The organism is Pantoea sp. C2G6 (assembly GCF_051336815.1).
GTDB lineage: Bacteria > Pseudomonadota > Gammaproteobacteria > Enterobacterales > Enterobacteriaceae > Pantoea.
This window is the reverse complement of record NZ_JBGMNJ010000001.1, coordinates 113,192-342,744: the sequence shown is the minus strand read 5'-3', so window position 1 is coordinate 342,744 and position 229,553 is coordinate 113,192. Positions and strand designations below refer to the sequence as shown.

Below are 229,553 nucleotides of genomic sequence, written 5' to 3'. Positions count from 1 at the left end.
GCCACCATCCAGGCGCTGGCGCTCGGCACCCGCCACATTATCGAGACCATGAACCAGAGCGGCTACTGCATCGATACCATGATGGCGAGCGGCGGCGGCACCAAAAATCCGATCTTTGTGCAGGAGCACTCCAACGCGACAGGCTGCGCGATGCTGTTGCCGGAGGAGAGCGAAGCGATGCTGCTCGGCAGCGCCATGATGGGCACGGTGGCGGCGGGCGCGTATGAGTCATTGCCGGAAGCGATGGCCGCCATGAGCCGCATCGGTAAAACCATCACGCCCCAGACCAACAAAATCAAAGAGTATTACGACCGTAAATATCGCGTATTCCATGAGATGTACCATGACAGTATGAAATACCGGCAGCTGATGCAGGGGGAAAGCGAATGAATGCGGAAGAGGAGTTTACCCAGGCGTGTCAGAGCTGGCAGATCTACAGCGAGGAGCTGCTGGCGTTGCAGCGTAACCTCACGGCTGAGACCTGGCAGCAGCTGCTGACGCGGATTACCGGCTGTCAGGGTAAAATTGCCGTCACCGGCGTCGGCACCTCAGGCATCGCCGCGCGCAAAATCGCCCACATGCTGGCGTGCGTTGAGCAACCGGCCGTCTACCTCAGCGCCACCGACGCGGCCCACGGGGATCTGGGATTTATGCGCAGCGACGACCTGATGATCCTGATTTCCCGTGGTGGCAATTCTGAAGAGCTTACCCGGCTGTTACCGACGCTGGAATCCAAAGGTGTGATGATCATCAGCGTCACGGAGAATCCCGACTCGGCGATTGCCCGCGCTGCCAGCCTGGTGATAAAAACGCATATCCAGCGGGAGATCGACCCGCTCAATATGCTGGCCACCACCTCCATCGTGCTGGTGCTGGCGGTGTTCGATGCGCTGTGCGGCGCTATCATGCGGCGTAATGGCTTCGATCAGCAGCGTCTGCTCAAGGTCCATCCCGGCGGCAATGTGGGGAAAATCCTGCGCGAAAAGGATGCCTGAACCAGCGAATCTGCCGCTGTCCGGCGCAAAAAAGCCCCCGGTGATAAGGGGGCTGACAGAGCGATTAACCGCGCTCGCCTGAGGCGAATCAGTGCAGCTTAAGCCGCGGGCGGATCACCCGGTTGATACTGCCGACCAGCATCATCAGGCCGGTTTTGAAGTAGCCATGCAGGGCGATCTGGTGCATACGGTAGAGAGAGATATAGACAAAGCGGGCAATCCGCCCTTCCACCATCATCGACCCGCGCATCAGGTTGCCCATCAAACTGCCGACCGTACTGAAGCGGGAGAGCGAGACCAGAGAGCCGTGATCTTTATAGACATAGGCTTTCAGCGGCTTGCCCTGACGCTGCGCCAGGATGTTATCCATGGCGCGGGAGGCCATCTGGTGCGCCGACTGGGCGCGTGGCGGAACAAAACCGCCGCCCGGTAAGGCGCAGGAGGCGCAGTCGCCAATCGCGTAGATGTCATCGTCCAGCGTGGTCTGCAACGTCTCTTTAACCACCAGCTGATTGATGCGGTTGGTTTCCAGTCCGCCAATCTCTTTCAGGAAATCCGGCGCTTTGATGCCCGCCGCCCAGACCATCAGGTCAGCTTCAATAAACTCACCGCCTTTGGTATTCAGGCCGTTATGCTCAGCGCTGGTCACCATCGTCTGGGTCAGCACCCGCACCCCCAGCTTGGTCAGCTCCTGATGCGCCGCTGAAGAGATGCGCGGCGGCAGCGCAGGCAGAATACGTTCGCCCGCTTCCACCAGCGTCACATTCAGCGCTTCGCGTCCCAGCCCTTTGAAGCCGTAGCTGTGCAGCTGTTTCACCGCGTTGTGCAGCTCCGCTGACAGCTCGACGCCGGTGGCGCCGCCGCCGACAATGGCGATATTGACCTTCTCAACCCGGCCTTCGCTGGCGGAGAATTTCAGGAACAGGTTCAGCATCTCATTATGGAAACGCCGCGCCTGATGTGGGTTGTCCAGGAAGATGCAGTGCTCTTTGATTCCGGGCGTGCCGAAATCGTTGGAGGTGCTGCCCAGCGCCATCACCAGCTGGTCGTAGGCCACTTCACGCTGCGGCACCAGCACCTCACCCTGCGCATCCCGCACTTCGGCCAGATGGATCACTTTTTTGGTCCGATCGATGTCGGTAAGCGACCCCAGCTGGAACTCAAAGCCGTGGTTGCGCGCATGGGCCAGATAGCTCAGCGCATCAATGCCCTCATCCATTGAGCCGGTCGCCACTTCATGCAGCAGCGGCTTCCACAGGTGGCTGTGGTTACGATCCACCAGGATAATCTCGGCCTTCTTTTTACGACCGAGTTTATGGCCCAGCTGGGTCGCCATCTCCAGGCCGCCCGCTCCCCCTCCGACAATAACAATTCTCTTAACAGATGTAGTCAACAAAGACCCCCTCAAATTGTGAACCAAAAGTTAACCAAAGGTTAAATTAACCCTTAAGAAACATAGGGTTGGCGAAGTTAAAATCGCAATCTGCTGGCAGAATAGCATGGCGGGATGGGGAGAACATAAGAAAATTGATATAGATCAAGACAGGTGGATGAAACTCAGAAAATTACGCAATAAAAACAGGCACCTTGCGGTGCCTTTTTGCTTAAGACGCTGTTTTGAAAGCCTTTATCCGCTGAAGATGTGGGGAGATATTTTTGAATTTGTGCCCCTGGTTTTCATCCCAGACAATCTCATAAAACGGACTGAGCCGATCGGCCGTGCGCTGGCTGTTGAGCACCTCATCCTGACGGGAGAGAAAGGTCAGGCAGCGGTCGCGATTGCGTTCACGAAAATCGCTGACGCATTTGGTGGCGATGTCCTGATACTCCTCCGGGCGGTCAATCTTCCCTTCCATGTTCTCCTGAGGAAAGAGGTTGGGATTGAAGATCGCCTGGCGGATGCCACATAAAAAGCCGATGCGCTCTGACCAGAAGCCGCCCAGCCCGACGCCGCAAATCAGCGGGCGATCGTCATCTGACAGCGTCAGCATCTTGTCGGTTTCTTTCAGCAGAAACTGCATATCATGTTTCGGGTGGCGGGTGCTGTAACTGATCAACCTGACGTCAGGATCGATAAATTGCAGTTGCAGCACTTTTTCGTGATTACCCGGGCTAGTGGAATCAAAACCGTGCAGATAGATGATCATGATAATCCTCAAGGTAGAGATAGCGCCGGGCCGTCACTGCTTACCACGACGCTTTATGGGCCAGCCAGCGTTCCTGAAGTGCACTCAGTTGCTGCGCGTTGTTTTTCCAGCGATGCGTTCCCCGCAGGCTATCGCGGGTTAACGTCCCCTGATGATACAGCTGCGTCACCCGCTCTGACCCGACCGGGATCAGGTTATCCAGCACACTGATGGCACCCTGACGCTGATTGCAGACCAGAATCATGTCACAACCGGCAGAAAGGGATTGCTGCGCCCGCTCAGGATAGCTGCCCATCACAGCAGCGCCCTCCATTGAGAGATCGTCGGAGAAGATCACGCCGTTAAAGCCGAGCTGCTCACGCAGCACGGTTTTGAGCCAGTAAGGCGAGCCGCTGGCTGGCAGCGGGTCAACCTGGCTGTAGATGACGTGGGCCGGCATAATGGCATCCAGCGCCTGTTCATCGATCAGCTGACTGAAAATCGCCATGTCATGCTCACGCAGCGTCTTTTCATCGCGCGGATCGCGCGGCGTCTCTTTGTGTGAATCAGCACTGACCGCGCCATGCCCCGGAAAATGTTTCCCGGTGGTTTTCATGCCCGCTTCATGCATACCGGCGATAAAACGACGGGCGACGGCGAGCGCAATCGCCGGTTCGGAATGAAAGGCGCGATCGCCAATCGCGGCGCTGATGTGGCCGACGTCGAGCACCGGCGCAAAGCTGATGTCGATGTCCATGGCGATCATCTCGGACGCCATCTGCCAGCCTGCCTGCTGCGCCAGTTCGCCCGCGGTATCGGCGTCGTGTAAGGCAGCGAAAGATTGCATGGCGGGCAGTTGAGTGAAACCCTCACGGAAGCGCTGCACGCGCCCGCCCTCCTGGTCGACGGCCACCACCAGCCGGGTGTGGGAGGCGGCGCGGATCTGCCGCACCAGTTCAGCCAGCTGCGCCGGATCGTGATAGTTGCGGGCAAACAGAATCAAGCCGCCCACCAGCGGATGCTGCAAAATCTCGCGCTCTTCGCTGTCCAGCTCATAGCCCTCGACGTCGAGCATCAGGGGGCCGGGTAATTGTGATCTCATATCCTGAATCCTGTGGCTTTACGCAACTGCGTAAAGCGATTAAATCTGTTGCCAGCTCTGTCGAGCCATCTGTTGTAAGGTTGCGTCGTCTTGCTGAGCGGCACGGAGCTGATACCAGCTGGCCATTAATAGCCGCAGCCAGGGCTGCCAGCGCCTCACCTGCTGCGCCAGCTGCTCTGCCGACAGCTGCATCGCCGCCGCATACTCCTTTATCCACTCCGCCTGATGCTGCGGGTCACTGGCACCCACCGCCGCCAGCTCCAGCGCCACATCGCCATCCGCCGCATATTCCCAGTCGATTAACCGCACGCTCTGCGCCTGCTGAATCACATTACCGGGGTGCAGATCCATATGCAGCGGAGCCAGACGCAGCGGCTGAGGTTCGCCCTGCCGCGTCAGACGTTGCAGCGCCCGCAGCCAGCGGTGATGCCGCTGCGGGCAGAGCTGCCAGTAGCGCCAGAGCAGCGGCAGCAGCAACAGGCGATAGCCGGTCAGCGGCTGGCGATGCAGCTGTTGCAGCAGCGCCACGATCTGTGGGCGCTGCTGGCTGAAGCGCGCTTCGTCCAGCGCCTCACCGGGGAACCAGCTCAGCACAATGCCATGCCGGTTTCCGGCAATCGGCTGCGGTGCCAGATCGGTCGCGCGTAATTTGCGTAGCAGACGAAACTCCCGCTGCCGGTTCACAAAGGGGATCGCGGGTTGCGGCGCAGGCCGCGCAATAAAGGTGCCGTGTGAACTGACGATTTTCTGGCTGTGTCCGGTCAGACCGGCCAGCGGGATCACGGATGTCCGATCCCCCTCGCCGCTGACCTGCTGCATCATCCGCTGGAACGCGGGATTAATTCTGTGCAACGCCGTTGCCGGACCAGACGATCTCACCGGTCTGCACCAGCATCAGTTGCATCTGCAACGTGGGTGCTTTGACATCGCCCTGCGCGTTGCTGTAGAGCACATACTGGGCGTTAACGTTGCGCGCCAGACCGATCGCTTTGCTGCGCGAGTTCAGGCTGTCGTCGGGCGAAAGTCCCAGCGCCTGCTTGGCCTGCGCCAGCTGATCAGCGGAGACCAGAGTAAATTTGCCGTTGTTGTTCAGGGCGTTCTGAATAGCAGCGGTGGCTTTTTCGCTTTGCAGTGCGCCGTTGGTGCTGTTTTTAATCCGGTCCACCAGCAGCACGCTGCCCGGCTCAGGGCTGGCGGCCTGCAACATTTTAGCCACCAGCGGCTGAACGCTGGCATCCCAGTTAATGGTCACCAGCTTCGGTGGCTGTGGCACCGGCTGCGGCTGCGGTTGTGGCACCGGTTCCGGCTGCGGAACGGGCTGCACCGGTTCAGTGGGCTGCGTAGGCTCAACGGGGGCGGGCTGCTGCTGCTTCACCACACAACCGGTCAGAATGAGCGCCATCAGAAGCGCTCCGGTACGATTAATACTGCGTATCACGTAAAAGATCCTTAAAGAAAGAGATAGAGACGAACTTTGCTGGCGGTCAGGTTACCCAGTTGCGATGCCGCAACAATGCTGCCCTGCGCCGGAACGGTCACGGTTTGCGCCGGTTCCTCCGGGGTGATTTCCAGCCCTTTGTCGTCATACCAGTAGTAACGATAGTGCACAATTACCGGCGTTTCGCGCTGATTATAGAGCACGCTGGTCGCCCGTTTCTGTCCATCGTTCTCATCCACCGTCGGTTCATCGGTAATGATCCCTGCCGACAGCACCGAGGATTCCATCACCAGCGACTGGGAGGTGTTGATTATCGGTTTGTCACTGCTACAGCCGGCGAGGCTGAACAGGAGGGGCAGGCCAATCAGCCAGCATCGCATAGCACGCTTCCGTTAACAGGTCAGTTGGAGAGCATCGGGCCAAGCGGTTCACCGCCCAGCAGATGCATATGAATGTGATAAACCTCCTGACCACCGTGCTGATTGCAATTCACAATCAGGCGATAGCCATTTTGCGCGATCCCTTCCTGACGGGCGATTTTAGCGGCGGTGGTAAACATGCGTCCCAGCGCATGCTCATGGGCGGCTTCCGCCTCGTTGACCGTGGGGATCAGCACATTGGGCACGATTAAAATGTGGGTGGGCGCTTTCGGCGAGATGTCGCGAAACGCCGTCACCAGCTCATCCTGATAAACCACATCAGCGGGGATTTCGCGACGGATAATTTTACTAAAAATGGTTTCTTCAGCCATGGTGCAATTCCTTTAGCCAGGGTGGTGATAATCAATCAGTATGCGGGAGAAATTTGTTTTGTTTCAACCTCAGCACCACTTTTCTTACATCGTTCGTCTGCCTTTGCAGCAGCGCCCCGCGTCCGACCCGGCGACGCGCTGATCGGCACCCGCAGACCCGCCTCTATCGCTCATTTATGAAACGCCGTTTCATAAATTAGATTCCTGCCGCCCTTTTCTTTGTATCATTGCCACTCTGCCACCTGCGTTAGCCAAATCGCGAAGGTTTAACCGCCGCGTCAGCTCTACTTTGCTAACCAGTCCGGGTCAGAGGTCCGGCGTTACCAGGGATATACCGTCATATAACATCAAGGAGCATCCGCCATGCGCTCACGTAAAATAGGTCTTGGCAACTATCTTGCCTACGGTTCCGGTGATTTTCTTGGAGCAGGTACCACGGCACTGACTGCCGCCTGGTTGCTCTATTTTTACACCACCTTTTGTGGCTTAACCCCGATCGAAGCCACGTTAATTTTTGCCGCCGCCCGCGTGCTCGACGCCGTGGTCAGCCCGCTGATGGGCTTTCTCACCGACAACTTCGGCTCGACCTGGCTGGGCAAACGCTTTGGCCGTCGTAAATTCTTTATTCTGCTCGGTATCCCCTGTGTCTTCAGTTACAGCCTGATGTGGGTGAGTGACATGAGTTTCTGGTGGTATCTCGGCACTTATCTGCTGTTCGATGTGGTTTACACCATGATTCTGGTGCCCTATGAGACGCTGGTCCCGGAAATGACCGACGATTTCAAACAGAAAACCCGCTTTTCAGGCGCACGCATTGCCCTGGCCCAGCTGTCAGCGATTCTGGCGGCGTTTCTGCCCGGTATTTTACTGGGCGCGCTTGGCAAAGATAATCCCCTCTCATTTTTCTACGCCAGCCTGGTCTTTTCCATTATCTGTGCGCTGGTGCTGACCCTGGTCTGGTTATTTACCTGGGAGCGTCACCCGGACGATTTCTCCGCTGAGGCACGCCGCGCGGAACAGGAGAAACAACAGCTGACGCTGATGCAGAATCTCAAGCGACTCTATGTTGAGCTGACCTCCACCCTGCGCATCCGTATTTTCCGCCAGCACCTCGGCATGTATCTCGGTGGCTATATCGCACAGGATGTGTTTAACGCCGTCTTTACCTGGTATGTGGTGTTTGTGCTGATGCAGAGCGCGCAGATCGCCTCCAGCCTGATGGGAACCATGGCAGTCTTGCAGTTTATCGCCGTGATGGGGATGATTCCGCTCTGCATCCGCATGGGACCGGCTCCTGCCTACCGTTTAGTGGCGGTGCTGTTCGGCGTCGCGGCGCTCTCTTACGCCGGGCTGTGGTTTGCCGGTATGAACGACAACTTCTCGCTGCTGTTACTGATCTCGGCGCTGGCCGGTCTGGGACGTGGCGGCATCAACTATGTGCCGTGGAACACCTACACCTATATCGCTGACGTGGATGAGGTGATTACCGGACAGCGCCGTGAAGGCATTTTCGCCGGCATTATGACCCTGACGCGCAAAGCCTCACAGGCGGGTGCGGTAATGCTGGTCGGCATCGTACTGCAACTCTCTGGCTTCGTCTCCGGGCAGGCCACACAGGTGCCGGGCGTCAGCCACACCATTCTGGCGATTCTGAGCATCGGGACCGTGGCGGTGCTGACCTGCGGCTTCCTGGTGTCACTGCGCTTCAAACTCAATCTGCAAACCCATACCGTGCTGCGTCAGGAGACGCTTAAAATGCGCGAAGCCGATCGTATCGTGCCGGAGAGCATTACGCCTGAAGCGCGTGAGATCGTCGAAACCCTGGCCGGTATGCCGTATGAAAATCTGTGGGGCAACAACAACATCGGCTACCTTAACCGGAATAAGCCCGCTGCTGGCAAGTTGTCCGCACACCCCCCGTTACTCTCTTCTATAAACCCGAACTTAAAATGACAGGAATAAACCATGACTGTATTTCCCGTTAAACACAGCGCGTTATTGTGCCAACCTGAATATCTGCTGCCACGCAGCGAACTGGTACAGCTGATTCAAAAGCTGACACAAAATCTGGTTAACATCACCGATGAGACAGGCGAGTTTTTACTGCGGCTGGACGATGGACGAGTGATTGATACCAAGGGCTGGGCGGGTTGGGAATGGACTCACGGCATTGGCCTGTATGGCATGCTGCACTACTATCAGCAGACCGGGGATCAGCAGACGCTGGCGATCATTGATGAGTGGTTCACCCAGCGTCTGGCGGAAGGCACGCCGACCAAAAATGTGAATACCGTTTGTCCGTTTCTGACGCTGGCCTACCGCTATGAAGAGACCCGCAACCCCGCCTGGGTGCCGGTACTGGAGCGCTGGGCTGAATGGGTGATGTATGAGATGCCGCGCACCGAACAGGGCGGCCTGCAACACATCGTCTATAACAGCGAAAACACCCAGCAGCTGTGGGACGATACGCTGATGATGAGCGTGATGGCGCTGGCTAAAATCGGCCAGTTGCTGAAGCGTGATGAGTGGGTGGAAGAAGCAAGCTATCAGTTTCTGCTGCACACCCAGTATCTGATGGATCGCAAAACCGGCTTGTGGTTCCACGGCTGGACCTTCGACGGTCGCCATAACTTCGCCAATGCGCGCTGGGCGCGTGGCAACAGCTGGGTAACGATTGTTATTCCTGACTTCCTGGAAATGATGAACTGGCCAGAGCAGCACGCTATCCGCCGCTTCCTGCAACAGGTGCTGGAGAGCCAGGTGAAAGCGCTTAAGGCCTGTCAGCACAGCAGCGGATTGTGGCATACCCTGCTCGACGACCCGCAGAGTTACCCGGAGGCTTCAGCCACTGCCGGATTTGCCTATGGCATTCTCAAAGCCGTGCGTAAGCGTTATCTGCCCGCAGAGTACCGGGAGATGGCGGAGAAGGCGCTGCGCGGCGTGATGGCGAATATCGATAGCGACGGCGAGCTGAAGCAGGTCTCGTTCGGCACTGCGATGGGTAGCGATCTCGACTACTATCGCACCATCCCGCTGACCTCCATGCCTTATGGTCAGGCGATGGCGCTGCTCTGTCTTACCGAGTATCTGCGCGTCTACCTCTGAGTCCCGCCCATAAAAAAGCCCCGCTGAGCGGGGCTTTTTTTTGTATGAAGCGATTACATGCTGCGGATGTAATCATCCATATCGGTTTTCAGGTTATCCGATTTAGTACCGAAAATCGCCTGAACGCCGGAACCGGCGACCACTACGCCACGGGCGCCGAGGTTTTTCAGTTCAGTCTGATCCACTTTAGCCACATCGGCAACGCTGACACGTAAACGGGTGATACAGGCATCGAGGTTGGTAATGTTCTCTTTACCACCGAACGCCGCCACCAGTTTGCCCGCCATCTCTGAACCGGTCGCCGAAGAGGATTCGCTGCTGCTGTTCTCTTCACGGCCAGGGGTTTTCAGATCCAGCTTCGCGATCAGTACGCGGAACAGGGTGTAGTAAATCAGACCGTAGATGATACCAACAATCGGGAACAGCCAGATTTTGCTGCTGTTACCGCTCAGCACGATAAAGTCGATCAGACCGTGCGAGAAGCTAGTGCCATCACGCATGCCGAGCAGGATACAGATAGGGAAAGCCAGACCCGCCAGCAGCGCGTGGATCACATAGAGGATCGGCGCGACGAACATGAATGAGAACTCAATCGGCTCGGTGATACCGGTCAGGAACGCGGTCAGCGCGGCGGAGATCATGATGCCGCCCACTTTGGCGCGATTTTCAGGTTTAGCCGAATGCCAGATGGCGATCGCTGCCGCAGGCAGACCGTACATTTTAAACAGGAAGCCGCCGGAGAGTTTACCCGCCGTTGGATCGCCCGCCATATAGCGCGGAATATCGCCGTGGAACACCTGACCCGCCGCATTGGTGTATTCACCGATCTGCATCTGGAAAGGCACGTTCCAGATATGATGCAGGCCGAATGGCACCAGCGCACGCTCTACCACCCCATAGATGCCGAAGGCAACAACCGGGTTCTGATAGGCAGCCCACTGTGAGAACTCCTGAATCGCTGAACCGATTGGTGGCCAGATAAAGGAGAGCAGCACGCCGAGGATGATCGCCGCCAGGCCGGAGATAATCGGCACAAAACGTTTACCGGCAAAGAAGCCCAGATACTCTGGCAGCTTGATGCGGTAGAAGCGATTAAACATATAGGCGGCGATGGAGCCGGCGATAATACCGCCCAGCACCCCGGTATCCGCCAGGTGTTTGGTTTCGATCTCCGCCACCGGCATATGCAGGACCAGCGGCGCGACCACCGCCAGGGTTTTCACCATAATGCCGTAAGCGACCACCGCCGCCAGCGCCGAGACGCCATCGTTATTGGTAAAGCCCAGCGCAACACCAATAGCAAAGATCAGCGGCATATTGGCGAACACCGATCCGCCCGCTTCCGCCATCACATGGGAAACTACCGCAGGTAACCAGCTGAAATTAGCTGAACCGACGCCTAACAAAATACCGGCAATCGGCAGAACCGAAACCGGCAGCATAAGCGATTTACCGACCTTTTGCAGGTTGGCAAAAGCATTTTTGAACATAGCGTGAAGCTCCTGAGTATGAGTGCATTTTCGCGCAGTGCGCGTGGCAAAGAGGGAGGATTCTTTGCCGGGGTGGCGGTGACCGCCTTTTGATTTATTACGAAGGGTAAAATAAATCGTTTCAGGTTACTTTGATGGCTATCACGTTTCGACAACCACAGGCGCGCACTTTACGAAATTTCTCATTACCCCGCACCAATAATCCGCGATAAAAAGCTGACCCTGTTAACAAAAACAGGGTCATTTGAGCAGATTACAGATTAATTACACAGTCTGAAATAAACGCCCGATTCAGGCGCCGAGCTGACTCATGGGGAGGTGAAACAGGGTTGAAAAGTTGCGGGTCGTGGTGGCTGCCAGCGTTTCTATATCGACCCCTTTCAGCACGGCCAGATATTCGGCAACGTCGCGCGTATACGCCGGCTGATTCTCTTTGCCACGGTAAGGCACCGGTGCCAGATAGGGAGAGTCGGTTTCCACCAGCATGCGATCCAGCGGCACATAGCGCGCGGCCTCACGTAACTGCTCCGCATTGCGGAAGGTGACGATGCCGGAAAAGGAGATGTAGAAACCCATATCGAGCAGCTTAGCCGCCGTCGGCTGATCCTCAGTAAAGCAGTGCAGCACCCCACCGCAGCCTTCCACCTGCTCTTCCCGCAGGATCGCCAGCGTATCGTCACGCGCATCGCGGGTATGCACGATGATCGGTTTGTTAAGCGCAATGCCGGTGCGGATATGTTCGCGGAACGAGCGCTGCTGCTGCTCTCGGGTTTCCGGCTGATAGTGATAATCGAGCCCGGTTTCACCTAACGCCACCACCTGCGGGTCGGCAGCCAGCCGGCGGAACTCGTCCACATCATAAGCCTCTTCCTGATTCAGCGGATGGACCCCGCAGGAGAGCGCGATATTTTTCCGCTCGCCAACCAGCTGCTTCAGGGTGTGAAAACCCGGCAGCGTGGTGGCGATCGCCAGCATAAATTTCACATCGCGCGCTGCCGCTTTGGCGATCACATCATCCAGGTCACGATGGGTCTTTTCATAATCCAGGCCATCAAGATGGCAATGGGAATCCACAATAAACATAATTACTCTCAGTAGGTTAGCCGACCAGCGCGGGCTTCTGTTTATCCGCCCAGCTGAGGAGCTGATCGGTCAGCAATAGTTCGCGATTGACCCCGGCGACGTGCAGTAACTGCTCGCGGCAGCGCATCCACGCCCCGGCGCTGCTGTTGAGGGCGCTGGCTGAAAAGTGTGCGGCCAGCAACTGCACCACATCCTGGCGATCGATATTACTCAGCCACTGGCCTGCATTCTGCTGCCACTTCATCGCATCCAGCAGCAAAGAGAGCAGCCAGCCGATATGCAGCGCAGCCGCATCACCATTCAGGGCGGGCAGCAGTTGCAGAATATCCTGCTGTAACGCGCCAGGCAGAGCGTCGCACAGTTTCTGGCGGGCCTGCCAGGGGCCGGTTTCCAGCAGGCTCAGCGCCGCGCCGGGTGCGCCCGCGCTCAGGCGCAGCGCCGCCAGCAGCATCTGCTCATCGTGCGAAGACTGCTTCTTCAGCCAGAGCAGACTCTGTCCTTCGTCCGGTGGGGTCAGATGCAGCGTCATACAGCGGCTGCGCAGCGTCGCCAGCAGGCGTGAAGGATCGCGGCTGCTGAGGAAAAACCAGCTGTTGGCCGGTGGCTCTTCCAGCGTTTTCAGCAGGGCGTTGGCGGCGGCTTCCGACAGCTGCGCCGCGTCAGGCAGCCAGACCACTTTCGCGCCCCCCTGCTGACCATAGTGATACATTTTTTCCGTCACCTGCCGGACCGCATCAATGCCGAGGGTGTTTTTGCCCTTCTCCGCTTCAAGCCGGTACCAGTCGGGATGGGTATTGGCCTGCATTAACTGACAGCCATGACACTCTCCGCAGCTTTTCAGGCCATCCGGGCGCAGGCACATCAGCCAGCGGCTCACGCCCCAGACCAGCGCGTCATCCCCCATGCCCGCCATCGCCTGAATCAACAGCGCATGATGCCCGCGATCCGCCTGATGCTGACCAATCAGCTGGCGATAGGGCTGATTAAGCCACGGATACCAGTTCATTACGCCTGCTCCGCCAGCCAGTTATTCAGTGCTGCCTGAAGTGACAACGTCACATCTTCCAGCGGCTGGGTCGCATCAATGGTGAGGATGGTGGGATCTTCCGCAGCCAGCGCCAGGTAGCGCGCGCGGGTGCGTTCAAAGAAGCGCAGCGACTCCTGCTCAATGCGATCCAGCGCCCCGCGCGCACGGGCGCGTTGCAGACCAATCTCTGGCGTCACATCAAGATAGAGCGTCAGATCGGGACGGAAATCTCCTAATACCGCATCACGCAGCGTCTGCATCAGATCGCTGTCGAGCCCGCGGCCGCCGCCCTGATAGGCCTGCGAGGAGAGATCGTGGCGATCGCCAATTACCCAGGCTCCGCGTGCCAGCGCCGGTTTAATCACATTCTCCACCAGCTGAACCCGCGCAGCATAGAGCATCAGCAGTTCCGCTTTATCCGTGACCTGCTCACCTTCGATGCCCTCTTTGACCAGCACCCGCAGCTGTTCCGCCAGCGGTGTGCCGCCAGGTTCACGGGTAAACACCAGGTCATCGATACCGCGGGCGCGCAGCGTGGCGACGATGGCGTCACGCGCAGTGGTTTTTCCGGCGCCTTCCAGGCCTTCGATAACGATAAACTTACTGTTCATTTTTTTCCTTTAGCGTCTGCCGGTAGAGCTGCACCGCCCGGTTATGGCTGGCCAGATTAGTGGTAAAGGTATGCCCGCCTTTGCCGTCCGCGACGAAATAGAGATAGTTGGTCTTTTCCGGGTGCGCTGCCGCCTGTAGCGAGGCTTTACCCGGCATGGCGATCGGGCCTGGCGGCAGGCCATTAATCATATAGGTATTGTAATCGCTTGCCGTCTCCAGGTCTTTACGGGTTAGCGTACCGGTATAGTTGTCACCCATGCCGTAGATCACTGTGGGATCGGTCTGTAACCGCATCCCGGTGCGCAGCCGGTTGATAAACACCGAGGCGACCCGCGCCCGCTCTTCGCTGACGCCGGTCTCCTTTTCAATGATCGAGGCCATCGTGACCAGATCCTGCGGGGTTTTATAGGGCAGATTATCCGCCCGTCCCTGCCAGACCTCATCGATGGTTTTTTTCATCCGCTGATGAGCGCGCTGCAATAACGCCATATCGGTGGTATTGGCGGTATAGAGATAGGTATCGGGGAAAAAGTTGCCTTCCAGTTGCTGCGGCTCCACCTTCAGCGCGCTGGCGAGAGTCGCGAACTGGTCATCCTTCAGGGTATGCCGGATGTAGGGCGCTTTACGCAGCTCACTCAGCCACTCTTTCAGTCGCTGTCCCTCTACGAAACGCACCGGGAACTGCGCCTCTTTGCCGCTGGCCAGCAGCTGAAGCAGCGAGCGCACGGTCATGGTCGGCTCAAGCCGATAGGTGCCCGCCTTGAAGGTGGCTAATTCAGGTTCCAGTTTCAGTAGTGCACCAAACCAGATAGAGCGGGGAATGATCTGCTGATCTTCCAGCTGGGCCTCAAGCGCCACCCGACCCGTTCCGGCGGGCAGCGTGTAGATCTTCTCCTGATGCAGAGTCAGCGGCGTCGCCGCGAACATCTTGATCTGCCAGTAACTCAGCAGCGCCGCCAGCCCTGCTATCGCCAGCAGGCTGACGAGAATTTTTTTGCTTCGAATCATCTTGCATCCATTATCTTTTCACAGCTTGCGTGCAACTGATTAAACAGCGAACGTTCAGTAAACGTGACCGCCTCAATCTGTCGGACCGGCAGAACCGGCATCAGCGCGTTACATATCACCACCTCATCGGCGGCCAGCAACGCCGCCGGTTCGCTTTGAACCACATGGCAAGCCTGGCCTGCGGCGGCTAACTGCGCCATCAGATTACGCCGCATAATGCCCTCCACGCCCGACCAGGAGAGATCCGGGGTGAAAATCTCCGCGCCCCGACGCCAGAATAAATTGGCCGCACAGCATTCCACCAGCCAGCCTTCGGTGTCAAGCACCAGCGCCTCGTCGGCGTCTGTCTGGTCAAGATGAGCCCGGATCATCACCTGCTCCAGGCGGTTGAGGTGCTTGAGACCGGCAAACTGCGGGTTACGCGCCAGGCGAATCGGGCTGAGGATGAGTGAAGCCCCGCGCTGCTGTAACGCAGAGTAGTGTTGGGGCCAGGGCGCTAATGAGATGATGCGCGTCGGTTCACCGCCGCCGGCGCGGCTGTAGCCCCGTCCGCCGCTGCCGGCGCTGAGGATCACCTTCAGCACCGCCTGGGTCTGCCCCTGAGCGGCCAGCTGCATCTCCGCTTCAAGCTGGTGCCAGTCGATACCGCTGATCCATAACCGTTCGCAGCCCGTTTTCATACGCTGGAGGTGACTCTCCAGCAGCAGGATTTTACCCTGACGCACCGCGGCGGTGGTAAAGCAGCCGTCACCAAACTGCACGGCGCGGTCGCTGGCGGCCAGCGTTGATTGCTTAATACCATTAATCCACATCGTTCTCTCCTGGATGCCTGATCCTCCCGCGCTGATTTCAGCTCAGATCGCAGGATAAAAAAAGGCCCGCATCGCGGGCCCTTTTAGCAATCAACGACGATTACACTTTACGGAAGATCAACGAGCCGTTAGTGCCGCCGAAACCAAAGGAGTTACACAGGGTGTACTCCAGGTCTTTAACCTGACGCGCGGTGTGTGGCACGAAATCGAGATCGCAGCCTTCATCCGGGTTATCGAGGTTAATGGTCGGTGGTATGGCCTGGTCGCGCAGCGCCAGAATCGAGTAGATCGATTCAACCGCGCCTGCGGCACCCAGTAAGTGCCCGGTCATTGATTTAGTTGAGCTTACCATCACGCGGCTGGCGGCGGCACCAAACACCGATTTCACCGCCCGCGCTTCCGCTTTGTCACCGGCAGGCGTGGAGGTGCCGTGCGCGTTGACATAGCCGATCTGCTCTGGCGTCAGCTGAGCGTCACGCAGCGCGTTGATCATCGCAGCGGCTGCACCGGAGCCATCTTCTGGCGGTGAAGTCATGTGGAAAGCATCGCTGCTCATACCAAAACCTACCACTTCAGCGTAGATTTTCGCCCCACGTTTCTTCGCATGTTCGTACTCTTCCAGTACCACAATGCCCGCACCGTCACCCAGCACAAAACCATCACGATCTTTATCCCACGGGCGGCTCGCCGCTTGCGGGTTATCGTTACGGGTTGAGAGGGCGCGTGCCGCACCGAAACCACCGACGCCTAAAGGCGTACTGGCTTTTTCGGTACCGCCCGCCAGCATCACGTCAGCATCGTTATAGGCGATGATACGCGCGGCGTGACCAATGTTATGCACACCAGAGGTACAGGCGGTCGCGATAGAGATGCTTGGACCTTTCAGGCCATACATGATGGTGAGATGACCCGCCACCATGTTAACAATGGTTGAAGGCACAAAGAACGGGCTGATTTTGCGCGGTCCACCGTTGACCAGCGAGGTGTGATTCTCTTCAATCAGACCTAAGCCGCCGATGCCGGAACCAATCGCTGCGCCCATACGGCCTGCATTTTCGTCGGTCACAACCAGACCACTGTCCTGCATGGCCTGAATACCGGCCACAATGCCGTATTGGATGAATTCATCCATCTTGCGCTGATCTTTGCGCGAGATGTAATCATCACAATTAAAATCTCTTACCAGACCTGCAAAGCGCGTTGCATAAGCACTGGTATCAAAATGGTCGATCAGGTTAATGCCGCTCTGACCGGCAAGGAGAGCACTCCAGGTAGACTCTACGGTATTGCCGACAGGAGACAACATGCCAAGACCAGTCACAACTACACGACGCTTAGACACGTTCGTCCTCCAGGGAGGGGAAATAAGGAACTATGTGGGACAAACATAAAAATCAGGCGGTCGAGCGACCGCCTGAAGATATTCATTAGCCTTTATGGCTATTGATGTAGTCGATCGCTGCCTGAACGGTAGTGATTTTCTCAGCTTCTTCGTCTGGAATCTCAGTATCAAACTCTTCTTCCAGAGCCATCACCAGCTCAACGGTATCAAGAGAATCGGCACCCAGGTCTTCTACGAAAGATGCAGAGTTGGTGACTTCTTCCTCTTTCACACCCAGCTGCTCACTGATGATTTTCTTAACGCGTTGTTCGATATCGCTCATACTATTTAATTTCCTATCAAAACTCGCTTTCGCGATGGTTTTCGTAGTGTATAAAATGGTGAAAAAGATGCAACAAAATCCCGGCTGGTCGAACCACGATTTTGCGTTATTTTGCGGCTCTAACCGCAAATAAAGCAAATGATTTCGTGATTTATCAGACCATGTACATTCCGCCATTGACGTGCAGCGTTTCACCTGTGATGTAGGCTGCTTCGTCAGAGGCTAAAAATGCCACAGCATTGGCGATTTCCTGAGCGTCGCCTAAGCGACCCGCAGGGACTTCCGCCAAAATACCGGAACGCTGATCTTCGTTCAGTGCCCGCGTCATGTCAGTCTCAATAAAGCCTGGAGCCACGACGTTGACGGTAATGCCACGTGACGCGATTTCGCGCGCCAGTGATTTGCTAAAGCCAATCAAACCCGCTTTTGCTGCCGCGTAGTTAGCCTGACCCGCGTTACCCATGGTACCGACAACGGAACCAATGGTGATGATACGGCCCACACGTTTTTTCATCATGGCACGCAGGACCGCCTTAGAAAGACGGAACACCGATGTGAGGTTGGTATCCAGAATATCCTGCCACTCATCATCTTTCATGCGCATGAGAAGATTATCACGTGTAATGCCTGCATTATTGACCAAAATATCCACTTCGCCAAATTCGGCACGAATATTCTCTAAAACACTGTTGATTGAGTCAGCGTCAGTCACATTCAGTAACAGGCCTTTGCCCTTGTCGCCAAGGTAAGCACTGATGGCGTCGGCGCCATTCTGGCTGGTTGCAGTGCCGACCACTTTGGCACCGCGTGCCGCCAGGGTCTCTGCAATCGCACGACCAATGCCGCGACTCGCGCCGGTAACCAGCGCAACTTTACCTTCAAAGCTCATGATTTTCCTCTTATTCCTTTCCGAGTGCCGCAGTCAGTGATGCGGTATCGTTGACGGCAGCCGCTGTCAGGCTATCCACAATGCGTTTCGTCAGCCCGGTCAGCACTTTACCCGGTCCCATCTCCAGCAGCTGGGTCACACCCTGTGCCGCTATCGCCTCTACGCTCTCGGTCCAGCGAACCGGGCTGTAGAGCTGGCGCACCAGCGCGTGACGAATGGCCGCCGCGTCGGTTTCGGTTTTAACATCAACATTGTTGATGACCGGCACCGCAGGCGCGTGAAAGGTGATGCTCTCCAGCGCAACCGCCAGTTTGTCGGCGGCAGGCTTCATCAGCGCGCAGTGAGACGGCACACTGACCGGCAGCGGCAGCGCACGCTTGGCACCCGCCGCTTTACAGGCTGCACCGGCACGCTCAACCGCTTCTTTGTTACCGGCAATCACCACCTGACCCGGCGAGTTAAAGTTGACCGGTGACACCACCTGACCCTGTGCACTCTCTTCACAGGCTTTACGGATAGCGGCGTCATCCAGGCCAATAATCGCCTGCATCGCACCGGTGCCTTCCGGCACCGCTTCCTGCATCAGTTTGCCACGCAGTTCTACCAGCTTGATCGCATCGGCAAAGTTAAGCACGCCGGCACACACCAGCGCCGAATACTCACCCAGGCTGTGACCGGCCATCAGCACCGGCTGTTCGCCGCCCTGCTGCTGCCAGATACGGTAGATCGCCACTGACGCGGCTAACAGCGCAGGCTGCGTCTGCCAGGTTTTGTTTAACTCTTCAGCCGGCCCCTGGCTGACTAACTGCCACAGGTCATATCCCAGTGCGTCAGAGGCTTCACGGAAGGTCTCTTCCACCAGCGGATAGCTTGCGGCTAATTCCGTCAGCATGCCCACGGTCTGAGAACCCTGACCTGGAAAAACAAATGCAAATTGCGTCATCTTTCGTTCCTGTCAATCAAAAGCGAACCAGCGCAGAACCCCAGGTGAATCCACCACCAAAGGCTTCCAGCAGAATAAGGTGTCCGGGTTTGATGCGGCCATCACGGACCGCTTCATCCAGTGCGCTCGGCACTGATGCAGCAGAGGTGTTGCCATGACGATCCAGCGTGACCACCACTTTATCCATGGTCATGCCGAGTTTTTTCGCCGTGGCGCTGATAATGCGCAGGTTAGCCTGATGCGGCACCAGCCAGTCCAGCATTTCACGATCGAGATTATTCGCCTGGAGCGTTTCATCCACGATGTGCGCCAGTTCTGTGACCGCAACCTTGAACACTTCGTTGCCGGCCATAGTGACATAGGCGGGTTGATCCTGATGGGCGCGATCCTGATAAGGCAGCGTCAGCAGCTGACCATAGCGGCCATCGGCGTGCAGATGGGTCGAGATGATCCCCTGCTCTTCGCTCTGACCCAGCACAACCGCACCGGCGCCATCACCAAACAGGATGATGGTGCCGCGATCTTCCGGGTCGAGGGCGCGTGCCAGGACGTCAGCGCCAATCACCAGCGCATGCTTCACCGCGCCATTTTTGATGTATTGATCGGCCACGCTCAGCGCATAGGTAAAACCGGCGCAGGCGGCAGCGAGGTCAAACGCCGCGCAATCTTTAATCTCCAGCATCTGCTGGATCATGCAGGCGGAGCTGGGAAACGCATGGCTTGATGAGGTGGTGGCGACAATAATCAGCCCGACATCGTTCGCCTCAACGCCCGCCATCTCCAGCGCGCGTTGTGCCGCGCTGAATCCCATGGTGGCAACGGTTTCGTCAGGCGCGGCAATGCGGCGCTCACGGATGCCGGTACGGGTGACAATCCACTCGTCCGACGTTTCCACCATTTTTTCCAGATCGGCATTGGTGCGAACCTGGCTGGGCAGATAACTGCCCGTACCGATAATTTTGGTATACATCTAGGCTTTGTCACTCCTGGCTAATACAGCATCAAGGCGCGCAGCAATTCGTTCGGGAACCTGCTGCCGCACCGCCTGCTCTGCCTGTTCTATCGCCACGACGAAAGCTTGTTGATTCGCTGCGCCATGACTCTTGATTACTGTCCCGCGCAATCCTAACAGACAAGCGCCATTGTACTGGTCAGGGTTGAGATGCCCGAAGCGCTTCACCAGACGTTTCTGAATCCAGCGCCCCAGCAACTGAAGCCACCATGACCGTTTTTTACCCTCCCCCGATGACTTCAGCAGGGAAAGAAACATTCTTACCACGCCCTCCATGGTCTTCAGCGTGACGTTTCCGACAAATCCATCACAGACCATGACATCCGTTTTACCGGTGAGCAGCTCGTTACCTTCGAGGTAACCAATATAGTTGATCTGCGGTGATTCTCGCAGTATTACCGCGGCGTCGCGGATGGTTTCCAGCCCTTTGGTCTCTTCGTGACCAATATTGAGCAACGCAACGCGGGGGCGTGAAATACCGAGCACATGCTCCGCCATCACTGACCCCATCACCGCAAACTGCACCAGCATCGCACTGTCTGAGCCGACATTCGCGCCCAGATCCAGCACCACGGTTTTACCCTGCTGCTGATGCGGTAAAACCGACATTAACGCCGGACGCTTAATGCCATCCAGCGGTTTTAATATCAGTGTCGCCAGCCCCATCAGCGCACCGGTATTCCCGGCGCTGACGCAGGCCTGCGCACGTCCCTCTTTTACCATCTCCAGCGCCACACGCATTGAGCTGCCGCGACTGTTTCTGATGGCCTGAGCGGGCCGCGCATCACTTGCAATAACCGATTCGGCAGGGATCACCTGCAAACGCCCCAACAGGGAGGAATCCGCTTTGGCAAGCAATGGCGTGAGGGTGTCGGGATGACCGACCAGAAGAAGGAATAGCTGCGAATGAGAGGCCAGTGCCTGCAATGCTGCAGGCACTGTCACGCAGGGACCGAAATCCCCGCCCATGGCATCAATCGCCAGGGTCAAACGTGTCAAGGTATCGCCTTGCTAAGCAAGAAACTTACTTAACGATAACCTTGCGACCGCGGTAGTAACCATCCGCAGTGATGTGGTGACGCAGATGAGTTTCGCCAGAAACTTTATCTACTGACAGGGCAGCAGTGGTCAGCGCATCGTGTGAACGACGCATACCACGCTTAGAACGGGTGGGTTTATTCTGTTGTACGGCCATGGACCTTACTCCTATTACTTACGCTTTAAACTGGCTAATACGGCAAATGGATTTGGTTTCTCCACCTCTGCAGGCAGTTTGCCAAAGACCATGTCCGCCTCGGACACTTCACAGTGTTCAGAATCGTGCACCGGAACGACCGGCAGTGCGAGGATCAGTTCATCCTCGACAACCGCCAGCAGATCGATCTCACCAAACTCGTTGACATCGACCGGCTCGTACGCTTCCGGTAATGCCTCGGCCTGCTCATCAGAAGAGACAGGACTGAAGCAATAGCTTACTTTTACGTGATGAGGAAAGGTCTGGTTGCAGCGCTGACAACGCAACGTCACCTGAACTTCAGCAGTACCCGTCAGTACCGCCAGACGTTGGTTATCAACCGCAAACGACATGGCACAATCCACATCACTGTCCACACTAACGACCGACTCGGCCACACGCTCCACCTGTGCAGATGTGTAGACACCCTGATAATCAAGGCGCTTCTGAGCGGTGCGGACAGGGTCCAGCGTTAGGGGTAATTTTACCTTTTGCATAGGGCGCGCATATTAACTTTGTAATGTCATAGAGTCAAAGAAAAAGGCCGTTTAACAGCATCTTTCAACCACTATTCGCATCCAGTGCGGCGCACAGTTTAAAATGACTGCCACCAATTCGCTATCACTATTGAAAAAAAATGACACCATCGATTCTTTTAGCTTCAACTTCACCGTTCCGGCAGGCGTTATTACGTAAGCTGGGCCTGCCTTTTATTACCGCCGCGCCCGAAGTCGATGAAACGCCCTGGCCCGGTGAAAGCGCTGAAGCGCTGGTGACACGTCTCGCCATTGCGAAAGCGCAGGCGCTGGCTGAAACCTGGCCCGATCGCTGGATTATCGGTTCCGATCAGGTCTGCGTGCTGAACGGCGAGATTACCGGTAAACCGCATACGGCAGCAAAGGCACGGGCGCAGCTGCGCGCTGCCAGCGGCAACCGCATTACCTTTTACACCGGCCTGGCGCTCTGTCATCCGGCCAGCGACACGCTGCTGCACTGTTGTGAACCCTTTGTGGTGCATTTCCGGCAGTTAACTGACGCGGAAATTAACGGGTATATCGAAAAGGAGCAGCCGCTTCAGTGTGCCGGCAGTTTTAAAAGCGAAGGTCTGGGAATTTGTCTGTTTGATCGTCTGGAAGGGCGCGATCCGAATACGCTGGTCGGGCTGCCGCTGATTGCGCTGAACGCGATGTTGCAGCAGGCCGGCATCAATCCATTGACCAACTGATGCCGGGCCGGGTTTATGCTTTCAGCTGACGCAGCTTAAGCAGACACTGCTTCAGGCCCTCATCCAGCGGCGCTTCAATGCGCATCACTTCGCCGGTGCCAGGATGGGTGAAGGTCAGCGCCGCGGCATGCAGGAACAGACGCTTTAAACCGGTGGACGCCAGCTGGCTGTCAAAGTCGCGTTCGCCGTAGCGATCGTCGAAAGCGATAGGATGGCCCGCGTGCAGCGTATGTACACGGATCTGGTGGGTACGGCCGGTGACCGGACTCGCTTTCACCAGCGTGGCGAAATCGAAGCGCTCCTCCACTTTAAAGCGGGTTTCTGACGCTTTACCTTCACTGCTGACGCGCACCACACGCTCACCGCTTTGCAGAATGTTTTTCAGCAGCGGCGCCTGCACCACCTTCAGATGCGACGGCCAGTTGCCTCTGACCAGCGCCAGATAATCTTTCTGCATTCCCTTTTCACGCAGTTGCTCATGCAGGGAGCGCAGCGCCGAGCGCTTTTTGGCGACCAGCAGAATGCCGGAGGTGTCGCGGTCCAGACGATGCACCAGTTCAAGAAAACGCGCTTCCGGGCGCAGGGCGCGCAGTCCCTCGATGACGCCGAAGCTCAGCCCGCTGCCGCCATGGACGGCGGTACCGGAAGGTTTGTTCATCACCAGCAGCGCGTCATCTTCATAGAGGATGGCGTCAGCCAGCGAAGCCACCTTCGCCAGTTTCGGCGAAACGGCCTCTTCATCGCGTTCGGCTACCCGAACCGGCGGAATGCGAACCTCATCGCCCTCTTCCAGCTTATATTCCGGCTTGATGCGCTTTTTATTCACCCGCACCTCACCTTTACGCACGATGCGATAAATCATGCTTTTAGGCACGCCCTTGAGTTGGGTGCGCAAAAAGTTGTCAATGCGTTGTCCGGCATTTTCAGCCGTGATGGCGACAAAATGTACGCCTGGATTCTCTGTTTTCATGGCGGCGATTCTAAATAGTGTCCCCCGATAGCGCCACCCCTTTTTCTGTGCTTAACTCTGGGGTCGATGGGGCGACAACCGGCCCGGCTGCTGGCTTTTTCAGCAACCCGCCGGCCTGTTTAACCCGTTAGTGATGTAAATGTAAAGAAACTTCACAAGCTGGCCAAAGTCGCCTTGCTATATGAAGGTTAGCAGTGGAATAATGCTTAAGTTTCTTACCTGGAGCATTTCAGGGCAGAAAACGAGCGAAATTGTCATTTTGCCGGATTGAGCAGACACGCAGCAATGGCGTAAGACGTAATGCGAAATCAGGCACTTAGCGGGCTGCGGGTTGCGGCCTGGACAGCAGTATGGGGTGCACGGGTTTTTTAATTCTCTCAGGCATTTCCACTATCTGGTGCTGTTTTCCCTTATGAAAAACAGGCCACCGACGTTATTTGCGCCCCTCGCGCGGTCGACAGCCGTGAGGTTGACGACATTGCACTAAGTCACGGGGCCATCGGTTGATACTCGTCCAGGGTAACTATGCCCGCAGCTGTAATCACTCATGAAAGAATAACGAGTAAGTCACGATGAAAAGAATGTTAATAAACGCAACTCAGCAGGAGGAGTTGCGCGTTGCCCTGGTAGACGGTCAGCGTCTGTACGATCTGGATATTGAAAGCCCAGGACACGAACAGAAAAAAGCCAACATCTACAAAGGTAAAATCACCCGCATTGAACCCAGCCTTGAAGCTGCGTTTGTCGATTACGGCGCAGAACGTCACGGTTTCCTCCCCCTGAAAGAAATCTCCCGCGAATATTTCCCCTCCAGCTATAACGCGCACGGTCGTCCGAATATTAAAGACGTGCTGCGTGAAGGTCAGGAAGTGATTGTTCAGATCGATAAAGAAGAGCGCGGCAACAAAGGCGCGGCGCTGACCACCTTTATCTCGCTGGCGGGCAGCTACCTGGTGCTGATGCCGAATAACCCCCGTGCCGGTGGTATCTCCCGCCGCATCGAAGGTGACGACCGTACCGAGCTGAAAGAAGCGCTGTCGGCGCTGGAACTGCCAGAGGGAATGGGGCTGATTGTCCGCACCGCTGGCGTTGGCAAATCTGCCGAATCACTCCAGTGGGATTTAAGTTTCCGTCTTAAGCACTGGGAAGCGATCAAGAAAGCCGCTGAAAGCCGCCCTGCTCCGTTCCTGATCCATCAGGAAAGCAACGTGATTGTGCGCGCCTTCCGCGACTATCTGCGTCAGGACATCGGCGAAATCCTGATTGATAACCCGAAAGTGCTGGAGCTGGCGCGTCAGCATATCGCCGCGCTGGGCCGTCCCGACTTCAGCAGCAAAATCAAGCTCTACACCGGTGAGATCCCGCTGTTCAGCCACTATCAGATCGAATCGCAAATCGAATCCGCTTTCCAGCGTGAAGTCCGCCTGCCGTCAGGTGGCTCGATTGTTATCGACAGCACCGAAGCCCTGACCGCTATCGATATTAACTCCGCACGCGCCACGCGCGGTGGTGACATCGAAGAGACCGCCTTCAACACCAACCTTGAAGCGGCCGATGAAATTGCGCGTCAGCTGCGCCTGCGTGACCTGGGTGGCCTGATCGTTATCGACTATATCGATATGACGCCGGTTCGCCATCAGCGCGCGGTAGAAAACCGTCTGCGTGAAGCGGTCCGTCAGGATCGCGCCCGTATTCAGATCAGCCACATTTCACGTTTCGGCCTGCTGGAGATGTCACGTCAGCGCCTGAGCCCGTCATTGGGTGAGTCGAGCCATCACGTCTGCCCGCGCTGTAGCGGCACCGGCACCATCCGTGATAACGAGTCACTGGCGCTGTCGATTCTGCGTCTGATTGAAGAAGAAGCGCTGAAAGACAACACCAAAGAAGTGCACGCCATTGTTCCGGTGCAGGTCGCCTCTTACCTGCTGAATGAAAAACGTGAAGCGGTCAATGCGATTGAAAAACGCCAGGGCGGCGTGCGGGCGATCATCGTTCCGGATGACAAGATGCAGACCCCGCACTACTCCGTACTGCGCGTGCGTAAAGGCGAAGAGACCCAGACGCTGAGCTATCATCTGCCGAAGCTGCATGAAGCTGAAATGGCGATGCCATCCGATGAAGAGCACGCTGAGCGTCGTCGTCCTGAGCAGCCAGCTCTGGCGGCGTTTGTGATGCCGGATGCCCCACCGGCACCGGTGGAAGTGGCACCTGAAGCGCAGCATGCTGCCGCACAGCCTGCGGCGAAAGCCGCGCCGTCGGTCGCCGCGCCAGCAGCTGTCAGCACCGGCTTCCTGGGACGTCTGTTTGGCGGCCTGAAAAAGCTGTTTGGCAACGAAGAAGCACCGGCTGCTGCACCTGCCGTGGCTGAGGTGGCTGAACCACAGAAAGCGCCTGAAACCGGGCAGGATAGCGGTAATGGCCGTGGCGAACGTCGCAACAACAATAACAACCGTCGTAATAACAACCGTCGCGAGCGCACGCCACGTAATGGTGAGAATGCGCAATCCCGCGAAGGCCGCGAACCGCGTGAAAGTCGTGAGCCACGCGAAAGCCGTGAACCTCGCGAAAGTCGTGAAAGCCGCGAACCGCGTGAAGGCAATGACAACCGTCGTAACAAACGTCAGTCTCAGGCAGGTGAAGTGCGCGAAGAGCGCCCGGCACTGAGCGAAGAGGCGCGCCAGCAGCGTGACGAGCAGCAGCAGCAGCGTCGTGAGCAGCGTGCTGAGCGTCAGCGTCGTCGTCAGGAAGAGAAACGCGCCGAGCAGGAAGCGGCCAAAGCGGCAGAGCAGCCGGCTGTCGTGGCTGACGCGCAGGATCTGACCGAAGCGCAGGATGATGAACGTGTGCAGGTGATGCCTCGTCGTAAGCCACGTCAGCTGAGCCAGAAAGTGCGGGTTGATGATAACCGTCAGCCGCTGCCAGCTGAAGCCAGCGACATCGCTCAGCCAGCCGAAGCCCGTCAGGCGCCAGCCGCCGAGGTGCGCCAGGCTCAGCCTGAGGCCGCAGCGCCACAGAGCGACGAGCAGGATGATACCGACAACCGTGACAACGGCAATATGCCGCGTCGTTCACGCCGTTCGCCACGTCATCTGCGCGTCAGTGGACAGCGTCGTCGTCGTTACCGTGATGAGCGTTACCCGACGCAGTCCGCCATGCCACTGGCTGCCGCTGCCGCGTCACCAGAAATGGCCTCAGGTAAAGTCTGGATCCGCTATCCGGTCAGCCAGGCCAGCGAAGAGCAACAGATGCAGAATGTAGCAGACGTGCAGGAGCAGAACTTTGCCGCCAGCGCAGACGCTATCGCACAGCCTGTAGCCGCCGCTGAATCCCTGACCCAGGATGCGCCAGTGCAGCAGGCCGAGCCACAGGCAGAAACGCCGGTGCCGGTGGTGAACACTGACGACACCCGTGCCATTGAGACGCCGGTCGATCAGCAGCCCTCTGTGGTTCCGGCCGCTGAAGAAGCCAAAGCAGAAGCGGTTGCCGCTCAGGCAGAGCCTGCTGAGCCGGTTGCTGAAACGCCGGTTGCGGCCCCTGCCGAAGCACTGACCGCAGCGCCAGCAGAAGCAGAAGCAGAAGCAGAAGCAGAAGTGGCTGAGCACGCTCCGGCGGATGTCAGTGAAGCGATCGCCGCTGAAGTTGAAGAGGTGCTGAAAGCGCCCGTTGCTGCTGAAGCGGAAACGGCCCCGGTAAGTGAACCTCATGCTCCGGTTGCCGCACGTGATGTCGCTCCAGCGGCTGCACAGCCTGTTGTCGCCGCGCCTGACGCCACTGCGCAACCTGCGGCGGCTGACGCGACGCGCTGGAAGCATTTTGCCTCCGCGCCGATGACCAAAGCCCCTGCGCCGGTCTGGCAGCCAGAGCCGGCACCGCACAGCGACTGGGTACGTTCACCGTACCAGTTCGACGGTCGGGGTTCCGCCGGTGGTCACAGTGCGACCCATCATGCGACTGCACCGGCGACCAAGCCGTAAGCTATAACCTGCTGTGAACTCAACCCCGGCCTGCAAGCCGGGGTTTTTTTATGGCTGTTGCCCGCCAGCCCTGCCAGATCACAGGCAAAAAAAATCCCACCCTGCTGATTAAGCCGGGTGGGAAAAACTAAGCGTATCCGGTTAAAGTACGCCCAAATTCACGTCAAACTTAAGAATTCATCTGGAACAGCGACATCTTGGACATGTCGGTAAAGGTCTTATAGGAAGCCTGGAGCGCCGTCTGCTGCATGGTATAGCTGGAAGCCGCTTCGGTGTAGTCCACATCCACCAGATCGCTCATCTGCGAGCTGTAGATCAACTTACGATCGTCACCCTGCGCGTCCAGCGTATCAAGCTCAGACAGCTGTGTACCAATCTCAGAGCGCACGGTTAAGACATTATTCAGCGCATTGCCGAGGCCGCGGTTGGTTTTATCCATCGCTGCCTGAAACGTCGCTTTGGTTGCGGCGTCAGCATCATCCTGTGGCACTTTCAGCGCCGCAATCGCGCTATCCAGCATCTTAAACAGGCTGGTTTCGCTGGCGCTGCCATCCGGCTCTTTGGTGGCGTTGCTGGTGATCGACATAAAGATGTCGTCACCGGTATGCCCCACGGTCATCGTCCGGCTGGTGTCGACCTTCTGCGTAATCGCGTCGGTGCCGCCCGCGTAGCTGACGCCAGTGCTGGCATCATCGACAAAAGGCGCGCTGTCGGTTTTATAGCCGGCAAAAATGTAGCGGCCGTTGGCGTCCTGGCTGTTCGCCTGGTTCAGCAGCTGCGCACGGATCCCCTCCAGCTGGATAGCAATCGAGCCGCGGTCATCGTCGCTCAGGGTGCCGGTTGAACCGTTAACAATCAGCGTTTGCGCATCCTGAATACTGCTGGTAACGCCTTTCAGCGCATTCTCTTCCAGCGACAATCCCTGGTTGGCAAAAGTCCGCGCCAGGGCGTACTGTGTGCCCTGCGCCTGGGTCTGGGAGAGCACCACGGCGCGCGACGCCGCGATGGGATCGTCCGAAGGATTGGTGACACGGCGGCCGCTGGAGAGCTGCTCACCCACTTTCAGCCAGGAGGCTTGCGAGTCGGTAATGCCGCGCACCTGCTGGTCAAAAATCATATTTGTACTGATTCGCATGTTATCTCCTGCCCTTAGCGAATATTGATCAATGCATTGAACACGGTGCTGGCAGTTTGCAGCACCTGCGCATTGGCCATGTAATATTGCTGATACTTGGTCAGGTTGGCGTACTCCTCATCGAGGTTGACGCCCGAGACCGATTGCTGGCGTTCGGTCAGCTGACTGACCACGCTTTTCTGTGTGGTGCTGGTGGTTTCCAGCGAACTGGTTTTGTTACCCACGGTACTGGCGATGCTGGCATAGGCCTGTGACAGCGTGGCGTTACCGCCGACCAGCTTCGCGTCCTGTAAGTTCAGCAGTTTCTGAGCATTGCGGTTATCACTCTCACCACCAACCGCACCGGCGGCGGCCACCTGAGATTCACTGGTGATCGCCACTGACATATCATTGATGACGTTCTGGACCGGCTTCACCAGGAAACTGTCATTGGCCGCTGGCGCAGGCGTGGCGGCGACGGTCAGCTTCAGGCCGTCAAAGCTCAGGGTGGTGTTGCCATTGCTATCGGCGGCCTGGGTCAGGGTGACAGCGGTGCCGTCAGCCGCGCGGGTCGCGCTCCAGTTACTGCCGTCATAGCTCAGGGTGTAGTTGGTCGCTTTCAGCGCGCTGCTGTCAGTCCACTCGGCGGTAACGGAAGCGGCTGTGCTGTTTTTGCTGTTGCTGATAACCGTCGGGCTGCCGATGTTAAAGAAATCGACGCCCTGATTGCCCTGGCTGTCAAAGCCCTGCTTGTGGACATCGTTAAAGCTGGTGGTAAACGCCGCTGCTAACTGTCCCAGCTGGTTCTGAGCCAGATCCAGATCCTGACTACGAAACGCCAGCAGTCCGCCCAGCGAACCGGTGGTGATCAGTTTTTCCGGGATCTCGACATTGCCCGCCTGCTTATCGACATAGCCGATAGTGGTGCGGGTCGGATCGCTGCTGGAGGTCATCGCCACCAACTCATTGGACTTGTTGCCGTTCACCAGCGTCAGGCCGTTGGCCATGGAGACGGTGTAGCCGCCATCCTGCTGTGACACGGTGACGCCAACCACATTATTCAGGTCATTAACCAGCTGATCGCGCTTATCCAGCAGATCGTTGGGAGCCGTACCGGTGCCGGTGGTCAGTTTGGCGATCTGCTTGTTGAGGTCCGCAATCTGATTAGTGAAGGTGTTGACCTGCTTGATGCTGGAACCAATATCGGCATTGACGCTGTTCTGCATCCCGGTCAGGTATTGCGCCGTGGTCTGGAACTGGCTGACCAGACCCTGGGCATTGCTGAGCATCGACTGACGCGCCGAAGGATCGTTGGCGTTGCTGACCACGTTTTGCAGGTTGGTGAAGAAGCCCTGAATCGAAGTTGAGAGGCTGGTGGTCGAGGTCGAGAGCAGATCGTCAATATTGGAAATCTGGTTGTACTGGGTGTTTACCGCGCTGTAGTTAGCGCTGGAACCGCGCAGCTGGGTGGCGATAAACGCATCATATTCACGCTGGACGCCGGTGATATTCACCCCGTTGCCGTAATAGCTGTTGCCCTGAAGGGTGCTATTCGCCTGGGCCAGAATCGTGGTCTGACGTGAATAGCCCGCCACGGTGTAGTTGGTAATGTTGTTACTGGTGGTGCTCAGGGCAGCCTGTGCGGCACTCAATCCGCTCATCGCGGAGTTAATTATGCTGGACATCGCGGTTCCTTACGTTCCCCGTCAACCGGGCTGGCAGAGGTAAAAATGGGCGCCAGCAGGCGTAAACGCATCTGGCTTATAGTGATGTTATCGGCGCGCCTAAGTGAAACTTGAGGCGTAATGCTCAGAACAGGTCGCCTAAATCCTGACTGTAGGCTTTCACAACTTTGTCACCCATGCTTTTGAATTGCTGAATCATTCCCACCAGCTTCTGCGCATATTTTGGATCGGTGGCGTAGCCCGCTGCCTGCAACGCCTGCGCGCCCTGCTCGGCGCTGGCGGCGTTGGTGACCGCCGCATAGCGTGGATTTTTGGTCAGCAGTTTGACGTAGTCGGTCAGCGCTTCGAAGTAGGAGTTATAGACACGGAAGCTGGCGCGCACTTTCTTCGCTTCGCCCTGCTCATATTCGGTGGTCATAATATCGGTGGTGTCACCTTTCCAGTCGCCGCTGGCTTTGATACCGAAGACGTTATAGCTCGGCTTGCCGTCACGGGTCAGGATCTGACGCTGGCCCCAGCCCGACTCCAGCGCCGCCTGCGCCAGAATCAGGTGGTGAGGGATGCCACTCTGCTGGCTGGCGGCCTGCGCCGGTTGCGTCAGCTGGGCGATAAACTCGCGGCTGTCGCTGGGCAGACCGGTGGGGGAAGAGACCGGCAGACGCGGCATCGCCTTACGCACCATCTGCTCCAGCTGCTGCGCCGGCAGCGGAGCGGCACCGCTGGTGCTGAGGATAAAGCTGTTATCCAGCTTCATCGGCACCGTCCCCGCCTTCTCATCCGGTGGAGTGGCTGGCTGCATCTGCTTAACGATAGTCTCAGCCAGGCCCAGCCCCCGTTTTCCCATCTCCTGCGCAATCTGCTGGTCATACATCGAGGTGAAGAGTTTGGTCTGTTCGTTGCTCAGCACGCCATCCTGCGGCAGCGCCTCACGCATACTCTTCAGCATCATCTGTACAAACATCCCTTCCACCTGACGCGCCACCTGCAACGCTTTACCTTTCGGATCGCTGCTGGCCTGGTGCTTCAGTTCATTCAGGGAGCGGCTGTCATAAGCCGCACTCATTACAGATTGCGTATCGTTCATCAGATAATTTCCAGTTTGGCGCGCAGGCAACCGGCGCTCTGCATCGATTGCAGAATCGACATCAGCTCGATAGGTGACGCGCCCAGCGCATTCAGCGCACGCACCACGTTGTTCAGGTTGGCGCTGGCATTGACCCGTTGCAGCGCCCCGCCACTCTGACGCAGATCGATCTGGGTCTGGGTGGTCGCCACAGTCTGACCACCGGCCAGCGGGGTATCAGGCTGACTGACATTCTGCTGCTGATTGACCGTGACCGACAGGTTGCCCTGCGCCACAGCACACTGATTCAGCGTCACTTCACGGTTCATCACCACCGAGCCGGTACGGGAGTTGATGATCACTTTGGCATCTTCAACCGGAATCGAGACGTTGATGTTCTGAATGTCGGCCAGCAGACGCACCTGCGCGCCATTGTTCGGTGAGACGCGGATCTGCACGGTACGGGCATCCAGCGGCTGCGCCGAGCCATAGCCGCCACGGGCGTTGATCGCATCAGCGATCCGCTGCGCCATCGAGAAATCTTCATTGTTCAGTTGCAGGTTGATGGTGTTCTGTGAACCAAAGTTACTTTGCAGTTCACGTTCCACCGTCGCCCCGCCGGTGATACGGCCGCCGTTCAGCTGGTTGACCTGCACACTGCTGCCGCCCGCTGACGCACCCGCGCCGCCGACCAGGATGTTACCCTGCGCCAGCGCATAGACCTGGTTATCGACCCCTTTCATCGGCGTCATTAACAGGGTGCCGCCGCGCAGACTTTTGGCGTTACCCAGCGAAGAGACCACCACATCCAGCGTCTGACCCTGACGGGCAAAGGCGGGCAGCTTCGCCGTAACCATCACCGCCGCCACGTTCTTCAGCTGCATGTTGGTGCCGGTCGGCACGGTGATGCCGAGCTGTGACAGCATGTTATTCACCGTCTGCGTGGTAAACGGCGTCTGCGTGGTCTGGTCACCGGTGCCATCCAGCCCCACCACCAGGCCATAGCCCAGCAGCTGGTTCTCACGAACCCCCTGGATGGTGGTTAAATCACGGATCAAATCGGCTTTGGCCAGCAGGCTGACACCCAGCAGCAGCGCCAGTCCGGCGCGTAACAGCGTTAACTTTTTCATTGCAGCCTCTTACATCGGCGAGATGTTCAGGAAGAAACGCTGTAACCAGCCCATGGTCTGCGCCTCATTGATATAGCCATTTCCGACATACTCAATACGTGCATCGGCGACAGCGGTAGATAACACGGCGTTGCTGGCGCTGATGGTGCGTGGGTTGACCACGCCCGAGAAGCGAATGAACTCCGTGCCCTGATTAATGGCGATCTGTTTTTCACCGACCACGTGCAGGTTGCCGTTTGACAACACCTGATCCACGGTGACGGTAATGGTGCCGGTAAAGGTGTTGTTGGCGGAAGCGCCTCCTTTGCCAGCGAAATCGTTTTTGCCTTCCGCGCTGAGATTGGCTTTTTCGCCGCCAGCCCCGACCAGTCCGGCCAGGCCGGTAGGTACCGCGCTCAGACCAAAGCTGTTGCTGCCATCGCGGCTGGCGTTGGCTGAGGAGCTTTTGCTGGCGCTGACGTTTTCCTGCAAGGTAATGGTCAGCGTATCGCCAATGTTGCGTGGACGGCGATCTTCAAACAGCGGCTGATAGCCGTAGTTAAGCGGCGCGACGCCCTGGAAAATAGAGCCGTTGACCACCGGTGGCGCCGATGGCAGCGGCTGCGCCGTGGTTGCGCCTTCGACCAGCGGGGTCCGCGGTACCAGAGCACAACCGTTGAGAGTTAGCAGCAATGAGGCGACTAACCAATGTCCAGGCTTGAGAATATGTTGCTTCGCCACGGCGTCACGACCTTATCAATATCTGTGCTTCAGGCCAGCGGCGGCTGGCCCGGTTCGCGATTAAATCTGTGTTAATTTCGCCAGCATCTGATCAGAGGTACTGATCGCCTTGCTGTTGATTTCGTAAGCGCGCTGCGTCTGAATCATGGTGACCAGCTCTTCCGCCACGTTAACGTTGGAGGTTTCGGTATACCCCTGATAGAGCAGACCGGCACCGTTCTGACCCGGGGTACTGTCTGTCGGCGCGCCTGACGCCTGGGTCTCTTTGTAGAGGTTTTCCCCGACGCTATCGAGACCGGCATCGTTCATAAAGGTGCTCAGGGTCAACTGACCCACCTGCGCCGCCTGGGTCTGCCCCTGCTGCGTCACGCTCACCACACCGTCACGCGACACGGTGATGCTGGTCGCGTTGGCCGGAATGGTAATGCCAGGCTGCACCGGGAAGCCGGAGTTGGTCACCAGCTGACCGTTCTGATCGACCTGAAACGCGCCGTCACGGGTATAGGCAGAGGTGCCATCCGGCATCTGAATCTGGAAATAGCCCTGACCGTTAATCGCAATATCTTTCGAGTTGCTGGTCTGCGACAGGTTGCCCTGGGTGTGCAGACGTTCGGTGGTGACCGGGCGAACACCGGTACCAATCTGCAAGCCCGATGGCAGCGTGTTCTGCTCTGACGACTGGGTGCCAGGCTGACGCATCGTCTGATACATCAGATCCTCGAACACCGCACGCGAACGCTTAAAGCCGTTGGTGCTGACGTTGGCCAGGTTGTTGGCGATGACGTCCATGTTCATCTGCTGCGCATCAAGACCGGTCTTAGCGATCCATAAAGAACGAATCATGTTGTTATCCTCGCGCCTTAGCTGCTCATGTTCAGCAGCTGATTGGCTTTTTGTTCATTTTCGTCGACGTTGGTGATCACTTTCATCTGCATCTCAAAACGTCGGGCGTTGGCGATCATGTCGACCATGGTTTCAACCGGTTTCACGTTGCTGCCTTCCAGCACGCCAGGCATCACCTGCATGGTGGGGTCAGCCTGCAAGGCGGCACCGCGGGCGGTCTGGGTCGCGGCGGTCGGACGGAACATGCCGTCGTCGCTGCGTTGCAGCTCCTGCCCGGTTGCCCTGACCAGCTTCAGCTTACCCAGCTGAACCGTGGCGTTCGGTGAATCACCGGCGTTCAGCCCGGTGATCGAACCGTCGGCCGCGATGGTGATTTCGGTTCCCTGCGGGATCACAATCGGACCGCCATCGCCCATCACCGGATTGCCCTGAATCGTCAGCGTACCGGTCGGGCTAATCTGCATGTTGCCGTTGCGGGTATAGGCTTCACTGCCGTCAGCGGTGCGTACCGCCAGCCAGCCATCCTGCTGCACCGCCACATCGAGCGGACGCTCGGTGTAATCCATCGCGCCCTGACTCATGTCGGCGCCAGGGGTTGAGGCGGTGACCAGCGTACGGGTCGGCAGCGACCAGCCACTCACCGGCACCGCGCGCAGCGCGTTCAGCTGGGCACGAAAGCCTGGCGTTGAGGCGTTGGCGAGGTTGCTGGCGGTGACCGCCTGCTGATCCAGCGTCTGGCTGGCCGCGCCCATCGCGGTATATATCGCGTGATCCATAAGGCAATCCTGTTAGCGAATTAACGTAAGTTAACCAGCGTGTTGAGAATCTGGTCCTGAGTTTTGATGGTCTGCGCGTTCGCCTGATAGTTACGCTGCGCCACAATCATGTTCACCAGCTCTTTACTCATATCGACGTTCGAGGACTCCAGTGCGCCCGCGGTCAGTGAACCAAAAGTCCCGGTGTTCGCCAGGCCGACCGCTGCCTGACCTGATGCGCTGGAGGCGGACCAGACGTTATCGCCCTGTGACTGCAAACCTTCCGGGTTAGAGAAGCTCGCCAGCACAATCTGACCCAGCAGCTGGGTTTTCTGGTTGGAGTAGGTACCGGTGATGGTGCCGTCATCGTTGATGGCGTAGCTGGTCAGATCGCCAGGGGCATAGCCATCCTGCGTCGGGCTGCCAAAGGTGGTGCTGCCGGTGTTCTGTTGCAGGCTGCCGAGCATGCTCAGGGTGATGGGCTGATTGGCTACCGCGCCGTTGGCTCCGCCGACGTTCAGGGTCAGGCCAACGGTGCCATCGGTGGTGGTGCTGACCACGGCGCCGTTCGCATCGAGCTTAGAGACGCCGGTCAGCTTGCCGCTGGTGTCAAACGCCATTCTGAAGTCACCTGCTGAGGTGCCGGTGGTGCCATCAATGGTATGGACGGTCCAGCTGTTGCTGGCGGTGTCTTTCACGAAGTACATGTCGAGCGCGTGGTCGTTACCCTGCGAGTCGAACACGGTCGCGGTGGTTTTCTTGTTGTAGCTGTCGGCGTTCGCGGTCGAGAAGGTGGTGACGGATGGCGTGGTATCCGTTGAGTTCAGGTTGGCAACCAGACCCGCGGTAGTGGTCGCGCGGGCTGACATCTGCTCGGTAGGAATACGCAGCGCCACCGGGTTGGCACCCGCCTGAATGGTGGCCGGTGAACCGCTGGCCGGATAGCCGGTCACGTTCAGACCCTGGGTATTGACCAGGTTACGGTTGGCATCCAGGGTTAACTGACCGTTACGCGAATAGAAGACGCCGCCGCTGCTGTCGGTCATACGGAAGAAACCGTTACCGCTCAGCGCAACGTCCAGGCCACGGCTGGTGGTGGTGGTGGCGCCATCGTTAAAGTTCTGGATCACCGCCGCCACTTTGGTGCCGAGGCCGACGTTGGAACCGGCGAACATATCGGCGAAGGCGATGGTGCTGGATTTGAAGCCCGCAGTGGCGGAGTTGGCGATGTTGTTGCCGATAACATCCAGGTTACTTGAAGCAGCACCAAGGCCGCTGACCGCTTGAGAAAATGACATGTGTGTGTTTCCTGTCTACAGGTTAATCAGAGAATCTGACGTACGTCGTCAAGGGTGGCGGAGCCCATGGTGCCGAGATCCAGTTTTGTGGTGTCGTTCGCGGTACTCACCCCATTGACGTAGGCGTAGTTCAGCGGTTGTGCCACCAGTTGGGTGCTGCCATTGCTCGCGGCAATCGCAACGCTGTATTTGCCATCCGGGGCGACCGAGCCATCGCTCAGCTTGCCGTCCCACGAGAAGGTGTGCACGCCCGCGCTCAGTGCGCCGAGATCGACGGTATCGATCACCGTGCCATTGGCATCTTTAATGGTGGCGGACGAGGCGGTGGAGGCTGAGGTCAGCTCAACGCCAAACGGCGTGGTGGTGCCGTTGCCCACCAGAATCTGTCCGCCATTCACCATCACGCCATGCCCAATCAGGGTGGAGCTTTGCAGCGACTGGCTGGTGCTGATCTGGCCGGAGATCGATCCCAGCGTGGTATTCAGTTTTTCAATACCGCTCAGGGTATTGATCTGCGCCAGCTGCGTGGTGAGCTGGCTGTTATCCATCGGATTGGTCGGGTCCTGGTTCTGTAACTGCGTCACCAGCATGGTCAGGAACTGGTTTTGCAGATCCTGCGCACTGTTGCCGGTGCCGCTGGTGCTGGATGAGCTGAGGACCGTGGGGTCCAGCTTTTCGTTAACGCCTACCGCGATAGCCATAATTTTCTCCGTTATTGCCCGATCGTCAGGGTTTTCATCATCATCGACTTCACGGTGTTGAGCACTTCGACGTTCGCCTGGTAGCTGCGCGACGCGGACATGGTGTTGACGGTTTCTGAAACCACATCCACGTTAGGCATCTTCACGTAGCCTTTGGCGTCCGCCATCGGATTGCCGGGGTCATAGACCAGCTTCGCCGGGGTCGGATCGTCCACCACTTTTGCCACTTTTACGCCGCCGGTCGCCGCGCCTGGCGCTGCATCGGTCTGAAACACCACCTGCTTCGCCACATAGGGCTGTCCATCGGGACCGGTGACGCTGTCGGCGTTGGCCAGGTTACTGGCACTGACGTTTAATCGCTGTGATTGCGCGGTCATCGCTGAGCCGGCAATGTCAAAAATATTCAGCAAGGCCATAATTATTGCCCTTGTAACACGCTCATCATGCCTTTGATCTGGCTGCTGATGAGGGTGAGGTCGGTTTGATATTTCAGGCTGTTATCCGCGAACTGGGTACGTTCACGGTCCATATCGACGGTGTTGCCATCGGCAGCGGGCTGATCGGGAATGCGATAGAGCATATCCATCGACGGTGCCGTATTTGCCTGCGCTTCAATGTGGCGAGGTGACGTCACTTTCAACGCCATACTGCTGCCCTCCGCGCGACCGTTGGACATCACCCGACTCAGCTCGCTGGCAAAGTCAATATCCCGAGCCTGATAACCCGGGGTATCGGCGTTGGCAATATTTGACGCCAGGATCTCCTGACGTTGCGCACGCAGGTTCAGGGCCTCTGTACCAAATTTCAGCGCCGCATCCAGTTTGTCGAGCATGTTTCCTCCGCGAATGAGAATTTCGAGTGGGCAGCTTAATTTGAAAAAGCAAGAGGTCATCGTCTGAATAGCGACTCAAATGACCGCTATTTTGACAATTGAGGATTTTTCTTAAGGGGTACACTCGTTGCCATCATCAGTGAGGAAAAGCACCATGCGTGGAACGACAACCCTGCTGGCCAGCCTGCTGGTCCTGATCGCCCTGCCGGTTTCTGCCGGGGATCTCAGTGCACAACTGAATCAATTTTTTAAAGCGCGTGACGCTCAGCATGCCGACGGCATGACCGTGGTCATCCGCACGCCGCAGGCGCAGTGGCCAGTCTGTGACGCGCCGCAGTTCACCCTGCCCGGCAACAGCCGGCTGTGGGGCAATATGAGCGTGGCCGCCAACTGCGGCGAGAATCGTCGCTATCTTCAGGTGCAGGTCCAGGTGACTGGTGCCTATCTGGTGGCGAACCGGTTACTGAGCCGGGGCAGCAGCGTCAGCGAGAGTGACTTCAGCCTGCAAACCGGCCGCCTCGATACCCTGCCCGCCCGTTCGCTGCTGAGCGCCGACGCGGTGGCGGATGCGGTGGTGCTGCGTGACATTCAGCCTGGCCAGCCGATTAACCCGTCGATGCTGCGTCAGCCGTGGCGGGTAAAAGCGGGTCAGAGCGTGATGGTGATCGCCAGCGGCGACGGCTTCGACGCCAGCGGCGAAGGCAAAGCGCTGAACAACGCCACCCGCGCGCAGTGGGTGCGGGTTCGGATGGGAAATGGCCAGATCGTCAGCGGTCGGGTACGTGATGATGGGAATATTCTTATAACGCTGTAAAGTGTTAAAGAAGACTGTGGTTCTGCCGATAGAAGAATCAACTAAGCAATTACGCTATTCTGATTCAGGTGGCAGACTTCTCCCCTGACCGTACAGGAGCCCGACTATGAGCATCGACAGAACGCAACCGCTGAAACCCGCCAGCACCGTACAGAGCCGCGACACCAGCGAGCCCGGCAGCAGCAAAGTGCGTCAGAGTAACAGCCCGGCGGCGACCGCGCCCGCAGCGGCTCAGGTCAGCCTGAGCAGCGCACAGGCGCAGCTGATGCAGCCGAGCAGCCAGGACATTAACGTCCAGCGCGTTGAACAACTGAAAACCGCCATCCGTAATGGCGAACTGAAAATGGATACCGGCAAGATCGCCGATGCGCTGATTGCCGACACCAAGGCCTATTTAGAGGGTAATTAGTCCCCATGAGCAACTTGCAGACCACATTGGATAAGATGCAGGACGTGCTGGCATCGCTGGCCGCCGTGCTGGACGAAGAGCAGCAGCAGCTTTCAACCGGCAACATTGACAGTAATCTGTTGCAGCGCATCACCGAAGATAAAGGTGCCCTGCTCAGTACGCTGAATTATCTGGATGAGATGCGTCGTGCCGCCGAGCAGAGTCAGGCGACCGCCGCACCCTATCGTGGTCAGAATGAGATGGCGCGCCGCTGGGAGACGATCCAGCAGCACACCCGCCGTTTGCAGGATGCGAATGTGCACAATGGCCTGTTGCTGCAACATCAGTTGCGCTATACCGAGCAGGCGCTTGAGGTGTTGCGGCCACATCAGACCCAGGCGTTCTATGGCCCCGATGGCCGGGGTAAAGGCCAGACAACCTTAAGCCGCAAAGCCTGAACCGGCGAAATGCGTAAAAAAAATCCCGCCTGGTGCGGGATTTTTGCTTTTCAGTGACGCTGCGCTCTGCGTTATACCAGGGTGCGCCGCGCATAGTCGCGCAGCCGGAATCCCAGCAGGCCCAGCGCCAGGAAATAGGCCCCGCCACCCACCGCGCAGACCGCCGCCAGACGCAGCAGACGCCACAGCATTGAACCCTGCTGCCAGTCCGGCATCCAGTGCAGCATGGCAAACAGCGCGGCAGCCATTATCACCACCGCGATCAGCAGGCGGATCAGAAAACCGGCCCAGCCCGGCTGCGGGATAAAGATCTTTCTTTTACGCAGCTGCCAGTAGAGCAGCGCGGCATTGAGACAGGCCGCCAGCCCGATCGACAGAGAGAGACCGGCATGCTTCAGCGGGCCAATAAACGCCAGGTTCATCACCTGCGTCATGATCAGCGTGATGATGGCGATTTTCACCGGGGTTTTAATGTCCTGACGCGAATAGAAGCCCGGTGCCAGCACCTTGACCACAATCAGCCCCATCAAGCCAACAGAGTAGGCGACCAGCGCACGCTGGGTCATCGCCGCATCAAAGGCGGTGAATTTACCATACTGGAACAGCGCTACGGTCAGCGGGCCGGAGAGCATGCCCAGCGCCACGGCGCTGGGCAGCGCCAGCAGAAAGCAGAGGCGCAGCCCCCAGTCCATCAGCCGTGAATACTCATCATGGTTGCCGCTGGCGAAACTTTTTGCCAGCGACGGCAACAGAATGGTGCCCAGCGCCACGCCCAGCACCCCGGACGGGAACTCCATCAGGCGGTCAGCGTAGTACATCCAGGAAACCGATCCTGACACCAGGAAGGAGGCGAAAATGGTGTTGATAATCAGTGAAATCTGGCTGACCGAGACGCCAAGGATCGCCGGACCCATCTGACGCATCACCCGCCAGACGCCCGCGTCTCGCAGATTGAGGCGCGGCAGCACCAGCATACCGAGCTTCTTCAGGTGCGGCAGCTGATAGCCGAGTTGCAGCACGCCACCCGCCACCACCGCCCAGGCCAGCGCCATAACCGGCGGGTGAAAGTGCGGCGCGGCAAACAGCGCGAAACCGATCATGCTGACGTTGAGCAGGGTCGGCGCGAACGCCGGCACCGAAAAGCGGTTCCAGGTGTTGAGCACCGCGCCCGCCAGCGACGCCAGCGAAATCAGCATGATATAGGGGAAAGTGACCCGCAGCAGCGAACTGGTCAGCGCGAACTTGTCGGCGCTGTCGGCAAAGCCAGGCGCGGTGACCATGATAACCCAGGGCGCGGCGATCATGCCCGCCACCGTGACCAGCGCCAGCGCCAGCGTCAGCAGACCGGAGACATAGGCGAGGAACAGCCGCGTCGCCTCTTCGCCTTGCTTACTTTTATATTCAGCCAGGATCGGCACAAAGGCCTGAGAGAACGCGCCTTCGGCAAAAATACGCCGCAGCAGATTGGGAAGTTTAAAGGCGACAAAGAACGCATCGGTCGCCATTCCGGCACCAAACACCCGCGCCACGATGGCGTCACGGGCAAAGCCCAGTACGCGGGAAAACAGGGTCATCGAACTGACCGCTGCCAGCGATTTCAACAAATTCATAATTGACGGCGCATCCTGAAAAGAATCGGCAAAATAGAGAATTAGCGCGGGCACCTGAGGGGTGCCCGGCGACAGTCTACTGCCACAATGGGAAATGACCAGCCCGGAGTGTTACAAGGCGTTATTCCTGCGTCGCGTCACGCCACAGTTTTTCCACCACCCACTGCGCCATCAGCGCCTGTTCCCCGCTGGTTTCAGGCTTCGTCTGATTTTGTACACAGGTGATGAAATGGTGCGCCGCGCCGCTGAAACCACGCTGTGCCAGGTGGCTCTGCCAGGCGGGCGGTGGGACGCTCAGCAGGCCGTTACCGCGCTCCTCCTGCCAGTCACGCATCTCGCTGATGTCGATGCATCTCCCCGCGCCTACCGCGCTGACCCGCTCACGCTGGCTGCCAGCGCGCCGGTGCATACTGGTGGTGATCGACAGGCCATCAACTGAAAAATGATGCTCTGCGTAGAGCATCTGGCCGTGCTCGTTGGTGTCGATGCGCCCTTCAACATGGTGGAAGCGCTTGCCGCCCAGCCAGAGCGCGGTGTCCACCACATGCAGATAGTCATCGAGCAGGGTAAAGCGCAGATCCTGCGGGCCGACGCTATCGCTACGATGCTTTTCGATGCGCAGCGAGGCGATGCCGCTCATCTCCGCCCGTAGTTGCTGATAGCTCGGGGCAAAACGCCGGTTAAACGCCACCATCAGTGTGCGCTGACGCTTCTCTGCCAGCGCCACCAGCGTTTCGGCCTGCTCCAGGGTCTCCGCCAGCGGCTTATCGACGCAGACCTCTTTTCCCGCCAGCAACAGCGCCCTGACCACCTCAAAATGGCTGGCGGTGCTGCTGTGGACGAAGACCGCGTCACAGGCGGCGGCCAGCGCATCCAGTGAATCAAAGCAGCGGATACGATAGCTGTCGCAGAGGGGCCGGGCTTTCGCCTGATTAGGCGAAAAAGCCCCCACCAGCGTCCAGTCCGTCGCCGCCGACAGCACCGGCAGCCACGCTTTCTGCGCAATGCCACCTAATCCCACCATGCCAATACGTAATCTCATCTCAGCGCTCCGGTTGCAGCAGTTGGGTCAGTTGTGCCTGAAGCTCAGCCACCTGCTGCTCCAGCAGAGCAACGCGCGCCGTCAGATCGCCCTGCTCGTCCGGTGCCTCCGCGGTCTGCGGCTGATCGCTTTCATCGCCCAGCTGGTGCATAAAGCGGCTTTCGCGCCGGCCAGGTTCACGCGCCAGACGGATCACCCGCGCACTGTCGTCACGCTGCATCAGGCTCTCCAGCGTCTGCTCCACTTCGCTGACGTCGCTGAACTCATGCAGACGACCGCTGCGGGTACGCAGCTCACCGGGGGTCTGCGGACCGCGTAACATCAGCAGGGTCAGCACCGCCACTTCCGCACTGTTGAGCTTCAGCGCGCCAAAAGCGGAATTACAGAAGCGCTGCTCAAACTTCACCACCCGCTGGCCCGCTGCGCTGCTGGCGGTGACCAGATGGCGCTTCTCCAGCTGATCGAGCTGATCCTGAACCGCGCTTTCGCTGAGGCTCATCACCGGCTCTCGGTTTGACTTCTGGTTACAGGCGCTGACCACGCCGTTGAGTGACAGTGGATATTGCTCCGGCGTGGTGACCTGCTTCTCCAGCAGGCAGCCCAGCACCCGCAGCGCCTGCGGCGATAAAGCCATTTTCATGCTCGCATCCTCGTTATTGTCCACGCCGGTCAGGCGTCCATTCCCGCTGGGTTAAGGCGGTCAGGACGTGATCCTGCCAGCGCCCGTTGATCAGCAGATAATCTTTGGCGTAACCCTCTTTTTCAAAGCCGAGCCGCGCCAGCAAATCGCCGCTGCGCTGATTATGCGGCATGTAGTTCGCCATGATGCGGTGAATATGTTGCTGGCGCTGCATATAGCGGATAGCGGACTGCAACGCCTCGAACATCAGCCCCTGGCCCTGCCACTTCTCCCCGAGGGAATAGCCGAGATAGCAGGCGTGAAAGGAGCCGCGCAGCACGTTGCTGAAGTTCGCCACGCCGCGCACTTCGGTTTCTTCAGGGTCCATTAAAATGAAATAGAAGGCTGAGCCCTGCTTATGCATATCGGTAATCAGCCCGAGCCGCGCCTGCCAGCCTGAGGGGTAGCAGTGGCTCTCATCACGCACCGGCTCCCACGGTTTTAAAAACTGACGGTTTTCCGCGTAGTAATCGGCCATCCGCCAGGCATCACGCTCATGAACCAGACGGACCACCAGCCGATCGGTGGTTAATCGCACCCTGGGCGCGGCAGAACGATAGCCAAACATCCTGACTCCTGAAATCAAAGGCTGATAAAGCCGAGCCGTTATAACCCTGCGTTAACTATAACCGCGGCCCCTGCTGCGGTAAAACGTTACCGCTCTTTACCGCGCAAAGACCTTGATTTTGCTCCGCTATCCCCCGGTCATGGCCCGCGCGCCGTCCTGCATCCGGCGTGCCGGGTTTGCCCTGTCTGTTAATCTCTTCCATACTTTTTGCGAGCCCGAAAACAGGATGAATTGATTCATTCTGTTAAATAAAGGAGATCAGGATGAAGCTGTATATCTATGAGCACTGCCCTTTCTGCGTGAAAGCGCGAATGATTTTCGGCCTGAAGAATTTACCGGTTGAGCTGGTGGTGATGCTCAATGACGATGAAGAGACCCCGAAGAGATTGATCGGGCAGAAGATGGCGCCGATCCTGCAAAAACAGGATGGCAGTGCGATGCCGGAGAGCATGGAGATCGTCCACTATGTCGATCGGCTGGCGGGTGAGCCGCTGATCACCGGCGCGCTGAATCCAGCCATTGGTGAGTGGCTGCGCCACATGAACAGCTATGTCAATAAACTGCTGCTGCCGCGCATCGCGGAAGCCGGGTTCGCCGAATTCGCCACGCCTGAAGCACGGGACTATTTCCGCACGAAAAAGCAGGCCAGCATTGGCGACTTCGCGGAACTGAAAACGCATGCGCCAGGCCTGATCAAAAAAGTCAGCGACGATCTGCGCAAGCTCGACCGGTTGATCGTCCAGCCCAACGCGGTCAACGGCGAACTGTCAGAAGATGATTTCAATCTCTTCCCGCTGTTGCGCTCGCTGACCCTGGTCACCGGCATCGACTGGCCGAGCCGGGTCGCCGACTATCGCGATAACATGGCCAAACAGACCCAGGTCAATCTGCTCTCTTCTTTCACCCCTTAACCCCCGCTCAGATGAGAGACGCTGCGGCGTTTCTCATCCCTTTCCTGATGACACCCGCAGCGCATTCAGGCACGCTATGCCCTGTTTAATGACCCCGTTATTCAGGATAAACCACGATGAAAAAGGTATTTTTCGGCCTGACCGCCCTGCTGTTCGCGCTGTTGCTGAGTGGCTGTAATCAACTGACGCAGTACACCATCAGCGAGCAGGAAGTGAATCAGGCGCTGCAAAAGCACAATAACTATGAGAAAGATATTGGCGTTTCCGGGCTGGTTAACGCGCATATTGTGCTGAATAACCTCACCAGCCAGATTGGCCGTGAAGAGCCAGGTAAAGTGACCCTCTCCGGCGATGCGAAAATCAGCGTCACCTCGTTATTTGGCCCGCAGCAGGCGGATATGCAGCTAAAGATGCGCGCTCAGCCAGTCTACGATCGACAACAGGGCGCTATCTATCTGCGCGATCTGGAGATTGTCGATGCGCAGGTCACGCCACAAAAAATGGACGCGATCATGAAAACGCTGACGCCCTACCTCAATCAGTCGCTGAAAAGCTATTTTGATCAAAAGCCCGCTTACCTGCTCAGCGCCGATCGCAGCAAAGCCGAGTCGCTGGCAAAGAAATTTGCCAAAGGGCTGGAAGTGAAGCCTGGCGAACTGGTTATCCCCTTTACCGGGTAAGGCTTTCCGCGCCTGCGGGCGCGGATTTTCACCGCCCGCGTAAAAAGCAGGTGCAAACGGTTGCCTGAATCCTTATGCTTAGACCCCGGCCTGAACACGCCCCCCGTTTCCTTTCTGCCGGAGCTTCACTGATGACAGCACAACCTCAGCAACTGACCTTTCGCCGCCCTGACGACTGGCATATTCACCTGCGCGATGATGAGATGCTTAAAACCGTCCTGCCCTATACCAGCGCAGTGAACGGCCGGGCCATCGTGATGCCTAATCTGGTGCCCCCAGTGACCAGCGTCGCTGCCGGTGAAGCCTATCGCGATCGCATCCGGGCGGCCCTGCCCGCTGACCACGCCTTTACCCCGCTGATGACCTGTTATCTGACCGACTCGCTCGATCCTGATGAGCTGGAGCGCGGCTTCAGCACCGGGCTGTTTACCGCCGCGAAGCTCTATCCGGCCCACGCCACCACCAACTCCAGCCACGGCGTCACTCATATCGCCGCCATCGCCCGCGTGCTGGAGCGGATGCAAAAGCTCGGGATGCCGCTGCTGATCCACGGTGAAGTGACCGACGCGCATATCGACATTTTTGACCGGGAAGCACGCTTTATTGACACCGTGATGGTGCCGCTGCGTCAGCAGTTTCCGGCGCTGAAAGTGGTGATGGAGCATATCACCACCCAGGACGCCGCTGAGTATGTCGCTGCCGCGGATGAGACGCTGGGCGCAACCATCACGCCACAGCATCTGATGTTTAACCGCAACCACATGCTGGTCGGCGGCATCCGTCCCCACCTCTACTGCCTGCCGATTCTCAAACGCAATGTGCATCAGGAGGCGCTGCGTAAAGTGGTGGCGAGCGGTCATCCGCGCTTCTTCCTCGGCACCGATACCGCCCCTCATCTGCAACATCTCAAAGAGGCGAGCTGCGGCTGCGCCGGGGTGTTTAATGCGCCGACCTCGCTGCCCGCCTACGCCACGGTGTTTGAGGAGCTGAATGCGCTGGAACACCTGGAAGCGTTCTGCTCTGAAAATGGGCCGCGCTTTTATGGCCTGCCGCTGAATGAGGGCACCATTACGCTGGTGCGTGAAGCCTGGCAGGTGCCGGATCAGATCGCGCTCGGCAGCCACGCCCTGGTGCCATTCCTGGCCGGTGAAACGCTGAACTGGCGTATTGCATAATTTCGCTTGCCTCCGGCCGACTGATACTGTAAATATATACAGTATCTTAACCGGAGGCTCTTATGCGTGTTGAAATTACCGTATCGAATACCCGACCGCTTCCTGCTGGCGCGATTGAAGCGTTAAGCGACGAACTGTCGCGCCGCATTGATGAACAGTTTCCTGACACGACCAATCACGTCAAAGTACGTTATGCCAGTGCCAATAATCTCAGCGTGCTGGGCGGTGGAAAAGAGACGCGCGACCAGATCAGCGAAATCCTGCAACAGACATGGGAAAGCGCAGACGACTGGTTTATTACCGATTAACCGCCACTGAGCAGTTTTTTGCCGGGTTTCGCCACCCGGTTTTTTTATCCCTCTCTCCTGCCCGCGCTTCCCCCTTTCTGCATCTGGACTCTTCATGATCGATGACCTATTCTTGCGATCGTCCCGCATAACTGGAGGTGCGACACCATGACCACTGATAAACCGGAAGAGGCGATGACCTTTGGTGAGCTGTTAGCCCTGATCGCCGACCAGCAGCGTCGTTTAACGGTGCTGGAAAATGCCTTTTCCAGTCTGATTTTCTGTCTTGACGATCGCGCCAGTCAGCTGCTGGTGCACAATCTGTCGCTGGAAGCCCAGAATCAAAACCATGATGAACAGCTACAGCAGCATTTTGCCCGTCTGGCCGAAACGTTACAAAAGCGCGGTGGCGGCATGGTGTCGGAGAGCCCGACCCGCTGAATCCGCCCGCCGTTTTTGCCTGCCGTCTGATCGGTGAGAAAAATGCCTGGCCATCAGGCATTTTATTTTTCAACTCCCGCCTTTCAAACTCAAATATTCTGTGAGAAGCTGACTCACGGCATCTTTTAAACAGTGACTGACCCGTTTACTGTTATAATTATTTCGCTATTGGAATAAAAAAGCCGCATTGAACCTCATCATGCACTTCGTTTAACGAGTAATAAGGAGGTTATAATGGACAGAAGCAAAGACGTTATTCAGACCCATCCACTGGTGGGCTGGGACATCAGTACTGTTGACAGCTATGACGCCATGATGATCCGCCTGCACTCTTTATCGTCGCAGGATCAGAAAGAAGAAGAAGCGGATGTCGGTCCGACCTACTGGCTGACAACGGATGTGGCAAGGCAATTTATCTCGATCCTCGAAGCGGGCATCGCGAAGATAGAATCAGCCGAGCAGATAGAAAGACTCCTCAGTAAGCATTGATTCCTGCCGCATCAAAGAGGCACCCCAAGGGGTGCCTTTTTCGTTTCTGTTCTGTATGCTTTTGATTATCTGTCTCTTTCAGGAGCGTGGTTACTATGGTTTATGATCTTATTGTGGTGGGCAGCGGCTCTGTAGGCGCGGCGGCGGGCTACTATGCCACCCAGGCGGGGCTGTCGGTGCTGATGATCGACAGCGCCCACCCTCCCCATAATCAGGGCACCCATCACGGCGAGAGCCGGCTGATCCGGCACGCCTATGGCGAGGGCGAACGCTATGTACCGCTGGTGCTGCGCGCTCAGACGCTGTGGGATGAACTGGAGCAGCGCGCCGGTGAACGCATCATGCATCGCAGCGGCGTGCTTAACCTCGCGCCGCAGCCATCGCCGTTTATTCAGAACGTCATCGACAGCGCCGCCCGCTGGCAGCTCAACGTAGAGGTGATGCAGGCCGATGAGGTGCGTCAGCGCTGGCCGCAGATCAACGTGCCGGAGGGCTATCTGGGGGTGTTTGAGCCGGAGTCGGGCTATCTGAAATGTGAGCAGGCGGTGCGCAGCTGGATCGAGCTGGCGGAAAAGGCGGGCTGTGCGCAGTTATTTAACTGCCCGGTCTCTGCGCTTGGCCGCGACGGGGAGTTACAGCAGGTCACCACCCTGGATGGCATCTATCGCGGTCGCAAACTGTTGATCAGCGCCGGCACCTGGGTCAGCCAGCTGGTCCCCAACCTGCCAGTCGCCCCTACCCGCAAGGTTTTTGCCTGGTATCAGGCGGATGGCCGCTACAGCGAGAACAATAAGTTTCCCGGCTTTACCGTGGAGATGGCGGATGGCAGCCAGTTTTATGGCTTCCCGGCGGATAACAACGCGCTCAAGGTGGGGCGTCATGATGGCGGACAGTTGATGCAGCGGCCTGAAGATCGCAAACCTTTTGGCACGGTGGCCGCCGATGGTAGCGAAGCCTTTGGTTTCCTGCGGCAGTTTTTACCGGGGGTAGGCGTCTGTCTGCATGGCGAAGCCTGTAGCTACGATTTCAGTCCCGATGAGGACTTTATTATCGACACTCTGCCAGATGAGCCGAATCGGTTAGTGATTACCGGCCTCAGCGGACACGGCTTCAAATTCGCCAGCGTGTTAGGCGAGCTGGCGACAGAGTTCGCTCAGGATAAACCCTTCTCTTTCGACCTGACGCCCTTCCGGCTCTCCCGCTTCTGACCGGCGGTGCGGGTGGTCCGCTATGGCCACCCGCACCGGTAACGTCAGCTTAGCGCCTGAAAGCGATCGCTGCGGGTTACGACTCTTTTTTCTGAGGCGCAGGAATGGTCATGTTTAATAAGCCACGCGACTTATTAAAGATTTTATTGCCATTCTCACGTCCGGCCCGGCGCGCGCGCTGCTCCTCCGGCGACAGCTTTGCCTCTTCCTGACAGAGCGGGCTACAGCAGTGCTCAAACTTTTCAGCGCAGCTTTTGCACTGAATAAACAGCAGATGACAGCCGTCGTTCACGCAGTTGACGTGGGTATCGCAGGGTTCACCACACTGATGGCAGTTCGACAGCACATCGTCGGAAATACGCTCCCCCATCCGCTCATCAAAGACAAAGTTTTTGCCTTTGAATCGCACCGGCAAGCCCTGCTCGCGCGCGCGGCGGGCATATTCGATAATCCCGCCCTCAACGTGATAGACATCTTCAAAGCCGTTGTGCCGCATCCAGGCACTGGCTTTTTCACAGCGGATCCCGCCGGTGCAGTACATCACAATCTTTTTGTCTTTCTGATCCTGCAACATATCAACCGCCATCGGCAGCTGATCGCGGAAGGTGTCAGCCGGCACCTCCAGCGCGTTGTCAAAGTGACCCACTTCATATTCGTAGTGGTTACGCATATCCACAAACAGCGCGTCGGGATCGTCCAGCATGGCGTTAACTTCGTCAGCTTTAAGGTAGCGACCCACATCGCTGGCATCGAAAGTCTCATCCTCAATGCCATCCGCCACAATGCGATCGCGCACTTTCAGACGCAGCACCCAGAACGATTTCCCATCATCATCCAGCGCGATATTCATCCGCAGATTGTTGAGTGCCGGATCGAAGCCATAAAGAAACGATTTCATCTTTTCATACTGGCTGGCTGGCACGCTGATCTGGGCGTTGATCCCCTCATGGGCCACATAGACGCGGCCAAACACCTTAAGCGCGGTCAGCCCGGTATAGAGCGCATCGCGAAAGGCTTTGGGATCGGCAATCTGGAAATATTTATAAAAAGAGACCGTGGTGCGCGGCTCGGTTTCAGCCAGCATGCGCGCCTTCAGCTCTTTATTGGAAACGAGGTTGTGTAACACTGGCATGGTGTTCGTCCTGTTATCAATAGAAGAAATTTAGCGCGCACATGATACCTGATTTAAACCGGATGCAAAGGCCAGCGGCGGATTTGCCCGCCTGTTGCGTTTTTTTTCAGCAATGGCCGCCGGTTTAGCTCTTCCTCTCCCGGCCCCACACGTCAGCGATATTTAAGCGCGCGTTAAAAACTGGCACAATGGCGAAAATTAACGAGCTATCAGCACCGCAGGGTGCGCGACGCAGGAAAATACGATTTCACATGACCCAGTTGCCTCAGTTTTCACGAGAACTGCTTCACCCGCGCTATTGGTTAACCTGGCTGGGTGTCATTTCACTTTATCTTTTGGTGCTACTTCCCTATCCGCTGCTCTATGTTCTTGGCTGTAATATTGGCCGTATCGGTATGCGCTTTATGAAACGCCGCGTCAGCATCGCCCGGCGTAATCTGGAATTAAGTTTTCCCGATATGCCGATAAACGAACGTGAATCGATGGTTAAGCACAATTTTGAATCTGTTGGCATGGGGCTGATTGAAACCGGTATGGCCTGGTTCTGGCCGGACTGGCGCATCAATAAATGGCACAAGCCGTCGGGTCTGGAACACATTCAGCAGGCGCGTGACAGCCAGCGTGGCGTGCTGTTGATTGGTATGCACTTTCTGACGCTGGAGATTGGCGCGCGCATGTTCGGCATCCACAACCCCGGCATTGGCGTTTATCGCCCCAACGACAACAAGCTGATTGACTGGTTACAGGTCAAAGGCCGGATGCGTTCGAATAAAAGCATGATCGATCGTAAAGATCTCAAAGGGATGATCCGCGCGCTGAAGCACGGCGATATTATCTGGTATGCCCCCGATCACGATTATGGTCCACGCAGCAGCGTGTTTGCCCCCTTTTTCGCGGTGGAGAAAGCTGCGACCACCATCGGCACTCACCTGCTGATCCGCACCGGGAAACCGGCGGTCATCCCTTTTGTGCCGCGCCGCCTGCCGCATGGCCGTGGCTATGAACTGATGATATTGCCTGATATTAGCGCGGAATTTACGCTGGAGAGCGAACAGGTAACCGCCGAGCGAATGAATAAAGTGGTTGAAGAGGGGGTATTACTGGCTCCTGAACAGTATATGTGGCTGCACCGCCGCTTTAAAACCCGCCCGGAAGGCGAACCATCCCGCTATTAATCATGCTGCGCCAACGGGAGGGAACCCGTTTAGCGCTGCTGCCGCTCCGGTTTACTGTTAAATAAATCAGTCATCCTGCCAGATGTACTCCGATCGCAACTGATTATCGGGCCACAGATTAATTAGCCACCCAACAATCTGCCGCGGTTTTACGCTTTTTAAATCAGTGACGCTAATCGATAAAGAGACTTTCATCGGGCTTAGCGCCGGTTTCGCGCAGAATAAAATTTATATGCTTCACTGTTTCAATCGCCTGTTTTAATTACCGCTGGTGCTGATTATTCGCCTTTCCAGGGCTATTCCTATTTAGCAGGGCTTAATGATTTCCGCGCGCTTATGTATCCGCTAAAATTAACTTATTTTACAAGCAATTGTCCTGGTTTTTCCGGTCATATTACTTTTTACATAAATTTAACAGACCGATAGAGCGTTATGGCATTTGAAGAGCCTGCCGCTTATCGGTACTTTCATTCGGGACCGTCAGACCCTTAATAACTCTGACACTATTATAAAAAAATCTGGCACACAGCAAACCTCCGCGGGGATCCATAATATGAACAAAGGTCTCTACTATTATGTGACAATCACAACCGATCAGGATAATTACCACTTTCTTCATCGCAAAGGATGCAAACGAATGCCCGAAAAGGAAAACCTGATCTTTATCGGCACCTTATATAATTTAAGTCAGGCGCTTTCGATAGCCCGGATTAATTTTAAAAAAGTTAAACCCTGTATAAAGTGCTGCATTCGTTACGCGGCACCGGCGATGGCCGAATCGGTGCAGCCGGTTCTGCATTTCCCGCAAAAAACACACTAGCCCGGCCTGGCGGGAAATGGTTTATTTCCCGCCAATCGCATCACCCTGCCCTTTCCCTCCCCCAGATTTCGTCTATTCTTCACTGAAATCAACTAAACCCGGTAAGGAGAAGAGCGATGAGCATGTACAGTACTTTAGAGGAAGCGATTGATGCTGCACGTGAAGAGTTTCTCGCTAACCACCCCGAAACAGAGGAAGGGGATGCGTCAATCAGCCAGTTTGGCCTGCAAAAGTATGTGATGCAGGATGGCGACATCATGTGGCAGGCGGAGTTTCTGGTTGATGAAGGGGATGCGGGCGAATGTCTGCCTTTCCGCAGCGGCGAAGGCGCACAGGCTATTTTTGATGGTGACTTCGACGAAGTGGAACTGCGTCAGGAGTGGCTGGCGGAGAACACCCTGCATGAGTGGGACGACGGTGAGTTTCAGCTGGAGCCGCCGCTGGACACTGAAGAAGGTGCAGCCGCCGCCCAGGAGTGGGAAGATGATAACAGCGACTCCGATCGCAGTTATTCGTAAGGACCGTGACTGGCATCCACTGGCAACAGCAGGGTGTCAACCACCAGCGACAGCGGCAGATCGAGGATAGTAAAGATCCGCCAGCCACTGTCGCGCACATCCCACTGCACGCCCGGATAGTATTGATTACCGTGCCCCTGACCGGGCACGGTGCGACTGATAATACTGCCGCATCCGCTTAAGCAGATCACCGCCAGCGCAATAACCGCCGCTTTAAAAACGCCTTTCACCACAGAGATCCGCCATAAAAACCATTGATACCGTCATACGCGCTGGGCGCTGACCGCCAGAGAACCGGTTATACCCTGAGACTGAGGTTGCTCAACCAATAAAAAAGCGGCATCGCTGCCGCTTTTTTCAGATTACGCTTTTACAGCCAGCGCCTCAGGGTTAAGCGAGAGTTTCTGATAACTCTCTACCCACTGATGATACTTCTCCGCATTTTCCCACAACCGGGTATGGACACGGGCCAGCACCACCGGATCGCTGATCAGTTGCAGACGCTGCTCGCGATTCAGTTTCTCCGGCGTATCGCTCAGCGCCTGATCGACACGACGATCGCGCGCATAGTCCAGCAGCTGACTCTGCTTGTGACGCGACGTTGCCAGCGCGGTCGCCAGCGCGTTGAAGGCCGGATGGAACAGCGCATGCATAAAGCCATTCTCCAGCGCGCGCGCGCGGTTCAGCTCTACGTAGCGATCGGTATCGACCAGCTCCTGCGGCGGTGAGTACTCTTCCGGGATCAGGAACAGCTTCGCTCTCTTGCTTTTAAGGCCCAGCGTCGCGCGACTCGACATCACCGAGACAAACGGCGACAGGATCAGTGAGAAGACAATCGGGGCCAGCCACCACAGGAAGTTAAGATCCAGCAGTCCCATACCTACCGCCCACACCAGACCCAGTGCCATCTGTGAACCGTGACGTTTAAACGCCTCGCTCCACGGCGTGGCATCGTCATCACGCTGCGGGGAGTTCCACACTACTTCCCAGCCGAGGAAGGCGCTGACCACAAACACCGTATGGAACAGCATACGCACCGGGGCCAGCAGCACCGAGAACAGCGTTTCCAGCACGAGAGAGGCCAGCAGACGCAGTGGCCCACCGTAGGCTTTTGATCCTTTAAACCAGATCAACACCACACTCAGCATCTTCGGCAGGAACAACAGCACCATGGTGGTCGAGAAGAGCGCTATCGCCAGTTCTGGTCGCCACTGTGGCCAGACCGGGAACAGCTGCCGCGGTTGCAGGAAGTAGGTCGGCTCCATCAGCGTATGCACCACCTGCAAGGCGGTAGAGAGCGCCAGGAACAGGAACCACAGCGGCGCCGAAAGGTAGGACATCACACCGGTCAGGAACACCGCACGGTGAACCGGGTGCATCCCTTTTACCAGGAACAGGCGGAAGTTCATCAGGTTGCCGTGACACCAGCGGCGGTCACGCTTCAGCTCATCCAGCAGGTTCGGTGGCAGCTCTTCATAAGAGCCCGGCAGGTCGTAGGCAATCCAGACGCCCCAGCCGGCACGACGCATCAGCGCCGCTTCGACGAAGTCATGGGACATGATCGAACCGGCAAAGGAGCCCTCGCCCGGTAATGGCGCCAGCGCACAGTGCTCAATAAAAGGTTTCACGCGGATTATCGCGTTGTGACCCCAGTAGTGAGACTCGCCCAGCTGCCAGAAGTGCAGACCGGCGGTAAACAGCGGACCGTAGACGCGGGTCGCGAACTGCTGACAGCGCGCATAGAGCGTATCCATCCCCGACGCTTTCGGTGACGACTGAATGATCCCGGCGTTTGGGTTGGCCTCCATCATGCGCACCAGACCGGTGAGACACTCGCCGCTCATCACGCTATCGGCGTCCAGCACCACCATGTAGCTGTAGTTGCTGCCCCAGCGACGACAGAAATCATCGATGTTACCGCTTTTACGCTTCACGCGACGGCGACGACGGCGATAGAAAATCTTGCCAGCGCCACCCACATCCCGCACCAGCTCCATCCAGGCTTTCTGTTCGGCAATGGCAATATCCGCATCGTAGCTGTCGCTGAGGATGTAGACGTCGAAGTGTTCGGCGTTACCGGTGCGGACCACTGACTCCCAGGTGGCGCGCAGACCGGCGTAAACACGCTCAACATCTTCATTACAGATCGGCATAATCAGCGCGGTACGGTGCGCCGGATTAAGCGGCTCATCACCCACGGTTGAGTAGGAAATGCTGTATTTATCCCGGCCAATCAGCAGTTGCAGGAAGCCCATCAGCGCGGTCCAGAAACCGGCTGAGACCCAGCAGAAGAGAATGGCGAACAGGAACAGGATACCGGTCTGCAACACATAGGGCAGGATCTGCATCACTGACTGCTGCCAGTTCTGATTGATCATCTCCATCGGGTCCAGCAGGGTCCAGCCCTGATACGGCAGAATGCTCTTCATGTACCAGGTGGCGACCACCGTCTGGAAAATGGTGAGGATCAGCAGGATGTAGCGACGAATCGAACCGACATGACGCCACTTCTCTTCAGCCCGCTGCTCTTCCGCATTGGCGTAACGCGGCACCGATTTACGGCCACGCAGTGAGTCCCAGGCACGGGCGACCGGGTTGGTACGCCAGGCTTCCGGGAACATCAGTGAGCGTTTAACCTTCGGCATCGCCTTCAGCGTGGTGCGGTCAAGGTCATCTTTACCCAGCTGCTGACCATTGGCCAGCGAGTCGGGCCACGCCATCTTCACCCGCGATGAGACCGACTTTAACGGCGCATCATCGGGACGGTCGCTGGCGGCGACATCATTGCCCAGTTGATCGTGAATGAAGTGAAACGCCCCGGCGCTCTGCAAAGATGCGCTCAGACGGGCTTTCCCTGCCGCATCCAGCGGCAGAGATTCCACATAACGTTGAGGTGTAAAAGTCGATTTATTCATTGGCAGGTAACTGATAGCTCCAGGTTTCCGTCAATGTCTTGTCGCCGCTAACCAGCGCCGCACGCATTTCCGTCGGCTGCTTGGTATCTTTCACACGCAGACGCAACACCAGACGCCAGCCTTTGTTGACCGGGTTATAACGTACGCTCTGCTCAACCACATCGGCGTTTTTACCCACGCTGACCTGCGGTGCCACCTGACTGTTTTCCGCCATCTTGCTCATGTCTTTACCCACGAAGTCGATGGTGAAAGCCACGGTGCCATCCGGCTGACGCACCAGATTAGACTGCTTCACATCACCCGCTGAACGCAGGGTATTTTTAACCCAGGCGACATCATCGGAATGCAGCTGGTTTTCGTCGCGTGAGAAGTGCAGACGATATTTGAAGTTCATCTCTTTGCCAGGTTCTGGCAAGGTTTCCGGCGTCCAGAACGCGACGATATTGTCGTTGGTTTCGTCCGCCGTCGGGATCTCAACCAGTTCAACCCGCCCTTTACCCCAGTCGCCCAATGGCTCAACCCAGCCACTTGGACGCAGGTCATAGCGATCGTCGAGATCCTGATAGTTGCTGAAGTCACGCCCGCGCTGCAACAGACCAAAGCCTTTCGGGTTCTCGATGGTGTAGGTGCTCACCGCCAGATGGCGCGGGTTGTTGAGCGGACGCCAGATCCACTCACCGTTACCGCTGTGGATTGAGAGACCGTCAGAGTCGTGCAGCGCCGGACGGAAATTGTTCACCGTCGAGGGCTGATTCTGACCAAACAGGAACATGCTGGTCAGCGGTGCCACACCCAGTTTGCCGACGTTGTCACGCAGGTAAACCTTCGACTGCACATCCACCGTCGAGTCCTGACCCGGATGCAGCACAAAGCGATACGCACCCGCGGCGCGTGGCGAATCGAGCAGTGCATAGATCACCAACTGTTTATCCTGTGGCTTCGGACGCTGGATCCAGAACTCTTTAAAGCGTGGGAACTCTTCGCCAGACGGCAGCGCCGTGTCGATAGCCAGACCGCGCGCAGACAGGCCATAGACCTGACCGGCACCGATCACCCGGAAATAGCTGGCACCGAGGAAGCTGGCGATCTCATCATCTTTTTTACCCTTGCTGTTCAGCGGATAAAGGACTTTGAAACCGGCAAAGCCAAGGTTTTTCACCGCCTCAGCATCATGTTTCACATTGCCGAAATTGAAATAGTCGGGGCTGTATTTAATCTCACGCACCGCGCTGGCGGTCACTTCGTTGATCTGCACCGGGGTATCGAAGTACATCCCCTGATGATAAAACTCCAGTTTGAATGGTGTGCGCAGTTTGCCCCAGTACGCTTTATCGTGGTTAAACTGGATCTGCTGGTAGTCAGCAAATTTCATTTCACGAAATTGAGAGGGTAAATTGCTTTTCGGCGCTTCGAAGCTTTTCCCTGCCAACGCTTTGGCTTGCCTGGCAACATCGTCGATGTTAAACGCCCAGCTGTTATTGGCGTATAACGCCAGCAGAACCGCAGTACCAATCCAGCGTACCTTCATCAGTCCGGCTTTATTTTTTTCTTTAGTCAGCACATCCCCCCCTTTCGTGTGCTTAAATCAAACCCGCTTATCTTAAAGGATTATTCGGTTTTCCGACAGCTTATGCGCAACAATGTTCCCGCATTTCGTCAGGCTTAAACCCGCTTTTAGGACAATTAGACACTACGGATTCCACTGATAGTATACCTTGTTTATCACAGGTAGAATTTTACCCGAGCATAATCCGGTTTCAGGGTGAAACCGGTCGAACGTACTAACGAACTGGAACTTTATGAGTACAGCAAAACCTGAACGTGAATATTTCCTCGACTCCATCCGGGCGTATCTGATGTTACTGGGGGTGCCGTTTCACGTCTCCCTCATCTACTCCACGCAGAAATGGGCGGTTAACAGTCACGACGCCTCGTTATGGCTGACGCTGTTCAACGATTTTATTCATGCGTTTCGTATGCAGGTCTTTTTTGTCATTTCGGGTTACTTCTCCTACATGCTCTATCTGCGCTATCAGCCACGCCGCTTCCTGAAGGTGCGGCTGGAGCGCGTCGGTATCCCGCTGCTGACCGCCATACCGCTGATTACGCTGCCGCAATTTTTCATGCTGAAAGCCTGGACAGACAAGCTGGCGGAGTGGCCCCGCTTTACGCCTTATCAGAAGTTCAACAACCTGATGTGGGAGCTGATTTCTCACCTCTGGTTCCTGGTGGTGCTGGTGATGCTGACCACGCTGGGCATGGTGACGTTTCGCTGGCTGCGCGATCGGCAGCGCACCCTCGACTATTCGCGCATCGGCTGGGGGTCGCTGGGGGCTGGCGTGCTGACGTGGGCGTTACTCTGGTGTCTGTTCCGCCGGCTGGTGTTTATTTTCCAGCCCAACTGGCTGATGGATGGCCTGTTTAACATCATCGTGATGCAGACGCTCTTCTACCTGCCATTCTTTATGCTGGGAGCGCTGGCGTGGAAGCATCCGGCGCTGAAGCAGCTGTTTGTTCGCTTCAGTCCGGTGATGTGGCTGGGAGCGCTGCTGCTGTTTATCGCCTACTGTGCTAATCAGCGGCTGAGCAGCGGCGATGGCTGGCTTTACGAGCTGGATGCGATCATTTCGACGCTGATGGGGCTCTGCATGCTCAACGTCTGCTTCTGCTTTGGGCACAAATTGCTGAACGCCCATTCGCCGCGCATCATGTATCTGGTCAATGCGTCACTGTTTATCTATCTGGTGCACCATCCGCTGACGCTGCTGTATGGTATCTACGTCACCCCGCGCATCGAAAACAATACGCTGGGCTTCTTTGTCGGCCTGCTGATGGTCTTTGGCATCGCGTTTCTGCTGTATGAGATCCATCTGCGCATCCCGCTGCTGCGCTTCCTGTTCTCCGGCAAACCTGAGCGCAAATAGCGCGCAGCGGGCAGGAGGCCTGCGCTGAACCTCGCCTTAAAGGCGTAGGTTTGGAGCAGGCTTCCTGAGCCTGAGCCGTGTTCAGCTTACAGCAGCCACTCAATCGGCAGCCGCCACACCAGCCGCACCTGCAAGCGTTGCCACCAGGAGCAGCCCGGCTCGTGCTTGTGCACAATCTGCTGCGGCTCACCCGGATACTCCAGCCAGTTGACCCGTCCCCACTTATCCAGCCGCAGCGTCCAGGCGCGATCGCGCATCGACTGGCTGAAACGCTGGTGCGTCTCACCGGCCAGCGCCTCACTCTCAATCACCAGCCCCATCTCGGTATTCAGCACCGCTGAACGGGGATCGAAATTGAATGACCCGATAAACAGCGTGCGCTGATCAACCGAAAAGGTTTTGGCATGCAGACTGGAGCCGGAGTTACCGGTTAATCCGCGATCGTGCGGCGCATCCTGAAGCCCCGCCTGCGGTTTCAGCTCATACAGCGCGATACCGTGACGCAGCAGCTTTTTGCGCCATTTGGCGTAGCCGGCATGCACAATCGAGACATCATTGGCCGCCAGTGAGTTGGTCAGAATGGCAATTTTTACCCCATTGCGCTTGAGTGACAGCAGCTGGGCAACGCCCGCCCGGGTCGGCACAAAATAGGCGGAGATGATGTCGAACTGCTGTTGGGGGGTGCCAATCACCTCCAGCATACGCTGTGGCAGCAGGCTTCGGGCGCGCGCTTTGCCCAGACCTTTACGCGGATCGTCGCTCAGCAGCCGCGCTTTAGCCCAGATCAGCGACAGCGTGCCCTGCTCCAGCTCCTGTAACAGCGAGGCGTGTTTAAGCCGTTGCAGATAGCGCTGCACCGGCTCACTGTCACGCCACTCTTCCGGCAGACTGACGCTCTCTTCCGTGGGTTCATCCTCATCCAGCACCTTCTGTAGCGGCGACACCGGCTTACTGTTCCAGTAACGCTCAAAGTCCTCCGCCACCTCTCTGACTACCGGACCTGTCGCCATCACATCGAGATCGGCAAACAGCGGCTCATTGCCGGTGCCGAAATATTCGTCGCCAATGTTGCGTCCGCCGACCAGAGTGGTGACGCCATCCACGGTAAAACTTTTGTTGTGCATACGGCGATTAAGACGGGCAAAGTCGGTGAGATAGCCGAGGGCACGCAGGGTGCGAAACGAGAAGGGATTAAACAGCCGCACCTGGATATTGGGATGGCGATTGAGCTGAGCCAGGGTGTCGTCCAGCCCTGGCGTATTGTTGTCATCCAGCAGCAGCCGTACCTTAACCCCGCGCCGGGCGGCCTCCAGCATCGCGCTGAACAGCAGCCGGCCAGAGAGATCGTTCTGCCAGATATAGTACTGAATATCGAGCGAACGCTCCGCTTTCTGCATCAGCAGATAGCGGGCGGCAAAGGCGTCCAGTCCGTCACTCAGCGTATGGATGCCGCTCAGTCCCGGATGACGCAGACACAGCGGCTCCAGCTGCGCGGCCAGCCAGCTGGAGGGTTTGGATTGCGGGCAAAGCTCAAACGCTTCGGTCATGACAATTCCCTGTAAAATGCACTTATTTTTATTATTCCCCCGCCCGGCGCCTGAGGCTATACCCGGGTTGCTATCGGGTAAAACGGTCGCGAGCGTTTTTTAGTCTAGACTTAACCGGACGATCTGTGGCCGGCATCAACCCGGCAGGAGAGGAATATGCCCCAGCAACCCCTTACAGACGCTCGCCAGCGCCACCATCCCCGCCTGTTCCGCAGCTTTTTTCAGGGCAGCTTCCCCTGCTCCACCGCCTGTCGCACCCCCGGAAAGCGGCTCGACATGGTGATCAGCAGCGGGCATGACATGCTGCTGGAAAAAGATTACGCCGCACTGGCTGAACAGCATCTGCTGACCGCCCGCGACGGCGCCCGCTGGCATCTGATTGAGAAAGTGCCGAACCACTACGACTGGCAGAGCTTTCTGCCGATGGTGGAAGCGGCGCGACGTCAGCAGCTGGAGATTATCTGGGAGCTGGCCCACTTTGGGTATCCCGATCATCTTAATATCTGGAAGGCAGAATTTGTCGACCATTTTAGTCGCTTCGCCCGCGCGATGGCACAACTGATGCACGATCAGGGCATTAAACGCCCCTTCTTTACCCCGGTGAATCAGATCTCATTCTGGTCATGGGCCGGGGCGGACGTCGCCTGGTTTAATCCCCACGCCGCGCAGCGCGGCAAAGAGCTGAAGCGCCAGCTGGTGCGCGCCTCGCTGGCGGCTATCCATGCGATTCGCGAGGTCTACCCGGACGCGCGTTTTGTCCTCACCGATCCGCTGGTGCAGATCGCCCATCATCCCGACAATCCCGACAGCAAGCCGATTGCTGACGTTCAGCATCAGGCGCAGTTTGAAGCCTGGGATATGCTGGCGGGTCGCGTCGACCGGGAGCTGGGCGGCAGTGAGGATTGCCTGGATATTCTCGGCCTCAACTACTATCCCGATAACCACTGGTTTTTCCCCGACCGGCCGATGTCACAACAGGACCCGGCGCGCCTGCCGCTGCATATTCTGCTGGCGCAGTGCTGGCAGCGCTACCAGCGGCCGATGCTGATTGCTGAAACCGGGGCTGAAGGCGAGGCGCGCGCGCCCTGGTTGCAGGAGGTGGCGGAAAATGTGGCGGTGGCGCTCGATCAGGGCATTGCGGTGGAGGGGATTTCGCTCTATCCGGTGGTGGAATATCCCGCCTGGGCTGACGATCGGCGTTCACCGGGACCGCTGCTGGGTCTGGCCGATCCCAACGGCAACCGTAACCTGCATGAGGCACTGGCGCTGGTGTTACGCAGTCAGCAGATCAAATTTAACACCCGCGATCAGACGTGCTGAGCCGGCGGTTTTTTGGGGTGGCAGGATTGAACATCCAGTGAAGGATCGGTGGGATGGCGCACATCGGTCAGCCAGGTCATGGTAAACAGGAAGGTCACCCCTATCAGGCAGGCGGCCAGCAAGCCGATAATTGCGATTAATTTGTCATCTCTGGATTCCATCGCCCTCTCCCTTTTAACCCATCGCGTCATCACTGCGTGTCAGCTCATCCAGAGCGTGATCACCAGCACGAAGATTATAAGTGTTACCGAGGTCACCGCAAGCACCACTATCGCAAAGTGCGCGTCGTCAAGTGACTGGCGCATCGGCTCGTCGTGATCGTCGGGTGGCAAAGGTAACAACATGACTCTCCTGAAAACAGCGTCGGCCCGCCGGAAGCGTGCGGTAAGGGGAGTGTAATAGAAAACCGGGGTATCGTCCGGTTCTTTCGCCTGGCGAATTATAGCGCTAGTCGCCGGACCGATCGCCACCACCGAGACTCTGACGGCGGCTGGCTCGGCCCGGTCAGTCAGGGGTGGCGGGAGACCAGCCACCGCCCAGCGCGCGATAGAGATCGATCTGCGCCAGCAGCAGGTTGTTTTTAACCGCGACCCGGTTCAGCTGGGTCGAAAACAGGGTGCGCTGGGCATCCAGTTCATCAAGATAGGAGGCGTAGCCGTTCTGATAGCGATTGCGGGCGATGCGCAACGCTTCCGTCACATAGCTCTCCTGCTTCTCCAGCTCCTGAAGCTGCGCCTCACGCTGGCGGATGGCGTCCACCGCATCATTGACCTCGGAGAACGCGTTGCGTACCACTTTTTCATAACCGTAAAGCGCCTGATTACGTGTCGCCATCGAAACGTCAACCTGGGCGGTGAGCGCTTCGCGGTTAAGCAGCGGGGCCAGAATGCTGCCGCCGACGCTCCACAGGCGGAACGGATTATCCGCTAACTGGTGCAATACCGAACTTTGCAGGGTGCCGGTGGCGGTCAGGTTGAGCGCGGGCAGCAGTTTCGCCCGCGCCGACGCCAGGCTGGCATCGGCGGCCAGCAGCAGACGCTGCGCCTGAACAATATCGGGACGGCGGTTAAGCAGCTGAGAAGGCAGCAGTGACGGCATCTGCTGCGGGGAGATCTGGTCAAACTGCGCGCGACGGGCAATCTGGCGCGGATTCATCCCCACCAGGATGCTTAACGCATTCTCCTGCTGGGTAATCTGGTGCTGCAACTGCGGCATCTGTGCGCGGGCGGACTGATACTCCGAGGCGGCCTGCATCCACTCCAGCCTGGAGCTGTAGCCGGTTTCAAACTGACGCTGCGCCAGCTTCAGCGAATTGTTGCGGGTCGCCAGTGTCGCCTCCGTCACCCGCAGCTGCTCATCCAGCGCACAGAGATTGAGATAGCCGGAGGCGACCGAGCTGGCGATGGTCAGTTCCGCGGCGGAGGCGGCCGCCTGCTGCGCCGCGAGCGTCGCCTGCGCCGCGGTGATGCTGCTGCTGCGCGCCCCCCAGAGATCGACATCATAGTTAGCGCGTAACAGCCCCTGAAAAACATCGGTTTCATAGGGCTGGCCGGTGACAGAGGAGAGCGTGCGCTCGCGGGTCGCCGCCACACCGGCGCTCAGCGTCGGGAACTCATCTCCCTGCGCCGCTCGCAGCTGGGCGCGGTACTGATCCACCCGCGAGCGCGCCGTCAGAATATCGGGATTATTGCGCAGCGCCTGCGTCACCAGCCGGTTGAGATAGTCATCGTGGAACGCCCGCCACCACTCCGCTTCCGGCGGCGCGGCGGGGCCGACCGTGCCGCGCCACGCGCCAGGGATCGGCAGTGAGGCCGGCGCCTTTTCAACCTGGGTGGCGCAGCCTGTGAGCGTCAGCAACAGCGCAGTGACCAGCAAGCCGCGCCGCATCATGGTGCCCCCTCGCCCGCCGGTTGCGCCGCGGTATCAATGCTCACCTCGACTGACATGCCGGGCCGCAGCAGAGACATATCCTGCTCATGGAGGCGGATACGCACCGGGATGCGCTGCGCGATTTTGACAAAGTTACCGGTGGCGTTGTCGGGTGAAATTGCGCTGAACTCCGAGCCGGCGGCCGGCGAGATAAATTCAACCTCACCCTGGAAGCGTCGGCCATCCAGCGCATCGACCTGAATCGTCACCGGCAGACCAGGGCGAATGTGCGCCAGCTGGGTCTCTTTCAGGTTGGCGATAATCCATTTTTTATTCGGCACCACTGAAGTGAGCCGCGTTCCGGCCGTGACATAGGCCCCGGTGCGCACCGACAGCTGGCCAAGCTGACCGTCGTCGGGTGCGGTAATCCGGGTGTTGGCCAGATCGATCTCCGCCAGTTCCAGCGCGGCTCTGGCGCTGGCCACGTCGCCCTCCAGCGCGCCGCGATTGACGATAACCGTTTGCAGATTCTGCTGTGAGACGGCGATCTGCGCGGTGGCCTGGCGCACCTGCGCCTGCGCCTGGGCGTTCGCCGCCCGGGCAGCGTCACGTTCGCGTACCGACAGCGATCCATCGGCCGTCAGGCTCTCAACCCGCTTCAGATCAAAGCCGCTTTTCAGCGCCTGCGCTTTGGCATTTTCCAGCGCCGCTTTGTTGCTCTGAATGGTCGCCTCCGCGCTGCGGCGCTGTTGCAGGTTGTTGCTCAGCGCCGCCTGTTTCATCGCCAGCTGCGCCTGCGCCTGATGTAGCCGCTGCCGGTAGATGCGATCGTCAATCGTCATCAGCAGTTGGCCTTTTTTCACCGGCTGGAGGTCGATGACCTGGACCGAGGTGAGATAGCCGCTGACCTGCGGACTGATAAAGGTCACCTGGCCGCGCACATAGGCATTTTCAGTGCTCTGCACAGCGCTGGTAAAAGGCCACAGCTGCCAGGCGTAAAGAATAACCAGTACGCCAATCACCACAATCCCGCTGCCCGCGGCGATCGAAAGGATCCGGCGACGGTTCGCGCGGTCGCGCTCTGCCGCCTGAAGCTCATCCTGCTGACTCATTGTTTCTCCGTTGATTCCTGTAATTCGGCCAGTTGCTGCTGCTCGCGCAGATTAAATCGGGCCTGACGCCACTCCAGATAACGCCGCCGGGTTAACCGCCAGATCACCCACATCAGCGTCACCAGTGCCAGCCCGGCGGTTAACAGATAGGTATCGTTATAGGCGAGTACGTTAGCCTGTAATGTCGCCACGGTTTGTAGCTGGCTGCTGCTTTGCGCGCTACGCAGAACGTCATCGCCCACCAGCGAGTTAAACAGCGCATTATACTGGCTGAGACGCTCGGTGACGTTGGGATCAAGCAAGGAGAGCTGATCGCCCAGCAGGCTGGAGTGATATTTTTCGCGCCAGACCTGAAAAGTGCCGAGGATGGCGGAGCCGATCAGCCCGCCCAGGTTCTGACTCATGCCAAACAGCACGACAAAACTGACCAGATTTTTCGGCTGCGTCACTACGCTGCCGATACCCATCAGCATCGCGGGAGCCATAAAAAAGGCGCTGCTGAAGCCAAGCAAAAACTGGCTGAAATACATTTCGGGGCCACGGGTCAGCGGACTGGATTGCGCATCCATCAGCGAGGCGATAATCATCACCACCAGCGAGGTGACAATCGGCCAGTTAAGATGATTCGGCTTGATGGTCAGGGCGCTGGCGGCGATGCCAACGATCACCCCGGCAATGATCGCCAGCGCCAGGCCGCGCATCTGATCGTTCTGCAAACCGATCTGTTGCAGAAAGCCGACCGCGCCGGTGTTCTGTTCCGCCAGCACAATACGGATCATGATCATCACAATCCCCAGCCGCACCATCATGCCGCTACTGAGCCAGCGGGTGTTAATCAGCGGGTTGCGCCGGTTATGCTCAATCACGATGGCCGTGACAATCAGCGTCAGGGCGATGGCGGTGCAGATGCCGAGCCAGGGGGTGGTGAACCACCACTCAATGCGCCCCAGCGAAAGCACGCCACACAACAGCGCCATGCCCGGCGCCAGCAGCATAAAGGTGACGAAATCCATTTTCTCAAAGGTTTTAATCCGATCGCCGGGCGGCAGTTTCACCAGCAACACCCCGCCCAGCGCAATCAGCGCCAGACCGAGTTCAAACAGATAGAGACCGCGCCACTCGTTGAGTTGCAGCAGTTCGGAGGAGAAGAGCCGGGCCAGCGGAATAGCCAGCTGCGACACTGTCAGACCAATCACCAGCGCCTTGAGGCGGTGTTTCGCGGGCCAGGCCTGCACCTGATAGTAGATGCCAAGCGAACTGAGCGCGGCGGCCACCATGCCATGCGCCGTGCGCACAATGATCGCGGAACTGAGATCGTTGGCGAACAGGTGGAAAAAGGCCACCAGCACATAGAGCACCAGAAACGCCTCGGTAAAGGCGCGCAGGCCAAACTGCTGACGGAATTTCACCAGCAGCAGGTTGATGGAGATGTTCCCCATCACATAGACCGCCGGCAGCCAGGCGATCTCATTCGACCAGGCACCAAAGGTGCCCTGTAAATTGACCAGATTGGCGGTGACCAGCGCGTTACTCAGCGCACCGGTCAGCGAAATCAGCAGCCCGATCAGGCCAAAGGCGAGCCGTTTCGGCATCGGATGCAGCGGCGTCGACGGCGATCCCGGCAGCATCGGTTTTTCGTGCGGTAACCACTCGCGCGCGGCGTAGGGATTTCGCTTTGCCACCCTTTACATGCTTCCCATGCGACTCAGCAGCTGTTGCAGCACCCGCTCGGTAACGGCCAGATCCTGCGGATCAATATCTGACAGCATCTGCGCGCGCAGCGCGTCTGCCTGGGTTTTCACTTTGGCAAAGGCTTCATTGCCTTTATCGGTTAACACCAGATGACGCTTGCGCCGATCTTCCGGGGGCTGGACCCGCGACAGCAGAGACTGTTTTACCAGTCGATCGACCAGCGGCACCATGCTGGCGTCTTCCAGACCCATTTGCTGAGCCAGCTCGGTCTGCGTCATGGGCTCGGGTTCACTGGCAATCAGGCCGATGGCCATCCAGCTGCTGGTGCTCAGGCCGCTGTCTTTGAGATGACGATCGACCGCCAGTCGCCAGGCGTGCGCGGTCAGATGCAGTAAATGGGTAAAAGTGCGTTTATGCTGTAACAAAGGTTAGCGGCCTAATAGTGAGAGATCTAATTAAATGAGAGCGTTATTATACGCAAAGTGAAACGCTAATGAAAAGCGCCCGATCTGTTAATAATTAGTAGATCACAGCAGAATGTCCAGAGGCCATCTCCCGACGTCCGCCAGCCTGAAAGCGGCAACCGAAAACGGGAAAGATCTGCGCCGCGATCCTGTCAGCGGCATCGAGGTGCTGCCGCTGGCAGAAACAGTAACCTGTACAAATTCTCTGTATCGTTTTTGCGTCGGATTAGTCTGCGTAAGTGGTTGTTAAACAGTAAATAGCACGTTTTGTTAAGGTAACTGATTGTACAGATCCGGTTTCATTGTATAACTTTATTGCCACGAGTTGTCATGCGACTCTGTAACGAATGATGCACTTGCGTCGCCTCTGAAGGTGTCAGTGGATTTCCACCTTCAGAGGTCATTTTTTCCCGCTTTAATTTTGATGACGGTCCCTTCGCATCTGTCCATGCGAAGGCTTTTTTGACCTCTTTTTTGTCCTGACATCCGACACGGAATCGGGCTGTTTTGAAGGGCTGACACATGCAAAATACACTTCCTCAGACCGATAAAGAAATTGCGGATTACTTTAACGATGCCGCTAATAAACCGGCCAGCGATATGGAGATGCTCGGCATTATCGTCGCAGAAATTCTGCAATCGGGCATGCCGGTGAACAACAAGGCGATTATTTCGAAACTGATCCACCGGCTGGAGCTGGAAAGCGACAGGATGTCACTGGAGATCTATCGTCAGCTGCTTGAACGAGTGGTCTGCAAAACCCCGGACGATTTCTCGCTCTAACCGCGACGCCAGGGAAGGCGTCTGCCGCTTTAGTCTGGTATCTTCGTCACACCCCCGGTAATATCTGCCCCTCGCTGTTTATCCTGATCGTCTCGCCTTTCGCGCGAGAGCAAAACAACCAAAGAGCCTGCAATCTTTTATGACTCAAACTAACGATGTTACCGCACCCCCTGTTGTGGCGGCGGATATCAGCGTGGGGCGTGTTCTGCGCTCACCGGCGCTGCTGACCCGCGAATGCCTGGCCGGTGTCATTACCGCGCTGGCGCTGATCCCTGAAGTGATCTCCTTTTCCGTTATTGCTGGCGTCGACCCGAAAGTGAGCCTGATCGCATCCGTGGTGCTCTGCCTGACCTTATCGATTCTGGGCGGTCGTCCGGCGATGGTCACCGCGGCGGCTGGTTCCGTGGCGCTGGTTATCGGTCCGATGGTCCATCTGCATGGTGTCGAATATATTCTGCCGGCGGTGGTGATGGGCGGCGTGATTCAGATCCTGTTTGGCGTCGCCGGGCTGGCGCGCATGATGCGCTATATTCCGCGCTCGGTGATGCTGGGATTTGTTAATGCGCTGGGCGTGCTGATTTTCTTTGCGCAGGTGCCGCACGTCTGGGGGCAATCCTCGCTGGTGTGGATCTTCTTTGCGGTGACGCTGGCTATCGTCCTGCTCCTGCCGCGCCTGCTGAAAAGCGTTCCCTCGCCGCTGGTCGCCATTGTGGTGGTCACTGCCGTGGCGCTGCTGATGGGCTACCGGATGCCGAACGTCGGCGATGAAGGCCCGATGAGTGCGGGTCTGCCCGGCTTTAACAGCCTGCTGGTGCCGCTGAACCTGCAAACCCTGCAAATCATCTGGCCTACCGCGTTGAGCATCGCATTTGTCGGACTGATGGAGTCGCTGCTGACCGCCAAGCTGGTTGACGATCTGACCGATACCCCTTCAAGTAAGCGCCGCGAATCCTGGGGATTGGGTGTGGCCAATATCCTGGCGGGTTTTTATGGTGGGATCGCCGGTTGCGCGATGATTGGTCAGACTATCGTCAACGTTGAGCTGGGCCGGGCGCGTAGCCGGGTTTCCACCGTGGCTGCCGGTCTGGTGCTGCTGTTGCTGGTGACCGGACTGAGCCAGATTATGGCGCAGATCCCGATGGTGGTACTGGCGGGGATTATGATGGTGGTGGCGGTAAAAACCGTGAACTGGCACAGCCTCCAGCCCGCTACGCTGAAACGGATGCCCTGGTCGGAAACGCTGATTATGGTGCTGACGGTCGCCGTGACGGTCTGGACCGGGAATCTGGCGCTGGGCGTGCTGGCGGGGGTGATCCTCGCGATGCTGCTGTTTGCCCGTCGAATTGCGCATGTTATTCATGCAGAGCGCCAGCTGAGTGAAGAGGGTGAATCGGTGCGTTATGTAGTGCGCGGACCGCTGTTTTTCGCCAGCAGCAACGATCTGTTTGAGCATTTCGATTATGCCCATGACCCAAAAAAGGTGATCATCGATTTAACGCACGCGCAGATCTGGGATGCCTCCAGCGTCGCGGCGCTGGATGGCATTGAATATCGCTATCAGCGTTACGGCGCGGAGGTGACCATTGAGGGACTGGATCTCCGCAGCACAGATTTTCATCGCCGCTTAACCGGCAATTTCGGCTAAGTGTCGGCGTTCTGCTGCCGCCTGGGCAGCAGAACCCTTCAGGCTTGTTGCCGCCGCGCTTTGTAGCGGGCCACCATCGTCATCAGCGCCTGGTAGATTAAACCGGCGTAGAGACTCATCAGCACTGCCAGACCGGGCTCTTTGCCCTGCTGCTGCCATGACATAAACCACATGAACACGCCCCAAAGCAAAGAGAATACCAGCCAGCCGCGGACGAACTTCATTATGCCATTCATATTCACTCCTCTTAGATGATGCGCTACCTTAGCCGGGTTGGCGCTGAAACGCATGGTCATCACGCCGGGGTTGAGAGCTGCCTCATATAATCGTCAGCAATTTACGCTGGTTGACACAATTTTTATCCGCTTCAGACGCTTTTACGCGGGTTATCTATACTTTCTGTTCCGCTTACCCGTTCAGGAATTTATGATGAAATCCACTGTACGCCTGTTGTCAGCCCTGGCTCTGCTTGCCACCCTCACCGCCTGTGCTCCGCCTCCGCCCGGCAGAGATGCCCCGCCACCCCCACCGCCAGGCGGACAACAGCCGATGGGGGCACCCGCGGTCAGCGGGCCGGTCGGGCAACCGCACGCCTGATACGACAGCCAGCCTGGGTATCGGGCTGGCTCTCCTGCTTTGTGGCGTCTGGCGATAAACCGGGGTTGCAGCGTTGTCGTCGCTGTGCTGCGGGAACCTGCGCAAAGTCAGAGTGGCGTGGGCCGTATAATGAGTGAGGGATCAGCTGCTATTGCGGGAAACATATTATTTTAACTGCGGATGGACCGGGCAGCAGGAGTTGAACCCGCATCGTCAACCCTCAGGGGTTGCAGTAATGCCTTTATACCATGCCCGAACATTGTGCCGACGCTGGCTGGCGTCTGATTATGGTGCCAGATTTTACGCTGTCAGCTGATCTGCTGCGTGACAGTCCGGTATCAAATCCCACCATTCACCGGCGACGCTTTCCGCCCCCCTTCAAACCAGACTCTCCGGGTCTGCCTTTCGGGACATCAATGCGCCCTTTCGCGGTTTTGTTTGATCTGAAGCTGGCCTGTCTGAACAAGGGTAGTGCCGCCGGGTTACCAGGCAAGCGCAAGCGGTAGTTATTTTTTAAAAACGTGAATGACCTGAGAAATAACCGGGTATCTCTTACAGCAGTGAATTATTGAACTAACCTTAAGCCCCAGGCGACCGGTACATTTACCGCCAATAATTTGCAGAGGTTATCACTATGCCGTCAGGACAATTTTATGTGATTGATCAACCCGAGCTGAATTTCACGGCCCATTACCGTATCGATACGGTCAATGACAAACCCTTTGATTCGCGAATGGTGCTGGAGATTCAGAAGCAGTCGCAGCCAGTTGATGCGCTAGGGACGATCGGCGTCGGACATGAGGTGACCTTTGTCTCCTCCAGTGGTGAAGCCCACCCGATGTATCTGGTCAGTGACACGGACGATCAACTGGTGTTCAGCTCACGCGGCTGACAGGCTTTTGCGGTTAAAGCGAGAGGCGATTCTGGAGGAGGATTGCAGACACAAAAAAACCGCCCTTGGGCGGTTACGGCATTACTGCATATTGTTTTGATTATATTTGCTTTTCTTTGGAAGAAACAGGGTACCCAAAGCGGGATCTGAACCCGCACGCCTTTACGATCGAGGCATTTTAATTAAGATACTGAACACTTATAAAATAATATTAGCTGATTTTCTCATAATATGAGCATTAAAATGACCACAACTATTTCAATAGGTTAGAGATATTTTTTAGGGCATGTTGTGAAGGTTTTTCAGATCATCGGTCGGTATAGTTCCCTGATAGCTATCAGTTGCCAGACAACGTCCCCTATAACTGCACCCGTGACATCGGGCAGTTAATTAGCAAATTCGTTAATCATAACGTCTCCGGTTCAAAGAGGCTTAAAAAATAAAGCCTCCGGTTGTCATGATGAATTTTCTCACCAAAACTTCGGAATATATTCCAGATTAATTTGATCAAACGCATTACCAAATCATATGCCTGTTTACATAAAAATATGCACCCTTTACTTTGTTGGTTCATATATAACCAAAAGGATAGGGTTATGCCATATAACAAAGAAGTTATAACTTACCTACAGTCAAACAACATTTTAGCTAAAAAACTAGACCATGCGTTTTCTGATGTTAATGATGCAGTATCGAATCAGATTAAAAACATCGGCGCAGGCGTACGGCGTGCAGTTTGTTACACATCATGTTTTACTGAAGCATACCAGGAGGTTTGTCAGCAACAAAAAAAAGAGGATATACGATTTATCAAAGGAGCCTCTAAAGTTTTAAGTCATGAAGATATTATTATTGAAATGCTTAAAATATATTTTGAAGCAGTATTCAGAAATAAAAATAATAATCAGATAGACCGCATCAAAAAATCGTTGATAGGGATGAACATACACATAGGAGCCAGTAATCTCACTCAGCACGGTTTTGTTTTAGCAGTTACGGCGGCTGTTGCTATTGGCATGAAACTGAGTCTTGATATGAGCACACTGGTTGGCCGCAAGGCTGGTACTGCTGTTGCCATTGCTGGAATGTATGGGGTAGTTCAGAAAGCGGCAGATTGCGCTAACCGGTTAAGTTATGCCCTGCCTGCATATTATGCAGCTTTATACGCCAATGATCTGGAAATGATGTATTTCTTGCTTGATCCTTTATTTGATAGATCGGGGGCGCTCAGGGAGCCATACCCTTCTGATAGTGAAATCATAAAAATAATTACTAAAATGATCCAGTGATTAGATGATGAAAAATTTTACATTCAATTTTTTCAGAAGAGCCTTTAAATCAATGACTGAAGTTTATGGTCCGCCTTTGCTTGTTCTTGCTTTTTCAATAATCTTTGTACGGATTTTTCCAGACGGTCCTTACTGGCCCATACCTGTCTTCGTGGCATTGGTAATAATATTCTTTACAAAAATCGTTAAATGATAAAAATCCTTGGCGAATATTATTTTTTATTATAAGGAAATAACATGTCTACACCAGCTCATTTATGGCTTGAGGATGAAAATGGCTCACCAATCGTTGGTAGTTGCCAGATGCCCTTACGGTTAAATTCTATTGAGTTAAAATCTTTCTCACATCACATTACCATTCCAGTCGATACATCCAGAGGAAAACTAACCGGATCGCGTATTCACAGCCCTATAACTATCGTTAAAGAGTTCGACCAGACAACGCCGCTCCTTTATCGAGGAGTCTGTGAGGGCCGTACGTTCAGGAAAGGCACAATAAAAATGTATCGCATTGTTGAATCAGGAATTGAACAGGAATATTTTAATATAATGCTTGATCATATAAAAATTACCACGATATCGCCCTATCTGGCACCCAATGGTCTCAGCAGCACCCATCTTGAAACTATTGAACTACGATATGCGGCGATCACCTGGAAATATACTGATGGAAATATTATATATCGCGACGTCTGGAACGAGTTTGCTATAGCGTGAAATAAAAAACAACCCAAATATCAGAGCCACCAGCATACTGAGATAGCCCAAACTCACCGGGGTCGCCCCAGAACTACCTGGCAGCACTTTAATGATCCATTATCGTCGCGTAAAACCCCAATCGTTGATCAGTATGAACCTAATTTCGGAGCATTAGAGTAATGGCGCGCGTTCGCAAAAATAGCGCCGATGCCTGGATGCCCCCTCGCGTATATCGTGGCAGATCGGCATATGAGTTCCATCCAAAAAATGGTGGCGCTATTCGTCTCTGTAATCTGGATGCTGCTCAGTCTGCGGTATGGGCTGCGTATGAGGCGCTAATTAACGAAATACCTGATGATAAGTTGTTGTCGTCACTGGCTGAGCGTTTTTTCAGATCGGCTGATTTTTTTGAACTGGCGCGGGAGACACAGAGGGACTACCTGAAATATTCAAAAAATGTTTTAGCTGTTTTCGGGGCCATGCCTTCTGATGCAATCAGGCCAGAGCACGTCAGAAAGTACATGGACAAGCGCGGATTAAAGAGCCGGGTGCAGGCCAACCGCGAAAAAGCGTTTATGTCCCGCATGTACCGCTGGGGCTATGAGCGTGGCATGGTTAAGGGCAATCCAACGAAAGGGGTTAAAAAGTTCAAGGAGGTGTCGCGTGATCGGTATGTGACCGATGCAGAGTACCAGGCTCTCTATTCATGCGCGCCTGATGTGGTCAAGATAGCTATGGAACTGGCCTACCTCACCTGCTCGCGTCAGGGTGACATTCTCGCAATGAAAAAGAGCCAGATCGTGGATGAGGGCATACTGATTAAACAGAGTAAAACCAGTGTTGCTCAGATTAAAGCGTGGTCGCCACGGTTTGCAGCAGCAATCAAAATGGCTGCTGAACTTACCCTTAAACCCGGGATGAGTAGTATTTTCATCATCCACCAGCCTAACGGTTCTGGCTATACCCGGGACGGGTTTAATAGTCGCTGGAGTGCTGCACGCGAAGCAGCAAAGCAAAAATTTCCAGAGCTACTATTTGATTTCACATTTCACGATTTGAAGGCAAAGGGGGTTTCTGATCTGGAGGGTGATTTGTACGAAAAGCGCGCTATTACAGGCCATAAAAATGTTGAGCAGACTGCGGCGTATGACAGGAAAATCGTTGTAGTTCCTGTGGTCGGTGGGCAGGCAAAGAAGAAATAATATTAGGAAGTGATATTAGGAAACTGATTGCAGCACAAAAAAACCGCCTCTGAGGGGCGGTCATACGACACTGCTTATCATTGATTTTATTGGTAATTCGATATGGTGCCCGGGGCGGGACTTGAACCCGCACGACCTTACGATCGAGGGATTTTAAATCCCTTGTGTCTACCGATTTCACCACCCGGGCAGGGTGTAACTGGAGGCGCGTCCCGGAGTCGAACCGAGGTACACGGATTTGCAATCCGCTGCATAGCCACTCTGCCAACGCGCCTTAAACTGATGTGCCGTCAGGCTAACCTGACCTGCGAATCTGGAGCGGGAAACGAGACTCGAACTCGCGACCCCGACCTTGGCAAGGTCGTGCTCTACCAACTGAGCTATTCCCGCATTTTTCAGCAACTTCATCGAACCTGCTGATTTTCTTTATCTTCTGGCAGACTGGCTGCCGTTCGATGCGATGCATTCTACTGACCTGACGCAATGAGTCAATAAAATTATCCTCACCGCGTGTCCGTTTGCTGCTTTTTAAATCGTATCGATCACGGTTCGAGCAGATCGCCGCGCGCTGCGCTTAAATACTGGAACATCGACCAGAAAGTCAGCACCGCCGCAACATATAACGCCGCCACACCAATCGCGACCACGGTGGCGTCAGGACGCCACAGCAGTGCAAAAAGAGACAACATTTGTGCCGTCGTTTTCACTTTACCAATCCAGGAAACGGAGACGCTGCTGCGCTTGCCAATCTCCGCCATCCACTCGCGCAACGCGGAGATAATGATCTCGCGCGCGATCATGGTGGCGGCAGGCAGGGTAATCCACCAGGCGTGGAAATATTCCGCGACCAGCACCAGCGCTATCGCCACCAGTACCTTATCCGCTACCGGGTCGAGAAAAGCGCCAAAGCGGGTCGTCTGCTTCCAGCGGCGCGCCAGAAAGCCGTCGAACCAGTCGGTGACGGCAGCAAAGATAAAAATCAATGCGGTAGCAAGCGGAGCCCAGTAAAACGGCAGATAGAAAGCCAGCACAAAGAACGGGATGAGCACGACTCGAAACAGGGTGAGACACGTCGGAATGTTTAATTGCATATGCCGGTAACTGTCTGGAATAGGTAGAATTTCACCTATGTTCCTACATTGCCCCCCCCGTTTCAATGCTAGTGTTTCAACGAGTAGTATATTTTTTCTGCCAGCGCATGTGAGATGCCGGGAACATTGGCGATCTCTTCCACTGAAGCGTTCATCAGCGGTTGCAGGCCCCCCATGTACTTAAGCAGCTGCTGGCGGCGTTTCGGCCCCACCCCTTCAATGCTCTCAAGCGCACTGGTGTTCTTCACTTTAGCCCGCTTTTTACGGTGGCCCGAAATTGCATGATTGTGAGCGTCATCACGAATGTGCTGAATGACGTGCAGCGCCGGCGCGTCCGGTGGCAGAGAAACCCCCTCACCTTCCGCTTCAAAGAAGAGTGTCTCCAGTCCGGCTTTACGATCGCTGCCTTTGGCCACGCCCAGTAAAATTGGTCGGGTTTTATCCCAGGGCACATCCAGCTCAGCGAAAACCTCAATCGCCTGCGCCAGTTGCCCTTTACCGCCGTCGATCAGGATGACATCCGGGATTTTATCTTCTTCAATCGCTTTACCGTAGCGACGACGTAGCACCTGATTCATCGCGGCGTAATCATCGCCTGGCGTGATCCCGCTGATGTTATAGCGACGATAATCGGCACGCAGCGGGCCATTTGAATCGAACACCACGCAGGAGGCGATGGTCTGTTCGCCCATGGTGTGGCTAATATCGAAACACTCCATGCGCGTAATCTTGTCGAGATCAAGAAACTCCGCCAGTGCCGCCAGCCGCTGATGGATGGTGGAGTGCTGCGATAGTCGGGTGGTCAGCGCCGTCGCGGCATTGGTCCGCGCCAGTTTCAGATAGCGGGCGCGATCGCCGCGCGGCTTGCTCTGAATATTGACCCGTCGACCCGCCAGTTCACTCAGCGACTCCGCCAGCAGCTCGCGCTCCGGTAAGGTGAAGTCGAGCAGAATATCGCCTGGCAGAGTGCGGGCTTCACTGCCCTGAAGGTAGAACTGTCCGACAAAGGTCTGCACCACTTCGGCCATATCGGTGTCCGCTGGCACTTTGGGGAAGTAACTGCGGCTGCCCAGCACTTTGCCCTGGCGGATAAAGAGCACGTGCAGGCAGGCCATGCCCGCCTCGTAGGCCACGCCCATCACATCCAGGTCATCGCCCTGGTTAGAGACAAACTGTTTTTCGGTGATGCGTCGCACCGCCTGAATCTGATCGCGCAGCTGCGCGGCCTCTTCAAAGCGCAGGCCAATACTCGCCTCTTCCATCCGTTTCACCAGCTGGTTCAGCACCTGGTCATCTTTGCCCGCCAGGAACAGACGCACATAGTCGGTCTGCTGCGCATACTCCTCCTCACTCACCAGGCCAGCCACACAGGGCCCCAGACAGCGGCCAATCTGATATTGCAGGCAGGGTCGGGAGCGATTGCGGTAGACGCTGTTTTCACACTGGCGGATAGGGAAGACTTTCTGGAGCAGCCCCAGGGTCTCACGCACCGCGTAACCGTTGGGGAACGGGCCAAAGTATTCGCCTTTGGCATGTTTCGCGCCACGGTGCATCGCCAGACGCGGATGGGTGTCGCTGCTGAGAAAGATGTAAGGATAGGATTTATCGTCGCGCAGCAGTACGTTATAGCGCGGCTGGTAGAGCTTGATGTAGTTGTGCTCAAGCAGCAGCGCTTCGGTTTCGGTGTGGGTTACGGTGACATCGATGTGCTGAATGTTACTCACCAGCGCTTCGGTTTTGCGACTGCCGACCTGAGTGCGAAAATAGCTGGTCAAACGCTTCTTCAGGTCTTTGGCTTTGCCCACATAGATGACGGTCTCTGAGGCGTCATACATGCGGTAAACGCCGGGCTTGCTGGTTACCGTACTCAGAAAAGCTTTGGAATCAAAAACGTTACTCACTACTGATTAACGGCTCCGCATTATAGAGGCCATGTCGAATGGCCAGATGCGTTAACTCTACGTCGCCACTGATGTTCAGCTTACTGAACATGCGGTAACGGTAGCTGTTAACGGTTTTAGGACTGAGATTTAACTGCTCGGAAATTTCCGTCACCTTTTGTCCCCGGGTGATCATCAGCATAATCTGCAATTCCCGTTCCGACAAACAGCTGAAGGGAGATTCCGCTTTCTGCGGCTCAATCTGGCTCAGCGCCATCTGCTGAGCAATATCTGAAGCGATGTAGCGCTGCCCGGCGTTCACTGAGCGAATGGCGTTGATCACCTCCTGCGGCGCAGCGCCTTTGCTGAGGTAGCCCGCCGCCCCCGCCTGCATCACTTTAGCCGGCAACGGATTTTCGGTATGAATGGTCAGCATGATGATTTTGATGTCGGGATTGTAACGCACGATTTTGCGCGTCGCCTCCAGCCCACCGATACCTGGCATGTTCATATCCATCAGGATCACATCCACCTGATTGGCACGACACCATTTTGCCGCATCCTCGCCACAGTTCACTTCCCCGACCACCACCAGACCTTTGACATCCTCCAGGATGCGGCGGATACCAGCACGTACCAGTTCATGGTCATCAACAAGAAGCACACTGATCAACGGGGAGACTCCAGAGGCTAAAAAAAGAGGGAGCAATTAGCTATTGAGAAGCGCAATCATACCCGCTTTTACCCCAAAAGCACATCAACAAAGCAAAACAGTGGTCAGGGTGCATGATTCGGCTGACGCACGCTATCTGGCGAAGAATACGCTAATTCCGCGCCCTCTGAATTGTTTAAATAACGGTTTAAATGTTGGTTTTTCAGTAGATTAATCCACTCGACCGCTTAACAAAGAGATAGTCTTCCTGCCCTGCGGCCCAGGCGGTTACCCGCGTGATTACGTCAGGCGATTAATTAGCAGCACTGCATTAACGCTGCTTTTACATACAAGCGAACCGGTTACATCAGCAACTTAACGACCCTGTGATATACTCACGCACTGCTATACGGACAGATTGCCAACAAGTTGTCATTCACCAAGGAGAAACTCATGAGCGATGAAGATTTTGCAACTTCGCAGGAAGCCCGGAAATTATCGGATGAAATCGCTGGTCTGAAGATGATGATCACCCTGATTCTGAAAGGAATGGGCCAGGCTGACGCCGGAAAAGTGATTATCAACATGGAACGCTATGTGCAGACGCTGGGCGATAAACCACAGGCGGAAGTGTTCAGCAATACCATCAAGCAGATTAAAGCCGCTTACCGTCAGTAAGCTTTTGCCCCCAGCGTCCGGGGGCAACTCATTCAGCTATGCGACTGCCAGTTGACCGAGACCCCCAGCGATGGCAGCACCTCTTCCGGGCTGAAGCGGCGTGTGCCCCGATATTTCTCTGCCAGGGCGGGCTGCGCCACCGGAATGCGGATCGCAAACAGATTATCTTCTGACACGATCAATCCCGGCGTTAAGGGCTCATACACCACCTGGTGCTGCTCAAACATCTTCTCCAGCATCGGCGTCGCCGAGCTGATGATGTACTCCATACCGTTCAGCTCCGCCAGCTGCACCGCGTGCCAGAGAATATTCAGCGGCAATTCAGCGTCCACCTCCAGCCGTGCCGAGAAGCGCGACATCTCCCACACTTTCTCATGGCTGAACGGCAGCACAATGCCTTCGCTCTGTTCAGGCTCAAACCACGGCATCAGACGTGCGCAGCCACTGATGCCGTCACGGGCATTCCAGGCAATCAGCCAGGTGACATCGGAACGATCGTAGCGATCGTACTCCTGCCCCGGCGTGCTCAGACGCGGCGGGATTGACCATCCTTCGCCACGTGCAAAGACGCTGTATCGGTAGCTTCCCAGTTCGGCAAGCAAAGAGGATGGCATATCCTTTAACTGCGTTTGCACTATTTTCATCATGCGCCTCTGACATCCCCATGTTTGCAATGATTTCTTTGCGCCAGCCCAGACAAAGCCCCGGCGCAGGGTAGACAACGGAATTGTGCAAAGGAACTACCAAAGGTAGTAGTTGCTTTTCATTCAAATCAGTCCGATTGCCGCGGCATAGCAGGCAATCTGCGTTTTATTGGAAACATTAAAACGCTTTTGCATATTTTTTTGGTGAAAATTAACGGTGTGTTCGGATATCGACAAAATAAGCGAAATTTCGACCGCGGTTTTCCCTTCGGCAGTCCATTTCAGAATTTCCAGCTCGCGCTGACTGAACGTTTTTTTCAGTACCATCATGGCGTCATCGCTAAAGCGTTCCAGCGTATCCAGGCTTAGTTCCGCTAAAAAGTGTAGTTTAACTTCCAGCTCCATATGACGGGGCTGGACAGAAACAGGCTGCTGCGATGAGATAGATAATATACCAATGACACGATTTGGTGCCATTGCAGAACAAGAAAAACCGCTCTGTAGCCCATGCGCCCTGGCATCACGCCACAGATTGCCTGCCTCACTGAACAACTCCCCCGTCCAGGCCATTCCCCGGCCTGGCCGCTGGCACAACTGCAACACCGGATCGACCGCGTAATAGTTGTGCGCTACATAATGCTTCACCCATAATTTGGGATAGGTGCTATATAAATGAATGCGCGGTCGGGTAAAAGGCACCGGATGCTGAATCAAAAAAGCGTAGTAGTCGAAGCCCAGCGATTCTGTTAAACGTTGCAATAACGCTTTCAATTCAGAAAGAGCCGTTAATGCCTGAAATTGTTGTTTCACCTCACCTCGCCAGGCGAAATAATTCTCGATACACATATTGCCTCAGCATTCTTTTCACGCACCAGTGCGGTAGTATTGATTCTGGCTCATCAGATAAAAAATAAATTATCAGAAGAAAATAAATTTATTGTGCGTGATGAACCCACCGTAATAGCCCGGGCATAAAATTTTCATCGTCAGGTGTGAATAAAAAATCACCCCTGTCTGCTGAATGTGAGGCCGACTGCGGCAAATTCAATTACCCGAAGAGAATAAGATTTTTCTTATAAGATTTCAATCCCCGCCAGCGCGCTTAATTTTCCAGCAGCCCTGCCAGAACAGAATGATAATCTTTAATCGCGCTACTCGATTTAGGGGTAATTAGTCTTTATACCCGGCGTTAAACGTGTCATTTATCAGTGCGCAGATAAAGCCAGCCTGGCACCTATTTCCCTACGAAATAAGAGCGCGTCTCATTCCTGTTCGCTCTACCATAGAGACAGTGTCGCACCGGCCGCTATGCCGCATGGCGCTGCGCACCGCAGAAAAAAAGCGGGCTGACGCTGACGCAGAGAGCAAAGCCCTATCAGAACGGACAACAATTATTTTTCGCCACACTGTATTAAGCCACCGCCACTATTTTAGTTATGCTGATAATCACGCGACTAAACCATCTGAAAATAAGCACGTTGCCGGGTTTACAGGCCACCTTCTCACCGCAATTTTTTATTAATGTGGTAAATGCTGCGATATTGCGCCCTGCCGCGGCGTGAAAAGGTTTCATTCCGGCCTCCCTTTGCAGAGATACCCGGCTGAGCCGGGGGATTAATCAGCCCGCTATTTTCTCTTTATTCTGCTGGTCCTGAGAGCGGTTAATGATTAGCGGGAGAAAACATTACCGGACGCCATTTGATTTATGTCACACGCCGCGAGGAAAGGTGGTTTTGTTTTTTTCCTCTGCGACGCCTCCCTATTTGATCAAATAGCGGTATTAATCCTTTCTGATGATTTATCGGCAATAGCCGGCGCCGCGCATACCGAGATGGAAATGGGAAGCGTGCGACGCATTGTAGTCAGGTCCCAGCGCGTTACCGAATACGCCACAGCCGCCGCGCCACAGGGTATGCAGCATGGCCGCCTTCTCTTCCGGCTGCTGCCAGTGGCGGCTCACCTCCAGCCGCTGCCCGTCAGCCAGCTGAAAAGCGGTGACATCCCAGGCATCGGCGGTGGCATGTTCGCTGAGCCGTCCCTGCGCCCGATGATAAATATTACGGCAGGCGTAGCTGCCGACATGGGAAATCCGTACCAGTGGACTCTGCATTTGCTGTGCGGTCTGCGCGCGACTGCGCAGGGCATACATGGTGCTGGCGACCGCCATCGGACAGCTGGCCAGAAAACTGCTGCTGAGGCTGACCGGGCCAAACTTCTGAATGCGCAACGGATGGCTGAGCGGACACTGCCCGCTGACCGCCGGACGCTCACTGAAGCTGACGAAGCCCGCCTGCTGCGCACGGCGCATCACCGCCAGGCAGGCGTCGGGATCGCTGGCCAGCCGTTTCATCTTCATCTGTGTCATCCAGCCCGGCGGATCGGTGACCGAGAGCGGCGTAAAGGGATTGAACTGCGGCGGCAGATGCTGTTTCAGCCAGGGTAAGCTGACCCAGCCCAGCGCGATTAACAACAAAAACAGGATAAGCGTGCGCATCGTCCCTCTGGCAGCATGATGATTAGCAAATAAAAAGTGTAGAAGCCCAATCGCCTGCACGCGGCCGGGCTGACACAACGTGATGAATAATTACCCAGACTGACGGAGGATTGAACGAAATCGCGTTTTATCAGCCGATCCGCGACGGCCGGTGTCACAATTGATAAAAAACCGTTACCGGCTTCCGGCTCTCTTCCTCTATCTTATGCCGTCTTGCCCACGGGCAACCTCGTTCAGTAACAGCCAACAGAGCTGACACAACATCAAGACAGGAAAGACACGTTTATGGTTGATCACGCAAAAGAAACCTCAATCACGCAGGAAGGGCCGGATAAGCTGCGGCGCAACCTGCACAACCGACATATCCAGCTGATCGCCATTGGCGGCGCTATCGGCACCGGCCTGTTTATGGGCTCCGGCAAGACGATTAGCCTGGCGGGACCGTCGATCATTTTCGTCTACATGATCATCGGTTTTATGCTGTTCTTCGTTATGCGCGCCATGGGCGAGCTGCTGCTCTCCAACCTGGAGTACAAATCTTTCAGCGATTTTGCCGCTGACCTGCTCGGCCCCTGGGCGGGCTACTTTACCGGCTGGACCTACTGGTTCTGCTGGGTGGTGACCGGCATTGCCGATGTGGTGGCGATCAGCGCCTATTTCCAGCTCTGGTTCCCCGGCTTCTCCATCTGGATGAGCGCCCTGCTCTGCGTGGTGATTTTCCTGGCGCTGAACATTGCCACCGTCAAACTGTTTGGCGAGATGGAGTTCTGGTTCGCCATCATTAAAATCGTCGCGATTGTGGCGCTGATCATCACCGGCATTGTACTGGTGTCGATGCACTATCCGTCACCCGGCGGCGGCACCGCCTCGCTGAGCAATATCTGGGATCATGGCGGCCTGTTCCCGAAAGGACTCAGCGGCTTCTTTGCCGGTTTCCAGATTGCGGTTTTCGCCTTTGTCGGCATTGAACTGGTGGGGACGGCGGCGGCGGAAACCCACGACCCGCATAAAGTGTTACCGCGCGCGATCAATGCGATTCCGCTGCGGGTCATTATGTTCTACGTGCTGGCGCTGATGGTGATTATGGCGGTGACGCCCTGGACCCAGGTGATGGCCGATCGCAGCCCGTTTGTTGAGATGTTCGTGCTGATTGGTCTGCCGGCGGCGGCGAGTATCGTCAACTTCGTGGTGCTGACCTCGGCGGCCTCCTCGGCCAACAGCGGCATCTTCTCCACCAGCCGTATGCTCTACGGCCTGTCGCAGCAGGGTGTGGCCAGTCGCGCCTTTGGGCGACTCTCGGCCCGTGCGGTGCCGACCACCGGCCTGTTCTTCTCCTGCTTCTGTCTGCTGGCGGGCGTGGCGCTGATTTACCTGATCCCGGATGTGATGAAGGTCTTTACGCTGGTGACCACCGTCTCAGCCATTCTGTTTATGTTTGTCTGGACCATCATCCTGTGCAGCTATCTGGCCTACCGTAAAAAATATCCGCAGCGCCACGCGCAGTCCGGCTTCAAAATGCCGCTGGGTAAATTTATGTGCTGGGTCTGTATGGCGTTCTTTGCCTTTGTGCTGGTGCTGCTTACCTTGCAGGAAGATACGCGCCAGGCGCTGATGGTGACGCCGCTGTGGTTTGTCATGCTGGCGATTGGCTGGCTGCTGCGTCGTCGTCGCAGCCACTGATCCACCGCCTTACTGTGCTGGCCCGGTCATCTGACCGGGCTTTTTTTTTACAGCCGATCACCCAGCGCGGAGAAGGTGGCTGACAGCGAGGGGCGTTCGGACGGCAGACGCTGCGGCTGAGCATCGGGCCGCTCGGGGGTGCCCAGACCAAAGGTGAAGGTGTAGTTCTGCCCTTCTCCCATGCGCAGATCGGCGATAGTGGTCTGCCCATCCTGCTCACGCATGGCGTAAAAGCCGTGGCTGAACCAGGCCACCCGCCCGGCGTACCAGCTCCCCCGGAAGGCGTCGAACAGTTCCGGGTGGCGCGGATACCACTTAACCTGCAACGGGCGATCAGGCGACCAGAGTGACCACCAGGCTTCGCCGTAGCGGTCCGGCGTCATGATCACGCTGCGCCAGACCAGGGTGTTGAAGGGCGTCGGCGTAACCAGCACCTTATCGGCCGGAATGCCCTGCTCCCGCAGCGACGCGCCGATCTGCCAGCCTGCCACGCCCTGAATCACGACACTCCACACCAGGTAGAGCGTGCTGAAGGTCAGTCCGATCCGGCTCCAGCGTACACCCTGTTCACCGCGCCGCCAGAGCGCCACACCCAGACCCATCAGCAGCGGCAAGGTATAGAGCGGATCGACGATGTAAACCGAACCAATAGCGTAGGGATGGTCGGTCAGCGGAAGACCCAGCTGAGTCCCATATACCGTCATCAGATCGAGCAGCGGATGGGTAATCAGCGCCAGCCAGATGGCGGGCCACCATGTCAGCCACCTCAGCCGCGGGCGGAACAGCCCTGCCACCAGCCAGGCAAGCAGCGGCGAAACCAGCGTGAGCCAGAGCAGCGCATGGCTGTCGGTGCGATGCAGCGTCATGTTGCGAATGGCGTCGCCATGATCGATGAAAACGTCAAGATCGGGCAGCGTGCCACAGACGCCACCCACCAGCGCGGCCTGCCAGATGGGCACCCGTCGCCCCATCACCGCCACGCTGACCGTGGCGCCCAGTACCCATTGCGAAACAGAATCCATCGGTTTACTCCGTTGCCGCCTGTGAATGTAACCTGAGTTAACGCACCCGGATCCCTTCGATGATCATGCGCTGCACATTGTCGACCGCCTGATCGAAAAACGCCGGATCGCTGAGCGTCTGGCCGGTGACCGCCTCCACCTGGGTCGCGAAATCGGCGTAGTGTTGCGTGGTGGCCCACAGCATAAAAATCAGATGCTGCGGCTGGACGCCCGCCAGTCGCCCTTCATCGATCCAGCGCTCAATAATCGCCGCTTTATCATCGACCAGCTGCTTGAGATCGCCCGCCAGCTCCCCTTTCAGCAGCGGCGCGCCCTGCAACATCTCCAGGCAGAAGAGCCGTGATGCCTGCGGATGGTCGCGTGACACTTCCAGCTTCAGCCGGATGTAGCGCCGAATCGCTACCAGCGGATCCTGATCGTGCGCCAGCGCGCGCAGCGGAGCCAGCCAGACATCCAGAATCTGCTTAAGCACCGCTACATAGAGCACTTCTTTCGAGGGGAAGTAGTAGAGCAGATTGGTTTTCGAAACATCGGCCAGCTCGGCGACTTTATCGAGGCTGGTGCCATGAATGCCAAACTGTGAGAAGAGGGTTAACGCCGCCTCCAGTATCGCCGACCGTTTCGCCGCCACCGCACGCGAGCGCCGCGTTGGCTTTTTTTCATCACTTTTCACACGTTTACCTCATCCATCTGGTCTGATCGCATCATAGCAAAGGGATGCTGCGCTGCCTAACCTGCGCCCTGCACCTTTTTTGCCCAGCCTGCATGGAAAATGTGCAGCGATTTTTGACCAAACGGTCCGAAACGGACCGGCCACTCCACTTACCTCTTTCGGGTTAATTTTAACTCATTGTTATCTAATGCATTAAAAATTGTGGCACACAGTTTGCAGAATTGTGACTGAGCGCAGCCCTCATGGATGACGCAGGATGCAGTGCCGCGCGTGAAACACCTTTCCCTTACTGCAACGAGGTTTCACATGAAGATAGGCGTCTTTATTCCGATTGGTAACAATGGCTGGCTGATTTCATCCAATGCGCCGCAGTACATGCCGACCTTTGAACTCAACAAAGCGATTGTGCTGAAAGCGGAGCACTACCATTTCGACTTTGCGCTCTCGATGATCAAACTGCGCGGCTTTGGCGGAAAAACCGAATTCTGGGATCACAACCTCGAGTCCTTCACCCTGATGGCGGGCCTCGCCGCCGTGACCTCACGCATTGAGATTTACGCCACCGCCGCGACCCTGACGCTGCCACCGGCCATCGTGGCGCGCATGGCGGCCACCATCGACTCTATCTCTGGCGGGCGCTTCGGTGTCAACCTGGTGACCGGCTGGCAGAAACCCGAATATGAGCAGATGGGACTCTGGCCCGGCGATGACTATTTCAGCAGCCGTTACGCCTATCTGACCGAATATGTCACCGTGCTGCGCGATCTGTGGGGCACCGGCAAGTCAGATTTCAAAGGGGATTTCTTCACCATGAACGACTGCCGCGTCAGTCCGCAGCCGCAACGCCCGATGAAGGTGATCTGCGCCGGGCAGAGCGATGCCGGTATGGCCTTCTCCGCCCAGCACGCTGACTACAACTTCTGCTTTGGCAAAGGGGTCAACACGCCTGCTGCGTTCAGCTCAACCTCCATCCGCATGAAGCAGGCCGCTGAAAAAACCGGGCGCGACGTCGGTTCGTATGTGCTGTTTATGATTATCGCCGCCGAAACGGACGAAGCGGCGCGGGCGAAGTGGGAACACTATAAAGCGGGTGCCGATGAAGAGGCGCTCTCCTGGCTCACAACCCAAAGCCAGCAGGACACCAAATCGGGCAGCGATACCAATGTGCGCCAGATGGCCGATCCCACCTCGGCGGTGAATATCAACATGGGCACGCTGGTGGGTTCCTGGGCCAGCGTGGCGCGGATGCTGGACGAAGTAGCGCAGGTGGAAGGCACCCACGGCGTGCTGCTGACCTTTGATGATTTCCTCGAGGGCATTGAGAATTTTGGTCAGCATATACAGCCGCTGATGGCCTGCCGCAGCGCCCTGCTGGATACCGCGCAGGAGGTGGCGTAATGAGTACTGTTTACTGCGCTCATATCCCGGATATTCCGCAGGTTGAACTGCCCGCACGTCCTGAGCCGATCGCCTTCCCGCCCGGCCAGAGTGCCCTGATCGTGGTTGATATGCAGAACGCCTACGCCACCGAAGGCGGCTATCTCGACCTGGCCGGTTTTGATGTCTCCGCCACGAAACCGGTGATTGCGAAGATCCATCAGGCGGTAACGGCGGCGCGCGCGGCGGGCATCCAGATCATCTGGTTCCAGAACGGCTGGGACAGCGACTATGTTGAGGCGGGCGACGCGGGCTCCCCGAATTTCCACAAGTCGAACGCCCTGAAAACCATGCGCAGACAGCCCGAACTCCAGGGCACGCTGCTGTCGAAAGGCGGCTGGGATTACGCGCTGGTGGATGAACTGGTGCCGCAGCCGGGCGACATTGTGCTGCCAAAACCGCGCTACAGCGGCTTCTTTAATACCCCGCTCGACAGCATGCTGCGCAGTCGCGGTATCCGTCATCTGATCTTTACCGGCATCGCCACCAACGTCTGCGTGGAATCGACGCTGCGCGACGGGTTCTTTCTGGAATATTTCGGCGTGGTGCTGGAAGACGCCACCTATCAGGCGGGTCCGGCCTTTGCGCAGCAGGCGGCCCTGTTCAATATCGAAACCTTTTTTGGCTGGGTATCGGATGTCGATACCTTCTGCGAAAGCCTTAACGCCCGTTGATCCCCTGAGGAGGTTGCTATGCCAAAAAGTGTGATTATTCCACCGGGCACCCCTACCCCGATTGCACCCTTTGTGCCGGGTACGCTGGCGGATGGAGTGGTGTATGTCTCCGGGACGCTGCCGTTCGATGCGGAGAACAATGTGGTTCATGTGGGCGATGCCGCGGCGCAGACCCGTCATGTGCTGGAAACCATCAAAAAGGTGATCGAGACCGCCGGTGGCAGCCTGTCCGATGTGACATTCAACTCCATCTTTATCACCGACTGGGCGAATTATGCCGCGGTGAATCAGGTTTACGCCGAGTACTTCCCCGGTGAAAAACCGGCGCGCTTCTGCATTCAGTGCGGACTGGTGAAACCGGATGCGCTGATCGAGATCGCCAGCGTGGCGCATATCGGCAAAAAGGGGGCCTGATGCAGCTTGATATTCTCGGCCTGCAAAGCCCCGATGCCCCAACGCTGGTGCTCTCATCCGGTCTGGGCGGCGTGGCGGGCTTCTGGCAGCCGCAGCTCGCGGCCCTGACCGCCGCTTACCGGGTGGTGCTCTACGACCAGCGCGGCACCGGTCGCAGCGCGGAGAGCTTACCGGAAGGCTACAGCATGGCGATGATGGCGGCGGAGCTGGCCGCCGCGCTGGCAGAGCACGGTATCCTGCGCTTCAGCCTGATCGGGCACGCGCTGGGCGGTCTGATCGGCATGCAGCTGGCGCTGGATTACCCGGCGCGGCTTGAGCGGCTGGTGGTGATCAACGGCTGGCTGACGCTGCATCCCCATACTCAGCGCTGCTTTCAGGTGCGTCAGGATCTGCTGCTCAACGTCGGCGTTGAGGCTTTTGTGCGTGCCCAGCCGCTGTTTCTCTATCCCGCCGAATGGATGGCCCGCCATCAGGCGCGGTTGGCGCAGGAGGATCAGCACCACCTGGATCATTTTCAGGGGATGGAGAACCTGCTGCGACGCCTGCATGCCCTGATGAGTGCCGACTTCAGCAGCCGGGCCGCCGCTATTCCGCACCCGGTGCTGGCGATCGCCAGCCAGGACGATCTGCTGGTGCCCTGGAGCTGTTCGACGCAGCTGGCCGCCACCCTGCCCAACGCCACTGAACAGCTGATGGCCACGGGAGGACACGCCATGAGCGTGACCGAACCAGAACAGTTTAACGCCCTGCTGATGCAGTGGCTGAATGAAACCGAAGACGCACAGACCTTCCAGCGCGTCGCCGGATAACCTTTTACGGAGAAGATCATGAGCCTGAAACCTGTTTTCCCGCTGGTTGAGAAAAACGAGTTCCGTAATGCGATGTCCCGGCTTGGCGCTGCGGTCAATATCATCACCACCGAAGGCCCGGCCGGACGTGCCGGTTTTACCGCTTCCGCGGTGTGCAGCGTCACCGACTCGCCGCCGACGCTGCTGGTCTGCCTGAACCGTTCCGCCTCGGTCTGGCCGGTGTTTCGCGAAAATATGCAGCTGTGCGTCAACACCCTGGCGGCGGGCCACGAAGCGCTCTCCAACCTGTTTGGCGGCAAAACGCCGATGGCTGAACGCTTTGTTGCCGCCGAATGGTCAACGGCGGTGACCGGTTCGCCGGTGCTGAGCGGTGCGGTGGCGTCGTTTGACTGTCGCATTACTCAGATTGTCAGCGTCGGCACCCACGACACGCTGTTCTGCGAAGTGGTGGCGCTGGTCCGTAACGATGAAACGCATGGCCTGGCGTGGTTTGACCGCGGCTACCATCCGCTGTTACGGCAGCAAGCCTGTTAATCCGTCAGCCCTGTACTGACCTTCCCCCGGCATTCCTTACGCTCTGGAGTAGACGATGGCACGATCCTGGTTTCCGCAATGGCAGAAGAAGTCGGCTTTAACAGAAAACGGTATTATCGCCCCGGATGAAACGCTGCCGCTGGGGCAGACTCTAGTGCTGGGTTTGCAGCATGCGGTGGCGATGTTTGGCGCAACGGTGCTGATGCCGCTGCTGATGGGGCTGGACCCCAACCTGGCGATTCTGGTCTCCGGGATCGGCACGCTGCTGTTCTTCTTTATCACCGGCGGCCGGGTGCCCAGCTATCTGGGATCGAGCGCCGCCTTTGTCGGGGTGGTGATTGCGGTCACCGGCTTCAGCGGTCAGGGGCTCAATCCCCATCTGAGCGTGGCGCTGGGCGGGGTGATCGCCTGCGGCCTGCTCTACACGCTGATTGGCCTGGTGGTGATGAAAGCGGGCACCCGCTGGATTGAAAACCTGATGCCGCCGGTGGTGACCGGTGCGGTGGTGATGGCGATTGGGCTGAATCTGGCACCGATTGCGGTACACAGCGTCTCCGCCTCCTCATTCGACAGCTGGGTGGCGGTCATGACGGTGTTGTGCATCGGTCTGGTGGCGGTGTTTACCCGCGGGATGATCCAGCGCCTGCTGATTCTGGTCGGTTTAATCCTGGCCTGGGCGATCTATGCGCTGCTGACCAACGGCCTGGGGCTGGGTAAGCCGGTCGATTTTACCCTGCTCTCCCAGGCCGCCTGGTTCGGGCTGCCGCACACCACCGCGCCGGTGTTTGATTTACAGGCGATGGTGCTGATCGCACCGGTGGCGATCATCCTGGTGGCGGAAAATCTGGGGCATCTGAAGGCGGTGGCGGGCATGACCGGGCGCAATCTCGATCCCTATATGGGACGGGCCTTTGTCGGTGACGGTCTGGCCACTCTTCTCTCCGGCTCGGTTGGCGGCAGCGGTGTCACCACCTATGCCGAGAACATCGGCGTCATGGCGGTCACCAAAGTTTACTCCACGCTGGCGTTTGTCGCCGCCGCCATCATCGCTATCCTTGCCGGCTTCTCCCCCAAATTTGGCGCGCTGATCCACACCATTCCGGCTCCGGTGATTGGCGGCGCGTCTATTGTGGTGTTCGGGCTGATTGCGGTGGCGGGTGCGCGCATCTGGGTGCAGAACCATGTCGATCTGGGTCAGAACAGTAACCTGATTATGGTGGCCACCACGCTGGTACTTGGCGCAGGGGATTTCGCGCTGAAAATCGGCTCTTTTACGCTGGGCGGCATCGGCACGGCTACCTTTGGCGCGATTATCCTCAATGCGGTTCTGCGCCGCCGTCACGCCGCGCCGCAGGATAAGCCGCTGGCGCGACAGCAGGGTTAACTACTCCAGCGGTGTGGCAGCCGGCCGCACCGCTTTATTTCGTTTCAGCCGCAGCTCACTGACGATCACGCCGCAGACGATCAACGCCCCACCCAGCAGCGCCAGCGCAGGCAGACGCTCCCCGGCAATGCGCCCGACAACTCCCGCCCAGACCGGTTCCCCCGCATAAATCACCGTGGCGCGGGTGGGCGAAACGCTGCGCTGCGCCCAGTTCATCGTCACCTGAATCAGGGCGCTTGCCGCACCCAGCCCAAGCGCGCTGAGCAGCAGCGGGGTTGAGAGCGTGGGTACAGATTCACCATTGGGGATCATCAGCGCAAAAGCGCACAGCGACGCCACCGCCAGCTGGATCAGGGTGACGCGCCGCACATCGACCTGACCGGCATAGCGGCTGATCAGGATGATCTCGGCGGCGATCGCCAGGGTGCTGAGCAGCGTGGCGATTTCGCCAGCGTTGAGACTGATGCGCCCCTCCTGCGGCCCCGCCACCAGCAGTAAGCCGGTAAACGCCAGCGCAATGCCCAGCCACGACATCAGCCCCGGCGGACGGCGTAAAAAGAGCCATTGCAGCAGTGGCACCACCGGCACATAGAGCGCGGTAAGAAAAGCGGACTGGCTGCTGGATATGGTCTGCATTCCCCAGGTTTGCAGGCCATATCCCGCGGCGATCGCCAGGCCAATCAGCGTGCCCGCTTTGACTTCCAACCAGCTGATGGCGGTGAGATAACGGCGGAAAAACAGCGCCAGCAGTAGCGCGGCGGTCGCAAAACGCAGGCCGACAAAGAAGAAGGGACCGGAGTGCTGCATCGCGCGATGCACCACCAGGAAGGTGCCGCCCCAGACCAGAGTAATAAAAAGTAATACCCATTCCTGCCGCGTAAGGCGCAGGGTTAAACCACGGCGTGCGTCCGACATAATTCACCTGATCAGCTGTCCGGGCGCTATTGTGCGGAGGGATAAGGGGAAAAGCAATCCGGCTTTGCCGCCGGTCAGAACCGGCGGCAAAGCCGGATTACGCCTCGTTCTGGCTTTTCGGAGAGTGGCGTCCGCCCTTCTCACCGGCCCGAGCGGCACGCTGCGGATCGTGCTTAAAATTACCGCCGCTGTTTTTCCCGCCTTTGCGTCCCGCTTCAGCGGCACGCTCACGGTTTTCAGCGAAATTTCCTGAACCGCCACGATGTGTTGTCATGGTTTACTCCTGTCGCGTAGCGCGATAACGAAAAATGGAAAAGCCGGGGGCTGATGACGGCAAGCCGGGAGCAACTCCTGCTTAAAGCGTAGTCAACATCCCGGTTAACCCGTCTGACAGTCACATTTCGCAACAGAGAATTAACCCTGAATCTGGCTAAACATCGAACATTCTCTCGCCTTACTGCCAATTAACTGGAGATTTATTACGCAGATACCGGGTGTCAGCACCGCTGCCGCCGACGTAACCGGAAAGCTCTTCTATACTTTTTCTGGACGTCAACTTACCTGGAGAGATCAATGGCTAAGATTCTGGTGCTCTACTACTCGATGTATGGACATATCGAAACGATGGCGAATGCGGTGGCAGAAGGCGCTCGTCGGGTACCCGGCGCGGAAGTGGATATTCTGCGGGTGCCAGAAACGATGGATGCCGATCGCTTTGCGCAGGTAGGCGGTAAAACTGACCAGCAGGCAGCCGAAGCGACCCCTGAGGTGCTGCCGCAGTATGACGCGATTATCATCGGCACCCCGACCCGCTTCGGCAATATGGCGGGACAGATGCGCACCTTCTGGGACCGCACCGGTGGTCTGTGGGCGTCGGGTGCACTGTTTGGCAAAGTGGCCAGCGTCTTTACCTCTACCGGCACCGGTGGCGGCCAGGAGCTGACCATTACCTCGGTCTGGACCACCCTGGCGCATCACGGCATGGTGATTGTCCCGATCGGTTATGGCACAAAAGAGTTATTTGATATTTCCCAGGTTCGCGGCGGTACGCCTTATGGGGCAAGCACGCTGGCGGGTGGAGATGGTTCGCGTCAGCCTACGGAAGAGGAACTGAATATCGCCCGTTTTCAGGGTGAACATGTTGCCGGGCTGACAGTCAAACTGAAGGACTGAGTTAATCAAAGGAGAATAATATGTCTACTGAACAATCTAAAGCACATCACGTTGGCGAATGGGCCAGTCTGCGTCACACCTCACCTGAAATCGCCGAGGCCATTTTTGAAGTGGCGAATTATGACGAGCGACTGGCCGAAGAGATCTGGCGTCAGCAAGGTAGTGATGACGTGCTGATCCGCGCTTTTGAAAAAACCGATAAAGATCTCCTGACCTGGGATGATAAACCCGTCGAGCGCAAGAACGTCTGATTCAGCGGCGGGAATTTCCCGCCCTTATTTTTAGCACACCAAGGAGTACGCTATGTCTTCCTATCAAAGCATTAATCCCGCCAACAACCAGTTGCTGAAAAGCTGGCCTTCACATGATGAAGCGGCTGTCAGCCATGCACTGGAGGTGGCCGATCGCCTGTTCCACTCAGCATGGAGTAAAGGGGATATTCAGCCTCGTCTCCAGGTGCTGAAAAAACTGGCTGACCTGATTGATAGCCGTGCGGAAGAGCTGGCCACCATCGCCAGTAAAGAGATGGGTAAACTGATTGGTCAGAGCCGTGGCGAAGTGAAAATCTGCTCGCAGATTGCCCGCTATTACGCTGAGAACGCGGAGCGCATTCTTCAGCCTCAATCCTATCCCAGCGAACTGGGCGAAGCCTGGGTGGAATATCACCCGATTGGCGTACTGGTCGCCGTGGAGCCCTGGAATTTCCCTTACTATCAGCTGATGCGCGTGCTGGCACCTAATCTGGCGCTGGGTAACCCGGTGCTGGCGAAACACGCCAACATTGTGCCGCACTGTGCCGATGTGTTTGAAAAACTGGTCCGCGAAGCGGGTGCGCCGGAAGGGGCATGGACCAACCTGTTTATCTCTACCGATCAGGTGGCCGATCTGATTGCCGATGACCGGGTGCAGGGCGTCGCCCTGACCGGTTCAGAGCGCGCCGGCAGCGCCGTGGCTGAGCAGGCGGGCAAGCATCTTAAGAAGTCGACGCTGGAGTTAGGCGGCAACGACGTGTTTGTGGTGCTGGACGATGCCGATCTCGATGAAGCGGTGCGTCAGGGCGTGCAGGCGCGCCTCAGCAACTGTGGTCAGGTCTGTACCGCGGCAAAACGTTTTATTCTGCATGAGAAGATTGCCGATCGTTTTATCAGCCAGTTCAGTGCCGCCCTGAGTGCGGCCACGCTGGGCGATCCGCTTGATGAGAAAACCACGCTTGGCCCGCTCTCTTCCGCCGATGCGCGTGACCGTCTGGTGAAACAGGTGGATGAAGCGGTTGCCAATGGCGCGAAACTGGTGACGGGCGGGAAAGCCGTCGAGGGCGTGGGCTGTTTCTATCAGCCAACCATCCTGACCGGCATTACCCCGGACAACCCCGCCTACTACCAGGAGTTCTTCGGACCGGTAGCCCAGGTTTATGTGGTGGGTGACGATCAGGCCGCTATCGCGCTGGCGAACGACTCTCACTATGGTCTGGGGGGATCGGTCTGGACGCGCGACACGGCGCGTGGCCGTAAGCTGGCCTCGGCTATCGAAACCGGTATGGTGTTTATCAACTCTCAGAGTGACACCTCCGCCGAGCTGCCGTTTGGTGGCGTGAAGCGTTCAGGCTATGGGCGTGAGCTTTCCGATCTCGGTATCAAAGAGTTTGCTAACCAGAAGCTGGTGGTCATCGCGGGATAACATTGCCCGCGGCCATAAAAAAACCCCGTCTCGACGGGGTTTTTTATTATCGGGCGAAGGAAACCTTCAGGGTGTCGCCACCGCAGCGGACTTCGTTTCGTCACTCTGCGACTTAGCGGACGGGTTAGCGCTTTCCGCTTTATCAGCAGGCGCGCTCCCGGTCGCTGCTTTGTCTGCTTTTGCCTGGTCAGCTGCGGCTTTGTCCGCTTTCGCTTTTTCAGCGGCAGCTTTATCCGCGGCGGCCTTCTCGGCTTTCGCTTTCTCAGCAGCGGCTTTTTCCGCTTTTTCTTTCTCAGCGGCCGCTTTTTCAGCCGCGGCCTTATCCGCTTTCACTTTTTCAGCGGCGGCTTTGTCATCTGTCGCTTTATCCGCGTTGGCTTTGCCCGCGGTCGCTTTATCCGTTTTAGCGTTATCTTCCGTTGCCGCCGCTTTATCGGTTCCGGCCTTGTCGGCCGCCGCGTCACCGGTCGCAGCGGCTGGCGCGTTGCTGTCGTCGGACTGAGCCGGTGCTGGTGCCGGTGCCGCAGGCTGCATTGGCGTGCCCTGCAACGCGGCATTCAGCACCTGAGAGAACTGATCCCAGCTGCAATAACCGTTGGCGTCCGTCTCACAGCCCGCCAGTTGCAGCGTGACGCGCTTCGCCGGATTCTTCAGGCTTAACACATCGGCGTTACGCAGCTGATCGGCGCTCTGATAGACATACTCAACTTTGAGCAGATCTTTGTCATTCTTCACATCGTGCCAGCGCTCGAACACCACCTGGCCACCAATGGGTGTTTTTTCATAGGTGTCAGGCAGCTCATAAGGTTTGACCTGCAAAGCACTCAGCAGCGAAGCGATGTTGGAGTCGTGTCCCACCATCAGCGTAATTTTAGGCGCATTGGCTTTATCCTGATCGACCAGCTGGCTGCGGATGTAATCCACCAGCGGTGCCGCGACTTCACGGGAAATGTCCGGGCTGGTGAACAGAGTATCCTGATACCCATTCTTGATGGCTGACAGCTCTTTCCACTGCTCAGGCGTGGTGATCTGGCCCCAGGCGACCTGCTCCATCGGGAAACCCTGATAATATTGCAGGGTAAACGCATCCATCAGCGAATTGCCCACTTTCAGCGGACCACTGACGTTGGGTTCCTGACCATTATCCGCGCTGAAGCTGTTCTGACCATTGCTGAGATCGCACTGCTTTTTGTTGTGGCAGGCTGGCGACGACTTGTAGTCGATAATCTTTTCCAGCCGCTGGAAGGCGGGTTTCAGAGCCAGTTTTTCATTGGCGGCCGCCATCGCGGCCAGCGCTTTTTTGTTGAATGCTTCGCTGCCGTCAGTGACCGACGGGCTGAAGATAGGGTCCATGGTGCCCATCGCATCCTGATGCGTCACCGCGACGTCACAGCCCGGGAAGGCACCATTAACAAAGAACTGCGCCGTGGCGACAGTGCGTTGCAGACTGTTGGCATAAACAAAAACGTTGTTGCTGTCAGGGCAACTGCCATTCTTCACCAGGCCCTGCTGCGCCAGCCACTGACGGGTGTAGTTACCCATGTAGACTTCCAGCACGCCACCTTTGGTGGTCAACTGGCCGCCGGGAACATCCCACTGCGGCCAGCTTTTTTTCGTTGCCTGCTCCAGCACGCTGCCGTTGTCCGCCAGAGGCGCACGCAGATTGTGACGGCTTAACATCAGCACCTGTTGCAGCTGCATATTGCCATCAGCGGCAAAGGCGACCGTTCCGGCCGGTAACGCAGCGAGCACAGACAATGCGCAAAGACTCAGTTTCTTGATCATTGTGCCTATTCCATTATTCAGTAAAGAAACACTCTGGCTATCAACCGATTAGCTCATCTCAGAGCGAAGTATTCACTAGTGTAACTCAGCTCACCGGAGAAAAGCGCCAGATGTTTGCAAAAACAGTGACTGGACTATAGCAGAGATGCCAGAGAGAGATGAATGCGCAACCGCACAGCGCTGAGGCAAAAAGGTGTTTTTCGGACAGGCAGAAGAAAGTGGACAGCAGAAACGAAACAGGCCAGCACTGAGTGCTGGCCTGTAAAATGTGGCGGAGGAGGAGAGATTCGAACTCTCGGATGGTTTCCCATCGGCGGTTTTCAAGACCGCTGCCTTAAGCCGCTCGGCCACCCCTCCGTTTTGTAACGGTACTGCACTGGCAAAATCATCTGAACGTTTTGCCCTTTATCGCATTAAGCAGATAAAGTGGCGGAGGAGGAGAGATTCGAACTCTCGGATGGTTTCCCATCGGCGGTTTTCAAGACCGCTGCCTTAAGCCGCTCGGCCACCCCTCCGCAATGACGCGCACTATAAACATCCCGTTTCGCGATGTAAAGCCTGTATCCTTTCATTCGCCTGAAAAACAGTCAGATTGTGATTTTTCGCTGCCAAAATCGCCACTCTGCTCAAACAATTAGCAGAATAGCGCGTAAAGAAGGGTAAAACGCCTTTTCCCTCATTAATGGCCTGCGTATTCTCGGCAGATATTTAGTGTTCTGCTTAAAGGAGCGCAACATGGAAAGAATTGTCACCTCATCCCGGTCGTCACTGCTGGCGACACACAACGTTCTGCGTAATACGTATTTTCTGCTTGGACTGACGCTGGCTTTTTCAGCCGTCACCGCCACGGCCAGTACCCTGCTGGCGCTGCCGGCACCGGGCCTGATCCTGATGCTGGTCGGTTTTTATGGACTGATGTTTTTAACCTACCGTCTGGCTAACAGCCCGATGGGTATTCTGGCCGCCTTTGCCTTTACCGGCTTCCTGGGTTACTGCCTTGGCCCTATCCTCAGTTCCTTTTTGAGCGCGGGCATGGGCGACGTGATAGCGCTGGCGCTGGGCGGAACGGCGCTGGTCTTCTTCTGCTGTTCAGCCTATGTGCTGACCACCCGCCGCGATATGTCCTTCCTCGGCGGGATGATGATGGCGGGCTTTGTGGTGCTGCTGGTGGCGGTCGTGGCGAATATCTTCCTGCAACTGCCTGCGCTGCATCTGGCCATCAGCGCCCTGTTTATTCTCTTTTCCGCCGGTGCCATTTTGTGGGAAACCAGCAATATCATTCAGGGCGGCGAAACCAACTATATCCGGGCGACGGTCAGCCTCTATGTCTCCCTCTATAATATCTTTGTCAGCCTGCTGAGCCTGCTGGGTTTTGCCCGCAGCAACTAACCGGCAATAACCGTCAGCCTGTAAAACCCCGCTCCGGCGGGGTTTTTGCTTTTACTGTTCGCCAGGTTTGATAAACTGCGCCGTCATTAATTAAGAGGAAGTCACGTGAATTTTAACGGTAACGAAATCGCCGTCGATGCCGAAGGCTATCTGAAGAACCCCGCCGACTGGAGCGAAGCGCTGGCTGCGCACATTGCCGACCAGGAAGGGCTCTCCATGAGCGAAGCTCACTGGGAAGTGGTTCATTTCGTGCGCGCCTTTTATCTGGAATATAACACCTCACCCGCGGTGCGGATGCTGGTGAAGGCGATGGCGCAAAAATATGGCGAAGAGAAAGGCAACAGCCGCTATCTGTTTCGTCTGTTCCCGGAAGGACCGGCTAAACAGGCGACAAAGATCGCCGGCCTGCCAAAGCCAGCGAAATGTCTGTAATTAACCGGTGGTGAAGTCGCGTGGCGGCTGTGCAGGCTGATACGGCTCCACCAGCACCTTATCGACCCGCGCGCTGCGCGGTCCGCCCGCTTTAAGCCAGGCGATCAACGCTTCAACCGGCTCCGCCTCGCCCCAGGCCAGCACTTCGACACTGCCATCGTCCAGATTGCGCGCATAGCCCTGCACGCCCAGCCGCTTCGCTTCGGCCTGGGTGCTGTAACGAAAACCTACGCCCTGGACGCGGCCATGAACCCATGCTTTGAATCCAAGTGCTGACATTCTTCTCTCCCGCTGCTGTTCGTTGCAATTTCCCGTTATCCACCGGACAATGGCGCCTCATTTTTTCAGGTAAGCATAGCAAACTATGACAGTCAGATTGATTCTCGCGAAGGGACGTGAAAAGTCCCTGCTTCGTCGCCATCCCTGGGTCTTTTCCGGCGCGGTCGCGCGCATGGAAGGTAAAGCGCAACTGGGTGAAACCATCGATGTTTGTGACAGTAACGGTAAATGGCTGGCTCGCGCTGCTTATTCGCCTCAGTCGCAGATCCGCGCCCGCGTCTGGAGCTGGCAGGCCGATGAATCCATCGACATCGCCTTCTTTGTGCGTCGTTTTGAACAGGCGCAGCAGTGGCGTGAATGGCTGGCCGCCCGTGATGGCCTGGATAGCTACCGGCTGATTGCTGGTGAATCTGATGGCTTACCCGGCGTTACCATCGACCGCTTCGGCCACTTTTTAGTGATGCAGCTGCTTTCGGCGGGCGCAGAGTATCAGCGTGCGGCGATTATCACCGCGCTGCAACACTGCTTCCCTGGCTGCGCCATCTATGACCGTTCTGACGTCGCCGTGCGTAAGAAAGAGGGTCTGGAACTGACCCAGGGTCCGGTAACTGGCGAACTGCCGCCGCCTCTGTTGCCGATCACCGAACATGGCATGAAGCTGCTGGTCGATATTCAGGGTGGTCATAAAACCGGCTATTACCTCGATCAGCGTGACAGCCGTCTTGCTACCCGCCGTTATGCTGACAACGCCCGCGTGCTTAACTGCTTCTCCTATACCGGCGGATTCGCGGTCTCGGCGCTGATGGGCGGCTGTAAAGAGGTGATCAGCGTTGATACCTCGCAGGAGGCGCTGGATGTGGCGCGTCAGAACGTCGAGCTGAATCAGCTGGATCTCGCACGCGCGCGCTTTGAACGCGATGATGTCTTCAAGCTGCTGCGTCGCTACCGTGATGAGGGCGAGAAATTTGATCTGATCATCATGGACCCGCCAAAGTTCGTGGAAAACAAAAACCAGCTGATGGGCGCCTGCCGCGGCTATAAAGACATTAATATGCTGGCAATTCAGCTACTCAATCCGGGCGGCATCCTGCTGACCTTCTCCTGCTCCGGTCTGATGGCCACCGATCTGTTCCAGAAGATCATTGCGGATGCGGCGCTGGATGCCGGGCGCGAGGTGCAGTTTATTGAGCAGTTCCGCCAGGCGGCCGATCATCCGGTGATCGCCAGCTATCCGGAAGGCCTCTACCTGAAAGGTTTTGCCTGCCGTGTGATGTGACTTGAAAAACCGCCTGCTGCCCCCATAGTAAAGAGAGGAGTTTTTTTCGGAGGTCACTATGATTGCCACTAAATTTGGTATTGGTCAGCAGGTTCGTCATCGTTTGTCTGGTGTATTGGGGGTTATTGTGGATGTCGATCCTGAATACTCGCTGGATGAGCCTAAAGTTGAAGAAGTGGGTGCGGAAGAGAAGATGCGAAGCGCTCCCTGGTATCACGTTGTGATGGAAGATGAAGAAGGCGATCAGGTGCACACCTATGTGGCTGAGATCCAGCTCGCCGGTGAAACCAGTCTTGAGCACCCGGAACAGCCCTCAATGGATGAACTGGCCGCCTCGGTGCGTCAGCAACTCCAGGCCCCTCATCTGCGCCATTAATTGGCGGCGGCACCTGCCGCCGTCCTGATGCGCCTACGCTGTTATCCCCAGCCGCGGAATTTCAATCTTCGGGCAGCGATCCATAATGACCGTCATGCCCGCATCCTGCGCCAGCACCGCAGCCTGCTCATTAATCACCCCCAGCTGCAACCACAGCGTATCCGCCCCCGCCGCGATCGCTTCCTGCGCCACTCCCCAGGCGGCTTCAGAGTTTCGGAACACATCCACCATATCGATTTTGCCCGGCACCTCGGCCAGCGTGGCATAAGCCTGCTGTCCCAGCAGCGTTTTTCCCGCCAGTTTCGGACTGACCGGGATCACCTCATATCCCTGATCGAGTAGATATTTCATCACACCGTAGCTTGGACGCTCGGGACGATCGCTCGCCCCGACTAAGGCGATACGGCGGGTACGTGTCAGCACCTCACGGATTGTCTGGTCGTTCATTGTTATCTCCTTTCAGGCCAGTATTGAGTGTAGATGGGCCGGCCCATTAACGGCTAAACCGGCGGCGAAATTAATTGAACCGCAGCACGAATAAATATGTTTAATTGTAAATTAACTGCCATAATGTAAGAATTTGCTACACGCCATTCGTCGCGTTCTCTGCCACCGGAGTTGAAATGAAGCTGTTGCTGGCTGTTACGGGGTTACTCCTGCTCCTCGTTTCGGCGTCCTGTTCTGCCATCACCCTCAGGCTCGACCCGCAAATCGACCTGTTAGTGCTGGATGGCCGGAAAATTTCAGGTGCACTGCTGCGCGGAGCCGACAGTTTAGAGCTGGATCGCGGGCAGCATCAGTTTCTGTTCCGGGTTGAACAGCTGCATCATGACCAGAAAGAGAGCGTTCCGCGCTATCAGTCGGTGCCAATGATCGTCACCTTCACCGCCGTGGCTAAAACCATCACTATCCGCCTGCCGGTGCTCCAGACAAAACGCGATCGTCAGCACTTTGAGCGCAACCTCAATTTCCAGCTGGTAGATGAAAGCGGTAAAGAGATTATGACGCTGCGCGACCATCTTCCGCTCACGGCAACGGCGGATATAGAAAAAGCGATGCTGAACTATAACCGCACCCGTCAGATCGCCTCGGTGCCGCGGTTTGCTCATCCCCTCTCCGTTTCGCCCTCCCCGGCGCAGCTTACCGCCGATCTCAGCCTGACGCAGAAAGAGTCACCTTCCCTGCAACGCTGGTTCCAGCGCTTTGATGAAGCGACCCGCCAGCAGCTGCTGACGCTGGTAAAAATGCTTCGCACCAGCTGATCGCTGACAGGTTGATAGCGAGGAAAGGCCAGAGGTAAAATCGCGCCACCTTTTCTTCCGCATCCACTTCATCAGGAACGCATTATGGAACAGACTGTTCGCACCCTCGGCATCCGCAAACATATCGCGCTGGTTGCCCATGATCACTGCAAAGCCGCTTTGCTTGACTGGGTGAAACAAAACCAGTCCGCGCTGGAGCCGCACACGCTCTACGCTACCGGCACCACCGGGAATCTGATTAATCGCGGTTCTGGTCTGAACGTGAATGCCATGCTCAGTGGGCCGCTGGGCGGCGATCAGCAGGTTGGTGCGCTGATCGCGGAAGGTAAAATTGATGCGCTGATCTTTTTCTGGGACCCGCTGAATGCCGTGCCGCACGATCCTGACGTCAAGGCGCTGCTGCGGCTGGCGACGGTGTGGAATATTCCGGTCGCCACCAACCGCTCAACCGCCGATTTCATTATTCAGTCGCCGCTATTTGCCCGCAGCGTCGATATTATGATCCCTGACTATCCACGCTACCTGGCTGACCGCCTGAAATAATTCAGGCTTTGCGCAGCACCGGCACGCCCAGCTCACGGAACTGTTCAACAAACACCGACGGCGCGGCCTTGTCAAACAGCAGAAAAACCTGCTGGCGCGCCCGCGTCAGCGCCACATAGGCCAGACGGCGCTCTTCCGCATCGGGGAACGCTTCCGGCTGCGGGAGCAGCCCCTGCTCAATGATCGACTCGCGCACCTCAGCCGGAAAGCCCTCTTTGCCCTGCTGTAACCCCAGCAGGATCACATAATCCGCCTGCTGACCTTTGCTGGCGTGGATCGTCATAAAATCGAGCTTCAGTTTTGGCCAGCGGGTTCTGGCTTTATCCAGCAATTCGGGCCGCAGGTAGTGATACCGCGCCAGCAGCAGGATCCGCTCATCCGGTTTTGCGTAGCCGCTGAGTTTGTTCAGCAGCGCCTCCAGCTGATCCTCCGCCAGCAACGAAATCGACTTTTTATTGCCTTTGGTTACGCTGTTCAGCGGTTTACGCAGCTGCTGCGGATTCTGCTGGATAAAGCGGCTGGCGATGTCGCCAATGCGATCGTTAAAGCGATAGGTGGTGTCCAGCACGCAGCGGTCGCCTTCGCCAAAGTAGTGGTGAAACGCGGTGGTCAGCGTCATCTCCGCACCGCTGAAGCGGTAGATGGCCTGCCAGTCGTCGCCAACGGCAAACAGCGCGGTGCGCTTATTCTGCTGCCGTAATGCGCTGAGTAAGGCGGCGCGCTGGGGTGAGATGTCCTGGAACTCATCCACCAGAATATGTTTCCACGGGCTGATAAAGCGCCCTTTTTCCAGAATGGCGATCGCCTGGTGAATCAGACCGGAAAAATCGACCGCGCCCTCCTCTTTTAGCGCACTCTTCCAGGCCTTCAGTAACGGGGCCATCAGCCTGATGCGTTTACTGAACAGCTCACGGCTTTCATCCGGCACCTCCGCGATCATCGCCGCCTGCGCGCCACCGTGCATCCGCATCAGGCCGATCCAGCGCTCCAGACGCGGTGCCAGACGGCTGGCAAGCCTGTCGTCATCCCAGAACGCCCCCTCTGGCACTTCCCACGCCAGTTCATCACGCAGCCACTGACGCCAGCCGTTGGCCTGGGCTTTTTTATCCTGACACTGCTGACGCCAGTGCTGGATCAGCAGCGTCCGACGGGCTTCGGCGTCGCTCTCCAGCTGACTGATCGCCGGCTGCTTGTTGCTGCCTTCACGAATAATGTGCAGGGCCAGCGCATGGAATGTCCGCGCCTGGATGTCAGTAGCCCCCAGGCGTGACTGGAGGCGATGGTTCATCTCTTCCGCCGCCTGGCGGCCAAACGCCAGCAGCAGAATCTGGTCGGGGCTGGCCAGCCTGCGCTGCATCAGCCAGCCGGCACGCGCCACCAGCACCGAGGTTTTACCACTGCCGGCCCCGGCAAGTACCAGCAGCGACGTTTCGCCATTGACCACCGCTTCAGATTGCGACTGATTGAGCGGTGTGGATTCGACGCTGGCGAAGAATTCCTGATACCGACTCAGCATCGCGGCGGTCCAGTCGCGGTTTCGCTGCCGCAACGCGGTTTCACCCTGCTCCAGCCAGCGCTGACAGAATTCCCAGTCATCGCGGCAATCGGCAAAATCTTTCAGCCGCGACAACGGCAGCGGCAGCGCGTCAAACTGCTTCACGATGTTCTCTTTCAGCGCCTGTAGCTCACCGCGATTCAGCCAGCGATCCTGAGCGCTGAACGCATCAATATCGCCGCGCAGCGCCTCCAGCACCTCGTGACACACCGTGCTCATCTCCAGACTCCAGCTCTGCCAGGCTTGCAGCAGATAGTGGTGAAAGCGCTGCGTCTCCTGCCATTCAGTACCATGCAGCCGGACCACTTTGTCATCGGCCAGCAAAAATTCGAGTTCGCCCCATACCAGCCCGCGCTTACAGGCAATATCCAGTAACTGGTTAAAGGGGATCAGGTACTCATGCTTATCGCCGCTGACTTCAACACCAGCCGCCATCAGACGAACGCGATTGTAAGGATGCTGGGCAAGCCGTTTGCCCATCGAGGTTGCTTTCAGTTCCACGCCGACACCAACGTCAGAGAATAGGATTAGGGGGAGTTTACCTGTCAGACCCTTGGCGCTCCAGCCTTAAAACAGGCTAAACTTGGCGTCACATCTTGCGGAATGCAAAAGGAAAAAAGGTCATGCGCACCGTTTTAAATATTCTTAATTTTGTTCTGGGCGGCTTTTTCACCACCCTGAGCTGGCTGTTCGCCACCTTAATCAGCATCGTGCTGATTTTTACCCTGCCTCTGACCCGCTCCTGCTGGGAGATCACCAAACTGTCGCTGGTGCCGTTTGGCAATGAGGCGGTGCATGTGGATCTGCTTCGTCCTGAGAGTAAAAGTCATCTTCTCAATACCGGCGGGACCTTCCTGAATATCTTCTGGCTGATTTTCTTTGGCTGGTGGCTCTGCCTTTCTCACATTTCAGTCGGGATTGTGCAGTGCATCAGTATCATCGGAATCCCGGTCGGCATTGCGAACTTCAAAATCGCCGCGATTGCGCTCTGGCCGGTTGGACGCCGGGTAGTATCGGTTGAAGAGGCGCGCGCTGCGCGGGAAGCCAATGCCCGCCGCTATTAACAGAGTATCGAACACACTGCCAGGCTGGCGGAAATACCTGTTTAACAGCACCTGGCGTTATCTGCTGCGCATTCTGTTTGCGCTGAGCGGCTGCGCCGCTATTCCCTGGTGGCTGCATCAGATTGAATGGACCATTCCCCTGACGCTGGGCGTGGTCGCCGCTGCGCTGGCCGATCTTGACGATCGCCTGACCGGTCGGCTGAAGAACCTGCTGATCACCCTGCTCTGCTTCTGCATCGCATCCGTTTCGGTGGAGCTGCTGTTTCCCTATCCGCTGGCCTTTATTATCGGGCTGGCGATCTCCACCTGGGGTTTTATCCTGCTGGGTGCGCTGGGACAGCGTTACGCCACCATCGCTTTTGGCGCACTGCTGATCGCCGTCTATACCATGCTCGGCATCGGGCTGTTCAGCCAGTGGTACATGCAGCCGACCCTGCTGCTGCTGGGCGCGCTCTGGTACAACCTGCTGACGCTGCTGGGTCATCTGATGTTTCCGGTCCGGCCGGTGCAGGAGCAGCTGGCCGGAAGTTTTTCCCAGCTGGCGCGTTACCTGGACGCGAAAGCCAACCTGTTCGATCCCGACGCAGGCGAACAGGATGATGCGACCTTTATTGATGCGGCGATGGTCAACAGCCAGTTAGTGGCGCAACTCAATCTGACCAAAACCACGCTGCAAAGTCGTCTGCGCGGCGATCGGGGGTCACGCGGCACCCGCCGCAGCCTGCACTACTACTTTGTGGCGCAGGATATTCATGAGCGGGCCAGCTCTTCTCATCTGCAATATCACCTGCTGCGCGGTGACTGGCGTTATAACGAAATTCTGTTTCGCTTTCAGCGTCTGCTGAACATGCAGGCCCAGGCCTGCCGGCAGCTGGCGCACGCTATTTTGATGCGTGAAAGATGGGTGCATGACAGTCGGTTTGAGCGTGCATTTGAGCGCTTACAGAAGGCGATAGAGCGACTGGAACAGCGGGAGCCGGAAGCCGCACATACCCGCGCGCTGTTCTGGCTACTGCGCAATCTGCGCGCGATTGACGCTCAGCTGGCCTCTATCGAATCAGAGCAGACGCTCGCCGGTGAAGATACGCAGCACAGCGACAACCTGCTGTCACGCGAAGGATTGCGCGGCTGGAGCGACATCAGGCTGCGCTTCAGCCGTCATCTCTCGCCCGCGTCAGCGCTGTTCCGCCACGCGGTGCGTATGTCAGTGGTGCTCTGTATCGGTTACGGCTTTATTCAGGTGACCGGGCTGGAGCGGGGTTACTGGATCTTGCTGACCAGTCTGTTCGTCTGTCAGCCTAACTACAATGCGACGCAGCGACGGCTGGCTTTGCGTATTGGCGGGACGCTGGCGGGGATCGCGATTGGTCTGCCGGTGCTGTGGCTGGTGCCGTCGGTTGAAGGTCAGCTCATCCTGATCGTCATCGCTGGCGTGCTGTTTTTCGCCTTCCGCCAGGTGCAGTATGCCCAGGCGACCCTGTTCATCACCCTGCTGGTGCTGCTCTGCTTTAACCTGCTGGGTGAAGGGTTTGAAGTGGCGCTACCGCGGGTGGTGGATACGCTGCTTGGTTGTGGTCTGGCCTGGCTGGCCGTTGCCTTTATCTGGCCTGACTGGCGTTTCCGTCAGCTACCCGCCGTGGCGGAGCGAACCCTGCAAGCGAACTGCCGCTATCTGGATGCGATTATGGAGCAATATCATCAGGGCAAAGATAATCGCCTCGCCTACCGGATTGCCCGCCGTGACGCGCATAATGCGGATGCTGAGCTGGCGTCAGTGGTCTCGAATATGAGCAGCGAGAGCCGTACCAGCCAGAAGCTGCGCGAATCCGCGTTTCAGCTGCTCTGCTCAAACCACTCATTCCTGAGCTACATCTCTGCCCTGGGCGCGCATCGCGACAGAATCACTCAGCCGGATCTGCTGACGTTGCTGGATGACACGGTCTGCTATGTGGAGGATGTGCTGCAAACTGACCATGTCAGTAATGAGCAGGCTGAAGCCATGCGTCATCAGCTGACGCAGCGGATCAGCCAGCTGGCCGCCGATGCCGATACACGTGCGCCGCTGGTGCTGCAACAACTCGGTCTGCTGGTTGCTTTAATGCCAGAGGTTGCCCGCCTGCGCCGCACGCTTCAGGCCGATTAGCTGTCGCTGTTTCCGGGGTTGAGCATCGACAGCAGCGTGCGCTGAAACCACGCATTTAACTCAGCTTTGGTCGCCTGCGGCAGGGCGGCATGATGATGACCGGTAATCGCCCCCTGTAGCGCCAGCAGCGTCTGAAAACCAATGTGCTGGTTGACCGCTTTAAGCCTCAGCCAGCACTGCTTAGCGCCAATCTGATAAAGATGGTTCACATTCATGATACCCGCCTCATGCAGCAGCATCTCCATACGTACGCTGAGATTCGGCAGATCCTTTAAACGGGGAGCCAGCTCTTTGTCGTGCAGCTCAAGTTGCGCCGTTTCCAGCGCCGCGGCAGAGAGCCTTAACAAAGCGCCAGAATTACGCCACAGCGTCTCATCGACCCGATAGTAATTGAGACTGACCAGAATGCCACGCTTACGGAACACCAGCGGTTCCAGTGGGCATTCCACCAGATAATCACGCAGAGGCTCACTGGCGCGCAGATAAAGTTCATTTTTATTCACCAGCGCAAAGACCACACGTTCAACAGCCAGCGAGTAGCCACCAAATTGGGTGCGAGACTCTATCGTTCCCAGCGGGGCAAGCTGCGCTCTGGAGCGCTCTACAACCGGATTCACCTTTTTCATCACTCCACCTCCATGTTAAAGAAATGTCTTAAATTACGTTTGGTATCAGGCAATTAGAAGATAGAAAAAACCGTGAGGGCGTTCAACGAATAATTAGCGTTTCCATTAATCTTGTGCCGTTTTTGCGAGGCGTTTTCAGAAATTTGGGTTGATCTTTATCCAGGATGACAGTACTGTATATTCATACAGTCAACTGCTGAGTGATTAACATATGCGAACACAACATCCGAATAATGCACGCTATGCTCACCATTATGCCTCCTCTTCCGTGCCAGCTTCTCATCGCGGCGGGATCACGGAGTTACGCTATAGCGAGCAGCCAGGAATGTTGCAGATGTTGCTCTTACCTTTATTGCAGCAATTGAGTCAGCAATCGCGCTGGCAGTTATGGTTAACCCCGGCTCACAAGCTGAATCGCAACTGGCTTCAGCAGTCGGGATTACCGCTTGATAAGAGTATGCATATCGCCGATTCTGAACGCCTGAATGCGGTTGAAGCGATGATTAAAGCGCTGCGCACCGGAAATTACAGTGTCGTTCTGGCATGGATTCCGTATGAACTGGATGAAGAAGAGCGGCGTCAACTGGAAATTGCGGCCGCGGAGGGAGAAGCAATGGGATTGATTTTGCGTTCAGGTGGAATAGCTGAAGCGCCTCTCAGACCGCAAAACGCGATAAAAATTCAGTCGGATTTGTTTCATTAAGTAAAAATCAGAAGTTTCCCAAGCTATTTTTCTTATCTGTTGTCGCTAAGCCACTGATTCTGTTAGTTCGAGCGTTGACAATGGTTTAGCAGGTTTTTTGGACGCTGAGCCGCCATAATAATACCAGGCTAATTGTTAGAATTTATGTATAAATCGCTGTTTTTTTACAGAAGCGCCTCACATCATACTTGTAAGTTTCCAATCTCGTTGTAGACTTTATCTCGCCAGGGTGCTCAATAACCTCCGTTTTTTGCGGTAGAGTCATAAGCGAGCGTTTTGACCCGGCGAAGGATTTAAACCAAGAGCAACCTTTTTGCTCATTGCCTATTTGGATGATAACGAGGCGCAAAATGAAAAAGACAGCTATCGCAATTGCAGTGGCACTGGCTGGCTTCGCTACCGTAGCGCAGGCCGCTCCGAAAGATGACACCTGGTACACCGGTGCTAAACTGGGCTGGTCTCAGTATCACGACACTGGCTACTACGGTCACGGTTACGAGAACAACAACGGTCCAACTCATGAAAGCCAGCTGGGCGCAGGTGCGTTCGTTGGTTATCAGGCAAACCCATACCTGGGTTTCGAGATGGGCTATGACTGGCTGGGTCGCATGCCAAACAAAGGCAGCGTGACTAACGGCGCATTCAAAGCACAGGGCATTCAGCTGGCCGCTAAGCTGAGCTACCCAATCTATGACGATCTGGACGTGTATACTCGTCTGGGTGGTATGGTATGGCGTGCTGATGCAACGCAGACCAACCCAACTACTGGCCGCATCAGCGACCACGACACCGGCGTATCTCCGCTGGCAGCAGTTGGTGTTGAATATGCGCTGACTAAAAACTGGGCTACCCGCCTGGATTATCAGTGGGTTAACAACATCGGTGATGCACAGACCGTTGGTGCCCGTCCAGACAACGGCATGCTGAGCGTAGGCGTTTCATACCGCTTCGGTCAGGATGATGTCGCTGCTCCGGCGCCAGCTCCGGCTCCAGCACCAGCTCCAGTTGTTGAAACCAAGCGTTTCACCCTGAAGTCTGACGTTCTGTTCACCTTCAACAAAGCCACCCTGAAGCCAGAAGGCCAGCAGGCTCTGGATCAGCTGTACAGCCAGCTGAGCTCAATGGATCCTAAAGATGGTTCCGTTGTGGTACTGGGCTTCACCGATCGCATCGGTTCAGAGCAGTACAACCAGAAACTGTCTGAGAAACGCGCTCAGTCTGTTGTTGATTACCTGGTTTCTAAAGGTATCCCTTCTAACAAGATCTCTGCACGTGGCATGGGTGAATCTAACCCAGTTACCGGCAACACCTGTGACAGCGTGAAAGGCCGTAACGCCCTGATCGACTGCCTGGCGCCGGACCGTCGTGTTGAAATCGACGTTAAAGGTATCAAAGACGTTGTAACTCAGCCACAAGCTTAAGTTTACACGTAATAAAAAACCCCGCTAAGGCGGGGTTTTTTTATGGCACTCCTACAGCGAAACCGCCGTTTTTCTTCCCTGCTCGCTTACTCGCCTTCGGAACCTGATCCCAGAATTGCCTGCAAATCCTGCTTCAGACTCGACATCTGCGTGGCATATTTCTCTTTGCGCTCCGCATCTTCAATCAGCTGCACAATGGTTTCGGAAAGCGTGCAACCGCGCCGCTGGGCCAGTCCTGCCAGGCGCTGCCAGACCAGATATTCCAGATCTATCGACTTTTTGCGCGTGTGCTGATGTTCTGCATTGAAGTGGCGTTTACGCCGGGCACGAATTGTCTGCTTCAGACGATTATCCAGGTCAGGATGAATATGTTCAGCAATCCACTCATTCACCGTCACGGGATTGTTTTCCATCGCCAGCAGTTTATCGACGGCTGCCTGTGCCGCGCTCAGTTCAAGGTGACGCGTGATCAGTTCACCCTCCCGATGTTTTTTCACCAGGTATTTCCACTTCCATCCACATTCAAGATTTTCGAGTTGCTGGTATTTCATCGGAATCTCATCGTGATCACGTAACAGGCTAAGAATAACAGCTTTTTTACCGGATGCAGCAACGAAAAACATGCTGCCAACATCACATCTTCAACAGGAACTCCGCAGTGCTTAACAGGGGGTAATCCTGTATAATCTCGCTTTTCTTAAATCAGACAAATGCGATTATTTTGACCAGCACCCAACTTACGTGGCAAACCTTACAGCCGGATAGCGCGCAATACCAATCCGTTTTCTCCCGAATTGCTGATGAAGAAACCGATGCTCTGGCAACGGTTCAGCCCCGCTTGCTGAATGCACTGGCCCATTTACATCACCAGACGCAAGGGTTTCCCTTACTGCTGGTTCGCAGCCAGGAGAATCGCGACTATCTCTCCCTTATTGCGCAGGCGGCCCAGCGGGTAGCCAGCGACGACACCCGCTTATATGGCGGTGATTACCATATCATGGCTGACAACGTCACGCTGCAACCGCCCTCCGATCCTCAGCGCCCGTTCACCAGTCAGGGTGGCATTCACTTTGCCGAGTGGATTGAGATGGAGCAGCTGTTTGGCTGCGTGCGTCAATATAAAGAGCGGATCCAGCTGGAGCCTGGCCTGATCCATCGCGCCAATGGCGGTACGCTGCTGCTGTCGCTGCGCAGCCTGATGGCACAGCCTGTGCTCTGGTTAAGACTGAAGAAATGCATTGAGCAGGGCTTTGTGGAGTGGACCTCGCAGGATGAACGTCGTCCCCTGCCCGTCTCTGTGCCGCCTTTACCGCTGCAATTGAATCTGGTCCTGTGCGGCGACCGCGAGGCGCTGGCCGATTTCCAGGAGCTGGATCCTGAAGTCCATGAAATGGCGATCTACACAGAATTTGAAGAGAACATTCAGATTCTGGATGAAGATGACATGCTCGCCTGGTGCCGCTGGAGCAGCGAGCTGGGCCGACAGGCGGGCCTGCCTGCGCCGGAAGAAGATTTCTGGCCAGAGCTGATCAAAGAAGGCGTACGCTACAGTGGCGATCAGGAAACCCTGCCACTCTGTCCACGCTGGTTACAGCGTCAGATGCGCGAATCGGCCCTGATGGGCGATAAGCTCAACGCGGAAGCGTTACGCGATGCGCTGGAGGCGCGGCTGTGGCGGGAAAATTATCTCAACGAGCGGATGCGTGATGAGATCCTGCTTGGACAGATCCTGATTGAGACCGAAGGCGAAGCGGTCGGTCAGATTAATGGTCTGTCAGTGGTTGAGTATCCGGGCCATCCGCGCACCTGGGGCGATCCGTCGCGCATTACCTGCGTGGTGCATCCGGGTGACGGTGAGTTCATGGACATTGAGCGTAAAGCGGAGCTGGGCGGTAATATTCATGCCAAAGGCATGATGATTATGCAGGCCTACCTGATCGCTGAACTGGAGCTGGATCAGCAGCTTCCCTTCTCCGCCTCGGTGGTGTTTGAGCAATCCTACTCTGAAGTGGATGGTGACAGCGCCTCACTGGCGGAGCTGTGCGCCCTGATCAGTGCGCTGGCAAATCAGCCGATCAATCAGCAGATTGCCGTGACCGGTTCGGTCGATCAGTTCGGTAACGTGCAGCCGGTGGGTGGCCTGAATGAGAAGATTGAAGGCTTCTTCGACATCTGTCATCAGCGTGAACTCACCGGTCAGCAGGGGGTAATTATTCCCGCCTGTAACGTGCGTCATCTCTGTCTCAGTCAGGCGGTGGTCAGCGCGGTTGAACAGGGTCGCTTCCATATCTGGGCGATCGAGCGCGCTGATGAAGCACTACCGCTGCTGACCGGTAAAATCTGGCGCACTGAGGAGGGTCAGGGGGATTGCCTGCTGAACACCATCCAGGAACGCATTAGTCTGTTGAACCAGCCGGACGTGCCGCACCGTCCCTGGGCGCTGCGCTGGCTTAACTGGTTTAACCACCGTTAATCCGATTTGCTCAGCGTACAACTGTTCGCTAATATTCGTGATTCACTAAAACAAGGCTTATTGAAAACATGGTAGATAAACGCGAATCCTATACCAAAGAAGATCTGATTCTGTCAGGTCGCGGTGAACTGTTTGGCGAAAATGGTCCGCCGCTTCCCTCTGGCAACATGCTGATGATGGACCGCGTGGTCAAAATGACTGAAGATGGCGGCAAATATGACAAAGGCTTTGTTGAAGCTGAACTCGATATTAACCCCGATCTCTGGTTCTTTGGCTGTCACTTTATTGGCGATCCGGTGATGCCAGGCTGCCTGGGTCTCGATGCCATGTGGCAGCTGGTGGGCTTCTATCTCGGCTGGCTGGGCGGCGAAGGTAAAGGTCGTGCGCTGGGCGTAGGCGAAGTGAAATTTACCGGTCAGGTTCTGCCTGAAGCGAAGAAAGTCACTTACCGCATCCACTTCAAACGTGTTATCAACCGTAAGCTGGTGATGGGCGTGGCGGATGGCGAAGTGCTGGTGGATGGCAATCTCATCTATACCGCCAGCGATCTGAAAGTGGGTCTGTTCAAAGATACCGCCGCTTTCTAAGCGTTTCCCCCGCAGAAACGAAAACCTCCGCGCATGGCGGAGGTTATATTCCCTTTTCAGTGACAGTCAGTTATGCCGCTACCGACCTGTCCTCCATGGCTTGTCGCCAACCTCCCAACCAGTGAGACTTAGCGTCGATCATCTGATACGGACACATCTCTTTTGAGCGTCCAGTAATGCCTGCCTGATAACCACGTGAATGGGCGCGTTCGAGGCGGTCTCGTTTCTGTCTCTTCATACTCCGTGTCCCTCATGTAAGGTCTGTGGAATCTGGTGGAAAGAAAAAGGTGGTGAATTAATGTTCAACCACCCTTATGTTCTACCTCCTGCGCACCCAAAGATCAATGCTCAATCTTCACGCCAGTGTCATAAATGTGACCTCAATCGTCAAAATTAATGCTGTTTTGTGATGAGCACATCAGCACTATCCCGCTGATTCAGCTAATAAAAAAGCCCCTGGCTGGCATCGGAGATTCGCGACGACAAATCAGGGGCTTAGCTTATTTATTCACATTAATCTTAATTTAACGCACCGCACTGTTGGCGATTTGCTGAGCGACCTGCTGCCAGCCTGCTGCCAGTGTCCTGACCATCGCCTCATAGCCATCTTCGGCCTGTGGCAGCACCTGATTAAACGTCTGTTTAGTCAGCCGGCCCTGGTGCTCCAGCGTCCACTCACCGCTGACAATGACTTTACCATCATAACGCCCCTGGAAGCCGGTGACGGTGACATTGAGCGTGTCGTGCTGCGCACCCATGGGTGTCGCGGCCACCAGCCGTCCGGGCAGCGCTTTACTCAGGTTGGTGATCAGCGTTTGTTGCAGTTGCTGATCGAGCGGGCTGGCCCAGAGATTATTCGCCGCAATCACATATCTGACATCACTGGTCTGGTAAACCAGTCCATTGCCAGCCAGCGAGTCCGGCACCGTAACCTGCTGTACCCACAGCATCGGCTGCGCTTCAGTGAGCTGACTGTTGCTGACCTGCATCGAGGCTGCCCCGGAGGGCAGCTGATACCAGGTATTGTCAACGCTGCTGCTGCACGCACTCAACACCAGCGCGGCACAAAGTATCAATCCTTTTTTCACTGTTTTGCCCTCTTCGGCTGGGGATCCTGTCCCGGTTTGGCCTCAAATACCAGCGCATTGCTCTTGGTGTTGAGCGTTTTCAGCACCGGTTGCAGTTCACGCAGTACCTGATCCAGTCGCTGCATATCCCCGACCAGCTTGCTGTACGCCGGAGAGCCTGGCTGTAGTCCTTTCATGCTCCGGTTCAGCTCACGCAAGGTCTGTTGCAGATCTTCCGGCAGCGTTTTCATTGCCGGGCTGGCAGTGACTTTGTTGATGTTATCGATGGTGCGTTGCAGATCACGCATCGTTTTCTGGCTCTCTTTCAGCGTGCCGGTGGCTTCGTTGACCATGCCATTGAGCGGCAGACTGTTAATCTTATCCAGCGCCGCCATCAGTTTCTGCTGAATCTGGCTCAGGCCGCCGCTGACGGTCGGGATCACCTCATAGCCGGAAACGCGCTGCGGGCCTTTGTAGGCAGGGGCGTTGTCATAGAAGTCGAGATCGACATAGAGCGCGCCAGACAACAGGTTGCCGGTTTTCAGCGTCGCACGCAGGCCGCGTTTTTTGCCATCCTGAAGATGCTGCTCCAGATCGAAATTCTCACCCAGACGACTGATAAAGCGATCCGGCTCGATGCGGATCAGCACCGGGACGCGGTAATCGTTGTTCAGCGCCTGGTCGAGTCCGGCTTTCATCAACGGCACTTCAGCGACCGTACCGAGGCGAATACCGCGGAACTCTACCGGCGCGCCAGCCTGCAAGCCACGGATCGAGTCAGAGAAGAACATCACATAGTCGATATGGTTGGTATAGAGCGAATCCTGAATGCTGCGCTGGTCGTCAAACAGATGATAGTCCGACTTATTCTGCGCGGGATTGCCCAGATCCCAGCCATCCGGCACGTCAAAACTGACGCCGCCGCTGAACAGCGTGGTCAGTGACCCCATTTCAACCCGCATACCTGACGCGGACATGTCGACGGCAATGCCGCTATCCTTCCAGAAGCGGACGTTGGTCGTCACCAGACGATCGTATGGCGCGGCGACAAACAGCTGATAGGTCATCATGCGTTTGTCGGTGTCAAAGGTGCTGGTTTCCACCGTCCCTACCCGGTAGCCACGGAACAGCACCGGATCGCCCGGATTCAGCTGACCCGCTTTCTTACTGTCCAGCACGATACGGATCCCTTTGGCATCCGGTGGCGCCAAAGGCGGCGCATCCAGCAGCTTGAATTGCTCCGGCGCTTCGCTTTTGGTACCGGGCTGCAATTCAATATAGGCGCCTGACAACAGGGTGCCGAGACCGCTGATCCCTTCGCGCCCCACCTGCGGTTTCACCACCCAGAAGACACTGTCGCTGTGCAGCAGTTTTCCCATGCCGGCGTTAAGGCGCGCTTTGATTTCGACATGATGAAGATCGTCGCTCAGCACGGCGCTCTCCACCACGCCGACATCGACACTGCGGCTTTTAATGGTGGTTTTACCGGCGACGATGCCTTCGGCATTTTCGGTGATTAAGGTGACTTCCGGCCCCTGATGGCTGAAGTGGTAAAACAGTATCCATCCGCCGATTAACAGCGTGATGATGGGGACAATCCAGACCGGCGACCAGCGCTTGATCTGTTCCACCTTAGCATGGCCGTGATTAGTTTCCGTCAAGGCGCGACTCCTTCATAGTGTTTTCGCGGACACGATCCCAGGTTAATCGCGGGTCGAAGGTCATGGCCGCGATCATGGTCATAATCACCACCATCGCAAACAGGACCGCGCCCCACGCAGGATAGATATTCATCAATTGCCCCATACGCACCAGCGCAGAGAGCACAGCAATCACAAATACGTCGATCATTGACCAGCGGCCAACAAACTCGACCACTTCATAAATCAGGTGCATTTTCTGGCTGTCGCGCTGACCACGTCCGCTGGCATCCCAGCAGAGCCAGCCAATCGCCAGCATTTTCAGCGTAGGAACCATGATACTGGCGATAAAAATCACCAGCGCCACCGGATAGGAGCCGTCGCTCCAGAGCAGGATCACCCCCGCCATAATGTTCGAGGGGTAGGCCGTTCCCAGCGTTTCCGTCACCATAATGGGCATCAGGTTAGCCGGGATATAGAGCAGCGCCGAGGTCAGCAGCAGCGCCAGCGTCCATTGCAGGCTGTGCTTACGTCGCGCCTGGGCGGTAACGCCGCAGCGGCTGCACTTATGTTCTGCTTCAGGCAGGATGGCGGTACAGCAGGGACAGGAGCGCAGCCCCTGCTCTAAGCCACTGATGCCCACCTGAGGCGGATGTGGCACCGCAGGCATCGGCAACAGCCGGTTCCACAGACGACGCCGGTCAACGCACTGAAAAGCGCGCAGTTGCAGCAGGCAGAACAGCGCCCACGGCCAGAAACTGATCTCCAGTCCGATGTCGCCATAGGCCATCAGCTTGACGAAGCTGACCAGCACGCCAGCCATAAAGATCTCAGCCATTCCCCAGTTGCGCAGCTGAAACAGGATGCGCGCCAGAACGATTTTCAGACCAGCCGGCAGCGGGATGGGATTGACCAGCAGAAGAATAGTGAACATGCAGAAGGCCGGAACGGCCTGCACAAACAGCAGGAACAGGGTGGCCAGGCTGCTGTAATCTTCCCTCACCATCACCTGCGGAATCTGTGACAGCGTGATCTGGCTGGTGAGACCAGCCACTTTCATTGAGACAAAAGGAAACAGGTTCGCCAGCAGCAGCATAAACAGGGCGGCCAGCGCATAACCGGTAGGCCGCTTACTCGGCTCATGCCAGTTGGCCGTCAGCGAGGTATGGCAGCGCGGGCATGAAGCACGGCTGCCAACGGGAATGTCCGGCAGCTTAATCATTAAATCGCATTGTGGACAGAGCATCCACAGATCACTTTTGACTGCTGAACACATCCGTTATCCCTGCCTATACGCCGTTTTTCAATGACTCAAGTTCTTCCCAGCGCGCAAACGCGGTTTCCAGCGCCTGCTCGGTCTGAGCCAGTTCATCCAGTACTGGCTGCGTCTGGTCATGTGACTGGCTGAAGAAGTCCGGGTGGCTCATCTTCGCCTGCAATTCACCGATACGGGCTTCCAGCTGCTCCAGCTTTTGCGGCAGCTGTTCCAGCTCCCGCGCCAGGTTGTAGCTCAGCTTGTTGGCGTTGCGCTTCGCTGCCTCGCTCTTCTCCGCGGCAGGTTTGGCCGCGCTGGTGGCCGCTTTCGCGGGTGCAGAGGCTTTATGCTGCTTATAGGCGGCACGCTGCTGCTGCGCATCGTGATAACCACCGACAAAGGTGCCGATTTCACCGTTGCCTTCGAAAATCCAGCACTCGGTCACGGTGTTATCGACAAACTGACGATCGTGGCTCACCAGCAGCACAGTGCCCTGATAGCCATCAATCAGCTCTTCCAGCAGCTCCAGCGTTTCCACGTCGAGGTCGTTGGTCGGTTCATCCAGAATCATCAGGTTGCTGGGACGCAGGAACAGGCGCGCCAGCAGCAGACGGTTACGCTCCCCGCCCGACAGCGCCCGCACCGGCGTCATCGCGCGTTTAGGATGGAACAGGAAGTCCTGCAAATAGCCCAGCACGTGACGCGGCTTACCGTTGACCAGCACCTCCTGCTTGCCTTCCGCCAGGTTATCCATCACGGTGCGGTCCGGGTCCAGTTCAGCGCGATGCTGGTCAAAATAGGCCACTTCCAGTTTAGTACCGGAATGCACCCGTCCATGATCGGCTTTCAGCTGTTGCAGCATCAGGCGCAGCAAGGTGGTTTTACCGCAGCCGTTTGGCCCGATCAGCGCGATTTTGTCACCACGCTGAACCTGTGCCGAGAAATCCTTCACCAGCACTTTGCCCTCGACGGCGTAGTCGACATTTTCCAGCTCAAACACAATTTTACCGGAACGGGACGCCTCGCCCACCTGCATGTTGGCTTTGCCCATCACGGTACGACGTTCGGAGTGTTCGCGACGCAGCGCTTTAAGCGCACGCACCCGGCCTTCGTTACGGGTACGACGGGCTTTGATACCCTGACGGATCCAGACCTCTTCCTGCGCCAGCTTGCGGTCAAATTCCGCGTTCTGCATCTCTTCAACGCGCAGCGCTTCCTCTTTGCCTTCCAGATAGAGGTCGTAGTTGCCCGGCCAGGAGACCAGTTTGCCACGGTCGAGATCGACAATGCGCGTCGCCATGTTGCGGATAAACGAACGGTCATGCGAGATAAAGACGATGCTGCCGCTGAAGCTCTTCAGGAAGTTTTCCAGCCAGTCGATGGTTTCAATATCGAGGTGGTTGGTTGGCTCATCGAGCATCAGGACGCGCGGATTACTGACCAGCGCGCGGCCTAGCGCCGCTTTACGCAGCCAGCCGCCTGACAGCGACGAAAGCTCGGTATCAGGTTGCAGACCAATCTGCTCCAGCACGTCGTGGATACGGCTCTCCAGCTGCCACAGATTCTGATGGTCGAGAATGCTTTGCAGACGCGCCATCTCGTTGAGGTTTTTATCGCTGGGATCCTCCATCACCACATGGGAGATGGCGTGGTAGGCTTTGAGGTGCTCAGCCTGCTCTTCCACGCCCTCGGCCACGAAGTCATAGACCGAACCGGTGATATTACGCGGCGGATCCTGTTGCAGACGCGCCACCACCAGATCGGTTTCATAAATGATGCGGCCATCATCCAGCGGCTGCTCGCCGTTGATGATCTTCATCAGCGTCGATTTACCCGCGCCATTGCGGCCCACCAGACAGACACGTTCGTTCTCTTCGATGTGCAGTTCGGTATTGTCTAACAGCGGCGCATCGCTGAAGGAGAGATAAGCGCCGTGGATACTGATTAATGACATGTAATCTTATTCCTTACCGGCATGCGTGATCAGCCAGCAGTTGTGAATCTGACGGTTACGTGCGAAGTCCTGCGACTGCGTTTTCTGGGTAATATCCTGCGCCTGGAGACCCAGTGCTTTCAGACCATCCATATCCATTTTGAAACCACGTTTGTTGTTCGAGAACATGATGGTGCCGCCGCGGCGCAGCAGGCGCTTCAGGTTACGCATCAGCATCATATGATCGCGCTGTACGTCGAAACTCTCTTCCATGCGTTTTGAGTTAGAGAAGGTCGGCGGATCGATAAAGATCAGGTCAAAATTCTCGTCACTCTCCCGCAGCCAGCTCAGGCAGTCAGCCTGCATCAGACGGTGCTGACGCCCGGTCAGCCCATTGAGACGCAGGTTACGCTCAGCCCACTCCAGATAGGTCCGCGACATATCGACCGTGGTGGTTGAGCGCGCGCCTCCCAGCCCGGCATGCACGCTGGCGGTGCCGGTATAGGCAAACAGGTTCAGGAAATCTTTGCCCTGGCTCAGCTGGCCGAGCATTTTACGGGCAATGCGGTGATCCAGGAACAGACCGGTATCAAGATAGTCGGTCAGATTGACCCAGAAACGCGCATTAAACTCTTTAACTTCGAAGTAGTCGCCCTTCTCGCTCAGCTTCTGATACTGGGCTTTGCCTTTCTGCCGCTCACGTGTCTTCAGAATCAGACGATCGGCCGGCAGTTCCAGCACGCTCAGCGTGGCGCTAATCACATCGAACAGGCGCTGACGCGCTTTATTCGGATCGATGGTTTTCGGTGGCGCATATTCCTGAATCACCACCCAGTCAGCGTAGCGATCGACGGCAACGTTGTAGTCTGGCAGATCGGCATCGTAAATGCGGTAGCATTCAATGCCTTCCTGGCGCGCCCACTTCTCCAGTTTCTTCAGGTTTTTACGCAGACGGTTCGCGTAATCTTCCGCGATCTGACCGGCGCTCTCGCTGCTGTTCACCGAGAGCTGGTAATTTTTCTGCACACAATCCAGCGGACCGTTCTTCGCTTTAAACTGGCGATCGGCGCGCAGTTGCAGGCAGCTCAGCAGTTCCGGTGAGGCGCTGAACAGCGACAGGTTCCAGCCGCCAAAGTGCTGCTTCATCAGCCGTCCGAGCTGGCTGTGCAGCGCAATCAGCGCCGGTTCGCTCTCCAGACGTTCGCCGTAAGGTGGGTTGCTCAGCACCGTACCCTGAATCTCCGGCGCGACCGGGTTGGTCAGCTTCAGCAGATCCTGCTGGCCAAAGGTAAAGAGTTCAAACACACCGGCGCGGCGGGCGTTGGCCTGCGCCCACTCCAGCACCCGACCATTATTATCGTAGCCAAAGAAGCGCGCGGGTGTCGCGGCCGTGCCGGCACGAGCACGGTTCTGCGCCTCGGTTTTCACCTCCTGCCACAGCGCAGCGTTAAACTGGCGCCAGGCGGTGAAGCCCCAGTGCTTACGCAGCAGGCCCGGTGCGCGATCGCAGGCGATCAGCGCGGCTTCAATCAGCAGCGTACCGGAACCGCACATCGGATCGATCAGCGGTGTGGTCGGCTGCCAGCCAGAACGCAGCACAATCGCCGCGGCCAGGTTCTCTTTCAGCGGAGCCTGACCGGTTTGCTGGCGATAGCCACGCTGATGCAGCGCGCTGCCGCTGAGGTCCAGCGCCAGACTGGCGCGGTCGTCATTGAGCCAGACGTTGATACGAATATCCGCCTGCTCGCGATCGACGTTCGGACGCTCAAGCCCCTGACGGGTAAAGCTGTCAACGATGGCATCTTTCACTTTCAGCGCGCCAAACTGGCTGTTGCGAATCGACTCATTGGTGCCGCTGAAGTGCACCACAAAGGTTTTATCGCTGCCGAACATCGTCGGCCAGTCCACGCTCTGGGCACCCAGATAGAGATCGAGATCGCTGTAGACGCCAAACTCTCCCAGCGGCAACAGGATGCGTGATGCTAAACGGCTCCACATCAGGCTTTGGTACATGACGCGATCGTCGGCTTCGTAGTGAACGCCTCCCTGCACCACGTGCAAATCCTGCGCGCCCAGCGCGTCCAGCTCACTTTTTAACAGCTCTTCGAGCCCACGCGCCGTGCTGGCAAACAGAGAATTCATATCGTCACTTTTTAACTCTTGAGAAAATTGTCGCGCATTATAGCGAATCGGCGACCTATGTCATAAAGTTAGCTTCTTTTGTGATGCGCACCTGGTTTCAAGGAGAACACCATGATCACGCTTTCCCGCTTATTTATTCATCCTGTGAAGTCGATGCGGGGATTGCAGCTGTCGCATGCACGGGTCAGTCTGAGCGGACTCGCCTTTGATCGGCTGTTCATGGTGACCGGGCTGGATGGCACTTTTATTACCGCGCGACAATATCCCGAAATGGTGCGTTTTACCCCAGCGATCTTACCGGAAGGGCTGCTGCTGGCGGCCCCGGACGGCAGTGAGGCACTGATCCGCTTCAGCGATTTTGACCCGCAGGAGCATCCCACCGAAGTCTGGGGCAGCCGTTTCACCGCGCGCATCGCGCCCGAAGCCATCAATCAGTGGCTGAGCGGGTTTTTCCCGCGTGAGGTGCAGCTGCGCTGGATCGGACCGCAACCCAGCCGCCGGGTCAAAAAGTTTGACGCGATCCCGCTGAGCTTTGCCGATGGCTATCCATTTTTGCTGGTCAACAGCGCCTCACTGCACGATCTGCAACAGCGCTGCCCGGCCAGCGTCCGTATCGATCAGTTCCGCCCGAATCTGGTGGTCAGCGGCGCGGCCGCCTGGGATGAGGATAGCTGGGCAGAAGTTCAGATTGGCGAGGTCATCTTCGAGGTGGCTAAACCGTGCAGTCGCTGTGTGCTGACCACCGTCAGCCCGGAGAGCGGGCGTAAGCATCCGACTGGGCAGCCGCTGGCAACCCTGCAAAACTTCCGTAGCGCGCAGGATGGCAGTGGCGACATCGACTTTGGTCTGAACCTGGTGGCGCGCAGCAGCGGCGTGGTGCGGGCGGGTGATGAGATAACCATCCTGAAACGCCACCCCGCACGCACCTATGGGGCGGGTGAAGTGGTGCAAACCCTGAAACCGCAGCCGCAGAAGCCGGATGCCGTCACCATTACCTTCCAGGGTCAATCTTTTACCGGCGATAATCAGCAGGTGTTGCTGGATCAGCTGGAGATGCAGGGATTCCGCATCCCCTACTCCTGTCGGGCGGGGCTGTGCGGCAGTTGCAAACTGAATCTGGTCACCGGAGAGGTCAAAGCGCTGAAGCAAAGCGCCCTGCGTCAGGATGGCACACTGTTAAGTTGCAGCTGTATTCCGGCAGGCGATGTGGAACTGAACTGAATCAGACCGCGCGGGCGTAACGCGGCGCGACATCCTGGTAGTAAGGTTGCAGACGATCGTTCATCACTTTAATGGCGTCGCCAAGTACCATTCCTTTTCCGGCCAGGGTCAGACCTGGCTGTGCCAGCAGACAAAGCGCGGCGTTATCGCCCTTTTCCACCACCAGCAGACGCGCCATTTCGCCATTATCAGCCAGCGTCACCTGGACCATCTCACCCACCTGAGGCTGCATCGCAGGGGCGCAGGCGGAGAAGTGCCAGCTTTTCGGCATCAGCGGCTTGAGAAAGCGTGCGGCCACCAGCGCATTCAGCACCAGCTCAGCGCGATGGCTGTCACTGAGGCGGCACTGGCGGCAGGATTCGTCGAAGGTGTAATAAAGCGCGGCGTCATCGACACAAAAGCCTGATTCACCGAAAGCGTCCGGGGTGAGCATTTTGCGGGAAAAACGGGAGCGAAAAAGCATACCATCTGCAAGGTCGAGCATCATTCGGTCATGGCTGCCGTCAAAATACCAACGCCAGTTGTCATCGGGTTTGATTTTCATAGTGTGCCCTGTATTTACCGCTGCGCCAAAAATCACGCAGAATTCAGCGAAAAAAGAAACATAAGGAAAAGCTGAAAAATCGTGCAACAGGCCAAAATATAAACGAGCCGAGGCGATAAATAAACCCCCCGGCGGGTGATTGTGGGAATTGTCTTAGAGGTGAGTGACGATGTCTTTAATTAATCCTGGCCCCTGATAGATAAAACCGGAATAAATCTGAACCAGCGTCGCGCCAGCGGCAATTTTTTCACGCGCCGCCGTCAGGGAGTCGATGCCGCCCACGCCAATAATCGGCAGGCGTCCCTGCAACTCCTGCGAGAGGCGCTGGATCACCGCGGTGCTGCGCGACTGGACCGGACGGCCACTCAGCCCACCGATCTCTTCAGCATGTTTCAGGCCGCTGACCAGGCTGCGATCGAGAGTGGTATTGGTGGCGATCACGCCATCAATCTGATGACGAAGTAAACTGTCTGCGACCTGAATTAACTCCTCTTCGGAAAGATCCGGGGCGATTTTTACGGCCAGTGGCACATATTTAAGATGACGCTTTTCCAGCTCTTTCTGTTTTTGTTTGACAGCGGAAAGCAGGTCATCCAGCGCTTCGCCATATTGCAGCGAACGTAAACCTGGCGTGTTGGGTGAGGAAATATTAATCGCGATATAACCGGCATGGGCATAGACCTTTTCCATGCAGATCAGATAATCCTCTTTGCCCTGCTCAACCGGGGTATCTTTATTTTTACCAATATTGATCCCCAGCACGCCGTTAAAACGCGCTTTCTTCACGTTTTCAACCAGGTGATCAACGCCCAGATTATTAAATCCCATCCGGTTGATGATGCCGCCCGCTTCCACCAGACGAAACATCCGCGGCTTGTCATTACCCGCCTGGGCGCGCGGCGTCACGGTGCCCACCTCAACAAAACCAAAGCCCATCGCCCCAAACGCATCGATACACTCGGCGTTTTTATCCAGACCCGCCGCCAGGCCCAGCGCATTCTTAAAGGTTAATCCCATACAGCTTACCGGGCGCGACGGCAGATTCTGGCGATAAAAGCGCGCCAGCGGGGTGCCGTTCATAAAACGCAGTTGCTGAAAGGTGAGTTCGTGTGCGCGTTCGGGGTCGAGTTTAAACAGCGCCGGTCGGACGATAGGATAAAACATGCACTCTCCTGAAGGACGGAAGCAATCGTGAAAGTCGGTGCACGGGAAATTGTGCGCCAGAATGGTAAAGGGCTCTGGCGCAAAAGTAAATCGAACGGAAGGAGTGCGCAAAGATAAGTGAAAATGCTTTGATCTTACGCAGCGGAATCGTTTACGGGCTGCGTGGTGGCCTGGGCAGGAAACAGATAGTCACGCAGGATACCGCGGCGCAGCATGATGCCAAAAATGCCGATACAGACGAACGCTTCAGCCAGCACCATCGACCAGGCGGCCCCTATCGCGCCAAACTTCCACGCCAGCAGACAACAGAGCGGCACATTAATTACCCCCGCCGCCATCATCACCAGCATACGCTGACGCGCCAGACCGTGAGGGATCAGGATCTGTAAACCGGCCGGATAGGAGATGTTACCGAACAGGAAGCAGAGCACAAACACCCGCAGCACATCGGCTGAGGGTATAAACGCCTTACCCAGTAACAGTGAAACAACCTGATCGGCGAACAGCCAGGTAAAAATCACAATCGACAGGCTCAGTGAGAAAGAGAGCAGCAGACTTTTACGGGTCGCCGCAATAGCGGCCCGCTTATCCCGGCCAAACAGATGGCTGACGCGCGGGAAAAAGGCGCTGCCGATCTGTTCGGGTACTGAGTTAGCGGCTTTACGCAGACGATCCGCACCGTTATAGATCCCGACCATATAGGTGGAGGTGAAGGAGGCGAGGATCACCACGTTGACACTGTTAAACAGGTTGGCCCCGGCGATGGCGATAAACACATCCATACTGTCGGTAATGCGCTGTTTGATTTCGCGCGGCTCAAAGCGGTAACGGCCAATGACCTTCATCTCCAGCACGAATCGCAGGGTAATTGCCGCGCTGATAATGGAAACCACACCCGGTATCAGGGCGGCCAGCCAGGTATCTTCCGGCGATTTCACCAGCAAAAAGGTCAGCGGAATGGCGCAGAAGTTACCAAAGGTGGCGATCACCGCCGTTTTACCCAGTTTCTCAAACCCCTGCATCAGCCAGCCAAATGAAAACAGCGAGCCTACCAGCGTGGTGCAGTTGGCCAGGATAATAAAGAACAGCGGATGCCAGGCGGGATTAAACCAGGTGGCGGTCAGCAGCGTGCCGCTGGTCAGTAGCAGCAGCATCAGCTTGGCGTTGAAGGTGGACCAGAAGAGCTGGCTGACCCGGTTTTTATCATCGCGATGGTGCGCAATGTCTTTGGTGGTAAAGACATTGAAGCCCCAGTCAGAGATGGTACTGCAATAGAGCACGCAGGCGATCGCCAGCGCCAGCGTCCCCATCTGCTCGACACCCAGAATGCGTGCCAGGTAAGGCAGCGTGGCCAGCGGGAACAAAAAGGAGGCGCCGCGGTAAGCCAGCAGCGAGAAAATATTAACAACCAGACTTTTATCGAGTACTTTTGCCATGTCGCAACAACCTTATACACATTGCATGTCTCACCTTCTCATTTCGCTAAGGCATAAACAATATTACTTCACGCTTTTCAGAATCAGGCTGCGCGCTTAAGTTCCCGGCGGACCTTGTAATGCTGTAAGGCAATAAACAGTTCAGGGCGATTGAAGAGTAGCCACTCTTTAAAGTTTTCCGTTTTGAGGTTACGCCCCATAAAGCGGATCGCATTACAGATATATTCCGGCACCGGCGTCCGGTTATAGAGCGATAAATAGATCATCAGACGAAATGAGTGTACTAAATAGGCTTTTTCCAGCTGGCTGCGCCAGGCAGATTTTGGCATTGCGCTGTTCAACGTATTGTAGGCGTGCATAAAAGCGTCATAGCGCTGGTAGAAAAACGCTTCGCCTTTGGTACTGTTGGTCAGTGAACCGCTGCGAATACGCTGTTTGTAATAGACCTGATGACTGACCCACGCCTGCTGACTCTTTAAAAATACCGACAGGGTAAAATTATGATCTTCATGCAGGCGACGCACAAAACGCAATTTATGCTGTTCAATAAGACTTTTTCTGACGACATAATTCCAGACGGCGGAAGTATAGCTGCCGTTGCGCAGCAGACGCATAAAAACGTCCTGCGCTTTTTGCAGACCAAACTGCTCATGTCTGACTTTGGGCGACGTGACCTCAATATGCCCATCTTCATAGACACAGGAGTTAAAACAGAACAGATCGGTTTCAGGATGCTGTTCCGCTACGCTCGCCAGCTCCGCCACTAAACCATCCACCACCACATCATCCGGGTCACAGAAGAAGAGAAACTGCCCTTTTGCCAGTGCGATACCGGTGTCGCGCGCATTACCGAGGCCGCCATTTTCAATGGTGATCACTTTCACCTGAGCAATATGCGCATAATTCTGTTCAATTAAGGCTAATGTTCCATCGGTCGATCCATCATTCACAATGATTATTTCATTGGGCGCTTTAACCTGACGTAATAACGAATCAACGCACTCCACAATATATTTCTCAACATTGTAAGTTGGAATAATAACCGATAACAGGGTGTCAGACATATGCAATTCTCTGCTGTTAGAAAATGACAATACGGTTCACCTGCCTGATGCAGGTCCTGACCAGAGGCGAAACGTCGGAAATGAGGAATAAAATCATATTCTTTTGCTTTCATTGAGCCCGATTATCTTAAACCGGTTACGCGAAAAAAGACCAGTTGCAAAAACGCAATGAGCGCTTCAGCTGGGATTCACTGTTAAAGAAAACGCATGCATGCCCCACATTAATGTTAAAAGCGTTGAGGATTTATTTAAAATCACCGCCTGAAGCCGACGTAACCAGTCGCGGGAAACTGTAACCAGAGATATGAAATGATGAATATCTTCACTTTTACTTCATTTTTATTTCAGTGCAGCATCTGCAATTAATCTGAATAGTGGCGGCGACCTGCCCGGCATCCGCGTTGATTTATCCATGCTTTACTTCACTTCTCTGCGTGCCGTTACGCTTTTATTCCGCTCCTGCCCTGGTCTGAATGATTAAGCAATCAGACTGAGGATATTTTTTCTGCCCGATCGGCCTGTTTTCGCGGTTTCGTATCACCGTCCTTAATGATTCATATCACCCTCAACGCCGAATTTAAGAATTATCGGAACAGCCTGAATCCCCATTTTTGGCCCGCTCAGGCTATTTGCAGTTTTCACCCTAGGTTTGCCAGATAAATCATTTAAGCCCGCTTCCCTGCTCTGACAGTATGAGGGCATAAGTTCTCACTAATCGACAATCAATAACTTTTAGTTATAAGGAGTAGCGATGCGCGTAGTGACGCTGGCAGGCAGCCCACGATTTCCCTCCCGCTCAACTTCATTGCTGACGATCTGCCAGCACAAGCTGGAAGCGTATGGTGTGGAAGTCATCCCCTGGAATATTCATAACTTCCAGCCGGACGATCTGATTAATGCGCGTTTTGATGCGCCCGCCTTGCTGGCATTACGTGAGGATCTGGCGACGGCCGATGGCCTGATTGTCGCCACGCCCATCTATAAAGCGTCGTTTTCAGGGGCGCTGAAAACCCTGCTCGACCTGCTGCCGGAGCGCGCGCTGGAGCACAAAGTAGTGTTACCGCTCGCCAGCGGCGGCAGTGCCGGTCATATGCTGGCGCTCGATTACGCCCTGAAACCGGTGCTCAACGCACTCAAGGCGCAGGAGATCCTGCATGGCGTCTATGCCGAAGATCACCAAATCCAGCATTACGACCGCAAGCCCGCGTTGCAGGATTCGCTGGCGCAGCGTCTTGATGCGGCGGTCTCCGCTTTCTGGCTGGCGCTGACCCGTCACCATCATCCCATTGCACAAGCGGTATAAGGAAGAGAACGATGAAGCAGAGATTAGGAAAGTGGCTGGTGGCGGGACTTCTGCTGGCTGGCCTTCAGGTTCAGGCCGCTGAATCGGACCCGGCTGAGATTCGCATCGGCTATCAGAAAGGCTCGGTCAGCATGGTGCTGGCAAAGTCGCATCAGTTACTGGAGAAGCGTTTTCCTCATACGCAGATTAAGTGGATCGAGTTCCCCGCCGGTCCACAGATGCTGGAAGCGCTGAATATCAACAGCATCGACCTTGGCAGCACGGGCGATCTCCCGCCGCTGTTTGCCCAGGCCGCTGGCGCAGACCTGTTGTATGTCGGTTCCGAACCGCCAAAACCGAAATCTGAGGTGATTCTGGTGCCGAAAAACAGTCCGCTGAAACAGGTGGCGGACCTTAAGGGTAAAAAAGTCGCTTTCCAGAAAGGTTCCAGCTCACACAATCTGCTGCTGCGTGCCCTGCAACAGGCGGGCCTGACCTTTAAGGACATCACCCCGGTCTACCTCACCCCGGCCGATGCCCGTGCCGCCTTCCAGCAGGGCAACGTCGACGCCTGGGCGATCTGGGACCCCTACTACTCCTCGGTGCTGTTGCAGGGGAACTCACGGCTGTTGATTGATGGCAGCTCACTTAATCTGACTGGCTCGTTCTATTTAGCCACCCGCAGCTATGCCGAAGCGCATGGGGCCTTTATCCAGCAGGTGCTCGACACCTTCAGCGCCGCCGACGAACTGACCCGCAGCCAGCGTCAGCAGAGTACTACCCTGCTGGCGCAGGCGATGGGCTTACCCGAACCGGTGATCGCCAGCTATCTCAGTCATCGCCCGCCGACCCGCATTTCTCCGGTCAGCGCGGAAACGGCGGCGGCCCAGCAACGCACCGCCGATCTGTTTTATGCCTCTCATCTGTTGCCAGTAAAAGTGACCATTCAGGATCGCATCTGGCATCCGCAAACCGTGACGCAATAAGGAGCAACAATGAGCATCTCCGTTTTCTGGTTCCTGCCGACGCATGGCGACGGTCACTATCTTGGCACCGCCGAAGGGGCGCGACCGGTTGATCACGCCTATCTGCAACAGGTGGCACAGGCGGCCGACCGGCTGGGTTTTGGCGGCGTGCTGATCCCGACCGGCCGCTCCTGTGAGGATGCCTGGCTGGTGGCCGCCTCGCTGATCCCGGTGACGCAGCGCCTGCGCTTTCTGGTGGCGCTACGGCCGGGGGTGATTTCGCCGACTCAGGCGGCGCGTCAGGCAGCCACCCTGGATCGCCTCTCCAACGGACGGGCGCTGTTTAATCTGGTGACCGGCGGCGACCCGGAAGAGCTGGCGGGTGACGGCGTGTTCCTCGACCACCGTGAGCGTTACGCTGAATCTGCCGAGTTCACCCGCGTCTGGCGTCGGGTGCTGGAAGGCGAAACCGTCGATTACGAAGGCAAGCATGTGAAGGTACGCGGCGCGCGTCTGATGTTTAAACCGGTGCAGCAGCCTCGTCCGCCGCTGTGGTTTGGCGGGTCATCCGAACCGGCCCAGGCGCTGGCGGCTGAGCAGGTCGATGTCTATCTCACCTGGGGAGAGCCACCGGCGCAGGTCAAAGAGAAGATTGATCAGGTGCGTGCAAAAGCGGCGGCGCTGGGCAGAACGGTACGGTTTGGCATTCGTCTGCACGTCATCGTACGTGAAACCAATGAGGAGGCCTGGCAGGCCGCCGACCGGCTGATTGCCAATGTGGATGACGCGACCATCGCGAAGGCGCAGGCGGCGTTCCAGCGGGCAGACTCGGTGGGGCAACGCCGGATGGCTGAGCTGCACGGCGGCCGCCGCGATAAGCTCGAAATCAGTCCAAATCTGTGGGCCGGCGTTGGCCTGGTGCGCAGCGGAGCCGGTACTGCGCTGGTCGGAGATGGTCCGACCGTCGCTGCCCGGATTAAAGAGTACGAGGCACTGGGCATCGAGACCTTTATCCTGTCGGGCTACCCGCATCTGGAAGAGGCTTATCGCGTCGGCGAACTGCTGTTCCCGCACCTCGACCTTCAGGTTCCGCTGGTGCCTCAGCCGCGGGTGGTTCAGGCGCACGGTGAAGCGGTCGCCAACGATTTTACCCCTGAGAAAAAAGTCGCGCAGGGCTGAGGAGAACAGAATGGCCAGAACACGAAAACGTCTTGCCGATACGCTGGTGCCGTGGCTGCTGCCGACGCTGCTTGTCGTGATGTGGCAGATTGCCTCGCAGACCGGCTGGTTGTCGAACCGCATTCTGCCCGCGCCGGAGAAAATTGTGACCACGTTCTGGCAGCTGACCGCCAGCGGCGAGCTGTGGCAGCATCTGGCGATCAGCAGCTGGCGGGCGCTGATCGGCTTCAGCATTGGTGGATCTCTCGGTCTGCTGCTGGGTCTGATCACCGGCACCTCACGGACCGGCGAACGGCTGCTGGACACCTCGATTCAGATGCTGCGTAACGTACCGCACCTGGCGCTGATCCCACTGGTGATCCTCTGGTTCGGCATCGATGAGTCAGCCAAAATCTTTCTGGTGGCGCTGGGCACGCTGTTTCCGATCTACCTGAATACCCATCACGGCATCCGCAATATCGATCGCGGTCTGGTCGAGATGGCGCGCAGTTATGGCCTCTCCGGCTGGAGCCTGTTTAGCCAGGTGATCCTGCCCGGCGCGCTGCCCGGCATTATGGTCGGCGTCCGCTTTGCGCTGGGGCTGATGTGGCTGACGCTGATTGTGGCGGAGACCATCTCCGCCAACGCTGGCATCGGCTATCTGGCGATGAACGCGCGTGAATTTCTGCAAACCGATGTGGTGGTGGTGGCGATCATTCTCTACGCCCTGCTCGGCAAACTGGCCGATCTCACCGCACTGCTGCTGGAACGGGTCTGGCTGCGCTGGCATCCGGCTTATCAACTGAAGGAGGAGAACGCATGAGTCAGACTTTTTCCCCGGCCCGCCTCAACAGCGGTACCCCGGTTGGCGTGAATGAGGTCAGCAAAAGGTATGGCGATCGTACTATTCTGAATAAGATTAACCTGCACATTCCCTCCGGTCAGTTTGTGGCGGTGGTGGGACGCAGCGGCTGCGGCAAAAGTACCTTGCTGCGGCTGCTGGCCGGTCTGGAACAGGCCACCCGCGGTGAGCTGCTGGCGGGCAATGCCCCGTTGCAGTCGGCACAGGAAGAGACCCGCCTGATGTTTCAGGATGCGCGGCTGCTGCCGTGGAAAAAGGTGATTGATAATGTCGGGCTGGGCCTGCGCGGACGCGAATGGCGCAGCGCGGCGCAAGAGGCGCTGGCGGCGGTGGGGCTGGCCGATCGGGCCGATGAGTGGCCCGCCGCGCTATCGGGTGGGCAGAAACAGCGCGTGGCACTGGCGCGGGCGCTGATCCACCAGCCCGGTTTACTGCTGCTGGATGAGCCGCTGGGGGCGCTGGATGCCCTGACCCGCATTGAGATGCAGGGATTGATTGAGTCGCTGTGGCAGCAACATCACTTTACCGTGCTGCTGGTGACGCATGATGTCAGTGAAGCGGTGATGATGGCGGATCGCGTACTGTTGATCGAAGAGGGCGAGATCGGGCTGGATCTGCTGGTGGATTTGCCCAGACCCCGGCGGCGCGGATCGGCGCGCCTGGCAGAGCTGGAAGCAGAGGTGCTGGATCGGGTAATGCAGCGCACAGAGCGGCCGCAGCCGTTACGCTACGCGCAGCAGCGTTAAAAAAAGGCGGAGGCCGTAACCGGCGCTCCGCCTTGTGTTATCAGGCGTTCAGCGCCCGGGTGATCTTCTCATAGAGATCGCCAGAGAGTTTATCCAGCGCCAGCAGCTGCTCCAGCGCCTGGCGCATCATTGCCTGACGCTGTTCGTCGTATCGTTTCAGGCGAATCAACGGCTCCACCATCCGTGCGGCAACCTGTGGGTTGCGGGTGTTGAGATCGGTCAGCATCTCCACCAGGAACTTATAGCCACTGCCATCTTTGGCATGGAACGCGGCCGGATTCGCCGAGGCGAAAGCGCCGATCAGTGAACGAACCCGGTTCGGGTTGCCCATGCTGAAAGAGCGGTGATTCAGCAACTGACGTACGTTGCGCATCACATTGGCCGCTGGACTGGTCGCCTGTAGCACAAACCACTTATCCATCACCAGACCATCCTGATGCCAGCGCTCATCGTAGGCCGCCAGCAGTGCATCACGGCACGGCAGCTGGGCTGCCACCGCCGCTGACAGAGCCGCCAGCGCATCGGTCATGTTGGTCGCCTGCTGATACTGCGCCTGCACCAGTTTGTCCGCCAGCTGCGCGTCGCTGAAGGCGAGATAGCTCAGGCAGACATTCTTCAGGCTGCGCTGACCAATGGCGGCATGCTCGACGCGATATTCATCCTGCTTATTCGCGTTGTATATCGCAAAGAACTCATCGGCCAGTTCGCGGGCCAGCGTGCGTTGCAAGGCGTCCCGCACCAGTGCAATCGCCTGCGGATCGATAGTATCAAACAGTTCGGCAATCTCATTTTCCGACGGCAGCGTCATGATCAGCGCCGTCAGGGCCGGATCGCAGTCGGTGTCGAGCAGCACCGCCCGGAACGCGTCAGCCACATGCAGCGGCAGCGACAGATGCTGGCCCTGCTGATAGCGGGCGACATTCAGACGAATATAGGTCGCCAGCAGGCTCTGAGCCGCATCCCAGCGGGAGAAGTCGTTGCGTGCATGGCGCATCAGGAAGGTGAGCTGAGCATCGCTCCATTTATAATCGAGCTTCACCGGAGCAGAAAATTCACGCAGCAGCGACGGCACCGGCTGGAAGTAGACATTATCGAAAATAAAGGTCTGGAACTCTTCGGTGACATTCAGCACATGATGTACTGGATGACCGTTATTCTGTAGCGGGATCACCTTGCCTTCGCCGTCATAAAGCTCGATATCCAGCGGGATATGCAGCGGCAGCTTCTCTTTCTGATCGGCAGTCGCTGGCGTGTGCTGGGTGACATGCAGCGTGTACTGCTCCAGCTCAGGATTGTAATCGTCGCGCACCGTCAGCACCGGCGTACCGGACTGGCTGTACCAGCGGCGGAACTGCGACAGATCGACGTTAGAGGCATCTTCCATCGCCTGAACAAAGTCATCACAGGTAGCGGCGCTGCCGTCATGGCGATCAAAATAGAGCCGCATGCCTTTCTGGAAATTCTCTTCACCCAACAGGGTGTGCATCATACGGATCACTTCTGACCCTTTTTCATACACCGTCAGAGTGTAGAAGTTGTTCATCTCGATGACCTGATCCGGGCGGATCGGGTGTGCCATCGGGCTGGCATCTTCCGCAAACTGCGCCCCGCGCACGATACGCACATTATCAATGCGGTTCACCGCGCGTGAACCCAGGTCTGAGCTGAACTCCTGATCGCGGAACACCGTCAGCCCCTCTTTCAGGCTGAGCTGGAACCAGTCGCGGCAGGTGACGCGGTTGCCGGTCCAGTTATGGAAATATTCGTGGCCGATCACCGCTTCAATACCGAGGTAATCTTTGTCAGTGGCGGTCTCCGCTTTAGCCAGCACATATTTGGCATTGAAGACGTTAAGGCCTTTATTCTCCATCGCGCCCATGTTGAAGAAATCGACCGCCACGATCATAAAAATGTCGAGGTCATATTCGAGACCGAAACGCTCTTCATCCCACTTCATGCTGTTTTTCAGTGAGGTCATCGCCCAGTCAGCGCGGTCGAGATTGCCGCGATCGACAAAGATCTCCAGCGCCACGTCACGCCCCGAACGGGTGGTGAAACTGTCACGCAGCACGTCGAAATCACCGGCCACCAGCGCAAACAGATAGCAGGGTTTCGGGAACGGGTCCTGCCACTTCACCCAGCTGCGACCCTGCTCGTCACGCCCGCTGTCGAGGCGGTTGCCGTTGGAGAGCAGGAACGGATAGCGCTCACCGTCGGCATAAATCGTGGTGGTAAAACGGGCCAGCACGTCGGGACGATCGAGATACCAGGTGATATGACGGAAACCTTCCGCCTCACACTGGGTACAGAGCGCCTCGCCCGATTGATATAACCCTTCCAGCGCGCTGTTCTGATCCGGGTGAATATCATTGATGATTTTCAGCGTGAAACTCTGCGGCAGCTGGCTGATCACCAGCGCGCCCTCCTCTTCCCGGAAAGCGCTCCAGGGCTGTCCGTCGACTTCAAGCGCAATCAGCGTTAACGCTTCACCGTCCAGCCGCAGATCGCTCTGGCTGGCACCGAGCCGTTTAACCTGACTGATGGCCGTGACACGGGTGGTGGACGCATCCAGTTCAAAGGTTAAATCAATGTCGGTAATGGTGTAATCAGGCGCACGGTAATCGTGGCGATACTTGATTTGGGGCTGTTGCGTCATATGGCGTCTCGCGTTGTTATAAGTTTACCGGCAAAGTCTAAGCTGGTTACTTCCAGCTTGCCACGCACAATGCAGCTGAAGCGTGAAATGGCTACACTTTGTTAACAAAGGCACAGATTGGCCTCGACCCGCTGGACTGAAATATGCTGTGATCGGCTTCAGAGAGTGAATTATACTTCTGCGTCTTTACGACTTTATACAACACCGGGCTCTGCGCCACCGAACAGGATGCTGAAACGCGCCATGACAGGACATGCTTCCCCGATACTGACCTCGCTGCTGGATACGGACGCCTATAAGCTCCATATGCAGCAAGCCGTGTTCCACCGCTACCCGGATGTAACGGTGGCGGCGGAGTTTCGCTGCCGCGGCGACGAACTGCTGGGTCTCTACGCTGACGAAATTCGTGACGCGATAACCGCAATGCACAGCCTGGCGCTGACCGATGATGAAGCGGTCTGGTTGTCTCATCTGCCCTTTTTCCATCAGGATTACCTGAGCTGGCTGCGCCAGTTCCGCTACAACCCGGATCAGGTTGAGGTGCGTAATCACCACGGCAGACTGGATATTCGTATTCAGGGGCCGTGGCGTGAGGTGATATTGTGGGAGGTGCCCTTGCTGGCCTTGATCAGTGAGATTGTGCACCGGCATCGCACGCCGCAGGTGACGACCCAGCAGGCGATTGACCATTTACATCACAAACTCGGCGACTTTACCCGCCAGGTGGCCGATCTCGATATGTCGCGCTTCCGCCTGATGGATTTCGGCACCCGCCGTCGCTACTCGCAGGATGTGCAGCAGTCGATCGTCTCAACGCTGAAACAGGATTTTCCGTGGCTGATTGGCACCAGCAACTATGACCTGGCGCGCCGCCTCTCCCTGACGCCGGTGGGCACCCAGGCCCACGAGTGGTTCCAGGCGTTCCAGCAGATCAGTCCGGTACTGGCCAACAGCCAGCGCGCTGCCCTTCAGGCGTGGCTGGATGAATATGACGACCAGCTGGGTATCGCCCTCACCGATTGCATCGCTATGGATGCCTTCCTGCGTGATTTCGGTCCGGTATTTGCCCGGCGTTATCAGGGGCTGCGCCACGATTCCGGCGATCCGGTGGAGTGGGGAGAGAAAGCCCTCGCCCACTATCAGAAGCTGGGCATCGATCCGCAAAGTAAAACGCTGGTCTTTTCCGACAACTTAAATCTCGACAAAGCACTGGCGCTTTACCGTCACTTTGGTCAGCGCACCAATGTCGTTTTTGGCATCGGAACCCGCCTGACCTGCGATATTCCCGGTGTCACCCCGCTGAATATTGTGATCAAACTGGTGCAGTGTAACGGCAAGCCAGTAGCGAAACTCTCTGACAGTCCGGGTAAAACCATCTGCCAGGATAAAGCCTTTGTCAAAGCTCTGCGCAAGGCGTTCGACCTGCCGCTGGTGAAAAAAGCGAGTTAACTCTTCTCTTCACGGGGCGTGAAAGCGCCCCGCCTCTGCCGTAATAAATCTGCCTTTCCGCCCGAATTTTGCTTGTTTCCTGAAGACTCGCAAGTAACATAGCAAAACCCCGGATGGGGCAACTTTTTTACTCACTTCTTCTATATAGAGAGATATTTATGAGCGTAGTGCCTGTAGCGGACGTACTGCACGGTCGCGTCGCGGTTGACAGTGAAGTCACCGTACGTGGTTGGGTGCGTACCCGAAGAGATTCCAAAGCCGGTCTTTCCTTCATCGCTGTCTATGACGGCTCCTGCTTTAATCCCGTTCAGGCTGTCGTCAATAATTCTCTGAATAATTATCAGGATGAAGTGCTGCGTCTGACCACCGGTTGTTCCGTGATCGTCACCGGTAAAGTGGTGGCCTCGCCGGGTCAGGGCCAGGCGTTCGAGATTCAGGCGACCGCGCTGGAAGTGGTGGGCTGGGTGGAAGATCCCGACAGCTACCCGATGGCGGCGAAACGCCACAGCATCGAGTATCTGCGTGAAGTGGCTCACCTGCGCCCGCGCACCAATCTGATTGGCGCGGTTGCCCGCGTTCGCCATACTCTGGCGCAGGCGCTGCATCGTTTCTTCGACGAAAACGGCTATTTCTGGGTCTCCACGCCGCTGATCACCGCCTCAGATACCGAAGGCGCGGGTGAAATGTTCCGGGTCTCCACACTGGATCTGGAAAACCTGCCGCGTAACGATCAGGGTAAAGTTGACTTCAGCGAAGACTTCTTTGGTAAAGAGGCGTTCCTGACCGTATCGGGTCAGCTGAACGGCGAAACCTATGCCAGCGCCCTGTCGAAAATCTATACCTTTGGCCCGACGTTCCGCGCTGAGAACTCCAACACCAGCCGTCACCTGGCGGAATTCTGGATGCTGGAGCCGGAAATTGCCTTTGCGTCGCTGGATGATGCCGCCGCACTGGCCGAAGCGATGCTGAAATATGTGTTCAGCGCGGTGCTGGAAGAGCGCGCTGATGATATGGCCTTCTTTGCTGAGCGTGTCGACAAAGAGGCGGTTGAGCGCTTACAGCGTTTCATTACCACTGATTTTGCCCAGGTCAACTATACCGATGCGGTTGAAATCCTGATGAACTGCGGTCAGACGTTCGAGAACCCGGTCTCCTGGGGCATCGATCTCTCTTCCGAACATGAACGCTATCTGGCGGAGAAACACTTTAAAGCGCCGGTTGTGGTGAAAAACTATCCGAAAGACATTAAAGCGTTCTATATGCGCCTGAACGACGATGGTAAAACCGTGGCGGCGATGGATGTGCTGGCGCCTGGCATTGGTGAGATTATTGGCGGTTCACAGCGTGAAGAGCGTCTTGATGTACTGGACGCGCGTCTGGAAGAGATGGGTCTGAATAAAGAAGATTACTGGTGGTATCGTGACCTGCGTCGCTACGGTACGGTTCCCCATTCAGGCTTCGGATTGGGCTTTGAACGTTTAATCGCCTATGTAACTGGCGTACAGAATGTCAGGGACGTTATCCCCTTCCCGCGCACGCCACGCAACGCGAGTTTCTAAAATTTAAGATTAATTATAAGAAATTCATATATATAAAGAGGTCGGCACTGCCGGCCTTTTTTTATTTTTGTAAATTTTGAGTTCTCTCACAAAGTTCCGTATTTTTTACATTTTGTAATACATATTTTCCTTTAGAAACCAGATTACGACTTTAGTAGCATTTTCGAGGTAGAAATAGAGCTGGGGGGATGGAAAGATGCGTGCAGACACAGGAAGACACCAAACTTCTCTCAGGGTTCCCGTAAAGGTTTCTTGACGGCAGTGGCAGGTGTACAAATAACTCCAATGAGGGTAATGAATAATGATGAAGCGCAATATTCTTGCAGTGGTTATCCCTGCTCTGTTAGCCGCCGGCGCAGCAAACGCTGCCGAAATCTATAACAAAGACGGCAACAAACTGGACCTGTACGGTAAAGCTGTTGGTCTGCATTACTTCTCTGACGACGCAAGTAATGACGGTGACAATTCTTACGTCCGCTTTGGCTTCAAAGGCGAAACCCAGATTAACGATCAACTGACCGGTTACGGCCAGTGGGAATACAACATTCAGGCGAACAACTCTGAAGGTTCTGATGCACAAAACGGCAACAAAACCCGTCTGGGCTTTGCCGGTCTGAAATTCGGTGACGCTGGCTCAATCGACTACGGCCGTAACTATGGTGTGGTTTATGATGCAATCGGCTGGACCGATATGCTGCCAGAGTTCGGTGGCGACTCAGGATATTCAGATAACTTCATGAACGGCCGCAGCACCGGTCTGCTGACCTACCGCAACACCAACTTCTTTGGTCTGGTTGATGGCTGGGACTTCGCAGCTCAGTATCAGGGTAAAAACGACCGCGCAGACATCCGTCGTGCTAACGGCGATGGCTACGGCGTATCTACAACTTATACATCACCTATCGGTGTGGGCTTCGCAGCAGCATACAGCAGCAGCGACCGTACCAACGCACAGTCGGCTGGTACCGTTCGTAATACCGATACTAATACCGATGTAGGCACTGGTGTTGGCGCAGGTAAACGTGCTGAAAACTGGGCAACCGCACTTAAGTACGATGCTAACAATGTCTACCTGGCTGCCATGTACGGTGAGACCCGCAACTCAACTCCAATCAATTCCGGTGACTTTACTGCGTTTGCAAACAAAGCACAGAACATTGAGCTGGTTGCACAGTATCAGTTCGACTTCGGTCTGCGTCCATCCCTTGCCTACGTTCAGTCTAAAGGCAAGGACATTGAAGGCGTAGGCGATGCGGACCTGGTTAAATACTTCGATGTGGGCGCAACCTACTACTTCAACAAAAACATGTCTACCTATGTTGATTACAAAATCAACCAGCTGAATGACGACAACCCACTGGGTCTGAACACAGACGACGTGGTTGGTGTGGGCCTGGTTTACCAGTTCTGATTCCGCTTTACACATGTTTTCAAAACGGGGCCTATGGCCCCGTTTTTTTATCTCTGCCATTTGCTGGTCACTGTTCTGTCCTCCTTTTACGCCGCCACCGCGTCTACTTTTCTCCGCCTCCCTGTTCACGCCGTAAAATGCACGAATTAGTCTCGCAAACGGTTGGCATTTGCCTGGTGTGACGCTAACCTGAGAGCTCTCTTGCTAAAGTTCACGCTAATGGACCTGACACATGTTTGAATCGATCTCTGCTGCACCCGCCGATCCTATTCTCGGGCTGGCCGATCTGTTTCGCGCTGACGACCGCCCCGGCAAAATTAACCTGGGTATCGGCGTCTATAAAGACGAAACCGGCAAGACCCCGGTGCTGACCAGCGTTAAAAAAGCCGAGCAGTATTTGCTGGAAAACGAAACTACCAAAAACTATCTCAGCATTGATGGTCTGGCGGATTTCGCCCGCTGCACCCAGGCACTGCTGTTCGGCAACGACAGCCCACTGATCGCCGCCAGCCGGGCACGCACTGCCCAGACGCCGGGTGGCACTGGCGCATTGCGCATTGCGGCGGATTTCCTTGCGACCCAAACATCGGTCAGGCGAGTCTGGATCAGTAATCCGAGCTGGCCAAACCATAAAAATGTGTTTAATGCTGCCGGCCTTGAAGTCTGTGAATACCACTATTACGACGCGGAAAATCACACGCTGGATTTCGAGGGAATGGTCGCGTCACTGAAACAGGTGCAGCCTGGCGACGTGGTGTTGTTCCACGGCTGCTGCCATAACCCGACCGGTATCGATCCGACAGCGGAGCAGTGGCAACAGCTGGCTCAGCTTTCACAGGCCAATGGCTGGCTGCCGTTGTTCGACTTCGCCTATCAGGGCTTTGCCCGTGGTCTGGATGAAGATGCCGAAGGCCTGCGTATTTTTGCCGCCTCGCATCAGGAACTGATTGTCGCCAGCTCTTACTCCAAGAACTTCGGCCTGTATAACGAGCGTGTGGGTGCCATCACCCTGGTGGCGGCGGAAGCCAGCGTGGCAGATACCGCATTCAGCCAGGTGAAATACACCATTCGTGCCAACTACTCCAACCCACCGGCGCATGGCGCGGCCATCGTCGCCACCATTCTGGGCAATGAAACGCTGCGTACCATCTGGGAGCAGGAGCTGTCCGATATGCGCCAGCGCATTCAGCGCATGCGCCAGCTGTTTGTAAACACTCTGGCGGAAAAAGGCGCGCAGCGTGACTTCAGCTTTATCATCAAGCAGAACGGCATGTTCTCGTTCAGTGGGTTGACCAAAGAGCAGGTGATTCGCCTGCGCGATGAGTTTGGTGTCTACGCCGTGAACTCCGGCCGGGTCAACGTGGCAGGCATGACGCCCGATAATATGTCGGCGCTGTGCGAAGCGATTGTCGCGGTGCTGTAACGACAGCAGTATAGAAAAATGGGCCTGATGGCCCATTTTTTATTGCAGGAAAGGATTGGTAAGGCGCTCATGCCCCAGGGTAGAGATGGGGCCGTGACCTGGTACAAAGGTGACATCATCGCCCAGCGGCAGCAATTTGGTGCGGATAGCATCAATCAACTGCTGATGGTCGCCCTGTGGGAAGTCTGTACGTCCCACGCCGCCATTGAAAATCACGTCCCCTGAAATCAGCAGCCGTCCCGGCCGATCAAAGAAAACGACATGGCCAGGCGAGTGTCCCGGACAGTGCAGGACTTCCAGCGTGGTCAGCCCTACCTGAACGCTTTCCCCCTCTTCCAGCCAGCGATCGGGAGTAAAAGGCGCGCACTCCTCAAGCCCGAACATCCGGCTCTGGGTTGGCAACGCCTCCAGCCAGAATGCATCACGCTTTTGCGGACCGACAATCGGGATCTGATAAAAGGCGGCGAGTTCCACTGCGGCCCCGACATGATCGAGATGGCCGTGGGTCAGCAGGATCTGCGCCGGCTTCAGTTTACGTTGCTCCAGCGTTTGCCTGATCAATCCGGCATCGCCACCGGGATCGACCAGTGCGGCTTCATGCGTCGTTTCGCACCAGATAACCGAACAGTTCTGCGCAAAGGCGGTAACAGGAATAATGTGGTAGTTCATAACGCTCCATGGCCGGCTCACGCAGCGTTGCCGGCGTCGTTACCAGTGCCTGACCGGCCCGGTATCAATGTGCACAAAGTTGCTGCGAGGATAATATCCTACACCACCGGCGCGCAGAGATAACGCCGCTTTGCGTACATTGGCTAAGGAAACGCCCTCAATATGGAAGTCCATCGCCTGACCCTTGGTGTGATAGCTGTGTTTCGCCACCCCTGGGCCGCTCTCGCGCAACATATTGTTGGTCGCCAGTGAACGATAGCCCGACACCAGCTGGATCGGTTTACGCATGCCCAGCAACGCCTGCAAGCGGAAGATTTGATCAAACAGATGCGGATCGATGCTTTTCACTTTATTGGCGCGGTAATCGCGGAAAAAGTGATTTAGTCGTGACAACTCATCCTTGTCGTAGCTCTTACCATTAAAAAACTCAGTTTTAAGGGTTTCACCGGTGTGAAGATTATTAAGCATCAATACACGCGGGCGAGACGTTGAAAGTGAGGCCATTGCAGACGTTGGCAGCAGGGCCAGGCCAGCGGTGGCGCTACCGCACAGCAGTAGTTTGCGACGAAAAGAATCAATAGTAGACATGTAGCGTATTACCTGAGAGTGAAGCCATAGAAATGTGCAAAAAGCGCACAGGCCGAACCATAACTTTCTCTCAGGGGACCGTCAACCCATCCAGGTCAGGTTTGGAAAGCGATGCCAGACGACATCGCCAGAGGATTCACCTTTTTTTAACCGTCGGGATGCGGCGAATAATGCAAAATCAATGACTAGAGCAGCAGTTGCTGAGCCCGGTTCAGTGCCTTGCTGCCTGAACGGGCGGTATCATCATAATTGTAAATATCTGTGCGGAACTGCGGTTTGCCATCATCAGCCACCCAGGCGGTCAGGTAGTAGAGATTGACCGGAATACGATGACGAATCGGCACATAGCGGGTGTCACCCTCTTTCAGCGTGCTGGAGATACGGGAGTCGTTCCAGCCTGCATCCTGCAACAACAGGCCCGCCAGTTCAGAAGCTTTATTCACCCGCACGCAGCCTGAGCTGAGCGCCCGGATGTCGCGCTGAAACAGATTGTGGTTCGGTGTGTCATGCAGATAGATCGCATCCGAACTCGGCATGTTAAATTTGTAGCGTCCCAGCGCGTTCATCTGCCCCGGTGCCTGAATCAGGCGATAGGGAAAGGATGAGGCTGAAACCATCCGCCAGTCGATCATGCTGGGATCGATTACTTCCGCATCGGCACTCCAGCCCGACAGCAGCGTATAGCCATGTTTGTAGAGATAAGTGGGATCCTGCTTCACCTTGGGAATGATGTCTTTACGCACCAGCGTAGTTGGCACGTTCCACGGCGGATTCAGCACGACATTATTCAGCGCGCTGCGCATCAGCGGCGTTTTGCGGTCAGGACGGCCGACAATCACCCGCGAAGAGAGGATTTTATTGCCGTTGTTGTAGTAGGTCAGCGAGTAGTTGGCGATGTTCACCATGATGCCGTTATGCATATCATCCGGCAGCAGGCGCAGACGCTGAATATTGAGCGCCAGCAGTGAAGCGCGCATTTGTGGCGAGACGTTAAGCCACTGCCGCGTTCTGGCACCAATCGCGCCATCGCCATCCAGGCCCTGCCACTGCTGAAAGCGTTTTACCGCTGCCACCAGCGTTTCGTCATAAATATTGGCGCTATTATTCTCCAGCGTCAGACTCTGGACATTACCCGGCGACTGCGGGGATGGCGCAGGCAGCTCGCTCAGCGGCGTGGCAGAAGGTGAGACAACTACCGGCTGATCGCTGTGGCTGACCGGGACGCTGGCGACCGGCACCGCGTCATCATCCGGTGTTGGGGCTTTAACCGACGCGGTTAACATGCCGCTGCGCTGTAAAATTTCACGCAGCGCCGGCACATCATCACTGACCTGGCCCGGACGCAGGGTTTCCGCATTTTTCAGCTGCGGCCAGGGGCGCTTATCGCTCAGCAGCGTTTTCAGCGCGGCATGCATCGGCTGATACTGGGGATGCTGCGGCTGTAATGAAGCGATAAAGGTCGTGTCCGATCCGGCGTTAACCGCATTCTGCCACTGATTGACGACCGCCACGGACGGCTGCGTCAGCCTGTAAGGCACGTTGCTGTAGAGCCAGGTTTCACCCTGGGTCGGGACGCTGGAGACAAATTGCAGGTAGCCCAGCATCGCATCTGACAGCGCCACGTCACGGGCAAAGCCGGTGATGGCCGGATCGGTCAGCCGCTCAATCCAACGGGTGAACTGAGGCTGGACACCAGAAAGCGCGACCTCGGCAAGCTGCTGCTGGAAATTCTGTACCGCCTGGCGATTCTGCCAGATCGGCTGCATATGGCGTGAGGCATAAAGCGTTGCCAGCGGCGCCAGATAAAAAGGTTGATCGGCGCTGGAAAAAGCCTGGCGGATACGCTGCTGACTTTCGGTAACGGAGATCCTCGCCTGAGTGGTGCCTGGCATGGCGGCAATGACCGCGGCCTGCGGTAGCGTAAATGGAACAACGGTTAGCGCCAGCGCTAACCATGATACAACGCGATGATGATGTAATTTTTTTGACCGCAACATCCCTGCCCCCTCTCTGTTCAACTCCGCAGCGTTCCCTGAAACCGCTGCGACCGCGTCGTGACTCATAATGTTGAGTATACAAACAAAAACGGCATTTGCCTCATGCGACAAATGCCGTGACCAGATTAACGAATGGTTCAGTTTTTGACTACGTTTCCGCCTGCGATTTTTCCGCGGTTAAATCGGGCAGCGCATCCGCTTCGCTCTCTCTGCGCACCGGGGAAGGATCGGCAGCAAAGCCGCGCAGCCCAACCACATGCACATGCTCGGTATTGTTAAAGACCTTACGCACCAGTTTGTAGGTGGTGCCTTTCTCCGGGCTGATGTTTTCCGGCGCCGCAATCACCAGCTGCATCTCCAGTCGCTCACACAGCTCAAACAGCGTGGCGATGGAACGGGCATCGAGACGCGCCGCTTCATCGAGGAACAGCAGGCGGCAGGGTGAAATATCTTTGCCGCGCAGACGCCGTGATTCCTCTTCCCAGCTCTGCACCACCATCACCAGAATCGACATACCGGTACCGATCGCTTCACCGGTAGAGAGCGCACCGCTCTCTGCGCGCAGCCAGCCATCGGAACCGCGGTTAACTTCCACTTCCATCTCCAGATAGTTGCGGTAGTCCAGCAGCTCCTCACCGATGGTCTGCGGCGTGCGCTGACCCATGTCGATGTGCGGATTGAGACGCTGATAGAGCTTCGCCAGCGCTTCCGAGAAGGTCAGGCGATTGCTGTTAAACAGATCCTGATGCTGCTCATGCTCTTCCGACAGCGTATCCAGCAGCATGGCGTGGGTTTCACGCACGTTCACGTTGAGCCGCACGCTGCGCACCTGACCAAAACTGACGGTCTGCAAACCCTGGTTCAGCTGGCGGATGCGGTTCTGCTCACGCTGAATGGTTTTGCGGATGATATTGGCCGCGCTGCGGGAGCTGATCGCCAGCATCTGTTCACGCGCCGTCAGCTCTTCCGTCAGGCGGTTCAGCTCGATCTCCATCTGCTCAATCGCCTCGACCGGATCGTCAGTGCGAATAATATCCTGGCGAATGCGTTCGCGCAGATGCTGATAAACCGCAATAAAGAACTGGATTTTACGTTCCGGGCGTTTCGGATCTTCCGACAGCCGCAGCACATCGCGCAGATGTTCGTTGTCCGCCACCGCCAGACGCAGCGCACCCAGCGCTTTATCCGACATCGATCGCAGCTCATCCCCGCTCAGATAGGCTAACTCGCGGCGATGCAGACGACGTTCCACGCCATTCTCTTTCACCAGACGCAGCACCGTGCACCAGCCCGCTTTGGCGCTGACCACCTGCTCACGCACCTGATGATAATTCCGCTCCAGCTGACGCAGGCGCTTTTGCAGGTTATCCATCTCCGCTTCGCAGAAGGTCAGCTGTTTCTCCAGCTGATTGCGGCGGGCGCGGTTATGGCTCAGCGCCGTGTAAAGCTCATCACGACGGACCCGCGCCCGCTCTTCCGCGCTGGCGTCCGCCTGGACGCCAATATCCTGCATCTCCTGCTGCAACTCTTTCAGCATGTCACGCTTGGCGTCCCAGGCACTTTTCAGTGACGCCAGCAGCTGAGTATATTGCGTCAGCTGCGCCTGATGTTCACGCAGACGGTCACGACTGCGGCTGCGTTCGCCCTCAGCCTGCTCCAGACGCTGACGCAGTTTGTCGCTGAGGTCGTTGTTACCATTCAGCATGCTGGCCGAGTCGTCGTAGCTGAAGTGGGCGCGACGCTGCACCACTTCGGTCAGCGCAAACGCCTGCTGACGCGCGTTGCGCTGCTGCTGCTGCGCCTGCTGGTAGTCCGCCTGAAGTTGCTCATGCTGCTCTGGATCGCTCTGCAACACCGCGATAATCGGCTCAAGTTTCGCCAGTTTCGCCCCGTGCTGATGCAGGAAGCGCGCCGCCTCCTGTGCCGCATCGACCTGCTCACGGATCTCTTCACAGCGGTCAGCCAGCGTGTCGTCCAGCAGCAGATTGACGCGCGGCAGCAGCCGGTTTAACTGTGACACGCCCTCTTTCGCCAGCTCATACTGCTGACGCTGCTGCTGATTGTTACTTTCATGCTGGTTAAGCGCCCGCTCCAGTTCGCCACGGCGTGCGCCCAGCTGACGGATCTGTGCTTCCGGGTCGGCGTCAAAGGCGACCGCCAGATGACTGCCGATAAAGCGGCTGAATGACTGGTGCAGTCGCTGGGTTTTCTGCACGTCAAACGACAGGGTGGCGTAACGTTCAGCCAGCTTGTCGCGCTCCAGGTGCAGTAACTCCAGCTGATTTTCACGCGCCGCGCGGCCAAACAGCGGTATTTTCGGAAAGCGGGAGTAGCGCCACTGACGCTCCGCCACCTTCACCACCACCGCGTTTTGCAGCTCGTCGACGCTGAACACGCTGTCATCAAAGGACTGAGGATCACCCTCGATCAGATAGAGATCTTCCGGGCACTCTTCCAGTCCATCCAGTAACTCACGCACCCGGGAAAGATCGGGCACCACAATCGCATGCCGCGACGGGCCATAGAGCGCGGAGAAGTAGGGAGCATCATCCAGCGTGACATCATCATAAATTTCTGACAGCAGCACGCCGCCAAAACGTTCTGCCAGCTGAGTCAGGCGCGCATCCTCAGCCCCGCCCGGCTGGCTGAGCCGTTCGATCTGCTGCTCGATGTCACGTTTTTGCGCCGCCACCTCGTCGCGCTCGACGGTGGTTTCCCGCTCACGCTCCAGCAGCTGCTGCATATATTCGGTCACGTCCTGGCTGCTGCTCAGCGCCTGGCCGGTCTGTTCGCTGAGCTGGGTCAGGATCTCCTGCGCGGCCAGCCAGTGCGGCGCCCGGGCAGTCAGCGCGGCAATGCGTTCACGCAGCTGCTCCAGCTCCTGACGCATCATCATGCGCTGCTCACCGGCATCGGCGACGCTGCTGTTCAGCTGTTCAATCTGCGCTTCCAGCTCCTGTTGCAGGCCCGCCAGCGCATCTGCTTCGTAGTGCGCGCCCTGACGTTTACAGAACTCCGCCAGCAGACGCTCAGCTTCATGCTGTTCGCGCAGCCGCTGTTCCAGTTCGTTGAGACGCAGACGTAATGAGGAGAGCTGTTCAGCGTGATGACGCTGATTGCTGGCGTCCCGCAGCAGTTCGCGGCCGGTTTGCCACGCATCCTGCCGGGAAACGTTGCCGGCGATGCTGGTGACCAGCGCCAGCGCCTGCTCAAACTGACTGTGTGCCGCTTCCGCCACGCTGAGCTTCTGCTCCAGATGCAGCAGCCGCTCGGTCGCCTCTTCTTCTTTAGCCTGGAAACTTTCCTGCCACTCTGCGGCATTGTCGATGGTCAGGTCGGGCAGCTGGCAGAGCGTGCGGGCACGTTCCAGCGCCTGCAACGCCTGCTGATACTGGATGGCGCGGGTCTGCTGCACATCAAGCGCCTGCTGGAAATCGGCCAGCTGGCTTTTCAGTTCATCGACTTCCAGCTCCGCCGCTTCGGCACGGGCTTCATTCTCTTCCTGAATTTCACGCGCTTCCGCCACGACTTCGGTCTGCTCTTCCAGCCGCAGCGTCAGATCTTCAATATCAGCGTCATAGCGCTCAATCTTCTCCTGCTGACGCATCGCGGTCTGCACCAGATTGAGGTGATCGCTGGCGGCCTGATAATCGATTTCGAGATCGTTTTCCGCTCCGCTGTGCTCCGCCAGTTCACGCGCCATCTCCACGTGACGATACTGCTCGGAGGCGAGCTGTTTGCGGCTGCTGAACAGCTCATTACGCAGCTGGAGCGCGCTGTCGAGATGGCCGCGACGCTCGTTGGCGTGGCGCATGTAGTCCGCGGAGACGTAGCTGGTCGCTTCTGAAATCAGATGCTTGAACAGATCGCGATCGGACTGGGTCACGCGGATCGCCTCCAGCGTCATGCGGTTTTCACGCAGCGCCGCTTCCATGTCCTGGAAGGCTTTGCGCACCCCGCTGTTTTCCGGCAGCAGGTAGTCACGCAGCGAGCGGGTAATCGCGCTGGAGATACCGCCGTAGAGCGAGGCTTCAATCAGGCGATAAAACTTGCTGCGATCGCTGGCGGAACGCAGGCGGCGCGGCACCACACCGAGATCAAACATCATGGCGTGATAATCGGTGACGGAGTTATAGGCGCGGAACTGCACCCCTTCCAGCGCCTCAACCCGCTCTTTCACCTCATTCAGCGGCAACACCCGCGCCTGACGGCTGTTGAGCACCTCGGTCAGCATATCGGTCGGGTTGGTATCGGTTGGCAGACCGTGGATACTGAAAGGTTTAATGTCGACCTTTTTGTCGCGTCCGGCGACCTGTTGCAGCCGCACGCCGACCACCACCCGCTGATGGCGTGAGTTGACCACGTCCAGCATCGAGTAGCAGACGCCCGCCCGCAGTTTACCGTGCAGGCCCTTATCGCGTGAACCTGAGGTCGCGCCCGCTTCCGTGGTGTTACGGAAGTGCAGCAGGGTCAGATCGGGGATCAGCGCCGTGACAAAGGCCGCCATCGTGGTCGACTTACCGGCCCCGTTGCCGCCTGACAGCGTGGTGACTAATTCATCAAGATCAAAAGTACGGGCAAAAAAGCCGTTCCAGTTGATCAGCGTAAGCGAACGAAACTTTCCGCGTTCAATCATGCCTGTTGTTCCTCTGCGTTCTCACTGGCGTCGCCTTCCTGCCCTTCACTTTCATCGGCCTCGACCGGCGCGGTGGCGTTTTCCAGCAGCATCGCTTCGCCATCACGAATCAGGCGGAGCTGCGCCTCACGGGCATCGTCACCGCTGCGCACGTCGGCACCAAAGCGGAACACCGACTCAGTGATGCGGAATTTGCTGCTGTCATTGCCGAAAAACCAGACCATGCCCAGACGGCGTAAACGGCTCAGTGAGGCGCGTACTTTCTCCTGTAGCTTGGTGCGGTCCAGATCGGAACCGGTTGAGCGCTGGTTAACCAGCTTCAGCAGCCGGTTCTCATCGGCCAGCGACAGCAGTTCGTCATACAGCTCCTGCTGGGTGAAGATACCCTCGTTCGCCAGCCGCTCCGGGCTGAGATAGAGATAGCAGAGGATCTTGCCGACCATCATATCCAGCTCGGAGAGCACCGAGCGCGGGATCAGCGTGGTTGAACGCGGACGCAGGTAGAAAAAGCCTTCCGGCGCCCGGATTAACTCAACGTGGTAACGGCTGTAGAACTCTTCGAGAAATGACTGGTAATCCATCAGAAAGGCGTGGTTATCCAGCTCTTCAATGCCGATGTGGCGTCCGGCGCGTAACTGGCTGTCCAGCGCGGGGAAAATCGGGTTGGCCAGTGCCTGTGCCAGCTTAACCGGCATCACTTGTTCAATATTTGTCGATGACATGTGCCTGCACCTTGGCTCCGTAATCATTGATGGCTTGCCATTCCACAGGCAAACCGGCTAAATCAGCTTCCGCTACGCCAAGACGCACCGCCTGATCCACCACAATACGCGCCAGGTCAAAATGGCGGGCGCGGGGATACTGGGCCAGGTAGTCGCGCATCACTGACGCGAGGTTGAGCGGTTTTTGTTGCGCTTTGTAGATCTGTAGCGCCTCTTCAATCATCGCGGCCAGCTGCTCGCGGATTTCGTTGATCTCTTCATACTCCATCTCTGGCGGCAGCTCGCCCATCACTTCGTCGTTACGCAGCGTCAGCGCGTCGTCGCGCATATCATAGAGACGGTCGGCGTTGGCGTAGGTCAGCGCCCACGGCGCATCAAAGTAGTTCTGCACCGACACCCGCAGACGCTGCGCAAAGACGCGGTTTTTATCCATGTCGATGGCGGTACGAATAAATTTATGGACGTGACGGTCATAGCCGATCCACAGGTCGATCGCCTGCTGGCCCCAGTTGGTGATGCGGTCAAGTTTGCTTTGCAGGTCAAACACCAGCTTATCGACGAAGCCGAGATCCGGGCTGTCGAGCGTCGCATCCTGAATGCGCAGCAGATTTTCCTGTAGCTTGTCGCCTGCCGCCTCCAGCGTATCCTGCAATTCACGCAGCGTCCCGGAGGTCTCAGAGAGCAGCATTTCACAGCTGGAGATCGCCGCGCGCCAGTCTTTATTCAGCAGTTCGGCGATGTCATTTTTAACCGCCTGCTGCTGCTCATCCATCAGCCGCTGGGTCATGTCGATGCTGTCGAAGATCTCCGCCACTGAATATTTCAGCGGCGCGAAGACGTTGCGATGCCAGTGAAACTCATCGCCGTTTTCCTGCGCGGCATCCGCTGCACGCTTCAGCTCACTGGCCACAATGGAGAGTTGCATCGACAGGCGCAGCGTCGAAAATTCACGCTGACGGATGTAGTAGTCGGTAATACCGATCGCCAGCGGTGTCAGGCGATAGATGGCGTTGCCTTCGGTGATTTCGCTGGTAAAACGGTTGAGCAGGCGCTGTCGCACCATGTCGTTGATGGCGTTATTGGCACGAACCAGTACGGTTTCATGGGTTTGTTCGAAGGCTTTGCTGACGTGTCGGAAAGCATCAATCAGGTCGCCCTCGCTCATTTCGCCATCCATCCGCTCACCGTTCAGGGTGGCGATCGCCAGCAAAAAGGCCAGACGTTCCACTGGCAGCGCAAGGGAAAAGTCATTTTTGCGCGCCCAGGATACCAGTTCCGGTACCGTCTGGGATATTTCACTCATAATTCGTCCTTCTGCCCGGGTTTACGCGCGGTCACGTGGATGTAGCGCCCTAAGCTTAAAAAGGGTTCCTGGCGACAGTAACGCCGCTCCATCTCAATAATTTCGTCGTCGCTTTTTGGCTCGCCTTTCGGCGGCTTCATGTAGTCGCTGAATACCCGGATACCGGCACGCTGCTCAATCACAAAGCCACAGGCTTCCAGCCAGCGATAGACCTGATCGGGGTCGCGCGGATAATCGGGTGACAGCGTCCGCTTTTTACGTTTGGTTAAGTTGGTGCGCAGATACCCGAAGTTGCCCAGCGTTAAGGTGCGCAACGTCAGGCCATGCAGATTGTAAAACATCAGTGACATCACACCGCCCGGACGCAACAGATCAAACAACGCTTTCAGCACCTTCTCCGGTTCGGCGACCCATTCAAGCACCGCGTGAAACAATACCAGATCCACCGGCTTATCCAAATGTTCGCCCACCTGCTGAGCGCTAATTTGTCTGAATTGCATGTTGTGGCTCACACCCTGCGCCGCGGCATTTTCCTGCGCCCGGCGCAGCATCTCGCCGGAGAGATCGCACAGCAGAATCTGGTGGCCACGCGCGGCCAGCCCGCTGGAGACCTGGCCCACGCCGCCGCCTGCGTCGAGTATCGACAGCGGATGTGGCGAAAGACCGGGCAGTATCGTTTCCAGCTCATCCCAGAGGATCGCCTGACGCACCCGCCCTTTGGTGGTGCCGTATATGTTTTGCGAAAATTTATCCGCGAGATCGTCAAAGTTACGATCCTGCATGGCATGCGCTCCGGTATGCTGCGGTGAGACTTATGCTATTTTGTCACAGGCACCAGAAGAATGAACCTTTCATCCCCATCTTCGCTTCCGGCTGCTGTTTTTTCGGACAACAGGACTCTTTTTCGATGTTATTTACCCTGAAAAAAGTGATCGGCGGCCTGCTATTACCCCTGCCGTTTCTGCTTTTGCTGATGGCGTTGGGCATTTTACTGCTTTGGTTTAGCGGCTGGCAGAAAAGCGGCAAAATCGCGATCTCTGTCAGCTGGCTGCTGCTTTTACTGCTCAGCCTGCAACCGCTGGCCGATCGGCTGCTGTTACCGCTCGACAGTCGCTATCCGACCTGGAATGGTGAGCAAAAAGTGGATTACATCGTGGTGCTGGGCGGAGGCTATACCTTTAACCCGGCCTGGGCGCCGAGTTCAAACCTGCTGAATAACAGTCTGCCTCGGGTGGCAGAAGGGGTACGTCAGTGGCGACGCGATCCGCAATCCACCCTGATTTTTACCGGTGGGGCGGGCGGCAACAATCCCAGAAGCAGTGCCTGGGTCGCCGCACAGGTCGCGGAGAGCCTGGGCGTACCGGGCGACCACATTCAGTTGGTTGATCAACCCCGCGATACGGCGGATGAAGCGCTGGCGGTTAAAAGCGTGGTGGGCGATCGCCCTTTCATGCTGATCACGTCCGCCAATCATATGCCGCGCGCCCTGGGTTTTTTCCACGCCGCAGGGCTGAATCCGATAGTCGCGCCCGCCAACCAACTGGCCATCACTTCCCCGCTCAACGGCTGGGAGCGCGCCATTCCCTCTTCCCTCTGGCTGAGTCACAGTGAGCGGGCTGTTTATGAATCGCTGGGCACGATTTTGCAGCGGTTAAAGGGAGAGCAGAAAGATTCAGCCAAGCCAGGGGAGTAGCTGCCGGTGTGCCTGGTCAAACCGCGGGCGGTTAAACGTCCCGCTCTGCACCAGTTGATCGATGCAGTCCCACAGTTGATAAACCCAGCGACGCCAGAGAAAGCCCTCTGACAGCGGCGCGCGTTGCAGGTAAGCCTGTAGCAGCGCCGTTTCCGCCGGTGAATCATCCAGATGAATCAAATCATATTCCCGCGGCGCCCACAGAATGGTGCCTGGCTCGGTCATCGCCAGTAACTGATCGCTGCGGCTGTTTTTCAGCATACTTTGCAGCCGGACATTGCCGTGTACCATCACGCAGGGATCGTCAAAGTCGCGAAACAGGTGTGCCAGCCGCGCCCGACAGCGGAACAGAATCTGGCGATCTTCCAGCGTAAAGGCGGGTGGACGCAGATAACTTAGCGTCGCCCACAACACTTCAACCCGTTGCGCATACCAGGCGGGCCAGCTGTTGTGCTGGGTACTGTCCACCGTGCCTACCAGACCGTGGCTGTCGAGCCGGTGCCAGGCCAGCAGCCCCTCGACCACCTGTTCACAAAACTGCTGCCAGCGCCGGGCATCGCGGGCGGGCACCTCCGCCGAAACGCCGTTCAGCCGCGCCATCAGCAACAGTTCGTGCACCGGAGGCTGCTGGCTCATCACGACGCCATAGACCACCGGCACCGCGATCAGTCCGGCCGGCCCGAGCAGCGCCAGCTTGCGCGCTTCGAGTGCCGCCCGCCCCTGATGACGAAAATATTTCGCCAGCAGCGGCATCGGGTGCCCCTCGCCATCGTATAAGGCATAGAGTCGGGTCGGCGGGTGTTCGCTGATCATTTCAAGGCGGCTGATGTCTTCACCCAGCGCCAGCGTGAGTTCCGCTTTAAGATGTTTCATGCGGCATCCTCCTGAGATGAATATCACCTTATCCTGAAGGGAGTGCAGGAGAGAAGTTTAGCGGCGGATCAATAAAGTTGCGCAGCAACGGGGAGAGAAGCTCTCCCCCCGTTTCAGGCCTGCATGGCGGCCCGGACACGTTGCAGATCGTCTGGCGTATCCACCCCCACGCTGGGGATGGTCTGCGCCACGGCGACATGAATTTTTTCGCCGTACCAGAGCACACGCAGTTGCTCCAGCAGCTCAATCTGCTCCAGCGGACAGGGTGCCCACGCCACATAGCGGCGAATGAAACCGGCACGATAGGCGTAGATACCGATATGACGCAGCAGCGTGTCGCCAGGCTGCTCACGCGAAACGGCGTAGCGTTCGCGATCCCACGGAATGGTCGCCCGGGAGAAGTAGAGCGCATAGCCATTCACATCCATAACGACTTTCACCGCATTGGGATTAAAGGCTTCTTCCGCATCACTGATCGGCACGGCCAGGGTCGCCATGCCAGCCGCCGATCCCGCCAGATTGGTGGCCACCTGGCGCACAATCTCCGCCGGAATCATCGGCTCATCGCCCTGCACGTTCACGATGATCTCATCATCGGCAAACTGATACTTTTCGATCACTTCGGCCAGCCGCTCGGTGCCCGACTGATGATCGGCGCGGGTCATGCAGACCTCACCGCCTGCCGCTTCGACCGCCTGCGCCACCTCGGGATGATCGGTGGCGACAATCACCCGACTGGCACCCGACTCACGGGCGCGCTCCATGACATGCACCACCATCGGTTTGCCGTGAATATCCAGCAGCGGCTTGCCCGGTAAGCGGGTCGACGCATAACGTGCAGGAATGATGGCGGTGAAACTCATGGGTGAATCTCTTCAACGGAGAGCGTGCGCGCTTCATTTTCCAGCAGGACCGGAATGCCATCGCGGACCGGAAACGCCAAACCATCGGGTTTGCAGATAAGCTCCTGCTGAGCATTGTTGTAGTAGAGTTTGCCGTTGCATACCGGGCAGGCAACAATTTCAAGTAAACGATGATCCATATGTCCTCCATCAGGGACCGAATGCAGAGGGGATAAAGCATACCATAGCCCAGCGCGGGCGGGATGGGGTAAAACATCAACTTCAGTCGCCAGCGGTGAATCGCTTAATTAAGCGTCCATTGTGCTGGCCACTGCTGTCGCAGGGGATCGGGTGCGTGCAGGATGGCGACGCTCTCCGCTCCCTGCCAGGCCGCGAAACGTTCGATTGCCCGCCGGATATCCGCCGTGAACTGCGCGGTGACGCGCGTCTTATCTTCCAGCCAGATATTTTTAATTTCCAGCTGCTTTAGCTGGCGCAGCATGCGGGCATCGAGCCGGCCTTTGATCTGACCCCGGTGGAGGATCGGCAGAACAAAATAACCAAACTGGCGTTTCTCCGCCGGGGTATAACACTCAAGGCGGTAATCAAAATCAAACAGCTCCCGCGCACGTTTACGATCCCAGACCACCGGATCAAACGGCGACAGCAAGGCGCTGTGCGTCGCCCGCAGCGGCATCTCCAGCAAGGGCAGATAATCGCGATGCAGCCACATCCCGCCCAGCCCTTCCGTATCAACAGCTACCAGCTCACCCGACGCTTCCGCCTCTGCCAGAAAGGCGCTCAGATCGACCCGCTTCAGGCGATAGTAGTCTGGCAGCCAGGCCGCGCGAAAAATCCCTAAGCTGCGGGCGCTGTTCAGCAGCATCTGATAGATAGCCTCAGCCTCACTGATGCTATGCAACGCATCCTGCCACTCCGGCATCACGCGACTGCGTAAATCGTAGACGCGCTGAAAATTACGGCGTTCAGCAACCATCAGTTCACCGGCGCTAAACAGATTTTCCAGATGTCGCTTATGCGGTTTCCACGCCCACCATCCCGATTTCGGATTTCCGGTGTGGGTAAAATCTGCGGCGCGCACCGGGCCGTTTTCAGCGATCTGCTGTAGCAGATCGCTAATCGCCTGCTGATGGTCGGCGACCCATTGCGCATTGTATTTCCAGCCCAGCCGCTCTGGCGACAACATACGATGACGAAGAAGCCGGTAGTCGGCGCGGGGAATAAAGCAGGCTTCGTGTGCCCAGTATTCAAACAGCGCGCCCCCGGCCAGCGCCTGTTCCAGCCACGCCTGCGGATAGTCACCCAGGCGGCTGAACAGCACCAGATAGGGGCTCCGGGCCACCACATGAATGGTATCGATTTGCAGCAGCGACATGCGGGAGATGCAGTCAATCAGATCCCGATAACGGGCGCGTCCGGGAGGAGGACGCAACAGGCCCTGAGCGGCGAGGTGGAGATGGCGAGCCTGCTGTAACGAAAGTGAATGTGGGGTGTTCATCCTCTTCCTTATCAGGCTCTACCTGAATTACTGGCGCGACGCGGCGCGGCAGAGTTGTTCAATGTCATCCAGTAAGGGAGTGACCGCGCTACCCGTTAATCGGGCATCTACCGGCAGATACCACCACTCGGGCTGGGCAAAATGCCGGCATTTCACCGCATCCTTTTCGGTCATCAGCAGCTGCTGATCGGCCTGAAGCAGACGGGTCAGTTCATCCTGACTGTAGGCGTGATGATCGGCGAAGGCAACCTCCGCGACCGGCGTGATGCCCTGCTGTTTCAGGGTGGCGAAGAAGCGCGGAGGATGACCAATACCGGCCATCGCGACGACCTGCTTAAGCTGCTCAGGCGGACAGGTCCTGCCGGTGAGCAGATGAGTGGCCAGCCCGGGCTGAAGCTGCATGGCTATCTCTTCAGGCTGCGCGTCGCCACCGTTAATAATCACCGCATCGACCTGACGCAGGCGATCGGCGCGTTCGCGCATCGGACCGGCTGGCAACCACCAGCCGTTACCAAAGCGACGCACGCCGTCCACCACCACAATTTCGCGATCGCGTTGCAAGGCGTAATGTTGCAGGCCATCGTCAGTGATGATCACATCCAGCGGCCCCTGTTGCAGCAACGCCTCGATCGCCAGCCGCCGCTGAGGGGCGACCGCCACCGGCGCACCGGTGCGCTGGGCGATCAGCACCGGCTCATCGCCCGCCTGCTGCGTTGAGGTCTGCGCCGTCACCAGCAGAGGATAGTGCGCCGCTTTGCCGCCGTAGCCGCGTGAGACCACGCCAGCACGCAGGCCACGCTGTTGCAGCGCCTCAACCAGCCAGATCACCACCGGCGTTTTGCCATTGCCACCGGCGGTTAAATTCCCTACCACCACCACCGGCAGAGGTGCGCGCCAGCTTTTACGCCAGCCACGCTGATAACTGAACCGTATCAGAGCGGTAATGGCCCCATACAGCAGACTGAAGGGCCACAGCAGCAGCCATAGCGGTGAGCGACCGCTCCAGATACGTTCAATCATTGGCCGAATTGCATCTTATGCAGCTGAGCATAGGCACCGCGTTCCGCCAGCAGCACCTGATGCGTTCCGCGTTCGACAATCTGACCATCTTCAATCACCACAATCTCATCCGCTTTTTCGATGGTGGAGAGTCGATGCGCAATCACCAGTGAGGTGCGGTTCTTCTGCAACTCATCCAGCGCCGACTGAATCGCGCGTTCTGACTCGGTGTCCAGCGCGGAGGTCGCCTCATCCAGAATCAGGATAGGACAGTCGCGCAGCAGGGCTCGCGCGATGGCAATACGCTGGCGCTGGCCGCCTGACAGCAGCACGCCGTTCTCACCGATGACCGTATCCAGTCCTTTATCCATCTTAGTGATAAAGTCCATGGCATGGGCCATGGTGGCGGCCCGCTCAATCTCTTCCCGGCTGTATTGCTCACTACGGGCATAGGCGATGTTGTTTGCGATGGTGTCGTTGAAAAGGTGCACATTCTGCGAGACCAGTGCCACCTGATTACGCAGTGAGCGCAGGGTATACTCACGCAGATCAAAGCCGTCCAGCAGGATTTCGCCCTGCTGGATGTCATAAAAGCGCGTCAGCAGGCTCGCCATCGTCGACTTACCGGAACCGGAACGTCCAACCAGGGCGACGGTTTTGCCTGCCGGCAGCGACAGGTTGATATTACGCAGCGCCGGGGTATCGCGCCCTGGATAGGTAAAGGTGACGTTACGGAATTCAATGTCTCCTTTTGCGCGGGTCATTTCGCGCGTGCCCTGATCCACTTCCTGCTCGCTATCCAGAATGGAGAACAGCGTCTGACAGGCCGCCATGCCACGCTGGAACTGCGCGTTGACGTTAGTCAGCGACTTCAGCGGGCGCATCAGGGCAATCATTGAGGAGAAGACCACGGTAATAGTACCGGCGGTTAAGGTATCCATCACGCTCGGGAAGCTGGCGGCATACAGCACAAATGCCAGCGCCAGAGAGGCGATCAGCTGAATCACCGGATCGGAAATTGAGGAGGCGGAAACCAGCTTCATCCCCTGCTGACGCATGCGGTTGCTGACGCGGGCAAAGCGCTCCGACTCAATCTCCTGACCGCCGAAAATCAGCACCTCTTTGTGGCCCTTCAGCATCTGTTCAGCGCTGGTCGTCACCTGCCCCATGGTGTTCTGCATGGTTTTACTGATGCTACGAAAACGTTTGGAAACGGTGCGGATCGCAAAGGAGACGATAGGTGCCAGTACAATCAGGATCAACGACAGCTGCCAGCTGTAATAGAACATCATGATGAACAGGCCGATAATCGAGGCCCCTTCACGGACAACCGTGACCAGCGCACCCGATGAGGAAGACGCAACCTGCTCTGAATCATAGGTGATGCGGGACAACAGGGTGCCGGTCGACTGCTGGTCGAAAAACGAGACCGGCATACCCATCATATGACTGAACAGCCGGCGACGGATATTCATCACAACGTTGCCTGAGACCCAGGAGATGCAGTAGCTGGAAATATAACTGGTTATCCCGCGCAGCAGCATCAGCCCAATAACCACTAACGGCATCCAAAGCATCACTGACTTGTCAGCTTTGCCAAATCCATCATCCAGTAACGGTTTCAACAGGGAGAGCATTAAGGCGTCACCCGCAGCGTTAATAACCAGGGCGATGGACGCTACAATTAATCCCGCCTTGTTAGGCGCGATCATCGGCCAGAGTCGGCGAAATGTCTGCCACGTAGAGAGATCTTTATCTAGATGCATTATTTATTCACGCTGTTGGAAATAGCCGGCCATTCTACCTGGATTCGTCTTTGACGCCAAACCACTGATGGTACCAACGCGGCATTAATTGATCGCGCAGAGTGGAAACCAGCACTTTACCCTGCCGGATGGTGATGCTGATCTGGCCAGACTGGCCGGTATCCAGCCAGTGAAAACCGCTTTTACGGTAATTTTCCAGCACACTTTTCGCTGGCATACGCCAGGCGTTGTAGCGTGCCAGCGACGCGATGGCGGTATGCCCCGCCGCGTTACGCAGCAGCAAGGGGGTGGATGAGGTCCGGCTGCCGTGATGAGGCACCTGTAAAATATCCACGCTCAGCCCCTGCTTCTCCAGCGCAACCAGCTGGCGCTCCGCCTTCGCTTCGATGTCGCCGGTTAACAGTAAGCGAACCTCGCCATCATCGACGATAACCACACAGGAGTCATTATTGCCTCCCGGCAAGGGTGCGGTGAGCGGCCAGACCACCCGAAAGTGGAGCTGCCGCCAGCGCCACGCTGTGCCGCGTACGCAGGGTAAATGGCCTGTATTTGCCAGCGCGCTTCTGACTTCAGCCTCTGGCCAGCGCCGGGTAATGGCCGCCAGTCCGCCGGTATGATCCAGATGCTTATGGCTGAGGATCACCTGTTTTAACCGCAGCTGTTTGCGCTCCAGCCAGGGGACGATCACCCGGCTGCCCGCATCATCGCTCTGCCAGCGAGGTCCGGTGTCATAGATTACGGCCTCATCGCCTTGGGTGATCACCAGACTCAGACCGTGCCCGACATCCAGCATATCGATACGCCAGCCCTCCTCCCGGTTCGGCTGGCGGCTGAGCAGCATCGCCAGAGCCAGGGTGATACTGCTGAATGGCAGACAGAAAAACAGCTGAGCCCGCCAGGCAATCAATCCGCCCCACACCATCACCGCAAACCCGCTGGCGCCGCTCAGCGGCAACCAGCCTGACGGCAACAGCGCCAGGCTGTAGAGCAGCGCTCGCAAAGAGAGATCGGCGGCTTGCCAGAAGAATGCGGATAAATCCGCGACCGGCAACAGCATAGCGAGCGTCAGAAGCGGCATGGTGATAAAGGAGACCATCGGGATGGCGACCATATTAGCCACCAGAGCAGTCAGGCTGATGCCGTTGAAAATCGCCACCTGCAACGGCACCATTAAAATCATCATGCCCACCTGTAGATGCAGCAGCTGAACCGGCAGCCAGCGGCGTCGATGACGTAGCGCCGCCGGTAACGGGAACCAGTGGTACCAGACAAGTAGCATTCCCACCGCTAATACCGAGAGCCAGAAGCTGTCCGATAAGACGGTTAACGGTTCTGCCACCAGCAGCACCGCCATGCAGCATGTCCAGACCTGCCAGCTGTTCAGCTGAACACCAGCGACCCGCGTCAGGGTCCAGAACGTGAGCGCCAGCAGCGCCCGCTCGGCAGGCGGCTGTGCCCCGGAAAGCCAGGTATACACCGCAGCGAACAGCCAGCTGACGATAAGGGGAAAGAGATAGCCGATACAACGTGCCGGTAATATCCATTGCACGCCACGCGCCATAAGCCAGCCGGTACTGGCGGCCAGGGCGATATGCATCCCCGAGATCGCCATCAGATGAGCGGTCCCGGTCTCCCTTAATAACTGGCGTGTTTGCTGGCTCATCTCATCGCGTATGCCAAAGGCCAGCGCTTCCAGCGTGGCATGTGAAGGTAGTGCCTGGGTTCGCGCACGGTGCCATAAAATAAATTGCCAGCGCCAGTCGCAGTCACTGTTAACCACCTGCTGCCTGAGGATCCGCCCCTGTAGTGGCGTGTTGGTGGCCAGGGCAAAACGCTGCGCATCAAAATCCCCTTCATTGAGCCGGGCATGAACCGGCCGCAGACGCAGCTGCATCGTCCAGCGCTGACCTGGACAGTAGATCGCCGGGTCGGAATCAAAATAGAGCCAGGCAAAGCGTGGCGGAAACAGCAGGCGGTCGCCTTCTTTAAGCAGACGAACCCGGATCTGTTTGCGATCTTTTCGCACTTCACTGATGCGAAGAGTGTAGCTGCCGGGTCGTGCAGAGAAATGTTCAATATCCCGCACCATCAGCCGTGCATCGTTACCGGCCCAGGTCAGCAACAGCAGGCTTACGCCCAGCAGACGCATGAAGTGATAAGGCGTGTGCAGCAGGCCGATTCCGGTTAACAGCAAGGCAATAAGCGCTTCGCCAGCGGGAAGCCGGGCAATCAACAGCAAAGGCAACGTCGCGAGAATTGCCAGCCTGGCCAGAACCGTCCATGTCAGCATAATCATATCCGCTTTATTTAATGCGTTTATTCTGCGCGGCTGAGGTGAAAGCGACAGCGGTTAATTGGAAGTTGTGGAGCTACCTCGCAAAGAAATAGTCATGTTGCAGCGTTAATATCAGCCGCATGGATGGCAGGTCGCAACCAGGATCGACAGGCAAAAAAAACGACATCCTGAGATGTCGTTTATCTGGTTCGGTATCGGCTTAGCCGTAGATATTTGCGCGATCGCGCAGCTCTTTGCCTGGCTTAAAGTGGGGAACGTATTTTCCTTCCAGATCCACTTTGTCACCCGTTTTCGGGTTACGTCCAGTACGCGGAGCACGATAGTGCAAAGAAAAGCTGCCGAATCCCCGGATTTCGATACGTTCGCCCTGTGCCAGCGTAGTGGCCATGTGCTCCAGCATCTCTTTTACTGCATCCTCAACGACTTTCGCCGGTATATGAGTATGCTGTCCCGCCAGTCTTTCAATCAGTTCTGACTTGGTCATGTAACCTCCGGTTTATCCCTATAGGAATGTATGACAGCTTTTACCGAAACCGGGTGGTTGCCCACCCGGTGCTTCAGGTCGATTACTCGCCTTTAGCCGCTTTGAACGCTTCAGCCATTGCGTTAGAGAAATTGCCTTCTTCCTGTTTGGTGTTAACAGTATTGATAGCTTCTTTCTCATCAGCCTGGTCTTTCGCACGGACAGACAGGCTAACCACACGGTTTTTACGATCAACGCCGGTGAACTTAGCTTCAACGTCGTCGCCAACGTTCAGAACCAGAGTGGCATCTTCAATGCGATCCAGTGAAGCTTCAGAAGCGCGCAGGTAACCCTCAACGCCGTCTGCTAATTCAACTGTAGCACCTTTAGCATCAACTGCGGTCACTTTACCGGTGACGATGGCACCTTTCTTGTTCAAAGTGATGTAGTTGTTGAACGGATCTTCTGCCAGCTGTTTAACGCCCAGAGAGATACGCTCACGCTCTGCGTCAACTTGTAGTACAACGGCAGCGATTTCGTCGCCTTTCTTGTACTCACGAACGGCTTCTTCGCCAGTCGCGTTCCAGGAGATGTCAGACAGGTGAACCAGACCGTCGATGCCGCCATCCAGGCCGATGAAGATACCAAAGTCAGTGATTGACTTGATTTTACCTTCAACACGATCGCCTTTGTTGTGCGTCTCAGCGAACAGCTGCCATGGGTTAGATTTACACTGCTTCAGACCCAGGGAGATACGACGACGCTCTTCGTCGATGTCCAGAACCATTACTTCAACCACGTCGCCTACGTTAACAACTTTAGACGGATGGATGTTTTTGTTGGTCCAGTCCATTTCAGAGACGTGTACCAGACCTTCAACGCCTTCTTCGATTTCTACGAAGCAGCCGTAATCAGTCAGGTTGGTTACACGACCGGTCAGGCGGGTGCCTTCCGGATAGCGTTTAGCGATAGCAACCCATGGATCTTCGCCCAGCTGCTTCAGACCCAGAGAAACACGGGTACGCTCGCGGTCGAACTTCAGCACCTTAACGGTGATTTCGTCGCCCACGTTGACGATTTCGCTTGGATGCTTAACGCGCTTCCATGCCATGTCAGTGATGTGCAGCAGGCCATCAACGCCGCCCAGATCAACGAATGCACCGTAGTCAGTGAGGTTCTTAACGATACCTTTAACTTCCATGCCTTCCTGGAGGTTTTCCAGCAGCTGATCGCGCTCTGCGCTGTTTTCGGATTCGATAACCGCACGACGTGAAACCACGACGTTGTTGCGTTTCTGATCCAGCTTGATCACTTTGAATTCAAGCTCTTTGCCTTCCAGGTGCAGCGTATCGCGCACCGGACGCACATCTACCAGTGAACCTGGCAGGAACGCACGGATACCGTTGAGCTCAACTGTGAAGCCGCCTTTAACTTTGCCGTTGATAACACCGGTAACAGTTTCAGCGTCTTCGTAAGCTTTTTCCAGCGTGATCCATGCTTCATGGCGCTTCGCTTTCTCACGGGACAGCAGGGTTTCACCGAAGCCGTCTTCCACTGCATCCAGAGCAACATCAACTTCGTCGCCAACCTGGATTTCCAGTTCGCCGGCTGCGTTCTTGAACTGCTCTGCAGGAATTGCAGATTCAGATTTCAGGCCCGCATCAACCAGAACGACATCTTTGTCGATAGAGACAACGATACCACGAACGATGGAACCCGGGCGGGTTTCGATTGTTTTTAAGGATTCTTCAAATAGTTGAGCAAAAGATTCAGTCATATTGATAATCTTCAGGATTCTTCAATTTAACGTCCATCTGACTTCATGTCGGATGGGGTTGTTTCACATGCCCGGCACCGGATCCGTGGTACAGGGTGATAATTCAGTTAAGCCGGGATACCCAACTTTTCGCGGGCATAGTGTAGCGCATTTTCAATGACCTGATCGATGGACATCGCAGTTGAGTCCAGAATTAAGGCATCTTCAGCAGCTACTAAAGGCGCAATGGCGCGATTGCGATCGCGGTCGTCACGCTCTTTTATCTCGGCTAAAAGGCGGTCAAAGTTAACATTAAAGCCCTTATCCTGCAACTGTAGCATACGGCGCTGCGCGCGCTCTTCCGGGCTGGCATCCAGGAAAATTTTAACCGGCGCGTCAGGAAAGACCACGGTGCCCATATCACGGCCATCGGCAATCAAGCCGGGCGCATCGCGAAAACCGCGCTGCCGCCGCAATAAGGCTTCCCGCACGCGGGGAAAAGCCGCCACGCGCGAGGCCGTGTTGCTGACCTCCTGCGTACGAATTTCGCTGGTGACATCTTCGCCTTCCAGAATCACCTGCAATTCCCCGTTTTGTGACACAAAGCGCACATCAAGGTGTGCGGCAATCGGCACCAGCGCCTCTTCAGATTCGATGTCAACCTGATGATGCAACGCCGCTAATGCCAGTACGCGATAGATGGCACCCGAGTCCAGCAGATGCCATTGCAGCGACTCCGCCATGGCTTTGCACAGGGTTCCCTTTCCCGCACCGCTTGGCCCATCGATAGTTATGACCGGGGCAGTTACTGTCATTATTCCCTCCTGTTGCTGCGCGCATTTCGACCTGATGGTCACCTGTAATAGTGAGCATTATACGCTGCATAGCCAGTCTGGGTTAACCTTTCACACTGCGCTGATGCGTAATTCCAGTCAAATCAGAGGATTTCGGTGGTGTTACGGCCATGTTAAATCAGGAGGAGCCGGTGCGTAATCACACCGGCGGAGAACCATCAGGCGGGCTGACTGATTTTAGCCAGTTGCTGAAAATAGTCCGGGAAGGTTTTTGCGGTACAGCCGGGATCAAGGATGGTGACTGGCGTATCGGAAAGCGCAACCAGAGAGAAACACATCGCCATACGGTGGTCGTTATAGGTGCCAATATCCGCATGAACCAGCGTGGCTGGCGGGGTAATGCGGATAAAGTCATGGCCCTCTTCCACTTCGGCCCCCACTTTACGCAGTTCGGTCGCCATGGCGCTTAAGCGATCGGTCTCTTTCACCCGCCAGTTATAAATATTGCGCAACTGAGTGGTCCCTTCCGCAAACAACGCCGCTGTAGCGATAGTCATCGCCGCATCCGGGATATGGTTCATATCCATATCAATGGCCCGCAGTTTGCCTGCGGTGCAGGCGATATAATCATCGCCCCACTCAATCGTCGCACCCATCTTTTCCAGTACGTCAGCAAAACGAATATCGCCCTGTACGCTCTGGCGACCGATACCGGTGACCTTAACCGTACCGCCTTTTATTGCGGCGGCTGCCAGAAAATAGGAGGCGGAGGAGGCATCACCTTCCACCAGATAATCACCAGGCGACTGATACTGCTGCTGCCCTTTAATCAGGAAACGCTGATAGTTCTGGTTCTCGACATCAACACCAAAGCACTGCATCAGATTCAGGGTAATATCAATGTATGGCTTTGAAACCAGATCCCCTTTGATGGTGATACAGGTATCCTGCTCCGCCAGCGGCGCGGTCATCAGCAGCGCCGTCAGGAACTGGCTGGATACGCTGCCATCAACGCTGACTTCACCGCCGGTAAATCCTCCGCGTAAACGCAGCGGCGGATAGTTCTCGTTTTCCAGGTAGCTAATGCTGGCCCCCCCCTGACGTAAGGCATCGACCAGATGACCAATTGGCCGCTCTTTCATGCGCGGTTCGCCGGTCAGTTCAATATCGTGCTGGCCCAGACAAAGCGCTGCCGCCAGCGGACGCATGGCGGTACCGGCATTACCCAGGAACAGCGACAGCGGCTGAGATGATGCCAGAGGCCCGGCATTTCCCGTCACTTCGCAGACGGTACGATCGCCGGAAAGCGTATATTTTACGCCCAGCGTGGTCAGCGCATTCAGCATGTGCTTCACATCGTCGCTGTCGAGTAGGTTAGTGAGACGGGTGGTACCTTTCGCCAGGGCGGCCAGCAACAGGGCACGATTCGATACGCTCTTGGAGCCAGGCAGATTGACCGTGCCATTGACACGCGCAATCGGTTGAAGAGTCAGGGAGTCCTGCATGTGAAACGAAATCCTCAAAAAATACAGAGACCTCGCCATGTGGCGAGGTCTGGCACCAGCTCAATGCTGGTCTCTTATTGATTAACCGTGACGACGCTCAAAATCGGCCATAAAGTCCGTCAGCGCTTTCACGCCTTCCAGCGGCATCGCATTATAAATTGATGCGCGCATACCGCCTACCACACGATGCCCTTTCAGCGCATGCAGACCGGCGTTGAATGACTCTTCCAGGAACAGCGCATCCAGTGAGGCATCGGCCAGCTGGAAAGGAATATTCATGCGTGAGCGGTTCTCTGTCGCCACATCGTTACGGTAGAAACCGCTGTGATCGATCACGCTATAGAGCAGATCAGATTTCGCCTGATTAATACGGTCAATCTCTGCCACACCGCCCTTCTCTTTCAGCCATTTAAACACCAGGCCAGAGAGGTACCACGCAAAAGTTGGCGGGGTGTTAAACATCGAATCGTTATCGGCCAGAACTTTGTAATCCAGGATTGAGGGGACAGAGGCCTGCGCCTGGCCCAGCAGATCTTCACGGACGATAACCAGGGTCAGTCCAGCCGGGCCGACATTTTTTTGCGCACCGGCGTAGATGACGCCGTAACGGCTGACATCGATCGGACGAGACAAAATAGTGGAAGAGAAGTCAGCCACCACGGTTTTGCTGCCGAAGTCAGGCTGTTCATCGATAGCGATACCGTCGATGGTTTCGTTAGGACAGAAGTGCAGGTAAGCGGACGTGTCACTCACCTCCCATTCGCGCATCGGCAGGATGGCACGTTTACCGTCACGCAGGGTTTTGACATCCAGGGTGCGCGGGGAGCAATATTTTTCTGCTTCTTTTATTGCGCTGTGCGCCCAGTAACCACCATCAGCATAGTCCGCGCTGGTGGCTGAACCCAGCAGATTGCCCGGCACGGCAGCGAACTGCGCACGCGCTCCGCCATGACAGAATAAAACTTTGTAATTGGCCGGTATTTTTAGCAGATCACGGAAGTCCTGCTCCGCTTCCTCAGCGACCTGAATAAACTCTTTGCTACGGTGACTGATCTCCATAACGGAGGTACCCAGACCGCGCCAGTTTGTCAGTTCCTGTTCTGCACGACGGAGCACTTCAACCGGTAGCATCGCCGGGCCGGAGCTAAAATTATAAACTTGCGTCATTTCCCCTCACCACTGTCATATCGAACGGTTATGAATAACTCTCCGGTTTTATCACTGCATCCTGATGGCTGCAATCATAAATCAGGTAGCGGTCACATTTTCTGAAAACGCCTCACCGGAGGTTATGTTACCAATGCAAATCTGCACGAAATTTTGTGAGGCGTCGTCCAGCCTATAAGATTCCTCATTGGTCTGTCAGACAAGGTGATGAAAACTGGGCCGGTAAAATTATCCCGCCTTGATAGCGGACCGTCGGCAAAATCCGTATCATTGCGCGCTTTACGCACCCTATGACAACTGAGAGAGCGGCACCATGACGCAAACATTTATCCCGGGCAAAGATGCCGCACTGGAAGACTCCATTGCGCGTTTCCAGAACAAGCTACAGGATCTTGGCTTTAATATTGAAGAAGCCTCCTGGCTTAATCCTGTTCCGCATGTCTGGTCCGTGCATATTCGCGACCGCGATTGCCCGCTCTGCTTCACCAACGGTAAGGGTGCCAGTAAGAAAGCGGCGCTCGCCTCGGCACTGGGTGAATATTTTGAGCGTCTCTCCACCAACTATTTTTTCGCCGATTTCTGGTTAGGAAAACGCATCGCTAACGGTGACTTTGTTCACTATCCCAATGAAAAATGGTTTGCGCTGCCTGCTGATGAGTCACTGCCTGAAGGCATACTGGACCCGCGTCTGCGTGCTTTCTACGATCCAGACAATGCACTTTCCGCCGGCGACCTGATCGATCTGCAATCGGGTAATGCTGAGCGCGGCATCTGCACCCTGCCGTTTACCCGTCAGTCCGATCAGCAAACGGTCTACATTCCAATGAACATCATTGGCAATCTGTACGTCTCTAACGGCATGTCGGCCGGTAATACCGCTAATGAAGCGCGCGTTCAGGGGCTGTCTGAAGTCTTTGAGCGCTATATTAAAAACCGCATCATTGCCGAGGCGATTAGCCTGCCCGCCATCCCTGATGAGGTGATGCAACGCTATGCTGAAGTGATCGAGGCCATCGCCCGTCTTGAAGCAGAAGGATTCCCGATTTTCGCCTATGATGCTTCGCTGGGCGGCAACTATCCGGTTATCTGCGTGGTGCTGTTCAACCCGGCCAACGGCACCTGTTTTGCCTCGTTTGGCGCTCATCCCGATTTTGGCGTGGCGCTGGAGCGTACCGTCACTGAACTGTTACAGGGCCGCAGCCTGAAAGACCTGGATGTGTTTACCCCACCGACCTTTGACGATGAAGAAGTCGCTGAGCATGCCAACCTGGAAACACACTTTATCGATTCAAGCGGCCTGATCTCCTGGGATCTGTTTAAAGAAACCGCGGATTATCCTTTTGTCGACTGGACCTTTGCAGGCTCGACCGAAGAGGAATTTGCCACGCTGATGGCAATTTTTGCGGCCGAAGATCAGGAAGTTTATATCGCTGACTACGAGCACCTGGGTGTCTATGCGTGTCGCATCATCGTGCCTGGCATGTCTGATATTTACCCCGCAGAAGATTTACTGTTGGCAAACAACAGCATGGGGGCCGGTATCCGTGAAACCCTGCTTGCTCTGCCGGACAGCAACTGGAACCCGGAAGAGTATCTGGATCTGATTGCCCAGCTTGATGATGAAGGTTTTGACGACTTCACCCGCGTTCGTGAGCTGCTGGGTTTAGCGACCGGCAAAGATAATGGCTGGTACACGCTGCGCGTGGGTGAGTTAAAAGCGATGCTGGCGCTGGCGGGCGGCGATCTGGATCAGGCATTAATCTGGACTGAATGGACTATGGAGTTCAACAGCTCCATCTTTACGCCGGAACGGGCTAACTACTATCGCTGCCTACAGACATTACTGCTACTGGCGATGGAAGATGAGCGCGATCCATTACAGTATCATCACGCCTTTACGCGGATGTATGGCGAGGAAGCCCTGGAAGCCGCCTCAGCGGCGATCAGCGGAGAGCGCCCTTTCAATGGACTCCAGGCGATTGATGAAGATTTGCAGGCTTTCCCGGCTCATCAGTCACTGCTCGCGGCTTATGAAAAGCTACAGCGTGCCAAGCGCAACTACTGGCAAAATGCCTGACGCTTCGCGGTAAACGCTGGATAAATGCATCAGAAAGGCACTGGATTTTTTTCGGTGCCTTTTTATTTCAGAAAACATTAGCGGCACTAAAATTTATTACGATCAAAACTAATACGATTAACTAACATAATGATTTAATTTTTATAACATTCTCCCGACACGAATCTTGAACACCAACCTTTCCTTAAAAAATATTTTTATTTTTAAAATTTATTTAATCTTTAATAATCAAGCAAATAGCGGAATTTTTCTTTGCTGAGTTGCAAAAAAGCCGCTGCCAGTTGGTCAAACATGATCCACATCAATTACTGACTTATACTCCTTTGTTAGTATTTTTTCAGACAACTTCCGGAGTAAGTTAGTGTGAAAACTGACAACCCTTTTAATCTGTTATTACCTGCCGCCATGGCGAAAGTTGCCGAAGACGCGGGTATCTATAAAGCAACCAAACATCCCTTCACCACCTTCTTTCTGGCGATTAACGCCGGTGTATTTATCTCAATCGCCTTTGTTTTCTATATCACAGCCACCACCGGTAGCGGTGCCATGCCTTATGGCGTGGCCAAACTGATAGGCGGGATCTGCTTCTCACTCGGCTTAATGCTGGTTGTCGTATGCGGTGCTGACCTCTTCACTTCTACCGTGCTGATTGTGGTTGCCAAAGCCAGTGGCCGCATCAGCTGGGGTCAGCTGGCCCGCAACTGGATTAACGTCTATGTGGGCAACCTGGCGGGCGCACTCTTCTTTATCGCGCTGATGTGGTTCGCCGGACAGCACATGGTGGCGAACGGTGCCTGGGGTCTGAATGTGCTGGAAACCGCCGATCATAAAATGCATCACACCTTTATAGAGGCAGTCTGCCTCGGGACGCTGGCTAATCTGCTGGTTTGCCTGGCCATCTGGATGAGCTATTCCGGCCGTTCGCTTACCGATAAGCTGATTGTGATGATTTTGCCAGTGGCGATGTTTGTTGCCAGCGGTTTTGAACACAGCATTGCCAATATGTTTCTTATTCCCTATGCGATTGTCATCCGCGACTTCGCCGCCCCGGATTTCTGGCAGGCGGCCGGAACCACTGCGGCACATTTTCAATCGCTTACTTTAGGTAACTTTATTTTCGACAACCTGATTCCGGTTACGCTGGGTAACATCATCGGCGGTGGCGTTCTGGTTGGATTGACGTACTGGGTCATCTATCTGCGTAAAGATGACCAGGTACATTAAAAATGCATTTTTGACGGCACAGGAAGTGCACTGTGCCCGACCGTAACAGTCTCCTCATCTAAGGCAGGTATATTATGACCGAACTTAATGCAAAACTGGCGTCAGCATGGAAAGGATTTGCTGAAGGCGAATGGCAGAATGGCGTCAACGTGCGTGACTTCATTCAGAAGAACTACACCCCTTATGAAGGTGATGAGTCGTTCCTGGCTGGCGCGACTGAAGCGACCACCCGACTGTGGGACAACGTGCTGGAAGGGATCAAAATTGAGAACCGTACCCACGCGCCCGTAGACTTTGATACCGATCTCGCCTCAACCATCACCTCTCATGACGCCGGCTACATCAACAAGTCGCTGGAAAAAATCGTTGGTCTGCAAACAGAAGCCCCATTAAAACGCGCCATTATTCCTTATGGCGGCATCAAAATGGTCGAGGGTTCGTGCAAAGTTTATGGCCGTGAACTTGACCCGTCACTGAAAAAAATCTTCACCGAATACCGCAAAACCCATAATCAGGGCGTGTTCGACGTTTATACCCCGGACATTCTGCGTTGCCGTAAATCCGGTATCCTGACCGGTTTGCCGGATGCTTACGGTCGTGGCCGTATCATCGGTGACTATCGTCGTGTGGCCCTGTACGGTATTGATTACCTGATGGCGGACAAGTTCGCTCAGTTCGCTTCTCTACAGAAAGATTTAGAGAATGGCGTTAATCTGGAAGCAACCATTCGTCTGCGCGAAGAGATCTCTGACCAGCATCGTGCGTTGCAGCAGATCAAAGAGATGGCGGCAAAATATGGTGACGACATCTCTGGCCCGGCAACCAACGCCCGCGAAGCGGTGCAGTGGACCTACTACGGCTACCTGGCTGCGGTTAAATCGCAGAACGGTGCGGCCATGTCCTTTGGCCGCGTATCAACCTTCCTCGATATTTACATCGAGCGTGACCTGAAAGAAGGCAAACTGACCGAAGAACAGGCTCAGGAACTGATTGACCATCTGGTCATGAAGCTGCGTATGGTCCGCTTCCTGCGCACACCTGAGTATGACGAGCTGTTCTCTGGCGACCCTATCTGGGCAACAGAATCCCTGGCAGGTATGGGTGTTGATGGTCGTACGCTGGTATCAAAAAGCACCTTCCGCTTCCTGAATACCCTCTACACCATGGGTCCTTCACCTGAGCCGAACATGACCATTCTGTGGTCAGAAAAACTGCCGATTAATTTCAAAAAATATGCGGCTAAAGTCTCCATCGATACCTCATCGTTGCAGTATGAAAACGATGACCTGATGCGCCCGGACTTCAACAATGATGACTACGCGATTGCCTGTTGCGTCAGCCCGATGATTGTTGGCAAACAGATGCAGTTCTTTGGCGCACGTGCCAACCTGGCTAAAACCCTGCTCTACGCAATCAACGGCGGCGTTGATGAAAAACTGAAAATGCAGGTTGGACCGAAAGGCGACAAAATCAGCGACGACGTGCTGGATTTCGACACCGTCATGGACCGTATGGATCACTTCATGGACTGGCTGGCGAAACAGTATGTCACCTCGCTGAACATCATCCACTACATGCATGATAAGTACAGCTACGAAGCCGCGCTGATGGCGTTACACGATCGTGATGTTTATCGCACCATGGCCTGCGGTATCGCCGGTCTCTCTGTGGCGGCGGATTCACTCTCAGCAATTAAATATGCCAAAGTGAAACCTATTCGTGACGAAGATGGTCTGGCAATCGACTTTGATATTGAAGGCGAATATCCGCAGTTCGGTAACAACGATCCACGGGTTGATGACCTGGCCTGCGATCTGGTTGAACGCTTCATGAAGAAAATTCAGCAGCTGCCGACCTATCGCAATGCGGTACCAACGCAGTCTGTTCTGACCATCACCTCAAACGTGGTTTATGGTAAGAAAACCGGCAATACCCCGGATGGCCGTCGCGCTGGCGCACCGTTCGGACCTGGGGCTAACCCGATGCATGGCCGCGATCAGAAAGGTGCCGTCGCCTCACTGACCTCGGTAGCGAAACTGCCGTTTGCCTATGCGAAAGATGGTATTTCTTACACCTTCTCCATTGTGCCTAACGCGCTGGGCAAAGATGATAACGTGCGTAAAACCAACCTTGCCGGTCTGATGGATGGTTACTTCCATCACGAAGCCAGCATCGAAGGCGGTCAGCACCTTAACGTCAACGTCATGAACCGTGAAATGCTGCTGGACGCGATGGAGCATCCAGAGAAATATCCGCAGCTCACCATCCGCGTTTCCGGTTACGCTGTACGCTTTAACTCGCTGACAAAAGAGCAGCAGCAGGATGTGATTACCCGTACGTTCACTCAGTCACTGTAATCACCGCCTTATCCCGATAAAAAAGGCTCCTCGCGGAGCCTTTTATCTGAAAGTCGGCTCTGGTGGTCATCTTTATCAGGATCCCCACCAGAATCGATTTCCTGCCCTGAGCGCAACAGAGATTGCGCCGTCTGTCCCGGCAGACTCACTGGAGAAAACATCGCAATGTCAGTTAAAGGTCGTATCCACTCATTTGAATCCTGCGGTACCGTTGATGGTCCCGGCATCCGTTTCATCACCTTTTTCCAGGGCTGCCTGATGCGCTGCCTTTACTGTCACAATCGTGATACCTGGGATACGCATGGCGGCAAAGAGATAAGCGTCGAAGAGTTAATGACGGATGTTCTCTCCTATCGCCATTTTATGAATGCCTCTGGCGGTGGTGTGACCGCGTCGGGCGGCGAAGCCATTTTGCAGGCTGAGTTTGTACGCGACTGGTTCCGCGCCTGCAAAGCCGAGGGGATTCACACCTGTCTCGACACCAACGGCTTTGTACGTCGCTACGATCCGGTGATCGATGAGCTGCTCGACGTAACCGATTTAGTAATGCTTGACCTTAAACAGATGAATGATGACATTCATCAGATTCTGGTTGGGGTATCGAATCATCGCACGCTCGATTTTGCCCGCTACCTGCAGAAAAAGGGAAAGCGGACCTGGATTCGCTTTGTCGTGGTACCCGGCTATTCCGACGACGATGACACGGCTCACCGCCTCGGTGAATTTACCCGTGACATGGAAAATGTGGAGAAGATTGAACTGCTGCCCTATCACGAGCTGGGTAAGCATAAATGGATCGCGATGGGTGAAGAGTACAAGCTGGATGGGGTGAAACCACCGAGTAAAGAGACGATGGAGCGGGTCAAAAATATACTCGCCAGCTATGGTCACGAAGTAATGTACTGATCCATTCCCCACAAAAAAGGGAGCGTTACGCTCCCTTTTTTGTTGCTCAGCAATCAGGCGTGGGCCACCGGTGTAGCATGATGCTCAGCTTTACGCAGCAGCATCACCAGATAGATCACCGCCACTGCCGCAATCATCACGAACAGTAATCGATCAGAGTAGCTCTGCATCAGAACAGATGTCATCGCCGGCCCCACCAGACTGCCAATGGTATAGCTCATCAGCAACGCCTGATTCATCGCAACCAGTTCATGGTGGGCGACCGTTTCACAAGCCCAGGACATCGCAACCGGATAGAGCGTAAAGCCCGCCAGTCCCAGCACAAACAGGGCTGGCGCCATCGCGGCGTTGGTCAGCATCGCCATCGCTCCCAGAATAACCACGAAAACCTGCACCCGCAGCACCAGCATACGACCAAAACGGTCGGCCAGACGCCCAATCGGCCACTGTCCGACAATGCCCGCGCTGACCAGCAAGGCCATCCAGTAACCCACATTGCCATCACTCATACCAAGATGCGACAGATAGAGCGGCATCAGTCCGTAAAGCGAACCCAGAACAATGCCAGAGATGATGCAGCCGTTAATACCGAGACGGGAGCTGCGGCGGCGCAACATCGGCCAGATTCGGACAGGCGCAGCTTCCGTCGCTTCGGCACTGGCAGAAACGCGGGTGAAGACCAGCGGCAGTATGGCGCATAAAACCAGCGAGGTAACCCAGGGAATAACGCTTAACAGCGCGGTAGAGAGTTCGCTGACCAGCAGCTGGCCCGCCACGGTGCCGAGATAGTAAACGATCATATAGGCCGCCAGCAGCTGGCCGCGATTGCGTACCGTTCCGCTACACAACAGCGCGCTCTCGACCACAACCCATATCAGCGCACAGCCAATACCAGCCATGAAACGCAGTGAGCTCCACGCCCAGAAGCCATCAAGCAGTGCCAGCAGCACGGTCGCCACGGCAAACAGCGCGGTAGCCAGGTAGTAACTCCGGTTAAAACCATACTCTCTGATCAACCAGCCCGCCAGTAAAGTTCCTGCCAGGTTACCTGTGTAGTAGGAGGAACTCACGATGCCCACCTGCCAGGTGGTCAGCAAGTCATGCGCCAGCCACAGCGGCACAAGCGTATTCAGCACAGCAATCGCGACGGTCATTAACATCAGGCCGCAAAGCAGCAACATCACAGGGCGTGACCAGGTTGACATAGAGAAGAGGAACCAGAGCAAATGAAGGAAATTGCGCGCAGTTTGCCACTGACTTAACTAAAGTCAATGGCGGTAAATTTTCAGCAGCACATTTTGCTGCCTGACAATTTAATTTGCTAATCTTCAGTAGGTTACAGAGCCTGCAAGCCGCTGAGCCAGAATTGCTATCTCTATGAAAACTGTAGTTTTTAAGCGCCCTGCACCATCTGCTATCGATAACGTTTATTTGTGATAAAAAAACAGGGTGACTGACAGGCTATGAGGGCTACGAGGCATAAAAAAACCCGGCCGGAGCCGGGTCTGATAAACGGAGAGAAAGTTTAGCCGATGATCTCGACGCCGTTCATGTAAGGGCGTAAAACTTCAGGCACAGCGATACGGCCATCTTCCTGCTGATAGTTTTCCAGCACCGCCACCAGGGTACGGCCAACGGCCAGACCTGAACCATTCAGGGTATGAACCAGACGAGTCTTCTTATCCTGTTTGCCGCGGCAGCGCGCCTGCATACGACGTGCCTGGAAATCGCCCATATTGGAGCAGGAAGAGATTTCGCGGTAGGTGTTCTGCGCCGGTAGCCACACTTCAAGATCGTAGGTTTTGGTCGATCCAAAGCCCATATCACCGGTACAGAGTAAAACCTTACGATAAGGCAGATTAAGCAGCTGAAGCACTTTCTCGGCGTGACCGACCAGTTCTTCCAGCGCTTCCATCGACTGTTCCGGGTTGACGATCTGCACCATTTCAACTTTATCAAACTGATGCATACGGATCAGGCCGCGCGTGTCACGACCGTAAGAACCCGCTTCAGAACGGAAGCATGGCGTGTGAGCCGTCAGTTTAACCGGCAGGCTCTCCTCTTCCAGAATCTCGTCACGCACTAGGTTGGTCAGCGGCACTTCCGCGGTTGGGATCAGCGCGTAGTTGCTGCTGTCTGACTCCTCTTCCAGCGGACGGGTGTGAAACAGGTCTTCGCCAAACTTAGGCAGCTGTCCGGTCCCGTAGAGGGTTTCGTGGTTAACCAGATAAGGCACGTAGGTTTCAAGGTAGCCGTGCTGTTCAGTATGCAGGTCAATCATGAACTGACTCAGTGCACGATGCAGGCGGGCAATCTGCCCCTGCATTACCACAAAGCGCGAACCGGTCAGTTTCACGGCAGACGCAAAATCGAGACCCTTAGCGGCTTCACCCAGTTCAACGTGATCTTTCACCTGAAAATCGAACTGGCGCGGCTCACCCCAGCGGCTGATTTCCTGATTTTCGCTGTCATCTTTACCCAGCGGCACTTCATCTGCCGGTATATTTGGCAGCGCCAGCGCAAAGTCACGGATTTGATTCTGCAGTTCATCCAGTTCTGCTTTTGCGGCATCCAGGCGTTCGCCCAGCGCGTTCACTTCCTGACGCAGCGGCTCGATGTCTTCCCCACGTGCTTTGGCCTGACCGATGGATTTGGATCGGGCGTTACGCTCTGCCTGTAGATTTTCTGTTTCCACCTGCAAGACTTTGCGACGCTCTTCGAGCGAACGCAGCGTTTCCACATCCAGTTTAAATCCCCGGCGTGCCAGTTTTTCTGCGACTGCGTCTGGCTCATTACGCAGCAGATTGGGATCGAGCATGCTTATCCTGTGTATAAAAAGTTGGTTGAAAGAAGGGACGAATTCCAGCGGAATACGTTGAAAACATTGCTCACATTACCGTAACGTCTGTTTCAGCGGTAGCGTTTTGTCGGGCTATTTTGATCCTGCTCAGCCAGCCAGCTTAGCTTTTCACCAATCTTTACCTCCAGCCCGCGCTGGGTGGGATGGTAATAGCGCGCATTGGCCATTTCCTGCGGAAAATAGACTTCACCTGCGGCGTAGGCGTTGGTTTCATCATGAGCGTAGCGGTACTCTTTACCCAGCCCCATCTCTTTCATCAACTTGGTGGGCGCATTGCGCAGGTGCTCCGGCACGTCATAGTCGGGATGATCGCGCGCATCACGCATCGCGGCTTTAAAGGCGGTGTAAACCGCATTACTTTTGGGCGCGCAGGCCAGATAGACGATCGCCTGAGCGATGGCACGTTCCCCTTCCGCCGGGCCGACGCGGGTGAAACAGTCCCAGGCCGCAATCGCCACCTGCATACCCCGTGGGTCAGCGTTTCCGACATCTTCTGAGGCGATAGCCAGCAACCGACGCGCCACGTAAAGCGGATCGCCGCCGGCGGTGATAATGCGGGCATACCAGTAGAGCGCCGCATCGGGTGCGGAGCCGCGAACCGATTTATGCAGTGCGGAGATCAGATCGTAAAAACGATCGCCTTTGTTATCAAACCGCGCGGATCGCTCTCCTGACACTTCATTCAGCAGCTGCGGAGTCAGTTCACGCTGGCCTGACGCGCTGGTCTCGGCCATGTCAGCCATCATTTCCAGCGTATTGAGCGCCCGTCGGGCATCGCCATTGACCAGCTCAGCGATCATTCTGCGGGTGTTGTCCGGCAGGACGATGTCGCTGTCACCGTAACCGCGTACCTTATCCTGCATCGCCTGATCCAGCACCTGCTCAATATCAGCGTGGGTCAGCGATTTCAGCAGATAGACACGGGCGCGTGACAGCAGCGCGGAGTTGAGTTCAAAAGAGGGATTTTCTGTGGTGGCCCCGATAAAGGTGATGGTGCCATCTTCAATATGCGGTAAAAAGGCATCCTGCTGACTTTTGTTAAAACGATGCACCTCATCGACAAACAGGATGGTGCGTCGCCCGGCATGTTTATTCTGACGGGCGCGCTCTATCGCTTCACGGATCTCTTTGACGCCTGAAGTAACCGCCGAGATGCGCTCCACATCGGCATTGCCATAATGCGCGATAATTTCAGCCAGCGTGGTTTTGCCGGTCCCGGGCGGTCCCCAAAGAATCATGGAGTGCAGATGCCCTGCTTCAATGGCACGCGGCAACGGTTTGCCCGCGCCCAGCAGGTGTTGCTGACCAATGTACTGTTGCAGGGTTTCTGGCCGCATCCGCGCGGCCAGAGGTTTAAAATTTTCGGTGGAAAAATCCAGGGACAGGTTACTCACCATGACCTCACTGACGTTGGTCGTCCACCGTCACGCCTTTAGGCGGTGTGAACGTAAATTTATCCGGGCTGATCGCGCCATTCTGCTGGCTTTTCAGCTGGTAGTCGCTGCGCTGACCATCCTGTTCGATAGCGCTGAAGCGGTTGATGGTGCCGCCGGGAGTCACCTGGATGGTGAACTGTTTCAGGTTGCCGTCGCTGTTTTTCGGCGTCAGCTCAAAATTGTCACCCTGCTGTTTGATGTTGTATTGCTTCCAGTCATTTGACTGATTACGGGCAATCAACATAAACGGCGTGTTGCTGGTCGCGTTCTGCAACAGGCTGACGGTCGCCTGCTCAACAAACGGATTGTAGAACCACAGCGATTTGCCGTCAGAGATAATGATGCTTTCATCCGGGGCGGTCATATGCCAGTTAAACAGGCTGGGACGCTTGACCCACAGTTCGCCTTCCCCGTCCTGCACATTAGCGCCGCTGCTGTCGGTGACTTTTTGCGTGAAGCTGGCGTGGAAGCTGCTGACCTTGTTCAGGCGCTGTTGCAGATCACTGGAAGCATCAGCCAGAACGCTGGCTGATGAAAAGGTGGCCAACAGGCCCAGAGCGATTGCGCGTAATTTCATCTGCTTCAATTCCTTATTTAAACGTTCCCATCGATAACTGCATTAAGCCTGGTCGCCGTTCCGTCATCAGAACAGAGGAAAAAACCGAAAGCTGATTCAGATATGGGGTTTAACCGCACAAAAACAATGAGCCAGTCGCAACTGGCTCATTGATAACTGTTTCAAAACCTGTCATTCACCGCTACATATCATGGGGCGGTGGTGAAAGCACTTCACGGTTGCCGTTGTGCCCCGGCGCAGAAACGATGCCCTGCGCTTCCATCTGTTCGATGATACGTGCCGCACGGTTGTAGCCGATGCGGAACTGACGCTGCACACCGGAGATTGAGGCGCGACGCTTATCCACCACGAAGCTCACCGCCTGGTCAAACAGCGGATCAAGCTCTTCATCACTCTCCATACCGCCTGGGCCTTCACTCTCTTCGCCTGCGGTAATGCTGTCGATATATTGCGGACGACCACGCGCCTTCCAGTCCTGAACCACCGCGTGCACTTCCTGGTCACGCACAAAGGCACCATGTACACGAATCGGTAACGAGGAGTTTGGCGGCATGTAGAGCATGTCACCCATCCCCAGTAACGACTCCGCGCCGCCCTGATCAAGAATGGTGCGTGAGTCAATTTTGCTGGACACGGTAAAGGCGATACGAGTCGGGATGTTCGCTTTGATCAGGCCGGTAATCACATCCACCGAAGGACGCTGGGTTGCCAGTACCAGGTGGATACCCGCCGCACGCGCTTTCTGTGCCAGACGCGCAATCAGCTCTTCGACCTTCTTCCCGACCGCCATGATCAGGTCAGCAAACTCATCGACCATCACCACGATATAAGGCAGTTTTTCCAGTACCGGCGGCGTCATATCCATGCTGTCACCCGGCTTCCAGAACGGATCGGGAATCGGGCGGCCCATGGCGTCAGCCTGTTCCACTTTTTCGTTGTAACCCGCCAGATTACGCACGCCCAGCGCCGACATCAGCTTATAGCGACGCTCCATCTCGCCAACACTCCAGCGCAGCGCATTGGCCGCATCTTTCATGTCGGTGACCACTTCGGTCAGCAGGTGCGGAATGCCTTCATAGACCGACAGCTCAAGCATTTTCGGGTCGATCATAATGAAGCGGACTTCTTCCGGCGTTGCCTTATAGAGCATGCTGATAATCATGGCGTTCACACCCACCGACTTACCGGAACCGGTAGTACCGGCCACCAGTAAGTGCGGCATTTTCGCCAGATCGGCCACCACCGGCTGACCGGCAATATCTTTGCCCAGCACCACCGCCAGCGGTGAAGGATTATCACGGAATTTAGGGCAATCCAGCACTTCACGCAGATAGACGGTCTGACGATGTTTGTTCGGCAGTTCCAGACCCACGTAAGGTTTACCGGGGATCACTTCCACCACACGAACCGCCACGGTCGAGAGTGAACGGGCTAAATCGCGCGACAGGTTAGAGATGCGAGCCGCTTTTACCCCAGGGGCTAAGTCGAGTTCAAAACGGGTGATCACCGGACCCGGTGAGATGCCAACCACCTCGGCTTTTACGCGATAATCACCTAACCGCGACTCCACCAGGCGAGCGGTCTGCTCCAGGGAGAACATATCGACCGGCTCTTCCTCTTCCGGTGGCGCAGTCAGCAGGTCCATGGAAGGCAGCGGGGTTGACGGCTTCTCCAGCGGCTGCTCATGGCGCATCAGGAAAGGATGGATCAGGCTGTCGTGCAGCGAAGGCTTCGGCTCTTCCACGGGCTGAGCCGCTGGCACCGCCGGCGCGCCATAAGCAGGCGCAGCGGGTGTCGCAGGCGCAGCGTAAGCCGGTGCAGCCGTGCCATAAGCGGGTGCGGAAGTGGCCACAGGCGCGCTGTAAGCTGGCTCCGGTGCTGCTGGCGCAGCGTAGGCAGGCTCTGCCGGTGAGAAACTGGCAGGCGCGGGAACCTGAGCCGCTGCCTGAGGGGTGGCGACCTCACTCATCTGCTGCCAGGGTTCATGTGAAGCGGCAGGGGCTTCCGGCTCCGGCGTAGCAGCAATAGTAAACAGCGGTTCAGACGGGCCGTCATCAACCAGATCTTTCATCGGAGAGAAATCAAAGGCTGACGCGGTATCAATGTTGAACACCGGCGACTCTTTTTTCACTTCAGGCTCATAGCGCTGCTGTTGCTGCTCGGCAAACTGACGCGCCAGTGCCGCCTGCTGATGCGCTTCCTGCTCATCTTCCTCCTCCTGCTGCCAGCTGCTGCCATAGCGCTGCTGCTGTTCAGACTGGAAGGCCTGGCGCAGTTCAGCCTGCTGCAACGCCTCTTCAGCTTCAGTCTCAGGTGCAGCAGCTGCGTCAGCAACCGCCACACTCGTCGATTTCGCTTTCTCTTCCGCCATGCGCTGAGAAGGCAGCTTAATGCCATAGGAAGCCAGCTCACGCCGGGTCGGCAGTTTAACCGGGTTAGGACGTGGCAGGGTCGGACCGATACCCTGCTTAACCTGCGGATTGAGAGACGTTTCGGGAGCCAGATCGAAAGCGGGCGCGGTGCGGGTCACCGCCTGGGCTGCCGCAGCGGTGGCGGTGGCCGCGGCGACTGGCACGTCAGGCAACGATGGCGTGTCACGCCAGTTACCCATTTTCGGCTCGTCATCGTCGTAAGCATTAAATGAGTGCGCAGCGGGCGCCTCGTCAGGCATCTCAAAATGGTAAAGCGGTGGCGTGGCGGCCGGTGTCGCAGCATGCTGCGCCGCTGCCTGGGCCGTTGCCGCTGACTGAGCGGTGGCGGCAGCATAAGCGGCAGTATCTGAAGCGGGTTGTGCTACCGGGGCTGAAGGCGAAACCGCCGCCGCAGGCGCTGGCGTCGTAGCCGATGCACTGACAGGCGCTGGCGTCGCGGCCGGAGCCGCCGCTGGACTGGCAGCCGCTGACGTCGCGGCTGGCGTAATGGCCACCTCAGCGGCTTCAGCGGTAGCGGCGACCGCGGCGCTGGTGGCAGCCGCGGCTTTCACCAGCAGCGGATCCTCTGAAGACAGGACAGGCTGTGCGGCACGACGAGGGGCAGAGAGCAGCACATCATCCTCCTGCTGATCCGCCGCATGCAGCAGTGGAACGTCGCCGTCATCCTGAGTATCCCGCTCATCCTCTTCCTGCCAGGGCTCATCGTGGCGTGAGCGATTACTGGCAAAAGTGAGCACACCCATGACAACACCGCCGATACGTTCCGCGATGGTAAGCCATGACCAGCCGGTATAGAGCGTGACCCCCGCTGCCCAGACGCAAAGCAGGGTCAGCGTGCCGCCCGCCGGACTGAACCAGGGGGCAATAGCGTTACTGACCAGGCTGCCGATTACCCCGCCGGAGGCGAAATACCAGATGTCGTCCGCGTTGAGTGCCGCCAGGCCGCAGGTGGTGACCACCAGCGCAAGGACGCCAATCAGCCGCAGGCCAATGGCAAAGTAATCGATATAGTCCTGGTTATCGCGCTGGCGGAAAGCGATCCAGCAGAGGCCCAGAATCACCGGCGGAATGGCGTAAGCCATAACACCAAAAATGAACAGCAAGGTGTCAGCGAGCCAGGCACCCACGCTGCCGCCAAGGTTGTGAATGGGTTCATGCCAGGCCGTTTGCGACCAGCTCGGGTCGGAAGGGTTAAAGCTGACTAACGAAACCATCAGGTAGATGGCAAACAGCGCCACCAGAATAAGCAATGCTTCCAGCAGACGACGTCCACTGCTTAGCGATTGTAACGAAACGTCTTTGTCTTCTGTGTATTCCTGGCTCAAGAGAACTCTCCAGGTGCCTGTAAAGTAAGAAGCAACAGCGCCGGGCTGGCCCGACGCTGGTCCTGTATGAATTCACAGGAGTGTACCGAAATCTCACAGGTTTTGCACCTGCCCCGCATCAGCGAGTTTTGATCACCAGTCGATTGCTCTGTTTGACCTCTTCCATCACCACGTAAGTCCGCGTGTCGTTTACGCCCGGCAGACGCAGCAGGGTCTCACCCAGCAGTTTGCGGTAGGCGGACATATCGGGCACGCGGGTTTTCAGCAGGTAGTCGAAATCGCCAGAAACGAGGTGACACTCCTGAGTTTCCTCAAGTTTTTGCACCGCGGCGTTAAATTGCTCAAACACATCGGGCGCACCACGATTCAGAGTAATCTCAACAAACACCAGCAGTGAAGCATCCAGATAATGTGGGTTTAACTGCGCAGTGTAGCCAAGGATGAAGCCCTGACGTTCAAGACGACGCACGCGCTCAAGACATGGCGTAGGCGATAATCCTACACGTTTGGAAAGCTCTACGTTTGAAATGCGACCATCTTTCTGAAGTTCATTCAGAATATTCCTGTCAATTCTGTCGAGATCTTTTCCGGGGCGTTTCTTATTGTCTACCATTATTATTGTCTCTCTTAATTCCTTCCCTTTACCTGCCTCGCCCTGAAAACGCTCATTGTTCGGGGCATTTCTGAAGTGAGCTAACAGAGCCTGTGTGCTATCACACTTATTGATATGACGCATGTTGTCTGTCCACATCATGCGTCATGACCTATAGCAGGCTGCTTTTATCTGGCTTTACATGCAAAACAGGGGAGGAAACCCTGTTTTATTCCGATAAATGTTATTCGCTTCTGATAATGTTTTCGCAAAAGCGCAGGCGATTGTCAAAGTAAAATCACCAAATTCAGTACAAGATGCCAGACAGACCGCTGGGTATCTGTTTTTAAATGAGTATTTTTGAACTATTGCACCAGCAAAAACCGATTTTTGCCCCCTTTTAGCGCAACGGCCAGGCACAATCGCCACTCATCGACTACGCCGTTTGCAGCTATCGTTAACAAAATTGGCTAAGCCTTGTCATTGCCGCCAGATATTCCCTACAATCGCAGGCTATGTCAGCCGAATGAAACTGAGGAACGCATGAGTACGGCCAAACACAGTAAGTTACTCATTCTGGGCTCCGGTCCAGCGGGTTATACCGCAGCCGTTTATGCTGCACGCGCCAACCTGAATCCGGTGCTGATTACCGGTCTGGAAAAAGGCGGACAGCTGACCACCACCACCGAGGTGGAGAACTGGCCGGGCGACCCGCACGATCTGACAGGTCCGGCGTTGATGGAACGCATGCAGGAGCATGCTGAAAAATTCAACACCGAGATTATTTTCGATCATATCCACACCGTGGATCTCCAGAACCGTCCGTTCCGCCTGGTCGGTGACAGCGGCGAATACACCGCCGATGCCCTGATCATCGCCACGGGTGCGTCAGCCCGCTATCTCGGTCTGCCTTCTGAAGAGGCGTTCAAAGGCAAAGGCGTCTCCGCCTGCGCCACCTGTGACGGCTTTTTCTACCGTAATCAGAAAGTCGCGGTGATTGGCGGCGGTAACACCGCCGTAGAAGAGGCGCTTTACCTGGCCAACATCGCCTCTGAAGTGCACCTGATCCACCGCCGCGACAGTTTCCGCGCCGAGAAGATCCTGATCGATCGGCTGATGGAAAAAGTGCGCAGCGGCAACATTGTGCTGCATACCCACCGCACGCTGGAAGAGGTGGTCGGCGACCAGATGGGCGTTACCGGTCTGACCCTTCGCTCAACCCAGAACAGCGATGAAACCGAAGCGCTGGAAGTGGCCGGTCTGTTTGTTGCCATCGGACATAGCCCGAACACCGCCATCTTCGACGGTCAGCTGGCGCTGGAAAATGGCTACATCAAAGTGCAGTCTGGTCTGCATGGCAACGCCACCCAGACCAGCATCCCTGGCGTCTTTGCGGCGGGCGATGTGATGGATCATATCTATCGTCAGGCGATCACCTCTGCGGGCACCGGCTGTATGGCTGCGTTAGACGCTGAGCGCTATCTTGACGGGCTGGTTAAAAACGATCGGTAAGTTGTTAATCCTCTGATCTTAAATGTTCCAGGCGACGGTTTTTCAGTCGCCTTTTTTATTGCCCTCATGCTAGATTCTTGCGCCTGAAGTGAGGGGAATCTCATCCCCTTTTCATCCCTCATCGACATTTAACATGGTCTCGCATGGATAAATCGCGGCAGCAGCATCTTACCCACTGGCTCCGTCAGCAACGTCGTTTCGCCGGTCACTGGTTGCGACTCAACACGCTGCTGGGGATGGCCAGTGCGCTCCTGATCATTGTGCAGGCCGCGTTGCTGGCTTCGCTGCTTCAGGCGCTGATTGTTGAGCAGCAGCCGCGCGAAACCCTGACCGCCCGCCTGCTGCTGGTGCTGCTCTGCTTTGCCCTGCGCGCGCTGATTAACTACGCCCGCGAACTCACCGGCTACCGCGCCGGACAGGCTATCCGTCAGGCGCTGCGCAAACAGGTGTTAGATCGTTTATCGGCGCTGGGCCCGGCCTGGATCCAGGGCAAACCCGCGGGCAGTTGGGCGACCCTGCTGCTGGAGCAGATTGAGGAGATGCAGGAGTACTATGCGCGCTACCTGCCACAGATGACGCTGGCGGTGCTGATCCCCTGCTGCATTCTGCTGACGCTGTTTCCACTGAACTGGGCGGCTGGCCTGATCCTGTTCGCCACCGCGCCGTTGATTCCGCTGTTTATGGCGTTAGTCGGCATGGGTGCGGCCGAGGCGAATCGGCGGAATTTTCTGGTGCTGGCCCGCCTGAGCGGTAATTTTCTTGACCGTCTGCGCGGCAGAGAGACGCTGCGCCTGTTTGATCGCGGCGCGGCGGAGCAGCAGGCGATGGCGGCGGCCACGACCGATTTTCGCCAGCGCACTATGGAAGTGCTGCGTTTAGCCTTTCTCTCCTCGGCGGTACTGGAGTTTTTCGCCTCGTTAGCCATCGCGGTGGTGGCGGTTTACTTTGGCTTCTCCTATCTGGGTGAACTGCATTTCGGCGCTTACGGTCAGGGCGTCACACTGTTTACCGGCTTTCTGGTGCTGATCCTCGCCCCGGAGTTTTTCCAGCCGCTGCGCGATTTAGGGGCCTTTTATCACGCTAAAGCGCAGGCGGTCGGCGGGGCGGATGCCCTCGAAACCTTTATGCAGGCGACACCGGCCGCAGCAGCGCAGCAAGGCCAGTTGCCGTTTACTGCTGACCAGGCTATCGCGCTGGCCGCGCTGGATCTGGTGGTGTGTGCGCCCGATGGTCAGCGGCTGTGTGGTCCGCTGACCTTTAACATTGCTTCCGATGAACAGGTTGCGCTGGTCGGGCAAAGTGGTGCGGGCAAAACCGCCCTGATGAGCGCCCTGCTCGGCTTTCTGCCCTATCAGGGTTCGCTTAAAGCCAACGGCGTCGAGTTACGCGATATTCGCCGGACCGACTGGCACCAGCAGCTCAGCTGGGTCGGACAGAACCCGCAGTTACCGGCGGCTACCTTGCGCGACAACATCGTGATGAACGCCCCGTGGGACCCGGAGCGTTTTAGCGCGGTGCTGGCATCCTGTGGCGTCGATGAATTTCTGCCTCGTCTGCCAGATGGCATCGAAACCCAGCCGGGTGATGGCGGTCATTACCTGTCGGTCGGCCAGGCGCAGCGGGTTGCCGTGGCGCGAGCGCTCTACCGATCCTCACACCTGCTGCTGCTTGATGAGCCCGCCGCCAGCCTGGATGCGATCAGTGAACGACATGTGATGCTGGCGCTGAACCAGGCCGCCGCCCGGCAGACCACGCTGATGATCACCCACCAGATTGATGCGCTCAGCCACTGGCAGACAATCTGGGTGATGGAAGCGGGTAAGCTGGTGCAACAGGGTAGCTGGCAGCAGCTCTCGCAACAGCCGGGACCGTTCAGTCAGATGCTGCAACATCGTCAACAGGAGATCCGCTGATGTCAGCGCTGCGCCCTTTCCTTCGCCTCTGGCTGCGCCACCCCTTTCGCCTGGCGCTGGGCATCGTGCTGGCGATAGTGACCCTGCTGGCCAGCATCGGCCTGCTGACGCTGTCAGGCTGGTTCCTGGCGGCCTCCTCCGTGGCAGGAGTAGCCGGACTCTACTCCTTCAACTACATGCTGCCGGCAGCAGGAGTGCGTGGCGCGGCCATCATTCGCACCGCTGCACGCTACGCTGAGCGCCTGGTCAGTCACGACGCCACCTTCCGGGTGCTTCAGCATCTGCGTGTTTATACTTTCAGCCGTCTGATGGCGCTGTCGCCGGGCCAGCTTTCGCAGTTCCGGCAGGCGGATCTGCTTAACCGGTTTGTGGCGGATGTTGATACGCTGGATCATCTTTATCTGCGCGTCATCTCGCCGCTTTTCGGGGCGTTTGTAGTGATGGTGGTAGTTACCCTCGGGATGAGCTTTATCGACCTTCAGCTGGCCCTGACGCTGGGTGGCATCATGCTGGCTACCCTGGTGCTGATGCCGTCGATCTTTTATCGCCTGGGCGCGCCTGCCGGGATCGCGATTGCGCAGGGTCGTGCCCGCTGGCGTTTACAGCTGATGCAGTGGCTGGCGGGCCAGGCTGAACTCACCTTATATGGTGCGTCGCACGCCTGGCGTCAGCAGCTTGATGAAGATGAGCTTCGCTGGCAGCAGGCGCAGCGTCAGCAGCAGCGCTTACAGGCGGCGGCACAGAGCCTGCTGCTGCTCATCAGCGGTGTGGCGGTGACATTACTGCTCTGGCTGGCTGCCGGTACTATCCGGGCAGAGCAGTTGCCTGGTTCGCTGATCGCTCTGGTGGTGTTTTGTGGGCTGGCCGCTTTTGAAGCGCTGGCACCGGTTGCGGGTGCTTTCCTGCCGATGTCTCAGGTGAATACCGCCGCGCAGCGGGTTAATGAGATCATCGACCAGCCGCCTGCCATCACTTTCCCGCCACACTCTGATGCCCGGCCCGGTAGTCTGGCGATAGCCATCGATCAGCTCGATTTCAGCTATCCAGACCGCCCGGATAAAGTGCTTAACCGGCTCACCCTGCGGGTAGACGCAGGCGAGCGGATCGCGCTGTTAGGGCCGACCGGCTGCGGCAAATCGACCCTGCTGGCGCTGCTGACCCGTGGCTGGGAGAGCCAGCATGGTGTCATCACTCTGAACGATCTGCCGATCGGCGCATGGCAGGAGTCAGAGTTGCGTCAGCGCATCAGCGTGGTCACGCAACGGGTCCATCTGTTCAGCCAGAGCCTGCGCGACAACCTGCTGCTGGCATGTCCAGCCGCCAGTGATGAGCAGTTGCGTGCGGCGCTGACGGAGGTCGGCCTGCAACGCCTGCTGGAGACAGAGGAAGGATTAAACGCCTGGATGGGTGAAGGTGGTCGCCCGCTCTCAGGCGGTGAGCTGCGGCGGCTGGCGATCGCACGCGCGCTGCTGCATAACGGCGATCTCTGGCTGCTGGACGAGCCGACAGAAGGACTGGATGCCACCACCGAGCAGCATATTCTTAACCTGCTGCAACGCCTGACCGCGGGCAAAACCGTGATAATGGTGACTCATCGCCTGAGCGGTCTGGAGCAGATGGATCGTATCTGCGTGATGGATAATGGCGTCATCGTTGAGCAGGGTAGCCATGCCGTATTAATCTCAAAAGCGGGTCGCTACTGGCGTTTCCGGCAACGGATTGCGCTATAGTCTTAGCGAAATGCTGATGAGTAAACTAACGCGATGAGACTGGTACAACTGTCACGGGAATCTCTGCAATTTCCGCCACCGGAGATGGCACTGCGCGAGCCAAATGGCCTGCTGGCTATGGGCGGCGATCTCTCCCCTGCCCGGTTACTGAACGCCTATCAGCGTGGCATTTTTCCCTGGTTTTCCCCCGGCGATCCGATCCTCTGGTGGTCGCCCGATCCCCGCGCGGTGCTGATACCTGAAGAGTTTCACCTCAGCCGCAGCATGAAGCGTTTCCATAACCACTCGCCCTACCGGGTCACCATGAACGAGGCCTTTGACGAGGTAATCGACGGCTGTGCCAATGGTCGGGAGGAAGGCACCTGGATTACCTTTGAAATGAAGCGCGCCTGGTTACGCCTGTATGAACTGGGCCACGCGCATTCGATTGAAGTCTGGCATGAACATCAGCTGGTGGGCGGGATGTATGGATTAGCGATGGGGCAAATCTTCTGCGGCGAGTCGATGTTCAGCCGCCAGCAGAACGCCTCTAAAACCGCGCTTTGGGTCTTCTGCCAGCATTTCATCAAACATCAGGGACGTCTGGTGGATTGTCAGGTACTTAACCCCCATACCGCCTCTCTGGGCGCGCAGGAGATCCCGCGTGCTGACTATCTGCAATATGTTCACAACCTGGCGTGCCAGCCGGTCAGCGACGGCTGCTGGCAGACGCAAACCCTTTTTTAGCCGCGCAGAGATGTTTTGCACACATAAAAGCGTATAAGTGATATAATGGTCGAGTTTGGTATGTCGTCCGCGCTTTGCAATAACAAGCCGGAATTGCCAGGCTGGGAATCTCAACGCACTCTCGGAACTGTTTTTCAATCGTGCGCGCGTAACCGGTTGATACAGATTCTTAGCCCGCTAATCCCCCGCAGACGTCACATAAACACCCTAATTTACCCGATGCTCGCGATCACAGGCGAAGCCCGGCAAAGCGTTGGCTCACTCGCCGACGGTTCTTTACATAAATCGTTGAATTGGGCATTATCTTGCCGGTTCAACTGAAAGGTAGTACACCCAGAGGATTCGATGGCCAAAGAAGACAATATTGAAATGCAAGGTACCGTACTGGATACGTTACCTAACACCATGTTCCGCGTAGAACTTGAGAACGGACACGTGGTTACTGCTCATATCTCCGGTAAAATGCGCAAAAACTACATCCGCATCCTGACGGGCGACAAAGTGACCGTCGAGCTGACCCCGTACGACCTGAGCAAAGGCCGCATTGTCTTCCGTAGTCGCTAACAGGCGATAGTCTCGCCGCTTCATTTCAGGATGAAGCGAAAAAAAAGGCCGGATTTTCATCCGGCCTTTTTCATATCTGCATCAGGCGATTAATGCACGGTGCCTTCGGTTTTCCGTTTTGCCGCACTCAGGAAGTGATAGGTCAGTTCACCTTTCTCACGATCCAGCGCCACGGAGACCGACCCACCATCGACCAGCGAACCAAACAGCAGTTCATTGGCTAACGGTTTCTTCAGGCTCTCCTGCACGGTGCGCGCCATCGGACGAGCGCCCATCGCTTTGTCATAGCCCTTCTCTGCCAGCCAGTCGCGTGCTTCATCACTGACTTCCAGCGAGACGCCTTTCGCATCCAGCTGCGCCTGCAACTCGACAATAAATTTATCGACCACCTGATGGATCACCTCTGGTGACAGATGTTTAAACCAGATGATGTTGTCGAGACGGTTACGAAACTCTGGGGTAAAGATCTTTTTGATCTCTTCCATTGCATCGGTGCTGTTGTCCTGATGAATCAGGCCGATCGATTTACGTTCGGTCTCACGCACCCCGGCGTTGGTGGTCATCACCAGCACCACGTTGCGGAAGTCCGCTTTGCGACCGTTGTTATCGGTCAGCATACCGTTATCCATTACCTGCAACAGCAGGTTAAAGACATCCGGGTGCGCTTTCTCAATCTCATCCAGCAACACCACCGCATGAGGATGCTTGATAACCGCATCCGTCAGCAGGCCGCCCTGATCAAACCCGACATAGCCCGGAGGCGCACCGATCAGACGACTGACGGTGTGACGCTCCATGTACTCGGACATATCAAAGCGCAGCAGTTCAATCCCCAGCGCCTTCGCCAGCTGAACAGTGACTTCCGTTTTACCGACACCGGTCGGACCGGCGAACAGGAAGGAACCCACTGGTTTACGATCCTGACCCAGACCTGCACGGCTCATTTTGATCGCTTCAGTCAGCGCCTCAATGGCATTGTCCTGACCAAACACCAGCATCTTCAGGCGATCGCCCAGATTTTTCAGCGTATCACGATCGGTGGCTGAAACACTTTGCTCAGGAATACGCGCAATACGCGCAACCACGGTTTCAATGTCAGCCACGTTGATGGTTTTCTTACGTTTGCTGGCTGGCATCAGGCGCGCACGCGCACCCGCTTCATCAATCACGTCAATCGCCTTGTCAGGCAGATGCCGGTCATTGATATATTTCACCGCCAGCTCCACCGCCGCACGCACCGCTTTCGCGGTATAACGCACGTCGTGATGCGCTTCGTATTTGGTCTTCAGACCGTTGAGGATCTGCACGGTCTCTTCAACCGACGGCTCGGTAATATCGATCTTCTGGAAGCGACGCGCCAGAGCACGATCTTTTTCGAAGATGTTGCTGAATTCCTGATAGGTAGTGGAACCCATCACCCGGATCTTACCGCTGGAAAGCAGCGGTTTGATCAGGTTTGCCGCATCCACCTGACCCCCGGAAGCCGCACCCGCACCGATGATGGTATGGATCTCATCGATAAACAGAATGCTGCTCTCATCCTGCTCCAGCTGTTTTAACAGCGCTTTGAATCGTTTTTCAAAGTCACCGCGATATTTGGTGCCCGCCAGCAGCGAGCCAATATCCAGCGAGTAGATGGTGCAATCTTTCATCACTTCCGGGACATCGCCCTGCTCGATACGCCAGGCGAGACCTTCAGCAATCGCTGTTTTACCGACGCCTGATTCACCCACCAGCAGCGGGTTGTTTTTACGGCGACGGCACAGCACCTGGATGGTACGTTCCAGCTCTTTATCGCGACCAATCAGTGGATCGATCCCACCGACGCGAGCAAGCTGATTAAGATTGGTGGTGAAGTTTTCCATACGCTCCTCCCCGCCTGCTTGCTCTTCGTTAACCGGATTTTCTGCGCCTGGCGCCTGGCCCGGCTCATCTTTGCGCGTACCGTGAGAGATGAAATTCACCACATCAAGGCGGCTCACTTCATGTTTGCGTAACAGATAGGCCGCTTGCGACTCCTGCTCGCTGAAAATGGCGACCAGCACATTCGCCCCGGTGACTTCACTGCGACCGGATGACTGGACATGGAAAACCGCGCGCTGCAATACGCGCTGGAAGCTGAGCGTGGGTTGCGTGTCACGCTCCTCTTCGCTGGCGGGCAACACCGGCGTGGTTTGTTCGATGAAGGCTTCGAGTTCCTGCCGCAGAGCCACTATATCCACCGTACAGGCTTCCAGTGCCTCTCTGGCCGACGGGTTACTGAGCAGTGCCAGTAACAGATGCTCGACGGTCATAAACTCATGACGGTGCTCACGCGCTCTGGCGAAAGCCATGTTTAAACTGAGTTCCAGTTCTTGATTGAGCATTAGGCACCTCCCCCAATTATCGCCTGACCTGCTTCCTATATGGAGACGGGATCAGGCTTTTTCCAGCGTACACAGCAACGGATGATGATTTTCCCGCGCATAATTGTTCACCTGGGCCGCTTTTGTTTCGGCGACTTCTGCGGTAAATACACCACAGATCGCCTTGCCGTGATAGTGAACTTTCAACATCAGCTGCGTTGCACGTTCAACATCATAAGAAAAGAACTTTTGCACAACGTCAATAACAAATTCCATAGGTGTATAATCGTCATTATTCAGAATGACTTTATACATTGAAGGCGGCTTTAACCCTTCGCGTACTTTGTCTTCGGCCAGATGTTCAAAGTTAAGCCAGTCGTTTGTGTTTGCCATAGTGTTCCGTTGAGATTTCGCTTTTAGCCTTTAAGTGGCTACATGTTGAGAGTTTAACATGCCTGTCAAGCCGCTGGCCGCTGCTGAAAATTTATTCAGAATTTCCTTTGCGCGACCTGCATCACAAAATTCGCAATAGCGTTAACTGCCTCAAATTTTGATGATTTTCTCCCCACCCGGCCCGGTGGTTTGCTTGACGCCAGCCGCCCTTTCTCTACATTCTACCTGCACAAGCTGATTGAGTTTTAATCAAACTCGACTCACAGCTTCGATGACCTCACCTACTTATAAAATGTCTTGCGAGGGAAGTAAAAGCATGGAGACGGGTACAGTTAAATGGTTCAATAATTCCAAAGGCTTTGGTTTTATCTGTCCATCAGACGGCGGCGAAGATATTTTTGCGCACTACTCCACGATTCAGATGGAAGGCTACCGCACGCTCAAGGCGGGTCAGCAGGTTCAGTTCGATGTCCATGAAGGCCCGAAAGGCAATCATGCCAGCCTGATCGTGCCCGTTGAAGTGCAGGCTGTGGCCTGACAGTTATCGATCTTCTGCGCACTCGCTCTAAAATGCCAGCCAGCCGCGCTGGCATTTTCTTTATTTTCACTCACCTCAATCGGCCTGACCCTGCGCCAGCCCGATGACGCAGACGAACATCTGCTGAATCAGCGCCGGTATGGCATCCGGCCCGCGTTCCGCAGCGGAAGCCGCCACCGCGATCGCCAGTTCAGGCTTCGAACTCTGGTGAATCGCTTTGGTAATAATACGCCTGGCACCCATAGGCACGTTTAACGGCAGGTGCGCCGCGCGGTGATAAACATCCTGGAAACCGTGCTGGTAGAGAAAATTCTCCATATCCAGCGCCGGTAACTGCGTCAGATAGCGCGCCTCCGCCTCATCCGGTGAGAGCTGACTGCGGGTAGTCGCGGCATATTTATTGCCCGCCTGGTCGCCATCGGTCAGCACATGCCAGGCAATCCCCATTCGCCGGGCGAACTTAATCAGCGGCTTCAGGCCTGACTGGGCAAATTCGATCACCTTTACCCCTTCGGCGGCAAAGTTATAGCCGCACTGCTGCGCCAGTTCGTTCATGATCCAGACTTCAGTTTCCCCTTCCACCAGCAGCCAGCAACGGGCAAACAGCGCCGCAGGCCGGTTGACCCGAATATGAAAACCGATGCGGCGACTCTCTTCCGCACTCAGCCCCTCCGGCCCGATGCGCCAGGCCGCCACGCGCGACGCTTCCCGCACCAGACGGCAGACGCTCTCCAGCGGCACCTGCGACAGCAGCTCGCCAGAATTGGTGGTGGCGATTTTTTGCAGCGGCAACAGCCGCAGCAGGTTCCAGGCTACTGACAGCATGATCGGATGCAGGCGGGTTTCGGGATCTTCAATCAGCAACAGCGGCCGGGCGTCAGAGGCCAGCGGGACGTCGCCCCGCGCCTCAATCAGCAGGGTAAACATCTGCAACAGGATCAGCTGACGGCTGCGGGAGTCGGTAGCGGCAATCAGCTGGTTCAGGTGATCCAGCGCCCGCCAACCCTCAATGCCATCGCGTATCTGAGGATCGCGCTGCCGCGCCTCCATGCTGGCATCCGGCGGCTGTACCAGAAAATAGTGCTGCATCAGCTGCTGCATGGTTTTTAATCCCTGGCGCAGCACCTCATCACTGAGCTGCTGTGGATGCCGTTCCAGATCGCGCGCCAGCCGTTCCATTCCCGCTAACAATTGAGGATGCAGGGCGGAGGCTGGCTCATCACGCCGCACCACAGGACGCGGCCGTTTACCGAAGCGCGCATCACGCAGTCGCAAAACCGGATAGCGCCGCAGCAAAAGATCGATCGCTGCCGCGCAGTTCTGCTCAGGCAAGCGCTGATAGCGCGCATCCACGAAGCCGCGGCGGGTATCGACGCCACGCTCATGCCGGGTCGCGCTGACGTGGTAGTAAAGACGCCGCTGCCCCTGCGCATCACGCTGCCAGAAAGGTGACAGCAGCGCATCCGGGTCGCTGCCAGTATCGCGAAAGTGAAAGATCACCGACAGCTGGCGCATCGGATCGCTGACATCGCCAGGGGTAAAGTGGAAATCAGCCTCGGTAAACACATAGGCGGGCTCCTGGGGCGACAGTAACAGGCTCAGCGCATCCAGCAGGCTGGATTTGCCCCAGGCGTTCTCACCAATCAGCAGATTGGTCTGGGTCAACGGCAGTGAGAGCTGGTTGATGCCGCGAAAACCGTGAATGTCGATATGTTCCAGAATCATAGGTTTCCATCCTTATGCTTACCGAAGCATGGTTGCCGCAAGCCAGCCGGTCAAGTTCATCTCATACAGGGTTTACTCCGCTACGCTTTTTCGCTAGCGTGTCGCCATTTCCCGCATGGATGACCTTGATGTTATGTACTCTGGACTTCTGATTATTCTGCTGCCGCTGATCGCCGGCTGGTTAATACCGTTACGAAAAACCGCTATCCAGCATCGGGTCAATCAGCTGCTGGGCTGGATGGTTTACGTCATTCTCTTCTTTATGGGCATCAGCCTGGCTTTTCTCGACAACCTCAGCAGCAACCTGCTTGCCGTCTTTCACACCGCGCTGGTGGCGGCGTTCTGCATTCTGCTGTGCAACCTGCTGGCGTTACGCGGGCTGGAAAAATATGCCCCGTGGCAGCATATGCATCGGCAGGAAAAACTGCCGTCGCGGCTGCATATGGCGCTGGATTCCCTGAAGCTGTGCGGCGTGGTGGTGCTCGGATTTCTGCTCGGCCTGACCCAGTGGTCGCTGCTGCATCACGCCTCCACCGCCAGTGAATATGCGCTGCTCTTCCTGCTGTTTCTGGTCGGCATTCAACTGCGCGGCAGCGGGATGACCCTGCGGCAGATCATCCTTAACCGGCGCGGCCTGCTGGTCGCCAGCGTGGTGCTGGTCAGCGCGCTGCTGGGCGGGATGATCGCGGCTCTGCTGCTGGGCGTGCCGCTGAAGACCGGCCTGGCGCTGGCCAGCGGCTTCGGCTGGTATTCCCTCTCTGGCATACTGATGACCGAAGCTTTTGGCCCGGTGATCGGCAGCGCCGCCTTCTTCAACGACCTGCTGCGTGAGCTGCTGGCGATCATGTTAATCCCGGCGCTGATTGGCCGTCACCGCTCCAGCGCGTTAGGCTTGTGCGGCGCGACGTCGATGGACTTTACCCTGCCGGTGCTACAGCGGGCGGGCGGCAATGAGATCGTCCCGGCCGCCATCGTGCATGGCTTTGTGATGAGCCTGTTGGCCCCGATTCTGATCGCCCTCTTCTCCGCCTGATCCCTGCCTGAGATGCGCTGGTGGTCGCCAGCGCATTTTTTCACGGCTGCTTTTCTGCCGTGTCGTCTACGCTTCTTTTTTGCGGTTCTGGTCACGTCACTCTGTATGGCGAGCTGAAAAAGGAGAAGAGCATGAAACAAACCGTGGCGGCGCTGGTCGCCAAAACGCTGGAAAGCGCGGGCGTAAAACGCATCTGGGGCGTCACCGGGGATTCACTGAACGGCCTGAGCGACAGTCTGAATCGCATGGGCACCATTGAATGGATGCCCACACGCCATGAAGAGGTGGCCGCCTTTGCAGCGGGCGCCGAGGCGCACATCAGCGGCGAGCTGGCGGTCTGCGCCGGCTCCTGCGGCCCTGGCAACTTACACCTGATTAACGGTCTGTTTGACTGTCACCGCAACCGGGTGCCGGTGCTGGCGATTGCCGCCCATATTCCCTCCAGCGAAATCGGCAGCAACTATTTTCAGGAGACCCATCCGCAGGAGCTGTTCCGCGAATGCAGCCACTACTGCGAACTGGTCTCTAATCCCGAGCAGCTGCCGCAGGTACTGGGTATCGCGATGCGTAAAGCAATCCTGAATCGCGGCGTTTCGGTGGTGGTACTGCCCGGAGATGTGGCGCTCCAGCTAGCCCCGGAAACCGCGACTGCCGCCTGGTATCCGCCGCAGCTGCCGCAGGTATTACCCCAGCCCGCCGAACTGACCCAGCTGGCGCAGACGCTGAATGAGGCCAGTAACATCACCCTGCTGTGCGGCAGCGGCTGTGCCGGGGCGCATGCGGAGGTGGTGGCGCTGGCGGAAGCGCTCAAAGCCCCGATCGTCCATGCGCTGCGCGGCAAAGAGCATATTGAATATGATAACCCGTACGATGTCGGCATGACCGGGCTGATCGGTTTCTCCTCTGGTTTCCACGCCATGATGAATGCCGAAACCCTGGTGTTGCTGGGCACCCAGTTCCCCTACCGCGCCTTCTACCCGGAAAAGGCCAGAATCATCCAGATCGACATCAATCCCGGCAGCCTGGGATCGCACTGTCACGTCGATCAGGCCTATGTCGGCGATGTGAAAACCACGCTCCAGGCGCTGCTGCCGCAGCTGACCAGCAAAAGCGATCGCCGCCACCTCGACAGCGCGGTTAAACACTATGGCGAAGCGCGAAAAAGTCTGGACGAGCTGGCACAGCCCAACGATAAGCAGCCGATCCACCCGCAATATCTGGCGCAGCAGATCAGCCATTACGCCAGCGATGAGGCTATCTTCACCTGTGATGTCGGCACCCCCACCGTCTGGGCGGCCCGCTACCTGAAGATGAACGGCAAGCGCCGCCTGCTCGGTTCGTTTAACCACGGTTCGATGGCGAACGCGATGCCCCAGGCGCTGGGCGCACAGGCGATCGACCGCAACCGCCAGGTGGTGGCGCTGTGTGGCGACGGCGGCTTCAGTATGCTGATGGGCGATTTTATCACGCTGGCGCAGCTGAAAATGCCAGTCAAGCTGGTGATCTTCAACAACAGCGTGCTGGGTTTTGTGGCGATGGAGATGAAAGCCGGTGGCTATCTCACCGATGGCACCGAGCTGGATAATCCCGATTTTGCCGCGATTGCCCAGGCCTGCGGCATTAAAGGCATCCGGGTGGAGAAGGCGTCGGAACTCAATGGCGCGCTGGAGCAGGCGTTTGCCCATGAGGGTCCGGTGCTGGTCGATGTGATCACCGCGAAAGAGGAGCTGGCGATGCCACCACAGATCAAAATGGAGCAGGCTAAAGGCTTCAGCCTCTACATGCTGCGCGCCATCATGAATGGCCGTGGCGATGAAGTGGTAGAACTGGCGAAAACCAACTGGCTGCGGTAAAACAGAGAGATCATCCAGGCGGGCGCGATGCCCGCCTTTTTTTTATCTTCCGCCACGTTCAGGAGCACAAGGTGATCGATTTACGCAGTGATACCGTGACCCGGCCCAGCGCCGCCATGCTAAACGCGATGATGTCCGCCGAAACCGGTGATGACGTCTACCGTGACGATCCCACCGTCAATGCCCTGGAGGCGGAAGCCGCACGGCTGAGCGGCAAAGCGGCGGCGCTGTTTTTCCCTACCGGCACCCAGGCGAACCTGGTGGCGCTGCTCAGCCACTGCGAACGCGGCGATGAATATATCGTTGGTCAGCAGGCGCACAACTACAAATATGAGGCGGGCGGTGCCGCGGTGCTGGGCAGTATTCAGCCGCAGCCGGTGCTGGCCGCCGACGACGGCACCCTGCCGCTCGACGTGGTGGCGGCCGCGATCAAGCCTGACGATATTCACTTTGCCCGTACCCGCCTGCTGAGCCTGGAGAATACCCATCACGGTAAAGTGCTGCCGATGGACTATCTGGAACAGGCCTGGCAGTTCACCCGCGAACGCCAGCTGGCGCTGCATATCGATGGCGCACGAATTTTCAACGCGGTGGTGGCGCAGCAGACCACGCTGGCGGCGATCGCCCGCTACTGCGACACCCTGACCATCTGTCTGTCAAAAGGTCTCGGCACGCCGGTCGGTTCGCTGCTGTGTGGCGACGCGGCGCTGATCGAACGGGCGCGCCGCTGGCGTAAAATGACCGGCGGCGGCATGCGCCAGGCGGGTATTCTGGCGGCGGCCGGACTCTATGCGCTGGAACATAATGTGGCGCGGTTGCAGCAGGATCATGATAACGCCGCCTGGCTGGGAGAGCAGTTGCAGGCGCTGGGCGTCAGCGTCCTCGACCAGCAGACCAACATGCTGTTTGTCGGGGTGCCGGAAGCCCAGGTTAAAGCGCTGGGCGACTGGATGAAGGCCAACGGCGTGTTAATCAGCGCGGGAACCCGCACCCGGCTGGTGACGCATCTTGATGCCGATCGTGCGGCGCTGGAGCAGGTTGTCGCCCTCTGGCGCACCTTCCTGCAACGGTAGTTCCCTACTGCGCCGCGCCATATTTATCCAGCAGCGCGGCCGCTATCGCGGCGGTTTCAGCATCCGCCTCGCCCCGGTAATCCGCTGGCCGGAAATGCATCTGAAACGCCGCGATCACCCTCTGCTGCTGGCGCGCGCTCATCTCCGCCGTCACCGGATAGCCGTAGCGGGCTAACTTATCCAGCACCACCGCTGGCGCTACCCTGGCGTGCGGATCCTGTCCGGCTAAATAGAAGGCTACCCGCCGGGCGTCCGGCCAGGCTCCGAGGCCGCGCGCTGCCAGCTGCTGCCACGGGAACAGCGGTCCGGGATCCTGCTTGCGCTGTGGCGCAATATCGCTGTGGCCGACGATGTTCTCTGGTGGAATGCTGTAACGCCGGGAAATATCCCGCAGCAGCGCCTCCAGCACGGCGATCTGCCCGGCGGTAAAGGGCTGCCATTCCCGGCCGGTCAGGGTTGTGCGATAACCGCGGTTTACCAGCTCAATCCCAATCGAGGTGTCATTGATACGGCTGGCACCGCGCCAGAAACTGGGTCCGGCGTGCCAGGCAAGCTGCTGCTCCGGCACCAGTTGCCAGATCACCCCTTTTCCGCCGCGCTGAGGCGGCTGGCGCGGGATCAGATAGTGGGCGCTGACATCCCGATCGGTCAGGGTCGCCAGCGAAGAGGGGAAGTCTTCGGCGGTGTAGTGCACCACAATCACCTTCACCCGCGGCCGTGCGCCCTGGGCGGGATGCCGCAGATCGGCCCAGTAACCGTCACGGGACTCTATCCCGGAGTGGCAGCCCGCCAGCAGCAGGGCCAGCATCAGCAGCAGACCCGGTTTCAACGAACAATCACCGCGGTGCCGGTGACGCTGACCATCAGCATACTGCTCTCTTTACCAACCGTTTCATAATCGATGTCGATCCCGACCACGGCGTTAGCGCCCAGCGCTTTCGCCTGCTCTTCCAGCTCTTTAAAGGCGATCTCACGCGCTTTGCGCAGCTCTTTCTCATAGGCACCGGAGCGGCCGCCGACGATGTCGCGAATGCCGGCGAAGAAATCACGGAAAATATTCGCCCCGAGAATCGCTTCCCCGGTGACGACGCCGCAATATTCGCTGATGCTGTGACCTTCCAGCGTTGGGGTAGTGGAAAATTTCATGCTGTTCTCCTTGTTGAAAAGCGGGCTAAGGCTCTTTCGACTAAAAAGCAAAGCTATACTCTATGCTAAAAAGGGCACCTTGCCAGAGAACCTTAAGGAAATCGAGATGAGAAACAATGCGTTTGCGCTAATGATCCCAGCGGCCCTGCTGCTCAGCGCCTGTACCACCGTTGAGCCAGTGATTAAGGACAATGGCCCGCGTACCGCACCCTGCATTGAAGGTGGCCCGGACCAGGTGGCCCAGCAGTTCTACGATCTGCGGGTCGAACGCCCGACCCAGGGCCTGCCTGACAGCACGACTCTGGCTAAATACCGTCCTTATCTGAGCGATGCGCTTTATCACGCCTTACAGGCGGCCAGCGGCAGCAATGCGGGCGCACAGTGGCGCAATGGCGATCTCTTCTCCAGTCTGGCACAGGGTCCAACCGCCGCCAGCGTCGCCGACGCCTCCACTATTCCGAACCGCGATGCGCGTAACATTCCGCTGCGGGTCGATCTCAGCCGCGACAACAAACAGTGGCAGGATGAAGTGCTGATGATCCATCAGGGCAGCTGCTGGGTGGTGGATGATGTGCGCTACATGGGCAACCCGGTCCATGCCGAAGGGGGCAGCCTGAGCCAGATGCTGGAAAAAACCAAAAAATAAGCGAACCGTGAAACGGTGAGGCTGAGCGCGGTGTCCCTGACGCCGCGCTTTTTTATTGCCGACGCCGGGCCGGACGGACGTCCGAAAGTGCATGATAATCTGCTAAACTTCCGCTGTTTCCCCTTTGTTTTACAAATTTTAACCCACCTTAATTGCATAACTATTCTGGTGACGTTAAAATCCGCGACACTAATAGCTATTCAAATCTGGCGCATGAGTATTCAACTTAACGCAATAAACTGCTTCTACGGTGCTCATCAGGCGCTGTTCGACATCAACCTGGAATGTCCGCAAGGGGAAACCCTGGTGCTGCTGGGTCCCAGCGGCGCGGGCAAGAGTTCGCTGCTGCGGGTGCTTAATCTGCTGGAACAGCCCCGCTCTGGTCAGTTGCAGATTGCCGGTAACCGGTTCGACTTCAGCCAGAAGCCCGCTGATGCCGCGATTCGCGAACTGCGTCAGAACGTGGGAATGGTGTTCCAGCAATATAATCTCTGGCCGCACCTCACCGTGTTGCAGAATCTGACTGAAGCGCCCTGCCGGGTGCTGGGGCTCAGCAAAAGCGACGCGCGCGCCCGGGCCGACAAGCTGCTCGACCGGCTGCGTCTGACCCCCTACAGCGATCGCTATCCGCTGCACCTCTCTGGCGGTCAGCAGCAGCGTGTGGCGATTGCGCGCGCCCTGATGATGGAGCCGCAGGTACTGCTGTTCGATGAGCCGACCGCCGCACTCGACCCGGAAATCACCGCTCAGATTGTCACTATTATTCGTGAGCTGGCCCAGACCCGGATTACCCAGGTGATCGTAACGCACGAAGTGGAAGTGGCGCGTAAAACCGCCAGTCGCGTGGTCTACATGGAGAACGGTCACATTGTGGAACAGGGTGATGCCAGCCACTTTACACAGCCGCAAACCGAGGCGTTTGCCCACTATCTTTCGCACTAAGTCAGGATGCTAAAAATGAAAAAAATGGTACTTGCTGCACTGCTTGCTGGTTTTAGCCTGAGCGCGACCGCAGCGCAGACGATTCGTTTTGCCACCGAAGCCTCATACCCGCCATTTGAGTTCGTCGATGCTGACAACAAAATCCAGGGCTTTGATGTCGATCTGGCCAACGCGCTGTGTAAAGAGATTGACGCCACCTGCACCTTCACCAATCAGGCGTTTGACAGCCTGATCCCCAGCCTGAAATTCCGTCGCTTTGATGCGGTGATGGCGGGCATGGACATCACGCCAGAGCGTGAGAAACAGGTGCTGTTCACCAAACCTTACTACGACAACTCCGCGCTGTTTGTGGCGCAGAAAGGCAAAGTCGCCAGCGTTGAGGCGCTGAAAGGCAAGCGGGTCGGCGTGCAGAACGGCACCACCCATCAGAAATACCTGACTGACAAACACGCTGAGATCACCACCGTACCTTACGACAGCTATCAGAACGCGGTGCTGGATCTGAAAAATGGCCGTATCGACGCGGTGTTTGGCGACAGCGCCGTGGTCAATGAGTGGCTGAAGAAGAACGCGACTCTGGCACCGGTAGGGGAAAAAGTCACGGACAAAGCCTACTTTGGTACTGGCCTGGGCATCGCGGTGCGCACCGGTAACACCGAGCTGCAAAGCAAATTCAACAGCGCGCTGGATAAGATCAAAGCAGACGGAACCTACAAAACCCTCTACAGCAAATGGTTTCCGCAGTAATTTCCGATGAATGACATGATCCCACTCGCAAGCGCCGCCGGCATGACCGTCGGCCTTGCTGTCTGTGCCCTGATCGCCGGCCTGGTGCTGGCGATGATTTTCGCTGGCTGGGAGTCGCTGCGCCTGAAACCGCTGGCGTGGGTCGGCACCGGCCTGGTGACGCTGATCCGCGGCCTGCCTGAAATTCTGGTGGTGCTGTTTATCTATTTTGGCGCGTCTCAGCTGCTGCTCACCCTCTCCGATGGCTTCACGCTTAACTTCGGGCTGTTTCAGCTGCCGGTTCAGGTGCAGATTGAGAACTTCGACGTCAGTCCTTTCCTGTGCGGGGTGATTGCGCTGGCGATGCTCTACGCCGCCTATGCCTCGCAGACGCTGCGCGGCGCGCTGAAAGCGGTGCCGGTCGGCCAGTGGGAATCGGGTCAGGCGCTCGGCATGAAAAAATCGGCCATTTTTCTGCGGCTGATCATGCCGCAGATGTGGCGTCACGCCCTGCCCGGCCTCGGCAACCAGTGGCTGGTGCTGCTGAAAGATACCGCGCTGGTCTCGCTGATCAGCGTCAATGACCTGATGCTGCAAACCAAAAGCATCGCGACCCGTACCCAGCAGCCGTTTACCTGGTTCCTGGTGGCGGCCGCGATCTACTTAGTCATTACGCTGTTCAGCCAGGCGGTGTTGCGCCGCATTGAGCTGCGCACTACCCGCTTTGAACGGGGGAACAGCTAATGCTGGCTTATCTGCCCGAACTTCTGAAAGGACTGCACACCAGCCTGACGCTGACGGCGGCGTCACTGGCGGTGGCACTGCTGCTCGCGCTGCTGTTCACCGTGATACTCTCCCTGAAGACCCCGGTTTTTAATCCGCTGGTCAAAGGCTTTATCACGCTGTTTACCGGTACGCCGCTGCTGGTGCAGATCTTCCTGATCTACTACGGACCGGGACAGTTCCCCGCGATCCAGCAGATCCCCTGGCTATGGCACCTGCTGTCGCAGCCGTGGCTGTGCGCGATGCTGGCGCTGTCGCTGAACAGCGCGGCGTATACCACGCAGCTCTTTTATGGGGCGGTGCGCGCCATTCCTTCGGGCCAGTGGCAATCCTGCGCCGCGCTGGGGATGAGTCGCAAAGATACCCTGCGCATCCTGCTGCCTTATGCATTTAAGCGCGCCCTCTCCTCCTACTCAAACGAAGTGGTGCTGGTGTTTAAAGGCACCTCGCTGGCCTACACCATTACGCTGATGGAAGTGATGGGCCACGGTCAGCTGCTCTATGGGCGTACCTATGACGTCACGGTCTATGCCGCAGCCGGTCTGGTCTATCTCTGCGTCAACGGCGTGCTGACGCTGATGATGCGACTGATTGAGAAGCGTGCGCTGGCCTTTGAGCGGCGCAACTGACATCCGGGCGAGGCCTCTCGCCCTTACCGCCTGAAAAATCAAATTTATTGCATAAAAATGCATTATCTGGCAGGGTAATCCCCTCTCAGAGTGATCGCCCTGCCGGGTTACAGGAGTCGTAGAATGAAAAAATGGATTATTGCCGCCACGCTGGCCTCGCTGGCACTCAGCGCCGAGGCCGCGGATAAGATTCGCTTCGCCGCGTCAGCCACCTATCCCCCTTTTGAATCGCTGGATCGGGAAAACAACCTGGTGGGGTTTGACATCGATCTGGCAAAAGCACTCTGCCAGCAGATGAAGGCGGAGTGTACCTTTACCAACAATGCCTTCGACAGCCTGATCCCCTCGCTGAAGTTCCGCCGCTACGATGCGGTGATTTCCGGCATGGATATTACCGCTGAGCGCAGCAAGCAGGTTGATTTTACCCAGCCCTACTACGCCAACTCCGCCATTGTGATCGCCCCGAAAGGCAGATTCAGCAGCTTTGCTGATCTGAAGGAAAAACGCATCGGCGTCGAAAACGGCACCACCCATCAGAAATATCTCCAGGATGAGCACCCGGAAGTGAAAGTGGTGGCGTATGACAGCTACCAGAATGCGATTCTGGATATGAAGAATGGCCGGCTGGATGGGGTATTTGGTGACAGCGCGGTGGTCAATCAGTGGCTCAAGACCAATCCCAACCTCGCCACGGTGGGTGAGCATGTCACCGATCCCGACTATTTCGGCACCGGCCTCGGGATTGCCGTACGTAAAGGGAATACGGCGCTGCGCGATCGCTTTAATCAGGCGTTGACCGAACTGAAAGCCAACGGCAGCTGGCAGCAGCTTAACCAGAAGTGGTTCCCGGAATAACCACAGCGCCACTGTCGCGTTTTCAGCTCTCCGGTGGCTGACGACGGGTTAACAGCGTCAGCACCTCAAAATGGGCGGTGTGGGGAAACATATCGAACAGCTGCACCTTCGTGACCTCATAGGCGCTCAGTCGGGCCAGATCCTGCGCCATGGTCTGGGGGTTACAGCTTGAATAGAGCAGGTAATCCGGGGCCATCTGGCTGAGATAGTCACACAGTGCCTCACCAATGCCGCGGCGCGGCGGATTAACCAGCACCAGCTGCGGCACGGCGTCTCGTCCGGTGGCAAAGTCGGTGGAATCCAGCGCGGCAAACTGCACCTTCTCCAGCCCTAACATCTCAGCGGAACGTTGGGCGCAGCGGATCGCCTCGGCACTGATCTCAATGCCGGTCAGCTGCATCTCCGCGGTGGCGCAGTGCAGACCAAAACCGCCCACGCCGCAGAAGAGATCCCACATGCTGCTGACCGGCAGCGCCCGCACCCAGTCACGCGCCGTGGCATAGAGCGCGCTGGCAACCTGCGGGTTGGTCTGAAAGAAACTCTGTGGACGGATCCACAGTGGCACGCCGTTGAAGTTCTCCGCCAGCGCCTGGTCGGGCGTCAGGGCAATCTCCTCTTCCCCCTCCAGAATGGCCATGTGCACCGGCTGAATATTGGCAGAGATCACCGCCAGTTGCGGCAACTGCTGTTGCAGCCACGGTAATGCCGCACGCAACTGCGCCAGTTTGGCGGTTGAGCGCAGCACGAAACGCAGCATGATCCCGCCCTGCTGACTTTCGGTAATCAGCAGAAATTTCAGCTCGCCGCGTTTGCGCGCCACGTTATAGGGTGTCAGTCCGGCACGGGCGATAAAGGGCTTCAGCGCAGCGAAAACCGGCTGGAAGCTGGCGGGATAGAGCGGGCAGGCGCAGAGATCGACCGCCTCACCGTCACGCTGGATCAAGCCCAGTACCGGCCGCTCAACGCTGCCGCTGACCACCATTTTCGCCTTATTACGAAACGCCTGCTGCGGCGACGTAACCGGCGGCAGCCACGCGGCCACCGGCCGATCGGCCAGTAACTGCTCCAGCTGTGCCTGTTTGTCGGTCAGCTGTGTCGGATAGGGTTTTTCCAGCCACTGACAGGAGCGGCAACGGTTAGCGTCATAAAGCGCGCAGTGCATGGTAAAGCCTTAACGGTGGAGAGGTCGGGCGGAGCGCGATTGTATCATCGCTTTCTGAAAAATGCGCGGCTGCTGGCCGGCAGGAACAGCAGCACCACCACCAGCAGATCAGGCAGCTTCTGCGTCAGGGTGTGGTGGATAATCTGGTTGTTATTCTCGCCATCGATGCTGAAAATCTCGGGGTAGATCCAGCCTAACGAGGCCACCAGCATATAGCCCAGTACCACCACCTGGGTCGCCACATAGCCCCAGCGCCCGCGGTTGCTGCCGCGCATCAGGGTAAAGGCGCAGCGCAGCTCAAACAGGAAGATCAGCTGGCTGGCGATAAAGATGAAGGTGGAGTCCCAGGCCTGGGCGCTGCGATGGACAAAGTTGGCAATTTCGCTGTAGCCCAGCTCATTCGCCAGCATCACCACGCTCAGGCAGCGGGTGGCGATAATGGCAATGCCCGCTATGGTCACCGGAACCGGCGCTTCCGACAGTGTGGCACTGCTTTTAAAGATTTCTGACATGGTCCGTGGCTCCGCCTGATCGAAAACGGGCCGGTAAGACCAGCCCGCTCTTATAGTGGCAAAGGTTACGGATTTCAGCCACGTTTAGCTTTCTGAATATCGCTTAAACGCTGCTTTTCTTCGTGTGCCATCACCCGCCAGGCGATAAAACCGACTAAACCGACCACAAACAGGATCAGCGAAGCCAGCGCGTTAATCTCCGGGTTCACCCCGCGTCGCACGGTGGCGAAGATCGCCATCGGCAAAGTGGTTGCACCGGGACCGGTGACAAAGCTGGAGATCACCAGGTCGTCGAGCGACAGGGTAAACGCCAGCAGCCAGCCGGTCACGATCGCGGGTGCAATCATCGGCACGGTGATCACAAAGAAGACCTTCAGCGGCGTCGCGCCTAAGTCCATCGCCGCCTCTTCGATTGAGCGGTCCAGCTCCCGCAGCCGGGAGTTGATCACCACCGCCACATAGGCGGTACAGAAGGTGACGTGAGCCAGCCAGATGGTCAGCATGCCGCGCTCGCTCGGCCAGCCAAAGGCGTTGCCCATCGCCACAAACAGCAGCAGCAGCGACAGGCCGGTGATCACGTCAGGCATCACCAGCGGTGCGGTCAGCATAAAGGCAAAGCCGTTGTGCCCGCGAAAGCGACCAAATCGCACGATGATTACCGCCGCCAGCGTGCCCAGCACCACCGCCATGGTCGCCGCCAGCGCCGCGATAGTCAGGCTCAGCAGCACCGCGTCGATCATCGCGCTATCCTGGAACAGCACCCTGTACCAGTGAAACGAGAAGCTCTCCCACACCGTGACCAGCTGCGAGCGGTTAAAGGAGTAGACCACCAGCAGCAGCATCGGCGCATAGAGAAACAGAAAGCAGCAGACCAGAATAGCGGTCCGCCAGGGTGAGCGAATGGTTGGCAGATTATTCACGCCTTCTCTCCCATTTCACGGTTTTGATGCTTATGGAACCAGATGATCGGCAGGATCAGGATCAGCAGAATGATCACCGCCAGCGCCGAGGCCACCGGCCAGTCACGGTTATTAAAGAACTCCTGCCACAGAATACGGCCAATCATGATGCTGTCCGGGCCGCCCAGCAGTTCCGGGATCACGTACTCCCCCACCGCCGGGATAAACACCAGCATCGAACCGGCGATAATGCCGCCTTTGGTCAGCGGCACGATCACGCTGAAAAAGGTCTTGAGCGGACGCGCGCCGAGGTCCAGCGAGGCTTCCACCAGCGAATAGTCGATACGGGTCAGCGCGGTGTAGATCGGCAGCACCATAAACGGCAGATAGCAGTAGACGATACCGATATAGACGGCGGTGTTGGTGTAGAGGATCACCAGCGGATGGTCGATTACCCCCAGCCAGAGCAGGAACCGGTTCAGAATACCGTTGTTGTTGAGCAGCCCCATCCAGGCGTAGACCCGCACCAGAAACGAGGTCCAGGACGGCAGGATCACCAGCAGCAGCAGAATGGTGCGCATCGACGGCTTGCTGTGCGCCACCGCCCAGGCGAGCGGATAGCCAATCAGCAGACAGATTACCGTCGAGATCGCCGCCACTTTCAGCGATTGCAGATAGGCGTCGATGTAAAGCGGATCGTCGGTCAGCGTCAGGTAGTTACCGAGATTGAGCACAATGCTGAACTGATCATCCGCCCAGCTCACCAGCTCGGTGTAAGGGGGGATCGCCCGGGCAATGTCGGCGAAGCTGATCTTCAGCACCGTCAGAAACGGCAGCAGGAAGAACAGCACCAGCCAGAGATAAGGCAAGGCGATCACCAGCTTGCGGCCATGCTGCATTTTTACCCGCGTGGCCCAGCGTTGCAGCGGCGTGCCGACCAGTCGGGCGGGCGCTTTGGCGCGTTGGAAAATCTGGCTCATGGCCGCTCCTTAAACCGTCAACACCACGCAGCTGTCGCTTTCCCAGCAGAGGCGAACTTCGTCACCCCAGGTCGGCAACCCTTTGCGGTAGCGATGCGCGTTTTGCAACTGTGCGCTGATCATCTGTCCGCTGTGCAGACGGACATGGAAGATAGAGAGGTCGCCGAGATAGGCGATGTGGACCACTTCGCCCACCGCAAAGTTGCAGCCATCGGCGGGCACTTCATCACACAGCATCACCTTTTCCGGGCGCAGCGCGACATGAACCGGGACGTTATCCACCACCGAGACATCGGAATCGACCTTCAGCGGATGCCGCAGGCCGGGGCTGTCGATCACCAGGCCATCCGGCTGCCGTTCACGCAGTAAGCCTTCGAAGACGTTGACCGAGCCGATAAACTCGGCGCTGTAGCGGCTGGTGGGATGCTCGTAGATCTCCTCCGGCTCGCCAATCTGCACGAACTTGCCGCGATTCATAATCGCGATACGGCCCGCCATGGTCATCGCCTCTTCCTGGTCGTGCGTCACCATCACGCAGGTTGCCCCGACGCGCTCCAGAATATCGACCACCTCCAGCTGCATCCGGTCGCGCAGCTTCTTATCCAGCGCCCCCATCGGCTCATCCAGCAGCAGCAGCTTTGGCCGTTTCGCCAGGCTGCGCGCCAGCGCCACACGCTGACGCTGACCACCGGAGAGCTGATGCGGTTTGCGCTTTGCAAACTCCTGCATATGCACCAGCGCCAGCATCTCTGCCACCCGGCTGGTGATCTCCCCTTTCGGCAGCCGATCCTGCTTCAGACCAAAGGCGATATTCTGCTCCACCGTCATATGCGGAAACAGCGCGTAGGATTGAAACATCATGTTGATCGGACGCTGGTAGGGGGCAACGTGCGACAGATCCTGACCATCCAGCACAATCTGACCGCTGGTGGGTGGCTCAAAACCGGCCAGCATGCGCAGCAGCGTTGATTTGCCACAGCCCGACGCGCCCAGCAGAGCGAAAATCTCACCTTTGTAAATGGTCAGGCTGACATCATCCACGGCGTGCTGGCCGTCAAAGGATTTGGTCAGATTGCGGATCTCCAGCAGCGGCGTTAACGCTTTTGCGGTCTTATTTTGAGGACGGGGAATGGCATCGTTCACAAACGTATCTCTCCGGGGCCAGGCGGAACAGTGCGGCAGATTCCGCCGCTAAAATGGCACAACAGAGGCCGACACTGCACCTCTGTTGCTGCTGCGTGACAGGTCAATCCGTTCGGGACGAATTACTTACCACTTTTTACTTTAGTCCATGCGCGGGTACGCACACGATCCAGTTTAGGATCCTGCACTTTCAGCACGAACAGTTTCGACATCGCTTCCGGCGTCGGGAAGATGCCAGGGTTGTTGCGAACGTCAGCGTTAATCAGCGGCAGCGACGCTTTGTTGCCGTTGGCGTAGTTCATCTTATTGGAGACATCCGCAATCACTTTCGGGTCCATGATGTAGTTCAGCCAGGCGTAAGCGCCGTCGAGGTTTTTCGCATCTTTCGGGATCGCCATCATATCGAAGAAGGCCAGCGCGCCCTCTTTCGGTACGCTGTAGCCAAGATGCACGCCGTTTTTCGCGGCATCGGCGCGGTTTTTCGCCTGCAAAATGTCACCCGACCAGCCGATCGCCACGCAGATGTTGCCGTTGGCGAGATCGTTAATGTACTGCGAGGAGTGGAAGTAGCGGATATTCGGACGCAGCTTCAGCAGCAGGTCGGTCGCCGCACCGGAGTAATCTTTGGCATCAGAGCTGTTTGGATCTTTGCCGAGATAGTTAAGCACCGTGGCGAAGATCTCCTCTGGCGCATCCAGGAAGGAAACGCCACAGCTTTTCAGCTTCTCCAGGTTTTCCGGCTTCATCACCAGATCCCAGCTGTTGACCGGTGCGTCCGCGCCCAGCGCCGCTTTCACCTTGTCGATGTTATAGCCGATGCCGGTGGTGCCCCACAGGTAAGGGATCGCATATTTGTTGCCCGGATCGTGCTGCGCCACTTTCTCCATCAGCGCCGGATCGAGGTTTTTGTAATTCGGCAGCTTGCTCTTATCCAGCGGCTGAAACACCCCGGATTGCAGCTGCCGCGCCAGGAAGCTGGAAGATGGCACCACCACGTCGTAGCCGGTGCTGCCCGCCATCAGTTTGCCCTCCAGCACTTCGTTGGAGTCAAACACGTCATAGACCACTTTGATGCCGGACTGCTTTTCAAAATTCGGCACGGTGTCCGGCGAAATATAATCGGACCAGTTGTAGACGTGCAGCGTTTTATCTTCCGCCACGCTGCTGGCCGACGCGGCCATCAGCACACCAGCCACCACAGCTGACAACCATTTCTGACGTGAGTTGAACATGTTTTCCATCCTCCTGAGCGGGTCATTACAACGCTGCAAACCAGTGATCCCTGCATTGCGTTCTGGGAAAAAATCAGTGACACAATGAATCATTATTCAGCGGGAGTTTAATAGCAAAAACCTATAGCTGTGGCGTAGTTACGCGCCCGCCACAGCCCCGCAAGCATAGCCCCCCGGCTCAGGCTTCACCAGACCCCAGCGTAAAAAACGCCTGAAACCGATATTTTATGCATGTTTAAGCTATGAGGTTCGGCTTTGATGGCATAAACCACGACAAATATCTGGCGTTAAAGGGCAAAGTGCAGAATAAAAAATTATCGCGGCGGGGAACGGCGGGCATAAAAAAGCCGTCGCAAGGACGGCTTTATTTGTGCCCGGCAGAGATTAATGCAGCACGGAGTGCACGCTGGCTACCGGCACGTGCTCTTCTTCTTCGCCAACAATCAGCAGATTATTGGCAAAGGCTTCGAGGATCACCATCGAGATCTGCTCTTCGCTCTGCTTCATAAAGTGCGAGAACTGTCCGAAGGTTAAACCGGCGGTAGTCATCATCGACTGGCAGACAATCAGCTTCGGCAGATTATCATCCTGAATGTCGATAAAGGCTTTAACCGTCAGCGAACTGGCGTTAATCTGCGACAAATCGCCAACCAGCGGGATCAGCGCCGTCGGCTTCACTTCAGCCAGCGCCGAAAACAGAATAACGTTGTCGACCAGATCGATTTTAGCGTCAAACACCCCATCGAAGTTTTGCATGTGCGGCAGATGAAGTGCCTGACAGGCATCGCATTCGAACCAGGTGATATTTTGCTGATCCAGCCAGCGACGCAGCAGGTCGATATCCGGAACGACAAGAGAATCCATCGTAAAATCCCAGTGGGGTGATAAACAGGCGACTTAGCTTACGGAAAAATGGGCGGCGATGCCACGAAAACTGCTGAAAAGCGCGTGTCAGCCAGCGGTTTTAGGACGGAGCCCGGGGATCGCCTGCTGCTCAATCCGCGCGATCATCAACGCCGCGATGTCGAGGCCGCTGGTGGTTTCAATGCCTTCCAGACCGGGTGAGGCGTTAACTTCCATCACCAGCGGGCCGCGATCGGCGCGCAGAATATCGACCCCCGCCACCTCCAGACCCAGCGTGGCCGCCGCCTGCACCGCTATCTGCCGCTCCAGCTCGCTGATCACCACCGGACGGGCATGGCCACCACGATGCAGGTTCGAGCGGAAATCGCCCTCTTTCGCCACCCGCTCAATGGCGGCAACCACCTGATCGCCAATCACCAGACAGCGAATGTCGCGTCCCTGCGCCTCTTTGATAAACTCCTGCACCAGAATATGGGCGTTCAGGCCGCGAAAGGCGTCGATCACGCTCTCCGCCGCCTGGCGCGTTTCCGCCAGCACCACCCCGATGCCCTGCGTCCCTTCCACCAGCTTAACCACCAGCGGCGCGCCGCCGACCATCGCAATCAGGTCGGCCGTATCGTCCGGCGAGGAGGCAAAACCGGTCACCGGCATGTCGATGCCTTCCCGTGCCAGCAGTTGCAGCGAGCGCAGTTTGTCCCGGGTGCGGGTAATGGCGGCCGATTCATTCAGCGGATAGCTGCCGCACATCTCAAACTGGCGCAGCACCGCCGTACCGTAAAAGGTGATGGCGGTGCCGATGCGCGGAATCACCGCGTCGAAATGGCCCAGCGGTTCGCCGCAGTAGTGCACCAGCGGCGAGGCGGGGTTGATATTCATATAGCAGGAGAGCGGATCGATAATCTGCACCTGATGACCGCGCGCTTCCGCCGCTTCCCGCAGTCGCCGACTGGAGTAGAGCGTCTCATCGCACGACAGGATGGCTATCTTCATCTTCTGCTCTCCGCGGTCAGCTTAGCGTGTTGCCCAGCCCTGCTGATGCAGATAATCCAGCATAAACGGGCGCGTCTCTTTGATGATCAGCCGCTGAATCAGCTCGCTCCAGGTTTCGCTACGCTGGTTGCTGTCACGCTGCTGATAATAGAGTTCAGTGCGGCTATCGTACTCAGCCAGCACTGCCGGATCCAGCGGGTGATAGCGGTTTTCATGCACCAGCATCGCGTGCGGCATACGCGGTTTCACATCCGGTTTTGACTCCGGGTGGCCCAGGCAAAAACCAAACAGCGGCAGCACAAATTTTGGCAGACCCAGCAGCTCCGTCACTTCGGCGATGCTGTTACGGATGCCACCAATAAACACGCCGCCCAGCTCCAGCGATTCCGCGGCAATCATGGCATTCTGCGCCATCAGCGCGGTATCGACACAGCCGAGCAGCAGCTGCTCAGCCCGGCCCAGCTGGGCGTCAGGACAGATTTGCAGGTGACGATTAAAATCGGCGCAGAAGACCCAGAACTCAGGGGCATCAGCGACCCATGTCTGGCCGCCGGTCAGCGTTACCAGCTGGTCGCGCAGCGCTTTATCGGTGATACGCACAATAGAGGAGCACTGTAAAAAACTGGATGTGGAGGCCGATTGCGCCGCTGTGATAATCGCTTCACGCTGGGCCTCACTGACCGGCTGGTCGGTAAAGGCGCGGATTGAGCGGTGGCTGCACAGTAAATCGATGGTCGGTGTCATAAAGTCTCCAGCAATATTATCTTTTTTTATCGGTGTGATTAAACAGCTGCGGCGCGATCGCCTGCGCGGTGCGCCACATCATCAGCCAGGCAGCGGGCAGCATCAACAGAACGCCGCCGATAAACAGCACGGTCGCCAGGGTTCTGACCTCCGTCTGCGCGGGCAGCGGCAGCCAGTGGTTGATCAGCAGCAGCGCGCCGAGGATCAACAGACCGCCGATCGCCTCTGCCACCACCACCAGCCGGGGCAAGCGGGCTACACTCTGCATCGCATTCTCCTGCCTTTGTGGATGTTGAGCGTCAATTATGGTCAACAACCTGAAAATTGCTCATTGTGGCCAGCCCACCGCGCAAAAAACGGCCAATTGCGGCGCGCGTGGCGGCGTCAGCCATAGCGAGCGGGTATCAGACTAACAGGCAAATCCTGCTTTCCTTAAGCGATATGAGCGGGCATCATGGTCGCCATTCTCTGTTTTATTGTGTGATACCCGTCACACAATAGCCGCCGCAAGGAGTTCTCAATGATTGCTGTTATTTTTGGTCGCCCGGGCTGCCCTTACTGTGTTCGTGCCCATGAGCTGGCAGACAAACTGACCGCTGAGCGCGATGATTTTAGCTATCAGTATGTCGATATTCAGGCCGAAGGGATCACCAAAGCCGATCTGGAAGCCAGCGCCGGTAAACCGGTTTCGACCGTGCCGCAGATTTTCGTGGACGAAAAACATATCGGTGGCTACACCGAGTTCGCCGCCTGGACCAAAGAGAATCTGGGCTTTATGGCCTGAGTGCCGAAAGCCAGAATGACAAAGGCGAGACAGGGTCACCTGTCTCGCCTTTTTGCTGTCTGAACCGGCGGCGCACCGCCTGGCTCAGCTCAATTCAGTGAGGTCATCACGATCTGCATTAACCGCACCAGCAACGCGCCGCAGCCGGTCCAGAAGATGGCGCTGAGGCTCCAGGCGATCATAAACAAGCCGTTGTCGTGAACAAACAGGTGGCTGTTTAACAGCAGCACCGCCAGCAGCGTGCCCCACAACGCCATCAGAAACGTGCTTTTCAACGGGCTTTCCGTTTCACACAGCGCCATGACGATACCGGGTATCATAAACAGCAGCAGTTCAGGCTGACCGCGAAGCGGACCCGGGCCGACCTGCCAGAAATAATGGGTAAAGAGAAAAACCAGACTATACAGCACCACGCCGCACAGGCGGCTAGTCCAGAGATAAGAACGATGCAGCATATCACCCCACTGATTAACACTTACCAAGACAAAACTCGCTGAAAACCCTGCTGCATTCAGGTGGAAATAAAAAGAAACAGTTCGTTGTGGCAACGAATGAAATCAGCCTGGTGGCTGAGGAAGATTTTTCTGATTAGAATAGCCGCCGCTGCAAGGTTCCATTTACAGTGTTAATTAAACAGTACCCCAACGGCTTGCTCACGATAGCGAAAAACAGGCCACTCTTCAACAGCTTACATGTAAACAAGAAGTTAAACAGTGAATATTAACGTCGCAGGATTGTTAAGTGGAAACGACATTTTGTTATTATTTGTCGTTTTGGCGCTTGGGCTCTGTCTGGGGAAGCTCCGTCTCGGCTCCGTTCAGCTGGGAAATTCGATTGGCGTATTAGTGGTTTCGCTGTTATTAGGCCAGCAGCATTTTACGATTAATACGGATGCATTGAGCCTGGGCTTTATGCTGTTTATTTTTTGTGTCGGCGTCGAAGCCGGCCCTAACTTTTTTTCCATCTTCTTTCGCGACGGTAAAAACTATTTCATGCTCGCCATTGTGATGGTGGTCAGCGCGCTGATGCTGGCGCTGGGGCTGGGCAAACTCTTTGGCTGGGATATTGGCCTGACCGCGGGGATGCTGGCGGGATCGATGACCTCCACGCCGGTGCTGGTGGGCGCAGGCGATACGCTGCGGCAAAGCATCAGCGACGCTAAGCAGCTTGGCCTGATGCAGGATCAGCTAAGCCTGGGGTATGCCGTGACCTACCTGATCGGTCTGGTCAGCCTGATTTTCGCCGCGCGTTACCTGCCGCGGCTGCAACATCAGGATCTGCCGACCTCGGCGCAGCAGATCGCCCGTGAGCGGGGTCTCGACGCGGACAGCCAGCGTAAAGTCTTTTTACCGGTGATCCGCGCCTACCGCGTGGGCCCGGAGCTGGTGGCCTGGAGCGGCGGCAAAAACCTGCGTGAGCTGGGCATTTACCGTCAGACCGGCTGCTACATCGAACGCATCCGGCGCAACGGCATTCTCGCCAGCCCGGATGGCGATGCGGTGTTGCAGCTCGGCGATGATATTTCGCTGGTGGGCTACCCCGATGCACATGCGCGGCTCGATCCCAGCTTCCGCAACGGCAAAGAGGTATTTGACCGCGACCTGCTCGATATGCGCATCGTCACCGAAGAGATCGTGGTAAAAAACCATAACGCGGTTAACAAGCGCCTCAGCAAACTCAATCTGACCGATCACGGCTGCTTCCTCAACCGGGTGATACGCAGCCAGATTGAGATGCCGATCGACGACAGCATCATCCTGAACAAAGGTGACGTGCTCCAGGTGAGCGGCGAGGCGCGACGGGTTAAAAGCGTGGCGGATCGCATCGGCTTTATCGCGATTCACAGCCAGATGACCGATCTGCTGGCGTTCTGCGCGTTCTTTATTGTTGGCCTGATGATTGGTCTGATTACCTTTCAGTTCAGCAATTTCAGCTTCGGACTGGGTAACGCGGCGGGGCTGCTCTTCGCCGGGATCATGCTCGGCTTTCTGCGCGCCAACCATCCCACCTTTGGCTATATTCCGCAGGGCGCGCTCACTATGGTGAAAGAGTTTGGCCTGATGGTGTTTATGGCGGGCGTGGGATTAAGCGCGGGCAGCGGCATCAATCACGGTCTGAGCAGTGACGGGGTGCTGATGCTGCTGTGCGGTCTGCTGGTCAGCCTGGTGCCGGTGGTGATCTGCTACCTGTTTGGTGCCTATGTGCTGCGGATGAACCGCGCCCTGCTGTTCGGGGCGATCATGGGCGCACGCACCTGCGCACCGGCGATGGAGATTATCAGCGATACCGCGCGCAGTAATATCCCCGCGCTGGGCTATGCCGGCACCTATGCGATTGCCAACGTGCTGCTGACGCTGGCCGGTACGCTGATTGTGATTATCTGGCCGATTTTGCCCCTATAAAATTTTTTTGCTCACGTCCAGAACTTTTTGATCGGGGGGCAGTCATAATAAGTGCCACTGCTTTTCTTTGAAATCCCCAAATTGTGGAGCCCGCTGGTCTTTTTCCCGGCGGGTTTTTTTATGCCCTTTTTTCGCCCAGCTCTGTCACGTCGCGCCTGAATCCGCCTGCCACGCCTGATAAAAGTTAAACCGTAATACAACTCAGCGGCAAATTAAGAGCCTTTCTATAGACGCGCTGTGCGGCAAAAAGCAGGATGGTCAGTCTGTTAAGTTAGCGATTTGTGCTGACTGCCCTTTTTTACCGCCGGGGCTGGCTGTGCCGCCAGCCGTTAATGACCGGCCTGTTTGCAGAGGAATCCAGCCCGTAATGGAAGAGTTGAACCACTCACTGTTTATCGCCATCAATGCCACGCCAGCGTCACCCGCCTGGTTGCTGCAACTGGCCACCTTTATCGCTAAAGATCTGATTGCCATCGTTCCGCTGTTAATCGTCGCGATGTGGCTGTGGGGGCCGCGCCATCAGGTTACCTCCCAGCGGGTCCTGGTGCTGAAAACCGGCATGGCGCTGCTCTATGCGCTGGCGATCTCCTGGTCGGTGGGCCAGCTGTTTCCGCATCCCCGCCCTTTCGCTATCGGCCTCGGCTATCAGTTTCTGCATCATGCCGCAGATGACTCCTATCCCAGCGATCACGGCACCACGATTTTCACCTTTGCGCTGGCCTTTATCTTCTGGCACCGGCTCTGGTCCGGTGTGGTGTTAATGGTGGCCGGTTGCGCTATCGCCTGGTCGCGGGTCTACCTTGGCGTGCACTGGCCAATGGATATGCTGGGCGGTTTCCTGGTGGGGCTGCTCGGCTGTCTGGCGTCGCATCTGGCGTGGCAGTTTTATGGCGAGCGGATGCTGGCGGTGATCAATCCGCTCTATCGGGCGCTGTTTGCTTTACCGATTCGTAAAGGCTGGACGCAGAATTAAAAAAGGGACGCGATAGCGTCCCTTGGCGGGACGCTTTCCTCTTCTGCCCCGGTTCCCTGGGTGCTGAGCGAATCCGTTGCTGCCAGATTCTGATCTGGAAGCAGCACTCGTCTCAGGGACGCCTCAGCGTCCCTGCCCGCTTATGAAAACCACTTACCGAACCAGCCGTTAAACTTCATCATCACGAAGTCGATCATCCGGCTGAAGAAGCCGCCTTCCGGCACATCCTGTAACACCACCAGCGGCCGCTGTTCAATGGTTTTTCCATCCAGCTGGAAGTCGATGGTGCCCACCACCTGATTCTTTTTCAGCGGCGCTTCCAGCTGTGGCGTCGTCAGGGTAAAGCTCGCCTTGAGGTTCTTCATCTGCCCTTTCGGGATGGTCAGCGCGGCGTCTTTAGCCACACCCAGATTGACCTGACTCCGGTCGCCAAACCAGACCCGCTGCTGGGCAAAAGGCGCATCCGCTTTAATCGGCGTCACCGTCTCAAAGAAGCGGAAGCCCCAGGTCAGCAGTTTTTCACTTTCGCGAAAACGGATCGCGTCGCTGGTGGTGCCGAGCACCACCGAGATCAGCCGCATATCGCCTTCGGTCGCCGAGGCGACCAGGTTATTCCCCGCTCCCGAGGTGTGGCCGGTTTTCACCCCATCCACCTTGAGGTTGGTGCTCCACAGCAGACGGTTACGGTTAATCTGGCGAATCTTATTAAAGGTGAACTCTTTCTCTTTGTTCAGCGCGTACTCGTCAGGCACATCGCGGATCAGCGCCTGGGCAATCAGCGCCATATCGCGCGCGGTGCTGTACTGCCCTTCGGCATCCAGCCCGTGTACCGTCATAAAGTGGGTGTTCTGAAGCCCAAGCGCCTTCACGTAGTTATTCATCAGGCCGATAAACGAATCCTGACTGCCCGCCACATAGTCGGCCAGCGCGATACAGGCATCGTTACCGGACTGGATCACAATCCCTTTATTCAGCTCATGCACCGGAATGCGATCGCCAGGCTTGAGGAACATCAGCGAGGAGCCGCGCAGCTTAGGGTTGCCGGTTGCCCAGGCGTCCTGTCCGACGGTGACCAGATCGTCCGGTTTAATTTTGCCCGCTTTGATCGCCTGACCCACCACATAGCTGGTCATCATTTTGGTCAGACTGGCGGGATCGAGGCGCTGGTCGGCGCTGGATTCGGTCAGCACCTTACCGCTGGCGTAATCGATTAATATCCACGCTTTGGCGTCAATGCCTGGCGCGGCGGGGGCCTGTTCAGCGAACACGCTGACCGGGGCGAGAACAAGTAGTGAGGTAGCAGCGAAGAGCCGCAGGCGAGAAGCGAAGCGAGTGTTTGTCATGGGCTTGACCGGATTGTCCTTGTTAAATCGGAATTCTGAGGGCGTAAAACGCTCACTCAGAACGCTAACCCCTGACGGCAGTGAAAAAAACCGCCGGATCGTAAAGTTTTTTAGAGTTTAGTCGAGTAATCCTGGCATGCGCGCCGCGCGCGTGCCGATTTTCCGCCACCCTGTCGTCGCGAAAAATGCGTGAAATTCCGATTTTTCGCAGAACAGTTAAGCCCGTCACAAATATCAGCTAACCTGAAAGCCAGTCAGCCGAGGAGACCGACCATGGATTTAGCCCTTTTTGATCTGGATGAGACGCTTATTTGTGAAGACAGCACCAGCCTGTGGCTGCGCTGGCTGGTTTCACAGGGATTCGCCCCCAGTGAACTGATTGAGCAGGAGCAGGCGCTAATGACCCGCTACTATGCCGGGACGCTGTCGATTGAGGAGTATATGGACAAAACCCTCTCTCCGCTGGCGGGCATGGCCACCCTCACCGTTGAAGGCTGGGTTCGCCGCTTTATTCAGCGCGACATCATGCCACGGGTCTTTCCCGCGGCCCGCGAGCGGATTGAATGGCATCAGGCGCGCGGCGACAAAGTGATGATTATCTCTGCCAGCGGTGAGCATCTGGTGGTGCCGATTGCGCAGCAGCTCGGTGCCTGCGGCGCGCTGGCGATTGGCGTCGAGATTGTCGATGAGCGCTACAGCGGCAAAACCTACGGCACCATGACCTACAAAGAAGGCAAAGTGACCCGGCTGAGCGACTGGAAAGCGTTACAGCAGGAGGAGCACTTTGAGCGCACCTGGGCCTACAGTGATTCGATGAACGACCTGCCGCTGCTGGAACAGGCCGATCACGCCCATGTGGTCAACCCTGACGAACGGCTGCATCGCGAAGCGCTGAACCGGGGATGGCAGGTCTATCACTGGGCGCGTTAAATCAGCCGCGGGTCGCGCTGGCGTCCTGCGCTAATCCCACTTTCAGCAGCTTGCCGCTGGCCTCATCGGTCAGCACATAGAGATAGCCATCCGGCCCCTGGCGTACATCGCGGATGCGCGCCTGCTGGTCGCCCAGCAGACGCTGCTCCTCCACCACTTTCTCGCCGTTGATACTCAGGCGAATCAGGTTTTTCTCTTTCAGCGCGCCGATAAACAGCGAGTTTTTCCACTGCGGAAAACGGGCGCTGTTGTAGAACGCCATACCGCTGATGGCGGGCGAATCTTTCCAGTGCCAGACTGGCTGTTCAGTCCCCGCAACATGGGTGCCTTGCGACTCCGGCACCTTGTCGCCGCTGTAGTCAATGCCGTAAGTCGCCAGCGGCCAGCCGTAGTTTTTACCGCGGCCAATGATATTAACTTCATCACCGCCGCGCGGGCCATGTTCGCTTTCCCATATCATGCCGGTCCAGGGGTTGAGCGCCAGCCCCTGCGGATTGCGCAGACCATAGGCAAAGATCTCCGGCCGTGCGCCGCGCTGCTTCACGAACGGATTGTCGTCGGGCACGCTGCCATCGGCGTTCAGCCGCAGCAGCTTGCCCTGCAACTTATCCAGATCCTGCGCCGCGCTGCTGACAAAATTATCGCCAAAGGCGATCCACAGATAGCCCTGGGTATCAAACGCCAGCCGGGTGCCGATATTATTGCCGCGCGAAAGCAGCGGCGTCTGGCGGATCACTTCGCGAAAATCGCGCAGCCGCCGGTTATCCTCGCTCAGCGTGCCGACCCCCACCACCGCGCCCGCTTTGCCCTGGCTGTTCGCTTCGGTATAGCTCAGCCAGACGCGACGACTGCTGGCGAAATCGGGTGCCAGCACCACATCCAGCAGGCCACTCTGCCGTTCTGCCCAGACCTGTGGCACGCCCTGAATCGGCTGCGACAGGCCGCTCTGCGGGCTCCAGCTGCGCAGCTGTCCGCTACGTTCGGTAATCAGCAGGGTTTTGTTATCGGGCAGAAACGCCACCGACCAGGGATGTTGTAACTTATCCTGCAACACCTCAACCTTTACCTCGGCGGCAAACAGCGGGGCGGCGCAGAGCAACGTGCTACTCAGAAACAAAGCAGTGGTGCGGCGGAACATGGCAATCTCCTGACGGGATAGAGTGCCCTTAAGGGTAGTCAGCCAGCGGCGGGTTAACCTGCGGATTTACAAAAGATTAAACAGCGGAAAAACCCGCCGCAGGAGGCAGCGGGTGAACGGGGTTACTCGAAGCAGGTATCAGGATTGTCCGACAGGGTGATGAACTGCTTGCCGCCCTGGGTCAGCGCCATAATGGTGCCGGTTTCAATATCATAAACCCAGCCGTGCAGACGCAGTTTGCCGTTACGCAGCGCGACCGACACCGAAGGATGGGTTTTCATATTGTTCAACTGGGCGATGACGTTCTCTTTCACCATCTCGTTCAGCTTTTTCTCAGGTGAATCATACTCACGCTGCTCCACCACCGCTTTTGCCGCATCAGCATAGCGCAGCCAGTGTTCCACCGCGGGCATGGTATCCATGCAGGCGCAGGAGGCGATGGCGTTCATCGCGCCACAGTTGGAGTGGCCGCAGATGATGATGTCGGAGACGCCCAGCGCCACCACCGCATATTCAATCGTGGCGGAAACACCGCCAGGCTCAGGACCGAATGAGGGGACGATGTTGCCCGCATTACGGATAACGAACAGCTCTCCTGGCTCCTGCTGCGTTACCAGTTCCGGCACCAGACGGCTGTCAGAACAGGAGATGAACAGCGCTTTCGGATTTTGATTTGACGCCAGGCTTTTGAAAAGATCCTTCCTTTCAGGAAACACATTCTGCTGGAAATTCAGAAATCCGTTGATGATCTCTTTCATTATTTAGCTCTCACATTATCCATTTCATTACCTGAAGGGCATAGCCCCTTCAGTCTGGTTTGCTCGTTTATTATTAATGAAAACAAGTGAATATCAACCCGCGTTTTGCAGGCCGCCGCAAATCAGCAGCGATGTCAGCGTTTCGCTTGTCCGCGCCAGCCTGCCGGGAATGACCATTTCTTTTTACAGCACGGTCAGTTACCGGAAAATGCCCGGCGTAAAGGACCCGCTTTTAGCGGCGGCAACGTCAGCCACTTTTACCTCTTTTTTCACTCCTTTACGCAGCGGCAATACCCATAACGATAATGCTACAATTCCCGGCGCAACGCGGGTAAAATCCGGCGCCATCGCTGTGCTGAACCGGAAAGAGAGCCATGTCTGTTGCTACTAAAACCTTACCGCCACGGGTCGGATTCGTCTCGCTTGGCTGCCCGAAAAACCTCGTTGACTCCGAACGCATTCTGACCGAACTGCGCACCGAAGGCTATGACGTGGTTCCCCGCTATGACGATGCGGAAATCGTCATTGTTAACACCTGCGGCTTTATCGATAGCGCGGTCCAGGAGTCGCTGGAAGCGATTGGTGAAGCGCTGAATGAAAACGGCAAGGTGATTGTCACCGGCTGCCTGGGCGCGAAAGTCGACCAGATCCGCGAGGTCCATCCGAAAGTGCTGGAGATCACCGGCCCGCACAGCTACGAGCAGGTGCTGGCCCATGTCCATCGCTACGTGCCCAAGCCGCAGCACAATCCGTTCCTCAGCCTGGTGCCGCAACAGGGGGTCAAACTGACGCCGCGCCACTACGCCTACCTGAAAATTTCTGAAGGCTGTAACCATCGCTGTAGCTTCTGCATCATTCCGTCGATGCGCGGCGATCTGGAGAGCCGGGCGATCGGCGACGTGCTGGATGAGGCGAAGCGTTTAGCGAAAGCGGGAGTAAAAGAGCTGCTGGTGATCTCGCAGGACACCTCCGCCTATGGCGTGGATGTGAAACACCGTACCGGCTTCTGGAACGGTTCGCCGGTCAAAACCAGCATGGTCAGCCTGTGTGAGCAGCTGGCGAAGCTCGGCGTCTGGGTGCGTCTGCACTACGTCTACCCTTACCCACATGTCGATGAGGTTATCCCGTTAATGGCGGCGGGCAAAATTCTGCCCTATCTGGATATTCCTTTGCAGCACGCCAGCCCGCGGATTCTGAAGCTGATGAAGCGGCCGGGCGTGGCAGAGCGCACGCTGGAGCGGATCCGCCGCTGGCGTGAAATCTGTCCTGAGCTGACGTTGCGCTCGACCTTTATCGTCGGCTTTCCCGGCGAAACCGAAGAGGATTTCCAGCAGCTGCTCGACTTTATCAAAGAAGCCCGTCTGGATCGGGTCGGCTGCTTCCAGTACAGCCCGGTGGAAGGGGCGACCGCCAACCAGCTGCCCGACCCGGTGGATGAGGCGGTAAAACAGCAGCGTTATGACCGCTTTATGCAGCTGCAACAGCAGATCTCCGCCGAACGTTTACAGGAAAAGGTGGGTCGCGAGATTCTGGTGATTGTCGATGAAGTGGATGAGGAAGGCGCGGTGTGCCGCAGTATGGCCGACGCACCGGAAATCGACGGCGCGGTCTATCTCAACGGTGAACGTAACGTCAAACCCGGCGATATGCTGTGGGTGAAAGTCAGCCATGCCGATGAGTATGATCTCTGGGCCAACCGGGTCTGAGTGGGCGCGGCGGCTGAGTGGCTGCCGCGCTGCCCGCTGAGCCGCAGCATGGCGCGCTTAGCCATACTGCTGCTGATGCGCCTTTTTGCGTCGCAGATAATCCTCATCTGCCCGGATCCTGTCCCAGTAGGTTTTGAAAATGGCCGCCGCGGCGGCCTTTTCTTCGTTTACCCCACGCGGCTTCTCATTGCCGTCAGCGTCATATTTGCGGCCCCCTTTGTGATTGCTGTAGCGACGCGCCCGGGTATAGCCCATCTGAATAAATTTGCGCGCCATATCCATGCCGACAAAATCATCCTGACGCCGATACTCTTCGAACAGCGTCATGATCTTCTCCGCTGACTCACGGGCAATGGGGACGGTGCGAAAACGCCAGTGCGGCAGAATTTCGCCTTTATAGGGCTCGACCATCAGCACGCCCTGCTCACCGCGCCCGACCTGATAACGTTCGGGATGCTGGCGGAAGTCGATAGTGCTGAAGTCCTGATCATAATCGAAAGGTTTCATCTCTTTAGTTTAGGATCAAGCGCGTCACGTAGCCCGTCGCCGAGTAAATTAAATGCCAGAACGGTGAAGAAGATCGCCAGACTGGGGAAAATCGCCACATGCGGTGCCATCACCATATCGGCGCGCGCCTCATTCAGCATCGCGCCCCACTCCGGCGTCGGCGGCTGTGCGCCGAGTCCGAGAAACGACAGGCTGGCGGCGGTGATGATCGAGGTGCCGACCCGCATGGTGAAATAGACCACAATCGGCGAGACGGTACCCGGCAGGATGTGGCGCAGGATTATGGTCCAGTCCGACGCGCCGATACTGCGCGCCGACTCAATGTAGGTCTGATGCTTCAGCACCAGCGTATTGCCGCGCACCAGGCGGGCAAAGGCCGGAATACTGAAAATCGCCACCGCCACAATCACATTGCTCATGCCGCTGCCCATGATCGCCACCACCGCGATCGCCAGCAGTATGCCCGGAAAGGCAAACAGCACGTCGCAGATACGCATGGTAATCCGGTCCCACCAGCCTTCGTAGTAGCCCGCCAGCAGGCCAAAAAAGGTCCCAATCAGTGCGCCGATGGCCACCGAGAAGAAGCCGGCGATCAGTGAGATGCGGGTGCCGACCAGTACCCGACTGAAAATATCGCGCCCCAGTGAGTCGACGCCAAACCAGTGGATCAGCGATGGCCCCTCGTTAAGCTGGTCATAATCGAAGTAGTTTTTCGCGTCGAACGGCGCAATCCACGGTGCGATAAAGGCCAGCACAATCAACAGCAGCACAAACAACCCGGCCAGCAGCGCCACCCGCTGCTGTTTGAAACGCCGCCAGAACTCACGCCACGGCGTGCGCACCCGGTTCTCCCCGACCAGCGGCATGGCTTTCAGTGCCGCCTCGCGTCGCCAGTTTTTCATCGCGACTCCTTAAAGCGAATAGCGGGATTGATCACCGCATAGAGCATGTCGACGATCAGATTGATCAGAATAAACTCCAGTGAAAAGAGCAGCACTTCCGCCTGAATCACCGGATAGTCACGCATCGCCACCGAGTCCACCAGCAGCCGCCCCAGTCCCGGCCAGTTGAACACCACCTCGACCACAATCGAGCCGCCCAGCAGGAAACCAAACTGGAGCCCCATCATCGTCACCACCGGGATCATGGCATTGCGCAGGCCATGTTTGACCACCACCAGCGATTCGCGCACCCCTTTGGCGCGGGCGGTGCGCATATAATCCTCCTGCATCACCTCCACGAACGAGGCGCGGGTAAAGCGCGCCATGACCGCCGCCACCGCCGCCCCCAGGGTGATTGAGGGCAGGATATAGTGCTGCCAGCTCGACGCCCCCACCGTGGGCAGCCAGCCCAGCTCAACCGAGAAGACCTGCATCAGCAGCATCCCCAGCGCAAAAGCGGGAAACGAGATGCCCGACACCGCCAGCGTCATGCCGAGGCGATCGGGCCAGCGGTTGCGCCAGACGGCGGAGACGATACCGATCGCCATACCCAAAATCACCGCCCAGATCATGCTGGTCAGCGTCAGCCATAAGGTCGGCATAAAGCGGGAGGCGATCTCTTCCGCCACCGGGCGTTTCGAGACCATCGACTGACCAAAATCGCCCTGAAGCGCGTTCAGCATAAAGTGCCAGAACTGCTGCGGCAGCGGCAGATCCAGCCCCAGCTCCTGACGCACCAGCGCCACCACCGAGGCATCCGCTTCCGGCCCGGCGATCAGACGTGCCGGATCGCCCGGCAGCAGGTGGACAAACAGGAACACCAGCACCGCCACAATCAGCAGCGTCGGGATCAGCCCCAACAGTCGTTTAATAAAATAGTTAAACATGCAACATCCTGCGGCTAAGGCCAGCCACGCGGGCTGGCCGGTTCCGTTACTTCAGGCTCGCCTCATCAAAATTGAATGAGGTATCGGGCATCACATAAAAACCGCTGAGGTTTTTAGTGTTGGCTGAAACCAGCTGCTCGACTACCAGCGGGATCCACGGGTGATCCTGCCAGATAGTGTCCTGAGCATCTTTGTAGAGACGCGCTTTCTCCGCGCGATCGGTGGTTTTCAGCGCGTCGGCCAGATCTTTATCGACCTTTGGATTGCTGTAAAACGCGGTGTTGAAGATCGCCGGTGGCCAGGCGCTGGTGGCGAACAGCGGCGTCAGCGCCCAGTCCGCTTCACCGGTCGAGGCGGACCAGCCGGTGTAGAACATCCGCACGCCGCTCTCTTTCTGCCCTTTTCCTTCCACTTCCGCGGCGCGCTGGCCCGCGTCCATCGCGGTGACTTTAACCTTCACCCCCACCTGCGCCAGCTGCTGCTGCGTAAACTGCAACACTTTCTGCGCGGTGCTGTGGTTATGTGACGACCAGAGCGTGGTTTCGAAACCATTCGGGTAGCCCGCCTCTTTCAGCAGCGCTTTCGCTTTTGCCGGATCGTAGCTGATGGCCGGATAGGTCTGCGCAAAGTCGATGGCGGGCGGGACGATGCCGGTCGCAGGCGTGGCGTAACCGGCAAAGGCCACTTTCGCCAGCGCCTGGCGATTGATGGCATACTCCAGCGCCTCGCGCACTTTCGGGTTATCGAACGGCTTCTGCGTCACGTTGAGGCTGATATAACGCTGCATAATCGACGGCGTCGTCACCACATCGAGCTTGCTGTTCTTCTCCAGCCGTTTCGCCTGCTCATAAGGCACCGGGAAGGCGAAGTTCGCTTCGCCGGTTTGCAGCATCGCCGCACGGGTGTTGTTGTCCACCACCGGCCGCCAGGTAATGCTGTCCAGCTTCGGATAGCCTGGCTTCCAGTAACCGTCCCACTTCTTCACTTTGACAAAATCGGTCTGGTTCCAGGTCTCAAAGATAAAGGGGCCGGTCCCGACCGGATGGAAGCCGATCTCCTTGCCATATTTTTTCAGCGCGGTGGGTGAGATCATCGCCGCCGCCGGATGGGCCAGGTTGTTGATAAAGGCGGAGAATGGCTCTTTCAGCGTTACTTTCACCGTGGTGGGATCGACCACCTCAGTGGTGGCGATACGTTTAAACAGGTTGTAACGCTTGAGATGGTTATCCGGGTTGCTGGCGCGGTCGAGATTGACCTTCACCGCCTCGGCATTGAAGTCCGTGCCATCCTGGAATTTAACCCCGGGACGCAGTTTGATGGTGTAGGTCAGGCCGTCGGGGCTGGCCTGGTAGCTCTCCGCCAGCACGTTGGTGAGCTTCATCTCTTTATCGAAGCCGAACAGCCCCTGATAGAAGGACTTCGCCACCGCCTGCGACAGCGTATCGTTGGCATCATAGGGATCGAGGGTGGTGAAGTTGGACGCTACCGCAATCACCGCATCCTGTGCTGCCCAGGCGGGCAGTGTGATGGCGCTGCTTAATACACCTGCCGCCAGTAACCCTTTACGCACTGTCATCTGCATTATTTTTCTCCTGTAATCCCTGTCTGGTTGGTCGCCGGGGCGACATCTTCACTACTCAGGTCGTGCTGATAACGTGGCGGGCGACGAAATGGCCCGGAGCCACCTCCATCAGCGGTGCCACTTCAGGTTCATCCCCTAATGCGTGAATCGGGCTGGGGATCTCATCGACCATTAAGGCGCGTTCACGACGCCGGTGAGCCGGGTCAGCGACCGGCACCGCCGCCATCAGTTTGCGGGTGTAGGGGTGCTGAGGCTGTTCAAACACCGCCTGCCGCGGTCCCATCTCGACAATCTGTCCGAGATACATCACCGCGACGCGGTGGCTGATCCGCTCCACCACCGCCATGTCGTGCGAAATAAACAGAAACGCGATGCCAAACTCGCGTTGCAGGTCGAGCATCAGGTTAATAATCTGCGCCTGAATCGACACGTCCAGCGCCGAAACCGACTCATCGGCGATCACCACTTTGGGATTGAGCGCCAGCGCGCGGGCAATGGAGATGCGCTGACGCTGACCACCGGAAAATTCATGCGGATAGCGCTGGGCGTGTTCCGGCAGTAAGCCCACTTTTTCCAGCAGCCAGCCGACGCGCTGCTCCGCCTCGCGCCGTGACATGACCTTGTGCACCAGCAGCGGCTCCATTATGGAGAAGCCGACCGTCAGGCGGGGATCGAGTGAGGCGTAGGGGTCCTGAAAGATAAACTGGATGTCGCGCCGCAGATGCGCCAGCGCGGGACCGGCGAGATGATCAATTCGCTCTCCGTTGAAGGTGATGGTGCCGCCCTGGCTGGCGACCAGTTTCAGCAGTGAGCGTCCGGTGGTCGACTTACCGCAGCCGGACTCCCCCACCAACGCCAGCGTCTCACCGGCGTAGAGATCAAAGCTGACTTTTTCGACCGCGTGTACCCGGCTTGTCACGCGATTCAGCAGGCCACCGCGAATATCAAAGCGGGTCACCAGATCGCGCACCTGTAAAATCGGCGGCTGCTGGCGGCGCACCGTATCCTGCGGCAGCTCCGCCACCGCCCGGCTGCCCGGCAGCGGAAATTTGGCCGGTAGCGGCTCGCCCTGCATCGCGCCCAGTCTCGGCACCGCCGCCAGCAGCGCCTGGGTGTAGGACTGCTGCGGGGCGCTGAACAGCTGCGCCACCGGGGCATTTTCCACCACTTCGCCGCGATACATCACCTGAACCCGGTCGGCCATCTCAGCCACCACGCCCATATCGTGCGTGATAAAAATCACCCCCATCTGCATCTCTTTTTGCAGCACGCGGATCAGTTGCAGGATCTGCGCCTGAATGGTGACGTCCAGCGCGGTGGTTGGCTCATCGGCTATCAGCAGTGCCGGTTTACAGCAGAGCGCCATCGCGATCATCACCCGCTGACGCATGCCGCCTGACAGCTGATGCGGAAAGCGGGTTAAGACATTTTGCGCGTCGGGAATACGCACCAGATCCAGCATCCGGCGCGCTTCGGCCAGCGCCTGAGCGTGGCTCTTACCCTGATGCAGACGAATCGACTCAGCTATCTGTTCGCCCACCGTAAAGACCGGATTCAGCGAGGTCATCGGCTCCTGGAAGATCATCGCCATATCCGCGCCGCGTACCCGGCGCATCTCACCGGATGTGGCGCGCATCACGTCCAGCACCTCGCCATTGCGCCGCCGTAACAGCACCTCACCGGTGGCGCGACCGCCGCCCTGCTCAATCAGCCGCATCAGCGCCAGCGAGGTCACCGATTTCCCGGAACCTGACTCACCGACCAGCGCCAGCGTCTCACCACGAAACAGATCGAGTGACAGGTGACGGACCGCTTCCGTGACGGTGGTTTCGTGCTGAAAACGCACGCTGAGATCGCGCACCGCCAGCACCTGTTCCGGGGCCAGCGGTGGTAACGTTTGCCTGTCGCTCATCTCTGCTCCTTAACTTTCGCGATAGATAGCCACTTCCGCAGCCTCGCCAACCCGCGCCACGCCCCGGTACATCCCTTCGCTGTTGAACGGCAGCGCCACATTGCCGGCGCGATCGACCGCAATCAAACCTCCGCTGCCGCCCAGCTCCAGCACCTGATCATGGATGACATTCACGCTGGCCTGTTGCAGGCTGCGGCCGGCGTAACGCATCTGCGCCGCCACGTCATAGGCGGCCAGGGTACGGATAAACACCTCCCCGGTGCCGGTACAGGAGACCGCGACGCTGTCGTTGCTGGCGTAGCAGCCCGCGCCCGGCAGCGGGGAATCCCCGACCCGTCCGGCCTGCTTGTTGGTCATGCCACCGGTCGAGGTGGCGGCGGCCAGGTTGCCATTGAGATCCAGCGCCACCGCCCCTACCGTGCCAAATTTGCGGTCCGGGTCGAGCGGGTCGTCGTGATGCGCCGCGCCATCATGATCCAGCACCGCCGTGTCGCTGTGCAGCGCCCGCTGCAACTGCTCCCAGCGTTCCGGGGTAGAGAAATAGTCGGTCGCCACCGGCTCCAGGCCCTGCGCCTGCGCAAACTGCTCGGCGCCTTCACCGATCAACAGCACATGGGGACTCTGCTCCAGTACGGCGCGTGCCGCCAGCACCGGGTTGCGCACCCGCGTCACGCCCGCTACGGCTCCCGCCTCCAGCGTGCGGCCATCCATCACGCAGGCGTCAAGCTCATGGGTGCCCTGATGGGTGAACACCGCGCCTTTACCGGCGTTAAACAGCGGGCACTCCTCCAGCAATCGCACCGCTTCCGTGACGGCATCCAGCGCACTGCCGCCCTGCGCCAGGATCTGCTCGCCCTGGGTCACAATCTCACGCAGCGCCTGAAGGTACGCCTGCTCTTTTTCGGCGCTCATCGCTGAACGTGTAATGGCGCCTGCGCCTCCATGAATGGCGATTACCGCTTTGACCATAACGCACTACCCCGTGGTTGCTTCAGCAGGAAAAACACTGATTTAGAATGGTTTTCAGCCATTTTTACTGATTTTTGACTATAGAAAGCCTGCTAAGTGTTGTAAAGCGGAAACTGTTCCTGTGGTTATAACATTTTCTTACTGCCCTGCTCCGCGTCGCTCCGGGCGGCGGCCCCGCCGCGCTGAAGCCGATGTGACTCAGCGGCCAATTGCCACCATAATAGGCAGCATCTGAAATCACCAGGCTGAAATAAGTATGGAAAGTTTTACCGCAGGTTTGATCTCCCTGGAGGAGGCGCAACAAAAAATGCTGGCACAGCTGAAGCCTGTCACCGACTCCCTCAGCGTGCCGCTGGCCGAGGCCGTCGGGCGTATCACCGCCAAAGCTGTCACCTCACCGATTGCCGTGCCGCCGTTTGATAACTCAGCCATGGATGGCTATGCCGTCCGGCTGGCAGACGTGAACAGCGGCCAGCCGTTGCCGGTAGCGGGTAAAGCCTTTGCGGGCGCGCCCTTCAGCGGTGAGTGGCCGCCGGGCAGCGTGATCCGCATTATGACCGGTGCGCCGGTGCCTGCTGGCTGTGAGGCAGTGGTGATGCAGGAGCAGACCGAAACCCAGGGCGAGGCGATTGTCATCACCGCGCCGGTGCGTCCCGGACAGAACATTCGCCTGACCGGCGATGACATTCAGCCAGGCCATGTGGTGCTGGAAGCCGGGACCCGGCTGGGCGCGGCCGAGCTGCCGCTGCTCGCTTCGCTGGGCATCGCGCAGGTCAGCGTGCTGCGCAAGCTGCGGGTCGCCATCTTCTCCACCGGCGATGAGCTACAGCCGGTCGGTGAACCGCTGGCCGCCGGACAGATCTATGACACTAACCGCTTTGCGGTGTCGCTGATGCTGCATAAGCTCGGCTGCGAAGTGATTGACCTCGGCATCATTAAAGATGATCCGGCCGCCCTGCGTACCGCGTTTGAAGAGGCGGATCGCCAGGCGGATGTGGTGATCAGCACCGGTGGCGTGTCGGTGGGTGAAGCGGACTTCACCAAAAGCATGCTGGAACAGCTCGGTGCCATCAGCTTCTGGAAGCTGGCGATCAAGCCCGGCAAGCCATTCGCCTTTGGCCGCCTGAGCAGCAGCTGGTTCTGCGGTTTGCCGGGCAATCCGGTCTCCGCGGCCGTCACCTTTTATCAGCTGGTCCAGCCGCTGCTGGCAACCCTCACCGGCCAGCAGAAACCGGCGCTGCCGCCGCGTCAGAAAGTACGCTGCGCTTCACGCCTCAAAAAGTCCGCTGGCCGGCTCGATTTCCAGCGCGGCATCCTGCGGCAGAACGCCCAGGGTGAGCTGGAAGTGGAGAGCACCGGGATGCAGGGCTCGCACGTCTTCAGCTCTTTTGCCCAGGCTAACTGCTTTATTGTGCTGGAACGGGAGCGCGGCGACGTTGAACCCGGCGAGTGGGTTGAGGTGGAACCGTTCAACGCCCTGCTGGAGGCGTAAATGCTGCCTGAATTAAGTGATGAAGAGATGCTGCGCTACAACCGGCAGATTGTGCTGCGCGGTTTCGATTTTGAGGGGCAGGAGCAACTGAAAGCGAGTCATGCGCTGGTGGTCGGACTCGGCGGGCTGGGCTGCGCCGCGGCGCCTTATCTGGCGTCGGCGGGTGTCGGTCATCTCACCCTGCTCGACTTCGATACCGTGTCGCACTCTAACCTGCAACGGCAGATCCTGCACCACGACGCTGACATTGGCCGTGCCAAAGTGGAGTCGGCCGCGCAGAGTCTGGCCGCCATCAATCCCCACTGCCAGCTGCACCCGGTCAATGGTCAGCTGGATGATGCGGCGCTGCTGGCGCTGATCGCCCGGCAGCAGGTGGTACTCGACTGTACCGACAATGTCGCGGTGCGTGAGCAGCTCAACCGGCTCTGCCGTCAGCAGCGGGTGCCGCTGGTTTCCGGGGCCGCGATCCGTATGGAGGGCCAGATCAGCGTCTTCAACTGGCAGCCCGGCACGCCCTGCTATCGCTGCATCAGCCGCCTGTTTGGCGAGCAGACCCTGAGCTGTGTGGAAGCGGGAGTCATGGCCCCGCTGGTTGGGGTGATAGGCGCGATGCAGGCGATGGAAGCGATTAAGGTGCTGACGGCGTTTGGCTCGCCCGCCACCAGCCGGTTACTGATGTACGATGCGCTAAGCGCGGAGTTTCGCAGCATGAAAGTGGCGCAGGACGCGCACTGTGAAGTGTGTGGCGGTGGGGCTTAACATTGGCAGGAATGCCTCTGCTCCCTGAAGCCCGCACCGTGTTGAAATTTTACCCGCTTAGAGAACAGGGTCAGATCGGAAAGTCGCTTAAACCGTCCATGGGCGCTCGATCCACTTGCAGAGAGCTCAAAACTCAATGCGACGGGAGCATACGCCTGTAGCAAAGCATCGCGGGCCAGGGATGGCGCTTTTGCGTCTTTGCGGAAGGCGTATGCTCCCTGAGCCAGTGCTGAACTTCCCTGACCCCGGTTACAACTCTAAACTACTGGCTCATAAGCAATGGAAGTCTTAGCCTCTCGGGACAAAAAAAACGGGGTGGCCTGCGCCACCCCGTTTTCATCAGACGATGCCCTGACTGCGCAGGTAATCTTCGTAGTTGCCGGTAAAGTCCACCACGCGATCCGCTTTCAGTTCAATCACGCGGGTTGCCAGCGAGCTGACAAATTCGCGGTCGTGCGAAACGAAAACCAGCGTGCCTTCATACATCTCCAGCGCCATATTGAGCGACTCAATCGACTCCATATCAAGGTGGTTGGTTGGCTCATCCATAATCAGAATGTTCGGTTTCTGCATCATCAGCTTACCAAACAACATCCGACCCTTCTCACCACCGGACAGCACCTTCGCCGGCTTCTTAATATCATCCTGCGAAAACAGCAGACGTCCCAGAATACCGCGCACGGTCTGCTCATCATCGCCCGCCTGTTTCCACTGACTCATCCAGTCAAACACCGTCAGGTCATTCGCGAAATCTTCAGCGTGATCCTGCGCGTAATAACCGATGCGCGCATTCTCCGACCATTTAACCGTGCCGCTTTCTGGCGCCAGCTCACCGACCAGCGTTTTCAGCAGGGTCGATTTACCAATACCGTTGGCCCCGATCACCGCCAGTTTTTCACCCACTTCCAGCAGCAGATTTAAATTCTTAAACAGCGGACCGTTATCAAAACCTTTGGTTAACCCTTCAACTTCCAGGGCATTACGGAACAGCTTCTTCTCCTGCTCAAAACGGATAAACGGATTCTGACGACTGGAGGCTTTCACTTCATCCAGCTTAATTTTATCCATCTGTTTAGCACGCGAAGTTGCCTGACGTGATTTCGAGGCGTTGGCGCTAAAACGACTGACGAACGATTGCAAATCAGCAATCTGCGCTTTTTTCTTGGCGTTATCCGATAACAGACGTTCACGCGCCTGGGTCGCCGCGGTCATATATTCATCATAATTACCGGAATAAACCCGCAGCTCGCCATAATCCAGATCGGCCATATGGGTGCAGACCATATTAAGAAAATGACGGTCATGCGAAATGATAATCATGGTGCTGTCACGCTCGTTCAGCACCTGTTCCAGCCAGCGAATGGTATCGATGTCCAGGTTGTTGGTCGGTTCATCCAGTAACAGAATATCGGGATTAGAAAACAGCGCCTGCGCCAGCAAAACGCGCAATTTAAAGCCGGGCGCAATTTCGCTCATCGGACCATAATGTTGCTCAACCGGAATGCCGACACCGAGTAATAACTCACCCGCGCGTGACTCAGCGCTGTAGCCATCCATCTCACCGTAGAGCGCCTCAAGATCACCGACTTTGTACCCTTCTTCTTCGCTCATCTCCGGCAAAGAATAAATACGATCGCGCTCCTGCTTAACTTCCCATAATTCATGGTGACCCATAATCACGGTGTCCAGCACGCTATATTGTTCAAAGGCGAACTGATCCTGGCGCAACTTACCAATACGCTCATTGGGATCGTAAGAGACGTTGCCGCC

215 protein-coding genes, 6 tRNA genes, 1 pseudogene and 1 riboswitch (2 of these 223 running past the window's edge) are annotated in these 229,553 nt (G+C 56.8%); of the genes and pseudogenes, 88 read left to right on the top strand and 134 right to left on the bottom strand.

Translation table 11 applies throughout. From position 1 onward, the window contains the following. Together ACCW71_RS01635 and ACCW71_RS01630 are read left to right on the top strand one after the other, a co-directional pair. Positions 1 to 390: the 3' portion of an FGGY-family carbohydrate kinase gene (locus ACCW71_RS01635; RefSeq protein ID WP_436369187.1), read on the top strand. 1,251 nt of this gene lie to the left of the window's left edge; only the last 390 of its 1,641 coding nucleotides appear in the window; its start codon lies off the left edge, out of view; it ends in the stop codon at positions 388 to 390. Further along, positions 387 to 995, top strand: coding sequence for an SIS domain-containing protein (locus ACCW71_RS01630; protein WP_436369186.1), 609 nt, complete (start codon positions 387 to 389; stop codon positions 993 to 995). Before ACCW71_RS01635 ends, ACCW71_RS01630 begins: the two co-directional genes overlap by 4 nt. 88 nt (positions 996 to 1,083) lie before the next feature. Here ACCW71_RS01630 and ACCW71_RS01625 read toward each other — a convergent pair whose 3' ends face one another. The 7 genes from ACCW71_RS01625 to hinT form a co-directional block, all read right to left on the bottom strand. Then, entirely contained in the window at positions 1,084 to 2,388 is a 1,305-nt protein-coding gene (locus ACCW71_RS01625) for an NAD(P)/FAD-dependent oxidoreductase (RefSeq protein WP_436369184.1), read from the bottom strand. Between the two features lie 211 nt (positions 2,389 to 2,599). Further along, positions 2,600 to 3,142 (bottom strand): alpha/beta hydrolase YcfP, encoded by a 543-nt coding sequence (gene ycfP, locus ACCW71_RS01620; RefSeq protein ID WP_436369183.1) that lies wholly within the window; start codon positions 3,140 to 3,142, stop codon positions 2,600 to 2,602. 40 nt (positions 3,143 to 3,182) lie between these two features. Continuing rightward, positions 3,183 to 4,223, bottom strand: coding sequence for a beta-N-acetylhexosaminidase (gene nagZ / locus ACCW71_RS01615; protein ID WP_436369181.1), 1,041 nt, complete (start codon positions 4,221 to 4,223; stop codon positions 3,183 to 3,185). A 39-nt stretch (positions 4,224 to 4,262) separates the two neighbouring features. After that, positions 4,263 to 5,045, bottom strand: coding sequence for a thiamine kinase (gene thiK, locus ACCW71_RS01610; RefSeq protein WP_436369702.1), 783 nt, complete (start codon positions 5,043 to 5,045; stop codon positions 4,263 to 4,265). Between the two features lie 16 nt (positions 5,046 to 5,061). Continuing rightward, positions 5,062 to 5,661: a penicillin-binding protein activator LpoB gene (lpoB, locus tag ACCW71_RS01605; protein WP_436369180.1), complete on the bottom strand. Its 600-nt coding sequence runs from the start codon at positions 5,659 to 5,661 to the stop codon at positions 5,062 to 5,064. Positions 5,662 to 5,672: 11 nt separating this feature from the next. Further along, positions 5,673 to 6,041: a YcfL family protein gene (locus ACCW71_RS01600; protein ID WP_436369179.1), complete on the bottom strand. Its 369-nt coding sequence runs from the start codon at positions 6,039 to 6,041 to the stop codon at positions 5,673 to 5,675. Between the two features lie 20 nt (positions 6,042 to 6,061). After that, positions 6,062 to 6,412 carry a purine nucleoside phosphoramidase gene (hinT, locus tag ACCW71_RS01595; RefSeq protein WP_436369178.1) on the bottom strand — a complete coding sequence of 117 codons (351 nt, stop codon included), beginning with the start codon at positions 6,410 to 6,412 and terminating at the stop codon, positions 6,062 to 6,064. Between the two features lie 363 nt (positions 6,413 to 6,775). Here hinT and ACCW71_RS01590 point away from each other — a divergent pair, with 363 nt between their 5' ends. Both ACCW71_RS01590 and ACCW71_RS01585 read left to right on the top strand, forming a co-directional pair. Further along, positions 6,776 to 8,365 carry an MFS transporter gene (locus tag ACCW71_RS01590; protein ID WP_436369176.1) on the top strand — a complete coding sequence of 530 codons (1,590 nt, stop codon included), beginning with the start codon at positions 6,776 to 6,778 and terminating at the stop codon, positions 8,363 to 8,365. Between the two features lie 12 nt (positions 8,366 to 8,377). After that, positions 8,378 to 9,517 carry a glycoside hydrolase family 88/105 protein gene (locus ACCW71_RS01585; protein WP_436369175.1) on the top strand — a complete coding sequence of 380 codons (1,140 nt, stop codon included), beginning with the start codon at positions 8,378 to 8,380 and terminating at the stop codon, positions 9,515 to 9,517. A gap of 53 nt (positions 9,518 to 9,570) precedes the next feature. Here the strand turns inward: ACCW71_RS01585 and ptsG are convergent, their stop codons facing one another. The 14 genes from ptsG to yceD form a co-directional block, all read right to left on the bottom strand. Continuing rightward, entirely contained in the window at positions 9,571 to 11,007 is a 1,437-nt protein-coding gene (gene ptsG, locus ACCW71_RS01580; RefSeq protein ID WP_436369173.1) for a PTS glucose transporter subunit IIBC, read from the bottom strand. Between the two features lie 291 nt (positions 11,008 to 11,298). After that, on the bottom strand, positions 11,299 to 12,090 hold the full coding sequence (locus ACCW71_RS01575; RefSeq protein WP_436369172.1) for a metal-dependent hydrolase: 792 nt from the start codon (positions 12,088 to 12,090) through the stop codon (positions 11,299 to 11,301). A 16-nt stretch (positions 12,091 to 12,106) separates the two neighbouring features. Further along, positions 12,107 to 13,096: a DNA polymerase III subunit delta' gene (holB, locus tag ACCW71_RS01570; protein ID WP_436369171.1), complete on the bottom strand. Its 990-nt coding sequence runs from the start codon at positions 13,094 to 13,096 to the stop codon at positions 12,107 to 12,109. Further along, positions 13,096 to 13,728: a dTMP kinase gene (gene tmk / locus ACCW71_RS01565; protein ID WP_436369169.1), complete on the bottom strand. Its 633-nt coding sequence runs from the start codon at positions 13,726 to 13,728 to the stop codon at positions 13,096 to 13,098. The genes holB and tmk overlap by 1 nt, the downstream gene beginning before the upstream one ends. After that, entirely contained in the window at positions 13,718 to 14,737 is a 1,020-nt protein-coding gene (gene mltG, locus ACCW71_RS01560; RefSeq protein ID WP_436369167.1) for an endolytic transglycosylase MltG, read from the bottom strand. The genes tmk and mltG overlap by 11 nt, the downstream gene beginning before the upstream one ends. After that, positions 14,734 to 15,549, bottom strand: a complete 816-nt coding sequence (gene pabC / locus ACCW71_RS01555; RefSeq protein ID WP_436369165.1) for an aminodeoxychorismate lyase — start codon at positions 15,547 to 15,549, stop codon at positions 14,734 to 14,736. The genes mltG and pabC overlap by 4 nt, the downstream gene beginning before the upstream one ends. Positions 15,550 to 15,649: 100 nt before the next feature. Next, a complete protein-coding gene (gene fabF / locus ACCW71_RS01550) occupies positions 15,650 to 16,891 on the bottom strand; it encodes a beta-ketoacyl-ACP synthase II (protein WP_436369163.1) in 1,242 nt (413 codons plus the stop codon). A gap of 85 nt (positions 16,892 to 16,976) precedes the next feature. Beyond that, positions 16,977 to 17,213: an acyl carrier protein gene (acpP, locus tag ACCW71_RS01545; RefSeq protein ID WP_003849865.1), complete on the bottom strand. Its 237-nt coding sequence runs from the start codon at positions 17,211 to 17,213 to the stop codon at positions 16,977 to 16,979. A gap of 154 nt (positions 17,214 to 17,367) precedes the next feature. Beyond that, entirely contained in the window at positions 17,368 to 18,102 is a 735-nt protein-coding gene (fabG, locus tag ACCW71_RS01540; RefSeq protein WP_436369161.1) for a 3-oxoacyl-ACP reductase FabG, read from the bottom strand. A gap of 10 nt (positions 18,103 to 18,112) precedes the next feature. After that, positions 18,113 to 19,045 (bottom strand): ACP S-malonyltransferase, encoded by a 933-nt coding sequence (gene fabD, locus ACCW71_RS01535; RefSeq protein ID WP_436369159.1) that lies wholly within the window; start codon positions 19,043 to 19,045, stop codon positions 18,113 to 18,115. Between the two features lie 16 nt (positions 19,046 to 19,061). Continuing rightward, complete coding sequence (locus tag ACCW71_RS01530) at positions 19,062 to 20,015, bottom strand: beta-ketoacyl-ACP synthase III (RefSeq protein WP_436369158.1); 954 nt, start codon at positions 20,013 to 20,015, stop codon at positions 19,062 to 19,064. Further along, positions 20,016 to 21,056: a phosphate acyltransferase PlsX gene (gene plsX / locus ACCW71_RS01525; protein WP_436369156.1), complete on the bottom strand. Its 1,041-nt coding sequence runs from the start codon at positions 21,054 to 21,056 to the stop codon at positions 20,016 to 20,018. Between the two features lie 25 nt (positions 21,057 to 21,081). Next, complete coding sequence (gene rpmF, locus ACCW71_RS01520; RefSeq protein ID WP_003849870.1) at positions 21,082 to 21,252, bottom strand: 50S ribosomal protein L32; 171 nt, start codon at positions 21,250 to 21,252, stop codon at positions 21,082 to 21,084. A gap of 14 nt (positions 21,253 to 21,266) precedes the next feature. Then, positions 21,267 to 21,788, bottom strand: a complete 522-nt coding sequence (gene yceD / locus ACCW71_RS01515; RefSeq protein WP_436369154.1) for a 23S rRNA accumulation protein YceD — start codon at positions 21,786 to 21,788, stop codon at positions 21,267 to 21,269. Between the two features lie 140 nt (positions 21,789 to 21,928). Between yceD and ACCW71_RS01510 the strand changes: the two genes are divergently transcribed. Then, positions 21,929 to 22,516: a Maf family protein gene (locus ACCW71_RS01510; protein ID WP_436369153.1), complete on the top strand. Its 588-nt coding sequence runs from the start codon at positions 21,929 to 21,931 to the stop codon at positions 22,514 to 22,516. A 13-nt stretch (positions 22,517 to 22,529) separates the two neighbouring features. Here the strand turns inward: ACCW71_RS01510 and rluC are convergent, their stop codons facing one another. Then, positions 22,530 to 23,486, bottom strand: a complete 957-nt coding sequence (gene rluC, locus ACCW71_RS01505; RefSeq protein WP_436369152.1) for a 23S rRNA pseudouridine(955/2504/2580) synthase RluC — start codon at positions 23,484 to 23,486, stop codon at positions 22,530 to 22,532. Between the two features lie 572 nt (positions 23,487 to 24,058). On the opposite strand from rluC, the gene rne reads away from it, so the two are divergent. Further along, entirely contained in the window at positions 24,059 to 27,460 is a 3,402-nt protein-coding gene (rne, locus tag ACCW71_RS01500) for a ribonuclease E (RefSeq protein ID WP_436369150.1), read from the top strand. A gap of 169 nt (positions 27,461 to 27,629) precedes the next feature. On the opposite strand, the gene flgL is transcribed toward rne, so the two are convergent. From flgL to flgB, 11 genes are all read right to left on the bottom strand, one after another. Further along, positions 27,630 to 28,595: a flagellar hook-associated protein FlgL gene (gene flgL / locus ACCW71_RS01495; RefSeq protein WP_436369149.1), complete on the bottom strand. Its 966-nt coding sequence runs from the start codon at positions 28,593 to 28,595 to the stop codon at positions 27,630 to 27,632. Between the two features lie 14 nt (positions 28,596 to 28,609). Then, positions 28,610 to 30,259, bottom strand: coding sequence for a flagellar hook-associated protein FlgK (gene flgK, locus ACCW71_RS01490; RefSeq protein ID WP_436369147.1), 1,650 nt, complete (start codon positions 30,257 to 30,259; stop codon positions 28,610 to 28,612). Positions 30,260 to 30,383: 124 nt separating this feature from the next. Then, positions 30,384 to 31,343 carry a flagellar assembly peptidoglycan hydrolase FlgJ gene (gene flgJ / locus ACCW71_RS01485; RefSeq protein ID WP_436369145.1) on the bottom strand — a complete coding sequence of 320 codons (960 nt, stop codon included), beginning with the start codon at positions 31,341 to 31,343 and terminating at the stop codon, positions 30,384 to 30,386. After that, positions 31,343 to 32,452, bottom strand: coding sequence for a flagellar basal body P-ring protein FlgI (locus ACCW71_RS01480; protein WP_436369143.1), 1,110 nt, complete (start codon positions 32,450 to 32,452; stop codon positions 31,343 to 31,345). Before ACCW71_RS01480 ends, flgJ begins: the two co-directional genes overlap by 1 nt. A 9-nt stretch (positions 32,453 to 32,461) precedes the next feature. Next, entirely contained in the window at positions 32,462 to 33,172 is a 711-nt protein-coding gene (locus ACCW71_RS01475) for a flagellar basal body L-ring protein FlgH (RefSeq protein ID WP_436369142.1), read from the bottom strand. 60 nt (positions 33,173 to 33,232) lie between these two features. Continuing rightward, a complete protein-coding gene (gene flgG / locus ACCW71_RS01470) occupies positions 33,233 to 34,015 on the bottom strand; it encodes a flagellar basal-body rod protein FlgG (protein ID WP_436369141.1) in 783 nt (260 codons plus the stop codon). Positions 34,016 to 34,032: 17 nt separating this feature from the next. After that, entirely contained in the window at positions 34,033 to 34,791 is a 759-nt protein-coding gene (locus ACCW71_RS01465; RefSeq protein ID WP_436369139.1) for a flagellar basal body rod protein FlgF, read from the bottom strand. Between the two features lie 20 nt (positions 34,792 to 34,811). Continuing rightward, positions 34,812 to 36,068: a flagellar hook protein FlgE gene (gene flgE / locus ACCW71_RS01460; protein ID WP_436369137.1), complete on the bottom strand. Its 1,257-nt coding sequence runs from the start codon at positions 36,066 to 36,068 to the stop codon at positions 34,812 to 34,814. A gap of 26 nt (positions 36,069 to 36,094) precedes the next feature. Further along, positions 36,095 to 36,769 carry a flagellar hook assembly protein FlgD gene (gene flgD / locus ACCW71_RS01455; protein WP_436369135.1) on the bottom strand — a complete coding sequence of 225 codons (675 nt, stop codon included), beginning with the start codon at positions 36,767 to 36,769 and terminating at the stop codon, positions 36,095 to 36,097. Positions 36,770 to 36,780: 11 nt separating this feature from the next. Next, a complete protein-coding gene (gene flgC / locus ACCW71_RS01450) occupies positions 36,781 to 37,185 on the bottom strand; it encodes a flagellar basal body rod protein FlgC (protein ID WP_031376557.1) in 405 nt (134 codons plus the stop codon). Positions 37,186 to 37,187: 2 nt separating this feature from the next. After that, positions 37,188 to 37,601, bottom strand: coding sequence for a flagellar basal body rod protein FlgB (flgB, locus tag ACCW71_RS01445; RefSeq protein ID WP_436369133.1), 414 nt, complete (start codon positions 37,599 to 37,601; stop codon positions 37,188 to 37,190). Positions 37,602 to 37,755: 154 nt separating this feature from the next. Between flgB and flgA the strand changes: the two genes are divergently transcribed. From flgA to flgN, 3 genes are all read left to right on the top strand, one after another. Next, positions 37,756 to 38,415, top strand: a complete 660-nt coding sequence (flgA, locus tag ACCW71_RS01440) for a flagellar basal body P-ring formation chaperone FlgA (protein WP_436369131.1) — start codon at positions 37,756 to 37,758, stop codon at positions 38,413 to 38,415. Positions 38,416 to 38,521: 106 nt separating this feature from the next. Then, the gene (gene flgM / locus ACCW71_RS01435) at positions 38,522 to 38,824 is read left to right on the top strand and encodes a flagellar biosynthesis anti-sigma factor FlgM (RefSeq protein WP_436369129.1); all 303 of its coding nucleotides are present in this window, start codon (positions 38,522 to 38,524) and stop codon (positions 38,822 to 38,824) included. Positions 38,825 to 38,829: 5 nt separating this feature from the next. After that, positions 38,830 to 39,261 (top strand): flagellar export chaperone FlgN, encoded by a 432-nt coding sequence (gene flgN / locus ACCW71_RS01430; protein ID WP_436369127.1) that lies wholly within the window; start codon positions 38,830 to 38,832, stop codon positions 39,259 to 39,261. A 71-nt stretch (positions 39,262 to 39,332) separates the two neighbouring features. Here the strand turns inward: flgN and murJ are convergent, their stop codons facing one another. The 4 genes from murJ to rimJ all read right to left on the bottom strand — a co-directional run bounded on the left by murJ (position 39,333) and on the right by rimJ (position 43,160). Beyond that, positions 39,333 to 40,871: a murein biosynthesis integral membrane protein MurJ gene (gene murJ, locus ACCW71_RS01425; protein WP_436369125.1), complete on the bottom strand. Its 1,539-nt coding sequence runs from the start codon at positions 40,869 to 40,871 to the stop codon at positions 39,333 to 39,335. Positions 40,872 to 40,992: 121 nt separating this feature from the next. After that, positions 40,993 to 41,913: a Gfo/Idh/MocA family protein gene (locus ACCW71_RS01420; protein WP_436369123.1), complete on the bottom strand. Its 921-nt coding sequence runs from the start codon at positions 41,911 to 41,913 to the stop codon at positions 40,993 to 40,995. A gap of 1 nt (position 41,914) precedes the next feature. After that, positions 41,915 to 42,553, bottom strand: coding sequence for a YceH family protein (locus ACCW71_RS01415; RefSeq protein ID WP_436369121.1), 639 nt, complete (start codon positions 42,551 to 42,553; stop codon positions 41,915 to 41,917). A gap of 13 nt (positions 42,554 to 42,566) precedes the next feature. Next, positions 42,567 to 43,160 carry a ribosomal protein S5-alanine N-acetyltransferase gene (rimJ, locus tag ACCW71_RS01410; RefSeq protein ID WP_436369120.1) on the bottom strand — a complete coding sequence of 198 codons (594 nt, stop codon included), beginning with the start codon at positions 43,158 to 43,160 and terminating at the stop codon, positions 42,567 to 42,569. Positions 43,161 to 43,423: 263 nt separating this feature from the next. Here rimJ and grxB point away from each other — a divergent pair, with 263 nt between their 5' ends. From grxB to solA, 7 genes are all read left to right on the top strand, one after another. Continuing rightward, positions 43,424 to 44,071, top strand: a complete 648-nt coding sequence (grxB, locus tag ACCW71_RS01405) for a glutaredoxin 2 (protein WP_436369118.1) — start codon at positions 43,424 to 43,426, stop codon at positions 44,069 to 44,071. Positions 44,072 to 44,187: 116 nt separating this feature from the next. Further along, positions 44,188 to 44,751 carry a lipoprotein gene (locus ACCW71_RS01400; RefSeq protein WP_436369116.1) on the top strand — a complete coding sequence of 188 codons (564 nt, stop codon included), beginning with the start codon at positions 44,188 to 44,190 and terminating at the stop codon, positions 44,749 to 44,751. A gap of 131 nt (positions 44,752 to 44,882) precedes the next feature. After that, positions 44,883 to 45,926, top strand: a complete 1,044-nt coding sequence (gene pyrC / locus ACCW71_RS01395; protein ID WP_436369114.1) for a dihydroorotase — start codon at positions 44,883 to 44,885, stop codon at positions 45,924 to 45,926. Between the two features lie 62 nt (positions 45,927 to 45,988). Continuing rightward, entirely contained in the window at positions 45,989 to 46,234 is a 246-nt protein-coding gene (dinI, locus tag ACCW71_RS01390; RefSeq protein WP_436369113.1) for a DNA damage-inducible protein I, read from the top strand. A 147-nt stretch (positions 46,235 to 46,381) separates the two neighbouring features. Then, positions 46,382 to 46,654, top strand: a complete 273-nt coding sequence (locus ACCW71_RS01385) for a hypothetical protein (RefSeq protein ID WP_436369112.1) — start codon at positions 46,382 to 46,384, stop codon at positions 46,652 to 46,654. A 234-nt stretch (positions 46,655 to 46,888) separates the two neighbouring features. After that, on the top strand, positions 46,889 to 47,143 hold the full coding sequence (gene bssS, locus ACCW71_RS01380; RefSeq protein ID WP_436369111.1) for a biofilm formation regulator BssS: 255 nt from the start codon (positions 46,889 to 46,891) through the stop codon (positions 47,141 to 47,143). 95 nt (positions 47,144 to 47,238) lie between these two features. Next, positions 47,239 to 48,351, top strand: a complete 1,113-nt coding sequence (gene solA / locus ACCW71_RS01375; RefSeq protein WP_436369109.1) for an N-methyl-L-tryptophan oxidase — start codon at positions 47,239 to 47,241, stop codon at positions 48,349 to 48,351. Between the two features lie 76 nt (positions 48,352 to 48,427). Here the strand turns inward: solA and trhO are convergent, their stop codons facing one another. Further along, positions 48,428 to 49,483: an oxygen-dependent tRNA uridine(34) hydroxylase TrhO gene (gene trhO / locus ACCW71_RS01370; protein ID WP_436369108.1), complete on the bottom strand. Its 1,056-nt coding sequence runs from the start codon at positions 49,481 to 49,483 to the stop codon at positions 48,428 to 48,430. A 251-nt stretch (positions 49,484 to 49,734) separates the two neighbouring features. On the opposite strand from trhO, the gene ACCW71_RS01365 reads away from it, so the two are divergent. The 3 genes from ACCW71_RS01365 (at position 49,735) to ACCW71_RS01355 (ending at position 51,996) form a co-directional block, all read left to right on the top strand. After that, the gene (locus ACCW71_RS01365; RefSeq protein WP_436369107.1) at positions 49,735 to 50,658 is read left to right on the top strand and encodes a Kdo(2)-lipid IV(A) acyltransferase; all 924 of its coding nucleotides are present in this window, start codon (positions 49,735 to 49,737) and stop codon (positions 50,656 to 50,658) included. A 553-nt stretch (positions 50,659 to 51,211) separates the two neighbouring features. Beyond that, positions 51,212 to 51,478 (top strand): hypothetical protein, encoded by a 267-nt coding sequence (locus ACCW71_RS01360; protein WP_436369106.1) that lies wholly within the window; start codon positions 51,212 to 51,214, stop codon positions 51,476 to 51,478. Between the two features lie 116 nt (positions 51,479 to 51,594). After that, complete coding sequence (locus tag ACCW71_RS01355; RefSeq protein ID WP_436369105.1) at positions 51,595 to 51,996, top strand: MysB family protein; 402 nt, start codon at positions 51,595 to 51,597, stop codon at positions 51,994 to 51,996. On the opposite strand, the gene ACCW71_RS01350 is transcribed toward ACCW71_RS01355, so the two are convergent. From ACCW71_RS01350 to ACCW71_RS01340, 3 genes are all read right to left on the bottom strand, one after another. Further along, positions 51,987 to 52,226, bottom strand: coding sequence for a YceK/YidQ family lipoprotein (locus ACCW71_RS01350; RefSeq protein WP_436369103.1), 240 nt, complete (start codon positions 52,224 to 52,226; stop codon positions 51,987 to 51,989). The two genes, ACCW71_RS01355 and ACCW71_RS01350, sit on opposite strands and share 10 nt — an antisense overlap. Positions 52,227 to 52,358: 132 nt before the next feature. Next, complete coding sequence (mdoH, locus tag ACCW71_RS01345; protein WP_436369102.1) at positions 52,359 to 54,911, bottom strand: glucans biosynthesis glucosyltransferase MdoH; 2,553 nt, start codon at positions 54,909 to 54,911, stop codon at positions 52,359 to 52,361. Next, complete coding sequence (locus ACCW71_RS01340; RefSeq protein ID WP_436369701.1) at positions 54,904 to 56,442, bottom strand: glucan biosynthesis protein G; 1,539 nt, start codon at positions 56,440 to 56,442, stop codon at positions 54,904 to 54,906. Before ACCW71_RS01340 ends, mdoH begins: the two co-directional genes overlap by 8 nt. Positions 56,443 to 56,710: 268 nt before the next feature. On the opposite strand from ACCW71_RS01340, the gene mdoC reads away from it, so the two are divergent. Then, positions 56,711 to 57,835: a glucans biosynthesis protein MdoC gene (gene mdoC, locus ACCW71_RS01335; protein WP_436369100.1), complete on the top strand. Its 1,125-nt coding sequence runs from the start codon at positions 56,711 to 56,713 to the stop codon at positions 57,833 to 57,835. An 86-nt stretch (positions 57,836 to 57,921) separates the two neighbouring features. Here mdoC and ACCW71_RS01330 read toward each other — a convergent pair whose 3' ends face one another. Further along, on the bottom strand, positions 57,922 to 59,382 hold the full coding sequence (locus ACCW71_RS01330; protein ID WP_436369099.1) for a phospholipase D-like domain-containing protein: 1,461 nt from the start codon (positions 59,380 to 59,382) through the stop codon (positions 57,922 to 57,924). 156 nt (positions 59,383 to 59,538) lie between these two features. Between ACCW71_RS01330 and ACCW71_RS01325 the strand changes: the two genes are divergently transcribed. Continuing rightward, the gene (locus tag ACCW71_RS01325; protein ID WP_436369097.1) at positions 59,539 to 60,702 is read left to right on the top strand and encodes a beta-glucosidase; all 1,164 of its coding nucleotides are present in this window, start codon (positions 59,539 to 59,541) and stop codon (positions 60,700 to 60,702) included. Here the strand turns inward: ACCW71_RS01325 and ACCW71_RS01320 are convergent. From ACCW71_RS01320 to ACCW71_RS01295, 6 genes are all read right to left on the bottom strand, one after another. After that, entirely contained in the window at positions 60,690 to 60,863 is a 174-nt protein-coding gene (locus ACCW71_RS01320) for a hypothetical protein (protein ID WP_436369096.1), read from the bottom strand. The genes ACCW71_RS01325 and ACCW71_RS01320 overlap by 13 nt on opposite strands. Positions 60,864 to 60,902: 39 nt before the next feature. Then, a complete protein-coding gene (locus tag ACCW71_RS01315) occupies positions 60,903 to 61,046 on the bottom strand; it encodes a hypothetical protein (protein ID WP_436369094.1) in 144 nt (47 codons plus the stop codon). Between the two features lie 160 nt (positions 61,047 to 61,206). Continuing rightward, positions 61,207 to 62,589: an efflux transporter outer membrane subunit gene (locus tag ACCW71_RS01310; RefSeq protein ID WP_436369700.1), complete on the bottom strand. Its 1,383-nt coding sequence runs from the start codon at positions 62,587 to 62,589 to the stop codon at positions 61,207 to 61,209. After that, entirely contained in the window at positions 62,589 to 63,683 is a 1,095-nt protein-coding gene (locus ACCW71_RS01305; protein ID WP_436369093.1) for an HlyD family secretion protein, read from the bottom strand. The genes ACCW71_RS01310 and ACCW71_RS01305 overlap by 1 nt, the downstream gene beginning before the upstream one ends. Then, positions 63,680 to 65,365, bottom strand: coding sequence for an MFS transporter (locus tag ACCW71_RS01300; RefSeq protein ID WP_436369091.1), 1,686 nt, complete (start codon positions 65,363 to 65,365; stop codon positions 63,680 to 63,682). Before ACCW71_RS01300 ends, ACCW71_RS01305 begins: the two co-directional genes overlap by 4 nt. Before the next feature lie 3 nt (positions 65,366 to 65,368). Continuing rightward, the gene (locus tag ACCW71_RS01295; RefSeq protein WP_436369090.1) at positions 65,369 to 65,800 is read right to left on the bottom strand and encodes a MarR family winged helix-turn-helix transcriptional regulator; all 432 of its coding nucleotides are present in this window, start codon (positions 65,798 to 65,800) and stop codon (positions 65,369 to 65,371) included. 561 nt (positions 65,801 to 66,361) lie between these two features. Here ACCW71_RS01295 and ACCW71_RS01290 point away from each other — a divergent pair. Both ACCW71_RS01290 and ACCW71_RS01285 read left to right on the top strand, forming a co-directional pair. Then, positions 66,362 to 66,622 carry a biofilm/acid-resistance regulator YmgB/AriR gene (locus tag ACCW71_RS01290; RefSeq protein WP_436369089.1) on the top strand — a complete coding sequence of 87 codons (261 nt, stop codon included), beginning with the start codon at positions 66,362 to 66,364 and terminating at the stop codon, positions 66,620 to 66,622. Between the two features lie 139 nt (positions 66,623 to 66,761). Beyond that, a complete protein-coding gene (locus ACCW71_RS01285) occupies positions 66,762 to 68,267 on the top strand; it encodes a SulP family inorganic anion transporter (protein WP_436369088.1) in 1,506 nt (501 codons plus the stop codon). 38 nt (positions 68,268 to 68,305) lie between these two features. Here ACCW71_RS01285 and ACCW71_RS01280 read toward each other — a convergent pair whose 3' ends face one another. Both ACCW71_RS01280 and ACCW71_RS01275 read right to left on the bottom strand, forming a co-directional pair. Then, positions 68,306 to 68,503: a DUF6404 family protein gene (locus tag ACCW71_RS01280; protein WP_436369086.1), complete on the bottom strand. Its 198-nt coding sequence runs from the start codon at positions 68,501 to 68,503 to the stop codon at positions 68,306 to 68,308. Positions 68,504 to 69,045: 542 nt separating this feature from the next. Beyond that, positions 69,046 to 69,120 (bottom strand) — tRNA-OTHER (locus ACCW71_RS01275). Between the two features lie 399 nt (positions 69,121 to 69,519). Between ACCW71_RS01275 and ACCW71_RS01270 the strand changes: the two genes are divergently transcribed. From ACCW71_RS01270 to ACCW71_RS01255, 4 genes are all read left to right on the top strand, one after another. Further along, the gene (locus tag ACCW71_RS01270) at positions 69,520 to 69,756 is read left to right on the top strand and encodes a hypothetical protein (protein WP_436369085.1); all 237 of its coding nucleotides are present in this window, start codon (positions 69,520 to 69,522) and stop codon (positions 69,754 to 69,756) included. Positions 69,757 to 70,352: 596 nt separating this feature from the next. Then, positions 70,353 to 71,045 (top strand): hypothetical protein, encoded by a 693-nt coding sequence (locus tag ACCW71_RS01265; RefSeq protein ID WP_436369084.1) that lies wholly within the window; start codon positions 70,353 to 70,355, stop codon positions 71,043 to 71,045. A 237-nt stretch (positions 71,046 to 71,282) separates the two neighbouring features. Further along, a complete protein-coding gene (locus tag ACCW71_RS01260; protein WP_436369083.1) occupies positions 71,283 to 71,762 on the top strand; it encodes an Hcp family type VI secretion system effector in 480 nt (159 codons plus the stop codon). 161 nt (positions 71,763 to 71,923) lie between these two features. Further along, on the top strand, positions 71,924 to 72,946 hold the full coding sequence (locus tag ACCW71_RS01255) for a tyrosine-type recombinase/integrase (protein ID WP_436369081.1): 1,023 nt from the start codon (positions 71,924 to 71,926) through the stop codon (positions 72,944 to 72,946). A 103-nt stretch (positions 72,947 to 73,049) separates the two neighbouring features. On the opposite strand, the gene ACCW71_RS01250 is transcribed toward ACCW71_RS01255, so the two are convergent. The 6 genes from ACCW71_RS01250 to uvrY form a co-directional block, all read right to left on the bottom strand. Then, positions 73,050 to 73,136, bottom strand: a tRNA-Leu gene (locus tag ACCW71_RS01250). A gap of 10 nt (positions 73,137 to 73,146) precedes the next feature. Beyond that, positions 73,147 to 73,220, bottom strand: a tRNA-Cys gene (locus ACCW71_RS01245). Positions 73,221 to 73,260: 40 nt separating this feature from the next. Next, positions 73,261 to 73,336, bottom strand: a tRNA-Gly gene (locus ACCW71_RS01240). Between the two features lie 152 nt (positions 73,337 to 73,488). Beyond that, a complete protein-coding gene (gene pgsA / locus ACCW71_RS01235; RefSeq protein ID WP_436369080.1) occupies positions 73,489 to 74,037 on the bottom strand; it encodes a CDP-diacylglycerol--glycerol-3-phosphate 3-phosphatidyltransferase in 549 nt (182 codons plus the stop codon). Positions 74,038 to 74,105: 68 nt separating this feature from the next. Continuing rightward, positions 74,106 to 75,938 carry an excinuclease ABC subunit UvrC gene (uvrC, locus tag ACCW71_RS01230; RefSeq protein WP_436369079.1) on the bottom strand — a complete coding sequence of 611 codons (1,833 nt, stop codon included), beginning with the start codon at positions 75,936 to 75,938 and terminating at the stop codon, positions 74,106 to 74,108. Further along, on the bottom strand, positions 75,931 to 76,590 hold the full coding sequence (gene uvrY, locus ACCW71_RS01225) for a UvrY/SirA/GacA family response regulator transcription factor (RefSeq protein ID WP_436369078.1): 660 nt from the start codon (positions 76,588 to 76,590) through the stop codon (positions 75,931 to 75,933). The genes uvrC and uvrY overlap by 8 nt, the downstream gene beginning before the upstream one ends. 432 nt (positions 76,591 to 77,022) lie before the next feature. Here uvrY and ACCW71_RS01220 point away from each other — a divergent pair, with 432 nt between their 5' ends. Next, complete coding sequence (locus ACCW71_RS01220) at positions 77,023 to 77,247, top strand: DUF2594 family protein (RefSeq protein WP_094121818.1); 225 nt, start codon at positions 77,023 to 77,025, stop codon at positions 77,245 to 77,247. Positions 77,248 to 77,279: 32 nt separating this feature from the next. Here the strand turns inward: ACCW71_RS01220 and ACCW71_RS01215 are convergent, their stop codons facing one another. The 4 genes from ACCW71_RS01215 to ACCW71_RS01200 all read right to left on the bottom strand — a co-directional run bounded on the left by ACCW71_RS01215 (position 77,280) and on the right by ACCW71_RS01200 (position 80,385). Then, complete coding sequence (locus ACCW71_RS01215; RefSeq protein ID WP_436369077.1) at positions 77,280 to 77,891, bottom strand: autoinducer synthase; 612 nt, start codon at positions 77,889 to 77,891, stop codon at positions 77,280 to 77,282. A gap of 123 nt (positions 77,892 to 78,014) precedes the next feature. Next, the gene (gene sdiA, locus ACCW71_RS01210; RefSeq protein ID WP_436369075.1) at positions 78,015 to 78,737 is read right to left on the bottom strand and encodes a transcriptional regulator SdiA; all 723 of its coding nucleotides are present in this window, start codon (positions 78,735 to 78,737) and stop codon (positions 78,015 to 78,017) included. A gap of 565 nt (positions 78,738 to 79,302) precedes the next feature. Continuing rightward, complete coding sequence (locus tag ACCW71_RS01205) at positions 79,303 to 79,464, bottom strand: hypothetical protein (protein ID WP_436369074.1); 162 nt, start codon at positions 79,462 to 79,464, stop codon at positions 79,303 to 79,305. A gap of 225 nt (positions 79,465 to 79,689) precedes the next feature. Beyond that, a complete protein-coding gene (locus ACCW71_RS01200) occupies positions 79,690 to 80,385 on the bottom strand; it encodes an extensin-like domain-containing protein (RefSeq protein ID WP_436369073.1) in 696 nt (231 codons plus the stop codon). A 285-nt stretch (positions 80,386 to 80,670) separates the two neighbouring features. On the opposite strand from ACCW71_RS01200, the gene cycA reads away from it, so the two are divergent. Continuing rightward, positions 80,671 to 82,065 carry a D-serine/D-alanine/glycine transporter gene (cycA, locus tag ACCW71_RS01195; protein WP_436369072.1) on the top strand — a complete coding sequence of 465 codons (1,395 nt, stop codon included), beginning with the start codon at positions 80,671 to 80,673 and terminating at the stop codon, positions 82,063 to 82,065. Positions 82,066 to 82,112: 47 nt separating this feature from the next. On the opposite strand, the gene ACCW71_RS01190 is transcribed toward cycA, so the two are convergent. Next, positions 82,113 to 83,087: a metal-dependent hydrolase gene (locus tag ACCW71_RS01190; RefSeq protein ID WP_436369071.1), complete on the bottom strand. Its 975-nt coding sequence runs from the start codon at positions 83,085 to 83,087 to the stop codon at positions 82,113 to 82,115. Positions 83,088 to 83,124: 37 nt separating this feature from the next. Beyond that, a complete protein-coding gene (gene rutR, locus ACCW71_RS01185; protein ID WP_436369070.1) occupies positions 83,125 to 83,760 on the bottom strand; it encodes an HTH-type transcriptional regulator RutR in 636 nt (211 codons plus the stop codon). Positions 83,761 to 84,066: 306 nt separating this feature from the next. Here rutR and rutA point away from each other — a divergent pair, with 306 nt between their 5' ends. From rutA to rutG, 6 genes are read left to right on the top strand one after another with little or no spacing between them, the layout of a single operon-like run. Continuing rightward, the gene (rutA, locus tag ACCW71_RS01180) at positions 84,067 to 85,158 is read left to right on the top strand and encodes a pyrimidine utilization protein A (protein WP_436369068.1); all 1,092 of its coding nucleotides are present in this window, start codon (positions 84,067 to 84,069) and stop codon (positions 85,156 to 85,158) included. Next, positions 85,158 to 85,871, top strand: coding sequence for a pyrimidine utilization protein B (gene rutB / locus ACCW71_RS01175; protein ID WP_436369066.1), 714 nt, complete (start codon positions 85,158 to 85,160; stop codon positions 85,869 to 85,871). Before rutA ends, rutB begins: the two co-directional genes overlap by 1 nt. Before the next feature lie 18 nt (positions 85,872 to 85,889). Continuing rightward, positions 85,890 to 86,285, top strand: a complete 396-nt coding sequence (rutC, locus tag ACCW71_RS01170; RefSeq protein ID WP_436369065.1) for a pyrimidine utilization protein C — start codon at positions 85,890 to 85,892, stop codon at positions 86,283 to 86,285. After that, complete coding sequence (gene rutD, locus ACCW71_RS01165) at positions 86,285 to 87,094, top strand: pyrimidine utilization protein D (protein ID WP_436369064.1); 810 nt, start codon at positions 86,285 to 86,287, stop codon at positions 87,092 to 87,094. Before rutC ends, rutD begins: the two co-directional genes overlap by 1 nt. Before the next feature lie 18 nt (positions 87,095 to 87,112). Then, positions 87,113 to 87,628 (top strand): NADH-dependent FMN reductase RutF, encoded by a 516-nt coding sequence (gene rutF, locus ACCW71_RS01160; RefSeq protein WP_436369062.1) that lies wholly within the window; start codon positions 87,113 to 87,115, stop codon positions 87,626 to 87,628. A 55-nt stretch (positions 87,629 to 87,683) separates the two neighbouring features. Further along, the gene (gene rutG / locus ACCW71_RS01155; RefSeq protein ID WP_436369060.1) at positions 87,684 to 89,012 is read left to right on the top strand and encodes a pyrimidine utilization transport protein G; all 1,329 of its coding nucleotides are present in this window, start codon (positions 87,684 to 87,686) and stop codon (positions 89,010 to 89,012) included. Here rutG and ACCW71_RS01150 read toward each other — a convergent pair whose 3' ends face one another. Together ACCW71_RS01150 and ACCW71_RS01145 are read right to left on the bottom strand one after the other, a co-directional pair. After that, on the bottom strand, positions 89,013 to 89,927 hold the full coding sequence (locus tag ACCW71_RS01150) for a DMT family transporter (protein WP_436369059.1): 915 nt from the start codon (positions 89,925 to 89,927) through the stop codon (positions 89,013 to 89,015). Positions 89,928 to 90,024: 97 nt separating this feature from the next. Continuing rightward, positions 90,025 to 90,201, bottom strand: a complete 177-nt coding sequence (locus ACCW71_RS01145) for a general stress protein (RefSeq protein ID WP_436369057.1) — start codon at positions 90,199 to 90,201, stop codon at positions 90,025 to 90,027. Between the two features lie 299 nt (positions 90,202 to 90,500). Here ACCW71_RS01145 and wrbA point away from each other — a divergent pair, with 299 nt between their 5' ends. Genes wrbA through ACCW71_RS01130 form a run of 3 tightly spaced genes read left to right on the top strand, consistent with a single transcriptional unit; the run spans position 90,501 to position 92,777 of the window. Then, the gene (gene wrbA, locus ACCW71_RS01140; protein ID WP_436369055.1) at positions 90,501 to 91,100 is read left to right on the top strand and encodes an NAD(P)H:quinone oxidoreductase; all 600 of its coding nucleotides are present in this window, start codon (positions 90,501 to 90,503) and stop codon (positions 91,098 to 91,100) included. 20 nt (positions 91,101 to 91,120) lie between these two features. Continuing rightward, a complete protein-coding gene (locus ACCW71_RS01135; RefSeq protein ID WP_003850006.1) occupies positions 91,121 to 91,351 on the top strand; it encodes a YccJ family protein in 231 nt (76 codons plus the stop codon). A 52-nt stretch (positions 91,352 to 91,403) separates the two neighbouring features. Further along, on the top strand, positions 91,404 to 92,777 hold the full coding sequence (locus tag ACCW71_RS01130) for an NAD-dependent succinate-semialdehyde dehydrogenase (protein WP_436369053.1): 1,374 nt from the start codon (positions 91,404 to 91,406) through the stop codon (positions 92,775 to 92,777). 66 nt (positions 92,778 to 92,843) lie between these two features. Here ACCW71_RS01130 and agp read toward each other — a convergent pair whose 3' ends face one another. From agp to ACCW71_RS01115, 3 genes are all read right to left on the bottom strand, one after another. Beyond that, complete coding sequence (gene agp, locus ACCW71_RS01125; protein ID WP_436369051.1) at positions 92,844 to 94,562, bottom strand: bifunctional glucose-1-phosphatase/inositol phosphatase; 1,719 nt, start codon at positions 94,560 to 94,562, stop codon at positions 92,844 to 92,846. 269 nt (positions 94,563 to 94,831) lie between these two features. Continuing rightward, positions 94,832 to 94,919, bottom strand: a tRNA-Ser gene (locus tag ACCW71_RS01120). Between the two features lie 70 nt (positions 94,920 to 94,989). Then, positions 94,990 to 95,077 (bottom strand) — tRNA-Ser (locus ACCW71_RS01115). A 220-nt stretch (positions 95,078 to 95,297) separates the two neighbouring features. Here ACCW71_RS01115 and yccA point away from each other — a divergent pair. After that, on the top strand, positions 95,298 to 95,951 hold the full coding sequence (gene yccA, locus ACCW71_RS01110) for an FtsH protease modulator YccA (protein ID WP_436369050.1): 654 nt from the start codon (positions 95,298 to 95,300) through the stop codon (positions 95,949 to 95,951). Between the two features lie 105 nt (positions 95,952 to 96,056). Then, a complete protein-coding gene (locus tag ACCW71_RS01105) occupies positions 96,057 to 96,383 on the top strand; it encodes a TusE/DsrC/DsvC family sulfur relay protein (RefSeq protein WP_436369048.1) in 327 nt (108 codons plus the stop codon). On the opposite strand, the gene yccX is transcribed toward ACCW71_RS01105, so the two are convergent. Further along, complete coding sequence (gene yccX / locus ACCW71_RS01100) at positions 96,384 to 96,662, bottom strand: acylphosphatase (protein WP_436369047.1); 279 nt, start codon at positions 96,660 to 96,662, stop codon at positions 96,384 to 96,386. It abuts the gene before it with no gap. Between the two features lie 85 nt (positions 96,663 to 96,747). Here yccX and rlmI point away from each other — a divergent pair, with 85 nt between their 5' ends. Together rlmI and hspQ are read left to right on the top strand one after the other, a co-directional pair. Beyond that, a complete protein-coding gene (gene rlmI, locus ACCW71_RS01095) occupies positions 96,748 to 97,938 on the top strand; it encodes a 23S rRNA (cytosine(1962)-C(5))-methyltransferase RlmI (RefSeq protein WP_436369046.1) in 1,191 nt (396 codons plus the stop codon). A gap of 58 nt (positions 97,939 to 97,996) precedes the next feature. Further along, positions 97,997 to 98,314, top strand: a complete 318-nt coding sequence (hspQ, locus tag ACCW71_RS01090) for a heat shock protein HspQ (protein ID WP_436369045.1) — start codon at positions 97,997 to 97,999, stop codon at positions 98,312 to 98,314. 33 nt (positions 98,315 to 98,347) lie between these two features. Here the strand turns inward: hspQ and ACCW71_RS01085 are convergent, their stop codons facing one another. Then, complete coding sequence (locus ACCW71_RS01085; RefSeq protein WP_436369044.1) at positions 98,348 to 98,761, bottom strand: CoA-binding protein; 414 nt, start codon at positions 98,759 to 98,761, stop codon at positions 98,348 to 98,350. 176 nt (positions 98,762 to 98,937) lie between these two features. On the opposite strand from ACCW71_RS01085, the gene ACCW71_RS01080 reads away from it, so the two are divergent. Together ACCW71_RS01080 and mgsA are read left to right on the top strand one after the other, a co-directional pair. Beyond that, positions 98,938 to 99,576, top strand: a complete 639-nt coding sequence (locus ACCW71_RS01080; RefSeq protein WP_436369043.1) for a YccT family protein — start codon at positions 98,938 to 98,940, stop codon at positions 99,574 to 99,576. An 84-nt stretch (positions 99,577 to 99,660) separates the two neighbouring features. Then, positions 99,661 to 100,119 (top strand): methylglyoxal synthase, encoded by a 459-nt coding sequence (gene mgsA, locus ACCW71_RS01075; RefSeq protein WP_436369042.1) that lies wholly within the window; start codon positions 99,661 to 99,663, stop codon positions 100,117 to 100,119. Position 100,120: 1 nt separating this feature from the next. Here mgsA and helD read toward each other — a convergent pair whose 3' ends face one another. Then, positions 100,121 to 102,175, bottom strand: coding sequence for a DNA helicase IV (gene helD / locus ACCW71_RS01070; RefSeq protein WP_436369040.1), 2,055 nt, complete (start codon positions 102,173 to 102,175; stop codon positions 100,121 to 100,123). A 122-nt stretch (positions 102,176 to 102,297) separates the two neighbouring features. Between helD and ACCW71_RS01065 the strand changes: the two genes are divergently transcribed. Both ACCW71_RS01065 and yccS read left to right on the top strand, forming a co-directional pair. Next, positions 102,298 to 102,738 carry a YccF domain-containing protein gene (locus ACCW71_RS01065; protein WP_436369039.1) on the top strand — a complete coding sequence of 147 codons (441 nt, stop codon included), beginning with the start codon at positions 102,298 to 102,300 and terminating at the stop codon, positions 102,736 to 102,738. Beyond that, on the top strand, positions 102,722 to 104,881 hold the full coding sequence (yccS, locus tag ACCW71_RS01060; RefSeq protein WP_436369037.1) for a YccS family putative transporter: 2,160 nt from the start codon (positions 102,722 to 102,724) through the stop codon (positions 104,879 to 104,881). Before ACCW71_RS01065 ends, yccS begins: the two co-directional genes overlap by 17 nt. On the opposite strand, the gene ACCW71_RS01055 is transcribed toward yccS, so the two are convergent. After that, positions 104,878 to 105,507 (bottom strand): TfoX/Sxy family DNA transformation protein, encoded by a 630-nt coding sequence (locus tag ACCW71_RS01055; RefSeq protein ID WP_436369036.1) that lies wholly within the window; start codon positions 105,505 to 105,507, stop codon positions 104,878 to 104,880. The genes yccS and ACCW71_RS01055 overlap by 4 nt on opposite strands. A gap of 211 nt (positions 105,508 to 105,718) precedes the next feature. Here ACCW71_RS01055 and sulA point away from each other — a divergent pair, with 211 nt between their 5' ends. Together sulA and ompA are read left to right on the top strand one after the other, a co-directional pair. Further along, a complete protein-coding gene (gene sulA, locus ACCW71_RS01050; RefSeq protein WP_436369034.1) occupies positions 105,719 to 106,210 on the top strand; it encodes an SOS-induced cell division inhibitor SulA in 492 nt (163 codons plus the stop codon). Between the two features lie 350 nt (positions 106,211 to 106,560). After that, a complete protein-coding gene (gene ompA / locus ACCW71_RS01045; protein WP_436369032.1) occupies positions 106,561 to 107,631 on the top strand; it encodes a porin OmpA in 1,071 nt (356 codons plus the stop codon). Between the two features lie 86 nt (positions 107,632 to 107,717). Here the strand turns inward: ompA and matP are convergent, their stop codons facing one another. Continuing rightward, a complete protein-coding gene (gene matP / locus ACCW71_RS01040; protein WP_436369031.1) occupies positions 107,718 to 108,182 on the bottom strand; it encodes a macrodomain Ter protein MatP in 465 nt (154 codons plus the stop codon). 131 nt (positions 108,183 to 108,313) lie between these two features. Here matP and ACCW71_RS01035 point away from each other — a divergent pair, with 131 nt between their 5' ends. Both ACCW71_RS01035 and fabA read left to right on the top strand, forming a co-directional pair. Next, the gene (locus tag ACCW71_RS01035; RefSeq protein WP_436369699.1) at positions 108,314 to 110,104 is read left to right on the top strand and encodes an AAA family ATPase; all 1,791 of its coding nucleotides are present in this window, start codon (positions 108,314 to 108,316) and stop codon (positions 110,102 to 110,104) included. Positions 110,105 to 110,172: 68 nt separating this feature from the next. Next, on the top strand, positions 110,173 to 110,691 hold the full coding sequence (fabA, locus tag ACCW71_RS01030; protein ID WP_008925876.1) for a bifunctional 3-hydroxydecanoyl-ACP dehydratase/trans-2-decenoyl-ACP isomerase: 519 nt from the start codon (positions 110,173 to 110,175) through the stop codon (positions 110,689 to 110,691). A gap of 70 nt (positions 110,692 to 110,761) precedes the next feature. On the opposite strand, the gene rmf is transcribed toward fabA, so the two are convergent. The 6 genes from rmf to rlmKL all read right to left on the bottom strand — a co-directional run bounded on the left by rmf (position 110,762) and on the right by rlmKL (position 118,728). Then, complete coding sequence (gene rmf, locus ACCW71_RS01025; RefSeq protein ID WP_072050988.1) at positions 110,762 to 110,929, bottom strand: ribosome modulation factor; 168 nt, start codon at positions 110,927 to 110,929, stop codon at positions 110,762 to 110,764. A gap of 286 nt (positions 110,930 to 111,215) precedes the next feature. Continuing rightward, positions 111,216 to 111,779, bottom strand: a complete 564-nt coding sequence (gene pqiC, locus ACCW71_RS01020; protein WP_436369029.1) for a membrane integrity-associated transporter subunit PqiC — start codon at positions 111,777 to 111,779, stop codon at positions 111,216 to 111,218. Continuing rightward, on the bottom strand, positions 111,776 to 113,419 hold the full coding sequence (gene pqiB / locus ACCW71_RS01015; protein ID WP_436369028.1) for an intermembrane transport protein PqiB: 1,644 nt from the start codon (positions 113,417 to 113,419) through the stop codon (positions 111,776 to 111,778). The genes pqiC and pqiB overlap by 4 nt, the downstream gene beginning before the upstream one ends. Then, on the bottom strand, positions 113,406 to 114,674 hold the full coding sequence (pqiA, locus tag ACCW71_RS01010; protein ID WP_436369027.1) for a membrane integrity-associated transporter subunit PqiA: 1,269 nt from the start codon (positions 114,672 to 114,674) through the stop codon (positions 113,406 to 113,408). The genes pqiB and pqiA overlap by 14 nt, the downstream gene beginning before the upstream one ends. A 13-nt stretch (positions 114,675 to 114,687) precedes the next feature. Further along, a complete protein-coding gene (locus ACCW71_RS01005; protein WP_436369026.1) occupies positions 114,688 to 116,607 on the bottom strand; it encodes an ABC transporter ATP-binding protein in 1,920 nt (639 codons plus the stop codon). Positions 116,608 to 116,613: 6 nt separating this feature from the next. Continuing rightward, complete coding sequence (gene rlmKL, locus ACCW71_RS01000) at positions 116,614 to 118,728, bottom strand: bifunctional 23S rRNA (guanine(2069)-N(7))-methyltransferase RlmK/23S rRNA (guanine(2445)-N(2))-methyltransferase RlmL (RefSeq protein WP_436369022.1); 2,115 nt, start codon at positions 118,726 to 118,728, stop codon at positions 116,614 to 116,616. A 111-nt stretch (positions 118,729 to 118,839) separates the two neighbouring features. Here rlmKL and ACCW71_RS00995 point away from each other — a divergent pair, with 111 nt between their 5' ends. Then, the gene (locus ACCW71_RS00995; RefSeq protein WP_436369020.1) at positions 118,840 to 119,949 is read left to right on the top strand and encodes a YcbX family protein; all 1,110 of its coding nucleotides are present in this window, start codon (positions 118,840 to 118,842) and stop codon (positions 119,947 to 119,949) included. 1 nt (position 119,950) lies between these two features. Here the strand turns inward: ACCW71_RS00995 and ACCW71_RS00990 are convergent, their stop codons facing one another. The 4 genes from ACCW71_RS00990 to ACCW71_RS00975 all read right to left on the bottom strand — a co-directional run bounded on the left by ACCW71_RS00990 (position 119,951) and on the right by ACCW71_RS00975 (position 124,157). After that, positions 119,951 to 120,493: a cell division protein ZapC gene (locus tag ACCW71_RS00990; RefSeq protein ID WP_436369019.1), complete on the bottom strand. Its 543-nt coding sequence runs from the start codon at positions 120,491 to 120,493 to the stop codon at positions 119,951 to 119,953. A gap of 153 nt (positions 120,494 to 120,646) precedes the next feature. Beyond that, positions 120,647 to 121,657 (bottom strand): quinone-dependent dihydroorotate dehydrogenase, encoded by a 1,011-nt coding sequence (pyrD, locus tag ACCW71_RS00985; RefSeq protein WP_436369017.1) that lies wholly within the window; start codon positions 121,655 to 121,657, stop codon positions 120,647 to 120,649. Positions 121,658 to 121,791: 134 nt separating this feature from the next. Further along, positions 121,792 to 123,093 (bottom strand): flippase, encoded by a 1,302-nt coding sequence (locus ACCW71_RS00980; protein WP_436369015.1) that lies wholly within the window; start codon positions 123,091 to 123,093, stop codon positions 121,792 to 121,794. A gap of 83 nt (positions 123,094 to 123,176) precedes the next feature. Next, entirely contained in the window at positions 123,177 to 124,157 is a 981-nt protein-coding gene (locus tag ACCW71_RS00975; protein WP_436369014.1) for a glycosyltransferase family 2 protein, read from the bottom strand. Positions 124,158 to 124,908: 751 nt separating this feature from the next. On the opposite strand from ACCW71_RS00975, the gene ssuE reads away from it, so the two are divergent. From ssuE to ssuB, 5 genes are read left to right on the top strand one after another with little or no spacing between them, the layout of a single operon-like run. Further along, positions 124,909 to 125,460 (top strand): NADPH-dependent FMN reductase, encoded by a 552-nt coding sequence (gene ssuE / locus ACCW71_RS00970; protein WP_436369013.1) that lies wholly within the window; start codon positions 124,909 to 124,911, stop codon positions 125,458 to 125,460. Positions 125,461 to 125,471: 11 nt separating this feature from the next. Then, positions 125,472 to 126,425 carry a sulfonate ABC transporter substrate-binding protein gene (locus ACCW71_RS00965; RefSeq protein WP_436369012.1) on the top strand — a complete coding sequence of 318 codons (954 nt, stop codon included), beginning with the start codon at positions 125,472 to 125,474 and terminating at the stop codon, positions 126,423 to 126,425. A gap of 9 nt (positions 126,426 to 126,434) precedes the next feature. After that, positions 126,435 to 127,583 carry an FMNH2-dependent alkanesulfonate monooxygenase gene (gene ssuD, locus ACCW71_RS00960; protein ID WP_436369011.1) on the top strand — a complete coding sequence of 383 codons (1,149 nt, stop codon included), beginning with the start codon at positions 126,435 to 126,437 and terminating at the stop codon, positions 127,581 to 127,583. 10 nt (positions 127,584 to 127,593) lie between these two features. Then, the gene (gene ssuC, locus ACCW71_RS00955) at positions 127,594 to 128,385 is read left to right on the top strand and encodes an aliphatic sulfonate ABC transporter permease SsuC (protein ID WP_436369010.1); all 792 of its coding nucleotides are present in this window, start codon (positions 127,594 to 127,596) and stop codon (positions 128,383 to 128,385) included. After that, on the top strand, positions 128,382 to 129,170 hold the full coding sequence (gene ssuB / locus ACCW71_RS00950; protein WP_436369008.1) for an aliphatic sulfonates ABC transporter ATP-binding protein: 789 nt from the start codon (positions 128,382 to 128,384) through the stop codon (positions 129,168 to 129,170). The genes ssuC and ssuB overlap by 4 nt, the downstream gene beginning before the upstream one ends. A gap of 40 nt (positions 129,171 to 129,210) precedes the next feature. Here the strand turns inward: ssuB and pepN are convergent, their stop codons facing one another. Beyond that, positions 129,211 to 131,826 (bottom strand): aminopeptidase N, encoded by a 2,616-nt coding sequence (gene pepN / locus ACCW71_RS00945; RefSeq protein ID WP_436369007.1) that lies wholly within the window; start codon positions 131,824 to 131,826, stop codon positions 129,211 to 129,213. Between the two features lie 243 nt (positions 131,827 to 132,069). Here pepN and pncB point away from each other — a divergent pair, with 243 nt between their 5' ends. From pncB to ACCW71_RS00925, 4 genes are all read left to right on the top strand, one after another. Further along, positions 132,070 to 133,275 (top strand): nicotinate phosphoribosyltransferase, encoded by a 1,206-nt coding sequence (pncB, locus tag ACCW71_RS00940; RefSeq protein WP_436369006.1) that lies wholly within the window; start codon positions 132,070 to 132,072, stop codon positions 133,273 to 133,275. A gap of 158 nt (positions 133,276 to 133,433) precedes the next feature. Further along, positions 133,434 to 134,834: an asparagine--tRNA ligase gene (asnS, locus tag ACCW71_RS00935; RefSeq protein ID WP_436369005.1), complete on the top strand. Its 1,401-nt coding sequence runs from the start codon at positions 133,434 to 133,436 to the stop codon at positions 134,832 to 134,834. A 301-nt stretch (positions 134,835 to 135,135) separates the two neighbouring features. Then, positions 135,136 to 136,245, top strand: a complete 1,110-nt coding sequence (ompF, locus tag ACCW71_RS00930) for a porin OmpF (protein ID WP_436369004.1) — start codon at positions 135,136 to 135,138, stop codon at positions 136,243 to 136,245. 232 nt (positions 136,246 to 136,477) lie between these two features. Next, a complete protein-coding gene (locus ACCW71_RS00925; RefSeq protein WP_436369003.1) occupies positions 136,478 to 137,668 on the top strand; it encodes an amino acid aminotransferase in 1,191 nt (396 codons plus the stop codon). A 39-nt stretch (positions 137,669 to 137,707) separates the two neighbouring features. Here ACCW71_RS00925 and ACCW71_RS00920 read toward each other — a convergent pair whose 3' ends face one another. The 7 genes from ACCW71_RS00920 to cmoM all read right to left on the bottom strand — a co-directional run bounded on the left by ACCW71_RS00920 (position 137,708) and on the right by cmoM (position 148,365). Further along, complete coding sequence (locus ACCW71_RS00920; RefSeq protein ID WP_436369001.1) at positions 137,708 to 138,337, bottom strand: MBL fold metallo-hydrolase; 630 nt, start codon at positions 138,335 to 138,337, stop codon at positions 137,708 to 137,710. A gap of 39 nt (positions 138,338 to 138,376) precedes the next feature. Next, a complete protein-coding gene (locus ACCW71_RS00915) occupies positions 138,377 to 138,925 on the bottom strand; it encodes a DUF882 domain-containing protein (protein ID WP_436369000.1) in 549 nt (182 codons plus the stop codon). A gap of 185 nt (positions 138,926 to 139,110) precedes the next feature. Further along, complete coding sequence (gene ldtD / locus ACCW71_RS00910; RefSeq protein ID WP_436368998.1) at positions 139,111 to 140,922, bottom strand: L,D-transpeptidase; 1,812 nt, start codon at positions 140,920 to 140,922, stop codon at positions 139,111 to 139,113. A gap of 148 nt (positions 140,923 to 141,070) precedes the next feature. Next, positions 141,071 to 145,558: a chromosome partition protein MukB gene (gene mukB, locus ACCW71_RS00905; RefSeq protein ID WP_436368997.1), complete on the bottom strand. Its 4,488-nt coding sequence runs from the start codon at positions 145,556 to 145,558 to the stop codon at positions 141,071 to 141,073. Next, positions 145,555 to 146,280 carry a chromosome partition protein MukE gene (gene mukE / locus ACCW71_RS00900; RefSeq protein WP_436368995.1) on the bottom strand — a complete coding sequence of 242 codons (726 nt, stop codon included), beginning with the start codon at positions 146,278 to 146,280 and terminating at the stop codon, positions 145,555 to 145,557. The genes mukB and mukE overlap by 4 nt, the downstream gene beginning before the upstream one ends. Beyond that, positions 146,261 to 147,583: a chromosome partition protein MukF gene (gene mukF, locus ACCW71_RS00895; RefSeq protein WP_436368993.1), complete on the bottom strand. Its 1,323-nt coding sequence runs from the start codon at positions 147,581 to 147,583 to the stop codon at positions 146,261 to 146,263. The genes mukE and mukF overlap by 20 nt, the downstream gene beginning before the upstream one ends. Next, positions 147,580 to 148,365 (bottom strand): tRNA uridine 5-oxyacetic acid(34) methyltransferase CmoM, encoded by a 786-nt coding sequence (gene cmoM, locus ACCW71_RS00890; protein WP_436368991.1) that lies wholly within the window; start codon positions 148,363 to 148,365, stop codon positions 147,580 to 147,582. The genes mukF and cmoM overlap by 4 nt, the downstream gene beginning before the upstream one ends. Before the next feature lie 125 nt (positions 148,366 to 148,490). On the opposite strand from cmoM, the gene elyC reads away from it, so the two are divergent. Further along, positions 148,491 to 149,276, top strand: coding sequence for an envelope biogenesis factor ElyC (elyC, locus tag ACCW71_RS00885; protein WP_436368989.1), 786 nt, complete (start codon positions 148,491 to 148,493; stop codon positions 149,274 to 149,276). On the opposite strand, the gene ACCW71_RS00880 is transcribed toward elyC, so the two are convergent. The 12 genes from ACCW71_RS00880 to serC all read right to left on the bottom strand — a co-directional run bounded on the left by ACCW71_RS00880 (position 149,256) and on the right by serC (position 163,256). After that, positions 149,256 to 150,149 carry a phosphotransferase gene (locus ACCW71_RS00880; RefSeq protein WP_436368988.1) on the bottom strand — a complete coding sequence of 298 codons (894 nt, stop codon included), beginning with the start codon at positions 150,147 to 150,149 and terminating at the stop codon, positions 149,256 to 149,258. The genes elyC and ACCW71_RS00880 overlap by 21 nt on opposite strands. A 113-nt stretch (positions 150,150 to 150,262) precedes the next feature. Then, positions 150,263 to 151,012, bottom strand: coding sequence for a 3-deoxy-manno-octulosonate cytidylyltransferase (kdsB, locus tag ACCW71_RS00875; protein ID WP_436368986.1), 750 nt, complete (start codon positions 151,010 to 151,012; stop codon positions 150,263 to 150,265). Then, a complete protein-coding gene (locus ACCW71_RS00870) occupies positions 151,009 to 151,191 on the bottom strand; it encodes a Trm112 family protein (protein WP_031376635.1) in 183 nt (60 codons plus the stop codon). The genes kdsB and ACCW71_RS00870 overlap by 4 nt, the downstream gene beginning before the upstream one ends. A 104-nt stretch (positions 151,192 to 151,295) precedes the next feature. Continuing rightward, positions 151,296 to 152,510, bottom strand: a complete 1,215-nt coding sequence (locus ACCW71_RS00865) for a winged helix-turn-helix domain-containing protein (protein WP_436368984.1) — start codon at positions 152,508 to 152,510, stop codon at positions 151,296 to 151,298. Between the two features lie 27 nt (positions 152,511 to 152,537). Then, positions 152,538 to 153,530: a tetraacyldisaccharide 4'-kinase gene (lpxK, locus tag ACCW71_RS00860; RefSeq protein ID WP_436368982.1), complete on the bottom strand. Its 993-nt coding sequence runs from the start codon at positions 153,528 to 153,530 to the stop codon at positions 152,538 to 152,540. Continuing rightward, positions 153,527 to 155,275: a lipid A ABC transporter ATP-binding protein/permease MsbA gene (msbA, locus tag ACCW71_RS00855; RefSeq protein WP_436368980.1), complete on the bottom strand. Its 1,749-nt coding sequence runs from the start codon at positions 155,273 to 155,275 to the stop codon at positions 153,527 to 153,529. Before msbA ends, lpxK begins: the two co-directional genes overlap by 4 nt. 34 nt (positions 155,276 to 155,309) lie before the next feature. Then, on the bottom strand, positions 155,310 to 157,565 hold the full coding sequence (locus tag ACCW71_RS00850; protein ID WP_436368978.1) for a DNA internalization-related competence protein ComEC/Rec2: 2,256 nt from the start codon (positions 157,563 to 157,565) through the stop codon (positions 155,310 to 155,312). A gap of 205 nt (positions 157,566 to 157,770) precedes the next feature. Then, the gene (ihfB, locus tag ACCW71_RS00845) at positions 157,771 to 158,055 is read right to left on the bottom strand and encodes an integration host factor subunit beta (protein ID WP_003849360.1); all 285 of its coding nucleotides are present in this window, start codon (positions 158,053 to 158,055) and stop codon (positions 157,771 to 157,773) included. Positions 158,056 to 158,137: 82 nt separating this feature from the next. Then, the gene (gene rpsA, locus ACCW71_RS00840) at positions 158,138 to 159,811 is read right to left on the bottom strand and encodes a 30S ribosomal protein S1 (RefSeq protein ID WP_009091109.1); all 1,674 of its coding nucleotides are present in this window, start codon (positions 159,809 to 159,811) and stop codon (positions 158,138 to 158,140) included. Positions 159,812 to 159,918: 107 nt separating this feature from the next. Beyond that, positions 159,919 to 160,605, bottom strand: a complete 687-nt coding sequence (cmk, locus tag ACCW71_RS00835) for a (d)CMP kinase (RefSeq protein WP_436368977.1) — start codon at positions 160,603 to 160,605, stop codon at positions 159,919 to 159,921. Between the two features lie 197 nt (positions 160,606 to 160,802). Further along, complete coding sequence (aroA, locus tag ACCW71_RS00830) at positions 160,803 to 162,089, bottom strand: 3-phosphoshikimate 1-carboxyvinyltransferase (RefSeq protein WP_436368976.1); 1,287 nt, start codon at positions 162,087 to 162,089, stop codon at positions 160,803 to 160,805. 81 nt (positions 162,090 to 162,170) lie between these two features. Beyond that, on the bottom strand, positions 162,171 to 163,256 hold the full coding sequence (gene serC / locus ACCW71_RS00825) for a 3-phosphoserine/phosphohydroxythreonine transaminase (protein WP_436368975.1): 1,086 nt from the start codon (positions 163,254 to 163,256) through the stop codon (positions 162,171 to 162,173). Positions 163,257 to 163,569: 313 nt separating this feature from the next. On the opposite strand from serC, the gene ycaO reads away from it, so the two are divergent. From ycaO to pflA, 4 genes are all read left to right on the top strand, one after another. Next, positions 163,570 to 165,333: a 30S ribosomal protein S12 methylthiotransferase accessory factor YcaO gene (gene ycaO / locus ACCW71_RS00820; protein ID WP_436368973.1), complete on the top strand. Its 1,764-nt coding sequence runs from the start codon at positions 163,570 to 163,572 to the stop codon at positions 165,331 to 165,333. 363 nt (positions 165,334 to 165,696) lie between these two features. Continuing rightward, positions 165,697 to 166,557, top strand: coding sequence for a formate transporter FocA (gene focA / locus ACCW71_RS00815; RefSeq protein WP_436368971.1), 861 nt, complete (start codon positions 165,697 to 165,699; stop codon positions 166,555 to 166,557). 74 nt (positions 166,558 to 166,631) lie between these two features. Beyond that, positions 166,632 to 168,914: a formate C-acetyltransferase gene (gene pflB, locus ACCW71_RS00810; protein WP_436368970.1), complete on the top strand. Its 2,283-nt coding sequence runs from the start codon at positions 166,632 to 166,634 to the stop codon at positions 168,912 to 168,914. 165 nt (positions 168,915 to 169,079) lie between these two features. Beyond that, positions 169,080 to 169,820, top strand: coding sequence for a pyruvate formate lyase 1-activating protein (gene pflA / locus ACCW71_RS00805; protein ID WP_436368969.1), 741 nt, complete (start codon positions 169,080 to 169,082; stop codon positions 169,818 to 169,820). A 53-nt stretch (positions 169,821 to 169,873) separates the two neighbouring features. Here pflA and ACCW71_RS00800 read toward each other — a convergent pair whose 3' ends face one another. The 6 genes from ACCW71_RS00800 to lrp form a co-directional block, all read right to left on the bottom strand. Beyond that, on the bottom strand, positions 169,874 to 171,025 hold the full coding sequence (locus ACCW71_RS00800) for an MFS transporter (protein WP_436368968.1): 1,152 nt from the start codon (positions 171,023 to 171,025) through the stop codon (positions 169,874 to 169,876). 320 nt (positions 171,026 to 171,345) lie between these two features. Then, positions 171,346 to 172,638 carry a serine--tRNA ligase gene (serS, locus tag ACCW71_RS00795; protein WP_436368967.1) on the bottom strand — a complete coding sequence of 431 codons (1,293 nt, stop codon included), beginning with the start codon at positions 172,636 to 172,638 and terminating at the stop codon, positions 171,346 to 171,348. A gap of 92 nt (positions 172,639 to 172,730) precedes the next feature. Next, a complete protein-coding gene (locus ACCW71_RS00790; protein ID WP_436368966.1) occupies positions 172,731 to 174,074 on the bottom strand; it encodes a replication-associated recombination protein A in 1,344 nt (447 codons plus the stop codon). A gap of 7 nt (positions 174,075 to 174,081) precedes the next feature. Then, positions 174,082 to 174,693 (bottom strand): outer membrane lipoprotein chaperone LolA, encoded by a 612-nt coding sequence (lolA, locus tag ACCW71_RS00785; RefSeq protein ID WP_436368964.1) that lies wholly within the window; start codon positions 174,691 to 174,693, stop codon positions 174,082 to 174,084. Positions 174,694 to 174,874: 181 nt separating this feature from the next. Beyond that, entirely contained in the window at positions 174,875 to 178,450 is a 3,576-nt protein-coding gene (locus ACCW71_RS00780; RefSeq protein ID WP_436368962.1) for a DNA translocase FtsK 4TM domain-containing protein, read from the bottom strand. 118 nt (positions 178,451 to 178,568) lie between these two features. After that, positions 178,569 to 179,063, bottom strand: a complete 495-nt coding sequence (lrp, locus tag ACCW71_RS00775) for a leucine-responsive transcriptional regulator Lrp (RefSeq protein ID WP_006118610.1) — start codon at positions 179,061 to 179,063, stop codon at positions 178,569 to 178,571. Positions 179,064 to 179,585: 522 nt separating this feature from the next. Here lrp and trxB point away from each other — a divergent pair. From trxB to infA, 5 genes are all read left to right on the top strand, one after another. Continuing rightward, complete coding sequence (gene trxB / locus ACCW71_RS00770; RefSeq protein WP_436368961.1) at positions 179,586 to 180,554, top strand: thioredoxin-disulfide reductase; 969 nt, start codon at positions 179,586 to 179,588, stop codon at positions 180,552 to 180,554. 143 nt (positions 180,555 to 180,697) lie between these two features. Beyond that, complete coding sequence (gene cydD / locus ACCW71_RS00765) at positions 180,698 to 182,467, top strand: heme ABC transporter permease/ATP-binding protein CydD (protein ID WP_436368960.1); 1,770 nt, start codon at positions 180,698 to 180,700, stop codon at positions 182,465 to 182,467. Further along, complete coding sequence (gene cydC, locus ACCW71_RS00760; protein WP_436368959.1) at positions 182,467 to 184,197, top strand: heme ABC transporter ATP-binding protein/permease CydC; 1,731 nt, start codon at positions 182,467 to 182,469, stop codon at positions 184,195 to 184,197. Before cydD ends, cydC begins: the two co-directional genes overlap by 1 nt. Positions 184,198 to 184,230: 33 nt before the next feature. Next, positions 184,231 to 184,923, top strand: coding sequence for a leucyl/phenylalanyl-tRNA--protein transferase (gene aat, locus ACCW71_RS00755; protein ID WP_436368957.1), 693 nt, complete (start codon positions 184,231 to 184,233; stop codon positions 184,921 to 184,923). Positions 184,924 to 185,268: 345 nt separating this feature from the next. Beyond that, complete coding sequence (gene infA, locus ACCW71_RS00750; RefSeq protein ID WP_002211347.1) at positions 185,269 to 185,487, top strand: translation initiation factor IF-1; 219 nt, start codon at positions 185,269 to 185,271, stop codon at positions 185,485 to 185,487. An 89-nt stretch (positions 185,488 to 185,576) separates the two neighbouring features. Here infA and clpA read toward each other — a convergent pair whose 3' ends face one another. Together clpA and clpS are read right to left on the bottom strand one after the other, a co-directional pair. Beyond that, the gene (gene clpA / locus ACCW71_RS00745; protein ID WP_436368955.1) at positions 185,577 to 187,853 is read right to left on the bottom strand and encodes an ATP-dependent Clp protease ATP-binding subunit ClpA; all 2,277 of its coding nucleotides are present in this window, start codon (positions 187,851 to 187,853) and stop codon (positions 185,577 to 185,579) included. 51 nt (positions 187,854 to 187,904) lie between these two features. Further along, entirely contained in the window at positions 187,905 to 188,225 is a 321-nt protein-coding gene (gene clpS, locus ACCW71_RS00740; RefSeq protein ID WP_003849318.1) for an ATP-dependent Clp protease adapter ClpS, read from the bottom strand. A gap of 316 nt (positions 188,226 to 188,541) precedes the next feature. Between clpS and cspD the strand changes: the two genes are divergently transcribed. Further along, positions 188,542 to 188,763: a cold shock-like protein CspD gene (gene cspD, locus ACCW71_RS00735; protein WP_436368953.1), complete on the top strand. Its 222-nt coding sequence runs from the start codon at positions 188,542 to 188,544 to the stop codon at positions 188,761 to 188,763. A gap of 75 nt (positions 188,764 to 188,838) precedes the next feature. Here the strand turns inward: cspD and ACCW71_RS00730 are convergent, their stop codons facing one another. Continuing rightward, on the bottom strand, positions 188,839 to 190,488 hold the full coding sequence (locus ACCW71_RS00730; RefSeq protein ID WP_436368951.1) for a DUF2813 domain-containing protein: 1,650 nt from the start codon (positions 190,486 to 190,488) through the stop codon (positions 188,839 to 188,841). Between the two features lie 133 nt (positions 190,489 to 190,621). Here ACCW71_RS00730 and ACCW71_RS00725 point away from each other — a divergent pair, with 133 nt between their 5' ends. From ACCW71_RS00725 to ltaE, 3 genes and pseudogenes are all read left to right on the top strand, one after another. After that, the gene (locus ACCW71_RS00725; RefSeq protein WP_436368950.1) at positions 190,622 to 191,521 is read left to right on the top strand and encodes a lysine exporter LysO family protein; all 900 of its coding nucleotides are present in this window, start codon (positions 190,622 to 190,624) and stop codon (positions 191,519 to 191,521) included. 131 nt (positions 191,522 to 191,652) lie between these two features. Beyond that, entirely contained in the window at positions 191,653 to 193,374 is a 1,722-nt protein-coding gene (gene poxB / locus ACCW71_RS00720; protein WP_436368949.1) for a ubiquinone-dependent pyruvate dehydrogenase, read from the top strand. Positions 193,375 to 193,489: 115 nt separating this feature from the next. Further along, a riboswitch (Fluoride riboswitch) is annotated at positions 193,490 to 193,541 on the top strand. Further along, positions 193,512 to 194,447, top strand: a pseudogene (ltaE, locus tag ACCW71_RS00715) (low-specificity L-threonine aldolase); the annotation flags it as partial. Its footprint overlaps the riboswitch before it by 30 nt. A 4-nt stretch (positions 194,448 to 194,451) precedes the next feature. On the opposite strand, the gene ACCW71_RS00710 reads toward ltaE, so the two are convergent. Both ACCW71_RS00710 and ACCW71_RS00705 read right to left on the bottom strand, forming a co-directional pair. After that, on the bottom strand, positions 194,452 to 195,276 hold the full coding sequence (locus tag ACCW71_RS00710; RefSeq protein ID WP_436368948.1) for an N-acetylmuramoyl-L-alanine amidase: 825 nt from the start codon (positions 195,274 to 195,276) through the stop codon (positions 194,452 to 194,454). Then, on the bottom strand, positions 195,273 to 195,593 hold the full coding sequence (locus ACCW71_RS00705) for a heavy metal-binding domain-containing protein (protein ID WP_436368947.1): 321 nt from the start codon (positions 195,591 to 195,593) through the stop codon (positions 195,273 to 195,275). Before ACCW71_RS00705 ends, ACCW71_RS00710 begins: the two co-directional genes overlap by 4 nt. Positions 195,594 to 195,699: 106 nt before the next feature. Between ACCW71_RS00705 and ACCW71_RS00700 the strand changes: the two genes are divergently transcribed. The 6 genes from ACCW71_RS00700 to ACCW71_RS00675 all read left to right on the top strand — a co-directional run bounded on the left by ACCW71_RS00700 (position 195,700) and on the right by ACCW71_RS00675 (position 200,174). Further along, positions 195,700 to 196,239 (top strand): lipoprotein, encoded by a 540-nt coding sequence (locus ACCW71_RS00700; protein WP_436368946.1) that lies wholly within the window; start codon positions 195,700 to 195,702, stop codon positions 196,237 to 196,239. Positions 196,240 to 196,452: 213 nt separating this feature from the next. Continuing rightward, entirely contained in the window at positions 196,453 to 197,181 is a 729-nt protein-coding gene (gene artP / locus ACCW71_RS00695) for an arginine ABC transporter ATP-binding protein ArtP (RefSeq protein WP_436368945.1), read from the top strand. A gap of 15 nt (positions 197,182 to 197,196) precedes the next feature. Next, positions 197,197 to 197,928, top strand: a complete 732-nt coding sequence (artJ, locus tag ACCW71_RS00690; protein WP_436368944.1) for an arginine ABC transporter substrate-binding protein — start codon at positions 197,197 to 197,199, stop codon at positions 197,926 to 197,928. Positions 197,929 to 197,934: 6 nt separating this feature from the next. Then, the gene (gene artQ / locus ACCW71_RS00685) at positions 197,935 to 198,651 is read left to right on the top strand and encodes an arginine ABC transporter permease ArtQ (protein WP_436368942.1); all 717 of its coding nucleotides are present in this window, start codon (positions 197,935 to 197,937) and stop codon (positions 198,649 to 198,651) included. Continuing rightward, entirely contained in the window at positions 198,651 to 199,319 is a 669-nt protein-coding gene (gene artM, locus ACCW71_RS00680; protein WP_436368941.1) for an arginine ABC transporter permease ArtM, read from the top strand. Before artQ ends, artM begins: the two co-directional genes overlap by 1 nt. A gap of 123 nt (positions 199,320 to 199,442) precedes the next feature. Beyond that, on the top strand, positions 199,443 to 200,174 hold the full coding sequence (locus ACCW71_RS00675; protein WP_436368940.1) for an arginine ABC transporter substrate-binding protein: 732 nt from the start codon (positions 199,443 to 199,445) through the stop codon (positions 200,172 to 200,174). Between the two features lie 22 nt (positions 200,175 to 200,196). On the opposite strand, the gene rlmC is transcribed toward ACCW71_RS00675, so the two are convergent. From rlmC to ACCW71_RS00625, 10 genes are all read right to left on the bottom strand, one after another. Next, positions 200,197 to 201,336: a 23S rRNA (uracil(747)-C(5))-methyltransferase RlmC gene (rlmC, locus tag ACCW71_RS00670; protein WP_436368938.1), complete on the bottom strand. Its 1,140-nt coding sequence runs from the start codon at positions 201,334 to 201,336 to the stop codon at positions 200,197 to 200,199. A gap of 44 nt (positions 201,337 to 201,380) precedes the next feature. Then, positions 201,381 to 201,848, bottom strand: a complete 468-nt coding sequence (locus tag ACCW71_RS00665; RefSeq protein WP_436368936.1) for a YbjO family protein — start codon at positions 201,846 to 201,848, stop codon at positions 201,381 to 201,383. A gap of 74 nt (positions 201,849 to 201,922) precedes the next feature. Continuing rightward, positions 201,923 to 202,768, bottom strand: a complete 846-nt coding sequence (potI, locus tag ACCW71_RS00660) for a putrescine ABC transporter permease PotI (RefSeq protein WP_436368935.1) — start codon at positions 202,766 to 202,768, stop codon at positions 201,923 to 201,925. Further along, positions 202,765 to 203,727 (bottom strand): putrescine ABC transporter permease PotH, encoded by a 963-nt coding sequence (gene potH / locus ACCW71_RS00655; protein ID WP_436368934.1) that lies wholly within the window; start codon positions 203,725 to 203,727, stop codon positions 202,765 to 202,767. The genes potI and potH overlap by 4 nt, the downstream gene beginning before the upstream one ends. A 9-nt stretch (positions 203,728 to 203,736) precedes the next feature. Continuing rightward, positions 203,737 to 204,870: a putrescine ABC transporter ATP-binding subunit PotG gene (gene potG, locus ACCW71_RS00650; RefSeq protein ID WP_436368933.1), complete on the bottom strand. Its 1,134-nt coding sequence runs from the start codon at positions 204,868 to 204,870 to the stop codon at positions 203,737 to 203,739. 122 nt (positions 204,871 to 204,992) lie between these two features. Further along, positions 204,993 to 206,102: a spermidine/putrescine ABC transporter substrate-binding protein PotF gene (gene potF / locus ACCW71_RS00645; protein WP_436368931.1), complete on the bottom strand. Its 1,110-nt coding sequence runs from the start codon at positions 206,100 to 206,102 to the stop codon at positions 204,993 to 204,995. Between the two features lie 384 nt (positions 206,103 to 206,486). Beyond that, the gene (locus ACCW71_RS00640) at positions 206,487 to 206,966 is read right to left on the bottom strand and encodes a YbjN domain-containing protein (RefSeq protein ID WP_436368930.1); all 480 of its coding nucleotides are present in this window, start codon (positions 206,964 to 206,966) and stop codon (positions 206,487 to 206,489) included. A gap of 87 nt (positions 206,967 to 207,053) precedes the next feature. After that, positions 207,054 to 207,956: a 30S ribosomal protein S6--L-glutamate ligase gene (gene rimK / locus ACCW71_RS00635; RefSeq protein ID WP_436368928.1), complete on the bottom strand. Its 903-nt coding sequence runs from the start codon at positions 207,954 to 207,956 to the stop codon at positions 207,054 to 207,056. A gap of 21 nt (positions 207,957 to 207,977) precedes the next feature. Next, positions 207,978 to 208,700, bottom strand: coding sequence for an oxygen-insensitive NADPH nitroreductase (gene nfsA / locus ACCW71_RS00630; RefSeq protein WP_436368926.1), 723 nt, complete (start codon positions 208,698 to 208,700; stop codon positions 207,978 to 207,980). Positions 208,701 to 208,716: 16 nt separating this feature from the next. Then, a complete protein-coding gene (locus ACCW71_RS00625) occupies positions 208,717 to 208,968 on the bottom strand; it encodes a DUF1418 family protein (RefSeq protein ID WP_436368925.1) in 252 nt (83 codons plus the stop codon). A gap of 252 nt (positions 208,969 to 209,220) precedes the next feature. Between ACCW71_RS00625 and ACCW71_RS00620 the strand changes: the two genes are divergently transcribed. Next, the gene (locus ACCW71_RS00620; protein ID WP_436368924.1) at positions 209,221 to 209,484 is read left to right on the top strand and encodes a GrxA family glutaredoxin; all 264 of its coding nucleotides are present in this window, start codon (positions 209,221 to 209,223) and stop codon (positions 209,482 to 209,484) included. A gap of 89 nt (positions 209,485 to 209,573) precedes the next feature. Here ACCW71_RS00620 and ybjM read toward each other — a convergent pair whose 3' ends face one another. Continuing rightward, complete coding sequence (ybjM, locus tag ACCW71_RS00615) at positions 209,574 to 209,939, bottom strand: inner membrane protein YbjM (protein WP_436368922.1); 366 nt, start codon at positions 209,937 to 209,939, stop codon at positions 209,574 to 209,576. A gap of 258 nt (positions 209,940 to 210,197) precedes the next feature. Here ybjM and ACCW71_RS00610 point away from each other — a divergent pair, with 258 nt between their 5' ends. Together ACCW71_RS00610 and ybjG are read left to right on the top strand one after the other, a co-directional pair. Then, positions 210,198 to 211,886: an aspartate:alanine antiporter gene (locus ACCW71_RS00610; RefSeq protein WP_436368921.1), complete on the top strand. Its 1,689-nt coding sequence runs from the start codon at positions 210,198 to 210,200 to the stop codon at positions 211,884 to 211,886. A 367-nt stretch (positions 211,887 to 212,253) separates the two neighbouring features. Then, on the top strand, positions 212,254 to 212,859 hold the full coding sequence (ybjG, locus tag ACCW71_RS00605; RefSeq protein WP_436368919.1) for an undecaprenyl-diphosphate phosphatase: 606 nt from the start codon (positions 212,254 to 212,256) through the stop codon (positions 212,857 to 212,859). Positions 212,860 to 212,999: 140 nt separating this feature from the next. On the opposite strand, the gene ACCW71_RS00600 is transcribed toward ybjG, so the two are convergent. Continuing rightward, on the bottom strand, positions 213,000 to 214,202 hold the full coding sequence (locus ACCW71_RS00600; protein ID WP_436368918.1) for a serine hydrolase: 1,203 nt from the start codon (positions 214,200 to 214,202) through the stop codon (positions 213,000 to 213,002). A 273-nt stretch (positions 214,203 to 214,475) separates the two neighbouring features. Between ACCW71_RS00600 and ACCW71_RS00595 the strand changes: the two genes are divergently transcribed. Continuing rightward, on the top strand, positions 214,476 to 215,132 hold the full coding sequence (locus ACCW71_RS00595) for an HAD family hydrolase (RefSeq protein WP_436368916.1): 657 nt from the start codon (positions 214,476 to 214,478) through the stop codon (positions 215,130 to 215,132). 1 nt (position 215,133) lies between these two features. Here the strand turns inward: ACCW71_RS00595 and ACCW71_RS00590 are convergent, their stop codons facing one another. Then, on the bottom strand, positions 215,134 to 216,270 hold the full coding sequence (locus ACCW71_RS00590) for a PQQ-dependent sugar dehydrogenase (RefSeq protein ID WP_436368914.1): 1,137 nt from the start codon (positions 216,268 to 216,270) through the stop codon (positions 215,134 to 215,136). Positions 216,271 to 216,392: 122 nt separating this feature from the next. After that, on the bottom strand, positions 216,393 to 217,028 hold the full coding sequence (locus ACCW71_RS00585) for a carbonic anhydrase (RefSeq protein ID WP_283545852.1): 636 nt from the start codon (positions 217,026 to 217,028) through the stop codon (positions 216,393 to 216,395). 76 nt (positions 217,029 to 217,104) lie between these two features. Between ACCW71_RS00585 and ACCW71_RS00580 the strand changes: the two genes are divergently transcribed. Then, positions 217,105 to 217,419: a hypothetical protein gene (locus ACCW71_RS00580; protein ID WP_436368912.1), complete on the top strand. Its 315-nt coding sequence runs from the start codon at positions 217,105 to 217,107 to the stop codon at positions 217,417 to 217,419. Further along, positions 217,403 to 218,734: a 30S ribosomal protein S12 methylthiotransferase RimO gene (rimO, locus tag ACCW71_RS00575; RefSeq protein WP_436368910.1), complete on the top strand. Its 1,332-nt coding sequence runs from the start codon at positions 217,403 to 217,405 to the stop codon at positions 218,732 to 218,734. Before ACCW71_RS00580 ends, rimO begins: the two co-directional genes overlap by 17 nt. A gap of 57 nt (positions 218,735 to 218,791) precedes the next feature. Here the strand turns inward: rimO and ACCW71_RS00570 are convergent, their stop codons facing one another. From ACCW71_RS00570 to ACCW71_RS00545, 6 genes are read right to left on the bottom strand one after another with little or no spacing between them, the layout of a single operon-like run. After that, the gene (locus ACCW71_RS00570) at positions 218,792 to 219,241 is read right to left on the bottom strand and encodes a DUF4385 domain-containing protein (protein ID WP_436368909.1); all 450 of its coding nucleotides are present in this window, start codon (positions 219,239 to 219,241) and stop codon (positions 218,792 to 218,794) included. Further along, on the bottom strand, positions 219,238 to 220,143 hold the full coding sequence (gene gsiD, locus ACCW71_RS00565; protein WP_436368907.1) for a glutathione ABC transporter permease GsiD: 906 nt from the start codon (positions 220,141 to 220,143) through the stop codon (positions 219,238 to 219,240). The genes ACCW71_RS00570 and gsiD overlap by 4 nt, the downstream gene beginning before the upstream one ends. Then, positions 220,140 to 221,069: a glutathione ABC transporter permease GsiC gene (gene gsiC / locus ACCW71_RS00560; RefSeq protein WP_436368905.1), complete on the bottom strand. Its 930-nt coding sequence runs from the start codon at positions 221,067 to 221,069 to the stop codon at positions 220,140 to 220,142. Before gsiC ends, gsiD begins: the two co-directional genes overlap by 4 nt. A gap of 46 nt (positions 221,070 to 221,115) precedes the next feature. Then, positions 221,116 to 222,651, bottom strand: coding sequence for a glutathione ABC transporter substrate-binding protein GsiB (gsiB, locus tag ACCW71_RS00555; protein WP_436368904.1), 1,536 nt, complete (start codon positions 222,649 to 222,651; stop codon positions 221,116 to 221,118). A 55-nt stretch (positions 222,652 to 222,706) separates the two neighbouring features. Continuing rightward, the gene (locus ACCW71_RS00550; RefSeq protein WP_436368903.1) at positions 222,707 to 224,563 is read right to left on the bottom strand and encodes a dipeptide ABC transporter ATP-binding protein; all 1,857 of its coding nucleotides are present in this window, start codon (positions 224,561 to 224,563) and stop codon (positions 222,707 to 222,709) included. A gap of 9 nt (positions 224,564 to 224,572) precedes the next feature. Further along, entirely contained in the window at positions 224,573 to 225,532 is a 960-nt protein-coding gene (locus ACCW71_RS00545) for an isoaspartyl peptidase/L-asparaginase family protein (protein ID WP_436368902.1), read from the bottom strand. A gap of 256 nt (positions 225,533 to 225,788) precedes the next feature. Here ACCW71_RS00545 and moeA point away from each other — a divergent pair, with 256 nt between their 5' ends. Then, complete coding sequence (gene moeA, locus ACCW71_RS00540; RefSeq protein ID WP_436368901.1) at positions 225,789 to 227,024, top strand: molybdopterin molybdotransferase MoeA; 1,236 nt, start codon at positions 225,789 to 225,791, stop codon at positions 227,022 to 227,024. Then, entirely contained in the window at positions 227,025 to 227,783 is a 759-nt protein-coding gene (gene moeB, locus ACCW71_RS00535) for a molybdopterin-synthase adenylyltransferase MoeB (protein ID WP_436368899.1), read from the top strand. Between the two features lie 339 nt (positions 227,784 to 228,122). On the opposite strand, the gene ACCW71_RS00530 is transcribed toward moeB, so the two are convergent. After that, positions 228,123 to 229,553 carry the 3' portion of an ABC-F family ATPase gene (locus ACCW71_RS00530; RefSeq protein ID WP_436368898.1) on the bottom strand. Its footprint extends 162 nt past the window's final position, so 1,431 of the gene's 1,593 nt are visible here — the last part of the coding sequence; its start codon lies beyond the right edge, outside the window; it ends in the stop codon at positions 228,123 to 228,125.

Coding starts and splice junctions, on each gene's coding strand:
- ACCW71_RS01055 (WP_436369036.1), bottom strand. CDS start 105,507: ATGAAAAAGGTGAATCCGGTTGTAGAGCGCTCCAGAGCGCAGCTTGCC.
- ACCW71_RS00865 (WP_436368984.1), bottom strand. CDS start 152,510: ATGAACACCCCACATTCACTTTCGTTACAGCAGGCTCGCCATCTCCAC.
- cmoM (WP_436368991.1), bottom strand. CDS start 148,365: ATGCAGGATCGTAACTTTGACGATCTCGCGGATAAATTTTCGCAAAAC.
- aroA (WP_436368976.1), bottom strand. CDS start 162,089: ATGCAGGACTCCCTGACTCTTCAACCGATTGCGCGTGTCAATGGCACG.
- ycfP (WP_436369183.1), bottom strand. CDS start 3,142: ATGATCATCTATCTGCACGGTTTTGATTCCACTAGCCCGGGTAATCAC.
- ACCW71_RS00590 (WP_436368914.1), bottom strand. CDS start 216,270: ATGTTCCGCCGCACCACTGCTTTGTTTCTGAGTAGCACGTTGCTCTGC.
- mdoC (WP_436369100.1), top strand. CDS start 56,711: ATGAGTACAGCAAAACCTGAACGTGAATATTTCCTCGACTCCATCCGG.
- potH (WP_436368934.1), bottom strand. CDS start 203,727: ATGAGCCAGATTTTCCAACGCGCCAAAGCGCCCGCCCGACTGGTCGGC.
- ACCW71_RS01260 (WP_436369083.1), top strand. CDS start 71,283: ATGTCTACACCAGCTCATTTATGGCTTGAGGATGAAAATGGCTCACCA.
- holB (WP_436369171.1), bottom strand. CDS start 13,096: ATGAACTGGTATCCGTGGCTTAATCAGCCCTATCGCCAGCTGATTGGT.
- ACCW71_RS01085 (WP_436369044.1), bottom strand. CDS start 98,761: ATGAACGACCAGACAATCCGTGAGGTGCTGACACGTACCCGCCGTATC.
- flgD (WP_436369135.1), bottom strand. CDS start 36,769: ATGGCTATCGCGGTAGGCGTTAACGAAAAGCTGGACCCCACGGTCCTC.
- flgA (WP_436369131.1), top strand. CDS start 37,756: ATGCGTGGAACGACAACCCTGCTGGCCAGCCTGCTGGTCCTGATCGCC.
- kdsB (WP_436368986.1), bottom strand. CDS start 151,012: ATGAGTTTCACCGCCATCATTCCTGCACGTTATGCGTCGACCCGCTTA.
- lpxK (WP_436368982.1), bottom strand. CDS start 153,530: ATGATTGAACGTATCTGGAGCGGTCGCTCACCGCTATGGCTGCTGCTG.
- ACCW71_RS01530 (WP_436369158.1), bottom strand. CDS start 20,015: ATGTATACCAAAATTATCGGTACGGGCAGTTATCTGCCCAGCCAGGTT.
- ycaO (WP_436368973.1), top strand. CDS start 163,570: ATGACGCAAACATTTATCCCGGGCAAAGATGCCGCACTGGAAGACTCC.
- ACCW71_RS00915 (WP_436369000.1), bottom strand. CDS start 138,925: ATGTCTACTATTGATTCTTTTCGTCGCAAACTACTGCTGTGCGGTAGC.
- ACCW71_RS01205 (WP_436369074.1), bottom strand. CDS start 79,464: ATGAAACCTTTTCACGCCGCGGCAGGGCGCAATATCGCAGCATTTACC.
- ACCW71_RS00800 (WP_436368968.1), bottom strand. CDS start 171,025: ATGTCAACCTGGTCACGCCCTGTGATGTTGCTGCTTTGCGGCCTGATG.
- murJ (WP_436369125.1), bottom strand. CDS start 40,871: ATGAATTTGTTGAAATCGCTGGCAGCGGTCAGTTCGATGACCCTGTTT.
- nfsA (WP_436368926.1), bottom strand. CDS start 208,700: ATGACACCGACCATCGATTTACTGTGCAGCCACCGCTCAATCCGCGCC.
- rne (WP_436369150.1), top strand. CDS start 24,059: ATGAAAAGAATGTTAATAAACGCAACTCAGCAGGAGGAGTTGCGCGTT.
- flgM (WP_436369129.1), top strand. CDS start 38,522: ATGAGCATCGACAGAACGCAACCGCTGAAACCCGCCAGCACCGTACAG.
- ACCW71_RS00980 (WP_436369015.1), bottom strand. CDS start 123,093: ATGGCAAAAGTACTCGATAAAAGTCTGGTTGTTAATATTTTCTCGCTG.
- solA (WP_436369109.1), top strand. CDS start 47,239: ATGGTTTATGATCTTATTGTGGTGGGCAGCGGCTCTGTAGGCGCGGCG.
- rmf (WP_072050988.1), bottom strand. CDS start 110,929: ATGAAGAGACAGAAACGAGACCGCCTCGAACGCGCCCATTCACGTGGT.
- pyrD (WP_436369017.1), bottom strand. CDS start 121,657: ATGTTTTATCCTATCGTCCGACCGGCGCTGTTTAAACTCGACCCCGAA.
- ACCW71_RS00700 (WP_436368946.1), top strand. CDS start 195,700: ATGAGAAACAATGCGTTTGCGCTAATGATCCCAGCGGCCCTGCTGCTC.
- ompF (WP_436369004.1), top strand. CDS start 135,136: ATGATGAAGCGCAATATTCTTGCAGTGGTTATCCCTGCTCTGTTAGCC.
- cmk (WP_436368977.1), bottom strand. CDS start 160,605: ATGACAGTAACTGCCCCGGTCATAACTATCGATGGGCCAAGCGGTGCG.
- elyC (WP_436368989.1), top strand. CDS start 148,491: ATGTTATTTACCCTGAAAAAAGTGATCGGCGGCCTGCTATTACCCCTG.
- ACCW71_RS00550 (WP_436368903.1), bottom strand. CDS start 224,563: ATGAGCGACAGGCAAACGTTACCACCGCTGGCCCCGGAACAGGTGCTG.
- ptsG (WP_436369173.1), bottom strand. CDS start 11,007: ATGTTCAAAAATGCTTTTGCCAACCTGCAAAAGGTCGGTAAATCGCTT.
- ACCW71_RS01510 (WP_436369153.1), top strand. CDS start 21,929: ATGACACCATCGATTCTTTTAGCTTCAACTTCACCGTTCCGGCAGGCG.
- ACCW71_RS01135 (WP_003850006.1), top strand. CDS start 91,121: ATGTCTACTGAACAATCTAAAGCACATCACGTTGGCGAATGGGCCAGT.
- ACCW71_RS01265 (WP_436369084.1), top strand. CDS start 70,353: ATGCCATATAACAAAGAAGTTATAACTTACCTACAGTCAAACAACATT.
- lrp (WP_006118610.1), bottom strand. CDS start 179,063: ATGGTAGACAATAAGAAACGCCCCGGAAAAGATCTCGACAGAATTGAC.
- pabC (WP_436369165.1), bottom strand. CDS start 15,549: ATGTGGATTAATGGTATTAAGCAATCAACGCTGGCCGCCAGCGACCGC.
- ACCW71_RS01255 (WP_436369081.1), top strand. CDS start 71,924: ATGGCGCGCGTTCGCAAAAATAGCGCCGATGCCTGGATGCCCCCTCGC.
- ACCW71_RS00570 (WP_436368909.1), bottom strand. CDS start 219,241: ATGAAACCTTTCGATTATGATCAGGACTTCAGCACTATCGACTTCCGC.
- artJ (WP_436368944.1), top strand. CDS start 197,197: ATGAAAAAAATGGTACTTGCTGCACTGCTTGCTGGTTTTAGCCTGAGC.
- thiK (WP_436369702.1), bottom strand. CDS start 5,045: ATGATGCAGCAGGTCAGCGGCGAGGGGGATCGGACATCCGTGATCCCG.
- ldtD (WP_436368998.1), bottom strand. CDS start 140,922: ATGTTGCGGTCAAAAAAATTACATCATCATCGCGTTGTATCATGGTTA.
- ACCW71_RS01355 (WP_436369105.1), top strand. CDS start 51,595: ATGAGCATGTACAGTACTTTAGAGGAAGCGATTGATGCTGCACGTGAA.
- ACCW71_RS00975 (WP_436369014.1), bottom strand. CDS start 124,157: ATGTCTGACACCCTGTTATCGGTTATTATTCCAACTTACAATGTTGAG.
- clpS (WP_003849318.1), bottom strand. CDS start 188,225: ATGGCAAACACAAACGACTGGCTTAACTTTGAACATCTGGCCGAAGAC.
- grxB (WP_436369118.1), top strand. CDS start 43,424: ATGAAGCTGTATATCTATGAGCACTGCCCTTTCTGCGTGAAAGCGCGA.
- yccS (WP_436369037.1), top strand. CDS start 102,722: ATGCCCGCCGCTATTAACAGAGTATCGAACACACTGCCAGGCTGGCGG.
- ACCW71_RS00990 (WP_436369019.1), bottom strand. CDS start 120,493: ATGAAAATCAAACCCGATGACAACTGGCGTTGGTATTTTGACGGCAGC.
- pqiA (WP_436369027.1), bottom strand. CDS start 114,674: ATGTGTTCAGCAGTCAAAAGTGATCTGTGGATGCTCTGTCCACAATGC.
- cydD (WP_436368960.1), top strand. CDS start 180,698: ATGGATAAATCGCGGCAGCAGCATCTTACCCACTGGCTCCGTCAGCAA.
- ssuE (WP_436369013.1), top strand. CDS start 124,909: ATGCGCGTAGTGACGCTGGCAGGCAGCCCACGATTTCCCTCCCGCTCA.
- fabG (WP_436369161.1), bottom strand. CDS start 18,102: ATGAGCTTTGAAGGTAAAGTTGCGCTGGTTACCGGCGCGAGTCGCGGC.
- hinT (WP_436369178.1), bottom strand. CDS start 6,412: ATGGCTGAAGAAACCATTTTTAGTAAAATTATCCGTCGCGAAATCCCC.
- wrbA (WP_436369055.1), top strand. CDS start 90,501: ATGGCTAAGATTCTGGTGCTCTACTACTCGATGTATGGACATATCGAA.
- fabA (WP_008925876.1), top strand. CDS start 110,173: ATGGTAGATAAACGCGAATCCTATACCAAAGAAGATCTGATTCTGTCA.
- ACCW71_RS00620 (WP_436368924.1), top strand. CDS start 209,221: ATGATTGCTGTTATTTTTGGTCGCCCGGGCTGCCCTTACTGTGTTCGT.
- rutG (WP_436369060.1), top strand. CDS start 87,684: ATGGCACGATCCTGGTTTCCGCAATGGCAGAAGAAGTCGGCTTTAACA.
- artQ (WP_436368942.1), top strand. CDS start 197,935: ATGAATGACATGATCCCACTCGCAAGCGCCGCCGGCATGACCGTCGGC.
- ACCW71_RS00850 (WP_436368978.1), bottom strand. CDS start 157,565: ATGCTGACATGGACGGTTCTGGCCAGGCTGGCAATTCTCGCGACGTTG.
- ACCW71_RS00600 (WP_436368918.1), bottom strand. CDS start 214,202: ATGACAAACACTCGCTTCGCTTCTCGCCTGCGGCTCTTCGCTGCTACC.
- pflA (WP_436368969.1), top strand. CDS start 169,080: ATGTCAGTTAAAGGTCGTATCCACTCATTTGAATCCTGCGGTACCGTT.
- moeB (WP_436368899.1), top strand. CDS start 227,025: ATGCTGCCTGAATTAAGTGATGAAGAGATGCTGCGCTACAACCGGCAG.
- rutB (WP_436369066.1), top strand. CDS start 85,158: ATGAGTACTGTTTACTGCGCTCATATCCCGGATATTCCGCAGGTTGAA.
- cspD (WP_436368953.1), top strand. CDS start 188,542: ATGGAGACGGGTACAGTTAAATGGTTCAATAATTCCAAAGGCTTTGGT.
- ACCW71_RS01415 (WP_436369121.1), bottom strand. CDS start 42,553: ATGAAAATGGCTTTATCGCCGCAGGCGCTGCGGGTGCTGGGCTGCCTG.
- rlmI (WP_436369046.1), top strand. CDS start 96,748: ATGACAGTCAGATTGATTCTCGCGAAGGGACGTGAAAAGTCCCTGCTT.
- nagZ (WP_436369181.1), bottom strand. CDS start 4,223: ATGAGATCACAATTACCCGGCCCCCTGATGCTCGACGTCGAGGGCTAT.
- ACCW71_RS01080 (WP_436369043.1), top strand. CDS start 98,938: ATGAAGCTGTTGCTGGCTGTTACGGGGTTACTCCTGCTCCTCGTTTCG.
- ybjG (WP_436368919.1), top strand. CDS start 212,254: ATGGAAGAGTTGAACCACTCACTGTTTATCGCCATCAATGCCACGCCA.
- ACCW71_RS01150 (WP_436369059.1), bottom strand. CDS start 89,927: ATGTCGGACGCACGCCGTGGTTTAACCCTGCGCCTTACGCGGCAGGAA.
- ACCW71_RS01465 (WP_436369139.1), bottom strand. CDS start 34,791: ATGGATCACGCGATATATACCGCGATGGGCGCGGCCAGCCAGACGCTG.
- rluC (WP_436369152.1), bottom strand. CDS start 23,486: ATGAAAACAGAGAATCCAGGCGTACATTTTGTCGCCATCACGGCTGAA.
- ACCW71_RS01280 (WP_436369086.1), bottom strand. CDS start 68,503: ATGAATGGCATAATGAAGTTCGTCCGCGGCTGGCTGGTATTCTCTTTG.
- infA (WP_002211347.1), top strand. CDS start 185,269: ATGGCCAAAGAAGACAATATTGAAATGCAAGGTACCGTACTGGATACG.
- ssuC (WP_436369010.1), top strand. CDS start 127,594: ATGGCCAGAACACGAAAACGTCTTGCCGATACGCTGGTGCCGTGGCTG.
- cycA (WP_436369072.1), top strand. CDS start 80,671: ATGGTTGATCACGCAAAAGAAACCTCAATCACGCAGGAAGGGCCGGAT.
- ACCW71_RS00880 (WP_436368988.1), bottom strand. CDS start 150,149: ATGAAACATCTTAAAGCGGAACTCACGCTGGCGCTGGGTGAAGACATC.
- ACCW71_RS01330 (WP_436369099.1), bottom strand. CDS start 59,382: ATGACCGAAGCGTTTGAGCTTTGCCCGCAATCCAAACCCTCCAGCTGG.
- rimJ (WP_436369120.1), bottom strand. CDS start 43,160: ATGTTTGGCTATCGTTCTGCCGCGCCCAGGGTGCGATTAACCACCGAT.
- flgB (WP_436369133.1), bottom strand. CDS start 37,601: ATGCTCGACAAACTGGATGCGGCGCTGAAATTTGGTACAGAGGCCCTG.
- matP (WP_436369031.1), bottom strand. CDS start 108,182: ATGAAATACCAGCAACTCGAAAATCTTGAATGTGGATGGAAGTGGAAA.
- ACCW71_RS00730 (WP_436368951.1), bottom strand. CDS start 190,488: ATGATTCTGGAACATATCGACATTCACGGTTTTCGCGGCATCAACCAG.
- ACCW71_RS01360 (WP_436369106.1), top strand. CDS start 51,212: ATGAACAAAGGTCTCTACTATTATGTGACAATCACAACCGATCAGGAT.
- ACCW71_RS01310 (WP_436369700.1), bottom strand. CDS start 62,589: ATGCGGCGCGGCTTGCTGGTCACTGCGCTGTTGCTGACGCTCACAGGC.
- ACCW71_RS00965 (WP_436369012.1), top strand. CDS start 125,472: ATGAAGCAGAGATTAGGAAAGTGGCTGGTGGCGGGACTTCTGCTGGCT.
- ACCW71_RS01630 (WP_436369186.1), top strand. CDS start 387: ATGAATGCGGAAGAGGAGTTTACCCAGGCGTGTCAGAGCTGGCAGATC.
- flgK (WP_436369147.1), bottom strand. CDS start 30,259: ATGTCCAGCATAATTAACTCCGCGATGAGCGGATTGAGTGCCGCACAG.
- yceD (WP_436369154.1), bottom strand. CDS start 21,788: ATGCAAAAGGTAAAATTACCCCTAACGCTGGACCCTGTCCGCACCGCT.
- flgN (WP_436369127.1), top strand. CDS start 38,830: ATGAGCAACTTGCAGACCACATTGGATAAGATGCAGGACGTGCTGGCA.
- ACCW71_RS01200 (WP_436369073.1), bottom strand. CDS start 80,385: ATGCGCACGCTTATCCTGTTTTTGTTGTTAATCGCGCTGGGCTGGGTC.
- ACCW71_RS00870 (WP_031376635.1), bottom strand. CDS start 151,191: ATGGATCATCGTTTACTTGAAATTGTTGCCTGCCCGGTATGCAACGGC.
- agp (WP_436369051.1), bottom strand. CDS start 94,562: ATGATCAAGAAACTGAGTCTTTGCGCATTGTCTGTGCTCGCTGCGTTA.
- sdiA (WP_436369075.1), bottom strand. CDS start 78,737: ATGTGTATCGAGAATTATTTCGCCTGGCGAGGTGAGGTGAAACAACAA.
- ACCW71_RS00585 (WP_283545852.1), bottom strand. CDS start 217,028: ATGAAAGAGATCATCAACGGATTTCTGAATTTCCAGCAGAATGTGTTT.
- ACCW71_RS01065 (WP_436369039.1), top strand. CDS start 102,298: ATGCGCACCGTTTTAAATATTCTTAATTTTGTTCTGGGCGGCTTTTTC.
- serC (WP_436368975.1), bottom strand. CDS start 163,256: ATGACGCAAGTTTATAATTTTAGCTCCGGCCCGGCGATGCTACCGGTT.
- ACCW71_RS01420 (WP_436369123.1), bottom strand. CDS start 41,913: ATGAGATTACGTATTGGCATGGTGGGATTAGGTGGCATTGCGCAGAAA.
- ACCW71_RS00665 (WP_436368936.1), bottom strand. CDS start 201,848: ATGTCAGAAATCTTTAAAAGCAGTGCCACACTGTCGGAAGCGCCGGTT.
- ACCW71_RS01365 (WP_436369107.1), top strand. CDS start 49,735: ATGACCCAGTTGCCTCAGTTTTCACGAGAACTGCTTCACCCGCGCTAT.
- ACCW71_RS01385 (WP_436369112.1), top strand. CDS start 46,382: ATGACCACTGATAAACCGGAAGAGGCGATGACCTTTGGTGAGCTGTTA.
- mltG (WP_436369167.1), bottom strand. CDS start 14,737: ATGATTCGAAGCAAAAAAATTCTCGTCAGCCTGCTGGCGATAGCAGGG.
- rlmKL (WP_436369022.1), bottom strand. CDS start 118,728: ATGAATTCTCTGTTTGCCAGCACGGCGCGTGGGCTCGAAGAGCTGTTA.
- pgsA (WP_436369080.1), bottom strand. CDS start 74,037: ATGCAATTAAACATTCCGACGTGTCTCACCCTGTTTCGAGTCGTGCTC.
- ACCW71_RS00705 (WP_436368947.1), bottom strand. CDS start 195,593: ATGAAATTTTCCACTACCCCAACGCTGGAAGGTCACAGCATCAGCGAA.
- rutA (WP_436369068.1), top strand. CDS start 84,067: ATGAAGATAGGCGTCTTTATTCCGATTGGTAACAATGGCTGGCTGATT.
- ACCW71_RS01315 (WP_436369094.1), bottom strand. CDS start 61,046: ATGTTGTTACCTTTGCCACCCGACGATCACGACGAGCCGATGCGCCAG.
- rutC (WP_436369065.1), top strand. CDS start 85,890: ATGCCAAAAAGTGTGATTATTCCACCGGGCACCCCTACCCCGATTGCA.
- flgJ (WP_436369145.1), bottom strand. CDS start 31,343: ATGAACGATACGCAATCTGTAATGAGTGCGGCTTATGACAGCCGCTCC.
- serS (WP_436368967.1), bottom strand. CDS start 172,638: ATGCTCGATCCCAATCTGCTGCGTAATGAGCCAGACGCAGTCGCAGAA.
- ACCW71_RS01130 (WP_436369053.1), top strand. CDS start 91,404: ATGTCTTCCTATCAAAGCATTAATCCCGCCAACAACCAGTTGCTGAAA.
- ACCW71_RS01600 (WP_436369179.1), bottom strand. CDS start 6,041: ATGCGATGCTGGCTGATTGGCCTGCCCCTCCTGTTCAGCCTCGCCGGC.
- rimK (WP_436368928.1), bottom strand. CDS start 207,956: ATGAAGATAGCCATCCTGTCGTGCGATGAGACGCTCTACTCCAGTCGG.
- lolA (WP_436368964.1), bottom strand. CDS start 174,693: ATGAAATTACGCGCAATCGCTCTGGGCCTGTTGGCCACCTTTTCATCA.
- pflB (WP_436368970.1), top strand. CDS start 166,632: ATGACCGAACTTAATGCAAAACTGGCGTCAGCATGGAAAGGATTTGCT.
- gsiD (WP_436368907.1), bottom strand. CDS start 220,143: ATGAAAAACTGGCGACGCGAGGCGGCACTGAAAGCCATGCCGCTGGTC.
- artP (WP_436368945.1), top strand. CDS start 196,453: ATGAGTATTCAACTTAACGCAATAAACTGCTTCTACGGTGCTCATCAG.
- aat (WP_436368957.1), top strand. CDS start 184,231: ATGAGACTGGTACAACTGTCACGGGAATCTCTGCAATTTCCGCCACCG.
- moeA (WP_436368901.1), top strand. CDS start 225,789: ATGGAAAGTTTTACCGCAGGTTTGATCTCCCTGGAGGAGGCGCAACAA.
- rpsA (WP_009091109.1), bottom strand. CDS start 159,811: ATGACTGAATCTTTTGCTCAACTATTTGAAGAATCCTTAAAAACAATC.
- pyrC (WP_436369114.1), top strand. CDS start 44,883: ATGACAGCACAACCTCAGCAACTGACCTTTCGCCGCCCTGACGACTGG.
- tmk (WP_436369169.1), bottom strand. CDS start 13,728: ATGAACAGTAAGTTTATCGTTATCGAAGGCCTGGAAGGCGCCGGAAAA.
- flgG (WP_436369141.1), bottom strand. CDS start 34,015: ATGATTCGTTCTTTATGGATCGCTAAGACCGGTCTTGATGCGCAGCAG.
- rutD (WP_436369064.1), top strand. CDS start 86,285: ATGCAGCTTGATATTCTCGGCCTGCAAAGCCCCGATGCCCCAACGCTG.
- ACCW71_RS01215 (WP_436369077.1), bottom strand. CDS start 77,891: ATGAAAATAGTGCAAACGCAGTTAAAGGATATGCCATCCTCTTTGCTT.
- rutF (WP_436369062.1), top strand. CDS start 87,113: ATGAGCCTGAAACCTGTTTTCCCGCTGGTTGAGAAAAACGAGTTCCGT.
- potF (WP_436368931.1), bottom strand. CDS start 206,102: ATGTTCAACTCACGTCAGAAATGGTTGTCAGCTGTGGTGGCTGGTGTG.
- mukF (WP_436368993.1), bottom strand. CDS start 147,583: ATGAGTGAAATATCCCAGACGGTACCGGAACTGGTATCCTGGGCGCGC.
- gsiB (WP_436368904.1), bottom strand. CDS start 222,651: ATGCAGATGACAGTGCGTAAAGGGTTACTGGCGGCAGGTGTATTAAGC.
- artM (WP_436368941.1), top strand. CDS start 198,651: ATGCTGGCTTATCTGCCCGAACTTCTGAAAGGACTGCACACCAGCCTG.
- ACCW71_RS01575 (WP_436369172.1), bottom strand. CDS start 12,090: ATGTTTATTGTGGATTCCCATTGCCATCTTGATGGCCTGGATTATGAA.
- trhO (WP_436369108.1), bottom strand. CDS start 49,483: ATGCCAGTGTTACACAACCTCGTTTCCAATAAAGAGCTGAAGGCGCGC.
- ACCW71_RS01325 (WP_436369097.1), top strand. CDS start 59,539: ATGCCCCAGCAACCCCTTACAGACGCTCGCCAGCGCCACCATCCCCGC.
- ACCW71_RS01480 (WP_436369143.1), bottom strand. CDS start 32,452: ATGAAAAAGTTAACGCTGTTACGCGCCGGACTGGCGCTGCTGCTGGGT.
- ACCW71_RS00580 (WP_436368912.1), top strand. CDS start 217,105: ATGAAAACAAGTGAATATCAACCCGCGTTTTGCAGGCCGCCGCAAATC.
- sulA (WP_436369034.1), top strand. CDS start 105,719: ATGCGAACACAACATCCGAATAATGCACGCTATGCTCACCATTATGCC.
- clpA (WP_436368955.1), bottom strand. CDS start 187,853: ATGCTCAATCAAGAACTGGAACTCAGTTTAAACATGGCTTTCGCCAGA.
- ACCW71_RS00595 (WP_436368916.1), top strand. CDS start 214,476: ATGGATTTAGCCCTTTTTGATCTGGATGAGACGCTTATTTGTGAAGAC.
- mgsA (WP_436369042.1), top strand. CDS start 99,661: ATGGAACAGACTGTTCGCACCCTCGGCATCCGCAAACATATCGCGCTG.
- rpmF (WP_003849870.1), bottom strand. CDS start 21,252: ATGGCCGTACAACAGAATAAACCCACCCGTTCTAAGCGTGGTATGCGT.
- ACCW71_RS00675 (WP_436368940.1), top strand. CDS start 199,443: ATGAAAAAATGGATTATTGCCGCCACGCTGGCCTCGCTGGCACTCAGC.
- ACCW71_RS01305 (WP_436369093.1), bottom strand. CDS start 63,683: ATGAGTCAGCAGGATGAGCTTCAGGCGGCAGAGCGCGACCGCGCGAAC.
- pepN (WP_436369007.1), bottom strand. CDS start 131,826: ATGACGCAACAGCCCCAAATCAAGTATCGCCACGATTACCGTGCGCCT.
- ACCW71_RS00920 (WP_436369001.1), bottom strand. CDS start 138,337: ATGAACTACCACATTATTCCTGTTACCGCCTTTGCGCAGAACTGTTCG.
- yccX (WP_436369047.1), bottom strand. CDS start 96,662: ATGTCAGCACTTGGATTCAAAGCATGGGTTCATGGCCGCGTCCAGGGC.
- ACCW71_RS01220 (WP_094121818.1), top strand. CDS start 77,023: ATGAGCGATGAAGATTTTGCAACTTCGCAGGAAGCCCGGAAATTATCG.
- yccA (WP_436369050.1), top strand. CDS start 95,298: ATGGAAAGAATTGTCACCTCATCCCGGTCGTCACTGCTGGCGACACAC.
- hspQ (WP_436369045.1), top strand. CDS start 97,997: ATGATTGCCACTAAATTTGGTATTGGTCAGCAGGTTCGTCATCGTTTG.
- ACCW71_RS01145 (WP_436369057.1), bottom strand. CDS start 90,201: ATGACAACACATCGTGGCGGTTCAGGAAATTTCGCTGAAAACCGTGAG.
- ybjM (WP_436368922.1), bottom strand. CDS start 209,939: ATGCTGCATCGTTCTTATCTCTGGACTAGCCGCCTGTGCGGCGTGGTG.
- dinI (WP_436369113.1), top strand. CDS start 45,989: ATGCGTGTTGAAATTACCGTATCGAATACCCGACCGCTTCCTGCTGGC.
- ACCW71_RS01400 (WP_436369116.1), top strand. CDS start 44,188: ATGAAAAAGGTATTTTTCGGCCTGACCGCCCTGCTGTTCGCGCTGTTG.
- trxB (WP_436368961.1), top strand. CDS start 179,586: ATGAGTACGGCCAAACACAGTAAGTTACTCATTCTGGGCTCCGGTCCA.
- ACCW71_RS00725 (WP_436368950.1), top strand. CDS start 190,622: ATGTACTCTGGACTTCTGATTATTCTGCTGCCGCTGATCGCCGGCTGG.
- ACCW71_RS01320 (WP_436369096.1), bottom strand. CDS start 60,863: ATGGAATCCAGAGATGACAAATTAATCGCAATTATCGGCTTGCTGGCC.
- ACCW71_RS01290 (WP_436369089.1), top strand. CDS start 66,362: ATGCAAAATACACTTCCTCAGACCGATAAAGAAATTGCGGATTACTTT.
- msbA (WP_436368980.1), bottom strand. CDS start 155,275: ATGCATCTAGATAAAGATCTCTCTACGTGGCAGACATTTCGCCGACTC.
- mukB (WP_436368997.1), bottom strand. CDS start 145,558: ATGATTGAACGCGGAAAGTTTCGTTCGCTTACGCTGATCAACTGGAAC.
- ACCW71_RS00925 (WP_436369003.1), top strand. CDS start 136,478: ATGTTTGAATCGATCTCTGCTGCACCCGCCGATCCTATTCTCGGGCTG.
- ompA (WP_436369032.1), top strand. CDS start 106,561: ATGAAAAAGACAGCTATCGCAATTGCAGTGGCACTGGCTGGCTTCGCT.
- ACCW71_RS00625 (WP_436368925.1), bottom strand. CDS start 208,968: ATGCAGAGTGTAGCCCGCTTGCCCCGGCTGGTGGTGGTGGCAGAGGCG.
- pncB (WP_436369006.1), top strand. CDS start 132,070: ATGACAGGACATGCTTCCCCGATACTGACCTCGCTGCTGGATACGGAC.
- ACCW71_RS01005 (WP_436369026.1), bottom strand. CDS start 116,607: ATGTCATTAATCAGTATCCACGGCGCTTATCTCTCCTTCAGCGATGCG.
- bssS (WP_436369111.1), top strand. CDS start 46,889: ATGGACAGAAGCAAAGACGTTATTCAGACCCATCCACTGGTGGGCTGG.
- flgE (WP_436369137.1), bottom strand. CDS start 36,068: ATGTCATTTTCTCAAGCGGTCAGCGGCCTTGGTGCTGCTTCAAGTAAC.
- ssuD (WP_436369011.1), top strand. CDS start 126,435: ATGAGCATCTCCGTTTTCTGGTTCCTGCCGACGCATGGCGACGGTCAC.
- asnS (WP_436369005.1), top strand. CDS start 133,434: ATGAGCGTAGTGCCTGTAGCGGACGTACTGCACGGTCGCGTCGCGGTT.
- ssuB (WP_436369008.1), top strand. CDS start 128,382: ATGAGTCAGACTTTTTCCCCGGCCCGCCTCAACAGCGGTACCCCGGTT.
- ACCW71_RS00640 (WP_436368930.1), bottom strand. CDS start 206,966: ATGGATTCTCTTGTCGTTCCGGATATCGACCTGCTGCGTCGCTGGCTG.
- mdoH (WP_436369102.1), bottom strand. CDS start 54,911: ATGAATAAATCGACTTTTACACCTCAACGTTATGTGGAATCTCTGCCG.
- ihfB (WP_003849360.1), bottom strand. CDS start 158,055: ATGACCAAGTCAGAACTGATTGAAAGACTGGCGGGACAGCATACTCAT.
- ACCW71_RS00545 (WP_436368902.1), bottom strand. CDS start 225,532: ATGGTCAAAGCGGTAATCGCCATTCATGGAGGCGCAGGCGCCATTACA.
- ACCW71_RS01585 (WP_436369175.1), top strand. CDS start 8,378: ATGACTGTATTTCCCGTTAAACACAGCGCGTTATTGTGCCAACCTGAA.
- ACCW71_RS01285 (WP_436369088.1), top strand. CDS start 66,762: ATGACTCAAACTAACGATGTTACCGCACCCCCTGTTGTGGCGGCGGAT.
- ACCW71_RS01190 (WP_436369071.1), bottom strand. CDS start 83,087: ATGGATTCTGTTTCGCAATGGGTACTGGGCGCCACGGTCAGCGTGGCG.
- cydC (WP_436368959.1), top strand. CDS start 182,467: ATGTCAGCGCTGCGCCCTTTCCTTCGCCTCTGGCTGCGCCACCCCTTT.
- flgC (WP_031376557.1), bottom strand. CDS start 37,185: ATGGCCTTGCTGAATATTTTTGACATTGCCGGCTCAGCGATGACCGCG.
- ACCW71_RS01590 (WP_436369176.1), top strand. CDS start 6,776: ATGCGCTCACGTAAAATAGGTCTTGGCAACTATCTTGCCTACGGTTCC.
- ACCW71_RS00995 (WP_436369020.1), top strand. CDS start 118,840: ATGATCACGCTTTCCCGCTTATTTATTCATCCTGTGAAGTCGATGCGG.
- flgL (WP_436369149.1), bottom strand. CDS start 28,595: ATGCGAATCAGTACAAATATGATTTTTGACCAGCAGGTGCGCGGCATT.
- poxB (WP_436368949.1), top strand. CDS start 191,653: ATGAAACAAACCGTGGCGGCGCTGGTCGCCAAAACGCTGGAAAGCGCG.
- mukE (WP_436368995.1), bottom strand. CDS start 146,280: ATGTCATCGACAAATATTGAACAAGTGATGCCGGTTAAGCTGGCACAG.
- rlmC (WP_436368938.1), bottom strand. CDS start 201,336: ATGCACTGCGCGCTTTATGACGCTAACCGTTGCCGCTCCTGTCAGTGG.
- gsiC (WP_436368905.1), bottom strand. CDS start 221,069: ATGTTTAACTATTTTATTAAACGACTGTTGGGGCTGATCCCGACGCTG.
- fabD (WP_436369159.1), bottom strand. CDS start 19,045: ATGACGCAATTTGCATTTGTTTTTCCAGGTCAGGGTTCTCAGACCGTG.
- rimO (WP_436368910.1), top strand. CDS start 217,403: ATGTCTGTTGCTACTAAAACCTTACCGCCACGGGTCGGATTCGTCTCG.
- acpP (WP_003849865.1), bottom strand. CDS start 17,213: ATGAGCGATATCGAACAACGCGTTAAGAAAATCATCAGTGAGCAGCTG.